The organism is Sphingobacterium sp. ML3W (genome assembly GCF_000747525.1).
Lineage (GTDB): Bacteria > Bacteroidota > Bacteroidia > Sphingobacteriales > Sphingobacteriaceae > Sphingobacterium.
Map to the genome: position 1 here is coordinate 3514987 of NZ_CP009278.1, position 230686 is coordinate 3745672.

A 230686-nucleotide genomic window follows, 5' to 3' on the forward strand; every position below is an offset into this window, starting at 1 on the left:
AGCGATTTTAGTAAACTTATCGACATCAGCGATTGCTACATAAGTAATAGGGTATGACGAAGAGTCATACCCTAATTGATTTAACTTTTAAAACATACAATATGAATTGGTTTAAACTAACGGGCACAGACCCATCAAATCCATCACATTACACTTTGGTATCTTCAGCACCTATTTGTATAGCTCCTCCTCAGAGACTTTGTGCCATTTATGCATTGAATGACGGAAGTGGTCAACCTGTAATCACTGATGCATTGAAAAATGAAATGATTAATGCATTGCAAAATCAAGTAAACACGACAAACGTACTCTTGGAATCCAGATAGTGCATTCATCCGTAATGCATTAATAAAGGGTATGATCTCACCATCATACCCTTTGTATTTAATTATTCATTTACCTCCTCAATCACCAATACTTCCTGCATGCCCCGACCTAAAACCGCTTCAATACCATAAGCAGCTAATTGTGCATTCAATTCTTCCAAGTTTGAATAAGAACCAATTATAATCTCCTCTTTACTATCGACCAAGTCTAAAACTGGCGGAAATTTTTTACCAAGATCAGTCATTACAGCCAGCACAGCGCTATTGGCAAAGTTCATTTTTCTTTCACTTAATACTCCTTTATACAGGATAATAGGGCATGCTTTTAATATTAGACAATCCATTTCTTGCATCTCTTTATAAGACCGGATACCAAAAAAACTATGTAGATCATTCAACACTAAACGTGATTGAGCTGAATCGCTTCGCGGTATCCTATCCAAGCGTTCATAAGATATCGCATTCTTTCTATACCATAGGTCTCCTATATTGGATATATCATAATAACGATCCGGATTCTTTACCTTCAAGACAATCCTTTCAGGTCTTGGGATATAATTTGCCTTCTTTACCTTTGCCCAATTAAAAAGTATGGCACTATAAATAGAGACATTGTAAAAAGATGTTTTGATAAGCCCTGTTACACTATCTTCTTTAATAACCATAGGTTGAAAAGGAACTCCATTCTGATAGCCCGAAATCGAAACTCCTTCTTTCGCTTGTTGACTTCCACTCGGAGATTGTCCTTCCAAATCGCCTTTTCCAAAATCATTTTTCCATGGCAAGTCAATCTTACCAGTTTTATACAACCGTAGTATTTCTTCCTCGGTAATAACTTTATGCCCCGCAATAGCATGTACTTTACCTTGATACAAAAACACCACATGCGGAACCGTTTGGTGTGGAAACAGTTGCTTGAGATATGTATCTGAATGTATAACTGATAAATTCACGTTATTTTCCTTTAGAAATTCATTGTTTTCAAAAAACTTCTCCAAAGTGGCTTTATCCTGCCAAGCTACCGTAATAATCTGCAGTTTATCCTTCAATTTATCTTGCAGTTTTTGCAGCTTGGGCATAGTCTGTATACAAGTGCCACAAGAAGTATCAAAGAAATCCAATATGACAACCTTATCATTCAGTTTTTCCCAATCTATTGTTTTATCCAAGCCACGCATCAATTTGACAGTAGTTGGGGGAATAAAAGTATCTCCTATTTTAAGCGCCTTGCTTAAATCTACTTTTTGGTACGTCTGGGCATGTGAAGTACTGCATAGCATCAGTAAACAGATCTGGAGAACGATCAATTTTAAATGTTTCATAATTACTTTTTTTATAAATGATTGTTTAACGTATGTTTTGAGGTATTTTGCCAATAATAACAACTGGTTCAGGAAGTCGAAAAGCATATTTTATACTATTCGGACTGAGCGTATACTCCTTACCCTTCACCACTTTTTTAAGTGTTTTTTGAAAGCGCGGATCCAGATTCAACCGTTTCAGATCTGACCAGCGACGTCCTCGAAACACCAATTCCTTTTGACGTTCTATAAGAATCAAAGGCAAAAGCAAGTCTGGACTCGTTTCCACTACAGGAATAAATTGGTTCTTATCTTGCCTATTCTTAAGAAGGGTATTTAAAGTAGATAATGCTTCTGTTACTTTTCCAATCCGAGCTGCTGCTTCAGCTTTTACTAGGTACATCTCACTACTGGTCAGCCCTACAAATATGGTTGCAAGTGCTTTATCATAATTACCCTTGAAACCATAAGTATCCTGCGGGAAAAGGTTTTTTCTGAAAAATAAGGTCTTTCTCAAATCGTTATCTGCATATGACCTGTATAATGTAGAATCGACTAATCCATTGTTCAAGCTCATTGGACCTGCTGTACCTGTAATAGCCGCAAATAGTACTTCCACATTAAATCTATCAATAGGAAGATCTGCAGAAGTATTCAGGGTGTTAAAATCCATCAAATTAGCGTGAGTCTGTAGACTTGAATCAGCATAGAGGTATGCCTGTTGATAGTTACCCATATACAGGTAAGCACGGGCAAGACCTGCATAGGCACTGGCACGAAATGGCCTACCCTTTATCGCTTCCAGCAGTGGCAACTGCCATACAGCAGTTTTATAATCCTTAATAACCTGATCAAAACTTTGTTGTACACTTACCCGAGTTGAGGGTTCATCAATACCTGGATCCAAGCGCAAGGGTATCCCTAATTCAGACATGGCAGTTCCTGCCTGATAAGGGGGAGCAAATACTTCCAGCAGTTGCTGAAAGGCGAAAGCACGATAAAAGTGTGCAATACCCGATAAGTTTTTACTCTCCTTATCTGAGCCAATTGTACCCAAGTTATCTATAATCTCCAATACTTGATTCGCATTATATACAACTTTATAGGGCCTTTGCCATTGCATGATATCATTATTAGGTTCATCCAACCAGCTATAGGTATTCTGCTGCTCCAAATTTAGAGCACCATCAAAATTTTCATCAGTCAGATAATATTCATCCGCTCCCCACTCTCCGAATAAGGGATATCCGGTATTCATCGCGCTATAATTATTGAGCAACAACTCTGCTTCATTCAATGTCTTTGGAATGACCATTTTAATATCAGGCTTCTCTTCCAAAAAATTGTTGCAGCCACAAAAAAGAAGCAAAGTCCAAATCCCTACAGTAAGATTATTTGTTTTCATGATAGAAAGATTAAAGGTTAAAGGTTAAAACTAAATCCTAGTGCTGTCATCATTGGATCAGGTATCTTGAAACCATATTCAGTGTCGATGCCCCATTTATTCGCACGCCAGATCGTACCCACATTTTGGACGTACCCATATATTTTACAATTTTTGAGTTTAAAATTGGAAGTGAAAGGAAGATTGACAGTCAATTGAATATCTCGCAACTTGATCTGACTTCCACTTTCGAGCAAGGCTGAGGAACCTAGAAATAACTTACTAGCTACTGAGTTTGCTGGATAAGTGACAGCAGGCACATCTGTTATCAACTCATCTCCGGGTTTCTGCCAGCGCTGCGCATAATCTTTATGCCCGATACTGCTATTAACTAATAAGTGATTATTGTAAGAATTGCGCAAGAACTTATGTCCCAATTGGTAAGAGATGTTCCACGATAATTCTACTGTTTTATACCGGATGCTGTTCCGAAAACTACCGGTATAAAGTGGAATCACTGAGCCTTGATATTCCAAATCCTTTACATTCATGTTGGTAATGGCACTATAGTCTTTCGAAATCTCACCTTTGAGATATGCTCGTGGTACCCCGGTCTCAGGATCCAAACCTGCCCACTTATACGTAAGCAGACTAAATAGATCCTTCCCCTCAATAGGGGTCATGATATTAGATAAGCCGGCACCTATAAAATTTTGCCCAATTTCATTCTCGACAAAAGCTTTTAATACTTTTGTACGCGCATAAGAAAATACAAGATTGCTGTTCCATGTCCAATTTTTTGACACGACAGGTATTGCGTTCAGTGAAATATCCCAACCTTTTGTCTTGATGTTGGCACTATTGACCATCATACTGTTAAAACCAGTACTCGGATCTACCCGATCTGGAGCAATAAGGTCCTTCGCATTCTTTTCATAATACTCCACACTACCGGACAGCCAATTGCCCTTAATCGCAAAATCAAGTCCGAGGTTGGTAATAGCTACCCGTTCCCAACGTAATCTAGGATTAGGTGGAGTCATGATCATCCCATATTTTTGACCATTGATAAAATGCGACTCACTCTCTATGGATATAATGGGATAAGCAGACACCGAATTGTTAACATTACCATTATAACCGTAAGTGGCACGTAGTTTCAATAAACTAAAAGGACCATTTTCCAAAAATGGTTCTCGAGAAAGCACCCAAGCACCGCCTACTGACCAGAAAGGTTGTCCGCGGTCATTACTTTTAATACCAAATAGATTAGAAGCATCCTTTCTAAAATTTCCGCTCAAAATATATTTGTCACTATAAGTGTAGGAAGCATTTGCAAAATACGATACAAAATTATTGCGAAATAGTTGATACTGGTTATTATCACTTAAATAAAACCAACCCAATGCACCATTGAAGTATGGAACTGCAACACCATAGGGTGCTGGCTTAAAAGCCCCAGTTTCCGGATCAAAACCTTGATATTTAGACACCGTTAAGGTTTTCTGAAGTTTACGCACTTCCATCCCTGCAAACAGTGATATTTCATGCTTATCCTGCCATTTCTTATTGTATTCAGCAGTTGCCCTACTTTGATGGGTATAGCTATCCCAGTTGAAAATGCTCAGATCATCTCCTACTGGCAAGTTCCAAGTAACAGCATCCGCATTATAACTGGCCACTGCATTAATATCTGACCGTTGAAAATAAGACCCGATTCCTCTCCATGCCTCGCTTGGGTTCATAGAATGCTGATAGGCATATTGCATATTCAATCTCAAACCAAAATCGAAAGCATAATTCACGTTAAAATTGGTAAACAACTCACGTACTTTTTGCGTCTCTCTTGAATCGTACAATTCTTTTAATGGTCTGTAGGTCCAATCCAATAACCTTCCTCCAGCTACTGTATCCCGATATACTGGACTGATTGAGGTTGCCTCTAATATTGCAGGATCACCGTTTTCATCCACCAATTTCATATAGGGATAATTTTGCACACCTTTTCCCAATAGATTATAATCAACGGGTACCAGCGCATTTACATTTTTCGATTCTGTATACAACAGACCGACATCCACCAACATATTCTTAATTGGTTTGAATTGAGAATTAGATTTTAAGTTCAGACGTTGGTAAGATGAGGTAACCACATCATTTAAGTTCTTATCATAACCAACAGAAAATAACGTATTTGCTTTTTCACTTCCTGTTTTCAACTGCAGATTGTATTGTTGATTAACAGCATTACGGTAGATGTATTTCAAAAAATCATCACGTGCATCAATCGCCTTGAGCTTACCTATTTTTTCGTTAAATTCAGCTTCAGATATGGCACCAGTCCGCTTGTCTTCCATCAACCGAATTGCCGGCTCTGGATTGTACCTCCAATTATTGAACTGACCATTAAACTTCCCTTTATCAAAAAGAAACTGTTGCATATCGATGTAATCGGAGGTCTTCATCTGTGGATAATAATACAGATCGGGTTTGGCCTTGATACTGACGTTAGCATTAAAAGATATTTGCATTGCCTGATTGAACTTTCCTTTTTTAGTCGTGACAACGATAACACCATTACCCGATTGCGCTCCCCAAATGGAGGATGCTGCGGCATCCTTCAAGACTGTCACACTCTCAATATCATTGGGATTGAGATTATTAAATGCACCCATTCCAGCAACTTGATAATATGTCTCATAGGGTACACCGTCAACCACAACAAGTGGCCACCTTTCAGATCTCATCGTACTCATTCCACGGACATTTATATTCAATAGAGCTCCCCTATTATTAAATACCTTATTAGCGCTTATCCCCGGTACTACATCTTCCAATCGACTTACAAAGTCTGTCGAGACCTTTCTATTGAACAGTTTATTGTCGACAAATTCAAATGATCCTGTTGCGCGTTCTTTTGGTATTTTCTGGTATCCGGTGGATACTACATCAACTTCTTCCAATACATTCTCTTCGGGTATCAATTTCACAGTTAACGATACTCCTGCGGTATAATTGATTTCTTGGGTTTTATAACCGACATAACTGAATTTAATTTTCCCTTTTCGGTTCTTGACCAGTAATTGGAAAGTTCCGTCTTTGGATGCTCGGATTTTTAGATTCTCATCATCGATACGTATGGATACGTCTTGCATCGGTTTACCATCTATGGCGGATACTACAAGCCCTACAAGTTCCTGTTTTTGCCCATTCACCCCACTGTCCTTGCGGGGTGCCTGAGCATATGAACTGACCATAAAAGAGTTTAATACTAGGGTCAACAACAGCATCCTGCTCATCAGAAGAACACCATCTCCCCTATGTTTACATAGCTTCCGGAGATATCCCCAGAGCTTGTTTATAGGATTTATTTTTCTTTTCATAATTTAAATTTTTAGGCATAACACTCCCCTTACCCTTTTTCAGGCTTTGTTTTACTCCTGTATTACAGGGGTTCAGAAAGCTTATGAGCCTTTTTTCTTAACTTCTTGCAGCTAATCTTTGTGCAACTGGTTCTGTAATTTTTCTAGCTTTGCTTTTCATGATCATCATCGGCTGTTCTTGCCAAATGAGCTCGACCGATTCGCCATCCTTTGTTATGATCCGCTGACTGCCTTTTACGATAGATAACTGCTCAATGCGGACATCCAACTGAAAGTGCTCGTTCAGATCGTTCAAGATCCGCTGTCGGTATTCTTCCCGTTCGGTATTTGCCGGCACAGCAAGCTCGTAATCATAATACAGAGGCCCATTATTCGCATAGCCTTGATAAGGAATAAACTGGCTCTTATCGGCACCATGTACGATAATCTGCTCGGTCGAAAAATTAGATGGTAATCCCAATGCAAACAGATAGCATTCATAAATGGCCATATACGCTAAGGATACCCGCAGCACATCGTTCTGTCCATCGCATACCACTGCACTGTAAGAAACCCCGTTCCCCTTTGACGGACTCAAGAACGAATAATAACGTTGTTTTACTCGATTCTTGGCCATAGCATGTAGTAGCCTATACTGATGCTCTATTTGTGCAGATGCCGACAGTGGTGGCTTTAATATTCGTTTTGGTAATTGTGTAATCATAATTGGTTTTTTCATAATTGGAACACATGTTTTACGCAAATGCAAAGGCAATTCCTGCCCTAGAGACAGCGCATAGCCCTCCCTCTTGCAAGTTTTTTGCATTCTAAAATGTTTAAATTGTAGGTGAGTCGGATGTTATAGCCTAGGTACTATACAGCCTCTTCAACCACTCAATAGTTAAAAAAATAAGGTGAAAAAAATGCAATTATAAGTCTTTGTACTTGTTATAATTGGTCTTTAGGATTGCATTTTAAGGTATTCGAATAAGATCCGACTCGACATAATATAGAATATCTATACAAATAGAGAGCGAAATTATTGTTTTGCAAAAAATATTCATTACTTTTAAAGTGTGAGATTTAAAGGAACAAAAGTTTAATTGCTTATGGCATAATAACGCTAATACGAATCGGAAAAACCACTAGAAGCTAAGCTATTATAATGGCTATTCACCATTATTGTGTGCTTTTACCTACCCTATCGGGTGGATATGCCCCTTTTGGTTTTTAATGCATAACAAGTTATTCCGGTTGTCGGAGCTTGTTTTTAAACAACGCATTGATAGCGCTATGCACAGCACGATCCTGGATCAGCTGAAACATGGGTGGATTTTTGGACTCTTTTCTTTTCATCATTTATTTGGTTAAAATCTTTGGTTAATGAAAATGAGTCTATTGGAAGAAAATGAGGACTTATAATAAGAAGAAGGCTCCACTATTTTCAACTTTATTCGTGGCACGACGAAGAGCCATTGACGCAGTATCCAATAGGGAAGCCTTCCCCTTTTTTGTAAATATACAAAAAGATGAGGGGGCAGCAAGCCCTACGGTCTCTCGTCATTGAAAATTCGTCGTTTCCGAATAAGAGACTCCAATCATATAACTGATTGTAAGACAAATATAATACAACTGTATGAGAAATGCAAGAATATGTTATTAAAAATATTTTTCATACAAATAAAATATGGCTAGAACACAAAATAAAGTATTGGCAGCGTTCATAAGCAAACGCTTTAATACACTAATGAAAGAAACAGGCTTGAGTTTGGAAGAGTTTGCTATCTATACAAATGTGAAAGTTAGTTCTTTCCGAAGTTATCATTCAGGAACAGTTCCTGTATCATTGGAAACCGTAGATAAAATTTGTGAAGCTTGCGGAATCTTACTATCCGATTTTACAAATGGAGGTAAGAAACTGACCATTAATAATAAAATTAAAGATCAGGCCATTAGCTTCCAAACGAATTATAGACTAGAAAAACTGGCTATAATTCAGGATAAAAGTCTCGAATTTTCAGTAAAACCTACCGGGACTGGGAATAAATGGGAACGGGAAATGATTAAATACATCATTTTACATACAGATTATTTCCTTAAACCGAAATCAATCGCTGAAATGGTTGTTGATTTTTCCAAGGAATTCGACTTTACACTTGAATCTGGCCGCATCTACGAATTGCTACGTAAATATGTAGATAACGAACTTAAAAAAGAGAAATCTACACGTATCAATAACGATAGTACCCAATCAAATAGAACAATATTTCTCTATAGTAAGGCATAACAGCGGATATTTAACCCAAAAAAAATCTTTTACGAAGATGGCGAGCGTCCAGTAATAGGATTATTTCCTAAACCTGTTGCTTAAGACGTAAGTGAGGGGTAAAAGCTATCGGTATCATGGATGATGCGCAGACTTTAGTTCTAGCTTACCCATCTAATAACCTGATAACGTTAAAAAACGGCGAGCGTCCAATGATACGGTTATTACCGAAGCCAGCTGATGGAGATAAAAGTGAGGGATAAGATGATTGTTGATTACCGACGAAGGTAAAGCAGATTGAACTATAACAGACAGAGCCGAATGATCATCTGACCATTCGGCTCTGTATATTTTATGGTAGTAAATTATTTATAGTTTTTCAATTTCTTCTATGGAAAGTTCTAAAATTTCACTAATCTCGTCTTTTTCGATACCTCTAGCGAGCATTTTCTTTGCTGAAGCGAGCTTCTCAGCATAAGCCTTAGCCTCCGTTTCGGTACGACCATGTTTCTCACCCTCTAATCGACCTTCCTTTTTCGCGTATGCCAACGTATTAATATAATCACGTTTTCGATCTATGCTGGATATGTATGACATCGGTTTATCAGGCGTTAATTTTGCCAGTTTAAAGCTTGTTGACGACTTCTTGAGGTAAGTCTAAACTTTTTGAAATAATTTCATTGCTTACACCAGATTTTTTCAACTCTCTTGCTGAAGCGAGCTTCTCTTCATAAGCCTTAGCCTCCGCTTGGGTACGACCATGCTTCTCACCCTCTAATCGACCTTCCTTTTTCGCGTATGCCAACGTATTAATATAATCACGTTTTCGATCTATGCTGGATATGTATGACATCTGTTCATCAGGCGTTAATTTTGCCAGTTCTCCTACTTCAAAGATACGAGAGAATATTCTTTTATCCAAATAGTTAGGCAATTCATCAATCTCATCCAAGTGCTTCATCAGATACATCCATTGATCCATGATGGTAGGTAAATCGTTCTTGGATTTATTAAAATTGGGTAGTACAAGTAGCTTATAGCTCAACTTGGGGTATAGCACTTCCTGATCAAACTCATCCATAATCTTGGCGCTATAATAGTACTTTTCTCTATTTGAAATATCGAGGCGAAAACCTAAGACTGCAACAAAATAAATGGGCGGTAACTCATAATTATTACCTTCCTTGCCTTTTTTTGCTAAACGACTAATAGTACGAGAGGTGTAGCTAACGGCTCGATCAAAAAAGAAATCTTGATTTTGCAACTGCATCTCCACAAGAAAAACTTCCCCACTGGCACCAACACAACGAAGATCAAAAACGACCTTACGCTCACTCGGCTCATCACCATCTTCCTCAACATTACTATATTGCAAGTCGACAACAACATGTTCACCTTCTAAAAGACTGTTCAGAAAATTAATCAGGTTGCCCTAGTTTTCCTCTCGACCAAAATAAAACTTCCAACCGAAGTCACTTAAAATATCGATATACTTCGAAAGATCATTCCTCTTCATACTCATAATGATATATAATTGGTTATCAGTATAAAAGTGAAAAATAAAAATCACAAAGCCAATGAATTTAGTATTTAAACTAAATTATTTATCAATTTACAGCTCCACTACTTCGAATAATTCATGATGATTAAGATTTGATTTTTATCGTTATCATGGATTGTCTTGTGGACAATTTTACGGAAATGGCGAGCGTCCAATGATAGGGTTTTACTTAAGTCAGCTGATGAAGATGATAGTGAGGGATAAGATGATTGTTGATTACCGACGTAAGGTAAAGCAGATTGAACTATAACAGACAGAGCCGAATGGTCAGATGATCATTCGGCTCTGTATATTTTATGGTAGTAAATTATTTATAGTTTTTCAATCACTTCAACGGAAAGAATACTTTTATTCATCATTGTTTAATTTCAAAGGGATTCATGATACGCTGTGCTTAGTTTTTTTTAACACATCCGAACCCAGATCCGCAACAAGCTTCTTCAGCTGAGCATTTTCTTCTTCAAACTGGCGCAGTTTTCGGAGTTCTGAAACTCCTAGGCCACCGTACTTCTTCTTCCAATTGTAAAATGTAGCCTCGCTGATGCCCATCTTGCGGCAGACTTCCTCCACCTGGGGGCCCCGTTTCAGACTGCTGTATCGCAAAGGCAATCTGTGCTTCGGTAAACCGACCGAAGAGAGCTCATGCAAAGCATAACTTATTTCGATCTTTTCGTCGTTTTTCCTCCTATTTAAAATTAGTAATTTTATACCGAATTCTCTACTTTTAAATGTTCCATTTTTTTGGGAGGAGATCAATAACAACAAAGGGTAATCATCAGCTCTGACGAACTGAGAATTACCCCCTGACACAGTTTATTTTACATTCCCTAAGAGGGTTTTTATACTATTTAACTTTAATTTCTTTTATTTACAAGCTGTAATAAAAATCTTTTGATATGCACCCTAAAAGTTTGGTGTTTTAAAGCTTCGGGTAAATTTCTTGAATTTATTATGTAACTATAATCATCACTGAATATATCTATGGTTTCTTTTGTGTAATTTAATAGAACTACTTTAAAGTGATATCTCCCTTTTACTGCATCATAAGTTAATTCATAATTGTATTTTATTTTAACTTCTTGTGGTGTACCTTTATTAATAACATATTCATTTTTCCCCTTCATATTTTAAATAATTGATTAAATTACAAGTTAATGAAAACTTTTTGAATAATAATAAAAACCCAATGGTTCAATAAAAAAGGGATAGCAAATTAATACCATGCCAATAGTTTTAAGATTACTTTCGCTTCCTATACCTACTTTATAAATATTGATGTCCATGGAATTAGTATCGCCACTTATCAAGATAATGACAATGACTTTATTTCTTTAACAGATATTGCGAGACACAAAGATCCTGATCATACTGATGATATGATAAAGAATTAGATGAGAAATAAAAACACATTAGAATCTCTTGGGATATGGGAAAGCGTTTACAATTCCAATTTAAATTATGGCGAATTCGCCATAATTAAAAGCCAAGCTGGCCTGAACAGCTATAAGCTAAGTGTCAAAGAATGGGGTGAAAAAACAAATGCAATAGGTTTGAAAGCCACAGCTGGAAGATATGGTGGAACTTTTGCGCATAAAGACATTGCCTTTGAATTTGCATCATGGATATCCATAGAATTCAAACTATATATCATCAAAGAATTTCAACGTTTAAAAGAAAATCTAATACCTAAAGAAATCACAAAGCAACAGGCTGATCTTGTATACGCCAATGAAGCGGATTTGCTTAACACAGCTCTTTTTGGTATCACAGTTAAGGAATGACGAAAAAGTAACCCTGATATAAAAGGAAATATGCGAGATGATGCAACAATAGAGCAACTGGTTGTATTGAGTAATCTCGAAAGCATAAATGCTTTACTCATCCAACAGGGATTGTCACAGAGTAATCGACTTATTGAATTGAATAGGGTAACAATCACGCAGATGAAATCTTTAATGGAGAGTGGGGCGCTTAAAAATTTGAAGAAGAATTGAAAATGCAATTCAAAGATTAAAGCTGAAATTCAAAGAGCAACTTAGATAGTCTTCTTTCCGTACGGCGTACTTAAGAATGAGGCCATCGTATTTAAGATGATTAAACAGCTTATCACAGTTTGTGACAAGCTCCCTGAGGGGATAAAAAACAACCTCTACCTAAATAGATACTTAAAGATAGTGTATTTGAAAACAGGTGCCACCCATTCTAAAATAATGGAAAATATAGTCATTAAAATTGTTGTTGTTGTTGTTGTTGATGAAAGCTAAGGTTAATAAGGAGAATTAGGGATAGTAACTAATCGTTGATTATAAATAAATTATGGAAAAGAATACATCATATAAAAATGAACTAAAACCCTTTTTTAGTAACCTATTTGATTTGAACTGGAAGTTCGGACTATTTTTAATTCTTATTATTTGCATCCCTCGCTTTATATTGGTTTTAAATGCAAATGCTACAGCAAACTACGGCTACATTGGACTAATAATGATCCTATCAGCATTAGCGCCATTCATCTTTTTAAATAAGCTTGGCAGAAGAAAAATAGGCTTGACAAAGCCTAAGAAATATAAATGGCTTTTATTAGCATTTATATCAGGACTATTTGCAAGTATTGTCCTTTATACAATGGGCTACTTTTTATATGGAAACTCTTATGAAAACTGGTATCAATATATTGCTAAGTCATATAATATTCCGGCAGGAATAAATCACTGTGATAAGACTATATTGTTTATCATAATGGCAATTACGGGGATGATTTTCAGCCCAATTGGTGAAGAATTATTCTTTAGAGGCATTGTGCATGAGAGTTTCTCAAAATCGTTTGGCGACAGAAAGGCCTCTATTATTGATGCATCGGCATTTGCGATCACGCATATTTCACATTTCGGCTTGGTATTCCTCAATAATAAATGGCACTTCTATATAGTGCCAACAGTAATTTGGGTATTAAGCATGTTTATAGTTAGTATCTTATTTTTTCATTTCAGGAAACGGTCTGGCTCTATTTTAGGTGCGGTAATATGTCATGCAGCATTCAACTTAGGAATGATTTTTTGTATCTTCTATCTCTTGTAATATTTAAATTCTTTTTATTCAGCCCTTTCCTACCCTTTTGCTGACTAAAGAAAAGTTGTGCTTTGCTCTTACCTGTTTTTACAGCTGCAAGGTGCTATTTGTTGATTAATTTCACCATCTGCTGCTTATAGAATACACCGTAACGTGCTGAAATATAAATCATTTTGTTTTTGTATATGTCAGTATTATTTTTTTTAAACAATTAGCTTTTCAAATTTGATTTTGATAATCACCAATTCAAATAAATATCCATTATGTTCCTATAATGCATTGAAATAATCTTGGATTATTTTTGAAGAACTATTTGGAGCATCTAGGATGAAAACATTAAAATCCTCATCAATAATAATATACCTTGGAATGCTTACGACGTTATACATCGAAAGCGATTTAAAACTACTCCACCCTTCAATTACAGATATCTCTTTATTTTTCAGAAATGTCAACCATCTCTTTTTATCACTATCCAATGATATAGATAAAAAAATTCCTTTGTCTTTATACTTTTTTGAAAGTTTTTCAAAATCAGGTTTCTGCACAAGACATGGTTCACACCATGTGGCCCAAAGGTCGATAAATATTGATTTTCCTTTATAATCAGATAGCTTTCGCTTGTTGCCATCAGAATCCTCAAAATCAAAATCTACTGCTTTCATCCCCTTAATTAAATTTGAAACTGTAGAAAGTTTATTCAAAACAGCATTCCTATAATCTTCATTAGGCATTCCAATGATATCTTTTTTCAACTTATTCAAAAGAACCACATCATTAGTTTTCATTGCCTGGTCAATTTCGGAACTTAGTTGACTAAATTTCGACCATTGAATTATTGGCTTTAACTTTCTATTTTCGGTGTTAAATTTTATTATAGTAGAAAGGATATATCTATAGTTTATTAAAGCTAAATATTTTTTATCTGTAAAATTATAGGCATATTGTTCAATAATTGGAATCGCCGTGGAATGGTAATTTTTAAGTTCTGGTATGGAATCAAGTCCCTGCTTTATTCCAAACATTCTTTTATAATATGACCTTAAATGAACCAAACTAATGATTACATCAGCTTTAATTCGAGCAGTCTCCATATAATTAAATGATTTAGAAACATTGGTCAATTTTCCCAACTCAACATTTCTTTTCTGTTCCTGGGACAAAATAAACTCCAGGTTTTCCTCCAGTTTACGTCTAATATTTTTTCCTCCTTCCAAATAAGAAGCAGACTTATAATATGGGTTTCCACTCAGATACTTTTGTATATCCGCCCCATCTCCGCTGAATTTGGAGATACTTGGATCCTCTATATCTATAACCATATTTATAGAATCATTAGGTGAAATAAATAATGTATTGGAACCTATATCGTAATAATCTGCTTTATCAAGTATGATATTGATATAAAAATGACCCGTACTATCAGTCGGTATATACTGACTATTTGAATAATTCAATAGCTCACTAGTTTCATCGGCTCTATACAGCGTTATACCTTCTCCCTTATTACCTTTAATGACTCCTACTAAAATAGCATGATTACTAATATTGGCAAAACTGTTATTGCAGAGAAAAAACTGCACTATAAAAAATAAAAACTGAAGTAGACTAAATACTTTTTTATTCATACTGATAATTGTAAAAATAACAAACAAAAAGAGAGTATGTCCGTTCTTTTAAACACCCTCTTAATGACCTAACTAACTTATAGTTCCATTTCCATTTTAACCACAAGCTTTATAACTTATTGCAGGATTTGTAGCGCAATCATAGGTCAAACAGCCCTGCCCCCTACCTGTACATGATCCAAGTGAACCTCCACAAACATCTATACAGTCGTCTCTGTTGGACTCTCATCCGTTGTTCCACCAGTATTAACTGTCAAGAACATTTTTCAATTACTCACGAGATAGTGATTCCAGCTCATTAAGATTTAAGTTTTAAAATGAAATTTTTTCATAATTTTGTGCATTAGTTTTTATAGTTTGTCATTCACTTATTTATACCCGATAGCATAGGAAGATCATGATAGTGATGGCAATTGCTACTGGCGTTAATTCGCCCTAACAATAGCACGAATTCTATCCATATCAAGTTTTCCACCATTTTTATAGTAAACGATCTTGCCATTTTGATCTACCAATAAGAGTGTTGGAATACTGCTAATTCCCAGCGAATCGCTCAATGAACTACTTCTATCCAAACTATGAACCCAGTCCATCCTGTGCTCCTTTATACTATTGAGAAAACTAGTTGAATCTTTATCAATGGAAATACTTACTATTTTCAACTCATCTGTCGAGAATTGGTTGCGCAATGCCTTTATATCTGGAATTTGTTGCAGACAAGGTGTACACCAACTAGCCCAAAAATCCAGTAAAACGAAATGTTCTTTTGGATCCTTAAGATGAATTGCAACCCCATTGATATCTTTAATATGAATATCGGGCATAATTTCATTCTCTTGTAAAAGAACAGGCGATATTTTCTGCTGCAATCGAGCAATTATCTGTTTTCCCTCGCCAGTATTTCTAAATTCTTCAGGGAAAGTATTGTTATAATATGCTAACAACTTACTATAATATTCAGAATCATTTTCTATTAAACTGGCCAATGTAAGTACTTGATCTTTGAAATAGTAGAAGGAGAAAAAGTCATTGGCATATGGAGCAAGATAATCCATTGATTTAGCATTTATAACTTTAACTATATTAGTAAGTTCATATTTAACAGAATCATTAGTGCGAATCTCATGACCATGCTTTGTAAACAGATCGTTCAGTTTTAGCACTTCCGCTATTTGTCCCCTTTTCAAGCTACTGTATATCTCATTTGAAACGGTATCATAAATAGCTGTAACATTTGTACTCCCATCATAATAAAATGGGTCTGCAGTTTTGCTTTCATCAAAATAAAGGTTAAGAACAGCGATGTTACTATCTACAAAAAATTTTTTATAATATTTCCGATCATATACAACAGAGAAGGTCGGGTAGAGTGTATGAATTTCTTTATCAACGATAATAGTAGAATCTCCTTGAGTTAGGTCAAGTACATCTAAAATGACTCCATCGTCAAAATGCACTACCAATTTTTCTTTATCAATACCACTTAGATTGATGTTAACTTTAACATGGCCTTGTCCATACACGAAAGCAGAAGACGACAATAATATTGTTAAAATAACCAAGAATTGTGCTCTAGTAACCATAATATAGTAATTTGTTAAAAATATTGTGACAGAATAGGTGTGATATGGGATAATCTACAGGAATATAAAGAAGATGATTTAACATAAAATTTGAATAAGACTCGATATTTGTTAAAAAATAGCAACATACAGTTTGTAAATCATTTTCTTTCTTATTTTGAATAAGAGAAAATATGCTCATTAACTGTTGAGTTTATAATTATCTTAAATGTAGGGATATATTATATAAAAAATACTTAAGAAAAAGTTAAATTGAACTTTGTATGTATTTTCCTAGATAAATACTAGTATTCTGATTTTTCCGGATATTCTTGATAGGGGTAACATTGATACAGAAAATATTAGATAAATTCTATCCTCAATTCAATGACCGTGACTAGAAAGATGAATTATTTAAAGAAATAGTAGCCTATATTTAATCCGCCATTAAAAACAAACTCTCGGATGAAACATACGAGAGAATATTCTTTTATCCAAATAGTTAGGTAATTCATCAATCTCATCCAAGTACTTCATCAGGTACATCCATTGATCCATGAGGGTAGGTAAATCGCGCTAACGGCGGGGCACTCGAACCAATACAGTACAAAATATCCGTAGCCCCTACTCCAAAAAATGCAACCTTGCGAAAACGGCTGGAGAATAACCTCATTTCAAAACTGAATATGTAGACCTATACTAAACCGTTCTATTTAGAAAATAATGATACGATTTGGGAATCGATTGAAACAAATATGCTATAAATAGTTTTATTTTTTAATGTAACTTTCATAATCTATTATAAACCACATAATTACACGTCATAGTATTTCTCAAAAAAATAATGAAAGATTTAAAAATAAGCAACTGGCTAATTGCAAAATTCAAAATAAAACAAACATGAAAAGAAGAACATTTTTACAGGCTCTAAACTTGGGTATTGCATCTGCAACATTATACAATGGTGCAGGACAAGCCATGTCATTAACATCTATCGTGGACAATAAATTGCTAGAAAAGGAATTGTCGTATCACCGGATACAGGAAATTAAATATTCTACTGTTCAGATGAAATACCCTCGTCTTGTGGGGAAAAATGCTCGTCTCGACCTACACGGTTATGGTCCTAATGTAGAAATATGTTGTATCAGGACGGACCAAGGTGCTATGGGGTGGGCATCACTCCGTGGATCAAGAAAAGATGCAGAGCAGATAGCGAAAGAACTGGTGGGTAAAAAAGTATCGGAGCTTTTTGCATCCAATGTGGGTACTTTGGAAGATAGACATATCCCTTTTGACATGGCTCTCCATGATCTTGCAGGAGTAATACTGCAGAAGCCTGTTTATGAACTACTGGGTCGAAAAAAACCTTACACTACTGATTACTATAGTGGTATGATCTATTTTGATGACCTAGAGCCATCAGAAAAGCCTGCGGGTATCGACCGTATACTGGAAGAATGTCGATATGACTATGAAGTGGGATATAGACAATTCAAGCTAAAGATTGGGCGGGGTCATAAATGGATGCCCTTCAAGGAAGGCCTACAACGAGATATCGACGTAACCAATGCCGTTGCTAAAGCTTTTCCTGATTGTGGTATTTTAGTAGATGGCAATAATGGTTTTTCCGTTGATCAATTCATCCAATATCTTAAAGGTATTCCTTCCGTAAACCTATTTTGGATAGAAGAACCATTCCATGAAACCGTTGCCGATTATCAAAAGTTGAGAGGTTATATAAAAGCAGAGGGAATAAGCACGTTATTAGCAGATGGAGAAGCTGACCCTGATCCAATCCTGTTAAAAGAACTATTTGAAAAGAAACTTTTGGATGTGCATCTTACCGATATCGAAGGTCTTGGATTTACAAACTGGAGAAAGTTGATGCCAGAATTAAAGAAAATGGGTGCTCAGGCCTCCCCACATGCATGGGGGTCTTTACTCAAGACATATTATACGGCACATCTAACAGGGGGACTTGGCAATACAGTCACTATAGAGGGTGTAACGAGTACATCGGACGATGTCGATCTATCTGGATATAAGATAAAAGATGGTAAATTGATTCCGCCTCCAACTGCTGGTTTTGGAATGCCTCTTTTGAAAAATATATGAGAATCAATTTTGTGTCCTTAAATTTTCATAGCTAATAAGTCAACTAAATAGGCTATTATCCGTCTCATAATAGCTATGAGGCGGATACAGGAGATATACAACATAGTCGTTATAACGTTAATGAAAAACAATAAAAGCCATTCTTGTCAGAATAGGTTTTATTGTTTAATATATTAATAAGGGAGATTTATTTCTATAATGTTTCGAAGAGATTGCGAGTCTCTTCAAGTGAAAGTCCTTTAACTTTAGTCGTTTTAGTTTTTAAAAAATATAGATAATAACCTTATATAAACGGCCTCTTATATTTGTAACCGCTACAGACCTAGATTTACTTTTAGTTTCTGCAATACTTCTACATCCGAATCTTTTACTCGCCCCTCGCGATTAGGACCAACATTTAAAATCAGAATATTATCCTGAGCAGTTGCTTTTGTATACAAATCCGCTAATTCTTGTACCGGACGTGGAGTATTATCTTCTGTATGATAAAACCACCTTTTGCCCAGAACTACTGTTGTCTCAAATGGCATATAATATACCTGACCTTGATGTATGAATAATTTCGGGTCTTGGGTTTTTGGCAGATAGGGATCGCCTAATCGAAAATCACTTGGAAAATAGCGGATAGGAAAATATTCCTGCTGATCATCTGGCAGTACTGGATGCTGGTCTACATTTTTCGGTGAGCCAATGGTCCAATTTACACCTACTTGACATTGCGGAGCACGTGCTTTAACATTGGAATAGATCTGTTGTATAGGCCAACGGTAGTTTTCCTTTTCCCATCCGCCATCTAACCAGAGTTCGACTACTTTGGTATGCTTTTGCGTCATTTCTATCAACTCGTTGATTTGATCCAGCATATATTTATTGTAGGCAAAATCGGCTTTCACATCCTTGACATTTCCATTTTCTTTCCGATCCCATAAGGAATAGTATAATCCCAAGCGTATCCCCTGTTTTTCACATTCTTTGGCTACGGCCGCTATGACATTGGTTTTATTCCCTGAATTGGCCACGTCATACTCAGTATATTTACTATCCCATAAACAAAAACCTTCGTGATGCTTTGCGACAAGAATAATATATTTCATACCTGATTTTTTGGCTGTAGCAACCCATTGCTTAGCATCTATCTCTGTCGGATTATAAGAAGTAGCTGGTTTAGATCCGTCGGTCCATTCTTCATTGTGAAATGTATTGATACCAAAATGGACGAACATGCCATATTTACGTTTGATCTGTTCCAGCTGATGCTTACTGGCTTGTGTAGATGATGTCGGCATATGTACCTTAGACTGCCCTAAAGAAGAAAAACCCATGCTCAAGAGCATCATGATAAGTATTTTGTTTTTATTGATCATAATTTGCTTAGGAATCGATTATATATTTATAGGTTATAAAATGGACAAACAGTTTAGACAACTTAGGAGCCATTCAGTAAAATTATAAAAATATTGACCGAAAAACTGCTACAATATTACCAAGGATAGACACTTTATTAACACATGCTGCATACTTATCCTCAAACACTATTAAATCAAACAAACTACCAACACATGACGTACTGCTTATTAAGCATAATCAACAATCAACCTGGTTTCAGGTCGGTCCAAGTAATCTGTTAACTCTTCTTTATAAGAAAAAGATGAAGATCATCTGGAGCGAGCTCTACCCAACCGGTTACTGGTTTATTTGTCATCCAAATAATATGGCTAAATTTCCTTTGACACCCTGAATATAGGGCAAGTGCGTTATGTTGATATCATCGTTTTGTTGGGCAAGACTTCTATTTGTAAAAAATATAAAAATTCAAAACAGCAAATCGCAGCTGTATAAAAACGAAAAAAGGTCTATATCTCCATTCAAGAGACATAGACCTTTGCCAATAACAGTAACAACCGTGAACCTTATTTATTCTTTAAAACAACTTCCATCTTTCCTCCTTTTACCAAATCTTCAAATGGCAGTTCCAAACTTGACAAGGTTTTCCCATTCAACTGAATTTTATCCAGATAAATATTGTTAACATCCTGATTTTTAACCTCAATCTCAAATTTACTCTTACGTAGTGCTTTTGGCAACTGAATGGTTACCCGATCAAACAAGGGTGCGCCGATTTGAAAAGACGGTTTTTCAGATGTTAAACTTCTCACATCAAACAACCCCATACTCGACAAGACATACCAAGCTCCCAATTGCCCTTGATCCTCGTCCTGTCCGAAACCATATCCGTGCACAGGTTCAGTACCATAAAATTCATTACAGATTGCACGCACCCATTTTTGACTCAAATCAGGACGTCCGGAAAAATAAAACAACCAAGAGATGTGCAAATTAGGTTGATTACCATGATTATAAAGACTTTCAATACCCGCAAAAGCATCGATATGTGCACCACCACCAAAGATATTGCGTTGTGAGACCGTAAATATGCTGTCCAATCTGCTATTAAACAAGTCAGATCCAACTAGTTTTACAAGCTCTTGAGGAGCATGCGGAACGTAGAACGTGTATTGCCAAGCATTACCCTCTTGAAAACCACGCCATGATTCATAAGGATTAAAGTTTTGAATAAAAGCTCCTTCACTATCCTTAGGGCGCATAAACTTAGTCGATGGGTCGTATAAAGTGCGCCAAGCATCGGACAATTTATTTAAAATGCCGTAATCTGATTCACGCTTCAATGATTTGGCAAACTGTGCTGCGGCAGCGGCAGAAAAAGCGTATTCTAACGTATGTGATGCTCCAAAAGGTGAACCACTCGTTAATAGTTCTGGATTACCGGTCTGATCTTTCACATAGGGTGAATATCCTTTTTGAACAAAAACACCCACATCCAATTTTCCTGCTCCTGGAATCCGTCCTTCTGACTCCAATTCATTTTTACGGACAGCCTGATAAGCTAAGTCAATATCGTAGTCCCGTATACCTACATTATAGGCTGCCGCAATGGCAAGCCCTGTAAAATTAGTTCCTACACCCGACACATATTTACTATTTGCAATACCATCTCCCAACCAGCCTGCATCTTTATATACCAGCAATTGGCTTTGAATCCAATCGTTATAATAATCGGGGTATGCAATAGACCATAATTGTGTTAGATTCCAAAAGGCACCCCATATGGCATCGGTATTATAATGATGGTGCACCGGAATACCTTTCGTATTTAAAGGTATTTGTCCGACACTACCATCATTCTTAGGATAAGCACCATTGACATCACTAGCCAATCCTCTTCCTAATAAGGCATGATAAAGTGCTGTATAAAATTTGGTGCGATCTTCTACACGACCGCCTTCAACAAGAACGCGTCCTAATTCTTTATCCCAAACCTGAAGAGCATTCTTCTTCGCTTTTTCAAAGTTTAACTTTTCAGCTTCCTGAAGCAAGTTTAGTTTCGCATTTTCAACGGAAGTATAGGAAAGACCGGTTTTCAACTCAATTGCTTCACCAGACTTCATTTTAAACTGCAAGTAAAGCCCTGCCCCCTTACCTCTTATTGTTTTTTTATCAGTATAAATTGCAGCATCCAGAAACGTGCCATATGAGGCCGGTAATTTATCGACCTCTGCATAAAAATACATTTTCACGTTTGCTCCCTTTTGGTATTTCTGAACATATAGCGGACTTGTGACCACATAACCCCAGATATGTTGTTTGTCATAACTGACCTCAGCATCAATCACTGGTCCACTTTCCCCCATCACATGACCGATATCGAAAATCACATTAGCTGAATCTGTTTCAGGAAAAGTATATTTATTAAAACCAACCCTTTTAGTCGCTGTTAATTCTGCTTGAATACCGTAGTCCTTGAGTTTGACACGATAATAGCCCGATGTGGCAAATTCATCTACTTTATCAAATGCTGAAAGGTAACCACTATGGGGTACATCCAACTTACCAGCATTAGTTTTTATTTTACCAACAGTTGGCGCAAAGACAACTCCCCCGATTTGAAATTCATGAAAATGAGGAAAACCTGCTATTGTATGGTGTCTATCATCATAACCAACCGCTTCCCAACCTGAAGGATTACCGTAACTTCCATCAGTACTTGGCGCTAACTTGGCCATTCCGAATGGTACTGCTGCTGGCGTATAAAAGAAATATCGACTATGCGCAGATCCGATATTTGGTTTTACATATTGGGTTAAATGCTGTTTCTGTTGTGCGTAGGACCTTGTATTACAGAACAAGATTGCTAAGCAATACACGAATATTAATTTTACCATTTCGATCAATTAGGTTTATACACAAACTTATAAAATAAATTTTAAATGTATAGACATACATTTAAATTAAATTCAAAAACTCGTTATTCAGAACATGGAGTTATATCATGAATAAATGTAAAATTATGAATATCACACAAATTAAAGCTTTAAAATTAAAATTATAGGTTGATTTTTCATACTTTTGAATGTACATACATACTAAATAAACCAAAATTTAATCCATTATGAAAAAAAGCATACCAATTCTTTTCATCACGCTATTGATAGCAAGCTGTACATCTAAACAAAAAAGGGATGATATTCAACTCGCAAAAACTATTTTAGCAGATCAAAATTTAATATTTGTCGATCGCTTAGCTAGACAGGTTATTAAAGAAGGGTTTAATGCAGGAAGTGGTTATTCTCAAATATGGGCACGTGACCTCAATACATTTATCGAAACTGCGCTAGAAGAACGCTCTAAAGAAGAGGTTAGAGGTGCTATATTGGTGTTCTTTAAGATGCAACAGAAAAATGGCGAAATGGTTGATGGGTATGTCTTAAAAAAAGATTTCACTTGGCATGATGACACTCCTTATTATTCAGAAAATGACCCAGAGCATGTAGGATTTAAGAATACTGTCGAAACTGACCAAGAAACGTCGCTTATCCAACTTTTGGGTAAATATATCGCAAAAACCAAAGACTATAGTATTCTAGAAGAAACCATTGGAGGCATAACGGTTAAGGATCGAATTCAGTTGATGATAGATTACTTAAACAGAGAACGTTATAACAAAGAGTACAACCTCTTATGGGGTGCGATGACAGCAGATTGGGGGGATGTACAACCACATGATGATTTTGGATGTGATTGGAACAATCTTTCGAATGAAGCGATCGATGTATATGACAACGCCATGTACATCATCGCCTTGAAAACGCTTATCGATATCATGCCCGATAATCCAAAATTGACTGAATGGAAAAATTTAAAAAAGGAAATTGAAACCAATACGATGAAGCATTTGTGGGATAAAGAGCAGCAAAAATTCATTCCACACATCTATCCTAAAGATTCTCCACTACCAGAAGGCTTTGACGAAAACAAGATCCACTACCACGGAGGTACAGCTATAGCCATAGAATCGGGGCTTTTGAGTCAAAAAGAAATAAAAACTGTAAATGACCAGATGCTGGAAAATGTACGTCTGTCCGGTATGCCTAGCATTGGTCTTACCTTATACCCAACCTATCCAGAAGGCTTTTTTAAAGGCTGGATGTCCAAACCATATGCTTATCAAAATGGTGGAGACTGGACTTGGTTTGGAGGAAGAATGATCCAACAATTGGTTGTAAACGGCTATACAAAAGAAGCGTATGAAGAGATACAGCCAATGATCAATCGAGTAGTTAAAAACAAGGGATTTTATGAATGGTACGGCAAAAATGATGTTCCTAGCGGCTCTGGAAAATTCAAAGGCTCTGCAGGAGTGCTAAGCAAAGCTATTCAATTAATGAATGTTTGGGCTAAAGAAACCTTAGACAAAAAATAACAGAGTAGCATAACAATGGATCTGGCAAGATACTTACTGATAAACCAGATCCAATGTTATGACATTAATAATCACGTCTACTTTCTACTGTATACGTAAAGCTTTCCGCACGATAATAGCCCAGGTTATATTCAATGGGCCGACCTGATTGATCAAAAACAAATCTTTTACGTGACAGAATAGGTGCACCTATCGCTATTTCTAATTTATCTGCGATAAATTTATTGGCTGCCACTGCGTCAAGCTCTTCTTGGGAAAGATCAGCTACAATGTGAAAATCGGATTCCAATATTTCATATAGTGGACGTTTAAAATCTTCGTCTCCAGTCAGACCAATACGGGGGTGAAAATAAGAGATAAAATAAACAAATGGGTCATCTTTTTTTCCCCGCAACCGTTCTAGCTTGAGTAATTTTAAATCTTGAGGTATATCAAAAAACTGAGAAATTGCCTTATCTGGAATTTCCCAACTAACATGAAGTTCAAAATTCTTCACTTCGATTCCCCTGTTTTTCATCTCTTGCGAAAAACTAAGCCAATTCTTAGATTTAGAGCTGAATTTAGCGTTTGCTACTTTCGTACCAATCCCTTTCTTCCTGATTAACAAGTCTTCATAGACCAATTTATTAATCGCTAATCGCAAAGTCGAACGCGAAATAGCCAATCGTTTCGCCAATTCAATTTCATTTGGCAGTAATTTTCCATCGATATATTCAGGCAATTTGATTAGCTCTCTTAACAATGCCTCTGCCTGTAAATGTAAAGGTATGGGGCTTTTATGGTCTATTTTTAGATTCATCGCTTTTAGTACTTAAGCTAAAGTAAGTTTTTTTGCATTATTAAAAAAATAAATATATGTTTGTATGTATATACATACAAATTATAAACCTTGATATGAATAGATTTTTCATCCTTATTCTATGTATCGTTTCTTTAGGTGGGCTTCTTTTTGGATTTGATATGGCTGTTATAGCTGGCGCATTACCTTTAGTAAAACAATTCTTCGGACTGACACCAAACCAAGAGGGGATATTCGTTAGTTCAGCCTTGATTGGTTGCATTGTCGGCGTGCTTTTCACAGGGAGTTTTAGCGATAAATATGGTAGAAAACCAGTACTTACCGTAGCGTCAATATTATTCTTAATTTCAGCCATAGGTTGTGGAGTCAGCTCCACCTATCTAATGCTTATTATCTTTAGGAGTATTGGCGGTATAGGTGTTGGCATTGCATCCATTGTGGTTCCCCTTTACATAGCTGAAATATCTCCAAGCCAATTTAGAGGTAGAGCCGTCACGACCTACCAACTCGCCATTACATTCGGTATTCTAATCGCTTACGTCAGCAATTATCTACTTATTCAATACCTTCCTTCACAGAACCAGGGATTATGGCGCGTCATGTTCTTAGTTGGAGCAATTCCTGCTATATTACTCTCAATTGGTGCTTATTTTGTTCCTGAAAGCCCGCGCTGGCTATTAAAAGTTGGCAGAACTGATGATGTCACAAAAATTAATACTAAACTTAATCTTCCTGATCTGCATGAAAGCGTGCCAGAAAGTAAGGGCAATCTAAGGGATCTTTTTTCACCGATATATAGAAAGGCATTCCTACTAGGTATTTTATTACCGCTATTCTCCCAGTTAAGTGGCATTAATGCCATTGTATACTATGGGCCAACCATTCTGTTGGACTCAGGTATTTCGATGAGCAATTCCTATCATGCACAGTTGTTTTTTGGTCTAGCGAATGTACTATTCACTTGTTTTGCAATTTGGAAAGTAGATAGTTGGGGAAGACGCCCTCTTTATATTTTCGGAACATTAGGGGCAACGCTCAGTTTAATCGTCACGGGCTATTTGTTTACACAAAATCAGGAAATCAACAATACTGCTCTTATCATTTCGATTCTTTCTTTTATGTTTTTCTTTGCTTTTTCTATTGGCCCGCTCAAATTTGTGGTTGCTTCTGAGATTTTCCCAAATTCTATCCGCGCGCGTGCTATGGGGATCAGCATTTTAGTCATGTGGATTTCAGACGCTATTATTGGACAATTGACACCCATGATCTTAGACTCCTGGGGAGCCCGTTATACCTTTTGGCTATTTGCTTTCTTCTGTGCTATTGCTTTTATAACAGTACTGATATTTTTACCCGAAACAAAAGGTAGACCTTTAGAGGAAATAGAAAAATATTGGAAAGATAAAGCCAGCAAATAAGCAACAGATACCTTCAACAGATTTCAAAAATATTAAATATGCATACCAACACAGACACCAAAACTTTACAGTACGATATCAGGCCTTCTTTCCAAGCAGTAGGTGAGATATCATCATCTTTCACCAAGCTGGCTCATACCTTAATCGATAATAATATACATATCATCGATGGTTTTATCGGTGTAAATTGGGAATTTGTCATAAATAAGATCAAAAAAGAGTTTGAAGATTACGACATTATTCCCCATTTCGTAGCTATCGATGATGCGCTTCTTTCCGAAGAGATTATCAATAATCTAGTCATGCCCTATCTGGGAGGAGACGATCCTCTTTTTGGTAAAAAATCACTGCTTCCATTATCGTCCTTTTTTGATACAAAAAAAATTGAGCAATTTCGTGAGGCGTTAAGGGAGAGTACAGAATATATCATCTTTTATGGAGTTGGTGCAGCTCTTCTAGATAGCACTAATACACTCATGTATGTCGATCTTCCAAAAAGCACATTGATCCAACGTATGCGTGCTGGTCAAGCATGGAATTTAGGATGTAGTAATTCAAAAGATCCAAAACAAATATACAAAAGGTATTATTTTATCGATTGGGAAGCACTGAATGACCACAAAAGATCAATCTTACCTCGAATCGAAATCATGGCTGACCAACAGTCTGACGAAACATTGCCCTGGATATTAGGCCGTGATTTAAGACAAACATTGCATCAAATGTCTATCAACTATTTTAGGGTAAAACCTACATTTGAATCGGGTGTTTGGGGAGGACAATGGATGAAGGAACATTTAACAGGGATAGATCAAAATGCAAAAAACTATGCTTGGTCTTTTGAGATGATTGTGCCTGAAAATGGATTAACATTAAAATCTAACGACCAAGTTCTCGAAATCTCATTTGATCAATTGATGTTTTCTGAAAGTAAAAATGTCCTCGGACTGGCACAGCCTCGATTTGGTGTTGAATTCCCCATCCGATTCAACTTTTTAGATACATTTGATGGTGGAAACCTATCTATACAATGTCACCCAAGTCCGCAGTATGCAAAATCTGAATTTGGAGAGAACTTTACCCAGGATGAGACCTACTATATCGTAGACCGAAAAGGAGATGCTCAAGTATATTTAGGTTTTCAAGAAGATATTGACCAAGAAAAATTCCGATCCGCATTGGAACAGAGTTTTGAAACAGGCGAATCCATTGCCATAGAGCAATACATTCAAATGTTCGAATCTAAAAAACATCAATTATACTTAATCCCCCATGGAACTGTACATTCATCTGGCATTGATAATCTGGTGTTGGAAATTAGTGCCACACCATATAATTTCACTTTCAAAATGTATGATTGGGTGAGACCAGACTTAGATGGAAAACCCCGTCCATTGAATATCAAACGTGCTTTTGACAATCTCAATTTTAAACGTAAAGGCGAGGTCGTCAACGAGACGCTAATTGTTAAGCCTATCACTCTGAAGATTGATGATCAAGCCGAGAAAGTACACTTACCTACCCACGAAGATCATTTTTACGACGTGGTTCGTTATGACTTTGATAGAGAAATACGAATTGAAACCAACAATCAATGCCATATCCTGATGTTAGTGGAAGGTGAAGCTATTGAACTGACCACAGCCAACGGAATGAAGCAAGTATTTCATTATGTTGAAACTTTTGCGATTCCTGCAGCAGTAGGATGGTATCTACTTCGAAACCTTGGAACGCAACAGGCAAAAGTAATCCAATCTTTTGTTAAAGATTCAAAATGTAACCAATTTTAAACTAAACATTTAATATTATGAAACACCTATTTTTTGCATTAGCATCCTCTGCTCTCCTATTTTCCTGCAATCCGAATGGAAGTAAAGGAAAGCAAGAAGAATGGCAGTCAAGCATGAAAAATGACAGTAGTTTTCAACTTGTCAAAAATATGGCTACCAATACCATAAAATCTGGTTTCAATGCTGGTGATGGATATGAAGAAGTTTGGATCAGGGATTATAATACTTTTATCAATTTGGCTACCCTGGTACATCCGCATGAACAGATTAAGGATCAGTTATTGCTATTTTTTAAATTACAAGGAACTGATGGTAATATTGCAGATGGATTTGTAAAAAAGTCTAGTTTGAAAAATGGTATATCGGACTATTATACGATGACCAGTTTACTTGCTCCCGACCACGCGGCACATAAAAATACGGTAGAAACAGATCAGGAAACTTCATTAATCCAAGCTGTTTCTAAATATATAAAAGCATCTCAAGACACAGCTTTCTTATCTATTAAAGTCGGCAACAGTACGGTCAAAGATAAGATGGGAGACGCACTCCAATTCTTAATGAATGAAAGATACAATATAACTTATGGGTTGTTATGGGGAGCTACTACTGTGGACTGGGGCGATGTCCAACCCGAACATGACTGGGGAGTACATCTAGACGAAAACTCACATATAGCTTTAGATATTTATGATAATGCGATGTTTCTAATAGCTTTGGACAACTATATGGAACTGGTTCCAGAAAAAGCATCCCATTGGCAACCTATCCGAGATAATATAGCTTCCAACACAATGAAGCATCTTTGGGATGAGAAAAATCAGAAATTCATACCTCATATCTATATCAATGGATCACCATTTGCTTCTGACTTTGATGAGAATCAAATCTACTACCATGGTGGAACAACAATTGCCATTGAAGCCAATTTATTGAGTAAAGAACAGATTAAAATAGCGTTAGACAAAATGGTTAAAAACGTGAAAGATGCTGGTGCTGCCACGATTGGTCTGACCATCTACCCGACTTACCCTGCGGGTTCATTCAAAAATAAAGGCATGTACCCTTATGGTTATCAAAATGGTGGCGATTGGACCTGGTTTGGTGGCCGTATGATTCAACAGTTGGTGAAAAATGGTTATGAAAAAGAAGCATATGAACAGATGAAGCCCATGTTAGACCGAGTCGTAAAAAATAAAGGATTTTATGAATGGAATACCAAAGATAATAAACCCGAAGGATCTGGAACATTTAGAGGAGAAGCTGGGGTATTATATGATGCCATTACATTATTGGAAAATCATTAAACTAATTGCCAATCAAAATGAATAGTAGAGGACTCTAATCGAGGCAATAAGCTCTATTTTAAACTCAAAAAGTGATTGAAAAGGTGTAATCATAAGATTACACCTTTTCAATACCCATCTCCCATTCTTATAAAAAAACAAGCTTATCTTATTTATCTAATGTTAAATTTAAGTTCCAAGATATTCTTTCCGTTGAATTTATTAGCATAATCCTGATCTAGCAAATCAGCACGTTCAATTTTCACTTTAACACCTGGCTCTATTTTACGTAAACTATAGGTTATTTTTTTTGTTTTTCCTTTATTTTCAAGTCCCAAAGTAAAAAAGGATATCAATCCTGTCATTTCATATTGACCATTCACCTTTGTTCCATCGGTATAGGCTGTATCTCGAGGCTGAAAGATAGCACCACCATTTGTCTCAGAATTTGCATTGGCAATCAAATTATCCGCAGTAAGAAATGCTTTATAGTTCTCTGCAGTCGAGAGATTCTCGACGTACTGCTGTTGAATTTCAGCACCACTTTCATCAAATACTTTCAGGTCCATCTTATAGGCAAGTTCTGCATTCAGATTAGTTATATCATTTGACATTGCGTTACCTGACGCATCAAAGTTAATTGTAATCACAGCTCCTTCCTTGGCACTGCTAACACCATGAAAATGATTTCCATGTGCCGCTCCCTTTGTCCCCAATAGTTCAGTAAACTGTAAAGAGGCACGTACTTCTTCACCGAGTATGGGAACATGCTCATCTTTTTTGCAAGATACAATGCCGAATAAGATTCCTACATAAACGAATAGCAATGCGGATGTACTTTTAATAAATTTTGTTTTCATGATTTGATTTTGATTTAGTAAAAAACTTAACATATAGAAGTTGTTATATTGCAACTATGTTGCAAATGTAAATAATATTACAACAAATGCAACATAGTTGCAATATTTACAATAAAAAACATCATTCTCCAAAAGATTTCAACATAGACTTATACCTTCAATGGTGGATAGATTATTATACTATTATATAGAGAACCCGGATTTTATAGATTAAAATCAAACATCAAATCAATATATACCATTGATTTTCAAGCAAAAACAGCTATATTTAATATGAATTTCAACCACATAAATAATGTCCTATGGAAGACATGATACTTTACAACCGGTTACAGTTTGCTTTCACCATTACCTTTCACTACCTGTTTCCGCAATTAACGATGGGCCTCTCCCTCATGATCGTTTACTTTAAATGGAAGTTTCTACGAACAAGGCTTGAAGATTACAATCATGCCGCCAAATTTTGGATGAAGATATTTGCTTTGAACTTCACCATGGGGGTCGTAACTGGAATCCCGATGGAGTTTCAATTCGGCACGAATTGGGCTAAATTCTCCGAGCTTACAGGGGGAATAATTGGACAGACATTGGCAATGGAGGGTATGTTTTCCTTCTTTCTTGAATCCTCTTTTCTGGGCATGTTTCTCTTTGGAGAAAAGCTCCTTGGCCATAGGTTGCATTTCCTTGCAGGCCTGATGGTTTTTTTAGGATCTTGGGCCAGTGGTTTCCTCATTATTGCGACCCACTCTTGGATGCAGTACCCTGTTGGGTATGAAATATTAGAAAATGGAAAATTTGTCTTAAACAATTTCACGGCATTATTCAATAATCCATGGCTTTGGCCATCCTACCTACATAACCAAGCAGGTTCATTGATTACCAGTTCCTTTTTTGTGGCAGCAATAGGTGCTTTTTATCTATTGAGCGATAAGCAGAGTCGATTTGGAAAAATATTCGTAAAAACTGGTGTTATATTCGGCGTCATTTCCTCTATTTTAGTTGCGTTTCCAACTGGTGATATGGCCGCCAAAAATGTAGTCAAATACCAACCGGTCACTTTTGCTGCCATGGAAGGTATCTTTAAAACCGAAAAAGGAGGGTCAGAGATTGTTCTCATCGGACAGCCTGATATGAAAAATAAGAAACTAGATAACAAGATTGCAGTTCCCAATGTACTCAGTTTCCTGACCTATCAACGTTGGGACGCAGAGATTAAGGGGTTAAATGAATTTGATGAATCAATACACCCAACCAATATTCCGGGTCTATATTATGGTTACCATATTATGGCAGGACTAGGAACAATATTCATTGCAATCATGGTGCTGGCAACCTTTCTTTTGTGGAAAAACAAACTTTATCAAACTAAATGGCTTTTGTGGATATTGATGTTTATGATTCCATTTCCTTACATCGCCAATACGGCAGGTTGGTATACAGCAGAATTGGGTAGGCAGCCTTGGCTTGTATACAATTTAATGCGGATGGTCGATGGCGTTTCGCCTACTGTTTCCTCTGGAAATGCATTATTCACACTATTAGGATTTATAGGTCTTTATATCTTGCTTGGATTGCTGTTTTTAATGCTTGTTTTAAAAATTATAAGAAAAGGTCCCGAAGCTCAAATCAATTTAAAATAAAGGTTATGGAAATATTTTGGTTTATCGTATTAATGGTCATGCTGGGAATCTATGTTATTCTTGATGGCTATGATTTTGGAGCGGGAATCGTACATCTTTTCTTTGCTAAGACCGAGGAGGAAAGAAAAGCCGTAACCAATTCCATTGGACCATTTTGGGACGCTAATGAAGTTTGGCTCATTGCTTCGGGAGGTGTTTTATTTTTTGCATTTCCGACTTTATATGCTTCGGCTTTTAGCGGTTTTTACTTACCCTTGATGCTGGTACTTTGGTTGCTTATCTTTCGAGCCATTAGTTTAGAACTAAGAGGGCAAGTACATAACCGTATGTGGGAGATGATGTGGGACAAAGCTTTTGGTATTGCTAGCCTTTTACTAGCGCTCTTTTTTGGGGCCGCCTTAGGGAATGTCGTTCGCGGCGTGAACTTAGGTATGGTTGAAAATGGTATTTCTACACAAGAACCTCATTATTTCTTTTTAGCACTCTGGAATCCCACATTTGATCCTTTGGCCGAGCACCAGGGTGTCATCGACTGGTTCACCCTTCTCTTGGGCTTAGTAGCCGTCGTTACATTGACTATCCATGGAGCCAATTGGATTATCCTAAAAACTGCGAGCACCTTAAACCAACGCCTTAAAGGCTTTATTTTCAAGCTTAACTGTATCCTTTTATTCTTAGTAATACTATCAGCATATGTATGGCACTATGTAAAGCCGATTTCGCTTCATAACTTTGAGTCCAATAATTGGCTTTGGGCATTCCCCTTCATAGCCGCTGTTGGACTATTTGGATTATTTAGAATTAAAAAATTCAAAAAAGATATTTCAGGTTTTATCTTTTCATCGCTTTTTATTTTCGGAAGTTTTGGTTCTACCGTAGCATCGATGTTCCCTATCCTATTACCTTCTACAAATAATATCAATCCTTCTTTAACCGTACAAAACATGGCAGCCCACGAATATGGTCTATCTGTAGGTTTGGGGTGGTTCGCTGTTGCAGCCGTATTAGTGATTATCTATTTTATCATTCAATTTAAGGTATTTAAAGGAAAACTGGATGATGTAGGTTATGGAGATCATTAGGAATTTTATCCCCAATTAGCAAAGTCTTGAGCAATGCGAAATCTTTTTCAGCAACACCATTATCATCCATGGGTAGCTTAGACATTTTCATACATACATTATAACCAATCATTGCTTTCAGCCAGAATGTAATACATTTATCATGATTTGTAAAATGGCGTAAATTCTCAATATTTCCCATCAATCGCTTTTGAGCGGTATGTGAATCTTCAGTTTTTAAAAGAATCTCCATATTGAAGGGTGAACAATAATTTTCAACTTTATACAATTCAAGAATAAAATAAATTTAGAATAGAGCATGTGCCCCGATATTATTGTAACAAAACTAAAACAGACTGCGCCTTCCATTTTTTTGGAATTGCCTAATCCATATTTAGAAACCGTTAAAGAGGAGTTACATCAGCCTGAAAATGTATACCCCTATGATAATAGAATAACAAGATTGCATGTAACTTAAAGAAAATAAACTTCAAAAAAATCATCTAAGAAATTTCAAAAGAATGTACGACGTAAAAGTCAAATAATACGATTAAATTAGTCCATTATGATGAACGACATCTTGCAAATCCAAATAAGGTTCTTACTATAAGCTCTACAAAAGTAAATTTGAATCTCTTTAAAAGTTAATCTCAATAAAAGAGATCTTGAGGATAGACAAAGTAGATTTAAGATAAAAAAACTGCACTTTAGCGACTCATCAAACATTAAGAATCTGTAATCTATTAAACTGTTAAATAAAATATTATGATGAAAAAAATTCAAATTATCATCCTTGTACTCCTCTCATGCTATATGCCCCATTACCTTATGGCCCAACGGGTCTGGACGGAAGATGGTGCACAATATTATGAATTCACAACTAGAGGTATCGAAATTATCAATCCCAAAAATGCAAATCGGACCATGTTCTTGACCAGTGAATCTCTAATTCCAATAGGTACACAGAAACCGCTAAAAGTAGATTTATTCAGTCTTTCGGATAATAGAGAATGGATACTGATTTACACCAATAGTAAACGGGTCTGGCGAGAAAACACCCGTGGCGATTATTGGGTCTATAATCAAAAATCCAAGCAACTAAAACAAATCGGTAAACAATTCCCTCCCGCTCAGCTCATGTTTGCCAAATTCAATCCTCAAGGAGATAAAGTGGCTTATGTAAATAAAGAAAATCATAATATCTATATTGAAAACCTCTCCAATGGTAATATCACACAAATTACCAAAGATGGCACCGATCGCATCATCAATGGCACCTTCGACTGGGTTTATGAAGAAGAATTTGGTTGCAAGGATGGCTTTAGATGGTCTCCTGATGGCGGGTCGATTGCCTACTGGAAACTAGATGCACGGGGCATCCGTAATTTCCTGATGATAAACAATACCGATAGTATTTATTCTTATACAATTCCAATCGAATATCCTAAGGTAGGACAATCGCCAAGCGCAAGTTCAATCTGGACTTATCAACTTGCTACAGAATCTAACACTAAAATAAATATTCCCGGAGATCCTTATCAACATTATATACCTCGTATGGAATGGTGCTTGGACAGTAAACAATTGATCTTGCAACAACTCAATCGGAAACAGAATGAAAGCAAAATCTTCACCGTTGCGTTACAGTCCAATAAAGCGAATAACATACATACAGAAAAAAGTGACTCTTGGATAGATATTAAAGCAAGATGGAATAATAACAATCCAGCAGGTTGGGATTGGATACAACAAGGAAAAGCCTTTATTTGGGTATCCGAAAAAGACGGTTGGCGCAAAATCTATCAGGTGGACCTGATGGGTAATGAAAAATTGATTACAAAAGCTGATTATGATATCATTAATTTTGATTTTCTGGATTCAAAAAATAAGACAATTTATTTCACAGCTTCTCCAGACAATGCAACTCAAAAATATTTATATAGCGTATCGACGGATGGGGGCACTCCTAAAAGACTAACCCCAGCATCCTACACAGGAACCGGCCATTATGATATCTCTAAAAATGGTCAGATTGCAATCTTCGGTTTCAGTAATCACCGTGAATTAAAAAGAAATGCTGTAATCAGTTTACCATCACATCATATTTTAAAGGATTTTGACATCAAACAACAAAAGAATACAAGTGACGGAATAGCAGAATTTTTTAAAATAAAAACGGTTGATGATGTAGAATTAGATGGATGGATGGTTAAACCCTTGGATTTTGATCCCTCTAAAAAATATCCCGTAGTCTTTATGGTCTATGGCGAACCTGCATCACAGACTGTCTTGGACAATTATTATGCAGGATACAATCAACTCTATCAAGGCAGCATGGCCAAAGATGGCTATATCTACATTTCCTTGGACAATCGCGGCACTCCCGCTCCTAAAGGTAGCCACTGGCGTAAAAGTATTTATCGCCAGATTGGACAACTGAATATCAAAGATCAAGCAATGGCCGCCAAAGAAATATTAAAGTGGCATTTTGTAGATAGCACCCGTATAGCTGTTTGGGGATGGAGTGGTGGTGGTTCCAGCACATTGAATCTTTTGGGACAATATCCAGAAATATACAAAACAGGAATTGCAATTGCAGCTGTCTCCAACCAGCTCCTATATGACAATGTTTATCAGGAAAGATACATGGGTCTCCCGCAAGAGAATTTGGCTGATTTTGAAAATGGTTCACCTATTAAGTATGCGAAAAATATTAAAGGAAACCTATTGTACATTCATGGTACGGGTGACGACAATGTGCATTATCAGAATGCTGAAGTACTCATTGACGAACTGATCAAGCATCAGGTGCAATTTCAACTGATGGCCTACCCAAATCGCAGTCACTCAATCAGCGAGGGTAAGGGTACAAATGAGCATTTAAAAACGTTATTTACCAATTATTTAAAACAACACTGCCCTCCTGGCGCTAAATAATTACCACCTATGAAAAGAAAACTATTATTTGCATTGAGCAGCTTACTATTGAAAACAACCTTTCAAGATGCATCCCTTCAGTTAATGACAAAAAAGATGAATTTAATTGGGTCGACTCTCTACATCGAAATTTAATAAGTCTCTCCATAATAAGAAAGACCCATAATAGGGTCTTTCTTATTATAGTTATTGTTATTGTTATTGTTATTGTTATTGTTATTTACAATCCACTCTTTATTTTAACTTCAAGTAACTTTCGGTAATATTACGATCACTTTATAAGCTCTCCTCTTGAATATTCGATAGCCAAGAAGAACCTTAATATTACTGTGCGCAGTGAACCGAGCCGCTCAAACTGTATTGAGGCACCTTGATACCGGTCTACTATTGGGGCTTTATTCTACAGACCCTTTTCATCCTATTCCACCATTAAAATAAGCAGAATAGTCCTAAAGCATCCCTGAAAAATTCTCAGTCCTATCGAAGGAAAAGATTACAATCCTGATAAGATCAATATTGATTCCACGCCGGAGGATTTACACCCAAGAGGTGTTTTACAAAATAATCCCTACGTTTTTTCTCACCAAAATCACCACCCGAAGAATGGCCCATTCCGGGAACCATGATGAAATCATGATTTTTACCTGCTTTGATGAGTGCATCAACCAATTGAAAAGTAGAAGCAGGATCCACATTATCATCCAATTCGCCTACGATTAATAATAAGTCACCTTTGAGATTAGCGGCATTTTCTACATTAGAACAAGCTGCATATTCAGGACCTATCGGCCACCCCATCCACTGTTCATTCCACCAAATTTTATCCATTCTATTATCATGACAGCCACACGAAGAGACACCAACCTTATAAAAATCAGGATGAAACAACAGCGCCCCAGTAGAACTTTGACCGCCTGCCGAAGTACCATAAATTCCAACCCGTTGGATATCCATCTGCTCATACTTTCTAGCCGCAGCCTGCATCCATAAAATGCGATCGGGGAAACCAGCGTCCTTCAAATTTTTCCAGCTGATATCTTGAACTGCCTTCGAGCGGTTAGAGGTTCCCATCCCATCTATCTGTACAACGATAAACCCCAACTCGGCCAACTCATACATACCACTAGGATTGGCATAGAATGATTTAGGGACAAATGAACTGTGCGGTCCTGCATAAATATACTCAATCACAGGGTATTTTTTTTCAGGGTCAAAATTTGTAGGTCGAATGATAATTCCCCAAACATCCGTCACCCCATCTCTCGCTTTGGTCGTAAATACCTCAGGAGCTTTCCATCCCAAAGTTTGCAAAGTGTTTAAATTTGTTTTTTCCAATTCTAGCATTACATTTCCTTTATAATCACGTAAAACTGCGACCGGAGCTTGATCAACACGAGAATAGGTATCTATAAATTGTGAGTAATCGTTATTAAAAACCGCTTGATGGTTTGCATCATCATGAGTCAATTCTTTCAAATTCTGACCATCAAAATCGATCGAATAATATTGAATGAAGTATGGGTCTTGATTTCTGTTTCTACCACTGCCCTCAAAAATAATTTTCCGTTTATCTTCATCCACATGAATTACTTTCCTGACCACCCATTCTCCTGCAGTAATCTGATTCTTCACTTTCCCTGTTTTTCCATCATATAGGTATAAATGGTTCCAACCATCACGTTCAGAAGCCCAAATGATTTCACTTCCATCCAAGATATCCGTCCTGTATTTTTTACCACTATAATCGATAAATGTCTTATTAGTTTCCTTAATTATAAACCTAGAGACACCCGAATTTGCATCCAGCTCCATGACTCCGTATTCTTGATGTCCTCTTTTATTGAATTCGAACGTTACAGCACGCCCGTCCTTTCGCCATGAAAAATCGGAGATATCAAATTGATTTTCGATCAAAGAGATATCAAAAACAAAAAGTTGATTGCGCTTTAAGTTAAAGACAACAGGTGATTTCTGTGGTAATGCATCCCCTGGCTTGACATAATCTCGGGCCTGCAACTTGGGTTGCAACTGCTCTTTTGGAGAAGATTCAATCAACGTCAATTGCCTTACCTCAACTTTTTGAATCTTTACCGCAGCTATTTTCTCGCTATCGCCAGACCATTGAATGCGATTACTATAATACTGTTGATTATTTCCATCAAAGGTGACCTGGCGGGCATCTTTTAATTTTCCTTTAGGCGCTACGAACACATTATGATTCCTTATAAACGCAACTTGAAGTTTATTCGGTGCTTCAATCTCCCTATATTCATCATCGGCATAACGTCTCCCCCAATATCCTGAACCTACATTTCGTTCTTTGCGTTCACTTGGACCAGTTTGCTTCAACTCATTACGCTTCCGACTCCATATCCACTGAAAATCTTCCAAATCCAAAGATACCTGTTGTTCATCCAGCAAGGTAATACGATCATTTGTGATACTGCGATATTCAAGCTTACGTCCCAATTGATTCTCGACCGCAGCTAACACCTTTTGGACATCAAATAACAGTTCCTTTTTCTTTTGTTGTGGAATCACTAAGATATATTCCTTCCCTTTGGCAGTAGCACGATCATACCAAAACAAGTCTCCCTTCTCATTCCAAAAAAATTGACCGGGAAGATTTTCCACTTTGTTGGTCAACTGTGACTTTAAATCTTTGGATCTTTTATAATCGCCTAAGGTGCCCTGCCCAAGCACCAATTGCACACAAAATAGAAGTAAGAAAGTATTAAGAAATTTCATTTTTTTTCGTTTAGGGTTTATCAAATAATAGATTGGAATACCTAGTAAAGCAATCAAAATACCAGACTATGTATAGTTGGGTCTAAAAATAACCATTAAAATGATAATGACAAGGTCCATCTTGATATATAAAATAACGTGGATAACAGAAAACAAAAAAGCATCCCAATAAATTTGGGATGCTTTTTCATATGCTATTGATAGCAGTCTACACTTTTGGATATACATAACCATTATGATAAGCTGCAGCTAAATATCGGTTAGCCTCTTTGTCCGTAAATTGTCTTTTATTCTTATCCCAATATAATTTCTCCCCAGCTCTATATGCAATATTTCCCATTTGGGCTAAAATAGCAATATGTGACCCTGCTTCAACAGGAGCACGCAATATCTCCTTATTTTTAGTCAGGATAGCTTCCACAAAATTATCCATGTGACGTTCAAGTCCATTGTCCTTAGCTTTTTGAAAAGGAACAGCAGCCATCCGATCGCCTTCTGCCAACACTTCCCATCCATCCCTATTCAGCACTAATGTTCCGTTATTTCCAATGAACGCTACACCATGACCCTTTTGATAAGGTCCTAAATCAATACCTATTGTATGCTCCCATTGGACATTGAAGCCATCGAACTCGTACAAAGTGGTCAGTGTATCGGGTGTTTCTTCTGCGTCATCAGGATAAGCAAATTTTCCACCAGCAGCCATCACCGAACGAGGATCCGATACTTTCATGCCAATCAGTGCAAAATCCAACATATGCACTCCCCAGTCTGTCATCAACCCTCCTGCATAATCCCAAAACCAACGAAAATTGAAATGAAAACGATTAGCATTAAAAGGTCTTTTGGCCGCAGGTCCCAACCACTTATCATAGTGAACTCCCGCTGGAATAGCAGTATCAGATACAATTGGTATATCTTGCTTCCAACCAATATACGCCCAGACTTTAACTGTTCTTATCTTTCCTAAATTACCAGCATGCAAAAATTTCATCGCATCTTGAAAGTGTTGCTGACTACGTTGCCATTGTCCAACCTGAACAATCGCATTATGCTTCTGAGCAACAGCCACCATCAATTCGCATTCTTTAATTGAATTACCAATCGGTTTTTCGACATATACATGTTTTCCTGCTTCAACAGCAGCAACCATCATTAGGCAATGCCAATGATCAGGAGTACCAATGATTACCGCATCGACCTGACGATCTGCCAACAATTCTTTATAATCAATATAGGTTTTAACAGATATGCTACGTTTCTTCAATTCATCGACACGCTTTGTTAATACATTCTCATCAACATCACAAAGAGCTGTGCAGATTACATTTTGATTTTTCAGTATAGCCATCAGGTTTGACCACCCCATTCCATTTACGCCAATGACGCCAACACGAATTTTTTGTGTGTTTCCAAAAACGCCATGACGATTAAATAATAGCGCCGAAGCAGCTAAAAAGCTAGAGGTCTTTATAAATTTCTGTCTATTCATAATATTGTTTACAAGAGTTAGCTTATCATATCAAGAAGGACAAGTATCATAATCCACCCCTAAGCTCTGTGGCATTACAGATGTGATTCAACTTACGCTTCGATTTTTATATTGATGTTATCACTAACAAAAAAGAAATGATTTTTAGGTCAAAGTTTAGTTTATATACGAATATATAAAAAAAAGACACTTCTTCAAAGTGAACATTATTCACATACACTTATCTGTAAAATATAATATAATTGTTACGCATAGATACTATTCAAAATTCAAGTATTTGCTTGATTAAGACATTACACCACATATACACAGTTTAAAGTAGCAATATCACTTCCGTCCTAAATAAATTTTAGGCGCGTGTTTCCCTTGAAACAGTATCTATTTTTAGATAATTTCAATTTTGACCCTATTTTTTAGTCTGAGAATATCTGTAGCTGTCCATTTTTACCCTTAACTGGTGGCCTGATAAAAGGATCATCTATCCATTGCCATATATTTATTTTCACGAATATATTCATCCTGATAAACCCGACCAAGTTAGACAGATTCCAATCGTATTTAGCCTTCTTCTGAAGGTATTTGAGCAGTAATATTCCAATCAACGAAGTCCATATTTGGATCATGACCGCATTTTCAGAAGTACCCACAAAAGATGATATTTTTAAGCGTTGCTTCAGATGCTTGAAGAAAATCTCGATCTGCCATCGCTGTTTATAAATGTTAGCTACTAGTGATGCCTTCCATTGGATATTATTTGTCAGAAAGTGGTACTGGTTGTCTGTGCTGCTGTCCCAAAAGTGAATCAAGCGTAATGGTTTAGAGTTGTATCTATCTGCTGATGGACCAGAAAGCTCAATGATCTCATCTTTAATGATTCCCTTTTCAAGGAGTGCTTCACTCTGGTATGACTTGATAACGTTGTACTTCATGTTAGTTTTACTCCTGGTAACAAAATAACAACCTCTGCTGTCCAAATCCCCGAGCCAGTTGTAATCCACATAACCTCTATCCACCACTACAACGCTTCCTTTGGAAAAACTATAGCTACCCGCACGCTGGCTTTCATGAACTTTCCCGTCTGTAATCTGCATGAAAACAGGAAGACATCCATCATAATCCAGCACAGTGTGCAGTTTTACAGCACCTTTGGTGCTTCTAAATTTAGCCCAGTCAAATACAGATAAACATAAAGGGATGATACTGGCATCCATCAGATAAACCTTGCGCTTTAATTGCGTTAGATCTTTGCGCAAATGGGTATCCTTTTGCCATAGCTTATCTAATAGCGAAAAGTACAGATCTTTAAAGAGTTCATGGGTGCGGTGCTTGTTGATATAGGAAATATTGGACTTGCTGGGTGCTCTACCAACACCTAAATGGTTCAAATTACCAGTCGTACTACGTAAGCCATTACTGATATCACGAACTGAATCTGCAGAAGAAAAATGGCAAAACAACATGCTAGCAAGATGCGTCCAGCTGTTGATCCCTTTACAATGTTTGTCACTCTTGTGCTTAGCAACCAAAACCTTGAATAATTCGCGGTCGATAAGTGATAAAATCTGACTAAAAACGTTTAAATTTACCATGGCGGTGTGTTAAAATTTGACGATTTAAATATAGCAACTTTGCTATAGCAAAACACCGCCACTTTTTTCAACGTTTAGGACGCTACTGTAGCAATATAATTTACTGAATAAATAAATGCATAATTTTTCAATCAAACAAAGCTTACTTTGTTATTTTTACACTATTTTTGAAGAAAAATAGTGACCATTCTTATTTTAATATGGAATTAATTTACAAAGGCAAAACAAAAGATGTCTATAGCCTAGGACAACATCAAGTATTACTAAAGTTTAAAGACGACGTTACTGGGGAAGACGGAGTATTCGATCCAGGAGCAAACACGGTTGGACTCACCATTGATGGTGCAGGAAAATCGGGTTTAAAAATGACTAAGTTCTTCTTTGAACGCTTAAGCAAACTCGGTATCGCCACCCACTATGTATCTGCTGATTTGGATGAGGTGAGTATGGTAGTTAAAGAAGCCGCCCCATTTGGAAAAGGTTTAGAGGTTATCTGTAGATACCGTGCCGTAGGAAGTTTCTTGAGAAGATACGCTGCATATTGCCAAGAAGGCGATGCTTTAGATGCATTTGTTGAAGTAACGATTAAGGATGACGAAAGAGGTGACCCTACGATTTCAGATGATGCATTGGAAATGTTAGGTATTTTACCAAAAGCTGATTATCAAGAATTAAAATCGCTAACAAAAAAAATCTGTGACATTATTAAAACAGAATTAGCGAAAAAAGATTTGGAACTATACGATATTAAATTAGAGTTCGGAAGAGACAAAGCTACAGGAGATTTACTATTGATAGATGAAATTTCAGGTGGTAATATGCGTGTTTATAAAAATGGAACGTACATTGCACCTTTAGACTTAGAAAAAGATTTTCTAGGCGTTTAATTCAGCTTCAATATCGAAGTAACACCTAAAGAATATACTTATAACAAACGAAACGCGTTGTTTTGCCATGAGCAAAGTAGCGCGTTTCGTTTGTTATAAGGTAATAGATTAATTCCTGTACATAAAACTTAAATATGGCCTTTCTTATAAAAATTAAAAACTCATCTAAAATACTATATTTTCACAAAAACCTTCGCTTTATATAGTGCTAATAGCAGTAAAAATACAAGCGTAAAATTACCTATTGTTAAAATCAACTCTTGATATTGAGGTAGCATACTCTCCAGACCATAAGTCAGGGAATGCACCACTGATCTAAAATTGAGCATTTCACCTAAAAAATAGGCGACAATGGAATTCATACCATAAAGCTTAAGCCATTGAAAAGGTTTAACTATTTTCTTTAAATCGATGATATAGTAAAACAACCCCATCAGCAGAAAGCAAATTCCACCTGAGAAAAGCGTCATGCTACTCGTCCATATCCTTTTTATAATCGGCATTTGTATACTCCACAATAATCCCAGTCCGATACAAATAACGCCTAACCATATCAACTGACGAAACACCTGTTCTGGAATAACCTTTACCCCATCTTTCATCAGCTTTCCGGCCAGACAACCCATCATCACAGTGACTGAAAAAGTTAAACTACTCCACAACCATGTATAGTTATAATGCTGAGAGAAAACTACTTGCCCATCTCCCCAATATGCCCCATCCATAAATCTACCCAACAGCATTCGGTCCAAGCGGATTGCAAAATTATCCTGTTCCGAAAAATTGTCCTCCAACATAAATGGTACTGCATATACAACCAGTAAGAAAATTGCCATCATAACGATTTTCCGGATGCCTAGATTAAAGTATAGGACAGCTGTCACCGCATAACCCATGGCGATTGCTTGTAATGTATTGGAATACAATTTAAATTGATGCCAATCCCAAGACAAAAGATTTCCTTGCATGACCATTCCCAATAACCATAAAATCAAGAACCGTCTTAAAATATGGCGGTAAATCGGTCCTCCTGCTCCTCCTTTCTTATTATCCAATGAAAAAGGGATTGTTACACCAGTCATAAACAAAAACAGGGGCATAATCAGGTCCCACAACCGGAAACCAGCCCATATTTCATGATCAAATTGATACAAAAAGCCATGATAAAACTCATTATCCCAGACCTGGCCAATTGCGACCAATATAGGTTGCAAACCAACAAGTAAAAATAGATCAAACCCGCGGAGTATATCCAACGATTCTAATCGATATGATTTATTAGGTACGCTATTCATTTAGGTTATTTAAAAGATGTAGTAAAAAATCAACGAAGCGATAGCTGTTTAATTGGTCATTTTAGTAGTCAAGCATAAAACTGCATTTCAAAAATATAACTAAATTTAGAAAAACAAAACTATTACCTGGTTTTACTATCTAAAGCGGTATGATTCAAAAGGAAATGTAACTTTCAACTTAGCTCCCTTCCAAGCTTTCAAAAAAACAGAAACACTTTTAGTTACTAGCTTTTCAGCTATAAAAATGAGGAAGCTCAATTAGATTAACTTGGTCTTCCAATCTTATTAAAAAAGCGCTTAAAACGATATGCTGTTTCAAGCGCTTTTAATTAAAAAATATTAATGATTATAATTATCTACATAGTTAGTGATGACGCAAAAACAAACAGTTGATTTAAACTTCACATACTACAACCTTATCGCTAAAGCCCTATTGAAATTCCTAAATTAACAACACGTTGATTTTGATAGGCATCACCTGCGGTGTTGGATGTCACTTCAGGATCTTGTTGATAAAGTGAATAATTTGTCCACGTAAACAAATTATAACCGCTCAAATAGATACGCGCATTATTCATCTTGAAAGGCAACCAGCGCTCCGGCAACTGATATCCAAATTCCAAGGATTTCAACCGTAGATATGTCGCATCTATCAACCAAAAATCAGACATATAAGACGATGGGCTATTGATTGTTGTCGGATTAGTTGTCAAGCGTGGAAACTTTGCAGTAGCCCTTGTCTCCGGTGTCCAACGTTGCTGATGTATCGGCTGAAACTGACTTTGAAAAGGCTCTATGCCTGCACCTTGCACACTAAAACTATAACCCGTAGTACCTTGAAACAAAGCACTAAAGCTAAACCCGCGATAGCTACCTCCCAAAGTTAAACCAAAGCTTGTATTCGGAATATTCGGCTTCCCAATTGCCGTTCTGTCATAATCATCGATCAGTCCATCCCCATTCAAGTCTTTGTATCGCAAATCACCTGGACGCACCTCATAAGCACCAGCAGGTTTAGGACTCGCCTCCACGTTATCCTCCGTATAAAAACCATCGGACAAATACCCAAAAGGCTGATTAACCTGATGCCCAGTCACCTGCAACCACGGGAAGGCCGGCATAGGCTCGTCCTGAAACAACACTTTGTTTTTGAAATAAGTCAATACCCCTTTCAAACTATAATTGAATTCACCAATATGATCATTATAGTTCAATTCAAACTCAACACCTTTATTTCGTACGCGCGCGATATTAGTCGGTGAAACCCCTACCCCAATATGCAAAGGCAATGATTGTGAATTCACCAGCTGATCATAACGGATATTATTAAAATAATCCAGTACCAAAGAAAATTTATTTTTGAACACACTGACATCTAATCCAACATCAAAAGATTTTTGCTTTTCCCAAGTCACATTACTATTTCCTAAATTTCCCTCATAGATTGTCCCTACAGGTTGATGCGTTTCGCCGAAAGAATAACCTCCGCCTTCATTGTACACCTGTTGGTATAGATAGCGATCACCTGCTACTTTATCCGAACCAACGATTCCATAAGAGGCACGCAGTTTGAATAGGTCGACAAAAGCAAAGTTATCTTGAAAGAACCCTTCCTTAGCGAGATTATAGCCTGCTGAAATTGCAGGAAACACACCATAGCGTTTATCAGATTTAAAACGATCAGAGCCATTGTAAGCTACGGTCATATCCACCAGATATTTCTCTTGATAATCATATCCTGTACGGAAGGTAAACCCTTGAAAATTCTGAGGAATCCAATTGATCATCTTATCTCCTTTTGTCTTGTAAGACTCTCTATTATATAACAATAAAGTATTGATATGGTGATCGCCAAACGCACGAGTATAGTTCAAATTTGCTTGTACATTCACTCGGCTATTGTAATCCCCCTGATAGGCGCGCAAAGTGTAGTTATCCAAGACATACGGCGCTCCACCTTTTAACTGATAAGCGTCGGATTCAGGAAAGTACTTGTACACCGGGATTTGATCACGGCTCTGTTCGCGACCATTCGATTCGATACTAGCATAGGCAATGCGAGTGGACAAAGACAGGCCTTTAGTAATCGCATTGAGCTCCTGAGTTCCACCAAACAGGATATTGATATCATTCCGACGATTCAAGCTATAACCAGAGGTTGCCAAACGTGCATTTATCGTTGGCAGCAGTTCCTGTGTATCGCTTGCATAAGCGTATGAACCATTCGGATTGAGGAATGGTGCAGACCACGGACGTATCTTATTGAAACTGAATATTTCGCCAACGATATTTCCCGCACGCGGATTATTTATATTATTGAAATTGGCTCTAAAATCCAATCGTAATTTTAAGCTCTTTGTAGCCTGTACATCCAGATTAGACCGAAGATTAAAGCGACGATAATAGTAATTGTTATTGACCTTGTCTCCTTCGTTCTCAAAATTATGAAGATTACCATCTTGGGAGAAAGCTCCACCAGAAATAAAATACTTAATACTTTCGCTACCACCAGAGATATCGACATTACTATTATACTGTAGACTTCTTGGCTTAAATATTTTACTATACCAGTTTATATCAGGATGTCCATAAGGATCATCCCCAGTACGAAAATGTTCCAGTGAACTGGCGCTAAACGGTTGATGGGTATTGTCTCCAACCGTATTGGCAATTGCTTCATTCCAGAGCAGCGCGCTCTCATGGGCATTCAAAAAATCCAATTTGCTCACCGGGCTTTGCATACCGGATTCCAATCGAACATTGATTTTGGGTTTTCCAGACATTCCACGTCGCGTCTTAACGACCAATACCCCATTCGCACCCTTGATTCCAAAAACAGCAGTCGTAGAAGCATCCTTTAAAATAGAAATGCTTTCGATTTCATTCATATTAATCTGAGATAGCTGCTCATAGGTGTACTCGATATCATCAACGATAATCAGAGGCTGATTACCATCTGGATTGAGCGAACTGACACCGCGAATATAAAAATCGGAAGCATCACGTCCAGGTTGTCCCGAACGTTGCACAGAAACAAAACCTGGCAGTCGGCCAGAAAGTGCATTCTGCACACTCGAAGTTGGCACCTGTCTTATTTCGGCCCCTTTTATGGAACTCACAGCACCCGTGCTCGTGAGCTTTTTTGTGGTACCGTAACCAACAACTACCACTTCGTTGATATCCTGACTATTAGATTGCAAAATAATTTCCAAATGCTCTCCATCTTTGACTTTCCGTTCCTGTGTCGCATAACCTATGCTACGGAATACAAGTGTTTTACTTCCTTTCAGGGACAGACTGAAACGCCCATTTTGATTCGACTGAGCCTGATTATTGCCCCCTTTCTCTAAAATGGTCACCCCTTCCAAGGGACCGGCCGTATTCTTGATCAGACCAGAGACCACAGCCTGCGCCAAACTAAGGAATGGCGTACTAAATATGATTAGTAATAGATATTTACCTTTTTTCATGCGTATGTTCGCTAATAGAAATTAATTGGATTACCAACCTGGATTTTGCACCATCATCGGATTTTTAATCACTTCGTTAAATGGTATCGGTGCTAAGTACATTTTCTTCTCAAAATTCAACTTCAGCACTGGAACCATCTGGCGGATCTGACCAGTGCCAGTCTGGTAGATGACCGCTGCATGCAACTCCTTATTGAAGACTGCCTCTCCGATTTTCCATCGTCTTACATCGTAGAAGCGTTGTTCTTCAAAAGCCATTTCTTTACGTCGTTCATCTTGGATTACAGCACGCATCTCATCCTTATTCATTCCTAAAGACAGCTGGAAAGGATTTATTCCCGCACGTTTCCGAATTTCTTCGACAGCCTGATAGACCAAGGCATCAGGAACGGTCAACCGTTCATTCCGAGCTTCAGCATAGTTCAACAGCGTTTCGGAATAGCGAAAGAGAATATGGTCGTGGTTTACGTTACTATAGTTTGTCGATGTTTCAAAATCCCCCATAAACTTGCGCACATAATAACCCGTTTTAGTCTGCTGGATAGTTCCCCCTGGCTTATCGGCTCCACCTTCAAAAGTTTGTACTGAACGGTTTAACCACATTGTACCATTATAAAAAATCGTTGCGTAGAACCGGGAATCCCTTCCTGAATACGGATCTTCAGCATCATATCCCGAATTCGGATCATTAATCGGAAAACCATTGGCCATACCATAGGCATCCACAAGTTCCTGGGTAGCACTTGTTCTGCCATTGTTGATTCCCACAGAATACCCTACTGGACCATTATTATTCTCCACACTGGTGTTGTTGTCACCTTGTTTGGAAAATATCCGTTCCATATTTCGGGTGGTAAACACCTTTTTAAACTCAGGTTCCAACTTGTAAATCCCCATGTCCATAATAGCTTTAGCTCCATTTTCAGCAGCCTGCCAACGGTTTATGGAGAAATCCATGTACCCTGTTAATTCATTTCCAGGCTCGATATTGCCTCCATTAAACAAAGGACTAGCCGCATACAAGAGCACCCTGGATTTCAAGGCCAGCGCCGCAGCTGTTGTAGGTCTCCCAAAAAACTGCAAGTTCATCGGATCTATACGTAGACTATCCTTTATTTGGTCACATTCCTGAACAATATAATTCACACATTCCTGGAAGCTATTCCTTGGCTGCTCCATATCATCATTCAGCTGATAGACTTTATCACCCAATAAAGGAACTCCGCCATAGCGCTTGACCAACTCAAAGTAAAACATGGCCCTTAAAAAACGGGCTTCAGCCTTCCAAACCCGATTAAAAGGAGTACCATTTTCCAATTTCCCTTTCAATGGAACATAATCGATATTATTGATAAAGACCGTCGCTCGACGAATCCCTTGATAGTTAGAAGACCACTGATCATCTTGGTAGCTATCGGAAGTATAAGTACCTGTAGCCAGTTGCTGCACAGAAGTATTCGTCGGGTTTGAAGATACCGCATCATCAGTAGCTGCATCCAGATAATCGCCCCCTACACGATTGCCTAAGCTGGGCAAAAAGCGATAACAATCCGCTAAGAATCGGTTCGCATTTACTCCGGCAGAATCCCGCTTATCAAACACTTGATCAAGCGTCTGTAACTCAATAGGCTCTGTTTCAAGATCACTCTTACAGGAAAAAGTAAGCACAACTATCCCCAATAAGCCAATCCATTTTAGATTTATATAGTTCATCATTATTTGTGTCTAAAGTTTATAATTTGATCTGCACACCAAAATTGATAATACGCTGTGTAGGATAGGCACCATTGGCATTGATCTCTGGGTCCAATCTACTGTAAGATGTGGATGTAAACAGATTTTGGACATTCGTAAAAAAACGCAATGAGGATACGTTGATGCTTCGCGTGATATGAAACGGCAACGTATAACCCAATTCTATATTCCGAATCCGTAAATAGGAACCTGAACGTGTCCAATAACTTGAATTATTCAGATAAGGTGTATTCGTCGGATCTGAACCGATGCTCAAACGCGGATAAGTTGCCGATTCGGCCGTTTCCGGTGTCCAACGCCCTAGTAGAAAATCGTACCCCTGCGCATCACCATTAGCACCAAAAGCATAATCTGTTTGCTGATAACTACGATTTGTCACCCCTTGTAAGAGTACACTGAAATCAAAACCGGTATAATTAAAGCCCATTGTTGCACCATAATAAAAGATGGGATTAGTATTACCTATAGCAGTTTGATCATAAATATTGATCAGACCATCTCCATTCAGATCCACCAAACGTATATCTCCAGGCTGTACGGGATCCCCGCCCAATCTCGGAGCTTTATCAGCTTCCTCCTGGCTTCGGATCAAACCATCGGCTAAATAACCAAAAGTCTGTCCCACAGGCTTACCCGTACGGCGGTTCCAATCATACTTTTGAAACACCTCATTCATATAACGTACTTCAGTCCGCATGCGAGAAGCATTTGCCGTAATAAAATAATTAAAATTATTCAAGCGATCTTGATAAGTCAAACTCAACTCTTGACCCGTATACAAGTTCTTCCCGATATTCTCGGTCGGATATCCGATACCGATCAATTCGATGTCCGAACCACGCTTTTGCAACAGGTCAAAATAATGATCTCGGAAATATTCTGCCGATAACTTAAATTTACCTTTCCATAGAGATGCATCTAGGCCAAGATTAAATTTATCACCCTTTTCCCAGGTTGCATCGATATTGGCTAAGCCTTTCTCCACCAAACTGTTTACATAAGCATACTCGGATCCAAAATTATAACCATTGTTACCGTCCTGACCATAAGAAGCCCGCCAGCTGTAATAACCCAAAGCTCCCTCATTGGTATTTCCCGTACGACCAAAGGTAGCGCGCAGTTTCAACTGATCCAGCCAGTTTTCTTGTTGCTCCAGAAACCCCTCCTGTGCTAGATCCCAGCCTAATCCTGCAGCATAGAACAGTCCATAACGGCTACCCGGCTGAAAACGGTTGAATCCCGAGTAGTTCATCGCAAGTTCTGCAAAGTATTTTTTCTTGTATGCATAGTTTCCTGTCGCGGCTATATTGGTATAAATGGCTGGTAGATCAAATTGATAATTAGAATTTTGCCGATCAAAGAAAATCTTTCCACCCACAGTATGATCTCCATTAATCTGGCGATCATACCCCAATGCACCTTGGAAGTAGAAAAAATTAGCGGTAGAAGTAGTAGCAAAAGAATTGGGTTGGTCGGCAATCGTACCATAGCGCACGTACACCAATTCACCCTGATCATTGTAGCGTGCATCATAAACGGGTTGCTTCCGATTCCGATCAATAAAGCTCGAAGAGGTTGCCGACACATTGACTTTCCCTTTAGCGTACAAACCCGGAAGCCACTTATCAAGCTTATAGTTAAGATCTAAGTTGGCCAAAAGATCACGGGTATTGTCCAATAAATAACCCGATCCGGTTACCTGTTGATAGAGGTTGGTCCGGTAAACCGAAGATCCACCATATGTACCGTCATCATTAAATATCGGATAGGCATTATTCGGCGTATTGTATAAAGTCTGCAAGATATTCTGGGTTCCCGCACCCGGTTGACGGCCATCCTGAATACGTCCAAAAAGCTGTAAACCAATGGTGAAATCACTAGTCACATCCACATCAATAGCACTATTTATCAGATACCGGCCTTGACCCAAATTCGTATCATAATCAAATTCATCCGAAGATTTAAACATACCGTCTTGGCGTAAATAACTTAAAGAAAGTGCATAACGTGCATTTTTCACCCCACCGTTTACCCCTAAATTGTATTTACTCATCGGATTACTTCCCCCTACTACCGCATCATACCAGTTTACATTTGGATAAAGCAAAGGCGAACTACCGTTATTAAATGCATCAAAATCTTCTTGTCCATAGACTGGCTGCCGACCACTGTTCAAAAGTGCTTCATTATAGAGATAGGCGTATTGTGCTGCATGTAAAGGTTTCGGTTGTTTCAAAGGATTCTGTACACCATGTTGTGCCGAAAATGAAATCCGAGGCGGTCCTACTTTTCCTTTTTTAGTGGTTATCTGCAACAGCCCCCTTGAGCTCCGCTGCCCCAACAATATCGCCGATAAGGCATCCTTAGCGACCGTTACGGATTCAATGCTTTCCGGATCAATAGCATAGATTTCCCGCTGTACTCCATCAATAATGGTTACCGGATTTTGTCCACGCAACTGAAAAAACAGTTCTGTATTATCACTAATACTGGAGCTGTACTTGGTCGCATCGGTCGGTAAAGATCCCGCTAAATCCAAGGAAGTGATAGCTGCTGTCCGAGCATTCCTAAAACCATTGGTTTCCTGCGTATAAAACCCTGGCAACCGTCCAGTCAAAGCATTCAAATACAACGATGTGGGTGTACTTTTTAATTGACTATTGTATACAACAGCCACGGAACCGAGCAAACTACTTTTTTCCCGTTGATCATACAGCACATTGACCAGAGGTTCCTCAGCCAAGTAATTAGGTATTAAAGAAACCACACCAGCTACTGTAGCTTGAATCCTTTTGGTATAATAACCTGGATGAGAAATCAAAATTTCCATTTCCACATCTGTCACAGCGATTTGGGTACGCCCTTCTTCATCAGTACTACCGAGCAATTGCTGTTGGAGTGAATAGATTTTGACCCCTTCCAAAGGTTTACCATATTCATCCAGCACCCTGATGGGTTCTTTTTTGTGATATTTATATAGCATTGGCTTATTCCCTATTATCGGGAAAGCTGCTGCTGGGACAATAACGCTACCTGAACAAAGCAGGAGAATCGTTATTGCATTTATTTTCATGGAACAATTCAACATTTTCAAGATTTTTAGGTTCTTATTGGATCAATTGCTATCGATGGTTAGTCGCAGCGGAACGTATATTTGAAAGGTTTATCCGTATTACCATAGCCTACTATTTTAAAACCCGTCGCATCGGTATAGTAGTATTCCAAATAGGCAATATACGACCCCTTGTTGAGGTTAAAGTATCCCCTTGGCCATAAGTCCACTAGAAATTTTTTACCTCCTGTAGGTTTCAATTGGGTACGTTCTGTTTTTTCACTGACCTCCCCAATCAACTTTCCTCCTTCATCAAAGGCCTTCACCTGAAGGTAAACCTGTTGTACCCCATCCAATACGGTACTGGTCACACCGCCGTCAAAAGTTAACGTGATGATATCATTGTCCAAACTCTTGACTGGCTGTACCGTACCCAATTGCGGGTTGATAAAATCAACCAAATCGCCTTCACCATCAGTTACCTCAAATGCATCCGAAAAAGCAAATTTTTTATAATCAGTATCTTCAGGACGTAAATTTTCAATCGAAGAACCGACATAAAACCCCAGACTGACCAACATATTTTCTGCGCCAACAAGGCAGGAAACTTTAACATCAAAATCAATATCTTCATTATTGACAAAAGTATATGACTGTGTACTTCTATAAACAATCCACTCAAAGTCATCAATCAAGTTGGGTCCAATACCAAACATTTTTTTAGCCGCTTGATGCCAGTTAAGTCCTGAAACAGGTTCAATCTCAGCATCTGGAATCATTCGCAGGGTACCATTTCCTTTAGGACTAGTGAAAGTCAGAACTGCATTCTTACGTGCATTCCAGCCTTTAGGCACCATGATACCTGCCAACAACTGAGTTGTATAATTATTACCGTCGCCCCCAATCCGCGGCTCAGCTCCACTATGCATCGTAAAGGAAACCTGCTGGCCAGCTTTAGCTTGCTTGGGAACTGTTACTGTCAAGGACTTAAGACCACATTGAACTAACAAAAGGGTTAACAACATGACAACAACCATAAGAGGATGGATCAATTTTTGGAGTAAACTTTTCATAGGTTTCAATTTTCGCGTTCAAAATTAAATTGATAGATATTACTGGAACAACCAAGACTAAAAGTAAGACTGAGCTGTCTTTCTCCCGCAATAACCGGAAACTGAAACTTGAGTGCGATATCCTTTTTCTCATCTTCAGGTGTTAAGATTAAGCTAAAAGGATATTGGGGATCATTAAAAACATACTTACCCGGAACATCCACAATAAAAGGAAGCTGATCGGCTAGTGTATAGGTACCATCAGACTTAAAATTAATCTTAAAATTTGCAAGATCCATACGCTTTCCTAAATCTTCACCATTGCGGGTCAGCTGAACCACTTTCCAACTACCACTGATATCTTTCACGGATTCATCGGTTACAATTTTAGCCATCTCATCCTTACAAGATGAAAAAGTCATGACGCTTAGTGCCGTCAAGACCAATGGCATTAATATTTTGATATTCATCATTCAGTTTTGCTAATAACCAGGGTTTTGTAATAAGTCGATAGATTTTGCCACTTCAGACTGTGGTATTGGCCAGAGGTACATGCGTTTATCAAAGACACGCTTACGTACATTGATAGTCATGTATTGGGTATCGCCTGCAGTCCGCACCGGCTCGGTACCATGCAATTGACGGTTCTCCATATTTTCAGCAATTTTCCAACGGCGTACATCAAAGAAACGATGACCTTCAAAAGCCAGTTCTTTTTGTCTTTCATTCCATATGATCTTCCGCATTTCTTGCTGGGACAACCCTGGAGTTAGAGTATAAGGAGACAGTCCGGCTCTTTTGCGGATATCTTCCACAGCCTGATAAACTTTTTCATCTGGTATACCCAAGTATTCATTTCGCGCCTCAGCATAGTTCAATAAGATTTCGGCATAGCGAATGATTGGCATACAACGTGGAGTAACCGTATTGAACCAATCGGCAGCAACATCGCGATTAATCATTTTGTAGGTATAGTAACCCGTTGGTGTACCTTTATATACCGCATCCTGGCCAGAAACTACATGATTAGGGTTCGTTTTATCGATATAAATGTTGACCGGTCTTTTAGCCAGACCATCACGATGAAAAACCAAAGATTGATCACGGGTGATGGTATTGCTAAATCGGGGATCTCGGTCTTTATAAGGCTGTTTTGGATCGTATCCAGAATTAGGATCATCTATAGATAGTCCATTTTTCATACCGAAAGCATTAGCGGTTTCGAGATACGGATACGCTCCTGGATTGGATACGCCGAATGTTGGCGGGTTCCAGATCCCTTCCAGATCCCGATTGGTATTTTGCATACGGGCTAATAGGTATTCTGAGTTTTTACGCAATTGGAAAACTTGATAAAAACCATAACCAGCCTCACTATTATCTCCTTGATGTAAAGCATACATACCAGATTCCATCACCTGTTCTGCCGCTTTTTCCGCACGTTCCCAACGGCTTTTATCTTGATCTGGATAAGCTATAACAGCTTGTAAAGGTCCCTCAGAAACTAGTCCCTGACCATTAAATAGCGGACTGGCTGCATAAAGAAGCAATCTGGATTTTAAGCCATAGCAGGCCGCTTTATTGATCCTGCCATAATTTTCTCCGTTATGGCTCCACGGAAGATCATCTGCTGCAGCATCACATTCCTGCACGATATAATCGATGCATTCCGCATAAGTATTCCGTGTAGACGGGATAACACTGTCGGCTTGATAAACACTATCCCCCAACAGTGGAATACCTCCATAATGCTCCAACAACATAAAGTAATAGTAGGCCCGCAGAAAACGTGTTTCGGCTTTCGTCCGTACTTTTATATTGTCCCCAAACTTAGCGTTTGGCAGATTTTTGAGCATAATATTAGCTCGGCGGATATTGGTATAACTGGTCGTCCAAGCATCTTTGGTAATCATATTGGAATTAACCGTTCCGGTTGCAAACTGAATAAATGTATTGACGCTCCCTAACCCAGCGCCTTCTGCTTCATCGGTACTCGCATCCAAACCGCCTCCCCCAAAGCGTTTCGGCCAGGTGGCAAAACCGATTTCGCTATAAATACCCGATAAAAAATTAATAGTATAGGCACTATCGGAAAATACGACCTGCTCATTCAATTCTGATGATTGGGTCTGATCCAGGAAACCCTGTTTATTACAGGCCAAAAAAATAGGTATAGCAATAGCTACATAAATAAAAAATCTCTTATTCATAATTAGATCTATAAATAGGTGTCCCAATGGTTTACGTCGGTATAATTGGTTTTATTCAAATCAATTGGAACACACAAAAATGAAAATGGTTATGTACATCATTAGACAGCTACCATCAAATCAGACTGTACCCGCCGTCCCATCTTTTATGGTCCACCATAATGGTGACGGCACATACTCATGCGATGTGTCGTCAGCTTCTTTATTTTGCTTATCATTACTGTTCTTTTAATTGACTCAGTGAAAATGGTTTAGACTCTTGCGTGACTCCTCTATTATAGTTTGGCGCATCTCCCATTTCGAAGTTCAATTCGCCGCCTTCAGAGATATCCTTGTAAGTAATAAAATTCTTATCATAGATAACTCCGTTCAGACGTGCAGTTTGTATATATACATTCTTAGCATTGTTTTGCTTAGCGTTGATTACAAAACGTTTACCATTTTCCAATGTAATAGTCGCTTTCTGAAAGACAGGACTTCCGATAACATATTGATCGGTACCTGGACATACACTATAGATGCCTAATGCACTAAGGACATACCAAGAAGACATCTGACCTTGATCTTCATCCCCTGGATATCCTCTTTCAGTTGCATTGTACAATTGAGAAGTTACCATACGTACTTGTTTTTGCGATTTCCAAGGCTGTCCACTAAAATTATATAGATAAGATACGTGCTGTGTCGGCTGATTGCCATGCGCATATTGTCCCATCTTGGCCAGTAACATTTCCCGCATTTCATGGATTTCCTGTTTATAGGAGCCATATTTTATCGTCTGTTCCATAGTAAAGAAAGAATCGAGCTTGGCGTTGAAGCGCTTCTCATCACCGACAAGATTAATCAATCCATTGATGTCGTGGAGTACAGACCAGGTATATTGCCAGGCGTTTGCTTCTGTAAAAGCTCCTCCCCATTCAACGGGATCAAAATTTGGTATCCAGTCACCATTAGGCAAGCGTCCACGAACAAAATTTACAGCTGGATCAAAAACATTTCTGTTGTTGTACATTTGACGGGCATAAACATTTTTATAAAATTCATTACCGGTCAGATCGGCCAATTGGTAAGCACAAAAATCATCATATGCATACTCTAATGTTTTAGCCGTACTTTCATGGTTATCTTCACTATACGGGATATAGCCTTTTGTGAAATAATCTTCCCATCCCTGGCGACCATTGGATCCACCCCAAAACCCTTTGTTCGTTACTTCATGATAATAAGCATTCAAGGCACTGTCTGGATCAAAAGTACGAATACCCTTTACCCATGCATCTGCCAGCAAAGAAATGGCATGGTTACCAATCATCACTCCTGACATCCCTGGATTGGACCAAGTCGGAAAAAAACCGGCCTGTTGCTGCGCTGTCAGCAAAGATTGCATATAGCGCCCCTGCATTTCTGGATGCAAGATATTGCTCAAAGGAAACTGAGCCCTAAAAGTATCCCAAAAGCCATTATCAGTATACATATAACCTTGATGTATCTTGCCATCGTAAGGACTAAAATAATACGGTTTCCCTTGTTCATCTACCTCGTAAAACTTTCGCGAAAAGAGATTTGCACGGAATAGGCAGGAGTAAAAAGTTGCCTTTTCCGCTTCTGTACCACCCTCCACCAACACTCTATTCAACAATGAATTCCAAGTTTCAAAAGCCTTCTTTTTAGTCACTTCAAAATTCTTATTACCAGCCAATTCAAGTTCAAAATTACGTTCTGCCTGCGCTGCGCTAATATAGGAAGATGCAATTTTTACCTCCACATTTGTCCCTTGCTTAAACTCCAGATAAGCACCGACACCTTTTCCTACGGCATGGTTATTTCCTCCTTCGGTACTGTTATCGGTATTTTCCCAAGTGCCATAAGCCTTAAAATCCTGATCAAAAACGAGTACGAAATAGTTCCTGAAATTCTCGGGTACGAAACGACCATTGTTGACATAACCGACGATTTTGCGTTCCTCTGGGATAATCGTTACTTCACTATCCTTGATAAAACCATCAAGTATCAGATAGGCATTTTCCTTTTTAGGAAAACTAAACCGCATATGTCCACCTCGCTCTACAGGACTGACCTCTGCCTGAATACCATTATCAAACTTGACCGCATAATAATTAGGCTTAGCCACTTCATGATCATGACTAAAGGACAGGGCACGCGCTTCCTCCTCTACTTGTAGCTTACCCATTCCAGGCATCAGCGAAAAGACCGCATAGTCTCCCATCCAAGGGCTGCATTGGTGTACCTGTTGAAAGCCACGGATGGTATTAGCCTTGTACTGATATTTCCAACCGTCTCCATTCTTACCTGTTTGTGCGGAGAAAAAGTGTACGCCAAAAGGCAAACCTACTGTCGGATAGGTGTTCCCATAAGAGAGGGACCACTCCGAATCTGTACCCTGCAAAGTATTGACATACTTAACCAGATCTGTCTGTTGCGCATAACTTGGGGTCAACCCTAAGAATAGAACTGCAAAATAAAATATAATATTTCTTTTCATTTGATGATTTGTGTTTCTATAAAACATACTTTTATTATTTGCCCAATTGTAACATCGTCTGTTCCGCCTGACCGTATTGTTTCCATAACAATGACGCATGTTCTAACTGCACCGGCTTCAGATCATCAAGACTGATGATCTTTTCTTCACCTGGCAATAAAGTGAAATAATTGTCCGAGAAGAGCACCGGTAAAATACGTTCACCCGTCTGACTATCCTGCAAGCGAAGACGATTTCCAAAAGCTACTGTAGTCCCTGCATTCTTGATCCGCACTTTTGAACTTTCCCCCACAGTCAGTTCAAGAAGCTCAAAAGTCAATTGTGCAGGCGGCAAAGCATTCAGATCGGTATAATCCAGATCCTTCTCTCCATTTCTCCAATAAAAATTCTCAGACAGCACCATACCTAGGCTATCCTTAAGCTGTAATTTTATAAAATGTAAGGGCGATAATTCGATATGTTGTTTCTCCTTTCCAAAAACTTCAATTTCGAAAATAGAGAATCCATAATCTGATGCGCGCTTGGTTGCCAAAACTTTTACATAGCGGGCTTTTACGCCATTTAAAGCGATGTCTTCCGTCCCGCCTTTCGCATTTTCATTTTGATGAACAGTTTTCCAGTTCTTCGCATCATGAGATACTTGCAGCATATATTTACTCGCATAGGCCTGCTCCCATTTGATCCTTACGGTCTCCAGTTTTTGTGATTTTTCCAAATCCACATAAATCCATTCTTGATCCGTAGAATTGCTCTCCCATCGGCTAGCACTCGCCCCATCAGTTACAAAACTGGATTTTCCGTTACCTTGCTCAGAAGAAGCATAAGCCGGTTTTTCAAAAGCCAAATTTCCCTGATTAAATTTCAGTCGGAAAGCTTCTTTTCGATTGCTGGCAGGCAAATCCAATTTAGCCGTTGCAGTATACATCGGCAATTCTTTACCTGCTATATTGTAGACCTGCGCAGTGACATAAGCGCCATGCAGATCCTTAGCCGTAGTATTGATTGCTTTAACGCTGTTGTTTGATGCATTCCACTGAATATGTAAAGGTTCACAGGCTTGCTTTGCACCCCAGTACGCACCTGTCGCATCGTAATAATAATCATAGGTCTGCCATACAAAAGATGGATATGCCGACTGACTCATCCAAATCAACATACCGGTAGCATCGTCCCACATTTTATCATTCCAGGCTTCATACATACCCTTCATCACTTCCAGATTCAGGTACTGTGCCTTTTCACAAAATGCTTCCAGATTATTGGATTCCCCAAATTGAGTATTAACGGCTTGTTTATATTTGATTGGACTCGCATTGGAAGCTTCTTTTCCAAAATAATGCTTGTTCCATACATTGTCTTCTTCCTTTTCCAATTGTTCATCTGTCGGCAAGGGCCAGAGTTTATCGGCAGGAATAAATTCCTTCACACTCTCGTAATTGGGAAAGGTTGCTGTACCGATTTCCGTCCGCAGGCCATAACCACGATCCGATCCGTAAGGATAAGCTGGATCATTCCAGGCTAGGTTACTCCCAGAGCTTTCGAAATGATGTTTAGGAGGTTGATTGCCCCACCAACCACTTCCCGAAAGTCCGTCCTGATTAGAACTGGACTTATACATACGATCGTTATGATCTTCCAAAGCCACAATTGATCGCAGGTAGTTATCTAGTTCCGATTTTGGATGCGTTTCATTCGCCCCACACCACAATGCTATACTTGGGTGATTACGCAATCTTTTAACTTTATCCAGCGCATTAGCCTTAAAATCATCATCATTAGCGACATCATTGTAGGCTACATACAGCCAGAAATCATCCCATACCATGATACCGTAACGATCACAATAGGTATAAAACTCGTCGTCAGTAACCGTTCCTGTCCACAGACGGATCATGTTGTAGTTCATATCCTTGTGGAGCTTAATTTTCTTTTCGTACTCTTCACCATGACAGCGCAGCAAGTATTCGCTCATCCCCCAGTTGCCACCTTTCAGAAAAATCTTTTGCCCATTAATCAAAAAAGTAAGCACTGGCCAACCCGCCTTGTTAGCTACATATTGATATTCATACTTACGGATTCCGAAACTGATTTCCTTTTGATCCGAAAGCTGTCCATCGCTGGTCGTGGATAAAGTACACGTGTACAAATGAGGTTCGCCATATCCATTTGGCCACCATAGTTTCGGTTTACGGAGTATGAATTCTTTGACTTCAGCACGACTCAGGTACACTTTTGTACTGCTATTAGCATCAATTTTAACTTTTTTGTTAACGCGGATATCTCCAGGTTGAATCACACCGGAAAGCATTACCTCCTTCGCTTGATCTCCACTATTTTTCAGCTCAGTAGATACAAACAGGTAAGCAATATCGTTAGACTCCAGTTCAGACCGTACCCAGGGATCTTCCATGGTTACATCACCGGTTGTATTCAATGATACATGACCGGTGATACCTGCCAATCGACCAGGGACATAAGGCATCCAATCCCAACTAGCAGCAGATAGATAAGTTGGGCTAGCCACTATCCCAAAAGGATCTTTGGCATGTCGGGTTTTCTTTTGATCAGCATCAGTGATCAGCACTGCTACCGCATTTTCTTCCCCTAACTTAACCAGATGGCTGATTTCGTATTTCGTTCGTAACATATGACCCGAAACATCTTTCGTCGAGCCAGCAGTTCCCGATAGTTTGACACCATTGACATAAAAATCAGCATAGCGGTTGGTGTTGTCAAACTGCAACCAAAGCCTTTCTCCCGATTTGTAGTTGGCCGGCAATTTAAAATTTGTTCGATACCAAAAAGGACGGTTGTAGTACGTTTCATCGACTTGATGGATGTGGTCGCCAAAGTTAGGATCAGGTACAAGGCCTGCTTCTACATAAGCCGTGAAAACGACGCCCGGCACAACACCTTTTACCGCTTTCTCCATCTTAAAATCCGGACGAGATATTTCCTGTCCAGTATACGGCAATTCCGCTTGCGGTTTCACTTGCCAGACGATATCTGGATTGTCGCTATTTAGCGATATTTTCTTCAGTTGTCCCATACAATATAGATTTATCAACATCAGGTTTAGTAATAACAGCGTTACTCTTCTCATAGTTTTTTTAAGCAAGTTTGACGTCTCCTTGACTCTATTTGATTAGTCCCCATTCCTTATTCGGCTGTTCGCCCATAAACAGCTCCAATTTCCCCCCCGATACGATATCCTTAAAATCGAGGTAACATTGATCGTAAGGTCTTCCGTTCAGCAGAGCTTTCTGGATGTAAATATTCTTCTCGGAATTATTATGTGCTTTGATCACGAAATCCTTACCGGTATAATAAGCCCTATCCAACGGAAAAGTAATCTCATCAAAAACGGGGCTGGTAATTTCGTAGCGAGTACTTCCTGGAGTAGAAGGATGAATGCCCGAAGCACTCAGCACATACCAAGCAGACATCTGCCCTACATCTTCATTTCCCACAATTCCTTCAACACCATTTTTATACGCTTTCTCGCAAATATGACGGGTCCATTTTTGGGTCATCCAAGGGGCACCAAGATGGTTAAAAAGAAAAGGTACCAAATGCACGGGCTCGTTGGCGTGATTATAGTAATCGTTCCACAATAGGTTCTCAGGTGTTTTGTTAAAAAAATCCGTAAGATCGGCCAACACCTTTTCTCTGCCCCCCATAAGCACTATCATCCCCGGTATATCTTGAGGTACGAACCAACCTTGTTGGTAGGCATTCGACTCCATTGTACCATACCATTCCTTGACACGACCTTCTGCAGGCCATGGTTCCCAAGAACCATCTTCCAAGCGTGGTCGAAACCAACCTTTTTCTGTATCAAAAATATTCCGGTAGGCCTGCCCTTTTTGCTCGAAAACCTTAGCTTCTTCTATCTTGCCCAAACCTTTGGCCACCTGCGCGATGCACCAATCGGTATAAGCGTATTCAAGCGTATTCGAAATACTGAGTGGCGGACCGGAATAGCCCAATTTATCGTTCCCAAATAACTTTGATGTATTTTTCGCGTATGCGTAAGCCTTCTCTACATCATAATCCCGAATTCCTTTGACATAAGCATCCGCTAACACCGACAAGGCTGGATTACCGATCATACAACCTGAGTAGGCATTCAATAATTCCCAACGCTCAAAATATGCACGTCCAGATTCCTCAGCCAATGTAATCAATGAATTTAACTGATCGCTGACCAGTCTCGGGTTGATAATAGTCTGCAAAGGAAACTGGCTCCGAAATACATCCCAACCACTGAATATGGTACGTTTTGTAAAAGTGGTATTGCTATGGATTTCCTGGTCACCACCGCGGTAACGACCATCCAAATCTGCAAAAGTACGTGGGTCTATCATCGTATGGTACAGGGCAGTATAGAAGATTGTTTTCTGCTCCTCCGTTCCTCCTTTTACCTGCATTCGGTCTAATTCGCGATCCCATAATTGTTTTGCCTCTTCACGTACTTGTTCAAATGCTTTACCTTTAATCTCATCTCTAAAATTTCGTTCAGCACCATCCATATCCACAAAAGAAATACCTACCTGTAACGTGACCACTTCATCCTGCCTCGTAGCAAAATCCGAGAAGAACCCCAAATGCTTTCCTTGCAGCTCATCCTTTCCGTGGATAATCTCGGCATTTTCGACCTTCTGCAGGTAGGGTATGCTCACTACATCATCACGTTTACGGGACTGGTTAACAGGGATATCTGCACGCCAAAAACCGTAGTTCGTCAATGGTTTACTAAAGTATGCGTAGAAATAAACGGTATAATCAGCTTTACCTTCACCATTTCCCCAGCCTCCGCCCTCTGGCGTACATTTCATCCAGCCTTTGATGCTATGCTCATCGACCTTAGTGACGTACTGCTCGATAGAAGTCCCTCCAACACGTCGCGCCAGATCAATCTGAATCCGGGAGGACTTATCCTGTGGAAATGTAAATTTAAGCATTCCACTATGTGGAGCGGCTGTTGCTTCAGCCTTAATCCTATAATCCACCAGATCTACACCATAGTATCCCGCCTGAGCAACTTCTGTTGCTTTATTGTAAGCAGATCGGTACCCTGCGATACTCCCATCTTCCTTACCTGCGATAGTCTTCATCGCACCTGTCGTCGGCATGACTAAAAAATTCCCAAGATCACCATACCACCCAACTCCACTCATCTGTGTAAATGCAAATCCTTCGATTGTACGGTGTTCGTCGCTATAGCCGGGACTATTATCCCCTCCTGTTATGGTATTCGGACTCACCTGTACCATACCAAAAGGTGTCGTAGCACCAGGAAATGTTTTTCCCAGACCATGATATACTCCTGCAGCGCCAACACTCGTACTCGCCCCAATAAAGGGATTTACATAGGCGCTCGGAAAAATAGAATTTCCTTGTTTTTTAGCAGTACAAGAAACTCCAAAAAGAAATAGGCAAAAAATCGTATATAAAATAATTCTGTTCAGCATCAATATCAACTTAAGATCTTATCGTTTATTTAGTTATCCGTAATGTTTTTATTCCGTAGCGTGGCAGTTGCACGGTAAAGGTTTGCTCCAGACCTATCTTGGTCAGCGATAAATCTTGCACTTGATCACCATTAAGTAAAACCTCAGTAACAGCAGTTGCTGGAAAACCTAAGGCAATCATTTTTGGGGAAGCATCGCCTTCCGCATTAAAAAGTCGAAGTAAAATATCCCCATCAACCACCTTCATAGTAGTTACCTCGTAACCCGACCCAGATATTTTAACGAAAGAATGATCTTGTAGTGCAACCGCTGGCTGATACATAGCTACTAAAGGTTCATTCCAATAGGTACTTTGGCTTGCTACCTGAGCATCGTCCCATTTTCCGCGATGCGGAATCAGCGCATATTTCATCTTTGTCGGCCCATTGATTTTATAATCCATACCCCAAAGTCCAATACCCGAATACTGTGCTGTCAGACTTAAAGGATAATTTTCACCATGCAAATAAGAGGTCGTATGATCGGACAATAAGGCCAAACCGTAGGCTTCATCCTGCTGGTTGATATCTACCCAATTCAAGATAACATTGTGCTTTATGGAATCCCATTGGCCAAAAAACGTGTTGTCCAATATACTCTCACAGACATCAAAAGGTGCATTTTTAAACAGCTTCGTCTTACCTAGACTGTTTGGAAACATCACTTTCAGTTTATAACGATCGTCGGTATAGGCCCGTCTATTATCCGTCCAATTGGACCCCTGCTTATATTCACCAATACCAACATTATTTTTCCAATCGATAGTCAGATCAAAATCAATCCGATTTTGTCCCGCCTCAAGTGTAATAATCTGGCTGAATGGATGCGTAGCAATAGTCCCACGAACTTCCACCTTAGTCACTAACCCATTATCTTCCAGCACGACGATACTGACGGGAGTTTGCTTGGAAGAATAAAACTGTTGATCCTCATAGAAAAACCCAGATATTTCACCCATATCATAAATTTTATCTTGACCAGCAAAATCTTTATCACCCACGTGCTTAGCAATCAGCGTTTTGATTATTCCACCTTTAGATTTATCCAGTACCATTTTATACTGATCATTCTCCAAAACGCAGTTACCATTATAGTCGAAGATCACATGTTTTCCGTTTTTCTGCTTCGTTTTACTTTTTCGAATCTGATAGGTTGCATACCCCATTGCGGGTACTGTTGCCTGGAATGTCACGACAGGAACAGTTTCCTGTAACCTCATCGTAGACAAAACCAACTCACCTTTACTATTGTAGATATCTATATTGTCCGAAGCAAGGCTATCTGGAAGGGGTAACGAAATCACCTCAGATCTTGCACTCGCGATACTATTATAAACCCGAATAAAACCCAATCCAGATTCCCCTGTTTTGGTCACTGTGGCAAAACCATTTATAGCCTGATCCGCGATCTGACCCGCAATTGCATGGGTATGATCAGTCCAACCTTTTATAGCCTGAATCCAGTTTTGTTTGGTATTTAACTGATTGTAAGGTACAATCCAAGAGTCATGATGCTGTGCCATCATTAAAGTGCGCCAAGCATCAAAAAACATATCCTCTGTAGGCTTGTATTGATGATCTATGTTGGCCATCGCACTTATTTTTTCGCTTCTTACGATCATGTTTTCTGCGTTACGCACCTGCTGCCCTATTCGTTGTAAAGCCTGACTGCCCCACATCAGGTTGACTAGTACATCCTCCTGAGAGAAACGCCAGTTATCATCCGTTTTACCCGCAGAAATTTCTTCAAAATATTCTTTCCAGGTCACATAGGTAGATTGATTTTTGATATTATCACCATATCCCAACCATGGACCATTTTTCCATCCGGCATCTTGATAGCACATCCCTACAGGATCATTGATACCAGAAGCATAACTCGATTGCAAAAAGGTCGATGAATTGTTCCAAGCGGTGGTTTGCCAGGTAGATTTTTCTTCCAGCGCTTCACTTTTATAACGTGGTACTGTCAAAATACTGCTGCCTTCAGGTCCTATCCAATTGACCAGCTGTCCACCATAAGCCCGTGTATAACCACCCCAACAGGTATTGGGTGATTTAAGCACAGCATACTTAAAACCAAATTGCTTTAAAAGCTGTGGTAAACTACTCGTAAAGCAGGGTTCTTCCACCGCATAAGTACTAAATGTCAATCCGGGAAAATGCTCATGCAGGCGCTTGATACCGTATTCAAATTGACGTATAAGACTTTCACCAGAAATGTTATAAGCATAGGGCTGTGCATAGGTCGGATTTGTAAATTCAATCCGATTATCCAATGCTATACGGCTAAAGTTGGCATAATCCACTGGCGACTGTACCCTTACAGAATCCCAGGTCTCGGGTTCAATTTCAAGTCCCAGCTTCCACTCCGGATGCTTCGCCAGGTTATCGACCATAAACTGCGTTACCCAAAGTGGGTAGTGCCCATAGATTCCACCATGATAACCATCCACAAAATAGGCTTTTTGTGCTTCCGAACGAATCGGAAGCAAATAACAACCTAATATTAGAAATAATATACGTTTCATCATCCTATGCTGACTAGCTGACTTTCACGAGTGTAAACTTCCGCTTTAATGGATGTCCGGTTTCCTTTATCAGCGCTAATAAAACATCCATTTCCCCCTGCCATGCCTTTCTTACTTCAGGGAACATCGCTTTGCTATACAAATCGCGTTTTGCATTCAGCCAACCATCCTTTTCTTTATATTGATCCAAGACTTCAATGGCTTTTCGGTTATTGGCATCTAGCAAACCTTTAGGTTGAAAGAAATTGTATTGCACCCAGGCATAGTCGCGAAAACGGCGTTCAATCTCCCAACGTTCCTCGTTCAGATGCATAATCCTTATCGCTTGCTGATACTGTGGAGTCTGGTTCAAATTGGCTAGATTGATCCCCTTTTCATAATCAGCTGCAGACCACGTACCAATAGTCTCCTCATCGATAAAAAGCTGATAAGATCCTTCCAACCCTTTAACTGTCAAAAGCTCCTGATTCATTTCTTCCATAAAGGGCACAACCTTGGTGGCCATAAATTGGCTCTTTTTACTACCCCATCCACGAGCTACCGTATCCAAAGGGTAAGGAAGCGATCCAGCAAGATAATCGAAGCTCATTCCGTCCGAAGCTTTCTTAATATTGGAGATCTTACAGTTTTCCACTGCAGAAGCTTTCATGTTTTTAGCATCCAACGACATAGCCGCTACCTTTTGCCCAACCCATCCCTGCGCCTTTAGAAAAAGGTAAGCCATCACCATGTGGCCATCATTATCAGGATGGATGCGATCATTACCCGAGATTGTAAACTCAGGATCTGTCTGCTGAAACTGTTTATTTAAGGCTGTGATAGGCGTATTATAGTCGAAAAACTCCCATTTGTTAGCTTGTGCCGATTGCTTTTGGAAATCAACGATACGCAACATCGCCTTGTTCTTATTTTTAAAAGCAGTATTGCCTGCAATCATTGCAGTTTCATCATATGGCGAACTGCCCACCAAGACAATGCTGGTTTTTGGAAGCTCTTTAAAGCGTTTTTCCAGCTGTTTGAAAGCATCATGAGATTCTTTCACTTTTTCATTGGCAAACTTTTCGGGTTCCGATTCGTTGTATTCAAAATAACCCGAATCGTTCATACCAAAAGTACTCACTAAAACGGTTGGCTTTTTACTAAAGACATCACCATCCAGGCGTTTCACCATATCGCTGGCCTTATCACCACCTATACCTGCATTTAGAAACTCCAGATTCATATTCGGAAAACGGGTCATATAATACAGCCAGATGTACGCGTGGTAATGTCCGCCATCGGTAATGCTATTGCCTAAGAATACCACCCGATCTCCCTGCTTAAATGGAGTAATCTGTTGGGCTTTTCCGACAAATCCGTTCAGCAGTAAAACGGAAAAACTGATGACTAAACACCAAGAGGTTGAATAGTTTTTTTTCATGCTATGGTTTATAATTTATAAAATGGTCCTCATCTTGCTGTTTGAAGGTGTTCCCTTCCATTCCGAAGCAAGTGTAAAACAAAGCTATACATCAAAACGCCTACCTGTATATACAGGTAGGCGTCTCGGTAAACTATTTTAAAGAATTAAAACACACAACAAACACTAAAACAACATGTTACAATAAACAAAAAAGAACCACTTAGTAAATGAAATAGAAAATTCTATTGGACAAAACTGCCAATTTTCTTCACCCTATCTTCAAAATTATCATGTTCAGCAAGTGCTTTTCCCTTCATCTTACTTTTATAATTGTAGATGGTCTGTATTGAATAACGTAAAAAAGTAGCAATCTGACTGACATCCGTAATACCCAGCCGTATGAGTGCCAAAATGCGAAGCTCCGTATTTAATTGTCCCTTTTTCAGACTAAAACGCTCTTCTTCCCGTAGTAAAAGATTCAACTCATCGACAAAGGTAGGATACACCTCCAAAAAGGTACTATCAAAATCCTGATACAACTCTTGTGCATCTTTTTCAAGGGTGCTGGTCGAGGTGGTCAGTTTTTGTAAAGCCTCGACTTGCCCTGCCTTTATTTTTCGATTCACATTGCGTCTATATTCATCCAATTTATCCAGATAAACAGCACATTGATTGATGTAATAACCAATGTATTTTTCGCGAATGAGATTAGCTTCGTCTAGACGCTGATTCACTGAAATCAATTGATTATTGGTTTGACTGAGACTCTTTTTTGCTGCAGAAACCACTTTAATCTGCCGATAGAGAAAGTACAGGGACAAAATCAGTACAACGGCAAATATACTGATTAACAGCGCGTACAGATGCAGATTCTTCCGCTGCTGTTCTATCTTAGCTAGGTAAGTAGCTTCAATGATTGGCTGTGTACGCGCAATAACTGCATTCCTAAACCTAGAGTTATAAAAATTGGCATCCTCCAAAGAGGCCCGGACATAATTATATGCACGATTAACCTCACCTTTATTGTAGAGATGTATAGCCAGGGTCAATAATGATTCATTTTCCTTGACAGCAAGTCTAGTATCGGTTATCGCAGCAAGAATCAAATATTTTTCTTCAAGATTAGCATTGCTCAACTCTTTATAGACCATAGCCAGCCCCATTGCACTCATGGCATACCCATGCGAATTTGGTTCTGCAAGTTTAAAGAGCTGCTCCTGTATCTTAGCCGAGGCGGTATAATCACCATCGCCTTTTAGTTTAAAGGCCATCTCTTTGAGGTACATTTCTCCTTTTGGATCCAATAGACCCATTAATACATCTCTTGAATTTTTATTTTCCTGTTCATATACCCGCTCAAACTTTTGACTATCGCTATACTTGACAAGATTTTCATTATAACGGATATGGCTCCACCAGTACAGCACTTTGAGGTGAAGAGGAAGACTGTCATAATGAATGGTATCAAAAATTTCTGCGGCCTGCGTGAATAGTCCCGACATAGCAGAAATAAAAGCCAGTTTCAGCTTACTCTCTGAAAGATAATCTGCATGGTTTAAATCCTTTGCTATCTGAATATTGCGTTCAATATACGCAAGTGCCGAATCGCATTTAAAGGATTGGTATTCTAATATGATATCGTTGTTTAGTCGGTATTGATCCTCCAGGGAACCCTGATTTTTCAGTTTCTTCTTTATCGTATCAATACGTGTTTCCTTGATGGCCGTATAGCCTTCGCGGTCTGCAATGGCCTTGTCCAACACCTTTAATAATGAATCTATTTCCTTAGTTGCATAGACATTTTGGCAGAAAAATATAATACAAAAAATGGCTAGTAATACTGTTCTAATGTTACCCTTCACTGGTCTATAAAAATGGTTGTGCATAAACTTAGATAAATTTGGTTAAATACACAATACATATTCGTTATTAATAAACGAGAGCCACATGTTCCTTCCCTCCACCTGAAAAGACTATTTTACGCAAGTCGAATGGTCAGAAAGTTAAGGATGTACAGGTATTGGAATTAGCAAATATCATATAGATTTAGATATATCAACATAAGCTCAATACACAATCTATACCTCATTATCAGAGATAAGCGATTAAGTAAAAGATAATTTTTACTTAATCGCTTTTGATTAGTCATATTTAGGCAAGTGGATTCGCTCTTTTGATTCCTTTTTTTCTTTACCACTAAATAGTTTAGAAATTTTCTTTACTATTTTACTAGATGCTATACCAAGGACAGTATTGAATATTGCAATCCCCATCTTTGTTTTAGGATGCGCCATCCAAGGTACTCCTGGAGGCAAATTCTGAATATCTTGAACATAAGGCCGCAATAATTTCTCATATGCTTCAAAGGCTTCATGATGATTCTTATATTTAGACAATTCACCAGCCAATACATAGGCCCCGACTATGGAAAGACTTGCTCCCATTCCTGTCATCGGAGTTGGACAATAAGCAGCATCTCCTACCATTGCACACCTTCCTTTGGTCCATCTTGGAGCCTTCACTTGGCTTATACTATCAAAATAAACATCCTTACTCGCTACCAGAGCATCCAAAATCCGGACTGATTGCCAACCAGCATCGGTAAATGTTTGTTTAAGAATTTCTTTTTGTTCAGTTATATCGAGCTTTTCATAACCTTTTTCCGGAGAGAGAAAAGAAAATGAAGCGCGGGTGGTTCCCTCATTATCCGGACGTATGTTCAAAACCCTTGACCCGGGGGCATTATACCAGTAAGCCCAAGCATTATCTGATTCAATACGTGGAATGGTCAAATATGAACAGTAAACACCAATGTATTTCACCACAGGTTCATCTCCAAACATCAATTTCCTAGTTGTCGAACGTATTCCATCCGCCGCAATGACTAAATCAAAGGAACGTGGCGAAGTATTTTTAAAGGTAACTGTAACTTCATTTTCGGCATCTTCTATAGCGGTAATGTAGTCACCGAAAATATAAGAAACATTTTCTTTGGTCGCATCATACAGAATTTTAGCAAGATCTCCGCGGAGGATTTCAAGCTCTGTGGTTCCGAAGCCTGAGTTTCCCTTAGGAAATTCTGCTTTGATATGATGATTTGCATCAACAAAACGGACGCCCAATTCCCCCGTATTTGCCGCTCGGATTTTACTCTCCAAGCCCATCATCTGAACTATTTTCTGTGCTTCATCTCTAACATCAATATTCTGACCGCCCAATCTTAGCTCGTCGGCACGTTCTACGATGGTTACGTCAAAACCAAATCGATGTAACCAAAATGCTAAGGTAGGCCCAGCAATACTAGCTCCTGATACAAGTACCGTTCTTTTTTTCATTTATCTATGTTTATATAATTCTGACATGCATGGGAAGTTACTGCTATTTACAACTTATATTTTGATCCGTTATCCTATCCATATACCTAATAAAATTGTCCATTTATTTTAGATACCAAAACATCATTCTCATCAAATTTAGTTGTCCATTTTTTGAAATATTGTTTGAAGATCAGATAATCTGTACAAGATATAACAGGAAAAGCACATTTACAAAATCATTCAAGTCATTTCAGATTGTTAGGAGACTGAATAGAGCTGCTCCTTTTAGAGCTCCACTATTAACTTCAACATGATGGCTCTGTGCATAACACATTGCCAAAAATAAAGCATGGCATTGTATTTTTCTGCAATTTTGCTCTTTTTCCTATCCCAATATTCTTCCTATATTATCAAGTCGCTTTCCGAACAGGAATAGCACTTCATAGCGGTATTTTCTTTTTTTTAGCTGTAATCCTAAAACTTATTTCACTTTTTCAAGGTTTAATACATTAGAAATTAACCAATCCAAAACTAATAGAACATGAATTTATCATTCATCAACATCGGAACAACAGAAATGTATTTTCTATTGATTCCTTTCATATTCGTTATTTACACCATTTATCACATTATCACCAATAATAATATCCCAGGCAACAAAAAACCATTATGGATAATCGCAGTTTTACTGTTCAACTTCGTCGGATGCATATTTTATTGGTGGTTCGGGAAAGATAAATCAAAGAATATATGATATATATTCAAAAATAAATGAAAGTATCAATTTACATCACCTGATTTTCCTAGTATCATCTTTTACTAGATATTGCGTTCTGATTAGGAAAATATAAATTGTACACAAATTCCTATTGCGACATCCGTTGCGTTGAATTTTATAAACTAATTTTCAAAATGGATTGATACAAATACCATAAAATAATCGCAATATTGTATATAATATAAATAATATGGAAAAAAAAACAAATAAATATAAGCTCACTTTAGAGCAGGTTTCTGTGAGAAAAGATGATGCTACACTGTCCGAACCAATCGTATTAGAATTTGAGAACCACGATGAGATTTTCAATATAATAGAAGTATTGCGCAAAAAGAATCTTTTCAATGATGAAAACCAATCTGTAGAATTTGCTATAGGTTTGAAAATGTTCAGTGAGGTTATGCTAAAGAACAAGACTAATCCTCTTTTTGAAAATTTTTCCCCTGCTTTCGTTGAATTTATGAAAAAACTTAAAAGCTAATCCACTAACGCTATTAGGCACTAACAGTATAAAGAAAGAGCTAATGGATTCATTTTTTAAACTTAATAAATCGAACAGACAGTGGCACCTACCCATAGTAGCAGGGCTAAGCGTAGGCATACCTATGATTTTGGGATGGTATATTGATAATATCGAAGCCGGTAAACTCGCGTCATTAGCCGGATTATCAATTTTATACATTCAATCGGATAAGCTCGTCGAACGAATGATATTACTCATGACCTGTTGCTTTGGAATCATGGTCTCTTTTACAATAGGATTATTTTTTTCATTCAATTCATTTATAGCACCAATTGCATTTGGGCTTTTGTCATTCGGAGTACATTACTCATTACATAAGCTTCAACTGACTCGACCTCCGGGCAACTTCTTTTTTATAATGTTGGCCTCTACCGCGATCTGCACCCCATTTCATCTAGAAAGCATACCTGAAAAAATTGGATATCTCGCTATTGGGACGATCTTAACATGTGGTATTGGTTTAATATACAGTCTGCTCACGCTTAAGAAAAATAAGGAACCAGAAAATTTGATCCATCATAAATCTGGCTATACCAATATCGTTGAATCCTTGATTTTTGGACTAGTTATGGCGATATCCTTAGCGGTGGCATTTTCATTAACTATCGAAAAACCCTATTGGATACCTATTTCCTGTCTTGCCGTAATGCAAGGTAGCAGTTCTAAACATATTTGGCTTAGGGCAACACAACGCGTCAGTGGGACACTGATTGGGCTGGGCATAACTTGGCTCATCGCATCCGGTAACCCAACCCCTCTAATTATGGTGATGAGCATTACCCTGTTACAAATAATTGTAGAATTTTTAGTGGTGCGAAATTATGGAGTTGCTGTCGTGTTTATTACCATACTCACTATTTTCTTATCGGAGTCTGGCAAGCAATTAACCCAAGATACGAATGAAATTTTTTTCGCACGCATGATTGATATATTTATTGGAAGTGTGATAGGGATAATAGGTGGTTGGATTTTATATCACGAAAAAATACATTTTTATGTAACCTTACAGCTTAAAAAAGCTAAAGTACTAATCAAGAAAACTAGACCTACATAACAATGGCCAAGTAGACATTCGACTAGCTCTTATTCCAATGTCATCCTTAATTTATACTAGTGCATCCTGCTACAAATCACCTGTGCAATAATAAAAAATAGCTATAAACACTGATCTTCAATTGCTCCGCTGTAATGAAGCTACCACTAAAAAGGGAATTCTCGGGGCCACATCTCAACTCATAAATTATGACTTGGCGAAAGCTGATATCCGATAATAAAAGAGTATTTTTCTAAGCGATATGGCATATCGCTATTTTGATAGTTCTACCAGTTCGGCGTGTGTAAAAGCGTGGACTCCCTTAAGGTAACTATTTGCTTCGCTCAAATATTTGTAAATGATGTTTTTCCCTTCTTGACTTCGTAGTTTCTGGAGATTGTGTACCAAGAACTCTTTATCAATTAATCTATCTTCATTGTATTGAAGAAATGAAGGTGCGTGGGTTTGTACAGACCAACGAATAAAACGAAGGTCAATATTGTTCTGATTTTTAGTGATAACAGATTCCAAAAGGTTTTTACCTTTCTTAAATTGGTTTATTTTCGTAAAAGGGTTGTTCTTATGTTTTGCCCAAAGTATTTCATACGCTGCAAGGTATCCTCTCTCAGTCGCAGTATGTGCCCCAGCCTCTAGTATTTTCAAATTGGCGGCACATAGTTTTTTATCCTTAGCAGCTACTGCATAGTCAGCACGCATTTTATCAATGTTGATTTGCGCAAAACAATTGATTGTACTTAATACAAAATATATACAGACAAAAAAGCAAATTCTCATTAGCAGTTCAATTAAAGTAAAAATTATGGTTTTAATACTTGTGTTCAAGTTCAATTCCGAACCCGTTTTATTTTAGTCAGATCATATACTTTCTATAATCTTTTTAGCATTGAAACATCAGAATAAGGCTATAGGTTCAGAACTATATTAATTTCGGGTATTAACACATTAATACCGTATTTACCACATAAAGGCTCCAATCTCCACTGCGTAAAGTATTAATCGATGAGACTTTTACTATTCTCCCAACCTAAAGCTTCTATACCATTTTTTCTAATATCTCAAGTGTAACTCTTGGTAAAACCAGATTTCAGAAATTCCAGACCATATATTAAACAATTCACTATCAACCACATGATCCCATACCCGCTTATTGATTAATATCATGTATGTTGCTTTTGGTCATAGCAATTTACAACTATTTTTGTCAACCTCGCTTATGAATGGATACTATAGATTGTGATATTTACAGCTCATGTCAAGTGTACACAAACAATAGCAATCAGACAAAGCTACATGACAAACAAAAAACTGAAATGTTAAAAAACCTTAAATCTCTACTTATTTAACAGACATTTTCTTACCGCATACGGGAGAATGCAAAAGGACCAAAAACACTATAAATCAGTTAATTAGACAACTAATATTTATATCAGATTTGTTACAATTAGTAATTGTGTTCAATTTTCATAAAATATTGGGGCATGTCTTTTGTAATTAGGGATTCGTAATATTTTTATTACAAAGGTAAGTTTGTCATTTGTCAACAAGATCAAATGCATTAACACACTAATAATAAAAAAGAATATGGATTATATGGAAGAAGTTCTCACTCCCTCACTGGAGGCTAAAAAGCAAGTAATGCCTGCTGTATTGAATTCAAATGAGCAGCAATCGAAACAACTAAATAATATTTTGGAACGTAAAACCAATCAATATGGTCTCAAAGAATATAGTATTTGGGCTTTCACCTTTTTGATATTTTCATCATCATTATTCGGCATCTATATGCTCCAGACAGAATTCGAGACACTTCGCTTCGAACGTTTGAATAGCATCGGTGGCACTCTACTCATTGGATTAGGAATTTTCTTGCTTTTATCAAGCATCAGTTTTATCATTTTTTTACTAATCTTACATCTTAAATATAAACCGATTGCTACGGTATCGGATGAAGAATTACCAACTTGTACTATCATTGTACCCGCTTACAACGAAGGACATCTTGTCTACGATACTTTACGTAGTCTTGCCAATAGCGATTACCCGGAACATAAGATCCAACTAATCGCTATCGATGATGGCAGCAAGGATGATACCTTTGCATGGATACAACGAGCTAAGGAAGAGTTGGGTGATCGTGTAGAAATTTATAAACAACCAAAGAATATGGGTAAACGCCATGCCCTCTATCGTGGTTTTAAATTAGGTAAAGGCGATATTTTTATTACTGTTGATAGTGATTCGGTAGTAAAAAAAGATACGCTCCGAAATATGGTCTCCCCATTCGTGAAAAAGAAAGAATGTGGTGCAGTCGCTGGAAATGTACGTGTGCTGAATAATAAAAAAGCAATTATACCACGTATGCTCAGCGTTAGTTTTACATTCAGTTTTGAATTTGTACGTTCGGCACAAAGTGTTTTAGGGACTGTCATGTGTACACCAGGGGCTTTATCTGCCTATAGAAAAGATGCGGTGATGAATTGTCTGGAAGATTGGATCAACCAAACTTTTATGAACCAGCCATCGGATATTGGCGAAGATCGCGCCATGACCAATATGATCTTGAAACAAGGTTATCACGTACTGTTTCAATCCAATGCTTTTGTCTATACCGACACACCTGTACGTTACAAAAATCTGTACAAGATGTTTATCCGTTGGGAAAGAAGTAATGTTCGTGAAAATATTATGATGAGTCGTTTTGCCTTTACAAACTTCCGTAAAGGTCCAAAATTGGGTACACGTATCTTATTGATTATGCAATGGAAGAAAGTATTGCTTTCTTATCCCCTACTCCTTTTAATGTTGTGGACAATATTCCATTATCCGCTCATGTTTTTGAGTGCTACGTTTGTAGGTATATTGATTTTCTCAAGTATACAAGCATTCTTTTTCGCATCAAAAAACGAAAATAAGAAAGAAGCATTTTGGGCCTATACCTACAGTATATTTTATGCATTCTCTTTATTTTGGATCACGCCATATGCCATCGCAACAGCAGGGCGTAGAGGTTGGTTAACGAGAGGATAATATTCAAAAAATAAATTCATATTTTACTATAATCAAGAGTGTGATTAAAAGATAAGGCGTGTGAGATGAATATCTCACACGCCTTATCTTTTAATTCCATCGAATAGAAAATTGAACCATCTATATTTCTGCAGAAAAACTTGGCTGCGTATTTGCTTTTTCCTAAAAAAATAAACTTATGTAATCAGATGCTCTTTATAGCGTTAAACCATAGCCATCTCTGGCTCTTCATAAAAATCTTCATTCCACTTTGCCAATTGGCACATAATCGGTATCAAAGCTTTGCCTTTTCCAGTTAATGAATATTCTACCCTGGGCGGTAGTTCCTTGAACTCCTCTCTAAAGATAATACCATCTTCTTCCAATTCTTTCAACGATGTGGTCAATACCTTTCTTGAAATATGCTCAATCATTGCATCTAATTGTCCGAAACGTGCTTTTCGGTCACGCAGGGTATAGATGATAACGGGTTTCCACCTCGTTCCTAAAATCCCCATAGAGCGTTGCATCGCGCATGAGCAACTCTTAAATTCAGTTCGTTTCATGTGAATATTCTTTAATAGTTACTCAAAGGTAACTACTTTATACTATCAATAGTTACAAATGTATACTATTTGAAATATATTTGCAATGTTATACGATTTAAAATAAAAAAAAATGAGCATACAAACACTTTTTAGTCCATTTGAATATAAAAATCTAGTCCTTAAAAATCGCTTTGTCATGGCACCTATGACGCGTGCATTTGCTGTAGATGGTATCCCTGGCGACGACGTAAAAGGCTACTACGAACGTCGTGCTGCGGCAGAAGTTGGACTGATTCTCACAGAAGGTACAGTTATAGATAGACCTTCTTCAAAGAATCTAAAGGACATTCCTAATTTTTATGGTGAGCAAGCCTTAAATGGTTGGAAAAATGTGGTGGGTGCTGTTCATAAAAAAGGTGGAAAAATAGCGCCTCAAATATGGCATGTAGGCAATACACCCATGCAATGGACTCCACCTGCACCTTTTGAAAGTCCAGACACCATGACCTTAGCCGATATAGAGCATACAATACAGGCTTTCGCAAATGCTGCAAAAGCAGCAAAAGATTTGGGGTTTGATGCTCTTGAAATCCACGGAGCGCATGGTTATTTAATCGACCAATTCTTTTGGGAGGGTATGAACCACAGGACAGATGAGTTTGGCGGCAAAACGATTAAAGAAAGATCAAAATTTGCAATTGAAGTCGTAAAAGCCATGCGTCAGGCTGTAGGTCCTGACTTCGTTATCATCCTACGTTTGTCGCAGTGGAAACAACAAGATTACACAGCAAAATTGGCAGCAACACCTGTAGAATTAGAGGAGTGGATATCACCTTTGGTAGATGCAGGTGTCGATATTTTTCATGGTAGTCAACGTCGCTATTGGGAACCTGAGTTTCAAGGTAGCGATCTAAATTTTGCTGGCTGGTTGAAAAAGGTTTCGGGACAACCTACCATTACCGTTGGATCGGTAGGTCTTGATAAAGATTTTGGTGATGTATTTACAAATGCTGAATCAAAATCTGCATCTGTACCACTAGATGAATTGATCCGTAGATATGATCGAGGAGATTTTGATTTAGTAGCCGTAGGCAGAGCTATTTTGCAAGATCCAAATTGGGTACAGAAAATTCAAGCAGAAAAATTTGACGAGCTTGCTACTTTCGAAGCAAAAAGTTTAGGTAGTTTATCTTAGCCATTGATTCAACATAATTTTAGTATAGATTTTACTGTAATTATTGATTACAGTAAAATCTATACATTTAGCAATTTTCATGTGACCAATCTGACCTGCTATATCCATGTGCTAATTCTATCAAATTACGCATCACAAAACTATTTTTTACTCCCCTCTCTTTACAAAAAAGTATCTTCCATTCTAGTGTTGGCACAATCAATTTAAATTTCTTTTTTTTTTTTAAAAACTTACAGCAAGCTATATCGTACGATTAAAAAAGTACGATACAATTTCACGCGTTAAACACATTTCATTGAACTAGTTCTTCTTCAGAATCAATTCTCAAATGATGTCCAATATTATTTTTATAATTGTGATAATTCCCTATATTCACCATCTTTCTATCAAAAAACCAAAATTGCTTATAATCGTATTTTAATTTATGCTCAAAACACAAGTTTCAACAGCTACTTTAACTGGAGGTAGACCACATTACAATGTGCTCGATGGATTGCGAGGAGTAGCGGCTATCATGGTTGTCTGTTTCCACATATTCGAAGCTTTTGCAACCAGCCATGTAGATCAAAGAATCAATCATGGTTATCTAGCTGTCGATTTTTTCTTCATCTTATCTGGGTTTGTCATCGGTTATGCTTATGATGATCGTTGGCGTACAACGACTACAAAAGATTTTATCAAACGTAGGATCGTCAGGTTGCATCCTATGGTCGTGATGGGCGCTGTCATAGGTGGTATTCTGTTTTACTTTCAAGAATCCTCCGTGTGGGACGTATCAAAAGTAACAGTCATGGCGCTGTTTGGTGCTACGCTATTAAATGCATTGCTAATCCCCGCTATTCCCGGGAGCGAAGTCCGTGGCTTAGGTGAAATGTTTCCCCTCAATGGACCCAGCTGGTCCTTATTTTTTGAATATATTGGTAATATTTTATATGCACTATTCATACGTAAATTGTCAACCAAGGCATTAGCTGTACTGGTTTTAATTGCGGGCTGTGGCCTGGCAACATTTGCCATCGTAGGTCCTTATGGAGATATTTGTGCTGGATTTTCACTGACCACAATCGAATTTACCGCAGGATTTTTACGGTTACTTTTTTCGTTTTCCGCAGGCTTGTTGCTTTCCCGGACTTTCAGACCAGCTCATATAAAGGGATCATTTTGGTGGTGTAGTTTGATTATTGTTACGGTATTGGCTATACCACGTATTGGTGGCGCCGAGCACCTATGGATGAACGGCCTGTATGATACCATTTGTTGTTTAGTGATTTTCCCACTTCTGGTCTATCTGGGAGCTTCTGCAAAAAGCACCAATCAATTTACGACACGAGTATGCAAATTCTTAGGCGATATCTCATACCCTCTATATACAGTACATTATCCTTTTATCTATCTCTATTATGCGTGGGTAAAAAACAATAAGCTCACTTTCGAAGAATCGTTGCCTGGAGCGGCAGCAGTTGTAATAGGGAGTATTGTCTTGGCCTATATCTGTTTAAAACTATACGATATACCCGTACGTAAATACTTGTCCGACCGATTTTTAAAAGCCAAATAAAGAAATTTAATCTAATACCACAGGCTAGCCAAGCTCCTCGACCTTGCACGGTCAAAAGTTAGTTATCGAGTCAATTGAATGATTCTCCTTCTTTCAGCTACACAATCTGATAGAAATTTTTTATATTTACGTTATTGTGTACCAAACTGTTCGTATTTGTCATCAAGCAAAACTTCTTGAATGAATATAATGGAAGTAAAAAATATCGAAAATGGTAAATAAAAATAAAACATATTTCGAAGGGTTATACGGACATGATCAAATTGAATTTGCGAAAGGCCTTATCTATGTTTACCCATTTGGCATTATCGGTAAAGAGAATAACAATACGGTAAAATCACACGCTCATAATAATCAATTTCAAATTTTCGTGATTATCGAGGGCGAAACAGACCTACTTTTCAATAATGAAAAAATCCGGATTACCGGTCCCTCGTTCATTACTATACCTAAAAACACCGAACATGGTTTTGAACACCTTTCAGAACTTAAAGGATGGATCATCAGTCTATCTGATAGTGTATTGGAACATATGATCAAGAGAGAAGCTGAGGTTATAGATGCCATTGAAACCTTTCAGACCACCAGTATCGTTTCAGGCGAGTATTCAGAAGAAGTATTTGAAGTTATGCTGAAGTGTATCAAAGAATATCATGAATCAAAACCGGGGCGCTTATTAATGTTGGAATTTCTCGTAGGACAACTAATCGTCCATCTTAGAAGAATACCTCGAACACTACAAAAAGATTTATTAAGCACCGATAATGCATCCATTATTTATTACAGAAGATTCACGCAACTTATTAGAGAAAGCTCTTCTTATAAAAAGACGATTGAAGAATATGCTTCCAATTTAAAGATAACTAGTGGGCATTTAAGTCGTATTTGCAGTACCATAGCGTATAAGTCACCCCGCGAAATGATAATGGATTATTACCTCAGTCAGGCACAGTTATTATTGTCCGATGGAGAAAAATCCATTGCTGACATCTGCTACAGCCTTGGTTTTGAAGACCCCAGCTATTTCTCAAGAATATTTAAGCGAAAAACAGGAATGACACCTAATGAATTTCGAAAAAAAATAGGCACAAAGAACTAAATCTCTGAAATTTAACATAAGCATCAGATTTGTCTTAGTAAAAAAAGAATAATCCTATATCCGTGTATCAATTATAAAGTAAGTTTGCATATACAGTAAGTAGATACTCACATAAGTGACTATGCACTTACTTTTAAAATTAGTATATGCAGCAGATAAAGATAACACATATTGAAACCATAATTGTTGATTTACCAACAATAAGACCTCATCATCTTTCTATGGCTGTAATGAAAAAACAGTCCATGGTCATTATCCGTTTATTCAGCTCTGATGGCATAGAAGGATTAGGTGAGTCCACTACAATTGGAGGTATCTCTTATGCCGATGAGTTTCCAGAAGGAATTAAGCTGGCGATTGACACCTATTTTTCTCCCCTACTCATTGGACAGGACCCGACACGTATCAATGCCCTGATGAAAATACTGGATAAAAACGTCTCAGGTAATAATTTTGCTAAATCCGGAATTGAAACAGCGCTCTTAGATGCCCAAGGAAAACGGCTAAATGTCCCTATATCTACCCTATTTGGAGGTGCAGTAAGCAACACACTTCCTGTCCTATGGACATTAGCTAGTGGCGATACGAACAAAGACATAGCAGAAGCTTTACAACTAATCGCTGAAAAACGTCACCATACCTTTAAATTAAAAATTGGTCGTCAAGACCCTGATATTGACGTCGCTCATGTGGCAGCTATAAAAGCTGCCGTAGGTTCAGATATCAAAATCACCGTCGACGTCAATCAAGCTTGGTCTGAATCTGTAGCCAAACGCAGTATTCAAAAATTGCAAGATGCCGGCATTGACTTAATAGAACAACCCTTAGTCAAAACCAACTTTGATGGACTAGCACGTTTAACAGCTTATTTTGAAGTCCCTATTATGGCTGATGAAGCAGTGCAAACGACCCAAGATGCTTTTAAGTTAGCTAAAATACATGGTGCTAGCGTTTTTGCACTTAAAATTGCTAAATCTGGAGGCTTGACCAATATACAAAAACAAGCAGCCATTGCACAAGCATCAGGTATAGCCTTATACGGAGGAACCATGCTCGAAGGAACGATTGGCTCTCTTGCGACAGCTCATCTATGTGCTACTCTTCCAAATTTAGATTGGGGAACGGAGCTTTTTGGCCCATTATTATTAACAGATGATATCGTCAAAAAGCCAATCGTTTACCAAAACTATTCGTTGGAAATTCCTGAAGGTTCAGGACTAGGAGTCGAATTAGACATGAACAAAATTGAAAAATTTAAAAGAAAATAATTATGGTTTACGTAGTTGAAATGGATGTTAAGATTCCAGAAACTTGGAGTGAGGAAAAAATTTCAGATTATATAACACGCGAGAAAGCCTGTTCACAGGGACATCAGAATTCAGGAAAATGGGTTTATCTCTGGAGAGTAGCTGGCAAATATTCGAACATCAGCGTTTTAGATGTAGAAAGTCCGGATGAACTACACAGCATCATCAGCTCATTGCCTTTATTCCCATATATGACAATTAAAATAACGAGTATTTGCAAACATCCAAATGCCCTAAAAGATACATTGATTTAATAAAAAATATTTAAAAAAATAATCAGATTTCACATGAAAAGAATAGATCAAAAAATTATCGACCAAACCTTAGCATTAATTCAATCTTCGGAAAATGAAAATGCGGGAAATGAAAGAGTAAAAACGATTGTAAACCGTCTACTGAAAGACTTGTTCAATGCAATGGCTGATCTGGATATCACATCTGAAGAGATGTGGAAAGCTTGTGATTGGCTTACTCAAACTGGAAAAAACAATGAATATGGATTGGTATATGCTGGATTAGGCATTGAGAAATTTATAGACGTAATGATGGACTGGGAAGATGAGCAAGCTGGTATCGAAAATATAACTCCACGCACGATTGAAGGCCCTCTATACGTTGCTGGATCACCAGAATCCACCTCTTATGCAGAATTAGAGACCGAAATTGAAGCTGATTCAGAACGTCTTTATATGAGTGGTGTAGTACGTGATGAAAAAGGAAATCCAATCCCAGAGGCAAAAGTTGAAATATGGCACTGCAATTTAAAAGGATTATATTCGCATTTTGACTCTTCACAACCTGAATTTAACTTGCGTCGCGCAATCAATGTGGCTGAAGACGGCAAATATGAATTCAAGTCCTTTGTACCTGTTGGATATGCTTGTCCTCCTAATGGTTCTACAGATACATTAATGCAGTTATTAGGTCGCCATGGAGCTCGCCCTGCGCATATTCACTTTTTCGTAACTGCACCAGGTTTCAGAAAATTAACGACTCAAATCAATATTGATGGTGATCCATTATTGTTCGATGATTTTGCATTTGCAACGCGTCCAGAACTGGTACCTCAAATTGAACGAATTTCTGCTGAAGACGCTACCCAATATGGAAAAACTGAAGCTTTCGCAAAAATTAATTTTGATTTCAATATGGTTCGTGAGATCATTACCGCTGCTCCTGGAGAAAACAACAGAAAAAGAGCTGCTTTAGAATCCTAATAAACTAAAGTATTCTGTCAATTAATGGATTTGAACATTACTTTTAAATCCAGATTTTTCACTTTTTTTTAACACCAAAAATTTGAATTGTTATGGTTCGAAGAAAGTGCTTATTGTCTTAAATTTTAACTTATGAATCGAGTAACTTCCGAATATCTAGATAGTCTAGTAATTCACGATAAAGAAAAGGGCATATACCGTCATAATCGGGAATCCTTCACAAATGAAGAATTGTTTGAATTGGAAATGAAATATATTTTCGAAGGCAATTGGGTATACCTTGCGCACGAATCTCAAATTCCAAATATCAATGATTACTACACCACTACGATAGGAAGGCAATCGATAGTCATTACGAAAGATAAGCAAGGAGATTTACATGCTTTGATCAATTCTTGCACACATAAAGGAGCACAATTATGCCGTTATAAAAAAGGAAATAAAGCCTCATTTACATGCCCATTCCACGGTTGGACATTTAATAATGCTGGTAAGTTATTAAAAGTAAAAGATGGGAAATCTGGAGGCTATCCAGAGCAATTCAGCTGTGAAGGTTCTCATGACCTCGTTAAAGTGGCAAAATTTGAGTCCTATAAAGGATTCCTATTCGGATCGTTGAACGCAGAGGTAGTTTCTTTGGAAGAATATTTAGGCGACTCAAAAATAATCATCGACCAAATTGTAGATCAAGCTCCACAAGGTTTAGAAGTATTAAATGGTTCATCATCCTATATCTACAGTGGAAACTGGAAACTGCAGATGGAAAATGGTGCCGACGGTTATCATGTGTCTTCTGTACACTGGAATTATGTCGCTACCATGGGTAGACGTGACTATGAAAACGAAGGAACAAAGGCTGTAGATGCCAACAACTGGTCAAAATCTGTTGCTGGTGTATATGGTTTTGACAACGGCCATATTTTATTATGGACCAACAAATTGAATCCTGAAGTCAGCCCAATATATCAACAAAAGGACCGTCTAATCTCCGAATTTGGCGAAGAGAAAGCTGGTTTCATGGTCAATATGACTCGTAATTTAGGTTTGTATCCAAATGTATTCTTGATGGACCAATTCTCAACACAGATCCGTGTGATTAAACCTATATCCGTCAATGAATCTGAAATTACAATCTATTGCTTCGCTCCCAAAGAAGAGTCTTCAGATGAGCGTGCTATACGTATACGACAATATGAAGATTTTTTCAACGTGACAGGTATGGGAACTCCAGATGATCTAGAAGAATTCCGTTCCTGCCAGATCGCTTACAGTTCTACCGCTTTAAAATACAATGACATGAGCCGCGGTGCTACACATTGGATCTACGGGCAGGATGAGCAAGCTAAAAAAATGGGTATCGAGCCAATCATCTCAGGTATTAAATCCGAAGACGAGGGATTATTTATTACCCAACATGAATTTTGGAAAGATTCACTAAAGGCAGGACTCTCTAAAACTAAACTTGAAGATTAAGAGGATAAATCATGATAAATCACCAAAATATATTAGCTTTTTTATACAAAGAAGCTCGTCATCTAGATGACAAGCAATGGGATGAATGGTTGAAGTGCTATGATATTGACTGTGTTTTTTGGATGCCCGGTTGGGATGATGAAGACGAGCTTACGCAAGATCCACAAACCGAGATTTCACTCATCTACTACCCCAATAAGGGAGGATTAGAAGATCGAGTATTTCGCATCAAAACAGAGCGTTCATCAGCTTCCATGCCAGAACCTCGCACTTGTCACTATATCACGAACGTCGAAATTATAGAAGAAAATCAAGATGAAGTGAAGATCCGTTTTAACTGGAATACACTATCCTTCCGTTATAAAACTACGGATACTTATTTCGGACTTAGTTTTTATACCCTAAAAAAGAACGATGATTCCTTTTTGATTTCCAATAAAAAGGTCATCATTAAGAACGATTATATCCGTCAAGTTTTAGATATATATCACATTTAAAACAATTATTATGGCAAAAGTTGCATTAAATTTTGAAGACGGCATAACCCGTTTTATTGAAACTGCTGGCTATGAAACGATAGCCGAGGCCTCCTACCGAGTAGGAATCAATATCCCTTTAGACTGTGCAGATGGTGCATGTGGTACCTGCAAATGCTTATCCAGATCTGGAACATTTGATGCTGGAGATTACATTGATGAAGCATTAACGGACGAAGAAGCTGAACTAGGTTACGGATTAGCTTGTCAAATGCGTCCACAATCGGACATGGTAGTCGATATATTAGCCAGTTCAACAGCCTGTAAAGTAGAGGTTACAACTTATGAAACTGAGATTACAGAACTCGTATTCTTGTCTTCAGAAATTGTCCAACTGAAAACCAAGATCAAAGATGGTACCGTCATTACTTTCTTACCAGGACAGTATGCCAACATCCTAGTTCCTGGTTCATCAGAGACACGCTCCTATTCTTTCTCATCATTGTCAGATACAGATGAAATGGAATTCATCATTCGACTTATTCCCAACACAGGTTTGATGAGCGATTACTTGAGACAGGCAAAAGTTGGGGAAACATTAAGTATTACGGGTCCTTTAGGAAGTTTTTATAGTAGAGATATCACAGCTCCGACATTATTCTTTGCTGGCGGTACAGGCATCGCTCCCTTTATTGCGATGTTAGAGAAACTAAATAAAGAAGTCAATAACACGGTCATAAAATTATTTTATGGCGCGACTACTGCTGAAAACATAGTGGAGCTACAGCGTATTCAAAGCTTTGAAAACCTACAAGTGTTAACCTATCCTTGTGTTTCCAATGAGGTGTCTGACACCTTCGCTTCAGGTTTTGTGACACAATGGGTGAATAAAGAGGAGTTAAAAGAAGATAGTTACGACATCTATATTTGTGGACCAAATGCTATGGTAGAAGCTGTAAAAACTACCCTAGAGCAGCAACAAATTACTTTTAAAAATTTTTATACTGAGAAATTCATTCCAACGGGAACACTTACTGTATAATTTTTTAAGCATATGATTTTTCAAGATAGATTTAAAAATAAAGTTATCATCGTTACTGGTGCTGCCCAAGGTATTGGCAAAGGTGTCGCCGAGCGGGTAGCACAAGAAGGAGCAAAAACGATCTTGGTAGATCGTTCAGAAAAAGTACTCGAGCTGACAAAAAATTTAACTGATAACGGATTTGATGTTATAGCAGTTCAAGCGGATTTGGAAACTTTCCAAGGATTCGAAGAAGTATCTACACAAGCGATCCAAGCTTTTGGAAAAATCGATATTCTGATTAATAATGTAGGTGGCACCATTTGGGCAAAACCGTTCGAACATTATCAAGAAGAAGAAATCATCAAAGAAGTCAACCGCTCGCTGTTTCCTACCTTATGGGGGTGTAGAAGCGTGCTACCGCACATGATAACAAATGGCGGAGGCGTAATAGTCAATGTTTCCTCTGTCGCAACACGTTCCGTAAACCGAGTGCCATATGCTGCTGCTAAAGGTGGTGTAAATGCAATTACTGCTTCTTTAGCATTTGAACAAGCGGCCAATAATATCCGTATAGTCGGAGTTGCTCCCGGTGGCACTGAAGCTCCAGAGCGCCACATACCAAGGAATGAAAACCCGCTATCGGCAAATGAAAAAATATGGTACCAACAGATCGTCGATCAAACCATCTCCTCTTCATTACAAAAAAAATATGGGACTATTGATGATCAGGTTGCTACGATCCTCTTTATGGCTTCGGACGAAGCTAAATATATCACTGGAGTGACCATCCCTGTTGCTGGTGGAGACCTAGGATAATATAAATTAATGATTTAAAATACAAAAATGCCAAATATTCAATTTTCAAACTTCACTTGTCACTATCAGTTTGACAACTTCGGACATGAAAAGACATTGGTCCTTTCCAACTCCCTGGGAACCAACCTCCACATGTGGGAAGATAATATTGATGTATTAAGCCATCACTTTAATATACTGCGGTACGACAAAAGAGGTCATGGGGCCAGTTCGATTCATCAAAACAAGGTTTCAATTGCAGATTTAGGAAATGACGTCATCGAATTATTAGATTATTTAAAATTAGATCATGTTTACTTTTGTGGACTCTCCATAGGTGGTTTAACAGGACAATGGCTAGGTATACATCATCCTGCACGTTTTAATAAAATAATCATCAGCAATACAGCCGCAAAAATCGGAAACGAAGAAGGTTGGAATACACGCGTAAAACAAGTTACTGAACATGGACTACAAAGTATTTTAACAGGAACAGCTGAACGCTGGTTCACCGCAACATATCGAGCAAAAGAACCACAAAAAGTGCACGAAATCCTACAAAATTTTGAGTCGAATACCTTACAAGGATATACCGCCTGCTGTTATGCCGTTGCACAAGCTGACTTTAGAGAACAGCTTCATTTGCTTGAAGTACCTACGTTGATTATAGCAGGTACAGCAGATGAGGTAACGACTCTGACTGACGGCAAATTTATGCAAAAACGGATTCCTAATGCAAGCTTAGTGACACTGGACGCGGCTCACTTATCCAATATGGAGCACCCCGAAGAATTTGCGAAGCATATTATACATTTCACACAACATTAAATAAAACAACATGAAATCCATACCACAAATATCCTTACATGAAGCTGCTGCCATGGTAAAAGATAATGATATCTTATTACAAGGTGGTTTCGGGATGACTGGAAATCCGGTACATCTCATGCATGCTTTAGCGGAGACCAATACGAAGAATCTTACCTTCATTGGAAATAACGTAGGTGAGGTAGGAATTGGAGGCGGTCGCCTTTTACGAAACGGTCAATTAAAAAAAATGATCGGTTCATTTTTTACATCAAATCCTGAGGCTGTAAAAGCAGCGCAAGATGGTGTTGTAGCATATGAATTATTACCACAGGGTACTTTAGCCGAAGCAATTCGTGCCGGTGGTGCTGGCATCGGAGGCTTCTTTACCCCCACCTCAGCAGGGACTGCCCTCGCGGAAGGTCGAGAAACAAAGATCTTAAATGATGTAGAGCAGGTTTTTATTCCAAGCATACGTGGTAATGTGGCATTTATCCGCGCTTGGAAAGCAGATACAGCAGGAAATCTTCAATACCGAATGACAGAGCAAAACTTCAACAGAGCGATGGCCACTGCCGCAGATTTAGTAATTGCAGAAGTGGAAGAAATTGTAGCCGTAGGAGAAATAGCACCAGAATACATCCATACACCAGGTTCTTTTGTCGATTATCTCGTACAAGCGACCTTAACTTTGGAAGACCTAGGGAGTTCGGCATCCGTATCTTCGAGTCGAAAAGCATCCGAGAGTCGCATGCATATGGCAAAAAGAGCTCTACAAGAACTAAAAAAAGGAGATGTCGTCAATCTAGGTATTGGCATCCCTACCTTAGTTGCAGATCTTATCACTGAAGAAGACGGAATTATTCTACATACTGAAAATGGCATGTTAGGAGTAGGCCCCACCCCCATTGATGGTGGTGGTGCTATGGATTATCCTGTAAATGCAGGAAAAATTCCGGTAACCGCATTAGCAGGAGCATCTTATTTCGATTCAGCCGATTCGTTTGCTATGATTCGAGGAAAACATGTTGACGTTGCCATTATGGGAGGTTTACAAGTCGATGAATCAGCCAATTTAGCAAACTGGGCGGTACCAGGTCAACCCTTATTGGGTGTCGGGGGAGCTATGGATCTCGCATCTGGAGCAAAACGACTCATCATCACGATGATGCATACCGAAAAAAATGGCGACGCTAAAGTTGTTTCTACATGTGATCTACCACTAACAGCACTCAAGGCGGTTGATATGATTATTACGGATAAAGCAGTATTTGAATTTATTGATGGAAATTTAACATTAATTGAACTGATGCCAGGCGCAACTTTAGAAGAAGTACAAGGCTTAACTTCAGCTCAATTCGCCGTTAAGCTCTTAACATGCATTCCCCGTTTATAGCCTACATTATCCGCTGTATTGCAGGATTTTTAATTGGTTATTTTCTTATTAAAGCATTTCCACAGTTTGAATTGTTTTGGACATTACTATCGATTATTTTAGTCATATCGCCAGATGAAAGGGATGCGAAAAAATTAACGATAGAAAGAAGCAAATCAAATTTTATTGGATCGATTTCGGGGCTTTTAGTTTTTTTTATTCCCCTTGACGATATCTATAAAATAACGATAGGGATTTTAGTCGCCATTAGTATCTGTCGATTTGCCAATTTAATGAATGTTGCACGAAGCGCAATTGTAGCACTACTGATTGTCCTTATGCAACATCAAACAGATAGCTATTGGGCACCTGTAGAACGATTTTTATTTGTCACATTAGGCTGTCTGATTGGACTTTCTGTAACTTTAGTAACATCTTATATTTTCAATTATTTTGATAAAAACTTCAAAAGAACATAAAATGAATAGAGAAGCATATATTATCGATGGAATCCGAACTCCGGTAGGAAGTTTTGGAGGCACATTATCTGCTGTACGCGCAGATGACTTAGCGGCTATACCCATTACTGAATTAGTAAAAAGAAACCCGAATATACCTATTGATGCCATAGACGATGTCATACTAGGTTGTCACAACCAAGCCGGGGAAGATAATAGAAATATTGCCCGTATGGCAGGTTTACTAGCTGGACTACCCGTTACCATACCTGGTGAAACCATCAACAGACTCTGTTCTTCGGGGATGTCTGCAATTGTCCACGCAAATCGTGCGATAAAAGCAGGTGATGGCGATATATTTATCGCTGGAGGAGTAGAACATATGACTCGTGGCCCTTTGGTGATTTCCAAAGCATCAAAGGCATTTGGAATGGATTCGAAAATGGAGGATTCTTCATTTGGATGGCGATTTGTAAATCCTAAGATGAAAAAAATGTATGGCACGGATCCAATGGGAATGACAGCTGAAAACATAGTAGACTTGTATCATATCTCTCGTGAAGATCAAGATAAATTTGCGCTAACTTCACAGTTAAAAGCAGCAGCAGCAATAGCAAATGGTAGACTAGCACAAGAGATTATTCCCGTCACTATTCCTCAAAAAAAAGGTGATCCACTTGTTTTTACCAATGATGAATTTGTACGGTCAAACTCCACTATTGAAGCCTTATCAAAATTAAAACCAGCATTCAAAGAAGCGGGCACTGTAACCGCAGGAAATGCGTCGGGACTCAACGATGGAGCTGCTGCAATTTATATTGCATCTGGAGAAGCTGTCGAAAAATACAATTTAAAACCCATAGCCCGTATCGTAGCATCAGCAGTTGTCGGGGTTGAGCCTCGTATCATGGGCATTGGACCTGTTACAGCCAGTCAGAAAGCCTTAAAAAAGGCAAACTTAACATTGGACCAAATGGATGTAATAGAGTTTAATGAGGCTTTTGCCGCACAAGTATTAGCCTGTAGCCGTGCTTTAGGCTTAGCTGATGATGATGCAAGAGTTAATCCTAATGGTGGAGCAATAGCTATAGGTCACCCTTTGGGCATGTCAGGGACGCGTATCACCTACACTGCCGCCCTAGAGTTGCAAAAAACTGGAGGAAAATATGCTTTAGCAACAATGTGTGTGGGTGTAGGTCAAGGATATGCGATTATTATAGAAAGAGTTTAATTATTTGATAAAAACAGGATATTAGATAAACCTTAATTTTTCAATACCAAACCCGCAAATGCGATGATGCACGAAGAACTAATATTTCACACTATTCGGGCACAAATTCATTGTATTTAACCACATCAGCTCCTGTAATAGGAATCAACTTTAGAGTACTATAAATTTTTAAATAAAATATATTGAAAAACTCCAAAGCCTGGTTGATTACAGGAGCTTTAAAAGTAAATGCTAAATTTCATTGTAGAAAGAGATTCCATAATACAGGATATTTCACTGATAAGATCGATAACCTATCCACTTCGCATCTCTTCCAATTGTTCAAGAATTATACCGTATACACCAACCAAAACATATGGAGACATTTTAAAGTCAAATGATTACTCAAGGCAAAAGAGCTCTACACAAAGCTACCTACCATGAAAAGACAGGAATTGTTATTGTGGCTTCAGTGGAATGCGCAGCAAGGTATGTATACCGATTATGTTTTAAGGAAAGGGCAGCCGCCATTGACCAGACATGAAACACTTGCACACGTGTTTCATGCTATGATGCGTGACGTGGAAGAACGGGATGGATATAGAGAGCTAGGCTAGACATTTAAAACAATAAGGGAAGATGAAGCGTTATAAAATAGGTATCACGAATTTTACTATATAGAGAGACAAATGTAGGTATGTCTTGTAAAATTCGATTTTACAGTTTTCAATAAAACCGATGAAAATGTTAAAAAAGATGTTATTAAGTTTTCTATTTATCCATTTATTGTTCTTTACCATGAAAGCACAAGATAATCTTCCTATAAGCCCTAGTTTGGAAGTTGCAGCTTCTTTTGGAGCGTATAGAGCTATTGGTGTAAGTGTCACTTCTACAAATCGATTGTTTGTCGCTTTTCCTAAACAAAACGAAGACTATCAATATGGGCTGACCGAGATTGTGAACGGAAAACGTATTCCCTACCCCGACACCACATGGAATCATCAGGGGGATGAGGCTTCACACTTTGTAAGTGTACAAGATCTGTTTATAGATGCACAGGATAATCTATGGGTGTTAGACTCCAAACCATCTTCATCGGGTTCCATTTTTGGTGATTCGGACAAGCCTGCAGATGGACAATTTAAGCTGTTAAAAATTAATACTAAAACCAATCTAGTAGAACGTATTTATACATTTGATGATCTTGATAAAACCAAATCTGGCCTCAACGATGTACGAATCGATGTAGAGAAAAAACTGGCCTATCTTTCTGACCCCGGACAGGCTGCGATTATCGTATTAGATTTAGAAACCGGGAGACACAGAAAGACATTGGAAAACACTTCGTTTACACTGGCGGATTCTACTATCGTACTTCAATATAAAGGAACAGAAATGCGCAACAAGGAAGGAAAACCATTCCTCTCGAACGTAAATGGCATTGCATTGACACAAGATTTTAAGTACTTGTATTTTAAACCCATTAACAAGAACAATTTGTACCGCATTGAAACGAAATATTTAGCTGATACTACTTTGAGTCCAGCAACATTGGAATCAAAAGTACAAGATATGAGCGATGTAGGTATCACACACGGTTTAATTGCTGATGCTCATGGGAATATTTACTTAACAACCTCTTTGGATTACAGCATTAAATATTTAAGCCCTGATGGGAAATTACATACGCTCGTGCAAGACCCACGATTGCTATGGCCTGATTCACTTGGTATAGGCACCGACGGTTATCTGTATTTTTCATGTGCGCAATTATTCAAAGATCCTCAGTGGAACAACGGAGTCAATCGCGTACAATTGCCCTATAGTATATTCAAAGTCAAACTACTTCAACCATAAACGTACCGTACCATTTCTCTTACCGAAAATGAACTATTTTCCAAAATAGAGTATATGATAAAACCCGTCCGGTATTACAGTAAACTACGATAATCAAACATGCTGATTTTGATACTTCCCGCTTAAATCTTACAATTCTTTCCCATCAAAGTGCAATACTCTAGCCGTTATTTGTTCCCAATTTTGTATCGTAAAATAAAAGATACAAACTATGGCAACGAATAAAAAGAAACCAATATACCTTCCCTTAGAAGATGTAGATAGCGAGCACTGTGCACTAATCGTCGATAAAGGCCTTGCACAGGTTAAGGGAATTGATACCCACAAAATAGAACTGAACAACCATCGCGCAAAGATTACAGTTAACGAAACCGAGACCCTATCTGCAGCTATTAAAGCCATTCAAGGCCTAGGTTACGGTGTCACTACCATAAAACAATCTTTTCCTGTACTGAACATGACCTGTGCGTCCTGTGCTATCAGTACAGAAAGCGGTGTCAAATATGCTGAAGGAGTAGTCAACGCTTCCGTTAATTTTGCAACTGCAAGGCTATCGGTAGAATACCTACCCAATATGACAGACCCCTTAGCACTACAAAAGGCAGTTCAGTCTATCGGATTCGATCTACTCCTAGAAGATGAATCCAAAGAACAGGAAACTTTAGAAGGAATCCACGAAAAAAAGTTCCGTACACTAAAGCTTAAAACTATTTGGGCAGTCTTACTTGCTCTACCTGTGGTCATTATTGGTATGTTCTTTATGGATATGCCTTATGGCAACGAAATCATGTGGTTTTTCACTACACCAGTCGTTCTATGGTTGGGTAAAGACTTTTTTATCAATGCATGGAAACAGGCAAAGCACCGCTCAGCTAACATGGATACCCTTGTTGCGCTAAGTACGGGGATTGCCTATATTTTCAGTGTATTCAATATGGTTGCTCCAGATTTTTGGAACAATAGAGGTTTAGAAGCACACGTTTATTTTGAAGCAGCAGCAGTCATCATCGCTTTTATCCTCCTTGGAAAATTGCTAGAAGAAAAAGCTAAAGGTAACACCTCTTCGGCTATTAAAAAGTTAATGGGACTTCAACCCAAAACGGTCACCATCATACAATCCGATGGTACTGAAAAACGAACACCTATCGAAGAAGTAAACGCTGGCGATGTGATAGTGGTCAAACCGGGCGAGAAAATTGCTGTAGACGGCATCGTAAAATCAGGCAACTCTTATGTGGATGAAAGCATGCTAAGTGGTGAACCTATTCCTGTATTGAAAACCGAAAAAGAAAAGGTATTTGCGGGTACCATCAACCAAAAAGGAAGTTTTCAATTTACTGCAAAAAAGGTAGGTAAAGAAACCATGTTAGCCCAAATCATCAAAATGGTGCAAGATGCTCAAGGTAGCAAAGCACCTGTGCAAAAGCTAGTGGACAAGATTGCAGGCATATTCGTGCCGGTGGTTATCAGTATTGCTATTGTCACCTTTACGCTATGGGTAATCTTAGGTGGTGAGAGCGGCGTGGTTCAAGGTCTCTTAGCGGCAGTCACAGTACTGGTTATCGCTTGCCCCTGTGCTTTGGGACTAGCTACTCCTACTGCTATTATGGTCGGTGTGGGTAAAGGAGCCGAGAATGGTATTTTAATCAAAGATGCTGAAAGCCTTGAGTTAGCTAAAAAAGTAAGCGCCATCGTATTGGATAAAACCGGAACGATTACAGAAGGCCGGCCGCAGGTTACAGATATAAAATGGGTACAAGAGGATGATACTACAAAACAAATTCTTTTGAGTTTAGAAAAACATTCGGAACACCCATTAGCAGAGGCCGTGGTTAAACATCTAAAAGATACAACTGCTATAACGCTAAACAATTTTGAAAGCATCACTGGCAAAGGAGCAAAAGCAGCATACAATAATGTCACATACCTTGTGGGCAATGCCAAATTATTAGCAGAAAATAAGATATCCATAGCAAATGAGCTGCAACTTCACGCGGATAAGTGGAGTGAGCAATCTAAAACTGTTATCTGGTTTGCAGACAATACCCACGCTTTAGCTGCATTGGCTATTTCAGATAAGATCAAAGAAACCTCAATAGCAGCTATTAAGCAATTGCAGAAGATGGGTATCGAACTTTATATGCTCACAGGAGACAATGAGGCTACAGCAAAAGCCATTGCACAACAGACAGGTATAACCAACTACAAAGCAGAAGTTCTACCACAGCACAAGGCAGATTTTGTAAAAAAATTACAGCAACAAGGTAAAGTAGTAGCAATGGTCGGTGATGGCATTAATGACAGCACTGCACTGGCAACAGCAGATGTGAGTATCGCGATGGGTAAAGGAAGTGATATTGCAATGGATGTGGCCAAGATGACCATTATTTCATCCGATCTATCAAAAATATCTCAGGCGATTCGTCTTTCTAAACATACAGTAGCGACCATCAAACAAAACCTATTCTGGGCATTTATCTATAATCTTATCGGTATTCCTATCGCCGCAGGAATCCTTTTTCCAATCAATGGTTTTTTGCTCAACCCGATGATTGCTGGAGCAGCAATGGCATTGAGCAGTGTAAGTGTAGTCAGTAATAGCTTACGCTTAAAATGGAAAAAATAATACTGCAAGCAACTAAAATACGATAGCGAAAAATGAAATTATTGATAAAAGGAATGGTATGCAACAGGTGTATTTACATGCTCTCTGAAGAATTTCAAAAACTTGGGATGGAGATAGCAGCAATACGTCTGGGCGAGGTCATTTTAAAAAACACAGGTAATATCGTCATGGAAGAACAAGTAATCCGAAACATGCTCAACAAAAACGGATTTGATCTGCTATATGACAAACATCAAAAGACCGTCGATCAGATTAAAGATGCAGTTGAAAAAGGCATACAGGAACAACTGCATACAGGAGAGTCTGTTAAGTTCTCGACATGGATCAGCAACGAGCTGCACAGAGACTATAGTTCGTTGAGTGCTCTTTTTTCAAGCTCCGAGGGTTGCACACTAGAAAGATTCATCATCTCAAGGAAGATTGAAAAAGTAAAGGACTTATTGTCCAATACAGACCAATCCTTGTCAGAAACTGCTAATATGTTAGGATACAGCAGTCCAGCCCATCTCTCCAATCAATTGAAAAAACACACTGGATTCACTTCTTCCTACTATAAACGAATGCGACACAATAAAACTCCGCATATTGAGAACCAAATAATAGCGGATAATCGGTCATAAGTATTTGTATGGGTTAATAGTATTGTCTTAAATATTACAAAACAAATAGGAAATAACGTAAAATTCAACAGCCTATGTTTACCCATCTTTGTATTATCAATAAATAATAAAATTAAAATAACATGGAAAGCAATAATCAAAATTTTCAATTCAAAACAAATATTAATTGTAGTGGCTGCGTTACGAAAGTAACGCCCTTTCTTAACGATAACAAAGGCATTGCACATTGGGAAGTCGACACGACAAAAAAAGACAAAGTACTGACCATTAAAACTGATGGGATGACCGAAAAGGAGGTTATCGAAATTGTCCAGCATGCAGGTTTTACAATTGAGCCTTTAAATGCTTAAGCAAATTATCTTGTCACAATTCTTCTAGACAGAAGAACAGCGGGTGTTATTGCAGCAACCTATCCCTATGCCTGCAATAACACCCAATGTAAATCTTTAGATATAGTGTACCGCTCATACCCCATTCCCTACTTCCGAAAAGCTGTTGCGTGATGCAATTATTTCAACTTTAACCTCTTGATGATTTTAAGCAAATAAGGTCGATTCTTTGTCGCTTTCACCCACTGCGGAAGTCGACTGCCCATACTATTATTTTTATAAGGTAGCCCATTTCGATTCCGTTTCATATCGCTTATATAGTATTCAATGGCATTAAGATGCTCCAAATTATAAGCCCATAACATTCCATACATCGTATCTACCCTATACCAAACATCAAAACCAAAAAAAGGATCACAAGACGTATTTAGCATCAACACTCTAGCTTGAATATCTTGTTTCCTACTTTTTGCATCCAACGTGAATTTAGGGATGTTACTAAATTCCAAAGCAAAGCCGCAGGTAACGCACGAAAAACGAACTTCAGATTCGTATTCCACTATATTACGAAATGGCTTCCCGCCCAAAACCACCGCTTTATCCTTGCACTTTGGACAAATGACCTGAATCAAAGTCAAAAAATCTTCATTCTTTAAGAGATATGGATTTGGTAACTGCATACGCGATTATAAGTTGTTACACAAAGTAATGACATAAATAGGTGTCAAAACATACCCAATACTAGGTATTTTAGCTACTCTTAACGAGTTAAACACTCAACCTGTTAAAGACCTAACCTTCCATCAAAAACTTAACATGAATTTAATAAATTGTACACAATAACTTCGTAGCTTTAGGAAAGCAAATTAATGTTCACTGTGGTTTAAAATATTTGAATTATGAAAACGATCACTCATTTCTTCCATAAAATAGTTTTCCGTCTATTTCTTGGCCAATTTAGTTCGTTCTACTCACCTTTTAAATTCCACAAAAGTTAAAAAAATGTCTTACCCATCATACCATAACCATCAGGATAAATGCTTTTAAAAAAGGAAGCCTTTGGCAAAGATTTTATCTGGGGAGTATCTACTGCAGCTTATCAAATTGAAGGCGCTCATGACCTTGATGGTAAAGGACCTTCAATTTGGGATATCTTCGTAAAGAAAAAAAACAAGATATTTCAAAGTCATCATGGAGATATCGCTTGTGATTTTTACAACCGTTATACGCAAGATCTATACTTGATGCATCGTTTAAACATTCGGCACTTTAGATTTTCACTTTCCTGGAGCCGCATCCTTCCAAATGGTATAGGAGAAGTCAACCAATCGGGAATCGATTTTTACAATCGACTTATCGACCTTTCTCTAGAATTGGGCATCACACCTTGGATAACGCTATACCACTGGGACCTCCCCCTTGCACTTGATAAAAAGGGAGGCTGGCTAAATCGGGATATCAAAGATTGGTTTACCGAATATGTTGCTGTCTGTGTCAAACACTTCGGTGACCGGGTAAAGCATTGGATGGTCTTGAATGAGCCAACGGTATTCAGTGCTGCAGGTTATTTCTTCGGAGTACATGCTCCAGGGAAGAAGGGGCTGGATTACTTTTTAGCCGCAGCACACCACGCAGCACTTGCACAAGCAGCTGGCGCAAGAGTGATTAAAGCTTTACAACCGGACAGCACGGTAGGCACAACCTTCTCTTGTTCGCATATCGAACCCTACACAGACCGAGAAAAAGATATCCTTGCGGCTAAAAAAGCAGATGTATTACTCAACCGGTTACTATTGGAACCTTTGTTGGGAATGGGTTATCCAACTCGTGAAATCAAGGTCCTGAAAAGAATCGAGCAATATATGAAGGCCAATGATGAAAATGACCTCAAATTTAATATGGATTTTATCGGTGTCCAAAATTATACACGCGAGATTATTAAGCATTCCTTATTTGTCCCGTACCTAAGAGCAAAAATAGTAAATGCAAAGGACCGTAAAGTAGAAATGACTGCAATGAACTGGGAAGTATACCCAGAATCGATGTACCATATTTTGAATAAATTCAACTCCTACCCCAACATGCCACCCCTGATCATTACCGAAAATGGTGCCGCCTTTCCAGATAAAGTTGAAGACAACGTCGTTCATGACACTAAAAGATTGCAGTATTTACAAGCTACCATCGGGCAAGTTCTCCGGGCCAAGCAAGAGGGCATTCCGGTGAAAGGCTACTTTGTATGGACTTTTCTAGATAACTTCGAATGGGCAGAGGGATATCAACCCAGATTCGGCTTGGTGCATGTGGACTTTCAGACGCAACAGCGCATTGTCAAATCGTCGGGACAATGGTACGCAAATTTCCTCGAGTAATCAGAATCAATACTCCTAGCTAACAAGCCTGCGTTTCCCATAACAACCTAAACATCATCTTCAGGGAGTCGTATCCTACGCGACTTATTTATTGTGTAACGATATTCGATTTATTACTGCAATTATAGTATCTTGAGCGAAATTATATATACCAGCGATACTTTATGAAGAAAATTTATCCCAAATTATTATTTATTTTATTCACTTTTCCATTTATCAATCAAGCCTTGGCGCAAGAAAACGACTTTTCAATAGGTTTGCACTCAGAGATACAATTCGAATCACCTAGCTACACCACATACTATGGCCTGCAAGGAAAATATGATTTAACGAAACGCCAAGCCATACAAGCACAAATAGGTTTGGCTACAGAACAGATCGGTTATGTGGGAGTAGATTATCTTTATACCCTATTTCCTTTAAAAAACCTTCCAAGTATTTTTATAGGAGGAGGAGTAGGTTATGAAAAGATTAGAAACACAGATATCGACGACCTTATCTTTAATGGACAAGTCGGTTTCCAGTTTGATATCAAACGGTTTTCCCCTTACGTGGGTTACAAAGCTAAATTTTATTTTGAAGCAGAAGGCATCGACCCCAGTTACATGACATTAGGTATCCGTTATCGGCTGTAACATCTTCACGAACACCTGTCAAATCAGCTAGCGTACATCACCTTCTATCACATAGGCCGACAAGGTGTTTAGGTTAGCAATAGCTGCTCCCATGGTATTGTTAAAGTAAACAAAAACATCTTTACCATCAGAGAGCCATTCCTTTATATATGCGCTATATTCTTGTAGAAAAGCATCGTCATAACTCCCTCGGTAATCACCCCCAGGACCGTGAAAGCGGAGATAAATAAAATTTGCACCGGTATGCTGGAGGTTGATTCCCTTATTATTCTTATCATGCAATACCATGGCAAAACGGTAATCATCCAGCAGTTGCATGGTTTCTGCTCGATACCATGATGGATGCCGAAACTCCACACAGATTCTCCAGCCTTTGCTCTGCGGCAGACCGACGATCGTCTCCAGCAGCCGATTCAAAGGCAACAACGCATCAAAATGTGCCGATGGGGGCAATTGAATCAATAAGCATCCTTTCTTTTCTCCAACAGCAGCGATAGCTTCCATAAACCGCGCGACATCCGCCGCTTCAAAGGCCAACCCCTTGGCATGAGTAATCCCTTTCCACAATTTAAAGGTGAAAAGAAAACCATCGGTCACTTCGTGCGACCACCGTAGCATGGTTACTGCACGCGGTATATGATAAAAAGAACTATTGATCTCTACCGAATTGAACAAGAGGCTACAAACCGCTAACCTACTTTTATCCTGTAATTTTTCGGGATAATAACTCTTGTTCTTATATGGCAAAAGAATACCACTTGTGCCAGCATAATAAACAGATTCCATAACTATACAACAATTCTCATGGCTATATGTTACACAAAGGACAGATAGCATTGACTGAATCGCATGTCGAAAAAATCAATTAGATCTACCTCCTCAATGGCAATACTAACATTAACATAAAAAAGAGAGGTTTTCACCTCTCTTTTTTTATAAACAAACCTAAATACACTATTTTATTTCATGAGCTACATGCTATAATACTGTTCCCAACCTCGCGTTGGCGGAGGGCCTGCCAATAAAGCATTGGCAAATATATTGTTCACGATTTCTTTCTTCTCCGGATCAAATATAAGTTTCGCATTCAACCGTTGCGCGATAACTCCCAAACAAAACACTTGGCTTAATGGACCCGCTATTTCAAATGGAGATCTAGTTTTTTCTTCACCCTTGCAGGCTTTTAGAAAATTAGCAAAATGGTTGGATGGAGATACGGGTACTACTGGCAACTTAGACTCCATATCTTTAGCTTTAGATTCGGGGATGATTTGCAATGTACTTCCATGAGAACCACCCTTGAACATGAGGTCTTTACTGTAAATGATTTTCCCTGGATTCAATTTTGCAGGTTCTAGTTTTCCTGTACTTGGCGCCGGAATATTAGGATCCAAACCCGAAACCCCATAGCCCTCTGGTATTGGCGGCAGATTGTTTAGACCATCATACCAATTGATATCAACAGCAGGCATCCTTTTTCTTTTTGGAAAATGAAAATTCAATGTCGATGACATCGGGAAGAAATAAGAATTATGTCCATCCAGGTTTACAGCAGACACTTCAGTAGGTAGTCCAAGATTTAGAAACTCATGTGCCGTATCCAATATATGCGCTCCCCAATCCCCCAAAGCCCCCATACCAAAATCATACCAGCAGCGCCATTGTCCATTGACAAAATCCTTATTATAATCATGTCCCATCGTCTGCATCTGCCAAAGTTCCCAATCTAGTGTCTGTGGACTTGTTTCTGCTGCCGGAAATCCTTTCATATTGACATTCCAGCCATGCCATCTACGAGGCATATTCATATGTGCATCTATACGGGTCACATCTTTGATAATTCCAGCATCCTCCCATGCTTTAAATTGAAAATAATTGGCTTCCGAATGCCCTTGATTTCCCATTTGAGTTACTATCTTAGGTGTTTTCCTAGCCTTGTTAGTCATCAATTCTACTTCATGAAACGTTCTGGCCATTGGTTTTTCAACATATACGTGTTTACCAAGATCCAATGCCAACATGGTGATGGCAAAATGAGAAAAATCAGGAGTTCCGATACTTACAGCATCGATCTGATTGGACATTTTATCAAACATCACCCTAAAATCTTGAAACCTTGGTGCGTCAGGAAACATCGAAAGAATCTCTTCTGTCTGTTTTGCACCAAGATCAACATCACAAAGCGCAACGATATTGCATAACCCTGTTGCATATAAGGCTTTAATGATCTCTCCTCCCCTATTTCCCAAACCTACACAAGCCAAATTGACGCGTTCATTTGGCTTGGCCAATTGAATATTTCCCAACACACTATTTGCGAATAACACCGCTCCACCCGCTAACGCTGATTTTTTTACAAAACTCCTGCGCGATAAATAATGATTCATACTCTTATAATTTAGTTACTTGTATTGATTTTTATACTACGGAATGAGACCTGATCTCCATGATCCTGCAACAAGATATATCCTTCTTTAGCCTCACCAAAATCTACCCAATCTTTATACTTACTCTTAGCCACTAAATCCTTGAATTCCTTAGACCCACGTTCATAGCTCAACATTTTAACACCATTCAAGTAGTGCTCCACTTTGTTGTCGGCAGTCACCACAACTCGACCTCTATTCCATTCCCCAATAGATCTACGTGCACGTCCATCTTGATTGGAAGTCATTAAGTCATAAAGTGAAGCTAACGTACGGTTACCATCTCTCCCCATTTTCGCATCGGGATGAAGCTTATCATCCAACACCTGATATTCCAATCCAATAGCAGATCCCTTTGTTTTTTCTTTAAGCGTCACAAAATATTTAACACCACTGTTGGCACCAGGACTCAGTTTAAATTCAAAAGATAAATCAAAAATTGCATACTTATCCTTCGTAACGATATCGCCCCCATTGGTAGATTCTGAGCCATCCGACTTCAACACTTTTAACTCGCCATTGTTCACTTCCCAACCTTTCGCCGGGAATTTATCACCATTAACGCTCCTCCAACCGTTGCTACTCTTTCCATCAAATAACAATTTGACACCACTTTTCTTTTCAGAAGCCACAACTTCGTTAGGCTTCAGGTTCACAATATAGACGTCCTTAGGAAAAGCTCTCGATTTCAGATTAGAAGTTTGTATCTTAATATTTTTGAAATACACCTTCTTCCCATCCAATTTTTCAGGAATACTATGCACCTGAAGACCGATAAATCCAGTCCGATCGATCGTATCTACCACATAAGAAACAGGGATATCGTTTACCCAAGTACGCAATTCGTCTCCAATAGCTTCGATGCGGATATGATTAAATTCCTCTTGCTTATACGCTTTTTTTGCACTTTCATTTAGATCCAATGGATATAACCAACTGCGACGAGCTTCATCATAGATACCACCCGTCCACGCCCTTTCAGATGGATCTATTTCAACCTGACGACCATAAACACGACCAAGACCACCATTCGCATTCGGATCCAAGTGACTCCGTGTCTGGATACCCGAATTCGTTTGGTCTCCTTCAAGCTTTACATCCAACTCTAAAATAAAATCACCATATTCTTTTTCTGTGATTAAAAATGAATTCGGAGTCCCTTTTGTCATACGTCCAACAATTGTTTCCCCTTCTATAGAATAAGGAGCCTTACCTCCAACAGACTTCCAACCATTGAGCGTCTTTCCATCAAACAGGTTTACCCACCCCTTCTCCTTGCTTCTATCCTCTTGAGCATGCGACAATACGCCATTACTTAATAGTGCTACAAGGAGAATCGACTTAAAAATTACATTGTTTTTCATTAGCTTATAATTAGATATTTTTATTCAACTTTATGGTTTACGTTTTTGCTTTCACTTCATTATGCTCAGCTTCCAATAGTAAGGGAATTTGATTTCTCTCAGCTCCTGGATACCCAATATTCTGATTGATTACCCCTTTGATATTCGTATTGATAGCCTTAGCAGGAATAGGCCATAACATATGATGCACGCTAACTTTGTATTCAGCCCACTTATGCTTCACACCTTTATTGTAAAAATTACTTTTAGAAACGACTCTGTCATACCAAAAATTAACACCTTCCTGCTTGATATTGGAATTAACGCCTCCTGAACCACTTATTCCATCCAGATTATAGGTACGTCCTCCAAATATTTCACAGGATTTTTTACTTTTCGCATAGGTATAAGCAATCCTCACCAGTTCGATATGCCTATTTTCTTCATAATAGAGCTCTCGAGCACGTTCATCCAATATCTCTCCTATATTGATGTCTGCAGCAGTCAATTTGGAAGCACCGGCCCTTTCCCTAACCTCATTCATAGCTATAGCTGCTTGTCCAAGGTCATTCTTCCAATAATAACTTTCAGCCAATAATAGAAATACCTCCGCCGAACGGTAGATGTACCAAGGAGTCTCACCACCTTCCCATTGTGTCTGCAAAGGATCTGGTACAAAGATCTTATAATGTGGCCAAGAAAACCAAAGACGAATGGAGTCTTCTACGCTCATCCCTACAGGCTTAACGAAATTTTTTCCATACCATTGATTTCCATCTTTTTTTAGCGTAGGTTCATTATATTTTAGGTCTTCCATTGTTTTCCAACTATCGCGATTCATGATGCCCCTTAGATCATTGTCTTCCTTACCCTTTCTCCAGATTTCATTGGTAGAATACCAAGTTGGACGTAATCTTCCAATTCCCCGACCATAATTTTTATTTAGATCTAACGAATTATCTTGTTCATTCTCTGCCAATACAATACTGGTCCCAGTTTTACCATCAGGAGTCTTAATACCACCATTATTCCAAAATGGAACCGCGTTACGCATGGTCCTGATACGATCAGACCCATCCACACCTGGAAAAGAAACCACATACATCAATCCTTCCGAATTGGCGCCATCCAGTTTAGCCTCAACACTATGCAAATCAAACATTAAGTTAGTGTTTGGTTTTGACTTATTGGAGGTAAATCTATTTTTCATCAACGGATGCATTGCAACAATTTCTTTACCAACAGTAATAGCGCTGTCAAAATCCAGCAAAGCCATATTTACTTTCATCAGCAATACCCCACAAGCAGCCTTTGAAGTACGTCCCCTATCAACTCTTTCAGGGACCCATTGATAAGCAAATTCTAAATCCTTTTTCAACTTTTCTAGGATGCTCCACCGATTACTGCTATAAAAATCATACTTAGGCTCATTGATTTCCTTATCGATAAAAGGCACATCTCCAAATTGATGAACTAATTTAAAATAACGGTATGCTCTTTGGAAGTATGCAGCACCAAGGACGGCATTCTTTTCTTGCTCATCTTTAAAAACTGCTACATCAATCCGAGATATAATGAGATTCGCATATTTGATTCCTTTATACCCTTCATACCAATACCAACCGACTTTCGTTCTATCGTTATTATTAAGGTCTGCATCAGGCATTAGGGCGATATCCATATCCATTTGAGGTCCCGCCTTATCGGTAGTACCTTCAACAGCGATATCCGATTGTATCATTTCAGTCAATATAGGAGGAGCATCACCAAAAAACTCATGGCGCATATTCCGTTCACAAGCGGTCAATGCAGAGTACATTCCTTTCGCATCAGACAGTGCAATATCAGGTTCATAAAAAGACAATGGCTGCGGCTTGAGCCATTCCTTACTGCAGGAGTACGTGAGCATTGTAAAAAAACCAATTGTTAGTGCAGGTATAATTTTCTTTTCAAATTTCATGATGTAACAATTATAAAGTAACGTTGAGACTCAGGTTATAAGTTCTAGGTGTCGGTATTCCATATGAATTATCAACTGTTTTCGATTCAGGATCTCCAAATTTCCAATCTTTAGTCCAATATGCTGCGTTTCTGATAGATGCCGAAACCCTCAGATTCTGAACCTGTATCGTATTCAAGATTGATTTTGGCAGATTATAGGACAATACGATATTTTCCAATCGAATAAATGATTTATCCACGTAATAAGTGCCTATATTTTTAGAACCGATACGTGCATAATCATTAATTGGATTGTCTGCCGTCCATCTTGGTAGTGCATAATCAGTACTCCGATCCGCAAAACTGTTATTGTTTGCCGCCCGATTAAAGTCATTAAATTGTCCCCAGTTGGAATACAAAAAGAAAGAAAGGCTCAAGTCGCGATAACTGAATTCATTCCGAAATGACCATCTAAATCTCGGAGACCTATACCCCTGAAATGTACGATCCTCATTCGTCATCACTTGATCGCCATTTTGATCGATATACTTAAAATCACCGGGTTGATTACCATATATTTCAGCTTCTTCCTCTTCCCCTAGCTGCCAAACGCCATTCCGTTCATAAGCCCAGATTCTATCGGGATCCTGTCCAATAAACCACTTATTGTCAATATCATCCGCTTCCTTCTGTCCAATCACATTTCCTTGACTATCCTTAATATCGATCATATCTCCATAAAGCGATACTATCTTTCTTCGGTTTAACATAAAAATCGCAGAGGCATTCCAATTGAAATCTCCCTTTTTCAACAAGTTGCTGTTCAAAGTAATATCGAATCCCTTGTTGTTAAGTTCGCCCAAGTTTGCAGCAACACTACTAAAACCAATGATATCAGGTAAAGACCGATTGACTAAAAGATCCTGTGTCGTAGCCGTATAGAAGTCCACTGCTCCACTCAGCTTACCTTTAAATATGGAGAAATCTAACCCAGCATTGTAAGAAGCTTTTGTCTCCCACTTCAACCCTAGATTTGCCATTCTATTGACATACAATTGTGAGGATAGATAGATGTTTCCACTTTCATCAATATAGGGATGCAATCCAGAAGTCATATCCGATAAAGCTTCGTACATACCGATATCGCGATTTCCATTTTTACCCCAAGACAACCTCAGTTTACCATAATCTAGCCATGCCATATTATTCATAAATCCTTCTGAGGAGAAGTCCCAAGCAAATGCCAAGGCTGGGAAAGTGGCTCTTGGATTCTGAGAACCAAATGCCGAAAACCCATCCCTTCTAATCGAAGCAGTTAACATATACCGATCTTTCAAAGAGTAGAATAAACGGGCCATTAGCGCATCTCCAGTTTTGTAAGTATCCTCGCTTTCATTGATGGGTATAGTACCGGCCTGCAATCTATGCCAACCAAGTACATCACTTGGAACAAATTGAGAAGAGGTAGCTTTTGTTTTCCAAGCTTGTCCCTTTTCCGCATTCTGCAAAAGGGTAACCTCGAAGTTATGGATATCAAACCTTTTCTTCCATCTCAGCACATTATCCAATTGCCAATTATAGGTTTTCTTGAAAGTGCGCTCACTACTACCACCCTTGGCCGCCCATTCAGGATTTTTAGAAGAATCATGGTTGTAATATTCTTGCCATACAAATGAAGGAGTGAAATTAGATTGCAATTCAATACCAAAAGGCAAGCTGACGACTGCATACAAACTCGAATTCAAGGTATTGTACACATCTTTGCGGTCTCTAAATTGATTATCAAAGAACGGGTTGACAGGAGTTACGTCACCCGTTGGCAATCTTTGATAAATACTTGTTGGATCATCCATATTATTAGACCCATAAGGAGAAATAATGGCCGATTGGTTCCAATCTGCACTTAAAAACCCTTCGTTTCGTACTGCAAAATTGCTATTGGCACCCACCTTCAGATAAGGTGTAATTTTAGTTTCCAAATTCAGACGCGTACGAAAATTCTTGAATCGATCTCCTACGATGATCCCTTCTCTATCCACATGGTTTAACGAAAAATAGTAATTCGACGTTTCATTGCTGTTGGATACCGCAACCGAATAATCTTGTTGGATACCTTTTTGGTAAACCAGATCTTGCCAGTTTGTGATCTTATTATTCAGGTAATTCTCAATTTCCGGAGTCTTCAACTCCAAACGTGACAACCAAGTCCTGACCAACTCATCTTCCGTAACAGCTGTCACAGGATCTTTTTGACTATAATTGAACCAATCCAATTGACTCACCGCAGTTAGCTTACGCGGATCCATAAACCTTTCTGGATATTGCTCTAAATAAGCGGTCGTATTTTTCCCAACCTCATAGTCATATCGATAGTTCAAAAACTCATCGGCTGTCATTACACGAGACATTCCTGCATTCTCAACCATGCCAAAATTGCCATTAAAGGTAATCGTAGGTTTACCCTTCTTCCCCTTTTTTGTTGTGATCAAGACCACCCCATTGGCCGCCTTTGCCCCATAAACTGCAGTAGCACTGGCATCTTTTAAGATATCGATAGATTGAATATCATTGGGATTGATATCAGCAAAAGTACCATCAAAGATCACCCCATCGATTACATTCAAAGGACTATTTCCAGCTTTTAAAGTGCCATTTCCCCTAACAAGTAAATCGGCATCCCCCTTAGCGGAGTGCCCCATACCAATGACCATACCTGCGGCATTCCCACGAAGTAGATCCTGTATAGAACGAGGAGCCTCTTTTTCAAGCTTTTCAGCCTGAACGGAAGCAATTGCACCCGTGACATCTTTACGTTTAGCTGTACCATAACCAATCACGACGACCTCTTCCAAATCCTCCACATAATCTTTCAGTATCACTTCAATATCATCTTTACCTTGCGTTTCAAGCTCTTTAGTTTCATATCCTTTATGGCTAAAGACCAAAGTAATAGTTGTCGGAGAAACAGGTATCCTGATCCTATATCTTCCATTGACGTCAGTAGCGGTTCCAATTGAAGTTCCCTTCAGCTTAACACTAACCTTTTCTAAAAAATGACCGTCAGCAGATTTTACCAACCCCACGATATCCCGCTCCGAACCCTGACCATATACCTGTCCATGGAATGCGAATAGCATACTCCATAGAAAAAAAAACAATTGAAATAAATAACGAATTTCTTTCATAGGTTAAGTTTTTTAATGCAACAAAAGGTTTAATAATGAAGGGAAATAAGACCTACCTTCATCAACTGGTTATAACTTAATTAACACTAAACAATAGTATTAATTAATCTCTGACAAATGCATCAAATTTGGGTATTTATTTACGAAAACGTTTGAAAACAGGTAAAAAACATGTATTTGATGAATTAAAATTCACGAAATGCAACAACAAAATGTTAACATTATACCTTATGTTGAATATCCCGGAAATCTATTTATGAAACGAAAGAAAACAGACGTAAAATACCTCCAAAATAGATTAAAGCAAACTATACAAGAATAAAAGGAGGAAAATTAGATTGATAACAGAAAGTCAATTTTTAATGCAGATTATTCATTAGTTATGAGGGACCTCCAATAAACTTCAATTTTTCAAGGCTATATAATTTAGCAAAACAGCAATTCAAGACAGTGTTACAACCATTTAATAAATAACTATTAGTAAAAAATCTACCAACCTATTTTATCAACAAATGCATTTATGCATAAATGCAGATTACAGAACTTTAGCAAAACTAATTTTCCAATAAAGCTCACGCTCAGTCGAAAAAGATTAGAATGGAAACAAACATGACGTCAATCAGTAACGATAGAAAAATTAAATCGACCATAAATTATTCATCATAATCCATGTTGTTTAAGCAAGCAAATTTATCTAAGTTTGGCCATTCTAAATCGCCCCATCTACAACTGTTTTAAAGGCTTTAGAACAAAGATATTCAGTTAAATATGAAAAGATTTCACCTTTGTTTCCTTACTGCTATATTGTTCATTACGAGCTTCAGCAGTCTTACAGCTCAAGAAGCGGACTCTACCGATACGAAAGAACTTGGACTGAGTTCTCTATTGAACGGTATTCGTCAACAACAGATCAATGACTCGTTGGAACGCGTAAAGCTACAATCAGAGATCACAAATCTAAAAACTCAAAATAGTCCAAAGAAAGAGAACTTAAAACAGCAACTCAATAACTTCGACGAGGAAAATAATATCCGAAATCAACAGCTAAAAATCAAGGTCGACTCCATCAAGAAAAACACAAAACGTTATGCTGTTGCACCTTTTCAAGACACCATATTTTATATTTACAATAAATTAGGATCATCTTTAGCTAAAGACCGTGCTCAAAATGTAGTCGCACGAATCCAAAATCTCTATGAAGATGATTTTGTAAAAGTAGACTCGTTCAAGATTGAAAACAATGAGATCAGTTCTGATATCGTCTACAAAGACCTGATCATCACCTCGATCACAGAACTTGACGCTTTACTTGAAGGAAAAAATAAAGAAGAGGTCGCCAAACAGTATTTACAGAATATCCAGCATACCATTACACAAGAAAAAGAAAACAATAGCATCACCAAATTATTAATCAGAACCGGACTGATCGTCCTCATCCTCATCGTATTTTATTTATTGATCCTGTTGATCAATAAAATGAGGGCCTACAGTGTACAGCGTATATTGACCGAACGCACCCAACGGATCAAGGATATCAAAATCAAGAATTATGTATTGGTCACCTCGGTGCAGAAAACGCGAATGTTCATCAGTATCATTGGGATTCTGCGATGGGGTCTAATTATTTTAATGGCGTTCATCGTGCTTCCGATTATTTTTAGTGTATTTCCATTTACACAGAGCTGGGCAAACAACCTCATCGGTTTATTCACCAAACCCTTGAAAAAAGCAATCTAGGCTGTTTGGACATACATCCTCAAATTGGTTACCATATTTGTTATCCTTTTTATTATGCACTATGCCGTAAAGTTTATCAAATATATATTCAATGAAATCGATAAGGGAAAGTTGGAAATGAGTGGTTTTCATCGTGAATTTGCCATGCCCACCTTTACAATCGTCCGGTTTCTACTTCATGCTTTTACATTAGTCCTCATATTTCCTTATCTCCCAGGATCAAATTCAGATATCTTCAAAGGTATTTCTGTCTTTATCGGGGTGTTGTTCTCCTTAGGATCGTCGTCTGCGATATCCAATATCATTGCAGGCCTCGTTATTACCTATATGCGTCCGTTCCGCATCGGCGACCGCATCACAATTGCAGATAAAACGGGGGTGGTCATTGAGAAATCACCTTTAGTTACCCGATTACGAACGATTAAAAATGAAGAAATTACCATTCCTAATTCTTCGATACTCTCTGGCAACACCATCAATTACTCGACATTTTCCGAGCAGGGGATTTGCTTTCAAGTCGAAGTATCGGTAGGTTATGAAGAACCTTGGGAACGGGTACATGAATTACTATTGGCCATACCTGCTCGTGTACAACGGGTAAAAACGAATCCAGCTCCTTTTGTTTTACAAAAAAAATTGGACGACTTCTATGTGCTCTATGAGTTGAATGCATTTATATCCCAATCTGGAGAAATTGAATTGGCTAAATCCGAAATCCATCAACTGATCCTCAATGATTTCTTAGCAGCAGGTATTGAAATGAACGCCCCACATTTATTTAGCAAGGTGGATTTAGTACCACAATATAAACATGTTAGTGGTGGAAAAACGGAATAACATATTGAGAAAAGACCAGGTATACTGGTCTTTTTTTTTGTAAAGATTACCTTCTCATATTATCATGCAAAAGACTAGTAAAATGACAAGAAAGGCTACAAAACAATCCTTCATTTTAAATTTCTGTCAAAACAACCTCTTTGATATAACTACTGTTTAACCAATAAGCTTTCTTTTTCTCCATCCGTCCAGATGCCGTCAGCATGAGGTCTTGAGAATCTCTAGCTTTAGGTCGAACATGACAAATCTGATCATCTGCTATTTTAATGAAGTTATCGAAACTATCCGCTGCAATTTTAGATTTAGTATCCTCCCAAAAAGCTTCGGCAATCATTAGATCAGCTAGGGGCATGGTCCAAAACTTAACCTTAAAAAGTCTCGGTACAGCACGATTATCTTGCTGAAAAACAACGAAGAAAAATCGCTTGCTCAATGCCTGATAAAAGTAAGATTCAAGCCAATCTTCATGGACTATCTCTTGATATTTTATTTGTTGGAAAGACATGCTCTCTTTCAGGTTACCGTTATGTTGCAGCATCACAGTTTTCATGGCCACCTCTCCTTTCTCGAATTCTTCAATATACTTCCCCGTCACCCCCATTATCCGATTGCAGATTACTTGATACCGGTTTTTAGCATTCGGTTTTATGTTGAGTTTAAAATGAGCGATAAGCTCCGCTTCGGACCAACCTATGTGCGCTGCAAACCGTTCGACCACTAGATCCTCAAATGTCTGCCCCTGTTTATATTCACTTACCGATCGGACGATCTGCTCTCCAACTGGCGGCTCGACTTTTTCCGAAAGCTCATACTCCTCCCTACTAAGTACAGATTCACTTAGCAAGTACTCATATTCACGTTCATCAATAGCATGTTCATCACCATTTAGAGACTGTTCCACAATGAAATTGAGGTATTTAGACTTCAAAGAAAAGGCGCGTTGCATGGCAAAGTCTTCGGAAAATGGTTGGCTACGAAGGGATGCTTTTGTTGCCCCTTTGGTACATGCTCCAAGATACATCGTGTCCCCTTCAGATAATTCATGCGCCTTACCTTCGCGAATCTTTTTCACAATGGTATTCCAGTCATCGATTATTATTTTAAGGTCTGTTTCTGGAAAACGCCATAACCTCACAATCTTGAATTGGTAATCCAATAAAGCCTTTTCTTTATCGTGTATATAGAATAGCAAAAGCAATTCCGCATTTTTTTTCCAGAACGAGCTTGTCCGAAAAACCTGCTGATGCTCTTCCATATAGTTGATGATATTAAACACCAACCTTTCCTTAGACACCAACCCTTTTTGTACAACTTTCAGTGGAGTTGTTTTAAGTTCAATACCTGCCTCTGGAAAATCAGCCTGCGCATCCGAATTGGGACGATAATCAAAATACAGATCCTCCACCATAGTGCCAAAACCTCCTTTCCCCAACCGTATGGCTACATCCGGGGCAAGTTTATCCTGTATCACCATGCGCAGGGATTTGCCTGTTAGTAATTGCGCATATTTAAGTATCGCGTATTTATCTTTCCTATCGTAGGGTAATTCGGTTGACATATCTGGTATTGGTATTAAAGCTAGTTTAAGATAACAAAAAAGGATTTCTTACGAAATCCTTTTGATTAATTCTTTTCCTATCTTTTCGATGACCCCCACCACGAGGGCATTACCCATAAAAAATGCACGTTTCACGTCAGTTGCTTCCTTGGTATGGTTATCTGGAAACATATTGAGTCGTTCCAATTCCATGGGCGTTAATCGCCTTAATTTACCACTCTTGCAAGTGACAACATGCTTGAATCGAGAAGCTGCCGCACCGCCTTCACCCGTAATAATAGTACGAGATGGTCTGTCCAGTGCATCTGGAAATACCATAGACCCTTCAGAGTAATGATACGTAAAACCACTCGCCTTATTGGTCCGTTCTTCACTTTTGGAACCTTTTAGATAATTCCATTTATCCAAATCATCCTCATTGATGAAATAATTGCTGGGCACCTCTTCCTCAGGTATCAAAATATCTTCCAATTTACTATAGTTGCCTTGGTAATCGGGAATAGTCTTTAGTGTACAGACTTTTCTATTGATCATCAAGCCCCCATTTTCAAATGGGCTTTCCGCTATAGATTTGTTCTTATTGAATTCTTGCGTTATCGACTCAAGATCTCCTTCAAGTTCAAATTCCCTAAAATTGCTATGTTCGGTAGAAGCCGGAAATGCCTCCGCGATGACACCTTCAGATAATAACCAATCTTGAGTATCCGCTTGGAGCATCTGCTTGTAGATTGCTGAAGTTTCATGATAGGCAACAATAAAAATCCGTCTCCTTCTCTGTGGAAAACCATACTCTGCGGCGTTGATAATGCGCCATTCGACCGCATATCCAAGATCGGATAATGAAGCCAACATAATCGCAAAGTCTCTACCTCTTTGTTTTGCTGGTGATTTCAACAATCGATCCACATTTTCCAAAAAAAGATATTTGGGCTTCTGCTCCCCTTTTTTATTTAAAATATTATATATCGACCACCATAACACCCCTTTTTTCCCTGCTATTCCACCCGAACGATTTAAGGTACTTGCTACCGAATAATCTTGGCACGGGAATCCACCAACCAAAAGATCATGGTCAGGAATTGACTGAAAATCATCTTCTATTACTGCTGCTATATCGTTATTGGAATGAGCAGTATCCGGAAAACGCAATCTATAAACCTCTGAAGCGGGTTGACTTTTTGTAGAAGGCTCCCATTGGTTGCTCCAAACAACTTGGTAGGCATTTGAAGCCTGTGTCAGGCCGAGGTGGAACCCACCAACACCCGCAAAAAGCTCAATTACCTTTATATTTTTTGCCATATATGGTAACAAAAGTAAGGTTATCGATTTAATATTTCAAAAACTAAATCGCCAACCTGTTATATTCTATATTAAACATTTAATAACCTGAACACTAACTTATAAATTAATGTCTTTTTGTTCATCATTCGCATGATCCATTTATCTCCATAACCATCGGGTATACGCGAAAATAGTCATCAGAATCTTTTTTCGACCATATGATCTACAGCAAATTCTACTGTTCTTTTGCAGGAAAATTGCACCGACCAAAATCTATACAAACTTAAAAATAAATTCTAGACAAACTAATTATTTTAGTAAAAATAATTATCAACCTATCCAATCCTTGATTATCCCTAATTTTATTACAGGTCTTGTTTTTACTTTATCCTATTATTCCGTAATTTTAGAATATGCAGACCTATGATGACGATTCGGAGAAAATCCATGTACCACGTTTTGAAGAAAAATCGGGTTTCTATACCAGTCGGAAGCGTAGTCGCATCATGTCAAAAATAAGAGCTAAGAATTCAAAACCAGAACTGATTTTACGTAAAGCACTATGGGCAAGGAATGTCCGTTTTCGGCTTCATGACAAATCGCTTCCGGGCACCCCAGATATCGTTATCAAAAAGTATAAACTAGCTATATTTGTAGATGGCGAGTTCTGGCATGGTTTCGACTGGAAAAACAATCGCAACCGTATCAAAACCAATCGCTTATTTTGGATTCCAAAAATCGAACGCAACATGCAAAAAGATGAAAGTGTCAACCGTGCATTAAGGAATATGGGGTATACCGTATTCCGCTTTTGGACAAGAGATATCACCAAAAAACTATCTATTGTGCTCAATCAGATTGCGCTTTTCATCGAAGCCCGAAAACTGTGGATATGATCAATTATCCCTTCCGGATCGTTAACAGCGTTTAATTAATCAGGATAGCATGCGTAATAGAGAGCACCAAGCATATGGGATTATAGATATAAGTATCTCTCCTAGCGAATATCGATTTCCGGAAACGTTTGGTTATACCAAAATATTTAAAATCACCAATAAACCGCAATAAAAAAATGACAGAAATACCCCACATTACATATAGGATATAGTTGAAAGGCACAGGCACTTTTATGATGCCATCAAAAGCCATATTCGTGAGCGCAAACACAATTAAGCCAACCGCTACTATAAAGGTTCCCAATCGACTGGGGGTAAATACTCTCATGCCACTCAATTTGGTCGGAACAGATGCAGCGATACCAACCTGACCATTAAAAACCCAGTAAAGGTGCAATAAAGCGAGAGACAAAAAAATAACAATATTTACGATTGATAATACGAATTCCATTTATTCTTTTTTTATTCTTTTATTCTAATTCAATAATAGTCAAACTTAAAACAAGCGTAAAGAACCATCTTCATATTCTCCCGTTTGTTCAGGTAATAGGATCGTTTTCTGACAATCATTCAAGTAAGTTACTTGATGCGGATACTTGCTGATATATGCTTTGATTAATTGCATCATATAATGATTACCATAGTATCGCGTCAAGGTGGAGCGAATATCCTCCATTGCATCAACTTGAGCATACTGATCCAGATAACCCATAGCATAGAAATTGCCTTGCTCGACCCAGATATAACTTTTTTCCTCTGCTGTCCTTCCCTTACCTGTGATCACGAATGTGGGCTGTTGCTCTACTAGATAATCAATAGCCAAATCCACTTTTGCATTATGTGCACCTATTTCTGGAAGATCACCATACTCATTATTGTTCCTACTTACATAAGGAACAGACGATAATCCAAAGGTGCATAACCGATGATCCAGGCCAAATGTAGTCATTAATTGACGTAAAACATGGATACCTTCACTTTCCAGGTTGAATACTTGTATACATTGGCTATGTTTCTTCAGTTTGCCAACGGCCAAATACTGGTAACCATTTACGGCTTCATACTTGAACAAACCAAATTTTGGCTCAAAACGTTTTAAAGCACGATTGTAAGCTGGCCACAATCTTTTTATTTCAGCGCACTCCAACAGCAAAGCCATCAGCTCATTGGCGCAAACCTCAAAAGTGATATGATAGATCTCTTTTAAGAAATGTTGCCGTTGCTTATTGATATTATGGCCCGTAAAATGAGATGCGACTCGCTTTTTGAGATTAATTGCCTTACCCACATAGATTACTTTTCCGTGTTGGTTCAAAAAATAATAGACTCCAGGCGTATCCGGTAATGCTTCAAAATCTTCAGGAGATAGATTAGCAGGAAAACGTTGATCGGCGGAGGTTTTCTTAAGCATTTGCTCCATCACTCCTTCATTATCCCATTGGAGCAAGTAACTGAACAAGACAGCAGTCGCATCGGCATCTCCTCCAGCACGATGGCGATTGGCAATCGGAATCGCTAGGTTATCGCACAAATTACATAAGCTATAAGACCGTAAACCTGGTTTTATTTTCCTGCTCAATCTCACGGTACACAGTTTCCTAGCGGTCCATTTATACCCCACCTCTTCCAGCTGATGACGAATGAAGGAATAGTCAAAATTGACGTTATGCGCAACAAAAACACGTCCTTCAAGCAGATTAAATACCTGTTCTGCAATACTTGCGAAAACAGGCGCATCTGCTACCAATTCATTATTAATTCCCGTCAATCCAAAAATAGCTAAAGGAATATGCTGTTCAGGATTGATAAGTGACTCCCATCGCTCTATAACCTTACCACCATCATGGATGACAATCGCAATTTCTGTCATGCGGCTACCTCGAGCATGGCCTCCAGTGGTTTCAATATCTACGATGGCATACTCCATATTTTTCAACTTATTCAATTTAATAATGATTGTTATACAATTAAAACCTGCATTCACGATTCGCAAGAATAGCTAGACAGATAAAAACCACTGAGACACGAGCGATTAAATAAGGCCAGAAATCTATCAGCAGCTATTCCCTAGAAAAATAAACAAGTTCAAATGATGCACCTGTTATTCTCGATATTTTCCATTACTTTTGTTTCCAATAGAAACAATCTTGTGTTTCTAATTATAACAAATGAACGACAAAGAACCAAAAATATTTTTCGCCCGTAACCTGAAGTTCCTCCGTGAGCGCAAAAAAGTGAGTCAGACCATGCTTGGCGATGCTATCAATGTAACGCGAACGAAGCTTGCCCTTATTGAAATCGGTAAAACGAAGGCTATGGATCCAACTTTCCTATTATCGGTATCTACTTATTTTAAAATCAGTTTGGATACTTTACTAACCGTTGATATCAGTAAATTGGGCGAACTCAAAATCCGAGATCTACAAGCAGGTAATGACATTTATATCAAAGGTGGCAATCTTCGTGTTTTGGCCATCAGTGTCGATAAGACGAATAATGAAAATGTAGATTATGTACCTATCATGGGAAAGGCCGGTTATATCTCTGGAGGCTACTGTGACCCTATTTATATTGCCGACTTGCCCAAATACCATATCCCCAATCTTCCTAAAAACAATACTTACCGCACCTTTCCAATAATGGGCGACTCCATGCTCCCTTTTCCTCAAAAAATGGATATTACAGGAAAATTTATGGCAGACTGGAGAACCATCAAACCCGAGACACTGGCTATCGTGGTCATGAGAGGTCAAGACATTGTTTTCAAATCCATCCGTATACTAGACAATGGACTACTTCAATGCCGATCATTGAACCCCTTCTACGATACCTATACAGTACCTATTGAGGAAATAATAGAAATTTGGGAATTCTATAGTTACCATACAGCAACCCTTCCCGAAGCACAAACAGTCCTAAAAACCGTACTGCAAAGTTTGGATGATATTAAAGGACTATTATCAAAAGGGCATTAAAGATTCTTTTCCATCCACTAAACAATATCCACACAACCATTCGATCGAAATAACCATAGGTTTAGCAGTAAAATAACTTTAAATTAAGCTTTTTCCGGTTTCCCGTAAGAACAGGCTCCTATTCGTCCGTAACTTTACGAAAGCGTACATATAGCACAGGGTTTGCTACTAAGCCAGGCATAAAATGGATGGACAATAAGATCCAGCTAAACCAAAGGAAAAGAATTAAATAACCAATTATAGACCAAAATTTTGAATAAACCCTTCAAAATCCATCCGGTCGCCCCACTATCGACCAATAGTCCAATCCGTTCAAAATCACGACGAGTAGGATCGTTATACCACTTCACTATTTCAGCATATACTACCTAAGCCCTCCTCAAATAAAAAACCGTGCTAAAGTCCCCTCAATGCCATATCACTGTCAATAAACACCTTAAATAAATCGTTTTTTATATTGTGCACAATATAGTTGTGAGAAATTTGTATATTTGCAGCACACACAAGTTAACATGAACGATCACTTAAAATTGGATAATCAGCTTTGCTTTCCGCTCTATGCATTGAGTCGGGAGATCATACAGCGTTACCGTCCTCATCTAGATGAGATCGGCATTACGTATCCACAATATCTGGTCTTGATGGTACTTTGGGAAAGCGACAAACAAACCGTCAATCAGATCGGACACAAATTATTATTGGATAGCGGTACTTTGACGCCCCTACTGAAACGTTTGGAGCAAAAGCAATTGGTAGACCGTCAACGTAGTACCGCCGACGAACGCGTTGTCGATATCACGTTAACCACAGCAGGCAGAGATTTGAAAAAAAAGGCGAAGTGCATTCCTGAGAAATTGGTCGCAGAGCTAGAGATCAGCATGGAAGAAATAGAAACCATGCGACAGATCGCTTATAAAATTTTAAAAGTAACGAGCAAATAGAAAACTTGATTGATTTAAAACAGATAAAAAATGACATTAATAGAAAATTTACAGTGGCGTCATGCTACAAAAGCATACGATCCAACTAAAAAAGTAAGTAAAGAAGACATAGACAAAATCGTTGAAGCAGCACGCTTAGCTCCTACCTCATCGGGCTTACAGCCCTTTAGAATCATCGTTGTCGAAAGTCAGGAAGTACGTGAAAAACTAATTCCAGGAGCACTTAACCCGGAATGTATGCGCGACTGTTCGCATGTATTGGTTTTTGCAGCTTGGGACAAGTATACCGACGAGCGTATTGACAGCATTTACAATCGTACAACCGACGAGCGCAACCTTCCTGAAGGTCGTTTCAACAGCTACACCGATATGATTAAAAAGCTGTATGCATCGCAAAGCGAGCAAGAGCATTTCATCCATACCGCTAAGCAAACGTACATTGGCTTGGGACTTTCTTTAGCGCAAGCAGCTGAATTACGTATCGATACAACACCAGCCGAAGGTTTTAACAATGAAGTGGTAGACGAAGTACTCGACTTGGCAAGTTTGGGATTAAAAAGTGTTACCCTCATGTATGTTGGGTACCGTGACGCTGAAAAAGACTGGTTAGCACCAATGAAGAAAGTAAGAAATCCGATGGAAGATTTCGCTATCTATAAATAGTCGATTCAAGCAACAAATACCACCTATTGCAGTGAAATAGGTCCTATATAAACAAAGGGTCTGGTCAACAACCAGGCCCTTTTTGCTATCTAAAATTCCCACACGCTATTTCCATAAGCGACGCAGCTTTACTAAAGCGAATACCTACCTGCCGCATGCCATGTAAAATTGTTGTCATTTCCTTTTCTGGGATTGGGAGGCTTGCAAAACATACAGTAGCTTTAAAGGTTTAAAATAGAGAAGATCGATAATTGCAATCAAGGATGGAAAAACAAGTAAATGCCAATGAATTTGTAGAACGTTTTATGTTCGGAAGCCTGGATCATCTGAAATATATGCAATCGCCAGTCAAAATCTTCCGACTTAGTGAAATTGCACCCTATATCAAATTCCCGACACCTCCCATTTTTCTAGGTTATAATCTCATTGTCCACATTACCGAGGGGCACTTCAAGCACCAAATAGGTCCCAAAGAATATGTCGTACAGGCACCCGCCATTCTCGTGAGCAATTATGGCAATATTTCAGTTATCAAATCGGTCGACAAATCAGCCAAAGGACATTGCATATTGGTCAATGATGCTGCCATGACCTCTATCTTTAGAGAGCAAGAGCTTTTGAATATCTTTACCATTTCTCCACTTCACAACCTCACCTCCGAAGAAGACAGAGATCTCCATCAACTTTTTCGATTGCTGTATAAGGAACTACATACCGACCAGCCCTATAAAGAATTGTTCGAGAGCCTGCTTAAATCGGCATTATTAAAAATCATCAAACTTTCGGCATCCAACAAAATGCTCAATAGAAGTCAGGAAATAGCCATGCTGTTTAAGCAGCTTGTGCATAAAAACTTCTTAAAACAAAAAGAAATCAGCTTTTATGCCGACAAGCTTGCGGTATCGCCCAACTACCTGAATAGATGCGTGTCGTCCGTATTCAAAAAATCGTCCAAAGAGCTTATTTTGGAAGTTCTCGTCATGCACAGCCAATTGCTTTTATTCGAATCAACAAAAAGTATTGCGGATATCTGCTATGAGCTAGATTTCTCTGACCCTTCCTATTTTTCGCGTATTTTTAAGAAAATCGTAGGCGTTTCACCGACATCCTATCGCAACAAATCGAAATAGCAAATTGGCACTCATGCACGATTTGTCCTAGTCTTTATACTGAATCAAACAAAGAGATTGCATATTAAGGGTTATTTTTGTAAAAATAGATCGTGTATATGCAGTCAGTTTCTATAAAGATTCATGCTAAACCAAAAAATATATATTCTTTGGTTCCAAGATTTTCGTTATCTTACCTAAGTTCTTACTTTTCTTCTGAAAATTTAAGATACGGTGAGCAAGAATGGTATCTGCATAAGCCCCTTCGTAATTGTTCATCATTTAATCCTACATTTTAAGATGCTTAACCTTTTAGAAGAATCAACCATGACCCAAGATTTCAACGTTTTCATTTCCGCTTTTAAGGAAAGATTATCCAACTTATTCAATTCCGAATATGACTATAATAACCTGAGCTTATCAAGAGATTTACCTCCTGATTTTCTAAGTAAAATTATGGACATGACACCCTTATCAGTTGCTATTCCAGAGAGTCACGGTGGTCGCGGAGTTCATGTTAAAGAGTGCCTAGGTGTTCTTGCAGCAGCTTCTTATGAATCACTTTCGTTATCGCTTATTTTCGGTATCAATATCGCCTTATTCTTAGAGCCTTTAGCCAAATATGGCAATGCCTCTGTTCAAGACAAGGTCTTTAAACGATTTTTAGAGCATCAAGCAATGGGGGGTCTTATGATCACCGAACCTGCTTATGGTAGCGATGCGCTCAACATGCGTACCTCTTACGAGCAACAAGGCGACAAGTACCATATACAAGGTCAAAAACATTGGCAAGGACTTACAGGAGCTGCCGACTACTGGTTGGTGACCGCACGTAAAAGAAATGAAAATGGTGAGTTGACGCGAGACATCGATTTCTTCCTTACAGAAGATGCCGTTGCTGCACAAAAAATCGAAGTTGAAAGACGCTATAATAGCCTTGGTCTTTATGCTATTCCTTACGGAATCAACAACATTGACATACAGGTCCCAACAGAAAATAGATTAAACCCAGAAAGCACAGGTATCAAACTGATGTTAGATACACTGCACCGCAGTAGACTCCAATTCCCAGGTATGGGTATGGGCTTCATCAAACGCATGCTAGACGAAGCGATGCAACACTGTCATGACAGACGAGTTACTGGTATCCGCTTGAATGAAATGGATTCGGTGAAATTTCAACTTTCTCGTCTACAGGCTGCATTTACAATATGTTCGGCTATGTGTTCTTACAGTTCTTCCATGAGCGGAATCGGCAACGATCTTTCCGGACATGGAGTTGATGCCAACAGTGTGAAAGCTTTTGTGACAGACCTTATGCAAGAAGCATCGCAGATATGTCTACAGTTATCTGGCGCAAACGGTTACCGACTCGATCATGTCGCAGGACGTGGGGTAGTAGATAGCAGACCCTTCCAAATTTTTGAAGGATCAAATGAAATGCTCTACACACAGATTGCAGAAGCAATTGCCAAGCTGATGAGAAAAAGCAAAGAGAGTAACTTCCTTGCCTACTTAAAGCAATATAAAGCGACTGAACTTGCTGCACCGTTCTTTTCCGAACTCTTGAATTTCAATTTCCCAGATCAACCAAAACAACGGGATATGATGACGTTGGGCCGAATCATTGCTCGTGTCGTGTGTTTTCAGTATGTGCTATTGATCAATAATGCAGGCTTTAACGACGAAATGACAGAGATCACGCGTCAACACATCAAAATGGATATTGCTATGTTTATCGGACAGTTGAACAGTACCAATCATGCAGATCCGTTGATGGATTATTCAGACAATACAGATTGGATGAATTTTACATCTTTTTAATTTTTTTAAAAAAATAAGTGTTTTTACGGTTTCCCGTATTATTATCGAAAAAATGAATGATAGCTTTGTTGTATTCACATTAGTAGGTAGATGGGGATATTTACACCGTTTTTAAGCAAAGCCATTTTATCATAAGAAATGGCTCAGGTTGAAAGCACATTAACAAAACCCTAGTGGTTTATCAAGAAAATGGTTAGGTTACAAAGCGCGTAATCCTAACCATTTTCGTTTTTAATGACCACAACTGAAGTAACGGTCATTGCCAGCAAGATAGGGCAGCATGCACTATAAACAATAAGGGGTTCTTTTTCTCAAAAGAACCCCTTATTGTTTTATTAAACTTGTACGGTTTAGTTCACTAGCTTGTTCAATTTTTCCTCTTCTTCCAAAAGTTGCTCTTCCAATTTTTTAATTTTGGCTTCCATTTTTTCAAGTTTAGCTACCTTTTTCTCAATTTTTGCTTTTTCTTTTTCAATCTGAACATCAGTAAGCGCATTTTTACTTATCTTTTTTTCAAGATTAACGTTCATTTCTTGTAACGTGTTGCGCTCTTTTTGCAATTTCGCACTATATTTTCGAAGCGGTTTTTCGGTCTTCATGATTGCATTTTGCAATTTCAAAGCTTTTACACGAGCTTTTTCAACTTTCGCTGCTTCCTTCGCTGCTGCTTTAGCTAATTTAGCCTCTTCCTTCGCTGCTTTCGCAGCTGCTTTAGCAGCCTCTATTTTCGCCTTTGCCGCTTTAGCTTCAGCTTTTGCCAACTCTTTCGACATTGCTCTCTTACTTTTCAAAGTTGGTTCAGCAAGCACTTGTGTGGTTTTGTCAACAGGCTCACTTGCTGTTTGAGCAGCAACAAATTGACAACTCAGCATGAATGCTGCTATTAAGACCATTGGTATCCTCATATCTCTATTTCTTCAAATTTGCACAAACATAGGGATTAAGTCTGATAGAAAAACTAACTGTAACAAATAACAAGTATTCACTTGTCAACTTAACATGAAACAGCGTTCACCCAAGCCCAATACAGAGCAACATTAAAAAAAAATATCCTCTATTCAGGGGAATAGAGGATGGAGGGTATTTGTACTAACCTTTTATTGTCCCTATAGAACTAGCAACAACATTTTCTGTACATGAAAGTTAAATAATAAAAAACTGAATTCCAAGTGTTTAATATTTTTCATTCCACTAATCTTCCCAAGATATATCCATCTAAAAATGAAAATATCCTATTGGAGAGAAAAACGAATAGCGTTACGACTAGATGATCCCGATATCCTTTGAGTACGCAATCAATTGCTCGTTTTTCGAAAACTCCAAAACCTCTTTCATCAGGTTAAGTCGTTTTTCCACACTGCTTAATCCCGATGGTCTAATTTCTTTTTGCAGCAAATAGAATGGAATATCCTTTTGACGGATTCCCTGCGACAATAACGCGATAATATGAATATCAAGGTTACTGAATTCATGTGAGTTTTTTTCTCGGATAGATTGCTTGATTTCTGGAGATTGATAGGTTTTATCTTGACATGCCGCTTGTAGTGCCTCTTTCAGATATTGGGCATCACGCCTAGCCTTCCGCACATAACCATCAATAGCACGCGTTTTAAATAATTCATCGATGACAGCACTACGACTTTCTGCCGACAGTACGATTACCTTCAAATTTGGCTGGATCGCTTTGACTTCTTTTATCAGCTCGATACCACCCGCTATACGTTGCGGATTATGGTCCACTTCAAAAGTGAGGTCCGTGATCAACAAATCGTAGCGTTCACCATCTCTTTGCGCATTTTTAATCCAGGTCAATGCATCATCACAATAGTAGACGTATTTCGCATTTTGGATACCGAGTTCGTGGAGTGTCTTTTGAACTGAAATATTTGCAATTTCATGATCTTCGGCTATGAGTACTTTTTTAAACATATAGTATGATCTTTTAAAGAATCGGAATCGAAACTTCGACTTTAAGTCCTTTCCCCTCCTTACTTACAAAGGTAATCTTGCCATCTAAACCAGCAATACGGTTTCCCGTACTAGTTAGGCCGTTACCGCGGACCAGTGATTCTGACAGGCCCACCCCATTGTCGCTGTAGTAAATGTTTAGATGTGAGGGTGCCCAATCAAAGCGAATGACCACATCACTCGCCTGGCTATGCTTTCGCATATTGACCATCAGCTCTTGCAATACATGATGGATTTCGTATTTCGTATGCGAATTTACCGTTTTCCAATATTCCGGATCATTACCTGCAATGATCACTTTCCTGTTTTCTGTAACAAAAGACTTCAGCAAATCGGTCACCTGTTTATGATAATCCAGTTGTGTTTGGGTAGTTTCTTCCACTTCATAAGAAATATCACGCGACTTCTCGTACATGATTTCCAGACGATCCAGAATTCCATCGCGATCAATATCATCCCTATTTTCGATTTCGGTCATCACGCGGTAAAGACCATTGGCCACTACATCATGTATTTTACGGGATGTCCGCAGCTGACTCGCTTTGATCTTACCATCCGCTTCCAATTCAAGACGTTGCTTTCTTCTTTTGAACCAGACCGCACCACCTACAATGGCTAAGATAAACAAGACCGACACTGCTCCAGTCCACATACGTTGACGAGTAATCCGGAAAGCCTTCTCCGCATTATCTTTTTGTAAACTCAGGTTATCCGCCTTATTTTTCTCCACCTCATAACGGATCAACGCAAATTGATTTTTAGCTGCACTACGGGCTAATTGCACACTATCCTTAAGATCATTATAGGTTTCAAAATAAGGTTTTACAGCTTCACTTGGGCTTAGGTTAATCAGCTTTTGAAGGGCCTTTATCTGATCATCAGGACTCGCTATTGCCCTAGCGACCGCATATCTCTTTTTCGCATAAAATAGCGCAGAGTCAGGTTGCTTTTCTGTATAATATTCACAGATCATGTATAAGCTAGCATTCTGCCCCCACATATCATTTTCTTGTTCCCGTATTTTTAAGGCTAACAAGAATTCGCTAATGGCGTTATAATTTGGATCCTGCAACCATTTTACTTTTGCCAGATTGGACAATACCCGTGCGTACTCAACTTGGCCTTTATGTGTGCGATTGATGATATCATCGTATATCTCCCGCGCTTTTTCCAGCTCATTATTAGTGACATAGGTCATCGCTAGATTATTGCGGTAGACCAAGGTATTCTGAGGATTGTCCGAATATTTGATGGCCGACTCATAAAACTTAATAGCTTGTTTATATTCACGAAGATAACCTGTGGCATTCCCCAGATTATTGAAGTTCATACTCAGAAAACGATGATAATCCTTATTCTGTTTATTCAGGTAGGCATCTGCTTCCAATGACGTTTCTTGCGCTCCAAAATAATCTCCCTGATCGATTTGGATAATGGCCATATTGATCAGACATTTAGCCACAAACAGGCTATCACCCGCTTCTGAAAAAACCTGCTTTGCTTTTCCAAAGTAGAAGAAAGCACTATCCGATTTTGCTGCTTCCAAATATTCAAAAGCCTTATCATACGAAGGGTTGTCAATTGGTTTTTCCTTTTGAATAGCTTCTTTCTCACAAGAAAGAAATATGATCAATAATATGTATACGCTGAAGCCTTTCAATAAGAGTTGTATTTTGTTCGAAAATATCGAATTTTAATCTTAAAAACAACCCTTCCTCCCAAAACAGAATAAGACAACCGAAGTTGTCTTATTCTAATCATTATATAGGCAATTACTTACCTGGTTGAACGTGTCCCTTATCACCGCCACCACTCTTTTCAGGATCGCTGTTCGTCTGCATGACAGTTTGGTCATTATTTGTATGTGAATCTGAAGGATTACCAAATAAAAGTGCTAAAATGAAATACCACATTTTTCAAAAAATTAAAAGTCAAAAACCTGGTAGGCCCACGTGCTTCATGCTCGGGGTTACTACAATGTTTTCAGAAGGCCTTCTGAATTTTTTGGGAAGTGTGAACTTCAATCGCGGGAGACAAGAACTGCTTCCCAAACCGGTTTTGACGACCGCGATATCCATTCTTTTCGAAACCTGTTCCGTACCTGTCCTTGCAAGAACTTATCGTTAGAACCATGATTTCGAAATCAAATTTATAGCACATAAACAGCTAATCCTCAGGGTATTCCAGTATTTCCAACTATTCCATAACTATTCCAGAAATTCCTATAGAATTCCGATTATTCCGGACAATAAGGGGACATTTTTGAGGGATTCATTTTACGGTTTTCCGTAAAATACGGTGCGACCGTTGGGTTAATTTTGTAGTAATGTTTGAGTTTGAAGAATTTAAAAAAGAGGTTATAAATACCTATCGGGAAAAGCTTTCCCAGCATGTGCTAGATACTAAACTGGAGAATCCAACACCTGGAAACTTGAGAAATTTCAGTCTTAAACTGTTTGCAAATGGACTATCAAGAGAAGACATCCAAGTATTCAGCGATTTTTTTGATCCAACCAATAGATATAGCGACCTAGAGACTGGCATTCGTCGATTTGAGCTCGACAAACTTAAACCCCTGAAAAATTTTATGACAGAAAAAACAACCAATCCCGATGAGGGTATTGTTAAACTGTTAGCGATACTTATTCAGTTCGCACCAAGGCCATTTATCAAATGGCGAGAATTGCGGAATTCTAAAAAAATAAATTATCAAAAGTACGATAGCGAGCAAGAAGCTGACGCCATTCCGCTACAACCTGTTGCAGAAGAGCCGGAAAACATTGAAAAAGTAATATTGGAAAATGGAATTATGGATGGAATTGAGGAGCGGAATCATATTATTCCGGAAGAAAGAAAACTCCTTATCGACTTGCAACAGGAGCTGATTGCTGCCAATAAGTTCAATAAGGAGTTGTATGAGCAGGTCCCTTGGGAAAGGACCGTAGCGGGAAAACCGCCATCGGAAAATCAAACTATAAATAATAATGCAGTAGCGCAGGCCACAGCTTTCAATCTCGTATCGTGTCTATTAGGAGGTGCAATTTTTATGCTCTTACTATTTGCCATCCTCTATTTATTGATCCCGAAATACTGCACCTGTTGGGTCGAAGTACAATATGTAGCGATTGAATGTCAACAATACGAACAACCCATAAAAATGATTGCCTTTAACAGGCTCGGTCATTTCAAAACAGATACCTCAACAGATTACATAACAGCACATGACACCGAACGAGCTGAACAGGATAAAGATGGCACCAAGCCTTTCGAACCAACTGTTTACAAGGCCATACATGAGCCAGGTTCAATAAGAGCAGTTGCCAAGTATATTATTGTGCTATATGCAGGAGAACAGCATATGGCGAGCAGAAAAGTGGAGTAAAAGGGTTTCTAAGATGCCTTCATTGATGCTAATTCCAGATTAGTTTTCTATTAATTTCGCCATTTTTGCCAGTGAGAAAGCGGAAATTGCCATCACAAGATCACGTACCGCCACATCAACAAAACTAAAACTCGCCAAAAGGCTCAATGCGATAGCAGTAAGCCACGCAGCCACAGCATACCCACCAATAGCCGGACGCCTCAAAACGAGTATCCCCGCTATGATTTCGATAACGCCAACCACCATCATGAAGGTATGCGCAGAAAAGGGCAATATCTGGACCAGAACGGGATTGAGATACTGCTCCCAATTGGTCAATATATTGGTAAATTTATCAAAGCCCGCAACAATGGGCACAATTCCCAAAGTAATCCTCAGTAAGGAAAATATAGCTTTAATTCCTCGTTGTAAACTGATCGTTTCCATCTCGTTATATTTAATTTACATAAATCAATATCGATTTATACAAGATTAGAGTTGGGCTACGATGAAAAGGTTACAGCATATGACAAAAAAGAATGCGTACAGAGATTAAGCTAGCTATTCGACTCCTTACCTTTGAGCGTCAATCGGTGTGCGATATATACAAAAGGAACAGTAGCAGCCATGACAATAGTAGTTGCCAACAAGGCATTTTTAGAAAAAATAGATACAATGGCACTCGCTATAAAGCAGATACCGAGTTGGATGGTGTTTTGCAATGCCGCAGCTTTCCCCAAGTTGTTGGGAAAAACACTGAGCGCCTTTGCCACCACTATGGGATAACAAGCACCATTGGCAAGCGCCATGATACAAAAGGGAATCAAAAGTATGGTCAAGGTAGGCGTCATCGTTATACTGATTATATAAATCGCAATCAGTGATATCGAATATAAGAACAGTAAATAAGGCATCAATCTTTTTCCTTCCACACGGTTAGAGAGTGATCTATAACCATATCCCCCTGCCATAAAAGCGATTGTCTGCGGGATAAAACTCAATCCGATCTGACTCTCATCATAACCCAATTCTTTGAGAAAGAAAGGAGACCCGGTTAACCAGGCAAAAAACGAACCCGAACAGAAAGCGTATATCAACACATTGCCCACATAATATTTAGACCCTAAGAGAGAGAAGTAAGAGCGATTTGTCTTCACCAGATCTTTTGGTTTCTCTACAGTACCTGATGATTGGCTACGCATTAGCGTAAAGGTATATACCATCAGCAGGATTGCTAAAATCGCTAGGGTGATAAATATCGATCTCCAACCAAAATGCTTGAGCAGATACACGCCAAGCAAAGGCGCCAATGCCGGCGATAAAGCCACCATAGGCATGATTGTGGCAAAGATCCGATTGGTCTGAGCAGCAGGATAACGTTCTACAACCAGAGCTTGCCAACTCACAGCAGCAGCACATACCCCTATGGCCTGTACCAGGCGCAACGATAATAATAACGAAACTTGATGTGTAAAAAATATACTCAAAGAAGCGAGTGTAAAGATTGTCAATCCCATGAGTATCGTTTTAGGTTTACCTACACGATCAGAAATTGGCCCCCACACCAATTGAGCAAGTGCATATCCTGCCAAAAAAACACTTAAACTTGCACTTATACTGCTTTTATCGGTCGAGAAATCCATGCGCATCACATCAAATGCCGGCAGATACATATCTGTCGCAAAAAAACCAATGATGCTCAATCCGACCAAGTATACCAAAAACAAAAAACTATTCTTCTTATCCGCCATGACGATTCCCTAAATTTGTGCAAAGGTAATCAATAGGATTTTAATAGCGTTCGAGCCCCACAACTATTCAATTCTGCCAAAATCATCCCCCAACTGCTCTACATCAAGTTTCTTCAGCTCTGCCAATCTGCAAAAGTTTTCATAATTGTCAAACATCCGGCGGCTTATGATGAGCATATAATTTAGTTGATTAACCTTCATCACCTCCAGCAATACATTTACGACATTTCCATGTAGTATTAAAACATCAACTTTTTGTAGTTTTTTAGGACTTTTAAGCTTATTTCCATGTGCTTTCTTGAGCATAATCTTTTTCCGTTCCAAGGTGGCATAAAGCATATTTAAATGGTAATTATTGGAGATTTTAATCACCCATGGATTATCGAATACGGCATTATCAATATCGTGCAGTACCCATTTTTCACCATTCGCAAAATAAGCATAGGTAATGATTTTAGTTCTTTCAAAAGCAACAGCTTTCCAGAGCGGTATTTGCCCTTCCAAGTGCCATTTCTCGTCGTTCAAAAGCATTTGAAAATAATCAAACAAATATTCCACATCTCCAGACGCTCGCCATAACTTAAGCAATTCATGATTTTCATCAATAGACGGGTGTAACTTCGATTTCGCTAATTTTTCACCCAAATCCCCTGCTATGAAAGCCTCTTCTACCTTAAGATCTGCTGCAATGGGTTTATCAAACACATCCTCTTCCTCCACAGACACTTCGGCAACAGCCTGCTTCTCCATAACCTCTTCCTCCAATGGTTCAGCTACGCTTGTTTGTAGCAATACAGGTGCTTTAGAAATATGGAACAATCGTATTTGGGGTTTGTAATAAAGCGTAATAATATAGAGCAATGACGGAATGAAAAAGAACCAAAAGTCACTGTTAAAATAATGCTCGGTGAAGACCGATTGATGGTTGCGTTGTGCTAACAAAAAATCGACGACAAACAAGTGAATAAACACAACCACAGCTGTACTAAGTAGTACAAAAATCAACATTTTGATATATTCTTTTTGTTTCCCGTACCAAGAATCAGCCTTGTTTAGCTGTTTGTATATCCCTTGCACAAGAAACAAATAAGCGTACAGCAGTCCAATAGTGCCGATGACCATCTTTACAAACATCGGTTTTTCCAAACGATCGATAAGGTCATCCCAAGCACTGCCTAGATTAATCAAAAGGGCAAACAGTATAATACCAGCAAGACTATAAATCCGCTTCACTAACTCATTTTTAATCATGGAGAAAATAATTTATTCAAATTACAAATTGGTTCAGTAGCGTCCTAAACGTTGAAAAAAGTGGCGGTGTTTTGCTATAGCAAAGTTGCTATATTTAAATCGTCAAATTTTAACACACCGCCATGGTAAATTTAAACGTTTTTAGTCAGATTTTATCACTTATCGACCGCGAATTATTCAAGGTTTTGGTTGCTAAGCACAAGAGTGACAAACATTGTAAAGGGATCAACAGCTGGACGCATCTTGCTAGCATGTTGTTTTGCCATTTTTCTTCTGCAGATTCAGTTCGTGATATCAGTAATGGCTTACGTAGTACGACTGGTAATTTGAACCATTTAGGTGTTGGTAGAGCACCCAGCAAGTCCAATATTTCCTATATCAACAAGCACCGCACCCATGAACTCTTTAAAGATCTGTACTTTTCGCTATTAGATAAGCTATGGCAAAAGGATACCCATTTGCGCAAAGATCTAACGCAATTAAAGCGCAAGGTTTATCTGATGGATGCCAGTATCATCCCTTTATGTTTATCTGTATTTGACTGGGCTAAATTTAGAAGCACCAAAGGTGCTGTAAAACTGCACACTGTGCTGGATTATGATGGATGTCTTCCTGTTTTCATGCAGATTACAGACGGGAAAGTTCATGAAAGCCAGCGTGCGGGTAGCTATAGTTTTTCCAAAGGAAGCGTTGTAGTGGTGGATAGAGGTTATGTGGATTACAACTGGCTCGGGGATTTGGACAGCAGAGGTTGTTATTTTGTTACCAGGAGTAAAACTAACATGAAGTACAACGTTATCAAGTCATACCAGAGTGAAGCACTCCTTGAAAAGGGAATCATTAAAGATGAGATCATTGAGCTTTCTGGTCCATCAGCAGATAGATACAACTCTAAACCATTACGCTTGATTCACTTTTGGGACAGCAGCACAGACAACCAGTACCACTTTCTGACAAATAATATCCAATGGAAGGCATCACTAGTAGCTAACATTTATAAACAGCGATGGCAGATCGAGATTTTCTTCAAGCATCTGAAGCAACGCTTAAAAATATCATCTTTTGTGGGTACTTCTGAAAATGCGGTCATGATCCAAATATGGACTTCGTTGATTGGAATATTACTGCTCAAATACCTTCAGAAGAAGGCTAAATACGATTGGAATCTGTCTAACTTGGTCGGGTTTATCAGGATGAATATATTCGTGAAAATAAATATATGGCAATGGATAGATGATCCTTTTATCAGGCCACCAGTTAAGGGTAAAAATGGACAGCTACAGATATTCTCAGACTAAAAAATAGGGTCAAAATTGAAATTATCTAAAAATAGATACTGTTTCAAGGGAAACACGCGCCTAAAATTTATTTAGGACGGAAGTGAAATTGGTTCTTTACGATTTTACAAATCAATATAAAATCGATTATAAAAATATAAAATCATTTTACATAAACAAAACTATTTCCTACAGTATAATTAAATATTTTAAAAACGGCGTATTTTTAACATCCTAAGCGATGTACACGATGTACATTTCGGAAAATAAATAGCAAAAAAGTGTACATTATCGAAAATACCTGTACAATGCTCTTGTTTCGACTTCAAAATGTTCCGATTTTTATAACTGTATTAATTATAAAAATAAAATATGAAAAAAATTCTTAACAATGAGGGAGTCGGCTTATTTCAGGAGGAAATGTTCCAACTTACTTTATCAGAACAACAATTTCTGATTACGCAAATCCGCCTTGATTTCGCCCTATTCATGGCGACCCATTTTGATTTACATAAAAATCAAATCATCCAGATCAGCAGTATGTCCGACTCCTTTAAATCGATGCTTGCTGAGGGCATTGCTACGACTTGGGAATCTGGTCAACCTATCAACTTTTATAAAGAGACCCTGGCCGTAGACGATGTACCCGATGCAAAAGATATCATCATGTCCGATCCCAATTCACCACTTATGATGATGAGCTCGGTCAATCCAATTCCACTACCGCTTATGGTTCTCATCCGATATCGTCCTTAACCCAATATTAATCTTGTAAATCAAAATAAACTTAATAAATTATGAACAACTTAAATCAATCGCGTTTCTATCTTTTAAACGCTAAACCTAAACTACATCACAAAATCATACAAGATCGATCAGTAAAAAGCAATGATCATGAAAGAACATAAGGAAAACCTGATCAAGCATTATATAAAGACAAAGCTCAACTTAATGCCTGATCGCGAGCAATTATTGTTTGAGCGTATAGCTCCCATGTTCACGATCCAATCGGCCCTAAAACTCCAAGATTTGGAATCACCGGGCCCAGCCAGTGAAGGGCGCGTTTGGTATTCTGCGCAAGCTATGGTTCACGGCTATTACTACAGCAAGAAAAAAGATGCTATTTATGGGACACAGATCTGGAAGAAAAAAGAAGCTATCCTATTTGCATCGAGCCTGTTGAACGGCACCGATCGGACTAATTATGTACAGATGCTCGAAGACGGGATCGTCACTTCGATTAGCTATCCGGATATGCTGACCATTCGCAGTGAATTTCCAGAAGTATCTGCCGATATCGAACAGACCATCCTTCAGAATGAGCAAGCCCATCAGCATCGGATCCAGTTGCTCAATGAGCCCTCTTTAGATCGCATCATGAGGTTTGAGAAGGAAAACCCACTGTTCTGCAGCATTACCAACCTCGACATCAAGGCGATGCACGTAGGTCTAAAAAGAAAAAGATACGGTTACATCAGGCGACAGGTTTAACTCCACATCAACTCTTTTACGGTACAGCTGTAAAAGAGTTGATGTTTAACTATTCAATTATGATCATCATATTCAGCTCCATACCTGCATCCAGCACACGGGCGAATCCTTAAACCATCTTTTTCAGCACCATATCCACCTCATTAATCATCACCAAAAATCAATAAAAGTGTACATTATAACAATTTATCAAAAAAAAGTAACCATTTTTCAGATTTCAATGGCCCCTAAAGTCATTTAAACCCAGATTTTTAAAATAAGTGTCCTATATCATTAAAAAAAGTGACTTTCGTCACTTTTTTTTCACGGGCTATGCATTATCTTTCTGAAAACCATTTTATTATTAATCCTCACTATGAACGATTTAAAACAAAAATTACTTTTAAGCTATCTACAGTCGAAACTTCTGGTTCCAGCAGCAAAGCAACCGGACCTGATGGAACGAGCCGTTCAGATAACTCGTATTCAAAAAGCGCTCAAAAATCAGGTACTAGAATCTCCAGGACCAGCAGCAGAAGGTCGCGCCTGGCTATCTGTCAATGCTATGGTACACAGCTATTATTTTAATGAAAAAACGCAAAGCAATATCGGTACCTACATATGGGAAAAGAACGAGCCCATTATCTTCAATAACAGCCTTTTTCAAGATATGCCGCGCAATCATACGATTCAGATGATTGAAGCTGGACCTGTACTTTCCATGTCCTACCAAGACCTCCTTGACCTGCGCAATGCATTTCCAGAAATAGCACAGCATATGGAAGAATTGAGCATCCAGAAAGAGCAAAGTTATCAAGACCGTATCATCCTGCTCAATGCACCTACACAAGAGCGTATTATCCACTTTGAAGCAGATAATCCATTATTTAGTCAAGTAGCCAATTCGACCATCAAAGCCATGCATCTGGGCATCTGCAGACAAACCTACGACAGGGCTAAAAAGCAGATCAAGAACCAAAAATAACCATAAAGACAATCCCTATCTACCTATCTACCTGATTGTCCACCTAAATGCCCAATGTCCACCTCATATTCCGCGCTATTTTTCCACCTTTTTATCCACCACAGGTTTGGTCGCAGCATTCGCCAACTCCCATGCCGTATAGAAGATCAACTGTGCTCTTTTGCAGAGGATATCAAAATCTATCTTTTCAATTTCATCGCTAGGCTTATGATAGTCTGCATGAAATCCACTAAAATAAAAGGTAACCGGTATACCTCGCTTCGCAAAATTGTAATGATCAGATCGGTAATACAATTGAAAAGGATCGTTACGCACATTATACCGTTCATCCAGTTCAAGCTTTGAATAAGTGGTATTGGTTTCTTTCACTATCCGATCCAGATCCGTACTCAGTCGATCCGCGCCGATGATGTAAATATAATTATGATCAGGATGCGGCAAAGTATCCGTCCGTCCGATCATATCCACATTTAGATTGGCTATGATCTTATCGAGCGGCACCACCGGATGGTCCACGTACCAGGATGAGCCCAACAATCCCTTTTCTTCGCCAGTAGTCGCCATAAAGAGGATACTACGTTTAGGTCCCTTCCCCGCCTTAGCGGCCTGTGCAAACGCATCCGCCATAAGCAACACTCCAGTAGTACCAGACCCATTATCGTCAGCACCATTATTGATGCTATCACCTTCGGTATAATGATTTACCCCCAGGTGATCATAATGCGCACTCAGCAACAGCACCTCATTTTTCAATACTGGATCGGATCCTTCCAAAAAACCCAATACATTGGCAGTATGCACCGTTTCCACTGCTCGAGAAGCCGTAGCCGCAAAGTCGGTTTTAAAGACAAAAGGATAGGGCATGTTGGTTTCCGTCAGTTTTTCCCGGACAGCAGCAAGATCGGTATGAGCAGATTTCAAGAGCGCATCCGCCACTTTTTGGCCGATATAGATCAGCGGCATCCCTTGTGCCATCGCTTGCACTGCCGCTAATTCAGGCGAGCCCTGCAACAGCATCTGCTCGTTCGAAAGGTGTTGCATAAGACCATCCGACTTATTATCCACCACCGGTTCCACCATCAAGACCGCTTTAGCCTTATGAAAAGACAAGTATTTAATTTTATCCTGAAAAGAGAAAGCTGCATCTCGCGGTCCAGACCCGAGCAACATGACCACCTTACCCGTTATAGCTTGATCCTGAAAATCGTTGTACGATTCCAAACCGTCATCAATAACCCCATAACCAGCAAAGAGTATACTATCCGTTTTCAGCTGAAAACCAGTCATAGAAACCGATGCGGGCATATTAAAAAAATCGACCACCGGTTTAAATGCAGCCCCTTGAACCCATAAAGATTCAGCTAATGGGATGCGCCTGGCTTCCACTTCCTGCCTATATCCCCCATTTACCAGCCCCTTTAGCCCTACTTTATGGTAATAATCGGATATATATTGGGCCGCTTTATCACCACCTTCAGTTCCAGCCTCCCTACCCCGCCATGCGTCAGCGGACAGTACAGTAAGATGTGCCCTGGCATTGCTGCTATTGATAACTTGAGCATAGCCTAGCGCATCCTTGTTTTGCGCAAAAGATGCTGTACAGAACAGTAAAAAAGGCAAGAGTAAAAATTGTATTTTTTTCATATCAATTATTGAAAGGTTATTCCTTGAAATTATTGGCAACAATCACATCAAAGCGATAAGTACACATAAGTAGGTTCCCACTTTTAGGTAGTTCCCTAATGAATAATTGATAAATTTTGACAATGCCATACTAAACTTTCCGGGTAGATCGTACACAAGACTAAAGAATTACGCATAGCAACCTGTATATAATACAGGTTGCTACTAATTCAACCGCATCAGTTATGACAGATTTTTTATAATTAGCAAGCTAAAAATGAGCATGAATATTTTTCAAGTTCAACCCAACTTAAGTCGTACAAATTTATTTAAGTTTGTATCTATAATCTAAAGGCTATGACAAATACGACCACACAAAATAAACTGAAACACGAACAGATCCAATACATCGAATTTCTATCGAAGGATCTTCAAGAGATCAAAAAATTCTATACGGCTAGTTTCGATTGGAACTTCACTGATTTCGGACCAGACTACACGGCCTTTGAAGGCGACTATATCGATGGTGGATTTACAACAGGTACACCCGCAAAAGGAAGCATACTGATTGTTCTTTATTCAAAGGATATCGAATCGACCTTGAAAAAGGTAATTAATGCCGGTGGTATCATCGCGCAGGATATTTTCAGTTTCCCCGGAGGTAAACGGTTTCAATTTATCGATCCAGATGGTAATGAATTGGCCGTTTGGTCTGAATAAAACCGTACCACCAGCATGAACCGTGCGGGTCGTTCAATGGGACTCGCCTGTATATGTTCCGAAATGCAGTATCATCTGCACGAAAATCAAAACTGGAATCAGTTTTAGGGCAGTATATTTGTACAAAAATTAACTGACTTGAAACAATTGACCATATGCATACTTTTACTGACGTTCTTATTTCAGACGTTCAGCAAGATTGGTATGCTCGTCGATTACAAGCTCAATACAATAGCATACGCTAAATTCTGTCTCAATAAAGACAAACCACTCATGCACTGTAACGGTCAGTGCGTACTGATGCAGAAATTAAAGAAACAGGCTGAAAAGGAAACGAAACAAGCACCTGTAAATCTAGACCAACTTGCCTATATCCATCCTATGGATATCTTCGACTTCAAAAAAAACAAATACAATCCGCAGATCCGTGTTCCAAAATACGATTTGAAAGATAATATGTACACCTTTCAATTTGCAGAAACCATCTTTCATCCCCCACTCTACACCGCTTAATGGCATAAGTCAACTGAAGAAATCTGTCCAATAAGTTTTTTCATTTTTCACGAATCATATAGAACTGCACACGCTATCAGGAGCGCCAAAAACAACCCTAAAGCGTATACAGACACGCGCTGTATGCTCATTTATTGAGCTAGGAATATCCGATGCGTGGCATATTGCGCATGCCGAACATCTGCTGTTTGTGGTAGTACATTTCAGGGTAAATCTGATGCTGACCTACACCATGCGCGTGTGCACAAAAATCAATGTGAAGCTTATGAAAAATAGTGCTAGCCCAGCGCAAGATTTCGTCAGTAACCGAGTCGTGGATAATCTCTAAAAATTATATAAACACATATTTTATTAAAAATGAAAACAATTACACGAAGTATAACAGTAGCTGCTAAGCACTTGTATCTAATACCGCTAGTCTTATCCATGTACAGTTGCAACCATACAACGAAACAAACAATAGCAATAACTGACATGAGCAGTTCAGATTCAACCGTAGATCTATCCCACATGATACAGCTCGCGGATACGTTATATGACAGTAAAAAAATATCACTCTGGGCCTCCGATAGCCTATCAAATAAGTTCGAATCCCTATACCTTAAATATGAAAATGATAAAACGAAATCGGCTGCCTCATTAGATTATCAAATCGTGATGGATATGGGAATGATGTCACATCCGGGACCATCTTACCCACTAGTGAATTTAGGAAATGGAGTCTACCGTGCTGATGTGGTCTTTAACATGGCGAATATAAAAGATATGGGAAAGGGGTGGCTATTCAAGACCATTGTAAAAGAGGAAGACAAAACAGACACATTAATATTTTCATTACCAGTACACCAAGACTCCTTTACGCGTACCCTACTTACTAAAACAAAGCGTAATGACCAGCTATTTGTATCGTGCTTACTTCCTCAGGAAGTTAAAGTAGGGAAACAGACCATAGCCTTTGTCTTGAGTAAAAAGGATAAAGAAATCTTGTCCAATGTCGATGACTATACAGTAGCGATCGAACCTTTTATGCCCGCGATGAAACATGGTTCTTCAGAAAATGAACATGCAAAAAGCATTGGAAACGGAAAGTATTCAGGGATGATCCATTTTTCTATGCCTGGAGAATGGATCGTTAAAGTGAAGCTTATGAAAGATAAGGAAACCCTATCGGAGGATACCCTCATTTATACCGTCAAAGTAAAGTAACACCCTATAAAAATTATATAAACACTAATTATATTAAAATGAAAACGATGAAAACAGAAGTACGTAGCAAAATCGCACGCGCAGCAATGCTGATCCTCCTCCTATCCTTATTTTACGCATGTAGCAAGACTGAAGCTCCCTTACCAGACCAAGAAAAAGTAGGGCAATTCTCTATCGAATTTGACAATATCGTAGGTGAAGAGACTTTAGCTTTGGAATCAAGGGTATATAAAAATGCAAAAGGAGAACCTTTCAGGATCAAACTATTACAATATTTCATCAGTAATATCAAAGTGTATAAAACGGATGGAAGTAGCTATACCGTACCCCAAGATTCGAGTTATTTTTTAGTGAATGCTGCAGATCGGACAACACGATTTACAAAAGTAAACGTGCCTGAAGGAGATTACAGTAAAATCGAATTTGTGATCGGTGTAGACAGCCTTAGAAATACCATGCCCGTAGAAAAGAGAACCGGTGTACTTTCCTTCGATGCAGAGGAAGGACATGGAGGTGGCATGTACTGGGGCTGGAACAGTGGCTACATCTTTTTCAAAATGGAAGGCTACTGTGATCTCATTTCGGATGATCAACAAGGAGATCCTACGGGAAATAAACAGTTCAAATACCATATCGGTGGATTTGGTGGTTACAGTGCCCCTACGATCAACAATATCAAAACGGTTACTGTAGACCTTAAAAACGCAGGCACAGCACAAGTGAGAGCCGGATTACGCAGTAATGTCCACCTATTTGTCGATATCATGAAAGCGTTCAATGGTCCCCATACTTTTAGTATCGTAGCGCACCCCAATGTTATGTTCAGTGATTACAGCGTCAATATTGCCAATAATTTTCCGAGTTTATTTACGCATGATCATACTGAAAATTTTGTAAAGAGTGAAGAAGAGCTATAGAGGATGAAAAAAACAGCAGTGATTATTGGACTTTTAGTCTTGGTTTGGGCATGCAAAAAAGGAGAAGAATCGCTTCCAGAATTGTTCACAGGATTCGTGAAGCCGAGCAATTTTCCAGAGCCAGTGTATAATTTCGCAAGAAACACGATCACAAAAGATGGATTTGAATTGGGCAAACGCCTATTCTTTGAGCCTAGGCTATCGCGCAATAATACCATCGCCTGTGGAAGCTGTCATATTCAATCTTCGGCTTTCACCCATCATAGTCATGATGTGAGCCATGGTATTGACGACCGTCTCGGCATACGCAATCCCATGCCCATCATGAATATGGCTTGGCAACAAGAGTTCTTTTGGGATGGTGGAGTATTCGACCTCGATCTGACAGCAGTAAATGCCATAACCAACCCGGTAGAAATGGATGAAACCGTTCCAAATGTGCTCAAAAAATTACGCGCACATCCGGATTACCCGGCGCTATTCAAAAAAGCATTTGGGACCGCCGAAATCACAGATGCGCGCTTTTTTAAAGCACTCTCGCAATACATGTTAATGGCTGTAAGCAGCAATTCAAAATACGATCATGTCATGCGCAAAGAGGAAGGCTATTCATTTACAGATCAGGAGCAAAAGGGCTATCTCTTCTTTCAGAAAAACTGTTCATCCTGCCATAGCGAACCGTTATTTACGGACAGGAGCTACCGCAATAATGGACTTTCCCCTAATCGTGCGCATGACACAGGTAGAGATTCTGTAACCTTGAATGCTGCAGACAGATACAAATTTAAGGTACCCAGTCTTCGGAATCTATCGTATACCGCACCCTATATGCACGATGGTCGTTTCTTGACCCTCAATCGCGTGGTCGAGCACTACCGCGATGGCATGGTAGACTCTCCGACCTTAGACCCCATCTTTAGGCGTGCTGACGGTTCGCTGGGTATAAGCATGACCGATGAGGAAAAGAATAACCTGATCAGCTTCCTCAAAACATTGGATGACCGGGATTTTGTAACCAATAAACTATTGGCCGAACCCGAAATAGGATCAGGATTTGTCATGAACTAACTAACTAACTAACTAACTAACTAACTAACTAACTAACTAACTAACTAACTAACTAACTAACTAACTAACTAACTAACTAACTAACTAACTAACTAACTATGCACACTATAAAAATAGATACAAATGAATAATAACAATCGAATGGGAAAATATATGCGATACATCTTATTGACACTATTGGCCTGCGGTATCGCGATACCCTTTTCAAAAGCATGTGACATCTGTGGATGTGGAGTAGGAAGCTATTATATAGGTATCCTCCCCGATTTCAACAAGCGATTCGTCGGTCTTCGCTACCAGCATAAATCCCTCCTCTCCCACCTTGGACCAACCGGCAATCGCACACCACTTACGGCTGATGAAACCTATCAAAGCATGGAGATGTGGGGAGCCTGGAACATCGGGCAGCGTTGGCGGGTAATGGCCATTCTCCCCTATAACTTCAATGCCCGTAGCATTAAAGGCAGTGGAGAGCAGGGCGAAAAAAATGGATTGGGAGATGTCGTAGCCATGGGGTACTTCAAAATATTCGAAGAAGCAACCAGCACCTCATCCAATAAAATGTTGGTCCATTCGCTCTGGCTAGGTGCAGGCATAAAAGCCCCTACAGGCAAATACGACGCAAGTGAACGCAGCAATACCGCGCAAGACGCTCCCAATAATTTTCAATTGGGGACAGCCAGTACGGATTTTATGGTCAATCTGGCTTATGATGTCAGATTAATGGATGTCGGCTTGAACGTCAATGCCACCTATAAAATGAATACAGAAAACAAGTACGATTACCGATATGCCAATAAATTTACGACCAATGCCCTCGCTTATTACAAGTTCAATATCCAGACCAAAGTCCGTATTGCACCCAATGCTGGCCTAATCTATGAAACCCAAAGTAAGGATGTGGTCTATGGAAAATATGATGTGGCACAATCTGGCGGGCACTCCACTACAGGCGTTATAGGGGTAGAAGTCAACCTTGGGAAAATATCCTTTGGTGGCAACTACCAATCACCGCTCGACCAGAACCTTGCAGACGGTCGCGTACAAGCAGGAGACAGGTTTCTCACCCATGTATCCTATAGCTTCTAACAAGCTTATTTAACTTGCACAATCATCATCGCGCTATCCTTAAATACAGAATAGCGCGTGATGATTTCAGGACAGCAACACATCTATCCTATTGGCTCCTTATTGCATCTTCCTAAACTCTTCAGGTGTATGCCCATATTTTTTCTTGAAGAAGGTTATAAAATAAGATACATTTTCAAATTATAGGGGGTATAACAAAACGTATTAAAATAGAAAACGGCAAAAACGGTTAAAATCAATGTTAATGATATTAAAAACGGCGTTTTCCTACAAAACGCCAGCCGTAGGCTGTAAAAACAGATCGTATCTAACCTACCATCTACTACCATTTCATTACCATTTATAACGGCGCTTTACTACCATTACATACGCATACTACCATTTAGGTACTAAAAACCCTTTAAAACGGCTTAAATAACCTTTAAAAAGCTTATTGTTACTATCAATCCTTTCTAATATTGCCAGTATTCCCAACGGATCACTGGCTTTTTTGTTTATGCCTACAAAAGTCTGTTTTAACAAAAAAATGTGTTTAGGGTTATGATTAGGGTTACACTTAGGGTTACAAATAATGTTGAATAATTGCTTGAGTTTGGTTGTCTGTTTACATAAATAGAACAGTTTTACATTAAAAATGCCGTGAGTTAGGTGGTCTTATTACATTGATTTTTACATATAACACTCTAATTGATTGATTATCAATACTGATATAAAGTCGTAATATTAATATACTGTTTATGAGTACAATTCGTTCCTTAATCTAAGCTTATACAGCCAACTACTAGTGCAATATTTTGTATATCACTCAATGGGACTTCGAAATCAATGTAATCTTTGTTGTCAGATCTACAAATAACTTGATCTGGGTTATTGCTAGGTAATAGTCTTTTTATCATTGCGCCCTGACTCTTGCTATCTATGATATAAACCTTGTTCCATTGAATGAACAAACGTTCCCGGACAAATCTACACGCTACTACATCTCCTGAATTGTATCTTGGATACATAGATGATCCACGGACATACATAAGAAAATCAACACCCTTATCATCAAATAAAGGAACACTATAACGTTCATCTATTGTATCAAAATTTAGAGAGTATCCATTGTTGAGTGCGGCACCAGCGAAGGCTTCTACAGGAATTAATGGTATTCCATTTTTTGAAGAAATCGCTCTGTTTTTAGTATTGGAGTCTTTAAGAATATTTCCTTGTCCAGTAAGTAACCACTCAGCGTTTACGTCTGGTATTATCGATAATATATTTTCTATTGCGGTTGAATTTAAAGGTGTTTCCTTGGCTTTACCTCTAAAAGAAGCTGACGTCATACCTATTTGTGTATAGAACTTTTCTTTAGCAATCCCTTTTAATTCAACAACTTGTATAACTCTGTCTTTTATCATCGTAAATATATTTACTAATTCACTTGTTTTATCGAAAATTTATTTTCTATATTTGTGTTATATCAAACACACATTAAGCAATGAACAAACTTAGAAAAAAACCACAGAATTACAATGATGACGCAGTGAAAGAGTTGATGATCAAGTATGGGTTTAAGCGTAATTATATACTGATGTCTATTCGAGGTGAACGCGTTGGGACTGTCCCTGTCAAAATCCAAGATGAGTATTTGCAAATGGATCGTGCTTCTAAAGCTGCAATCCAAAAGAAAATTAATGAATTATAAATGGCAACAAAATTCCCGAAAGCGTAATCCAGCCATCGCCGTTGGACGGGAACTAAACAAAAAGTAATGATGATGCAAATAAAATCTTATCAATACTATAACAATACACTCTGCATACCTGCAAGTCTTCTTTATGAGGACTGGGGACTTATAAGTTATACAAATTACAAACAGAAATGCTTTAAAAGTCAACTTATTCGTGTTCGTGAAGGCAGAGGAAAGGGCAATGAAGCATTATTGAGTTACCATGATCTTCCACAGGAGTATAAAATGGCATGCAAGAAAAATTTAGGTGATTATAAAGAGGTTGTCGTAGTGAATCATCTTGAACCTCATATTTTACCCGATGTGAAAGCAATTGATTTTTTCGCAACACACCGCTATCCAGATGGTAGAAAACTAGATGATAAGATCAAGATTGAACGGGCTACCAACTGCTGTATTTTAAACGCTATTAAAACTCTTTTAACTGACCCAAAACAGTCGACTAAGGCTTTTGGCCCTAAAAAAAGTAAAATCTGGGATAATATTTCAGATGCTGTGAATAAACTGAATGAAGGGAAAGATGAGAAAAAGTGGTTTTACAATTTACCGACTTCACCTGCACGACTTCGAAGCCGTTATAACCGTTATCTGAAAGAAGGCTATTCTTCTTTTGTGCATGCCGGTGAAGGTAATGTCAATACGATCAAAATCAAAGGGGAAATAGCTGACTATATTCTTGCGGTCTATTCACTTCCAAATAAATTCAGTGTACCTGAGTTGCTGGACATGTACCGTATGGAAATGGACAATAATGGCTGGCCTTCTTTGAGTGAAGGTGCTATTAAAATGTTTTTGGATAAGCCTGAGAATGTTAGAATATGGACTTTATCACGTGATGGTAAAGATATCTATGACAAGAAATTCAAACATACAGTATCTAAAGACAAAACACGCTGGTTTCCGAATGTGTATTGGGCTATTGATGGTACCAAACTGGATCTTACTTACTATGATCCGGAAAGCTCTACAAAGATGAGTGCTTACAAGCGTATCGATGTTGTATTTGATGTGCACAGTGAGAAAATAATCGGCTGGAGTCTATCGGAAACAGAATCGCATGTGGATCACTTCACTGCTATTAAAATGGCAGTACAAACAGCTGGGTACAGACCTTATCTATTGACCTATGATCAGCAGTCCGGACACAAATCTGCTAAGATGCAGGAACTGTATAGCAGAGTAATTGCAGATGATGGTGGTACCCATTACCCTCACCGTGCATACGGACACGGTAATCCAGCAGATAAACTACACGGCATGCTACAAACTGAAGTAACAACCAAGTTATGGAACTCGGATGGTCAAGGTATAAGAACCAAGAAAGACAGTTCTCATCGTAACATGGAATATCTACAACAGATAAAAGATAGCCTTCCGACTAAGGACGCTGCCATCAAACAATGGGAAGCTATAGTGCGCACCTGGAATGAAGGAAAACATTCAACACTCCTTGTTGAGCGTAATAAGCTTTATCAGGAAGAAATGCCGGTGTCTGAAGAAATCCAATTGGAAGATATCATGAAGTATATCTGGATCGAAGAGAAAAAACGCCCTGTTACCTATCGTGCACATGGTCTTGAACTGACGATCGACAAAAAAGACTACCTATTTGAAGTGTACGATGATGAAGGTAATATCGATATCGAATTCAGACGTAAAAATGTCGGTGCAAAATTTATCGTTCGATACGATCCGGGTAGCCTGGATACATTTATCCAATTGCTTCAAACGAATCAGGCTGGTGAAAAATTCCTTGTAGCCTATGCAGAACCAAAACGAAAATTCGATCCTGTTCCAGCAACGATGCGCGACGGTGAGAAAGTGATATGGCAAAAAGATTTTGACGTACGTGATAAGGAATACGAACGTGACCTGAAAGCTGTAGCTGCACTGCAACGTCGGACAGGTATCACTCCAGAGCGCATGTCCGCTGACCAAGAGTTACACATCAAAATGCATGGTAGAGTTAAGAAATCTATCAGTATGGATGTGGATAGAAAGAAATCATTATTAACCGAAATATAAATCGAAAGTTATGACGAACGAAAATAAAATGATCATTGCCACGGAACTACAGCGTTTGGCAGGTTCGGGGAAAATCAAATCAGTTAAATATAAATATTCTCAAGTTGAGCTCTCCGCTCGATTGGGGATCAGTAATGCTACAGTAAGCAAAATGATATCAGGACAATGGAATACGATTTCTGATGCTATGTGGCGCAAGGTTCAGGCTATTTTGAAGATAGATATTGATTGGAATACCGGTGATACATCTAACTATGTCAAATTACTGGAGCTTTTGAAGGCTTCACAAGATCGTCATTTAACTGTGGGTATTTCTTTCAATGCAGGTGTTGGGAAATCACATGCTTACGTCGATTATGAACGCTACACTGGTAATGTCATTTACATTGAATGTAAGAACTATTGGAAAACAAAATCATACATCGTGAATCTTTCCAAAGCTGCTGGTCTAGTCGCTGAAGGAACTGTCGAAAGTATGATCGAATCATTTATCGATCACGTCATGGGACTCGAAAGTCCACTGATCATCATTGATCAAATGGATAAACTGAAAGATGGTGCCTTTGACCTATTTATGGACATGTACAATGATTTATTTAGATGTACTGGCTTTGTTGTATCGGGTGTGCCTGCTCTTAAGAAACGTATTGAAAGAGGTGCTAAAAATGACAAAATCGGATATCGTGAAGTGCTATCTAGGCTACATGGCAATTTTCTTCAGCTAGATCTTCCTGATTTTAACGATGTAGCAGCAGTTTGCATGGCGAATGGTTTGGATGATGCAGATGAAATCGAAAGAATCCACAACCTATGTGAAGGTGATCTGCGTATCGTACGTAAAGAAGTCGCTAAATATTTTTTGTTGAACGGTAAAGAGGTAGCGTAAATGGCAGGCGAAATCAAGTTAGCACCAATGTTTAGCTACAGTGACCTCGAAAGGATCAAATACAAGACAATGAAGTTCGAAGGTGATTGGGCAGATACGATTGGGGATGAAGTAGAGCTGGCAGGTGTATGGATCATATGGGGACAATCTGGTAATGGTAAAACAAAGTTTGCGCTTGAATTGGCCAAATACATTTCACGATTTGAACCTGTATACTACAATTCTTTGGAGGAGAAAAAAAAATTATCATTCAGAAGAGCCTTACAAGTAGCCAATATAGCCTCTGTAGGAAATCGGATTCAATTTCAGTCAGAATCATTTGAAAGGATGAAACAGCGATTAAGAAAAGAAAGAAGCTTCAAGGTTGTATTTGTTGATAGTCTTCAATATTTAAGGATTACCGTCGAACAATATTTTGAATTAATTGCGGAATTCCCAGATAAACTTTTCGTTTTCACCTGTCATGCTCAAGGTTTACAACCTAAAGGTGATCTAGCTGACGAAGTAAGATTTGATGCAGATGTCAAGTTACGCGTACACCAATTCGTAGCTACACCAGTTGAAGCTACTAGATATGGAGGAAATACCCCATATGTTGTTTGGGAAGAGGGAATGCGTAAAGCTCAAATGAAACTAACGTAATAAACTTTCAATTATGAAAACACTTACAAAAAAACTTAAAACGGCTGTTGCAAAAGCACCAAAAAAATTGAGTTTGATTGAGAAAACCAACTTACTCAATCAAACACAGCTAACTGAGATATGTGGCATGTTGCGATGGACAGAGCAACAATATTGTGATCATCAGTTTGAGCAGTATGAAGCCTTCCTTAAGCGTGCTCTTTTTGGTGCTCATCCAAATATTTTTAATCGTGTTCGGTACTCCACTTTAATGCGCGGCCTATGGAATAATGAATGGATACGACGTAATAAAGGATTCTTACCCCTCGCTAGATATAGCATGTTCGAGGGTATGGAGGTTGACAAAAAAGGAAGATTGCATCAGGTAAGTCCTGATGAAGAGGATCTGGAACGTGTCACAGATGACTATTACACGATCCACAATGGAAAGCTATTGTACAGTAATGAAACATTGCTTATAAAATTTCACCACGTACTTAATTTAATATACAGATCAAAATGAAAAAACTAAAGTTCGCAGTCATATGCTGCATTCTGATCGTCCTGACGATTGCCTGTAAAAAGAATCCTGCTGTCGAGCCAGAGCCAATTAAACATCCTGCTAAGTGCATGGGATGTGGCGTCAGAGATAGCGCTAAAGTTGACATCAACATACACGTAAAATGAAAAAAATAAAGTTCAAAATCAATCAGCATCAGCTTAAGGTTTGGATAGCATGCTTAGAACTTGGTTGGCGTGAACCTTCGAATGAAGCCCCTGCAATTGTAAGAATGGTATTTCATGCTTTATCAAAGCTGATCCATAAGCTTAAGTTAGAAGATATCATGAACAAGGCTGAATATAATTTCAGTATTGACAGTGTAGAGGGACTGGCTTTTATAGCGCATATGCAAGGATATGGGACCTATTTGGTAAGTGAAACGGATGCTACAGTCATCAATGGAATAATCGGAATCATTGACTCTAAAACAAAGTAAAATGGAAAATCAAAAAACACAACAAACAGAGAACAAAAAAGAAACATCTGTAAACGAATTGATCGAAATGCTTAAGCAATTGCCAAAAGATGCTATAGTTTTTGGAGTAGTGAAATCCGGTAAATCGTCTTTGGTATATGCACATGGAAACCCAATTAGTATTTCAGCAGAGCTTTGTAGCGCCCAGGATAAAGATGAAAAAGTAAAAGGTATTCTACAGGTTGCTGTAGATGGATTTCGGTTAGCTGAAGAAACAGGTGCAATCAATTTTATTAAAAGGTCAAAAAGTAGTAGCGATGTCAACTAAAATTTTTCAGAACGTCAATAATAGCCTGCCGGCATTAATGACAATTATCCTAATTACTCTTAAGATTTTTCAGGTTTTTGAATTAACCTGGATTGAGGTTGTAGGACCACTATTGTTTCAAATAACATGTCTAGTAATCGCATGTATTGCAGTTTGGATCAAATCAGAAATTAGAATTAGCAAATTAAAAAGATGAACGATATATCAAGATTAACAGCAGATGAGCGCAAAGCACTTATGGCTGAATTAGCAAAGGAAGAAAAAGCTGAAAAGAAAAAAAGGTTAAATGCTAAAAAGAAGTATGAAAGCAATAAAGATACTTCTATCGAAGAGCTCATGGAAGAGGCTGTAGAATTGTCGCTTACAATTGCTCGTTTCAAAAAGAAAGCTCACGCCGTGATGGATATCCACCGTGAAGCAATTAACGAGTACGGTGGTATTCGATCAAATAGTCAAGGCGGTTTTACGATTGAGAATTCTCAAAACAATAAAAGAATTATGAGACGTAGAGACACGGATCCATCTTGGGATGAGCGAGCAAATAAAGCTGTTGAGATAATTAAAGATTTTCTTTTATCAGAAGGCATCAAAAAAACTTCAGGAAAGATCCACCCAATTTTGATGGGTTTTATTCAACGCAATAATAATGGAGATCTAGAATACGCGAAGGTAATGGAGTTGCTTGAGTACGAAGATACTTTTCAGGATCCACGCTGGGTGAAAGGTCTACAGCTGATCAAAGAAGGTTACTCCATTACCTTCAAAAAGTTTGGTTATGAGTTCAAGACCAAAGATAAAAATGGAAAATGGAACAGATTGGAATTAAATTTTAGCAGTCTTTAATATGAAAAAAATTTATTTCGAAGACCAAGGTCAGGATTTCCTTTGGTGGATAATTAATATGGACGGTATAGTGACTGATTGCGGGCCATTCCAGAAACATATTTGGACAGGTAATACAGTCGTAGATCATGATCATATCAAAGTTGGTGAAACGATTGATATCCTTTTAAAATCTCCAATAGGTATGCGAGGGCTTAATATCAGAGAAGTGAATTACAAAATTGAAAAAATAGAATCAATATGAGCATTTACAGCGAAATATCAAAAAGAATCGGATGGGACAAGGATACTAAAGTATCCATCCCTTCTGTAGAAGATGCAAGGGATCTGCATCACGAAGTAATGGTGAACAAGTCCGAGGATGCTTACGAATCGGTCTTCAGATACCAGCGCTTTGCTCCATCTCCAGATGGTGGTGACGATGAGGTAGCAATGAGGTTCATTCACGTAGCTTATGAGGAAGGAAGGAGGTTTTTCTTATGATTTTCAAAGATGAATTACCCGTAATACTCATTTTCATGGTGGTAATGGCTGCGATTGTTTTAGCATTATTTTTTGTCAAACAATCAAAAACTCCATTAACAAAGGTGGAATTTGAAGAAAGTGATAAAAACCTAGTTACAATATGGTTAGATCTGGGCGGTATGATTGTAAAATCGGATGAGGAAAGTAATTACTGGGAAGGGCATATAGTTATAAATCCCCAAAATTTAAATGTAGGAGATCAAATGGTCATTTACAATCTATCAGAAGATGCAGTACGTCGCAGTAGTTATTTGGTACTAAAGGTGAAACAAGAGAATTAGTATGCAGATACACTTCACAGACGACGAAAAAGTCGAGTTCCTTTTATCTCTAGGTTACATGATCATGGATACTGTGGAGGAATACGAGCATAATATTTATCAAAATCAATTTATCACAAAAAGCAGAGTGATAATCAAAGCTTACAAAGAAGAATTCGATGATTTAGATCGAGCATTTGAAAAAGAAATCAAAAACAAATTATTAAACAGATAAAAAGATGGATTACAGAGAGATCAACACATTCGAGAAAGCACTCGAAGTAAAAGGTGAAACATTGGATCAATTCAATGAGCGTACAAAGGGAATGGATATCGATACTGTCGGTTATGAAAAGGTGAAAGTCATTGTTTTTGCACTGAATGGCGGTAAACATGTTAATCTGGGATATTTTCCTTGGTTTTATAATCCAACTGGTTCGTCTTCCTCGTTTTCGTGCTACGGCTACGACTTCGGCCACGACTGCGCGGGTGTCGGTGCCCGCCATCTTTTAGTCGATAGTGAGAGAGCAAAATTTGCGGGAAAAACATTCCCAGTGGAGTATAGTCAGTATATCAACGGTACAAACGATTAATCATGGAAAATCTAACGATCAGTAAAGAAAATGCAGTTAAGGCTTTTGATGAAGCGAATGCAAAAGGTAAGCACCTATTGAAAAATCTTTTTGGAGAAAAAGTATTTGTCAAAAATATCATTGACCGTATCGATAGTTTAGAAGCAGCTCTTGCTTACAACGGTAAAACGATAGAACGATTCAACTGGGAAACTGAGCGCGACACAGATGCTCAAAAAGCAGATAAGGAGATCGAGGAAATCGCTTTGGCTTTACGTGAAGGTAAAGAACTTGCAATGGATCAAAGATGGTACTATCCATATTTTAAAAGAGATGCTGGTTCGTCTTCCTCGTTTTCGTTCTGCGACTTCATCTACGGCAACGACGGCGCGGGTGTCGGTGCCCGCCGCTCGGTGGATACATCGGAAAAAGCAATCTATATGGGTAAGCAATTCATTGCTATTTACAATAGATCTATAGGACCAAATAAGAAATAATAATGAAGGTCGTGTGCTGTACTGGTTCGTCTTCCTCGTTTTCGTACTACGACTACAACTACGACAACGACAACGCGAATGTCAGTGCCCACAATGCTAATAAATAATAATAACAGCACAGACCTTACCGTAAGGTAAAAAAACACTAATTCCTTGCAGGGCGTTGGTAGCTCAACCGAGCGAAAACGACCTTTTAAGCAAAGGCGCAACAATGAAAAGAATAGGTAACATATACGACCAATTATGCAGCATAGACAACCTTATCCTTGCGGATAGCATCGCAAGGAAAGGAAAGTCTAAGCAGACCGGTATTATTGAGTTTAACAAAAATTTCGACCAGAATATCGCTGATATCTATCGTGAGTTAGTAACCAATACTTACAAGACTTCCCCATATAAGCACCGTACCATTTATGAACGGAAAGAAAGGGAAATTTCAATCCTTCCATATCGCGACCGTGTCGTGCAACATGCTATCATGAATATCCTTGAACCAATGTTTGTGTCAGTTTTTACACGTGACACATATAGCTGTATCAAAGGCCGAGGCGTTCATTTGGCCAGTAAGGTATTACAGAAGTATATGACAGATGTCGAGGGTACGATGTATTGTCTTAAGGTTGATATCAGGAAGTTTTATCCAAACGTAGATAATGGGATCCTAAAATCCATGTTACGTAAAAAGATCAAGGATAAAGAAATGCTCCAGCTATTGGATGGTATTATCGATAGCGCCCCTGGTCTTCCAATCGGCAATTATTTAAGCCAGTATTTATCCAACTTTTATCTGTCCTATTTCGATCACTGGATCAAGGAAGTATGTAAGGTAAGCTACTTTCTACGCTATGCTGATGATATTGTTATACTGCACCACGATAAGAACTATCTGCACCGATTGTTTGAAAGGATACAAACATATCTTTATGAAAACCTAAAACTATCATTGAAACCCAACCGCGGTCCATTTCCAACAAGTCTAGGCATTGACTTTGGAGGATATGTACACTACCATACACATGTATTAATGCGAAAATCCATCAAGCAGGCTTTTGCACGCGCAATAAAGGCTAAAAGACCAAAAGAAAGTATTTCTAGTTATATGGGCTGGGCAAAGCACTGCAATTCCAAACATTTAATCAAAAAACTCATACATGAAAAACTTTAGTGATTTGAATATTCAGATCGAGCACTTTACCGGAAAGAAAATAGAGATTGAAGAGGTTGTCAACCATACCATTGAAGTATTGGACTTTAAAATCGAACCATCCAAGTATCAGGATAAAGGAAACGGCAATAGACTGGTTCTACAGATCAAACATGAAGATAAGGACAGGGTGATCTTTACAGGATCTGTTATCCTCCAGCAGCAATGCATAAAGGTAAAGGAAATGAATGGTTTTCCATTCAAAGCAAAGATCGAAGCGATCAAACCACGTGGTTACAAGTTCATATAATTTTTAACAAAATAAAACAACACAACTATGTTATTTTTCCAAGATAGTAAAATAGAAAATCTATCCGTACATCACGTCGGAAATAAATTAAGAGAGGAATTTTATATCCTACACGATCCCTTTTTTCAAAAATTAGCTCAAGATGAGGATTTAACTCATTGCTTATTAAAGTTCTTTTGTCAAGGTTTCATGAAGATAAATGATGTGTATCGTTTATTTCACCCAAATGGAGACCTAGAACTTAACGAAGTATATTATTACATTTCACAGTTTTTTAAAGGAATGTTAAGTATGCATGGGCTATCTATTGAGTTGACGAAGTTTTTATATGAGATTAGTTGTCATCCTAAAATTAAAAGTTCTGATTTTTATGTGGTGCAATTTAAAGATATACAGTTTGAAGGTGAATTGTTTGACGCTATTGGATTGTTCAAATCTTACAGTAAAAACACCTTCTTACAGGTTAATTCCGATGCGGCAGGAATAGATTTTAAAATCACGCAGAATGCAATCAATATGGATAGCATCGATGAAGGTACCTTAATATTAAAAAGTGAGAAAGATCTTGGTTATAAGGTCTTATTTGTTGATGGTAAAAACACAGTAGAATCCCAGATTTGGAAAGATGATTTTCTTAAGGTAAAGGTTAGAAATGATAATTATCAGCAAACATCAAATGTCATCAAACTTGCAAAACAATTCATAGTCGAAAAGATGGATGATATGTTTGAATTGGAAAAGGCTGATAAAATAGACATGATCAACAAGACTTCCCAGTATTTCAAAGAACACGAAAAGTTTGATCAGGAAGAGTTTATGGAGGTTGTTTTTGGAGATAATGCAACAGCAATAGCTTTATATAGTGACTATAAGGATACATTTAGTGAAGAATATAATGTGCCCATGGATAGTTCATTTGATATCTCTGAAAAGGCTGTTAAGAAAATACAGCCCTCATTAAAATCAGTAATCAAGCTTGATAAGAATGCTCATATCTATTTGCATGGCAAACGTGAAATCCTTGAAAAAGGATTTGATGAAGAAAAGGGAATGAATTTTTATAAAGTGTTCTTCGAAAATGAATCTTAATAATGCCTAGAGATTACCGACGTTTTTACGCCATGTGCAAGGCGCTTGGTAAAACAAAGGAAGAGGCAGTATTCGAATTCACAAATGGACGTACAACGAGTAGCGGAGCATTGTCCGATAAAGAGTTTAATGAATTGTTCAATATGCTGGCTAATCATCAGCAGGTTCCCAGTATGTGGGGACCTGCTCCTGGAGATACACAGAGGAAAAAAATGATCGGTCTGGCCAGAAGTATGAACTGGGGCGAGACTACTGATCAGGTACTGATCAAGCTCGATGATTTCTGTCTGAAGCAAAAGAAAAAAAGGATGAATGCATTGTCTGTTTATGAACTTGGATTGATATTAACGATACTGGAAAAAATTTATAGTCAATATTTAGGAGGGATAAAACGATGAAACAAGTGTATAAGTTAACTTCAGGCAAACTTGATGGATCTATTGTACTGATCTATATTAAAGGTCTTTTAAAGACAATTGAAATAGATGTTAAAAGCTCTTTAAATGAACCTCAATTTAGAGGGCTAATGTCGAGTGTTGCGTACCAAGAGGATCAGGTTGTCTCCTGTAGCCAGGCGATCGGACTTGATTGTGAAAAGATAATAGAATTGGCCACTAATAAGAAGGTCGCTATGTTCTGCGTCCATTATGAAAAACACAATAATATTAAGTATAAGGCATCACGTCAAGACGGTGGAAAGATTGCCAGCATTAAAATTACTGATGAGATCCTGAACCACTACTTCCAGTCTGAGAACTTCATTTTTAAAGGCAAACATAGTATTTCAAATCTTGTAAGGTACTATAATGAGCTTTTGCTTGAGATATCGAAAAAAGGAACAGTAGGATTTCCAAACAGCTGGAATAAATCCTATGCTGATAAGTTAACACCTGGTGATCTATCTGAGTATTGGAAGCACCTGAGAGGTCTTGGATTATCACCTAAACGGGATCGAGTGGGAAATACAATTGATTGGGTTAAAAATTAAAGTATATTTGAAAATATTATTAATCTATAACAGAAGAAAAATGAAAAGACTTTCAGTTTTAATTTTAGCTTTATTGCTATTTGGAGCGTGTTCCAGTAAATTGGATAAAAAATTTGATGTAAAATCTGCTAAAGAAGATATTGAAGATATTAAGAAGAAATATTCTGACCAATATACACAAGAAGATTTTGACCAAATCGGAAAAGAGCTATTTGGAAAAGCTATTACAGCTGCATTCGCTGGTGAAAAATTCGAAGATGGTAAAGGAATAAAAATAGATAAGACATATCGTGAAATCCTTGATTCAGCAAAAGCCAAAAGGTTAGTTTATGAAGATAAATTAAAAGCTTTTAAAGTTGACTCAACTAAATTCACAAATTTGATTAGTATTAATGTAGATTCTGCCAGATATTTAAAAAAGTCTGATTACTATGAGGAGTATTATTTAGTTTGGATAACAGGAAAAAATAATTCAGGAAAGGAAGTTGCTGCATTTGAGGGTGAAATTAAATTTGCTGATGCACTTGACAAGGTTTTACTTGATGCTAATTTAAAAAGTTTGGAAACATTGAAGCCAAATGAAATATACAAACAAGATGGTGCTTATGATTTGAATTTGTTTAATACAGAAAACGATATTTTAAAAAGTGTGCCATTTAGTAAATTGAAAACAAAATGGAATTTGAAAAATATAGTTTATGCGGATGGCACTAAACTTCAAGCTCCTGAAGAACCGATAAAATAAGATAAGCCCTGATCATTCAGGGCTTTTTTTGTTATACGATATTTCGTATATTTGTTATTCTTAATTATAGATTTCATTTATACTATGGCTAGACCTGAGACAATCAGACTTCATTCAGATATCCGTAAAGAATTCGAAAGAATGAGTGCAATAAAAGAGCACGGGGTAACAAAGTTTAGTCCTGCATACATTCTCAAAGATATTGCTGTAAGATTTTACAAATCTCCAAAAACCATTGAAAATATTGTTTTTGGAAGGACTTCAATCGTAGACAATTATCAAGCTGTTCTTTTTGCTTAAGGAATATCAAATTTTTGTACCTCAAGATCCTTAAAACCACCTTCACCAAATTCTTTCATGGCAGAATAGTCAACCAGTTCACAGTTGTACACAATATTCCAAAGGTTCCCAGCACCACCGGTATCAATTGGACTATAAGAAACCCTCCTCATTGACGAATAGCTTTGACCGCTCGACCCATGTAATAATTGATTAACATGATCCATCATGTCCAGGAATGCAAGCGCATCACTTTGATTATAGGCTCCTCTAAAAGTATCCAAAAATGTTTCGTAATATATAAAGACATCCACCTGCATGGTCACTTTTTGTATTTTATTTCCCTGGTCCTGCATCGAGTTACTTCGAAATGCTAAAAAAATAGCTGGAGCTGGAAATGGGTGCTCTTCTTCCATATGATATACCTGAGAGTTCCAAAGGTCTACCCAGCGTAGATCTGGAATGTTTAATGTTAGCTTATCTGCTAATTCTTTATATAGTTCAACAAAATTTTGCATATTCAATTAGTGTTTAAAACGTTTTTCAACTTCATTTAAAAACCAGTTATCTAGACCTTCCATCATCAATTTTGATTCCCCAATAAATTTTCTTTGTGGAAACTTAATGTCTAATTTTCGACTATGTGGTTTCACCTGATATCTTTTACCACCTTTAGTACGATGATGTGCTCTTACGTATTGTATGACTCGCATACGCTCACCATTGTTATGGAGTGCTGCATATGGTACATGTGATCCAAATTCCATACTGTTTTCGAATTCTTCACTGATAAGTGATTTACGTAAAAATGATGTATCAACTAAAATTGCTCTTCCCGGACTTTTGTCTGGAGACTTACGAGGTTGCCATGATTCAAAACCTGCATCCGTAAAACCCTGATTTTGGAAACTGTCATCAAACCATTGAAGACAATATACCTTTGCGAATAACCGAACATCTTTTTTAAGACTATCAGCGATTTCTTCAAAATTTGGAATGTTTGGATTACTCATATTTTATGTATATTTGTAATGAGGCTAAACACGCGGCTTATCCCAAGTGTATACCCCTCTTAAAAGCAGTTCTTCAGGACTGCTTTTTGCGTTTATGGATCCTTACTTCGTTGCCATCCGATGAAACAATAATAACCTCCTTAATAAATTCGTGAACATCTTTATTTAAAATGCGTTCAATTGCATTATAGGCATTTTCGACCGTATCTTTATTCACAGAAAGATCAATGACAACAATTTCACATTCCTGTTTATTGGCCTTGCTCAATGATTTACTATAATTTTTTGATTCGGGTGTTTTTCGATCAGCCATTACATCATTTATTAAGTATTCAGGATTTTTATATCCTTTAACAAGGTGCCCGTCAAGATGAGGTCTTATATATAGGTGTGCATTAAGTTCATCGACCAAAATTTCTCCGATCCTAATATTGTCAATCAGGTCTTTCGGATCTGCAAAAATGTTAACTTCCAATTTTTTTGATTTTTCATTTTTATAAGCTGTTTCATACGGTGCATTCAATTTTGACAGCTCCATGTTCCGGATTACATTATGATCGCCTGCTACAAGTTTGAAAAATGTTCCTTTTGTTGTGAAGATCTCTCCGTCCAATGCAACATTACCTTTGAAATTAACTTTAGGCATTGCCTTCTCTTCATGTGTAGTCATACTTTCTGCTGTAGGCACCACATCACATCGACATCGCCAATCTAAAGGTGGATAGTATTTAGCCCAAAATGAATCGTCAATCGGTTTGATAACACCATCCAGTTTAGCATGGTCATCACGTACATTACTATCTCCAACTGTCCTAAATTTCAAATTTGGGAAAAGGTCTTTTGTTTCCTGTATTTTGTCCCACTTCTGAGCCATCTGTGCCGCTGTTCGAGCTGTTTGATACTCAGACTGAAGATAGTTTTTATTGAATTGATGCCCGGTCTTTTTAGCCAATTGGGAAAATTCATTGAACGGTCTTATTTTCCCCTGGATATCGTATAACAAATGGTTGATAGCCTCAAGCTGTGCATAAGTTTTTGCTGAAGAAAATGTATAAATGTTTTTCTTCAGCTCCAGTGGCAGTTTTCCTTTACCATCAGCAGGAAAAGTCCCCCATTTTTTACCATAGCCTTTGGCCGCTCCGGCGTTGAGTTCATTGTATGTCTCACTGATCATAGATTGATTTAGATCCGAAGGTTTTATTTTACCTTCATGAAGTTGCTTTGCAACCTGGTCTATGAGTCTGTCAAACTTTGAAAGATCAAGAGCTGTGATATCAATATGATCATCACAGCTACAGGATTGATAAAGCGCAGTAATTTGAGATAGCAACGCAGTTACTTCTTTTTTACGCTTTTTTTTTTAGTATCCTCGGTTTCTTCAGGATTTGCTTTTTCTTTTTGAGACTGTATGGATTCAGTCATCAGTTGTTTGATTCCGGTCACTGGAATACCCGTCATTTTTGCAACCCACTCTATATCGATATCGTAAAGTGAACCGAGATTGACAATAGCATCGATAAGCTCTTTGACTGAAAGTACTTCTGTATTATCCCACTTAAAATAATGATCTTTTAATCCAGCATATACTGGGCTTAAATTGACAAGTCTGGGTTTAATCTCAGCATTGAAGAAATATTCAAAAAATAATTTATCACTGTTGAATCTATCTTTAGCTAACTTATACTGAATTTCGACACTTCCTACAAAACCTTTCTCATCCGTCAATCCAGTACCCCCAAGGACTCTTTTACTGATCAATTCATCACCTCTTTTTTGTAAAGACTCGTGAGGCGCAATACTATTACCTCCCATTGTCGGAACTTCAATCTTTTCATTACCTCGGGTAATCATGAAGTTGTTCCGCTTAAATTTCATGGCCGCACTGAAAAGTTGTCTTAATCGTCCCTCATCTTCCCGATCAGTATTGATAAATAACGGAGGAACTCCATATTTGTCTATTAAATCCAACCAGGCACCCATTCCTAATTTTTTAGCCAATACAATTGGAGCCATCCATGTAAACATACCAAGATCCATATCTTTACCGATCTGCACATAAAATCCTTTATAAGGTTGTTCTTGATAGTTAAACCCCGTGGTATCTCCTGATCTCTTGATGATAATTCCTTTTTTTGTATTAAAATATGGTTGCTGGATTTCAGCAATTGTTTTTAATTCTCCAATGTAATCGCCATCTGTATGTATTTCATACATTTCGAGCATTTTTCGTCCTCTAAATTTTGACATTAAAGCAAGCTCAATGAGGTCATAAAACCATGGCCTTTCTAATAGCCAATTCAGTTCTGTATTTTCTTCGTCATTATCATTGACGAGTTTAAATGGATGACTTTTTGTATGTAAAATTCGACTTTCGACCACACTGGCTAAATGATCATCTAGCCACATGTTATCATGCAGTTGAAAAAGTAATGACCAGTCGGGATTGTCAGGATCGGTAGCGGCCATTACTGCCAGTTTCCAGTCTTCAACGGTTTTAGCGCTCATCATTACAGCCTGTCCCTCTACGACGGATGAAAGAGGACCGCTTGAAGGTTGTTTAATGGCAGCCTGAATACGGTCTTCTATCTGGGTATCGATGCGCTCGGCAAAAATCTGGTCAAAAGGTGCGAATATAAAATCAAATAATCCCATTATATATAAAAATTAGGGTTAGACAAATTGCCAAATAAACTATCGCTTAATGCCTGCCCCGACTCATCAGTGATCATGGGTAGGTCAGCTAAAACGGTACGGCCTGAATTAATTTTCTCTAATTGCTCGATGGCAAAATCATAACCGGTTTTGATATCGGACGAAACTTTGCGTGCGGCATTTCTTCCAAACACTTTTTCAAGTACTATCTGGCAGATAATATCAACTAACAATTCATTGCGTACAGGAGGATCTCCAAAAATAAGATCCACTTTATAGCGTCCGGATAGATAGGTCTTAGCTAATCCAATTGCTCTTTTCTCGGCCTTTTCAAGTGTGCCTTCAATATCATCACTGCTTTCTTTGATAAAGCGATCGTAACTATCTGTAGTCAGATCATCTCTGCTGATATAAATCATATTAAATCCTTTCGTTATTGGGTTCCATTGACCCGCATATTATTTGATCACTTTCCTCTTCATCGTTGATCGGGATATGTTTTTCCAGTACTTCTTGTGCCTGATCATCGGCATCAGGGGCATCGTCTTTTGTCGTGTAATTAGGTTCGATGCCATATAGAAGGTGTAATCCAACCTGTGTATCGTTATCAGATTTCATTCTGATATTATACCGGATCCTATTATTTTGATAGCGTGGTACCATGCGCTTGATACGGTCATACTTTTTACCTCGAGGCGTGTCTATCTTGCTAATGTTCAACCGGACCTTTTTTTCTTTCTGAACCTCTTTTAAGACCCTTTGTACCTCATCGTTCCAAAATTGCGACTCGAACTGCCAGTGGATGATCACCGTGGATGGTAAAGTGCTCTGTACATCACACATGTACTCCACTGCTGGAGCCATTTTTGATTTTTTGACATAACCTTGTATATACCAGAATAAGTTATCCTTACATAATCCCCATATTCTTATGGCGTTATAATCACTGGTCTCTGTTCCGGCATAAGCGACATCCCAATGCCCGACAATTATTTTAAAATGATTGAGGTTCGGCATTTTGTCCCATACGATCCACTCTGATTTAAAATCCTTACCGGTCATTTTCGCCTCATGGTTGTATTCTGCCAATGCGACAAGAACTCCCATGCGTTTTTCTTTCTTTCGATAATATTGTGGAGTATATTTCGACGTCCATGCAGGTTCGTATGTAATCGGGTTGTACGCTTTTACCTCATGTACGATCCAGTCTGGATGAAGATCAGCCAGCATACGCAGGAACATAACAGGTGCAAACCAATTGTTGGAAAAACATAACCGTTCAAAGTCACCGTCCATGGAAGGAAGTAATTCACCTTCTACCCATTCGACCATTTCTTTTTGGCGCTTTTCGTTCTTAATTGTCTCTTTGGTCTCTAAGTCATCTAAATTGTAATGCTTTGGTCTTTGTGTTCCTACACGTATACCACGGCAAGATTGACCAAAACCAACGGCCTGAGCGATAAAACCTGAAGAGGTTATCCATAAACTATCCTCCCAGCTGCCAAACTTTTTTTGTTCGCCAAAATCTGCTATAATTTGTGGGTTACCCTCAAACTCTGCCCGGAGATCTTCTAAAAGTCGAACAGCACGGGATTCACTAACACCAACCAGAACGAAATACATTTCTCCTTCTCGGAGCCATAACCAGAAAGGGATGATAACATTATTCCAAACTGACTTTGCAAGGCCACGTCCCCATTTTGCGAAACCTGTAAAATTTGGGTCATTGGCCACAAGCCATGCATATTCAATCTGAAAGGGTGCACATTCTGATGTTGCATAGTGAGGAAAGAAGCGCTGAACACAAAATTCAGGATCGTCTTTTGCACGTTGAATGGCTGCTTTTCTTTCCTCTTCAGTTTCAAAAGGATTTACCTTTCCCGATTTACGGACTAGCTCAAGCTTTCTGAGATACCGCTCCTTTGCTTTTTTATCGGCTGCCTTCATCTATCCAATTTTTAAAGAAATGGTTTCGACATGCAACTGCTGAAAATCTATGGTGGATAGGTATAGATCACTATTGTACTTTTTGAGATCCGAAAATATGGATTCCATTACCTCTAAATAAATCTCTAAGCTGATCCTTGTGCTTTTATCCAAGCCAGTAAGTGCTTTATTCCAGTAGGCTACCTCAAGTGCCATTGATGCCGCCTGTGCATCCAGTAATAATTTATCGGCTTTATCACCTTTTGCTTCAGCTGCTCTGGCTTCCGATTCCACCGACAATCTTTTTTCAGTTAGATTACCAATTACCCTTTTTATATTTTCAATTCGCTTTGGCCCGGTATTGTGTTCAGCTTCCCGTTCAGCTTTCCAACCACCTTTGGTAATCCAATTGCCTACGGTCTTTTCCGTGACCTTAATGACAAGCGAAATTTCCTTAGCGCATTTGCCTTGGAACACGTACATATTATGTGCTGTATTACGCTCGCTGTCCTTTGATCTTCCCATATCTCTTTCCTTATATAGAGCAAAAATGAAGGATTAGCATCGGATTGAAAAAACGTGATTTTCAATTAGTATATGTCTGATACTAATTTAGTTGTGATTTAAAACTAAACTGGAATGTTGATTTTTTTTTGACTCGCTTAAGCAGTTTTTTTGTATCAAATAATTGGAACAAGAGACTTTCAAATGAGTGTAAATAAGAAAATAAAAATCACAGCGGAAGCGCATGCAGGCCGTGGTTACATCCGCATTACCGATATCATTGGTACGTATTCAGAAACTGGAAGTGCCGCCGTCATACGTGCTGCTGTTGATGCATTTCTTGCACAGGGTATTAAAGGAGTCAGCTTATATATAAGTAGCGGTGGAGGTAGTGTCTTTGAGACTTCGGATATCTGTCACGAACTAGATCGCTTCGGGCCTGAAAATGTTGATCTATATCTTGGAAGTTTAGCAGCTAGTGCTGTTACCTACATGGTTGCAAAATATTATACAACGGCTGACCCTTCTACCAAATTAATGATCCACCGTCCGGAAGCAAATATTCATGGTAATGTGGATGCTATTGAAAGTGAACTGAAACTTTTGACAGATCTAACCGATGATTACAGACGTGGATATGCTGTTAAAACTGGCCTGACAGAAGGTGAAGTAGAGGCACTATGGAATAAGGGCGATTTATGGCTCACAGCTCAACAGGCTCTTGAAATGAAACTGATAAATGCGATCGGAAAACCTGTCCACACGCCACAAGCTGTACATGATAATATGGTACAAGCTTGTCTCACTCCAGAAGAAATTGAAAACTCAGAAGAAATAAATTCAAATAATGAAATGGATAAACTAAAGATTATCTCAGCCCTAGGCCTTGCGGCCGATGCAACAGATGAACAGATCATCAATGCTGCTCAACAAGCTAAACAAGATGCTGACCGATTGACTGTGGTAAATGCGCAAGCTCAAGAAGCTAAAAAAATGCGTGGTGCTGCAATCGTTGCTAAAGCAATATTGGACAAAAAGATTACTGCAGAAGTAAAACAGACTTATGAAAATTGGGCCGCTCAAGACCCAGATGCTGTTGAAGCGGTCATCAATGCAATGACACCAGTTCCACAGTTGAGCAAAGTCATTGGTGATACTAATCTTAATCAAAATGCAGTTGCTGACCGTAAAGACTGGTCATATGCTAAATGGCAGGATGAAGATCCTGAAGGGTTGTCAAAACTTCATGACGAACAACCTGAAGAATTTGAAAAACTGCTAAATACGTCAATTTAACATCATTTAAAATATAGAAAATGGAATTAGTAAGTGGATTATATCTGAATAAGTTTGTTGCTCCCCAACTCCTTAAAGACTTCAGAAATTATAAAGATGATTTTGTTGGCGTGATTCCAAATGCGCCACAGGGAGCAGTTACCGCTGATGGCCTAAGAGCTAATAAACTGATCAATAATGTTGATCTATTGGTTAATAATACGCAGCCTTTGGTAGCTAAATCGATAGCTGGTCAAAATGGTGTTGTGCCCTGGGATAAATTAGACACCACTCCAAGTAGTGTGACTGATAAAGACATTCGTGCTTTATCTTTTGATCTTCGTGCGGAAACAAGAGTTTTGCATGACCAGTCTTTTAAAGTTGGTTATCGCGACTATATTATTCAAAAGTTAGCCCCTGAACAGGCAGGTACAGGAATGGTTTTTCTAAGAACAACCGGAGATGATGATGGGAAAGGTCGAAAAAGATTGACTTTTGAAGATTTAATAAACTTTGAATCGGAAATCAATTTATTGAATTTAACGGATTTAAGTCAATGGTTCATGAATTTAGCACCGGTCCACCAAAACGATTTAAAATTAGATGCGGCCGGAACGACAAATCATCGAAACGGAATTCGCATCAATCCTGTGACAGGTGAAGTTAATGGCTTTTATAAGCTGAAGATTTTTGAGAACAATGCAGCTCCATTATACACATCCGCTGGTGTATTACGCCCAAAAGGTGTTGTTAAAGAAGCTGGTGATCAAGAGGCTTCTATTTTTTACTATGCTCCAAATACCACTAAGTATTTGAATCAGGTCAAGATCCTTTATAAACCGGAAACGATCGATACGGAAGGCGCTGATCCTGAGAGCAGATTCAGATTACAGGTTTACGGTCTTGCAGGTAAAACACAGGATCACGGCTTTGGCGCATTGATCTCTGGTAATGTATAATTATGGGTACCTGGGATAAAGTAACTGACGAAAGGATTGCCACGCTTGATAAACGTGTGCAGCCTTTTGCTACTCGTTTCATCAACAGGGTATATACTGAACTTGGTTTTACGCTAAGGGTAACGCAAGGAAGACGAAATATTGCTGAGCAAAATGGTTTTTATGCCCAAGGCAGAACTAAGCCAGGGAAGATCATTACAAATGCAAAAGGTGGGTACTCCTATCATAATTTTGGACTGGCACTAGATGTAGTCGTCATAAAGAATGGTCAGGCCGATTGGACTGTGCTCAATAAAGATATCGTAAGAATTGCGAAAGAAGAGGGTTTCGAATGGGGTGGTGACTGGAAATCATTTAAAGATTACCCTCATTTCCAGATGACATTTGGACAAAGTTTAGAACAGCTTCGCCTTCAGGCAGGCATTAAATAAAAGAGATGCAACATTATAAAATTTTATCGAACCAGCTACTCTATAAAGTAGTACTGTTCATCGGACTAGGGCTAATTTTACTTGCCACAGCCTGCGGATCCAGAAAAACTGGATCATCAATTCCCCTTGTATTGCACCAGACAATACATGATACGGTAACCGTAACAAAAACGGTCACTGAGAGAGATACTGTGTTTATCACGAAAGTTGCTAATACAAATTTTAAAGTTGATTTAAAGGATTTAAAAGAAGGCTTTAAATCCGGGAGCCAGAATAAAAATGCTATTGCAGGAATAAAGGTGAGTGATGGAAAACTAGAAGTCGACTGTACCTGTGATAGCTTATCTATTTATGCAAAAATCCGCGATCAGATTACTGAAAAAGACCGACAGAGAATTGATACCAAAACTATTTTAAAAACGGAACATGTACCCTATATACCCTGGTATATAAAATCACTGGCTTGGATTGGGGGAATTGGTATAGTCATTATTGTTGGCAGAGTACTTCTTAAAAAATTAAAAATATTGAAATGAAGACATTAACATTAAAAGAACTGAATGCGAAAGCAAGCAAATTTTTTGAAAAAGCTCATGTTTCTGAAATATTTGCCACTAGTGACGGTCAATTTTTCTTCAATAAAGGTGATGCCTCCAATCATGCTGGACCTAAGGGAAATGTATTTGATTTCAAAAAAGAAGATTTTGAAAGTTCTGAAGAAAATGAACCGATCAAATTGTCTGCTCAAGAAGTAATCAAATTTATTCTTGAAGCTCAAAATTTAGAAGACCTGGCTAAGTATGCAACCGATGAACGTAAGACAGTAAAAGCTGCTTTTGAAAAGCGTTCTGAAGAACTGGAGACTGACGTTGATCAGGAAGAAGAAGAGGTCGAGGTAACCCAGGAATTGTTGAATGCTAATCCTGATCTGGTAGATCTAGGTGTTGCGATAGGTGAAAAAATTAAAATCCCAAAAGTGTAATGGCGCAGTTAGGCGGTGTTACGGTTGATAGACTACAAGGTGGTCTTCAACGTCTGGCTGAAGGAACGGACAACCATGTCGCAATGATCGTTATTGGTATTCCTGTTGGCGCAATTGCTACTGCTGTCAATAATGCTGGAAAAGGTGTTGTTTTAACATCAGCTTATGCTGCTGAAGAAATCGGAATAAATGAAAGCTTTGACGCGAATAACAGTTTAAAACTTCATGATCAGATAACCGAGTTTTTCCGATTGGCACCAGAAGCGACGCTATATCTTTTTAATTCGGTTGTTGAAGCAGATTTGATCGGATTCTTAAACCAGAATAAAGAGATCAAAGGATATGCTTTGTCGGTTAAACATGATCCCGAAATTTTAACCCAGGTTACAACTGTTGTAACTGCTCAACAGACGATCGTCAATAAGTTACTATCTGAAAATAGATTTATTGATTTCGTCGCGGTCTGTTTTGATGAACTGGAGGATTTTACATTAAATCTGTTTACACTGCAATGTGCACATGTATCGGTAGTTGTTGCCTGTGAAAAAGGCGATAAGCAAGTATCGATCGGTTCTGTCTTGGGGATGATTGCGGTTAGAAAGATTTCTGAAAATTTAGGATCGGTTGATATCGAAAGTAAACCCCGTGCAAAACGTGGTACAGATGATTACACGTTAACAGATCAGGTTGAAAAACGCTGGTTGGAATCTTTTCTTTCAGATGGACGTTCCATTGCTTCTTTGGATAAGGCAGCGTTAAAAGCCATCATCGATAAAGGTTATATCGTTGCCTCCAGTTATGAAGGATATGCCGGACAGTTTTTTGAAAATTCTTATACAGCAATTGACCGTGGTTCTGACTATGCCTTCATCGAAAATAATCGGGTTTGGAATAAGGCAGCTCGATTGATCAGAGCGACATTATTGCCACGTGTAAAATCAAAAGTAAAAAAAGATCCTACTACTGGATTTATTGCAAGTACAACTGTAAGTTATTGGCAGACCTTATTAGAAAAAGCGCTGAATAAAATGGTCGCTTCAGATGATATTTCAGGATTTGAAGTAGCGATCGATTATAGACAGGTCGTCAATGATACAAATCCTGTAAAAGTTCAGGCATTGATTGTGGCCGATGGTATCGTGCATGAGTTTGAAGTAGCTGTTGGTCTAACAAATAATATTTAACCCTATGTCACAGAACGCAACAATTATAAACAAGTTTGGTACGATGACGGGATGGAATTCCATCACGACCAACTTACTTGGACGGGATGTCGAAGGCATCAACACATTGGCTTACGATGATAACGTTGCCAAAGAAAACGTGTATGGTAATGGAGATATGCCTATTGGCCGATCACGAGGTAATTATGAAGCAAAGGCTTCTATTACGCTTTATAAAGAAGAGGTAGATGCTATTCATGCCTCACTACCTAAAGGTAAACGATTACAGGATATCGCACCCTTTGACATGGTTGTGGAATATATGCGTGAAGATGGCTTTATCACAAAGGATATCATCCGAAATGCTGAGTTCACAAATGTCGGTGTCGATGTTAAGCAAGCTGATGGTACAATAGCTACACAGTTCACCCTTATTATTTCACACATTAACTGGAATGTTATTTAATGGAAAAGCAAGTCATAAAACCATACGGTCAAACCGAAATCGATAACCATGCTGCTAAAGTCGGTGGTGCCCGTAATTTGAGAGAAATCATCATTGAGACAGATGATGATATGGAATTTCATTATTTGGTAAAAAAACCCGGGCGATCGGTCATTCAGGCAATTGCTGATGCTGAGAAAAAAAAGGATATCAATGTACAGCAAAAAATCATCCTTGGATGCGTATTGGAAGGAGACAAAGAGGCTTATGAATATGATGGTGCAATATACAGTCAGTTGCTTTCAAAAGTTGGCCAATTGATGGAATCGGCAAAAGGTACCATAAAAAAGCTTTAGACCAGTTTAGTCTTTCTCTGGAAGATGGAACTGGCGATGATATTGCAAAAGGCAATGCCATGATTCGCCATCTAGGTATAGATCCATTGGCTCTTGATGATGAGGACTGGGCTAGAATCGTAAATGAATGGCTTTATATCCAAGGGAAACTTCAGGAGGTACAGGCAAATAATACCCGGGCAATATTGGAAGATGTTCTTTACACGCTCGCTCACAAATTATACGGAAACAAAAATTAGAAAATGTCAAATTTCATAACAAAATGGATTTTAGAATTTGGTGATAAAGTTACCGCCCCCATCAAAAACATGATGAAGGGCGTTAATGCTGTGACCGGATCTGTTGATGAAATGACTGACAGGATCAAGTATTCTGAGAAAGAAGCGAAAGAAGCTCTTGTTAATACAAAAGATCATTTCAATGATTTAAAGGCGAAAATAAAGGAAAATGAAGCCGAACTGGGTAAGCTTGAAAAAGCTTATGAAAAGGCAACACCTGGGCGTACTAAAGTTGCAGCTCTGGCAGCACTTGAGGCACAGAAGAAAAAGGTCACTGAATTAAATACAGAGCTTCAGGAGACTGAAGAGGATCTGAAGGATATCAATGATCAGTTGGATGTCATGAAAAAAAAGGATACCAACTGGAACGCAATGATAACCGGAGCAAATCAGTTCGCTGAAATCATTGGTCGTGTTTCGGATAGTCTTAGTTTTTCAGTTGAAATTCAAACCTTGACGACTGATGTGCAGCGCATGACTGATCTGTCAGGTGCTGCACTCGACAGCTTTGTGATGAAAAGCCGTGAGATCGGTGATGTCTATAAACAAAATTCATCTGAAATCGCAGTTGCCGCTAATGCAATGACAGAACAGATCGGCGGCACTTACGAAGAGAATCTCGCCCTGATCGAAGAGGGGTTTAAACGGGGTGCAAATGTCAATGGTGATTTCCTTGATCAGATGAAAGAATATGGTCCACAGATCAAAGCGCTGGGAATTAGTGCCTCTGACGCGATCGCATTAATTGCTAAGGCTGGTAAGGATGGAGTATTTTCTGACAAGGCAATTGATGCTTTAAAAGAAGGTGGTCTTGCTATCCGAGAAATGGGGCAAACACAGATCGACGCATTAGCTGGTATCGGACTCAAGCAAAAAGATCTAGCTGGTAAAACAACAATGGAGGCCTTGCAGATCATTGCTAAAGGTATGAAGGGCGCGACTGCGCAGGCAAAGCAATTGGTACTCGCCGATATATTTAAAGGAGCTGGTGAAGATGCCGGTGCTGCACTTATCGAAGGCCTTGCTAATGGTATGCCCAAGCTTGAAGACCTTCCTGCTGTTGAAGAGGCTGGTGCTGGATTCTTACGTTTTTGGTCGAATGTCACTACTAAAGCAGGTCAGATCGTTGGGGATGTTGGAATCTATGCGCAAAAGATGGGACCATTTTTACAGGTCTTAGCCTCTATTATTCCAATTGTTCAGACCTTGACAAAGGCAACATGGTTACAGACAGCGGCGCAAAAGGTCTTAAACTTTGCCATGAGCATGAATCCCATTGGACTGATCATAGCCGGTATCACTGCTTTGATCACGTTGATCTATTTTGCTATCGACAGCTTTGATTCCTGGGGTTCAACTGTACTTGCTTTCATGGGACCTATCGGCTTTTTAATATCAGGGATCCTACTCATTAAGCGACATTGGGATTCTATCGTAGAGGCTTTTAAATCTGACGGAATTATTGGTGCTATCAAGCGGATCGGTATTGTTCTAGTTGATGTTATTATGCATCCGTTGCAAAGGATCTTAGGTTGGGTTGGTGAATTGACTGGATGGAAATGGGCTAAAGAATCAGCAAATGCAGTAGAAGAATTTCGAAAAAAGAATAATCTGATTACTGTTAATGAAACTTCGGAGAAAAAAGAAAAACAAACCGAAAATAAAGCCTCCGTTAACGATCTAATAAAAGCAGATAAATTAAGTTTCTCACCAGTCAAAGATAAGACTAAGAAAGGTAAAGGAAACGGTTCATCAGATGGATTGAATGTTGGTAGCGGATCTGGTGGAATCAAATCCATTACTATTAATGTAAGTAATATTTTCAACGCAGATAAAAGTGTAAATATTCGTGACCTGGCTGATAAAGTGGCAGGAAGAATCGCAGACAGATTACAGGATGCAGCAATTAATATAGGTTCATAATGGCAGATATAAGATATAATGTTTCACAGCTTTTTCAGTTTGCTTTTGGCATTAATATGCCGATCTACATTACCGAACCGCTTTTAAGTAATACACCTGCAAATATCAATTACATGGGCATTAATACATTGCCCGAGTATTATAATGAAGAATCAAAGCAGAGCTGGATGGGTACGCCTATCATGTTTCAGGCATCCTTCAAAAAAGGCAGTTATAAACGCTATAAATTGAACGGTGAGCTGGAGATCGTTCAGCTAAATGATTTTGCTTTACCTCCAGCAACAATGTTTTCGTTCAGAAGAGCTAAGAATATCACTAGAACGAACGTGTTAGGATCTAACGGTACGGTGAAAGAAATATTCGGATTTGACGACTGGATAATCGATGTGAGGGGGCTTTGCTTAGATGAACCAGATAACTCAGCACAGGAACAGTTTGCGAAATTGTTGGAGTGGGAAAATTTAGCCGATGCAATCGAGGTCTCTGGATCTCAATTTGGACTCCGCAGTATACAACGCGTGTGTATTTCCGAGTGGTCTGAAAATATACCACAGGGTCAACCAGGTGTCGTTGCTTTTCAAATGAGTCTCATTGGTGATGATCCAATGGAATTTGGTTTACCTAATTACGTAGAGCAATGACAACACTGGTAATGGTCTGTAAAATTGTCTTTCCTGCAATGCGCGAAAGGAAGGAAATAGTTATCCATCGTTGCGCATCGATTGAATTTGAAAGCACCTTTAAAGAGATGACATCAAGAGGTACTTTAACTTTACCTCGTAATATAAAGTTCTTTGATAAGTACAAAATAAGAGATGTATTCCATCGTGGAGATCCTATCGAGATTAGCTTTGGGTACAACAACAATATGACTGAAGAATTTAAAGGGTATATAGCAACGGTGTCTGCTGATATCCCGATATCAATAGAATTTGAAGATGAAATGTTTAAGGTCAGAAACTTACCGGTCAACTTTTCAGCTAGACAGATTACTTTGAAAGCTTTGTTAGAAAAAATTGCACCTGGTTACAAAGTTGATGCTGATGAGATCCAACTTGGATCTGTTCGGTTGGCAAAAACAACTGTCGGAGCTGTTATCGAAAAGCTCCAGCAAGATTGGAACTTCTTTACCTATATGAAAGGTAAAACTTTGATATCCGGTAAATACTACTCTTTAAAAAGCGATGAAAAACCCTTTAAATTCCATTTGGAAAGAAATTGCGTTTCGACAGCTTTAAACTATAAAAGAAAAGAAGATGTACTGATCATCTTCAGGTATAATTCGACAGATCGATTCGGAAAGAAAATTGAAGTTGAATTTGGAGATAAAGATTACAACGTCGAGGTATCACGTAACTATCAAAATATAAAAGTTCGTGCTGAACTTGAACTTTTAGCACGCTCGGATTATAAGAAAGCAAAGGTCGATCGTTTCGATGGTTCCTTTACTGCATTCGGTTTGCCATCGGTTGAACATGGTAAAAAGGTTGAGTTGAAGTCTGGATTATATCCTGATCGTGATGGTGTCTATTACATAGAAAAAGTGATGAAGACATTTGATGTCGGAGGTATTAGGCAGCAAATTACATTGGGAGAAAAAACGGCATGAGCATAGAACGATTAAATAGTCTATTGGGTAATAAGATCAAGAACATGTCTGAAGTGCAGACAGCTTGGTGCACTGTTAAAAGCATTGACTGGGATAATAAGCTTATGGATGTCATTGGTATCGTCGATGATCTGGAATACTTTGATGTACTGCTCGGGCTTGGTTCTGAAGACAAGAAGCCTGTTATAGGTTGCACCTGTATTATTGGAATTATTGGAAACGAATCAGGAAATAGCTTTTTGATCTATGCTGAAGAGCTTGAAGAAATTGAAATAAAAGTTGGCTCAACTTTATTACATGTGAAAAAAGAAGGATTCATTTTAAAGCAGAATTCAGAGTCTCTTAAAACTGTTTTAAACGATATGATCGACGAGCTGAATAAAATTGTTGTGATCCAGGGACGAAGTATAAATGTGCCGGCGATGACAGTTATCAAACAAAGGTTAAATAAAATATTAATCGGTTAAAAATGGCAATTACTGAACAAGAATTATCCAAAATACTTCAAGATGCATTCGATTTTGATTCTGACAAAGAAGTTAATCCAGCTGAAGCTAGGAAAAGACTTGCGGAAAAAATAGCATCTGGAGTTGCACAGTTTGTAATAGGCCGTACAACAGTTGTTACTGGTACTTCAGCTACTGGAGGTCCTGTAACGGGTAAGGGAATAATTCAAAACGTATAGTATGGCTGGCAAAGGAATTTTACTAGGTAAAGATTTAGATCTACAGGTGCATAATGGCTCACTGATCGTTGGAGATTCGACAATGCAGGAAGTATCGATCATATTACAGATGAATCAGGGTGAACAAAAATTCTTTCCGGCATTGGGTGCAAACATCATTCAGCTTGTACGTGCTAAGTATTCCCGATTTGATATTGAAAACCGGGTCAAGGTTCATTTGGAACTTGATGGTAAAAGCTATGATCAGATTAAGGAACAGATAAAGACAATAATTGGATGACAGAGGTATACTTAGCACTGGCCGCTGCGCTTGGTGCTTTCTTGACTAAAGCCGTTGAATGGATATTTAACCGTAAGAAAGATTCGACAGAAGTAGAAGGTAAAGAAATCGATAATGATATCAAGTTGGCAGATTACTATAAAGTAATGCTTGATGACCTTCAAACAAGGTATGAAAAAAAGTATCAGGATATCGAAGCACTCTATGAAAATAAGGAACGAATCCTAAAAGATGAAATAGCGCTACTTAATCGCAAGGTGAAGATGCTGAAAACCGAAAATATGGAATTGCGTAGACGGGTAAAAGAATTGGAGGCACGATGAATACAATCAATATTATTGAAAACCAAACACTCTTTGACCTGGCTGTTGAGCAGACGGGCTCTGTGCTCTCTATTTTTGAAATGGCCATGGCCAGTGGTAAGAGTATTACAGATGATCTTATCCCAGAAGAACAGGTTATTGTTCCCGAGTCGAGATATATAATAAAGGATATCGTCGACTATTTTAGAGGTAAAAATTATAAGATAGCGACTCACGGGACGTTGGATAATTTCGATTCTTTCGGTGGAATCGGGTATTGGATATTAGAAGTAGATTTTCAAGTTAAATAAAATGGCTAGAACATTAACAGAAATAAAAACAGCAATAAAAATCACCTTTATGAATAATGAGGTGCTTTCTAGCACATATTCATTTGACGTAGGATCTGATTTTGATACAGAATTTTCTAAAGTTAGTTTGGAAAATATATTGATCGATATTATCTCATTTTCGACTTGGGTATTAGAGAAGTTATTTGATCAGCATGCTCAAGAGGTCTCTGATCAGATAGCGAATCTTAAACCTCACTCGTTACGTTGGTATCGGAGCAAAGCCCGTGCATTTCGGTTTGGTTATGGACTGATCGAGGACAGTGATCAGTACGATAATACCGGTTTGACAGATGAGCAGATCAGTACCTCGCAGATCATCAAGTATTGCGCGGTAAATGAAGCGGTAAATGAAAGCCGTCTGATCATCAAGATTGCAACAGAAGATGCAAATAATAATTTGGAACCGATAAATGCAGAACAGCTCACAGCATTCAAGGAATATTTAAGTGAAGTCAAAGATGCCGGAAATACAATAACGGTCACGAACTATTTGCCCGACCTGCTTTATCTGAACATGGTCATCTATTATGATCCTTTGATATTTGCTCCAGATGGATCGCTTTTGCTTGATAGCACACGCCCAGTTGAATTGGCAATCAATACCTTTTTGAAAAACCTGCCCTTTAACGGGGTTTTGCAATTGGTTAAACTGATCGATGCATTGCAGCAGGTTGAGGGTGTGGAAATACCACATCTAGTTTCAGCTTCAAGTTCTTGGATCAATCCAACGTCCGGAGGTTATGGTAATGCAGAGGCAATCAATGTTTATAAGATTCCGGAAAGCGGATACTTTAAACCGAATAATTTTTCAAACATAAGTTATCAGCCGTATGGATAGAATATTTTCAGTTGATTTCAAGAAGTTGATCATTAATCTACTTCCATTGTTCTTTAGGCGCAAAGGGATTTTTGCATTAATTGAAACGCTGTCTTCAGCTATGCGCACAATTTATCTCATGTTCTTGAGTAAACGTGATGATCATAACAAGGACCTGGCTATTACACCGCAGGTGTTTTCTTTAAGAAAGGTATTGAATGATTATTTCGATGCCGGTGATCGGTCGATACGCATTGAGGATTCTAATTTACATGAGCGTTCATACATCTTTACTGATGGAGAGCAGCGACCCTTGTTCCTAGGTGAAAGGGCAATCTATACAGCAGATGAATTACGTTTCGGGACTGGCTTTGTGGTCATAGTCCCAGAAAGCTTAAACAATGTCGCAGAAACGGCACGTTTGAAAGCAATGATAAATAAATACAAATTGGCAGGTACAAAATATACGATAAGATATGAATAAGGTGAACTTTGAACAGACAGGCGGTTTCCCTCTAGAGACAAATACATTATCTTTTTTACAATCAGCTTATGGCTCTTTGGCTGGTCTTGCTGATCTGGGTGGACAGAACTATATTCTGAACGGCTGCGACACCGTAGGTGCTAACGTTTCAAATGGGACAGTAGTTATTGATGGAGAAGTTTTGCCGTTCATAGGTGGCGCTAAATTAGCGCGTGTAATCATTGAGGAAACTGTCGCGGAAAAAACATTTGAGGATGGTGTTAGTAAACCGGTGTATTATACCCGAGTTGCAAAGATGGTCGCAGCGGGTGGAGTTTTAGATTTTGATAGTTTGAAAAAAGTATCCAATCTGTTGGATATTGCCGATCGGATCAAGGATCAGCAGGTCGTGCAGTGGACGCCTGTAAGTGATAATGAACTTAATGTTATTGATCCGGGATCATCTAGATGCTGGATGTTCAAGATGGGAAAATTAGTTGTACTAACAGGTGATGTTGCCTTTACTTATGTAGCACCTGGGCTACAGCGAGGGTTTGGTATTACTGGATATCCAGTAATTGGAGATACGGCCGGCATTCAAAGAGGATTTATGAAAATTTTCAAAGTTCCGGATATTGATTCTGCAACTTTCAATGATATGTGGAAAAATTCGAGTGGGCAGAACCTTTATTTTTCTGTTAGTGCTCCGGAAAACACAAAATGGTCAATTAGCTTTTCAATCACCTTATTTACGATCTAACAATGAAACAACCCATAAGTAAATTAAAAGAGTTTTTCGGGGCATTTAAAATGCCTACAGCGAATAATTTCGGGGATCTGGTTGATTCGTTCTTTCATAAGGACGGTAAGATCCCGGCAAGTCAGGTTGAAGGGTGGACGGATGACTCTGCTGTAATTCTTGAACCTGGTGTAATGGAATTACCTACACTCGAAAATAAAAACAAGAGCGTCCGTGTATTGGGTGGATCCGCTGGTAAAACATATACTTATCAAGGAACCCCCTTGGTTATTCAAGCGAACCATGAAGCTATTTTGTTTTGGGACGGTATTGCTCATATATGGAAAATTCAGGATCAGGCACCATTAGCATTGCCTTCTGGTGTGCCGGTTTTAAATCCTACAGGTAGTGGATTACCAACCGAAAAAGCGACAGCTGATTATGCAGTATCGAAAGATTATCTGATTACCGGGCAAAATGCCTATAACTATCTGCACGATGTTATACCGCCTTCTTATGTAGATGCAACAACTGGTGATTTAAGAACAAATCCAGATTGTTCTGCCTCGAAAGTTTATCTAAGAAAACCCGGACAAAATGTTGTTAATATACAGCACAGAACAGGTAATGGCGGACTTGTATACTATTCAGCGACAGGTGTGAAAATAAAACCGATTGATCCATCTGGAGTTGAATATCCGAGTTTTATTGCTGCGCTTAATGGGATTTTTCCATATCCGCCCAGTGCAGTATCCCATCAGTTTACATCAGGTTTTAATGGCGTTACAAATAAACAGAATATAACGATGACAGATTCGGCGAATGCCGACGCGTCAGTAAGGCCAGAATTAATTCCTGTAACTCCCTTTGTTTCTCAGTTAGCTCAGGCAACAGAAGATAATAGTTCTTACATAAATGAACTAAATTCGTTACCTCCTAATGAAAGGTTTAACGGAAAGGAAAATACTGGTAATCCTGAATTTTTCGGATCAGCTACGGAAGCGGTTAACGCATTTAAAATAGATGTTGTACCGGATTCAGAGAGTCCTGTAAAAGATAAAATTCCCTTTAAAAGAATTTTCACAACAACCATGACCCCGGATGGGTTAGGAAATTACCGTACTATATTTTTAAGTTTAGGATCAAACAGACCCAGCCAACTGGACTTTTCTTTCTGGACAAAAAAAACTCAATTTCAGGCTATTTTCACCGGGGCATTTCAGACTTACTTAGGACTCTGTGCATATTCTGTGAATGTAGGTTTACTGCTTACAGGTGGTGAAATTATTGCAACCCGTAACAGTGTTTATCCAGCCGAGTATCAGAATGCTGTTTGCAAATTGAAGATTATTAATCAGGTTGGTGACTGGATAAGGATAAATATCAATTATTCTGAAATAGTATGGAGAACGGCATTTAATGGCACAATAAGTTACTACTTTCTTTTTAATACGGGTTTCCCAAATGGAAAAGAGTTGTATTTCACTGACTTCACTATACTTCTAAATGACAGAGCGGTCGGAGATATTATTTATCCAAAATCATCAGATAGCCTATCGACTAATGTTATTTCCTTAACGGGCATTCAGAATAATGTAGATAATCTGAATCAGAAATTTAATGATCTAGCTAATGACTTTAAAAAACCGGTTCATCTTAATTACAGTGGTGGTCAAATTTACGTATCAACAAGTTTTAATACAACGCATAATTTAGTGCGCTGGCTGACTTTTAACCGGGAAAATAATTTTGATAAAAATCCAAATATTAACATGGTCCAAGAACACTTGGCCTTAAAAAATGGTGATCCGAAAGTAATGTCAAGTTTGGTTAAATCATCTGGTGATGATATTTGTCCGGTCTTCTTTAATGGAAGTTTTATAGGCGGTAATCATGGCTGGAATCAAGCTAAGACTCTGACCTTGACAGCTCACGGTAAAACATTTTCGGATATAGGATCTATTTATACAGATACTATTATAAATGATTTTATTATACTAAGGATTGTAGATGCAAATACCTTGTGGATTTGCTCATTAAATAAAGCTACTGATGGGTTTTCTTATACATTTGTTAATCCTGTGGGTACATTAACTTATAAAGAAAATGGAACAAATACCGGTTCAATATCAGGTTATTCAGTTGAAACTTTAAGTAATTTAATTCCCTGCATTTCGGTATCAGAAAAAAAAATTCTTCTAGATGGTAAAGTTGAAGTAACGACAGCAGGCGATTATTATGCAGATTACATTGATGTTGTTGAAAGTTATTATATGTATGACCTGCCATCTATCCTAAATCAATTAAAATTAAATAGACCTGCTGGAGGATATCTTGAAAATGTACTATTTAATACGTTACCTGGCATTGAAGCAATTGCAAAACATAATATTGTATACAGGTTTGCAGATAAGGGGCTTACAGTAAATCCAGTGAATTTTATTTCATTAAAAAAACTAAACTTTGTTTTTCATGGCTTTACTCAGGCCATAGCTATGGCTTCGGGAAATATGTACATTCCTAAAACTAAGCCAGTAACTATAGCAGGTAAAACCTATGATTTTACAAAGATTGAATCTTGGACAAATGCCCCCACTGGAGTTATTGACATTGTTCCGGCTACTTGGGAAAATCCTCTTTCGCCCCCTGATCGCTGTATCAATTCAAATTCAGCTGTCAACTTTGCTACAGGCTTTATTCCTGGTCTAGGTAAAGCAATAGATAGAAAGGATAATGTAATTGAAGCATGGGAATTAAATACATCAAAAAAGATGTATCCGAGAGGTGATTCCATTGGTCGAGTAATGAACCCTTATGAAAGTTCTTCTATAGTTGCATATCGATCATTTACAAACCCAGCAGATAATCCTGCTGGAAGAACTAGTTTTTACTACCTAAACCAGGGATCTATCGTTTATCTATATCTTGATTATCATGGTTCAATTATCGATAAAATATCAGCTAGAACTGAATGGATAGGAAGAAAGATTGAAATTGTTGAAAAAAGCAACAATGTGCATATTTTATCAGATATCGTAGCAAATTCAATTGAAATTAACTCCCTGGCAACAGAAGTTTTATATGGGTACTTGGTATTAAAGTTAAGTTAGTATGTAAAGGGGTAAAAAATGTCCCCCGACAAATTAAAATTTTCTCACGATCTTAAAACAGCAACAGCCGCACTGCCGGGGGACTAAAGTCTTTCGATTGTGTGGCTGTTTTTTGTTTAATAAATCGTGAGAATGACAAATATAATATAATCATCGTGAATAAATATCATTTAATGCTTGAAAAAATCATTACCAAGGGTAAAGAACAGGCGAACAAAAAAGGTAACATCAAATTCTTACTAAATCAAAAACTTGAATTGAAAGGAATTGATCTATTGGAAATATTTGAGGGACATGGAATAGCTCGAAAGAAGCTTTCTGCTGAACTGGAACTATTCCAGAAAGGCGAACGCCTTACTGAGTCATATAGATCGGCAGGGATCACGTGGTGGGACTACTGTGGCCCTATACTTGTAAATTCATATCCTAGTTATTTTGAACAGCTACCGGACTTGATTAAAAAAATCAATAAAGAACGTAGAACTTCAAAAAATTACGTCCTGTTTTTGGGTAGGAATGACGTTGAAAGTAACCAACAGCCATGTCTTAGCTTGATACAGTTTCAAATTGATAATGATAAGCTTATTGTATCAGCATATCAGCGTTCGTCTGATGCCAGTCTGGGATTACCAGCTGATTTGTATCATCTTTATCTTATTAGTCGACAAATAAACATCCAGCTTAAGTCTATTACACTATTCTTGGGTAATGTTCACATCTATGAAAATAATATCGAAGGAACAAAGTGCTTGTTGAATGGTGAAGATGTTAAATTCAATTTAAACGTCAATTAAATGGGTTTTAATTGTTTATTTGAGATATTCTTAAAACTATATCTAGCTAAATATTCAGAACGTTTTGTTTTCAAATTGGATACATTCCGTTTTTGCGTTTATAAAATCCAAGTTCAAAAGATATCTCAGCTATTTGCTTATAGGTATGAATGAGCAGCCTTTCAGCTTCCACAAGTACACGATCACGGATCATCTGCCCAGCAGATATTCCCCGCCGTTCCCGGCAGAGGCGATTGAGATAATTGGCCGAAATAAAAAGCTGGTCCGCATAAAAAGAAGGAAAGCGTTGATTGGCATATCGCTCTTCCAATAAGCGTTCAAAAGAAATAACCTTTTCTTCCTTTTCATCTTTCGGCAATGACACCATTTCGGGACAGACATTCCTATCCAATGTTTCTAAAATAATAGTTAGATAAGACCTTAATATATTTTTAGCATCAGGATGCCTGTAGCGATACTCCCTTTGCATCGTTTCCAAAATCACATTCCAGACCTGCCTCTCCTCCGGCACCAGAGCTTGTGCTTGCATTTTCTGTTCCCTCAAGAAAGAAAAATGAAGATGCCCATCATCATGCTGTTGTGTAAAAAGACAGGCTTCAAACAGCAGCACCCAACCTTCCCTTTTCTCATTTTCATCTAATACCCGCAACACAGTACTTGGACTAAAGGAAATTACCTGCATACTTTCCAATCGACAAGCATACTTGTCCATGTTGATGTTTATAACACCCGATGTCAAATAGATGACCGTATAAAATGTCCGTCTATTGGGTAGATGCAGTTCTTGAAGACAGCCCAAACCATCCTTTTGAAGGTTGTAAACAATAATCCCATTATGAGCAGGGTCAAGATGACCCAACGTTAATGTATTGATATTTCCGGTTTTGATAACCATAGATAAGGTAAAAATGTGAAGTGAGATTCTAGCGGAGTACGACGAGTCGTTTGCCCATATACTGCAAAGACAACGTGTATCGCACGTATTGTTCTCATCAGCAATTCGATAAAATAGCATGATAAAGCCCTGAACGCTAAGTTTCAAGAACTAAAAAAATCAACATAATAATTACGAAAACTAAGCTCTTTTAAGCGAGGATAGCCGAAGAATTAGCTGTAAAAACAGATAAAGGGAGATGCTGTGGATTGGGGGGACGCAGCATTCGATTAAAAACATGAAAGGTATAAAGTGTATTTCTCTGATCAAAATTTGGTTGTTGATCCAGATCCTCTTGCAACCATGGCGATATCAGATCGGTGGTTGATGCAAGCACAAAAAAATTCGCTTCTTTTATTTTATTCTCAATATTTTTCTTTTCATTATCGCGCGCTTTTTTCATTTTCTTCATCAGCACACAGTTACCTTCACAGTGTAATTGCGGGTTGCCCCTATTTTCACAGAGGTATTGCGCTATATAATCGCGATTGACATAAAAGGCACTTATAATCACAAGACCCCAACATGCTTGGATAAGCATGAGTACGGATAGGATATATAAAAGTGTTCTTTTCATGAACTGCAAACTTAGATAAATTAATTGAATTCCTTGAAAATGGAACTACAAAGTATTATCGAGTACAAATTTAAAAACGATACAGGTCGAAGAGATGATCTATTGTTTACAGTTCGTATTGTAATGGGACACCAGTCCCTATCTCACGATTCAATATCTCTTCAGGAGAAAGTTTTTCCAGATACATCACCAGCGATCTCAGGCTATTGCCATGAGCAACGATCAATACATTTTTCCCCTCTTGCAACACGGGCATGATCGTCTTTAAGAAATAAGGAACAGTACGGTTATAGGTATCTTTCAGGCTCTCACCTCCAGGAGGAGGGATATCGTAAGACCGACGCCAGATATGCACTTGGTCATCACCAAATAATTTAGCTGCTTCTGCTTTATCCATCCCTTCTAGATTCCCATAGCCCCGTTCATTCAAGGCAGCATTCTTAATAACCGGAATATTTTGAAGTCCACAGACATCTTGTATGATCGCTAACGTATGCTCTGCTCTTACCAAACATGAAGTGAACGCCACATCAATAGGAATATCTTTGATCAGCATACCTGCATGATAAGCCTCTTTTCTACCCTGTTCTGAAAGGTCCACATCTTTCCATCCCGTAAATCTGTTTTCAAGATTCCATTGCGATTGTCCATGCCGAATAAGAATTAATTTCATTGTGATCTATCGTTTCATTATAAGCACTATGGTCTTTCTACTACAGATCTTAAACCAATTATTATAATGAAAAACAAACGATAACCAGAGACCTTTCTATTTCACGCAGAATTCCGCTCTCCCACAATCTCGATGCCGTAATGAGCAGAAATTGAAAAAAATTTCCATCATCAAATCGACATTTATTGAGAAACAGGATTTATTCACCATGATACAATAAAAAATGCGCACTTGTAACAATAAAAGAGTCGCAAATGACCCATTAATTTTGCAACAGATGTAACAAAAAAAGTGGGTCATTTGCGGTAACACTCCCTCCGATTTCTTCTTTATCTTAGTCTTAGTTCAAATAGCCAGTAAAACGGAATTAGGACTGCAACAATTACTAAGATAGCTCTTTTGTCAAATATCACCCTTTTGGGCGTCCATATAGAGCATTGTAATTGACAAGAAAGCTAAGCTGTTGGAACCATGCTTTTGATTGTTTTTTTCATTTTCGGTTTTTGATGTAGGCCCGCGCCACTTCCCTTACAAAAGAGTAAATGTTGGTGCGGTGCCTATTATCAAGTCGAAAAGCAAAAGCTGGCAAACGATAAAAGGGCGATGCTGAAAACCCTGCAATAGAGTAAGCGAAAAGTGAAACTTAGGTTTACAAAGTATTGGACGATGAGAACATGGTATCTTTTTACACCCAAGCAAGGCACACGATTGGACCCAGTGGATCCCCTTCAATACACACGCTATGTGGTAGGCAAGAAATCGCCATCCAACAGAGACTGTTCCGATAAGATCTATGCCATCAAAGCCTGCTTTGATTCCGCCGGATTACCCATCATTGATGAATCGCTTCAGAGAGAAATGGCTGCAAGCGTTCATTCCGGTCGCGATGGAGAGAACATCATCTTAAAACAGGAATATTATATCCCATAAGTCTACCTCAACATCAGGAGTTTGCCAAAAATCCTATAACAGAGTAAGCGTTACTTAAAAGTTTAAGCTTTTTGATCCATAAAAGCACTACAATTATGCCTTGGTACTTTTATACACTAACTACACCCCTTTCAGACCCTTGCGATCCCAATAATTATACATTATATGGCCCTACAGAACCCCCATGTCCCGGTGCAAACATATATCTCTGTGCTATACGAGCCCTTGATCATATGGGCAAGCCTATTATTACAGCTGCATTATGTGCGGAAATAATTTATGCACTTCAAAATGGAATAGAGACCCCTAATGTACTTTTGAAACCTATCTAAAAACAGAATACAATTATATACTAAAAAGCACAAAGGAATCGTAAAGGTGAAGATCAGCTATATGGCAGTCAAGAGTTTACTAACAAAACAACTAAACAAAATTTCCTCTACCCAATAGTTGATGATGATAATCTTGAAAGTCGCCGAGTATCTATGGGGCTACCTCCTATGGATAAATACCTACCCGGATGGGATTTAGAAAAGTATAAAATGGATTTACCTGAGATAAAGGAAGCTGTAAAAAGGTTGAAATAATTGAAAATATATCTTATCGTATTCTTATTATAGTTTTTCGATTTCGTCGATGGAAAGGCCAGTAGCTTTAGCGATATCAGCTATAGCTAGCCCCATTTTCTTAAATTCTAATGCAATAGCCATCGCTTTTTCACGTTCAACTTTCTGTTTTTCTGCTTTGAGTTTAGCACGTTCCTCTAATCGTCCTTTTTCAATACCAGCTGCTAATCCAGCCGACATTCCTGCCGACATCCCTGCTTCTCTTTCTTGTTTTTTAATTATGACCCGTCCTAAAATAGCTATACAGTTTATTTAATAAATCCTGGTTTTAACTATACAACTTTCGACATTAATCCGAAATAAGCTATACAGCATATTCGTCAAATGTAATAATTTCACTCGAAGAATGTAAATCTTCTTCATTTGTCAATTCCATAAGTTCTTTTTCGGTAACGTCGTAATTTTTAGAATATGCTTTCCATCTTTTCCTCAATGCCACATTCTGGCGATGAGCTTCAGATGGTGTGAGATAATCACAGCTGCTATGAGGTCTAATATTATTATATGAATCAATGCTCTTATCAATATATAAGCACATCTCGGGAAATGATAGTTTTTTGGTATAAAATTCAAATTCATTTTTTAGTATCCCATTAACACGTTCTGCCAATGCATTTTCGTAAGGACTTCCATTTTCAGTCATACTAACAGCTATTTTATTGGATCTTAACTGTTCTACATATAATGTACTACAATACTGAGTTCCTCGGTCAGAATGATGGATAAGAGGTAAATCTATCCATTCTCTATTGTTCACTGCCATTTCAAGGGCTCTCACACAACCTATCGTAGTCATATCCTCACGAAAGCAATAGCCCATGATTTTTCGAGAATAAGCATCAGTAACAAGACTAAGGTATCCCCATTTATCTATAAGCCTAATATAGGTAATATCACTAACCCACAACTCTTCTGGCCGACTAATTACTAACTCTTTTATGATATTGGGATATTTGCGTAGATGATGACGAGAGTTCGTTGTCTTCACGTTACGCCGTCGCGTGCGAACTAAGAGACCATGCGAACCGATCAAATCGAATAAATAATCTCGGCCAACTTCTATATTATGAGAAGCTAAAATAGGTGACAACATGAAATGAAGCTTGCGTACACCTACTCGTGGTAAATATTCACGTATCTTCAAAACCTCCTGTAAAATAATATCATCTACAAAATTAGACGCACGTGAGCGCCAAAGGTGATCATAATAAGCATGACGACTCTTGCCAAACAGTTTGCATAAATTACCTATCCCTATTTTTGGAAATAAGTTCTGCAGGACTAAGACTGCTTGGCACCAGACTTTTTTCGGATATTAATATTTAACTGTTCTTCGGCAACATCGATCAAAGTGTTTAAGGCAGTAATTTTTAATTGAGCGGCAGATAAAGCAGCTTTTAATGCTTCTAGTTCACTATCATTTACCTTACACAAATCTTCATCTTCCACGACATCAGCTTTTAAAATGCTAATATCGACATTTTCTTTCTTAAGTAATCTAACCCATTTTGCAATGGTATCATGACCGTGGATATTGTAAATCTCGTTAGCTTCTGAAATGCTTAGCGTACCTTGCATAATCTGAAGAGCGATAGAACGACGCTGGAGAGGTGATAATTTAGTATATTTTGGAGTGCACACATCCTGAACAGTATACTTTATCATCCATTTACTCAATGCTTGGCCACCAACGCTTAATTTTTCGCAAACTTGTCGTTTGGAATAACCTTTCTTTAATAATGATAACGATTTTTTTATGACTGATTTGTCATAATAAGGAGTAGATTTGAGTTCGGGTTTCTTTGCTTTTATTTTGTTCATACACTATAATTAGTGTATAACTATTCTAGGACTAGACAATTTGATAGGAAAGGTATTTGAAATGTATAGAGGTGTGTATCCCCTGTTCCAAATATTCGCAAGGCCTACGTTGCTTGCGGTCGCCAGTAAAGACTGCAATGGTCTCCACAGGTACGTCAAACTTATCACGAATACGGTAGTGATATTGAAAAATACGATACGCGAAATCGCAACTATTACCTCCTTCAATCTCGGTATGTACCATGATCCACTTCTCCGTACCATCTTTCAAATAAACCTTCGCTAATAGATCTGCGATACGCTTACCATCTGAACGCTCACGGTCGGGGATGATCTTAAATAATTCCTTATTCTTAAAGGAGAATCCACGATCAAAATCAAATAACTCTTTTGCATTCGGATACATAAAGAGTAGAAAATCATGAAAATTTTCCTCGAATACGCCTTTGAGCAACTCATCATTCTGCTTACGCGGAATAATACCTGGCTCTGTCTCTCTTGAATTCATAAATTCAGTGAATTGGTTATTACACTAAAGATACAAAACAACATTCATAAAAACTAATTAAATTAGTTTAAAATACTAAATAAAACATCATTTAATTTAATGCTCATATGACCAATATTAGGGACGAATGACTAATACTAGGGATTGAACGACCAATACTAGGGACGAATCACCAAATACCAGGGACGAACGACCAATATCAGGGATGAATGACATTTTAGCCACTTCAAGTGTATAATTATTAATACCAATACTTATTTTAACCAAAATAATATATCTTCGTTTTCACCAAAAAATTATCGAAATGCAAGACCACTTATATTTACTAACCGTTGTACAGGGATATATTAATTGGAATGTGGATAGTGATATCTTCATTATTCCTTTTATAAACCATCCAATTAAATGGTACGGTATATTTTGGTTGATTGGCATTGCAGCAAGTTATAATGTTATCAAACGTGTGCTGAGCAAAGATGGGAAGTCGACAGATTTTTTGGATCAATTGACCCTTTATATCATCGCCGGAACGATTATAGGTGCACGCTTAGGACATGTATTGTTTTACGACCCGCAATATTATTTAGCAAACCCATTAAAAATAATTGCCATATGGGAAGGTGGATTGGCCAGCCATGGCGGTGGTATCGGAATATTGGTCGCAATAGCGCTATTTGCGAAGAAAAATAACATCAGTTTTTTATGGATGGCCGATAGAGTCGCTTTAGTTGTCCCGTTGGCTGGAGGTTGTATCCGCCTGGGTAATTTGATGAATTCAGAAATGATCGGTAAACCTACAGATGTGCCTTGGGCTTTTATTTTCACTAAGATAGACTCGATTCCGCGTCATCCAGCTCAGTTATACGAGGCAATATTTTGTTTTCTCCTCTTTGCAGCAATGATCGTTAGTTATAAAAAGGATTCTTTCAAAAATAAAAATGGTAAATCCTTTGGTCTACTGCTTACTGTGCTCTTTAGTTTCCGATTTATCGATGAATTTTTCAAGATCAACCAAGAAGCATTTGAAGATACAATGGCAATAAACATGGGACAGATCTTAAGTATTCCATTCATTATTATTGGGCTATATCTACTTATTTTTAATCATAAAGTTAATACCGGAAAATAGATTCGTGACCCGTACACCACAGCAATCAGATTAACCGTCTTTACGTTTGCACCAAGATGGGAAAGGGTTACGATAGCACCGTAATATTTACTAATTTAACTGCAGAATTAAATAAACACTATACAATTGAAAAAGATATTATTACTGATCACTTCTGTAATTTTAACGATTACAGCGTCATTTGGACAGATCCACAAACCTGTAAAATGGACAGTTGCTAGTAAAAAAATAAATAGCAAAGAGGCCGTGCTTTTCGTCAAAGCAACTATCCAGAATGGTTGGCATATTTATGCTCTAAATTTAAACGGTGATGGTCCCATACCAACATCGTTTTCTTTTCAAAAATCTGCAGATTTTTCATTAATTGGTAAAACTTTAGAACCATCACCAAAAGTAAAACACGAGAAAGTGTTCAAGATGGATGTCGGTTATTTTATTAATGAAGTCGTTTTTCAGCAAAAAGTAAAATTGAATAATGATAAAGGGGTTGCCAATGCTAGGGGTATAGTTAAATGGCAAAGTTGTGATGCCACGCAATGTTTACCACAAGAAGAATACGCTTTTATAATACCAGTTAAGTAAAGCTTTTCTATTGCTTCAGTTGGTCAGATGGAGAACTATTGCATAAACTAAAATATTCAAGAATGTTAATACAGGAAGATAAATTCATAATCCGCTTTATCAGCAGCTGATTCCTCAATAAATTAAAACTTCAATCGAAAGCCAACATACTCCTGCATCTTCACCCCGAAGAGCCACTTGTCAGCTAGGTTATTACCTACATGGGAGAGTTCAGCATCCATATTAAGTATTTCTGGGTGAAAAATCATCATAAAAAACAAGGAAAATTTCAAACTTCCCGATTTCACGCAGAATTCTGCTTTGCAACAATCTCAATGCCGTAATTAGCAGAAAACGAAAAAAACCACTATCTCCAAAGTGACATTTATTGTACAACAGTATTTTTGTATTGAATTGGAATAAAAAATGCGCAATTGTAACAATAAAACTGTCGCATTTCTTACATTTTTTTTGCAACATCTGTTGCAAAAAAAATGTAAGAAATCTGCTAACGCTCCCCCTACTTTCCTCTTTACCTTAGTCTTAGTTTAATTCACCAGATAAAAACTGACATTATGATTGCGACATTTATTACATATATCATTGCTGCCACGTTCGCCCTTCTTTGGGCATACATAGCGTTACCAAAACTTGCTAGGCTCAAGTCATTTGGCAGAATCTTAGGGTCACAAGCCATACCGAAATGGACTGTTCCAATTTTGACTTGGCTTATCCCTTTACTAGAAATTTGTGCTGTCTGTCTGTTGCTGTTCCCGGAGACCATGTTGTTGGGCTTGTATTTCTCCTTCGGATTGATGTTGATCTTCACGCTCTATGTCTCCGGGATTATTTTTCAGATCTATGACATCTACCCCAGCTCTTCGGGTGCACTATTCAAGAGAATGACTTGGAGAAAACATCTCAAAGTTAATATAGGATTGACATGTATTGCCTTAGTGGGCGTCCTCATGGAGCAGTTTAACTTATTTAGAAACTAAAGTTTACGCTTTTTGATTTATAAAAGCACCACGATTATGCCATGGTTTTCATACACCCCTGCTGCAAAAAAGTAGACGACCAAAAAGCTAAGAATCAGTACCCCCTATATGGTGATCATCCACCACACCGTGAAGGGCCACGTTATGATCTGTACCATTCCAGCGATGGATGACCGCAAAAAACCGATCATCACCTGTTATCTGTAGAAAGAAATCTGCTGCGCAATGTAGCCCCATAAAAGTACAACCAATGTGTTAGTAAAAGGTAGTGATTTGGAGAGTGCGATTAATATTGAAACTTTATCATAGTGTTATTCATAATTGTTTATTCCTTGTGTTATGATGTTGGCCCCGTACCACTTGCTCAGAAGAGTAAACGCTGGTACGGCGCCTAACATCAGACAAAAGGCACAGTAGCATGATATAAAAGGGCGATGCTGAAAACCCTAAAATAGAGTAAGCTGGGATTGGACTTTAGGTAAAAGCATTGCGCGATGAGAAATTGGTATCTATATACACCACAACAAGGTATTCCTCAAGACCCAACAGACCCGAGTCAATATACCCTAAATGTAGAAGGTACCAAGCCACCATCCAATAGGGTTACGGGGAAAATATATGCTATACGTGCCCATTTTGATGCTGATAAATTGCCAATCATCGATGGAATGATGAAACAGGAATTAGCGATGGCGATATACTATGGATGCAATAGAGAGCACATCATCCTACGCCATGATCTATGAACGCTAATAGGTACAAGATTTAGTACCTAAAAAATAAGGAATACACCGAAAATCCTGAACAGAGTAGACAAAAGAAAATTTTCAAGCCTCATCATTTCACGCAGAATTTCGCTTTGCCACAATCGCAATGCCGAAATAAGCAGAAATCGAAAAAAACTTCCACCACCCAAGTGACATTTATTGAGTAATAGGATTTTCATATTATTACACAATAAAAAATGCGCACTTGTAACAATAAAAGAGTCGCAAATGACCCACTTTTTTTGCAACATATGTTGCAAAATTAATGGGTCATTTGCGGTCACACTCCTCCTACTTTCCTCTTTATCTTAGTCATAGTTTAAATCAATAACTAACCCAATACTATTATGAACAATTTAAATCAATCACGTTTCTATCCTTTAAACGCAAGACCTAATCTACAGCACAAAATCATACAAGGTCAATCCTTAAAAACCAATAGTCATGAAGGAACATAAGAATAACCTGATCAAGCATTATATGAAGACGATGCTCAATTTGACTCCTGATCGGGAGCAATTATTGTTTGAGCGTATAGCCCCCATGTTCACCATCCAATCGGCTCTAAAACTCCAAGATTTAGAATCGCCTGGACCAGCCAATGAAGGACGCATCTGGTATTCTGCACAAGCTATGGTCCACAGCTATTACTACAGCAAGAGTAGAGATGCTCCTTATGGAACACAGATCTGGAAGAAAAGAGAAGCTATCCTATTTGCATCTAGCCTGTTGAATGGTACTGATCGGACCAATTATGTACAGATGCTCGAAGACGGAATCGTCACATCCATTAGCTATCCAGATATGCTGACCATTCGCAGTGAATTTCCAGAAGTATCTGCCGATATTGAACAGGTCATCCTGCAGAATGAGCAAGCCTATCAGCATCGGGTCCAATTGCTCAATGAACCCTCACTGGATCGCATCATGCGGTTTGAGAAGGAAAACCGACTGTTCTGCAGTATTGCCTCATTACATTATAAAGCCATGCATGTAGGCCTTACTAGACAGACCTACGCTTTTCTTAAGAAGAAGTAGCCCGTAAAAAAGGTACACTCTTTTGTTATTCGAAATCAAAAGAGCGTATCTTTTCAATACCCTATCTCATCCTTATTTTACGCATAAGATACAGTACATAACAACAAAAAAGGAAGGTGTAAAAATTTCGAACCACCCTATTTCACGCAGAATTCCGCTCAGCAACAATCTCAATGCCGCAATAGCCAGAAATCTAAAAAACTTCCATCTCCAAATTGAAATTTATTGCATAACAGGATTTTTATATCGAATCGTAATAAAAAATGCGCACTTGTAACAATAAAAGAGTCGCATTTCTTACATTTTTATTGCAACAGATGTAACAATAAAAATGTAAGAAATCTGCTAACGCTCCCTTCAAAATCCTCTTTACCTTAGTCTTAGTTCAAATCAACAATAAAAGAAGATTGCTCTACATCTATACAGAATGGCTGTTATTCTTAAGATGTAAGCACTTCGAAACAGTAAAATGGGTTCGTTAGGGTTGCGATTCCGTTTAGTTGAATAATGTCATGATTCCCTAGCTCGAAAAGAGCTGGGGAATTTTTTAAGCACAGTTTAAAATTAGCATACACAATGAAAACAAACATGACCAATACACCACATATGCCAGACCTTATCCAATGGATAAAGCAGGAGCAACTGTGCCTACGCACTGCGCTACATGGCCAGTTGGTATTGTCATGCCCTATACTGGTGATCATAATTTTGCATGTTTATATATTGGTTAGGTATTCAAATTTTAGTTTTAAAAATTGGTTCGTGCCATTAAAAATGAGGTATCCACTTAAATTCGCCATCTTCCCCGGCAGGCGGGAACGGTAAAACAAAAGAGCTATCCAAATGAAACAATGTCCTGAGGTACGCTTATTTTAGAGAACACTTGAGGGTGAACTTAAAGGGCCAATGTAAACAATAAGAATATGATAAAGTTTAAAGTATTAGTATTATGCCCTGGTTCAAATTAGATTCATACGGTACTCCTACAGATGCTCAAGACTATTCATTAGTAGGTACAATTCCTCCTTCGGGATGTGATGGTACTGATCAAATCTGTGCAGTGCAAGCAACTGCGGATTCCAATAATTTTCCGCAACTAACTACTGCGTTGAAAGACCAAATGATCAATGCCTTACATACAAGGACGGCATCCACTAATGTACAGTTAAAAGATGCTTAGGATTATCAAATATAACAAGGCGTAAGAACGAGATTCCGATGCCTAAAGTATAAAACAGTAACGAGGTAATCCTTATTTACCCCGTTACTGTTTTATTTCAACTCCTCAAACACCAATACCTCTATCAATCGCCTCTCTTCCACTAGCGTTAAGCCATACTTTATTAATTGCTCATTCAATTTCTCTAAATTGGAATAATCCTTGATTCGAATATTTATTTTGGAGTTCACCTCATCCACTACTGGCGGAAAATCCCCTTGATAATCGACCATAAATGCAAGTACTCCAGTCCCCTCTAATCCACCAACACTTTCTAATTGCTTAATAGTATTTTTCCCTTCCTTTATTTTCCTGATGACCAAACAAGGCATTTCCTTTGTATCCCAATAGACTTTTAAACCAAAGAATCCATTCAGATCATTCAAAATGATCCCTGCTTGCTGCAATTCTGATCTTCTAACACGATCACAACGTTCATAAGAAACTCCGTTTTTCAATAACCAGACATTCTTTCCTCCCGAACCCTTCGGATATTGGTATTTACTTTGATCTCGAACCTTCCATAGCAAACGCTCCTCTTTTAATAAGAATGTTGGTTTCTTTATTTTACTCCAAGCGGCTGTATAGGCACCTAAGATATCCATATTATAGAAAGTAGTCTTTTGTAAAGCAGTTGTAGAATCGACAGCAATTTGAATACCTGTCGTTTCTACACCATTTTTAAAACCAAAAATCTTGACTGAACCAACCAGCTGCTCTTGCCCAAATGCGCTGCTATTCTCATCCAATCCCTCATTAAAATCAGACTTGAACGGTAATTGAATAGTACCATTATTGTATAAGGCTTCAATATTTTCCGCTTTTACAAAATCCGAATAGGTTATCGCTTGCACTTTATTGTGGTAAAGCCATGCTGTATGTGGCACACCCTTATGTGGAAAATAGCTTCTCAAAAGATTCGCAGAGTAAATCGTTGACAGTTTAACATGGTGCTCTTTCAAGAAACTACTCGTTTCAAAAAACTTTTCAATGGCCTTCTGATCCTGCCAAGTCACCAAGATTACTTGCAATTTAGCTCCCATTTCATCCTGCAACTTTTGCAACTTCGGCATAGCCGCGATGCAATTTGTACAATAAGTATCGAAAAAATCTAAGATGACCACTTTATCACTCAACGATTTGATATCGATCCTATCCTGTTTATAGTTAAGAGCGGGTTGCAATGGCAAGTCTGGTAACAACTGCCCTATTCTCAATTCTTGACTACGGTCAATTTGCTTTTGCGCCCAAATTATTGGGCACAAAAGAAAGTTTGCAATTATTACTAATATTATTTTTTTCATGGCTTTATCTTTTATTTTGAAGCATCCCTGATTCCGATATCACTAAATCAGGAATCAAGTGCGCATATTTCAAACTATTCGGTTCTAATCGAAATTCTTTTCCATCGATGACACGAACCAATGTCTTCTTAAAGCGATCATCTTGATTCAGCCGCTTTAAATCAGACCAACGTTGTCCACGGAAAATCAACTCCTTTCGACGTTCCTTTAAAATAATCCGAAGCAATTTGTCAGGATCAGTTTCTGTTATCGGAATGAAATAATCTACATCAATCCTATTCTTCAACAATGTATTGACATCGGCCAAAGCTTGTGGAACTTTTCCTGTACGAGCAGCAGATTCTGCCCGAATCAAGTACACTTCACTGGTCGTCAAGCCCACAAAGGGTTGTGCATCCGAATTATCATATGAACCTTTAAAGCCGAAATTGTCCACCTCATTAACATTCGGCTGAAAAAAGATATTCTTTCTATAATCATATTCACTATACTCCTCATAAAGATTGGTATCGATTCGAGCCTGATAATGAGACAGCAGCGGAGTATACATTCCAATAGCAGGAAATAGCACTTCCTTATTAAAGCGATCGATTGGGTAGCTTGCAGTTTGATTCAACTCTTTATAGTTCAACAGCTCCTGTTGTACTTGCAAACATGAATCCGCATAAGCATAAGCTTGTTTATAATCTTGCATATCCAAATACACGCGAGCTAATCCAGCATAAGAGGCGGCTTTATGTGGCCTTCCTTTCAGCGTTTCCGTTTTAGGAAGATGTGCAATCGCCATTTTATAATCTGAGATTATCTGCACAAAGCTTTCCTTCAAATTCGCACGTACCGACTTGTAGTCCATATCTGGACTCAAACGTAAGGGTATTCCCATTTCTTCAGCAACTGTACTTTCTCGGTAAGGCATGGTAAAGGTCGTCGCTACCTGATGGAAAGCAAAAGCACGGAAGAAATGAGCAGCACCCAAGACTTTATTATACTTCTGCATATCCTGACTTGGCCCCAATTTAGAGAGCACATCCAAGATCTGATTACTCAGATACACCACCTTATATGGGTTTTGCCATTGATTATTTAATATGACCATATCAATTGCCCAAATATAGGTTTGCTGATCTTCAAATTCCGACATAGCAGACCAGTCCGATGCATTCAAAAAATAATCATCGTTAGCCACCTCACCCAAAGTCGGATATCCAGTATTCATCGCTGTATAATCATTCAACAGCAATTCACAATGTTCCAGCGATTTTGGAACCACCATTTTCTGATCAGGTTTCAGATCCAAGAAACCAGAGCAGGAACTGCTTATCAGCACAGCTATCCCTAGGATTGTTTTTAGTAATATTCTTTTCATGATAATCGAATTAAAGGTTAAAATTAATACCTAACGAAACAGACATTGGATCTGGGATCTCCTCTCCATATTCAGAATCAAGACCTAATTTATTAGCCCGCCATATCGTTGCTGGATTCTGCACATAAGCATATACTCGCGCATTTTTAAGTCCTATACGCTTTAAACTGCTGAGATTATAGCTCAATTGAATATCGCGCAACTTAATCTGACTTGCAGATTCCACTAAAGGAGATGATATATAATACAGTTCACTCGCGTAAAGGTCATTAGGATAAGTAAAAGCAGGTACATTCGTATGTAGCTCGTCTCCTGGATGCTGCCAACGTAAAGCATAATCCGAGTGTCCCCTACCATTTTCGATGAACCAGCGATTATTAAAAGAACTCCGAAGAAACTTATGTCCGATCTGATAGGAAATATTAAAAGAAAATTCCAGATTTTTATAAGAAAAGTTATTCCGAAATGAACCAAAATAGGGTGCTTTCAATGAACCATGATTCTCCAAATCATCTATAGTTCCGCGATTCACAATCGCCCCAAAATCATTAGACACTTCTCCATCCACATAACCACGTGGCATTCCTGTTTCAGAATCCAAGCCTGCCCATTTATAGGTCAATAGACTGTACAAATCCAATCCCTCTATCGGAGTGAGCAACATACCATATGGTCCAGCTACATAATCTTTTCCTCGTTGACTCGTCAGATGTGATTTCTTCACAGTGGTTTTGTTATAAGCAAACACCAAATTAGTCGTCCAGTTAAAAGAATCTGACTTGATATTCAAACTATTGATTGAAATATCTACACCACGACCATCTAAATTTGCAGAATTCACATTCAACGAATTATATCCCGTGGTTGGATCAATCTTAGTTCCGGCTATCAAATCCTTTGGCTTTTTAATATAGTATTCGATAGAACCTGATATGCGATCCCTAAATAAAAAATCTAAACCTAAGTTCAACATCCCGACACGCTCCCAACGTAAATTAGGATTGGGTGGCGATTGCATACTCGCATATGGCTGGCCCGTGATATATTCTGGTGAAGACTGTATACTAATAATGGGATATGCTGCTGTACTGTTATTTACGTTGCCGTTATAGCCATAGGTCGCCCGCAATTTTAACATTGGGAATACCTGATCATTAATGAAGGCTTCTTTAGACAATAACCACGCACCACCCAAAGACCAAAAGGGTTGTCCCCGACCATTTGCTTTTACTCCAAATAGATTTGAAGCATCTTTACGCACACTTCCACTAAATATATAGCGACTATGATAAGTATAAGAAGCATTGGCAAAATACGAAGTATAGCGATTCGTATAGGCACCATTATATGAATAATCATATAAATAAGTACCACCTGCAATGCCATTTAAAGCGGGAACCAATTTACCAGTTTGCACAGGTTGATGGGTTAACAATTCAGGGTCATAACCCCAATAAACTGCATTTTGGCTCGTACTTCTAATCTGCCTCACCTCAGTCCCTGCGATTGCATTCACACTATGAAGATCATTCCAATTCTTGTTAAAATCCATTTGATACCTAACCTGATGGGTATCGTTGTTATTATGAGCAGTATTCAAATAATCACCTACTGGTAGGTTCCAAGTCACTTTATCGTCATCCCAAGATGCACGATAATTAATGGTCTCTCTCAAATGAACCGAAGTCATTCCTTGCCAGTTTTCTGTCGGTTGATATGCTCGTTGATATGCATATTGTATAGAGGCATTTAATGATGGAAGAAATTGATAATTGGCCTTAAAATTTAGAAACGTTTCCCGAATATTGGTCAATATATGTGTAGCATTCAACTCATCCAATGGTCTATACTTCGCATCAAGTAGGCGACCACCTGCTACTGTGTCTCGAAATATAGGGTTTCGAGGTATAGCATCTACGATCAAAGCATTACCATTTTGATCTGCCATTTGCATATAAGGAAAGTTCCCACTACCCCTTCCCATATTATTATAGCCAACCATATTGATTTGTGCTTCTTTTCTCTTGGACTCCGTATAAGTAACTCCCAGATCCAAGGTCAAATTTTTTACCGGACGTAATTGTGTATTATTCTTCACGGTCAATCGATTATAAGAAGAAGTAACCAAGTTTTCTAGATTCTTATCATACCCAACAGAAAAAGATGTATTCATTTTTTCCGAACCACCTCGCAATTGTACATTATATTGTTGGTTTACAGACTCGCGGTAGATATATTTCAAAAAATCTTCTCGCATATCAATATTTCGTAAGGCATCCAATTGTGTATTCATATCCAACTCACTCAAACCACCTTCTTTATGCCTCTTTAAAATTTGAATAACTGGTGTCAAACTAACATTATACCGATTCATCCGGCTATTCCAATAGCCTTTATCAAACAGTTCTTTTTCTACATCGATATAATCCGATGTGTTCATCTGTGGATAGTAGTACAAATCAGGTTTTTGGGCTATCGTCACATTACTATTTACAGATAACTGAAATGGTTGATTATATTTACCTCGTTTGGTCGTGATGACAATAACGCCATTCCCCGACTGAACTCCCCAGATAGAAGATGCTGCTGCATCCTTAAGCACGGTTATGTTTTCAATATCGTTCGGATTGATATTATTAAAATAGCCATTCAATAAATCAAAATTATTTACATAGGGGACGCCATCCACAACAACGAGAGGCCATGATTCAGATTGCATTGTACTCATACCCCTCACATTAATATTTAATAACTTACCTCTATTGTTTGAAAACATTTTAGATGATGATATACCCGACACCACATCTTCCAATCTACTTACAAAATCTGTTGACACTTTCCTGTTGAACAACTTATTATCCACAAACTCAAAGCTCCCCGTTGCTCTTTCTTTCGGGATTTTTTGGTATCCTGTACTCACCACCTCCACTTCTTCAAGCTGATTATCTGACGCAGTTAGTTGCATAGACAATATAACTCCGGAAGTGTACTCCTGTTCCACTGTTTTGTAACCGATATTGGTAAATTTGACCTTTCCTTTTCGGTGGGCTACAGTTATGATGAACGAACCATCATTCTTGGTGGATATCTTGATATTCTCGGCTTCGACGCGTACTGATACTCCTTGCAAGGGTTTATTGTCCACTGCGGACATTACCGTTCCCTGCAGTACATAGTTTTGTTTGCTCTGAGCTTGGCTAATTAAAGCTCCGAACGTCAGCAACAGCAGTAAAATCGGTGCAATCGAAAACCTTGCTGCACCAAAGAAACGGACAACACCTTTATTTCCAATAGCCTGACCGACCCTTTGTATCAAGTTTGAATTGATTTTTAAGCGCCTTAAAGAATTATCACGCTCAGCATGAGTAAATACTTGACTTAAAAATTTAGAAGCCTTAAAAGAGCTTATTTGAGATAACGCACCCTTCAAGCTCGAACTACCTGATTCCCGAGCAGAAGACACTCCGATGGTACTAATCCCCGTACCCTTCCAGTAGCTTCTCAGTACCTCTTTGGTACCTTTCCAGTAGCTTCGTAGTACACTCCCAGTACCTTTTCGGTACCTTCCCCGTGAACTAACAGTACTTAAACCGTACATTCTGGGTACCGGGTTCGTGCTTGCTTCTAACCTGCTTCGGACCTCACCCATCCCTTGCACACCTCCGACACATCCCACGCACATCGGCTGCCCAAGAAAAGGTAATTGGAAGGTAATTAAAAGGTATTTAGCAGGGCGTATATTCTTCGAATCTGGTACGAATACAGTACGAAGCTGACCCGAATTTGAGAACAACCTATCCTCACTAACTCCTTTCTTGTCACCGACCTTATTCCCCCTTTCTTCTGACCTTATTCTGCCATTCTTCGGCCTTTTATCCAATTTTATTCGAGTTGGCTTTGAGTTTTCATACTGTTTGACTCGAAGAAAATTCGAAGCCAGCTCGAAGCCCACTCGTAGCAAGTTAGAAGTTGATACGAAGTTGGTCAGAAGTTGATTAGAATAAACCACCTCCCTTGCTTCCCCTCTGTTTACTTCAGCACAATCCTCTGTTTCGGCTCTGCTCTTTCTCTGCCTATCCTCTGCTGTTTCTTTACCGGTTACATGGTGTTTCTCTGCTATTTGTTGCAGACTTCCTTGCTTCTTCTCTGCCGTTTCTCTGCTGATTTCTTGGTATTTTCTTGCCTTTTCTTCGGCTCCTGTTCGAGGTTTGTTCGAGTGTCCTTCGACACTTGTTCGAGACCGCTTCGACACTTGTTCGGGTGTTGTTCGACTCCGCTTCGACTGAGCTTTGGGAAACTGTCGAACAACGGTCGAAGAACTGCCAAACGAATGGCGGGCCAATCCCGAGATAGGTACACAGCTATTCCCAAGAATAGACGAGCTACCATCAGTCAAACATTGGCTACTAAAACGCACACTAGTTGCATGTGCAATATTATTTTTAAGCGCAGATGCAGCTGTAGGACATCGACGTGCTATCCCTAGCTTACTGCAGCTGTTTTTTAGATAATGAATGGACTGGAGAATACCCTTAAAATAGGTATGTACTCTTCCACCCCTAATAAAATTTTTCATTTTTTCGTAAGGTTAAATTATACTTAATGGAACGAAAGAGATCGCTTCGCTAAGTATTTAGGACTTAAAATTTGACGTTTACCTGAGGGTAATAGACATCCAGGATAGCTTCCAATCGAAGCTAGTCAGGTGTCCATAAGCTTGCGCTCAGGCTATAATAAAGTGATGGAATCGAAAAGCGTTATACGTCTGTCGTTAATTTATCATAATTGGTTATCAGCACGCTTTCATCGATATAAAGTCATCCTTGATGACTTGCACCCCTACCTAATTAAGGCGGAACTTTTGTCTGTTTTAACATGGTATCAGGAAGGATTAACTTTTCTAGTCTTCATAATCATCATCAACTGCTCATCCCAAATGAGTTCAACGGACTCGCCATCATTGGTCAAAACTGGTCGACTGCCTTGAACAACGGCCAATTTCTCGACTCTTACATCTAACTGAAAGTGTTTGTTCATATCGTTCAATATCCGCTGACGGTATTCTTCGCGCTCAGTTTTAGCAGGTACAGACAGTTCGTAGCAATAGCATGGCGTTTTTACCAATTTATCATTGGGTACCAGCTTTTCGCGCTCCTCACCAAGCACTAATATCCGATTGGTCGGAAAGTCTGCCGGTAAGCCTAACGCAAATAGGTAAATCTCATAGAGTTCCATACTGATCAAGGATATCCGCAGTACATCGGTACTGTCATTGCGCACGACCATACTGAATGATTCCGTAGCCTCCAACAAGTCTATCAACAGCGAATAATAGGGTTGTATTGGGCGCTCGCCCATGACATACTGCAATGATTTTGGAGATAGCCCCTTCACGACATCAAACCTCAGTTCCTTAAAATATCGTTCTGGTAAATCTGTTATCATAACTGGTTTTTTAATAATTGGAACAGGTATTTCACTCAAAACAAAAGACATATCTTCCCCTGAGGCTAGTACATAACTATCCCCGTTGCAAGTTTTTTGCATGATATTAGTGTTTAATTGAGCGCGAATGGGGAGCTAAAAATTAGGCACTATGCTCCCTGTTCAACCGATCAATAGTTAATAAATAAGGTGAGAAAAATGCAATTGTACGTCTTCGTTACGTGTTATAATGGGCTATCAGTATTGCATCTCATAATAATAAATAAAAAACCATTCACATAAGTATAGATAAACTATACCATATTGCATTAGAATATTTGGTAATCTAATTCTTTAGTGCTACTTTTAAAGTGTCTGACGCTTGAAAGAGCATTTTAAGAATTATTAACTAAATAAGGAATTGCTATAGCATGAATCGGTAAAAACCGTAATCAGGGTTTTATCTTTTGTACGGTTAAATACAATTATAAGTGCAATCTGCTCTTGCCCCTTTTTGTTTTTATTTCCAAGATTTCTTCATTCAGGTGGAAAGATGGTGTTCTTTGGCGGTGGTGAGCAGTAAAACCTACTCGCCTGATCTTCGATCCGGTAAATGGGGCTTTGAATTGGTTTTTTAATCGTTCTCATAATTTATTTGTTTATGAATGAACGTTGATTTTATTGAAGATTAAGAACCACTTATAAAATAAATAAGGGTGTCCTCACAACTTCAGAACCAAGGGGACCAACCCTACTATAAATTTCTTTATAGTTACCATCTGAAGTTCACGTGAGAAGCACCCTATAACTTTAAGTAAAGATAATAAACTTTTTAAGCATAGGGCGATTTCACGGTTTCTTCATTGGTAATTTGGTCTTTTGGTATGAAAAAACATCGTTCATCAAGGCTATTAGCCGTGATAATTAAATCGCTTAAACAAATATAGTAAAACAAATAGATTAAACAAAATAATCTAAACTATTTTTATGAAGACAGAAATGGAGTACAAAGTTGAATTTGGCAAACAAGTTAAAAAATATCTTGATGCATCTGGATTAAGTGAAAATGACTTAGCAAAACTGCTTAATTCAAGTATTAAAAATGTAACAGAAATAATCAGCGGTAATGTTGGACTAACCATTGACAAGATGATAAAAATAGGTAGTATATTTAATGTTACATATTATAATTTAGCTAATCCAAACTTCCCTCTTCCTAATTTCACGGATTTAGATGAACTAACAAAAGATTTAATCGAAAAAAGAAAAATTACAGGTGTCAAAACTATAGATAAGAATCATGCACTAGCCAATGAACTTAACCGATTAATAAAAGAAGGAAGCTTAAACCAACCAAATACTGCAAAAAATCTTCTGACCCATATGACTCCTTCCTTATGGAATAGAAATCCAAGTGAAATCACAAGTTTACTGAATAAAGCACCTCGAAATGAAAGTATTGTTTTAATACGGCCTATAAAGGGTCTGAATTATTACATTCATAAAGATTTTAAGGGCAAATACGCTACGCTGTCCGATGAAGAAATCTTAGCCTTGGTCGTACCGTTTGAATCACCAGATAATGAAAAGAATAAATCGTAAGTTCGGATAAATTCCGAACTTTTGTTGTATATTTGCATAGATTCTTATGAGAATTATAGGAAAGAAAATACTTCTAAAGTGTAAAAAGAAGAATATTGGCAATAAATTACTTTGCCAAGAAATCGATAAATTAATTGATGTCTTAGAATTATTTGAACCATACAAAACTAAACAAACCATCAAAGATTTAAGACCTGATGCTGACTGTGTACATAATGATGGCTTTTATTTCTTTGACATTCACATTCATAGGACACTTATATTAATTGAGCTGGACGATGAAGGAGAAGCCACTATCATGTGGGCTGGTACGCATCAAGAATATGATGAAACATTCAAAAACAACAAATCGACCATTGAAAAATGGCTTCGAACTAAAAACTACATAGACTAAATGAAAACACATTTTGACATTGAAAAGTTAGTAGAGAGTAATTCAATATCTAATGAATTGGATTATGAAAGAGCTTTGATAGCTGACAGAAAACTAAGATTGCTATCTAAGGAAAGTGTTCATTTTAAAAATTTGAGATCGAAGTTACGTGATTTGATTGAAGCTTATGAAAATGTCGAGTGGAACGATGTCAATAATATTAGCGATCAAAAACTAGCTGAAAGTGATAATTACGAACGCATTGCGGAATTTGAAAGATTATTTATCGATAACAGAAAGCAAGAAATACGAAAAAAACTTAAGAAGTTAGAACTAACGCAAGAAAATTTAGCTACAATTTTGGGGCATAAAAGCAAAACACACATGTCAGAATTGATCAATGGTATCACACCTTTTACTCTTAAAGATCTCGTGATAATCAATCGTCTTTTAAAGATTGACTTAAATATTTTAGTTCCAAATTTTCTATCTCAAGAAGAACAGATGCGTGTGAAAAATGCTGTGAATACCTTAAATAAACCAAATATAAAACTCAGTAGCGATGACCTTGTAATGTCCTATTGAGTAAACAGAAAAACCAAATTATAAAACTTGATGAGAAAAGCACTATTCATATTAATTATTAGCTACTTAGGTATTTTAAAATCTTATGCTCAAGTTACTCAATTTGATATTGACAGTACCAAATTCACAAAGGATATAGCATTGCAGCTTGACTCTGTTTTTTTAAAAGATCAAGAATTCAGAAAACAATACATACAATTGGCGCAAAATGGTGCTGATGAAAAACAGTTATCGGTAACAAGAAGTAATATGAGAAAGGTCGATTCTCTCAATCTCATAACAGTGACAACACTACTTGATAATGAAGGCTGGCTTGGTCCGCAAGATGTTGGCATGTTTGCTAGTCAGGGTTTATTTCTAGTAATACAGCATGCAAATCTAGCTACACAAGAAAAATACTTTCCTATGATTGAGAAAGCTGAGAAAGCTGGTAAAACACTTTCAAGTAATCTAGCGATATTGAAAGATAGAATTGCAGTCCGCAATGGTGAAGATCAGCTATATGGCAGTCAAGGGTTTACTGATAAAACAACTAAGAAAAAATTCCTCTACCCAATAGTTGATGTTGATAATCTTGAAAGCCGCCGAGTATCTATGGGACTCCCTCCAATGGATAAATACCTGCCCGGATGGGATTTAAAAAAGTATAAAATGGATTTACCTGAGATAAGGGAAGCTGTAAAAAGGTTGAAATAGTTGAAAATATCTAATATAAGACCTAACTAACTCTTTGTTTAAAAACTTGATATTCCAAAATGGAACTTCAAGTTGGGGATGAAGACGGAAAGTCTAAATATTTATATTGCTCTGCCATATTTAGTACATGTTTGCGTTACGGGTTTAAATTAGGCCCTTATCGCAATTAAAAACTTAAAATTGGACTCAAAAAAGAATAGATTCATTATTAATATCTAAAATTTGATGGTTCTTAATTGGTATTGAAAATAAAGCTGGAAGAATTTGAATCACCCTATCTTCCTCTAAGTTTACACAGTGATGAAAGCGTAACACATACATCTATGGTTGCATAATTGGTATAAATCTTTATTATCCTCGATGCACATTAAGTAAAAGAGGAAATTAAACAGAGTCGTGGTGTCGTAATGATCGATGATCTTGACCTTCACTTGCATCCTACTTTAGGCATAACACTGCACCTTTCTTAAGATTAACTTTACTTTTAACACGCACTAGCTTTTTGATGATTCGTTTTGAACCATCGGCATATTTTTCAATAATATGTCCATCTTCAACTACCTGAACAGGTAATTCTAGTGCTTTATTTTCTCTATTCGCCACTAATGAAGCTTCTCTAGCTACTTTACTTAATAATAGACGATCAAGTCTTTCGTGAGTTCGTTTTAAAACTACTGATTCCATAATAACCTCCTATATCAAATATACTAAAAAAATTGGGCACTATAGTCTAATCTGACTATACAAACATCTGTTGCAATATGGCTTTCTTAAAATGTTTAGTCTGCTGTATTCAATAAGATTACCACAACAGCATTCAATAAGATTACCACAACAATTAATTATTTGGTCACCAAAAGGAAATAATAGCGCTATTTCATTCCCCAGTAATACGTTTTCCTCAGAAATCCTTTTATTTTCAGTGGCAATTTAGCTCGCTCTTCGAGCCTTTTATCAATTCCAGAAGCTAATTCTGCTGACATCCCAGCTTCTCTTTCTTGTTTTTTAATTATTTTTATAAACCCCTATGTTGATAGTGCCTCCAGACGATTGGCAAATCAATAATTATAAATTATGTTGTTTTGAAACTACAATTAACAGAATAATTGTAGTTTCAAAACAACAATTTACAGCTATATTTATCATATACGAACAACAATATGGAAGCGCTTATCAATTTTCAGGATAAACTAGAGAAACCGCCCCTACCTGAACGTAATAAGATTGGTTATAAGGTCGGTAAAGTAGAATAGATGGAAAAGCAAAGCCACATCTTACGACGTGGCCTTCACTAAACATATGAAATTAACTTAACTTACTTGTACAAATTGATGGATTGAGATTCTTTCCAGTTGCAGCAATGAAAATGCCTATAGCTTTAGCCATTTTCTTTTTGTCAACATCTACCTCAAACATCATTCGTCTTTCAATGATGTGACCGGGTTGGACAGTGCTGCTTTGATGGCATGTGTACTTACCGTAATGAGTGCCAATACTAATATGCCCGTTCCCGATAAAACAAAAATACTCCAACCAATTGGTACTCGGTAGGTATACATTTGGAGAAAGAAACGATCTGTAAATAAATACGAGATCGGGAAAGCAATCAAACAGGAGACCAAAACCAATATAACGAACTCCATGGATAGTAACCTCGCAATAGAAAATACGGAGGCTCCCAGCACCTTGCGTATTCCAATTTCCTTCTTGCGATTTTCGGCCATAAATGCCGATAGTGCAAACAGACCTAAACAAGAGATCATAATGGTGATCATCGTAAACAAACCTGCCAAAACACGATAACGCTGTGTATCTGTAAATTTCTGAGCATAAGCTTCATCTAAAAAGGTATATTCAAATGGATATTCGGAATTATACTTTTTAAATATGGCTTCTGTACGTTCCAGTGCTGCTGAGGTTGTCAAAGAAGGATTAAATTTGATATGCACGATATTAAACCAACCGTTTGCACCCAAAATAACCATGGGAGGAATCGCTTCAAACGGAGAATTTAATATAAAATCCTTTATAACACCCACAACTTTCCAATCTTGACCACGCTGCTGGACGAGCTGCCCCAGTGGGTCTTTAAATCCCATAGCTTTCACCGCAGATTCATTGAGTATAACCGCAGCGGAATCAGAAGCATATTTTTGAATATCAAAATCTCGTCCGCTCACTAGTGACAACCCAGCAGTCTTGACAAATTGATCATCAGCAGAAATCATATCGAAGATAATCTTATCATTTTGATCTTTACCTTGCCAACCAAACCCCCAAGTGCTACTCCAATTTTCTGTAAGTGGTGAGCTCGTTCGGGTAACTGATTCGGCGACACCGCTACTGAGTAATTCATGTTTGATCAATGCCATATTCTTCTTAATGGCTCCTTCTTCATAAAGATAGATGAGGTTATTCTTATTGTATCCATTTTCGCGATCTCTTCCAAACTCCAATTGTCGTTGGATATTGAGCGTACATATTACTAAGGCAATGGCTACTGTAAATTGAATCGCAACGAGCAATCTTCTTGGGCTAAAGGTGGCATTGCTGTTTTTAAATGTTCCTTTCAATACCTTTGCAGGCTGAAAAGAGGAAAGAAAAAAAGCGGGATAACTACCTGCCAATAATCCGGTGATAAGGATAAATCCGAAGAAAGAAATCCAAAAAACAGGTTGTGTAAAATCAATCATTACCTTCCGGTCTAACAGCTCATTAAAGGCCGGCAGACATGTCCATACAATTAAAAGTGCTAATGCGCCAGCTATAAATGCCATCATGATCGCCTCACAGAGAAATTGCAAAATAAGTGAACGGCGATAGGCTCCAGCGACTTTACGTACGCCAACCTCCATTGCCCGTTTCTCACTACTGGCAGTACTCAAATTCATAAAATTAATACAAGCAATCAATAAAATAAATCCGGCAATATACAGGTAGGCCTGAACCATATCGATCTTTCCTCCGACCATTTCTCCATTGACAAATTTGGTGTACAGCCACCAATCTGGTAGGGCTTGAAGGAATAATTTCGTATCCCCTTTCCCCTCTCGATGTTTGGTCGTAATATCTCGAATTTTTGTATTGATTGTAGCAAATGAGGTTCCTGGCGCAAGTTCAAGATAGGTAATTACCGTATTGTTTCCCCAATGCTCATCCGACTCTCCTTTTTTTTCCATATAGCTCCAGGGCATGAAAAATTCAGCTTCGTTGAAACGCGTATTTTTTGGAGTGTCTTTCATCACTACTGTTATAATAGCTGGATCGGCATTCTCTAGCTTCACCGTTTTTCCGATGACATCATCCGAGCCGAACAGGCGCTTGGCCAATGATTGCGTTATAACGATATCTGTAGGATTGATCAACGCTTGCTTTTCGCTTCCCCTAACCAAAGGGAAGTCAAACATCTGAAGAAATGCAGAATCAACAAATACACCATGCCCTTTAAGCTTTTTACTGTCGGCAGTCAATAGCATCTTTCCCACATCCGAATAACGGCTGACATTTACTATTTCGGGAAACTCTGCTTTTAGCGCCGGTGCCAATGGTTTTGGTGTTAAAAACATCGTGTTGATCTCACCATTAAGGTCGATGTTGGTTCCTACCATATGCAACCGATCACGTTTGGTATGGAATCTATCAAAGCTTACTTCGTTTTGAATCCATAATAAGATCAATATAGCTGCCGCCATTCCAATTGCCAAACCACCAATATTCAATATGGAGTACCCCTTATTTCTCCATAGGTTACGCTTGGCTATTTTAAAGTAGTGTCTTATCATAATGGTCTATATTTTGTCCGTGTTCCACACATGTTAATTAGGTTAATCATTTCATCTGAATTGTATTCAGCAATAATTACAGCACTGGCAAAATAATAGCCAAAACCACAACTCACTAATTATAAGAATATTAAAAATAAATTTATGAATAAAAGTGTACGCTTCCGAACATCGATTGTTCGGAAATGAACATCGATTATCATCTTGATTAGGATAAACTGGTATTGAAAGAGATATTCATTTATAATCATCAAAAAAGCCGTCTGACCCTCCCCTCCTGGTCAACATCCATCGTATCGGTAAGCATCACTGTCAAACGGTAATACAAAGCAACCACTTCCTCAGGTTTATCTACAGCTGTTTCACCTGTAAAATAAGACCTCGGTCGAAAATCAACATTCTCCTACACCTGCTCCACGAATAGCCACTTGCCAGCTAGGCTATTGTCTACATGGGAGAAATCCACTGCTATAAGTAGAATTTCGGAGGAATAAAATCTTCAAAATAAACAAGCAAAATTTCAAACTTCCAGATTTCACGCAGAATTTCGCATTGCCACAATTGCGGTGCCGCAATCAACAGAAAACTAAAAAAACTTCCACCATCGAAGTGACATTTATTGAGTAATAAGATTTACATACCGAAATACAATAAAAAATGCTCATTTGTAACAATAAAAGTGTCGCATTTCTTACATTTTTTTTGCAACAGATGTAACAATAAAAATGTAAGAAATGCGGTAACGCTGCCTCTGTTTTCCTCTTTACCTTAGTCTTAGTTTAAATCACCAAATAAAAACTGACATTATGATTGCGACTCTTATTACATATATCATCGTTGCCCTGTTCGCCCTTCTTTGGGCGTACATAGCGGTACCAAAATTTGCTAAGCTTAAATCGTTTGGTGAAATATTGGGATCACAAGCAATACCAAAATGGACTGTTCCGATTTTGACTTGGTTGATTCCTATACTAGAAATTGCTGTTGTTTGTCTGTTGCTGTTTCGGGAGACCATGCTGTTGGGCTTGTACTTCTCCTTCGGATTGATGTTGATCTTCACGCTCTATGTCTCCGGGATTATTTTTCAGGTCTATGAGCGCTACCCCTGCCCCTGTGGTGGATTCTTCAAACACATGACGTGGAGGAGACATCTCAAGGTCAATATTTGGTTGACAGCAATTGCCCTAGTGGGCGTACTATTAGAGCAATTTAATTTATTTAGAAACTAAAGTTTACGCTTTTTGATGTATAAAAGCACCACGATTATGCCTTGGTATTCATACACCCCCTGCTGCAAAAATGACGGCGACCCGAAAGATAGAAACCAGTACACCCTACACGGGAATCATCCACCACACTGTGAAGGCCATGTGATGGTCTGTGCCATCCAAGCGATGGATGACCATAAAAAACCGATCATTACCTGTGATCTAGAGGAAGAAATCTGTTGCGCATTGGAGCACCATAAAAGCACAACCAATGTGTTGTTAAAAGGAAGTGACTGTAATGATTGCGATTGACAGTTGAACGCTGCTGTAGTTGAATGATTTAAATTGAAAAATTTAGATTGATGATGTTGGCCCCATACCAATGCTCAGAAGAGTAAATGCTGGTACGGCGACTAACATCAGACAAAAGGCACAGTGTATAAGATAAAAGGGCGACGCTGAAAACCCGATAATAGAGTAGGCTAAAGAAATTAAAGTTTATGCTTTTTGATGTATAAAAGCACTACGATTATGCCTTGGTATAAATATCAACCTCCAATTCCTTGCTATTGTAATCCATGTGATCCCAATAACTATATACTATATGGAAGTATCCCACCTCCATGTTCACCTCCAAAAGATTTTGTTTGTGCAATACAGGCATTAGATAATATGGGGAAACCCATAATTACCTCTTCATTATGTTCAGAAATTGCTAATGCTCTTCAAAATAAAATAGACACCACGAACGTACGCTTAAAAAGTACAAATGCATGTCTATGCTAAAAACTATTATTTAAGATAGTAAATAAAATTTGATGAAATAAGGAGAACGCCGAAAATCCTGAACAGAGTAGGCTAAAGAAATTAAAGTTTATGCTTTTTGATGTATAAAAGCGCTATGATTATGGCTTGGTATAAATACAATGGAGGACCGGTATGTGATCCCAACAGCTATACACTTGTTGGAAATGCCCCCCCTTCCTGTCCAAATCCAAATATTCGTCTCTGTGCTATACAAGCCTTTGACAATATGGGATCGCCAATTATCACACCTGCATTGTGCGGTGAAATTGGAACAGCGCTACAAAATAAGACGGAAAGTGTAAATGTTTTACTCTGTCCTTAATATAAGTATTGAAAGAATAAAAAGGGAGTATGTCGAAAATCCAGAACAGAGTAGGCAACCAATTAAAGTTTAGGCTTTTTGATTTATAAAAGCACAACGATTATGCCTTGGTATCAATTTACTCCTCCGGGAATTCACAAAGATCCTACAGATCCAAATCAGTATACGTATTATGGAAATGTACCATCACCATGTGCTGGGTCCAATCTTATTCTCTGTTCTATTCAAGCATTTGATAATATGGGAAAACCTATTATCACAGTAGCGCTTATCTCTGAAATAGCGATAGCATTGGAGAACAAAACAACTACTGTCAATGTGTTTTTAAAGCCTTCATAGGTATAACGCTTCAGAATTCCTTTACACTTTTCATTACTCGAGTATATAAAAGTGTAGCGAATGTGTAAACTATTGCTAAGACGTAAAAATATGATTAATAAAAGACGGTTAACAACAATTTTAAATACACAAAGCTAACACATTAAAAATGGAGAAGGCCGAAAATCCATAATCGAGTAGGCAAAGGGCGAAGCTGAAAACCCTGTAAACGAGTAAGCAACCAATTAAAGTTTACGCTTTTTGATCGATAAAAGCACTATTATTATGCCTTGGTATTCATTCACACCAATTGGAACACCTGATGTTTCAAATCCAAATCATTATACTCTTGTAGGCAGTACACCTCCTTCATGTCCAACACCAAACGAACAATTATGTGCTATTCAAGCTTCTGACAACATGAGTAAACCGATTCTTACAGACTCGTTAATTGCGGAAATTGGAAATACTGTAAATAACAAAATAGAAAGTACAAATGTACTATTGAAACCATAAGGGAGGGTTAAAATAGATTATTCTGTGTGTAAAAACAAATTATTAAGCGTTTATAAAAGCGCTCTTAACATTCTGGCTTAGCCATGCTGCCCACGCGCAGCTTAAAAAAAGAAACCCTGAAATTTATTTTGCAGGGTTTCTTAATTATACCAACAGCAACCAGGCTATTTGACATCTGAGATGACCCGAACCTCAATCTCACGCTCGGCTTCTATCAGATCCAAGCCATGGCGCTGTATCTCCTTCCGGAACCCAGCGAGGGTACCATCACTTGGCATAATATTGAAGTCTACATCAAACCCTAATCCTGTTTCATCAATCGCTGGTGGATATTTTTGAGTATAATCTAAACTCATCATCACCAAAGCGGGAATTGACATTCCCCCCTTTCCTTTTGGTAAAGTATCAGTAAGTGGTTTATTGGTTTTCACAAAAACCAAACATTTAACCTTGCGTTTTTCATAACGCCCATTAAGACCAAATCTATTGTTCAAATCCTTTAAAGCTTGTTTTGCCAATGCTTGTTTGTCGACCAGCCCTTGCTTTTCCATTTCATAACAGAAATGGTTTTTTCGATCCCATACGACTTGATTCTCTTGGTCAACATTACGAAAACGGGATACATCCTTAACCTCTAATATGCGACGCGCAGGATGAGGGAGGTAAGGTAATTTAGTGGCATCTTTCACCATATCTCCCTCTGTAACAAAAGGTTTTGTGGCATATAATAGAATTTGATAAATGGAAGAAAGGTCTTGATTAAAAAAAGCAAGACGGCTAATATTTCGTGCGGTATCTTGTTTATAAAAAAGTCCGCCTAGACCAATCTGCATCGAATTGGACGTTCCTGTCAGTACTGAATAGCCGTAAAAGGGTGATTCACTTACTTCTGTCGACAAGCCGTCCAAGCGCATCAGGGGATACATCGGGTCAAAGCTATCGTTTTTCAAGGGCCAATTCACGGTTTTCCCATCCAATACTTCCTGAATATTGGTACTTGTAATATGCTCATATCCCGTAATGGCCATCACCTTACCCTTAAAGATCCAAATCACATGGGGGTTGGTCTGATAACGGAAATAGGAGCGCAAAATCCGGTCATCAACAGCAGAAGCACGATGTACAGGTGGATTATATTCCTTTAAGAACCGATTTTTATTAAAAAAATCAACAATATGATCTTTCGATTCCCAGGTAACAGATAACAATTTAATTCGATCTCCAAATACACGCTGTAAAGAGTCCAACTTGGGCATGCTGGCGATACAGGTACCACAACTCCGCTCCCAGAAATCAAGCACCAATAACCTATCCTTATAATCCGAAGTGTGGATGCTACGTTTATCATCATTGATAATATTGTCAATCAAGATATCGGGAACCTGATCTCCGATTTTCAATTCGGCAATACCGGGAACAAGTGCTGGTCGACCATATTTATCTTTTTCCTGCGCCTGTGTAATACTTGTTAGTAATAAAAGAAAACAAATGACTGTTGTTAATTTCATAATAAAATTGTTTATATACTTATAGGTTCTTTGATTGGATAGATTCCCTAGCTATTGAGATGAAAAATCTTTATATTTAGCTTCCAGCTGAGCTGCTTAAAGAAAGAAACCCTGCAATTTATATTTGCAAGGTTTCTTGTATTTTGATTTACTATTGATAAGGGACAACCACTATGCGAAAGTTGTCTAATGCGGAAAGTCCAGGAGTATTATACACCCCCATCACTACAACTGCTACTGATTTAAAACGATAAGAACTTGCACTAAAGGTATAGGTAGCTACGAGCGAATTATCTGCTGAATTTCGAATTTGAAAAGTAATGGTATTCATACCGGTCCTAGCTGGATAGGTTTTGAAATCCGTGAATTGCTGATAGCCCAAATCATTTGCTTCCAGTGCCGTATTATTGAGTATATTGATGTCCAATTTCGGGCCTGATGATGACAGATTGACAAAACGGATATTGACGATGCTATCCGCTGAGGGGGTAGGTTTCCCCGCGTCGCGAATCACATAATCTGGAAAATTACTTTCTTCCTGAAATACGGTTTTTAAATCTGTTGGTGTACCCGATAGATACCAGGTATACACTTTCCCTTCACTCAACTGAGCGACCTGATTGTACCACATGTTTGTGGTATCACTGAGGGGTACGACCTGAAAAACTGTACTTTGGTCAGTCGGAACAATAAACATCTTATTCAAAGTAGATCCACCCAAAGCCTGGTTATCACGGATGCTGCTCCAGTTTATTTTCTTTGCAGATACATTGACTTTGGCATTACCCCCTGTCACGACGGCATTAATCACATTTACCCTGGCTAGGCCCGCCTCTGCCTGCAATACCTTTTCCTTTTGACAGGAATACAAAAATAATCCCCAGAAAAAGATCAGGAAAAATCTTATTACTTTAAATATTGTTTTCATAATGTTCAATTTCTTTTTAATGAAAGCATTTCAGCCATTCTTACCTCGGATTCTGTTCCATACCGGTCAAGTCGATGACTTCCCGAGTCGGAATCAAAAGTGTATAACGAGGATCATTGGGTTGCAGTGGCGTATACGATATGGTATTCATATCCCGACGTAGCGTAACCGCAAAAGCTGGGTCTTTGTTTAAGCGTCGTAAATCAGTCCAGCGCAATGTACGGAAGACCAACTCCTTTCGACGTTCTGTTAAAATCTGAACCAGTGCATTATTAGCACTGCTTGCAGTTCGGTTGATATAAGGTGGTACCATACGTTTTGCCATTAAAGTATTTAGATCATTCATGGCCAATCGAGTATTGCCAGCTCTGGCATAACACTCCCCTCTGATCAGGTATATTTCATTGGTCGCTAAGCCCATAAACAAACCAGAACTCTCCGTACCGTCATAATTTCCCCTAAAACCAATTATTCCGTTTGGTACACCATTCCATTCCATTCCTTCTCCGAAAAAGACTCCTTTTCGCCTGTCAGTTGCCGAATAAGAATCATACAAAGCAGGATCGATTCGTACCATTCCTGGAGCAAGTGTACCGTAAATTGTAACCGCCTGAAAAATCACTTCGGCATTGAATCTCATAAAGGATGGACCGGTAGCACTGCTATTGACCGTTGTGGAAGTTGCAGGATTACTTGTCACATTATAATCAATCAAAGTAGACTGCAATTTCAAGCATTCATCCGCCATCTTTCCGGCATTTGCATAATCTTCCATAGACAGGTAGGTCCGTGCTAACGCACCATAAGCGGCAGCTTTAGAAGGGCGTGCTTTGATCTTAACCTCTATCGGTAACAAAGATACTGCTTCATTCAGATCAGCCGTAATCCGATCATAAATCTGCTTCACTGTTCCTCTGCTCGATAGCTCTTGGGGATTTGGAGTCACGCGGATTGGGATACCAAGGTCCGTACCTGCTGTTCCGACGGTATAAGGTTTACAGAAGAGCTGTGCTAAGCTATAATAAGCAAAGGCGCGAAAAAACAAAGCGGCCCCTCGAATCATCTTATAATTGGGGTCGGTTGTAGAAAGCTTTTCCAATGTGCTCAACACCAGATTGGCATTGTAAACAACCTGATAGCCTTGAAGCCATTGCGCAACGTGCTCTCCCTGTGGATGCCAAACGTAATTATTTTTATTTTCTGCTGTATTATTTGCATCTGGAAGACTTTCATATACAGCATCGGTAAAATAATAGCTGTCCGATGCTGCTTCCCCATGGTCCGGATAACCGGCATTCATTCGAGAATAATCATCCAATAGTGCCTGACAATCGGCCAGCGTAGTGGGAGTTACCTGTGCTAGATTCGGTCGCTGATCCAGAAAGTCTTTTTTACATCCTGTCTGCAAAAATAGCAACAAGATGATTATGAATATTAATTCGTTCTTCATCATAATTTCTATACATTAATTCCTGCTAAAAACTTGCATTAAAACCTAAAGTAACCGTTCGGGGTGCGGGCGGTTCCAATAAAGATGCTGGGTCAATTCCAAACTTGTTGGCCCGCCAGATAATCCCAAGGTTATTCATAGTACAATAGACCTGCAGACTTCGCAGAACCTTATTAGCTATAGAAATCCGGTAGTCCAGACGGATGTCCTCCAAGCGGATATGATCTCCTGAAAATACGCGGGCTGAGGATGATCCGTAAAATTGGTCACGAAATCCATTATTTTCGCCAGGTCGAATGGAAGGCACTACTTCCAGTTTCGTTTCATCACCCGGCTTTTGCCAGCGATTCGCATAATCCATACTCGGGAACATTCTATAGCCCCACAGACTAGATGGACCTGAATAACCGCGACTCAGTTTATACTTAAAACTATAGCGAATATTGGCTGATAGGGAAAAAGATTTCCATTGCAGAGTATTGCGGAATGCCCCGTTATAGAGTGGAATAATAGAACCCTGATTCTCCAGATCCTGAACTTTTGAATTATTAATTATTTCGCTATAATCCTTCGTAATATTACCATTTGCATCATAGCCCAGTGGATCGCCGGTCTGCGGATCCAGACCTGCAAAACGGTAAGTATATAGACTAAAGGCATCTACCCCCTCCCGATAAGTAGTAGATCTGAGATTACCATCACCATAAACTATATAATTGCGGGCATTATCGGCGCGAGGCAAAAGATATTTGGTCACCAGATTTCGGGTATAAGCGAACAGTAAATTGCTGGACCATCTAAAAGGCCTGCTTTGCAGGTTGATGGATTGCAGATTTGCCTCAAAACCGTTGGTTTTCATATGTGCAGAATTCATCATCATACTCTGATAACCCGTACTGTTATCTACAGGAGTAGGAGCTATCAAATTGGACGAACGTTTCTGATACCATTCCAGCGTACCCGATAACCGATTGTTCCGCAGGCTAAAATCGACACCAAAATTCACCATGCCCGTACGTTCCGGTGCTAAATAGGGATTGGGAGCTTGTCCGACCTGGGCAAAATTGAGACCTGTGGTACCATTTGAAGATGGATTATACATTATTATTGGATAGGCCGCAATCGTGTTGTTGATGTTGCCCATATAACCATAGGTCGCCCTTAGCTTCAAGGTCTGTAACAGACCAGGTGTAAAGAAAGTTTCCTCATACAGGTTCCATGCCCCACCGATGGACCAATTCGGTTTGATCCGATCACTCGCGGCTATGCCATAAATATTAGCCGCATCGTTTCTACCGCTGACAGTCAGTGCATAGCGCTTATCGTAACTATACGAAGCATTCATAAAGATAGAGGTCTTCCGATCAATAAAAGAGGTTTGAAGGGATATGGGTAAATTAATAACAAGCGTTCCTCCATCACCATTTACATAAGGAAGTGGAGTCCCATAAGGTACAGAAGAGAACATCATTGGATCTGAGTTATAGCCATACAACTTATTTATATAGGGGCTACCATCAATCTTAGCTTCACTTCGTTCAAAACCAACAAGGGCATTAACTTCATGTACTTGATGGAAGGTCTGGTCAAAATTCAATTGTGCCCGTAAAGTTTTCGAGGTCCGCGGTTGAGATGTTTTACTAATCGCATCACCAATGGGTACATTGAAAGTAGCAGGAGCTGTTAAATCGGTTTTACTATAAGTCGCATAAGAATTGATAAATTCCCGCATGTACCAGGAATCGCGACTTAAAAATTGGGTCATATCATCGGTACTTTTACCATACTGATAATTGACGCTCGCTCTTAAGGCCGGGATGATAGTATAATTAGCTCCAAAGTTCATCAAGATGTCTTGCGTATTGCTTTCGCTATAATTGGTCTGGATATCGTTGAGTGGAAAATAACGCCAATCCAATAAACGACCGTTTCCAGCCACCCAGCGATACTTGTGATTTGAAACGAGACTCAAGCTTGGATTAATTAATTCCAGCGGATTTCCAGTATCATCCGCTAATCGAAGATAAGGTTCAAATGGAAGTTTATTCATGACTCTTTGTGGTCCATCCATTGTAGCAGGAGCATGATATAGGCCATTGGTATAACGAATATCAGTACTTAATTCCAGATTTTTTATCGGCTTGAAAGCCATGCTGCTCCGTAAATTTTTTCTTCGGTAAAAGACATTCACCTCGCTATCCGTATTGTGATCATAGCCACCCGATAAAAAATAAGAAAACTGCCGACCACCACCAGAAAGATTGGCGGAATATTGTTGTAATACAGCCTTACGATACAGGTATTTGGAGATATCTTTTCTTCGGTCATAGTTTCGATAAGCATTAATCTGTGCATCAATGGCAGCACGACCTGCTACATCGCTCACAGCTAAAGCGCGTTGTTGTGCCAATAAAGCAACCACGGGTGATATCGGCATGGACCATACCGTTGGATCATCGACATACCAATCGTTAACACCACGTTCAAAATTAGACTTCTCAATATCAATATAATCCGAGCTATTCATAAATGGTCCGTAAAAAAGATCTGGCCGTTCTTTGATGGTCACATTACTATTGACTGAGATACGCAACGGCTGATCAATTTTTCCTTTCTTGGTGCTAATGACAATTACGCCATTACTGGATCGGCTCCCCCAAATGGAAGCAGCAGCGGCATCTTTCAGGACAGTCACGGATTCCACATCATTAGGGTTAATATTGTTGATGTCACCTTCATAAGGAAAATTATCCAAAATGACCAAGGGTAATCGCCCAGGTGTACCAGCATCAAAGGGTGTAGCCATCTCCAAGGTACTAATGCCTCGAACCTGCAATTGCCCCAAAGCATTAATCTTTCTTACTCCTAACATGGTATTTCCTGAAGGAGCCCTATAAGTCGGTGGACTATCCACCGATCCAAAAATCGTACTGACCGTCAGTCCTTTCAGCCGTGTAATGACATCGGGCCCTACATTTCGATTGAACAGTTCATTGTCCACATGTTCAAATGAACCAGTAGCCCGCTCTTTCGGTAAGGTATAATATCCTGTACTTAAAACATTGGCCTCCTGCAATTGATTTTCAGACATTCGCATGATGACTTCGACAAACTCCTTAATATTTGAGATTTTGACCGTCCGAGTATCATAACCCATATAACTGATACGGATGTTCGCATCAACAGGTACATTAGTTAATGTAAACATACCAAATAGATCAGTTTGGGTACTCTGATTGGCTCCTTCTACAGAAACAGAAGCACTTTGCAATGGTTTACGATTTTCATCGAGCACCTTACCTTGAATGGTACGCTGTTGGGTATCTTCCCTAGATTTTGACTTAATCACCACTGTTTTATCAGAAATGGCATAAGAAAAAGGTTGGTCGTTAAATAAGCTTTCGAGCACGGCAGCCAATTCTAAGTTCTTGGCTTCAATATTCACTTTACGCGCATCTGTACACAAACCTGCTCCATAGAGAAAATCGTACCCAGTCTGCTTTTTCAATAGACTGAAGACTTGCTCTAAGGAAACATTCCGTTCTGATAAGGATACTTTTTGTCCGTAAGTGCTCCCACTTGCATGGAGGCAACCGATAAGGAGTAAAAATGTCGTTATTTTCATAACAAGCATAATATGGGGTGACAGCCAGCGTTGCCGCAACCCTTGTTTAAAATAAAAATAATCCATACTTTTGGGTTAGTTGGGTTTAATAGGTAAATTCATTTTAATGCGTTTGTTGACCCGGCTATTTGGCCATGCGTATGCGCGAACATACCGTGGCTTTTTTTGTGCCTACAGGCATTTAATCCGATCGGAAAATGAGCTGTTTTTTCATCTTTGGTTTGTTTTTAATAATCGTTCGTTCATAGATAGGTTCCTACACAGCAACTTATCCCTAGTCAAAAAGAACAACTTTATAGATAAGCCTTATTTTTATCCACCAAAACGCGATAGATTGTATTTCAGAGTCAAGAGGACATAGCGTCCCACCCGATTGCTGGTCTGTTGCGTAATACTATTCGCAGTGACCAACAGATTAACCGATTGCTGTTGATCCAAGAGGTCGTAACCATGTAATTTCATACTCAACTCTTTCTTTGCAAACAAAAATAATTCGACATAGGCATTGATTAATATGGGGTTCTTGATAGGAATGCTATACCCAGCATTGATCCGATAACTACCATCTGCCCCAATGATCAGTCGTGGACTGATTGTCCAGCGAGCATCAGTTCCCATATCCCAGCTGTATGTACGTCTACTTAAATCACTGTTTAACTCATAGCTGCTGTTTGCATAATCATAACTAAGATTTACGGCTCCGCGGATTTTTTTTCTATTGAGTGCCAGACTGAGAGACTGGCGTAGGGATATGGTACTGTTGCCTCCCTTTTGCCCACCTACAAAAACCATCGACCGGTTCTTATTTCCATATGTACCCCATCGCAATTGATAATATTGCGCAAATGGTAGGGTCACATCATAGTTGGCGCTTAGATTATAAGCGCCATTGGCATTTACATAATGGGTCTCTTGCTTGAGACTATGGAGCGTGTCGGGCAATAGCAATACATTGCTCACGACTTGGTCTTGTACAATGCTTCCGCTCAAAGTCAGATTGTAGGTATGCCCTTTCACAGGGTTCACTCGTCCCAGATTCAAACTAAGCCTGTGCATCTGTGTCGGTTTCAGATTGGGGTTACCGATGGTGACCTGCTGTAGGTTGCGAACATCCTGCAAGGGCATCAATTGTTGCACAGAAGGAGCTGAAGCAGTTGCTGTATAGTTCAGCTGCATGCTGTTTTTGAGTGATGGTGCGTAGCGAATGCTTGCAATAGGAAATAGGTTGAACATCGTATATCCTACATCCGCCTGCTGTCTACCTTCGGTAGCATGCATACGGACTGGCAACATCCTCAAACCTAAGCTATACGCTAACTTGGGTGCATCTACCCGATAGCTCAGCTCCAGCTGATGGGTGCTGAATACTGATCGGAAATCAGTGCTCAACGAATCGATACGCTGGAATACCCCCGCTTGATCGCTGTTTGTTTCCATAACCTGATCACTTGTTCTGAACGAATAATCATAACCAATATCCAAGCTGCGCTTATGCTCTGCTGTTGCATGGTCATTGAGTGGTTCGGTATATTTCGCAGTAAGCCCAAGTGTGGATTCCCCCCGATCTGCATCCAGCAAGCGGATGCTGACAGAATCTTTTACGGACTCGCCCGTTGCTTGATCGTAAAAACTTAGCTGATCTTGGATCGCACTCTGCTCTTGTCCGCCCTGTACACTCCCGGAAAAGCTGGCGTTCAAATTACGGCCCAGCTTTTGCATATTCCGGCTCCAGGATAGGGATAAGTTTCCACTTCTGTTTTTCAAATCGCTCAGCATCGTATTGTCTAGATCCTGCACGATGGCACCAGTCTGCTTGGAAAGGATGTGCGTTTCATTTTTACCAGTAGCACGCTGTCCTGTTAATTGAAAATTCCAAAAATCTTTTTTCCCGCGTGACTGCAAACTAAACTGTACTTGCTGATCTTGATTCTCATTGTCATTGCTGTTCTCCATCCGGTTATACAGAATCCCATTGCTAGTGCCGCTCTCGGTGTAGCTCTCGAAAGCTCCTGTTCTTTGGTTCATATTGAGTCCATAATTCCCGTAAACATTGCTCTTGTCCATGGAGCGTCTGTAATTGGTGCCAATACTTGTAGTTTGCTGGTTGCCACCCTCGGTGCGCGTCTTTTGGGAATTGGCATAAGCACTCAGTTGGTGCACATCCAACCATACATTACCCTGAATCCCCGCGCCAAACAGATTTTGTGTGTTCGCAGAAGTTTGAGCATCGCCGAAGATGCCTTTATTCTGTCCATCCTTGATGACAAGATTGAGCATCTTCTGAGGCTTGCCTACCTTGACTCCTGTAAAATTAGCCTGATCACCATAGTCGTCAATAACTTGGAGTTTGGCTATAATACCAGCGGGAAGTTGCTGCAAAAAATCCTTGACATTATTGGTGAAAAAATCCTTACCATTGACGCGTAGTTTGGTTATAGACTCGCCCATAGCGGTTACATTGCCGTTGGCATCGATGCTGATACCCGGGAGCTGCCGCAACAGGTCTTCCAGTCGATCATGCTCGCCTATCGTATAAGCGGCTGCATTGTATTCGACCGTATCTTTTGCGACCCGTATGGGGTCGGGTGCTTTGACCTGTACTTCTTCCAGTTGCTGTATGGCTGGATAGAGTATGATGCTTGGCAACTGATAGCCATTTTCTTTGGCAGTATAGTGCATGCTCCGTTGGTAAGCACGATAACCCATACTGCGTACTGCGATCTGAATAGTTCCTTTCGGTACTGAGCGGAAACTAAAGTGGCCATTTTCGTCAGTTCTTGCACGCAAACTATCGCTGCCTGTAACAACCTGAACGGTTGCTCCTGCTATACCTACTCGCAGTGAATCGGTCACCTGTCCGCGCAATTCAAATTGTTGTGCAGATACGTTAGTAACAAAGTATAATTGTATTAAGAGAAAACAGAAAAATAGGAGTTTATTCATTTAATGATAACTAACACATACCCTTCAAAAAAACCGCAAGGGGCTCCCCCCTTACGGTCATTAAAAAAGCTACATACAAAACAGTATTTTTATACGAACACATCAGGTTGTTCGTTCTTCTTTTCTTGCTATGGCTTCATCACGATCAGACGGTCGCCTTCTCGTTTAAATCGGACCAATCCAGTTTGCTCGAGTTTTTCGAGCAAAGTGGACAGCTGATCAAAGCGGGATACCGAGCCCGTGAGTCGAACATCTTGCACGGGGTCTTCATACACGATCCGCACCTTATACCAGCGTGCTATCTGCTGCATGATTGACCGCATGGGTTCATTGTCGAACGTGAACTTACCGTCTTTCCAAAGCTCCAGATTGGTCTCGCTCAGTGTTTTGACACGGATACCCAAGCCATTGAGCTGTGCTTGCTGCCCTGGACGTAACAGTACCTGCTCTTTGGACAGACGATCGGTGACCTTGACTTTGCCCTCCAATAAGGTGGTCTTGATTAACGGATCTTCGGGATAGGCATTGACATTGAATCGTGTACCCAACACTTCCAGCTGCTGCCGCCCAGTAGCGACTACAAAGGGTTGCTCCGTATTGGGGCTGACTTCAAAGTAGGCTTCGCCATAGGTGAGCTGTACTTCTCTGCGCCCTGATTTGGGAAAGGCTGTGGGATAACGAAAGGAGGAAGCGGCATTGAGCCAAACTCGGGTGCCATCAGGCAACAACACTTGATACTGACCGCCTTGTGGAGTTTCTATACTATTGTAAACCACAGCACTTGTTGGCTGCGAATCATCACCTCCAGCGATACGGTACACCAACTGCCCGTCGGCGGTCTTGGATACAGCTACCCCTCCCTGATTAGCGAGCTTTCCATTTTCAGCATCTGATAGCGCGATACGACTACCATCGCCGAGTATCAAGGTCGCTTCGTCCGAGCCTGGCGGTATATCTACTGTACTGCCTGTGGTCATTACTGTTTCTTGGTCTTGTTTGCTGTACAGGTAGATACCTACGCCGATGGTCATCACGGCAAAAACTGCTGCCACCGTACGTAACCACATGCCGCTCCTCCTTCTTTTACTTATCTCTTTTTCTATGATATTAAAAATCCGATTGCGTAGGTGCTGATCTGAATGTGCATAATCTACGGCAATAAAAATGGGTTGATCCAACCCTTCGCTATACCAACTATTGAATTCGGCTACCTCCTCTGGAGTGATGCGATCTTCCAACCATTTGTGGGCCAGCAATTCCATACGTTTATTTTTCATATTGTTCATCAGCACAGCTTTATGATCTCTTTAACTATAGGTTCCTTTGCTAATGCTTATCCCTAATATTTTTTTCAAAAACTTGCGCGACACCTGGAATACGGATGGCGGGGAATGATGCTTAACTATTCTAGATGATCTTTGAAGGGGATACAAGGCACACAAAATTAAAGGGTGATAAAAAAATCTTTTAATCCGGTCTTGATGGTTTTAAGGGCCCTGGTGATGTACCACTCGATGGTCTTTTCGGAGAGGTCGAGCGAAGCGGCGATCTCTTTATGGCTGCGCCCTTCGATGCGGCTCATCTCGTAGACGAGCCGGCACCGCTCTGGCAACCCCTCAACCAGTAGCTGTAGCCGCTGGTTGACTTCCTGAAACGCCAGCCATTGCTGGGTAGAATCGTCCGATAACTCGGAGAGTACAGATTCAGCAACAATATCGCTGATATGCTGATACTTGAAGCTCGCATTAAGGTATTTAAGCACTCGATATTTGACCGCAACCGAGAGGTACGAACTTAGGGAGGTATGGATTTCCAACTCTTCCCTACGATTCCAGATACTGATAAATATCTGCTGAACGATATCCTCGGCTTCCTCCAAATTGTATACCTTATTGGCAGCTGCGGTAAACAGCTTCTTCCAATAGCGATCGTACAATTCGGTGAAAGCAGGGTTGCTGCCCGCCTTTAACATCAGGATGAGCTCCTCATCCGAAAGTTTGCCTATCTCACCGCTCATAATGGATTAATAACTGACTCATTGCCAGAACAATGAATACATAAATATACTTATAATCTATCATAAATTCAATCCAGGTATTTTATCCTATACTATAGCTAACTATAAGTAGGTTCCTTTATAAGCGGCTATCCCTAGTCGATCTGGGATATATTTTTTTACTGCGATTGTGCTGGAATTTTTTCTAGTAAGAACCTATAAAAAACAAGAGGCCCCTTACGCTGGTAAGGGGCCTCTTGATGATGACTATAAATAGCTATAGATTAGGATTTTTGTCTAGCTCTTCAAATGGTATGGCGAATAGATAATAGGGGCTATTGGCCACAAAATCGGTTCCATTCGGGAATTTCACCGTACGGTGTCCTTGTCCATTGACCGTTTTGGTGCTACCGTCTTCCTTGGTGATCTGCACCTGGATCGGTTTGCCTGTATCATCGATGAACAATTTTCGCGCGACTTTTCCTTGTGTACGGATGATATCCGATAGGGAGAAGCCTTCGCCCCAAAGTTCTTTACGACGCTCGATCAAAATCTCGGCAATCAGATCTTTTCCTTCGGTACTGTTGAAAAGCTTGGCGCTACGCGCAGTACGTAAGGTATTCAAGGCTGCAATGGCTTTACCTTCTTCGCCTGAACGTGCATAACCTTCGGCTTCGATCAAGTACATCTCTGCGGCACGCATGTATACGATATCGCCGATCAGGTTGGCCGTTAATTTGAATTTTTTATACCTTAAAAATCCTTCGCGTCCTTCTAATGGATCCCATTCGAATAAACGGTAACGGATATCATTGGTATCAAATAAAGCTTTGAAATAAGGATCTGCCATATAGCTGTAGTAATACGATCCTGGAGAGGATACATCCAAATAGTGGAACGTATAACTGGCAGTATTCTGCTCGTTGGTCTGCTGATGTCCCCAGATCCATTCTGAATTGTCCAGGCTATTGAACCCTTCTTCGTATTTTGCTGGTGCCATCAGGTCAAAGCCTTGTCGTGCCTTTTCTGCTGCTGCTGCTGCTAATTTCCACTCGCCTGTCTGTAGGTAGGTACGTGCCAAAAGCCCCTGAACAACGTTTTCGTTGATCTTATATTTTTTCGGACGGCTGTAGTTGGCCAATAGCGTTTCGCTATCCTTTAGATCGCTTAGGATCAAGGTATACAATTGCTCTAAGGTAGCGCGAGGCTGTCCCTCGGTCTCGATGGTGGTAGGCTCGGTATAGATCGGAACCGTCAACGCTGTTTTATCTTTTTGATAACTGAATTGGTAGAAAGAAGCCAGATTCAGGTACGCAAATGCACGTAATACTTTGGCTTGGCCCTTCAGCCTATCTTTATCTTGAACGCTGCCTTCTGCACCATCCACTTTAGCGATGACATTATTGGCATTGTTGATCACTTTATACAATAAGGTCCAGAACGATCTGTTGCGATAGGTCGTATTGTCGTAAAGCTCTGTAAAAGTGTAAGCATCGCGGTAACCATATTTGGTGGTTACGGCAACATCGCTCCCCATCGCATCACTGGTGCGTAAGATAGCCGTATAGCCTGGATTGGCATAGGTGAAATAGGTATCGTTGAGGTAACCCCAGGTTCCGTTTACCACGGTCTCTACACCGGTCGTAGTCTTGTAGATCTCCGACTCGGCCACAGCAGTTGTTGGGTTGGTATCGAGCAAATCTTTTTTACAAGAGGTGCTCAATAAGGTAACTGCTAAAAGTATATAGGTAAATTTTAATTTCATATTCATCTCTTTTTATTCTTTATTGATTGCCAATAGACTAAAAAATAACTTGTACTCCGCCAGAAATGGTGCGCATAGCTGGGTAACGGAAATAAGTAGCTCCATTGATCGTTTGCTCTGGATCCATACCTTGGTGTCCGTAAAGCGTGAACAGATTTTCTGCTGTAGCAAAGACGCGCAATTTACTGATACCTGCTCTTTTGGTCACTTCGGTAGGGATACTATAGCCTAAGCTTACGTTTTTCAAACGGGCATAGGTAGCATCGTACAAAAAGCGGGTAGAAGCTGAAGTCCAGCTCAAATTGTCGGTCGTTAATTTTGGAACATCGGTTACCGTGTTTTCTGGTGTCCAATGGTTCAACATTTCGGCACTCCATGCTCTTCCGGGATTATTACCGGTATGCATCAATTGCACGTAATCGTTGTCCAATATTTTTCCGCCTAAACTGAAACTGACCATGGCTGCTAGATCGAAGTTCTTGTAAGTGAAACTATTTTGTACCGAACCAATGATATCGGGTAAAGAACTGCCGACAACAAAATTGCCTGCTTTACCGTACTCGGAAGTTTTTTGATCGGTCTTATTACCTTGTTCATCCGCTAAATACCATTGTGGCAATCCGTTTTCAGGATTGACGCCTGCCCATTCGCGCATATAAAAATCATCGATACTACCGCCTACGCGCAAAATACGTGTACCGGTGACAATGGATTTATTGTTGTCTGGAAGTGCTGTCACCTTGTTTTTATAATGCGAAAGATTGACATCTAGGTTCCATCTGAAGTTTTCGGTCAACACCGGAATCGTATGGATATCGATATCAACGCCTCGGTTTTGAACCGATCCAATATTAGCATCGTACCCTGTGAAACCTGTAGAAAGTGGCATAGGCATGGTAAATAATAAATCTTTACTCTGTCTATTGAAATATTCTACTGTCATGGATACGCGATTTTGAAAAGCAGCAACATCTAAACCAACATTAAAATTCAGGTTGGTTTCCCATTTCAGATCTGGTGTTGGCAAACGACTGGTTACGGTACCGCCTTCGCCTAAACTATTGGCAATGGTATAAAGACCTTGATAAGCATAATAGGTACCTAGATTGTCATTACCCTGACCACCGTAACTGGCACGTAAAGTCAACTGATTGAGTTTAGAAACATCTTTCAAGAAGTTTTCTTGTGCGATTTTCCATGAACCACCTACTGACCAGAATGTTCCCCAACGGGTTTCTGGTGCAAAACGTGATGATCCATCGGTACGTAAGGATGTGGAGAAATAGTAACGATTGTCGTAGTTATATTCGGCACGACCTAGAAAACTCAACAGTCGGTAATCGACGCTGGATCCTGTGAAATTATTCAATTGTGATGCTGCAACAGGCTCGTAAAATCCAGGTAATACAAATCCTTGTCTGCTACCATTCATATTGGCACTGTTGAAAGCATAATACTCCTGCCCAGCCAAAATATTAACATGATGCAGATCAAATTGCTTGTCAAAAGTCAAGATATTGTTCCAGGTCTGCCCTACTGTTCTCACATTGGACTTATAGACATATCCTTTGGACTCGACAGCGTCTCCTATGGTTGGATTTTGATAGTCGTGGGTATTGCTGTTGAGGTAATCTAAACTATAGGTAGAGCGAAATTTGAAGTTGTCTGAAATAACAGCTTCTAAGTAAGCTCTTGTTGAGAGGTTCTCTCTTTGGATATCGTTTTTATCTAAAGGTAGTGAAGCGGCAAGATTGCTCTTTGGTGTCGCACCACTTGGGCGATAACGTCCGAAATCGTAGACTTTATTGCCTTGTGCATCCAACACAAATGAACCGTCATCCGCGCGCTCATAATAAGGATAGAATGAAGGCACCAAGCGGGTAAAGTTGATGATATTCGCTGTATTGCTATCTTCGGATTGTGGGTATTTTTGTTGGGTACTGCTACCTGCGATGTTGACGCCTGCATTTAACCAAGATTTCATCTTGCCATCGATATTTGCACGTACATTGTAACGTTTGAAACCTGATTCAATAGCGATACCTTGATCGTTGAGGTATCCTCCTGATATATAATACGTATTGTTGGTGCCGCCGCCACTGAAACTCAGGTCGCCTTGTGTGCGGACGCCCGTACGTTGTAGAACATCTGACCATGGATCGTTCCATAACGTTTTGGCTCCGGGTACCAATTTACCATCCAATCCAACCGGTTGCGGAAATGCCGAACCGTAAGGGTTCTTGTTCAGATCTGTAATGACGCTATTGGTGGCATTGGTCGCTGCTTGCGCTGCTGTAAGTCCGTTTGTTAGATTCTTATTGCGTAAGGCTTCCCAATACATTTGGAAATAATCATCGGTAGATACTTGGTCGTAATCGCGGACCGCTCTGCCTGAATAGCCTTGTGTAAAATTGAGGTTGATAGCCGTATTTTCGGAAGAACGTCCGCTTTTTGTAGTGATGATGATCACCCCATTTGCTCCTCTTGATCCGTAAAGTGCACTTGAAGCGGCATCTTTCAATACGGAGATGGATTGGATATCATTGGGGTTGATGGAGTTGATATCTCCTGCAAATGGATTGCCATCGACTACAAATAAAGGGGCGCTCGATGCATTGATCGAACCGATACCTCTGATCCTGATCGCCGCATCGGTACCAGGTTGACCTGATGATGCGACAGATTGTAATCCGGGGATCTGACCTTCCAGTGCCTTGGAAATACTGGACACTTGTCTATTTTCAATTGCTTTTGAACTGATGGTGCTCACGGATCCCGTGATATTGGAACGCTTCGATGTACCGTAAGCAACGACCACAACCTCATCGAGGTTTTGACTGGTTATTTGTAAGGCTATCGATAGGTTTGCTCCATCTGCTTTCACACGTTGGGTTTCGTAACCGATATAAGAGAATTCGATAAGGGCATCAGTGGAAGTTGGGCTCTGAAGCGTGAATTCACCGTTTTGATTGGTGGTCGTGCCGCTACTTTGTCCGGATACTTGAACACTTACTGCTGCGAGTGGTTTGCCGGTTACCGCATCCGTAACCCTACCTTGAACATTACGCTGCTGCGCATGAAGGTGGCTCATGCTAGAAACGGTGAGGACCGTCGCTAATAATGGAAAATATTTGTTCGTTAACTGCATTTAATACTGTTTTAAATTTTAAATACTGTACTTATTGAGCATATAGCACAAATTAGGTGATGTTATTTGATAAAAACCCTTATAATCTACCAAACCAGTAGTCTTTATTTTGATGCAAAAGTAATATTTATTATATAGAATTGGTAGTCTTTTGAATTAAAAAGTTTAAAATGATTTCAAACCATTGATTATCAATCCATTTAATTTAGTTTACTCACAAACAAAATCGTAGGTGATACCAACGCAACAACGGACTTTCCATTTTGGCGGGCTGTAAGCTGATTTGGGCATAAAATAAGCAAGTAGAGCACCTTAAGAAATCCATGTTTACAAAGGATGGGCCTTGTTTTTAAGTTTTTTTAAAATTAAATACGCAGTTTTTTTGAATATCATTAAAAAATACTATCTTGCCCCTGTCTTAGGATGTTTTGGGGTATTAGCTCATTTGGTAGAGCGCTTCGCTGGCAGTGAAGAGGTGATCGGTTCGATTCCGATATGCTCCACAAAAAAGGCTCATACATAAATTATGTATGAGCCTTTTTTTATGGTATAATTTATTTAACAGTTATCTAGGACCCAGTTATAAAACTCTTTCACGTTTATCCCCATCGTTTTGAGATTAGTTTTTATATGGAATGCTGGAATGTCCTTATCCTTACTTCTATGAATAATTGACCTTAGACAGTTTGGACACTTCCACTTATCATGAGAAGCCTCTGTCGAATGATATCTACATTGCTTACTTTCTAAGAACTTTTCCCAACATTTAACCTTTACGGGCCTATTATCCCCCATTAGCAGGCTATTTTAACGGATTCTTCCCGAATTTCTGTTCCCTCAGGTAATTCAAATTCACTTAAAATGCCCTCTTTATCGATATATGCCTTTTTACTTAAATCTTTTTCAAAAAACAAGTCTCGTATCCAACCTAATTTTTTAAGTTCCATAATAACTAGGCCTTTGTTTTTATTATTAGCAATACTAAAACAAAAATCTTTAAGTACAACATTTTGCAACATATCGGTAGCTTCTTCAACACTGCTCCCATAAGCAGATAAGTTTAAAGAAGGAATATAAATAATATCATATTCTCCATCTTTAAAAGTAACGGCTCTAACATTACCGGTAATTTTATGGCTACCAAGCTTTAAATATTCTTTATCTTTAGTTTCCATTTTGGCTTACTATAATAATGATTTTGTTTGTAAAGACAATTATAATAAAATAAATAGAATAATACAAATAAAATCAGAAACAAAACACTCATCAATAAGCACTTATAAGACGGAACTGTGTTTACTGATGTTACTCTTGTAAGCAATTAAATAGCTTGACTTGATGGAATACACTATCAATACGTTAACAAAACTTCGTTTTTAAAGGGAACGCACGCGCACCTAAAAATTCGGTTCCCAGATCAACCGGGTTAAAAAGTCCATTTGAAATTCTTCCGATTTGATAGGCAAGCCGCAAACAAGGCCTACAGCGAAATTATGCGCTAATGACAACTTCACCTGTGGGCGCATGATGTACTCCCAACTTCCTTCAGCATACCGTATATCGTTCTCTATACCCAGATAATTGCTCGAATTGGGCACCATATAATGCACACTGGCATTGAGTGCAAAATTGGTATTCATATCCCGTTCTTTGAAGTTGTATTCAAACTCTGGTCCGGTATAGATCAAGGTACTGATCTGATTAAAACGTTTTGCAGCAATAAAGAATGGTGAGGAGATAAATCCTCCAAAAAGTGGTGTATTTCTAACGTCTGGAGCAGATTTTCCAAATTCCATTTCATGGAGATAACCGATGGCTAATGAGGTCTGATGCTTTTCATCTACCAAAAAAGTATACTGGGTTCCCAATTTGATACCTTCTACACGATTGGTATGGTGTTGGAAGTTGTCCTTTGCAAAAAGAACCGGAATTTCGATCTCTAATCCCAAACGGTTGGCAGCAGCCCATTCATATTCAATGAAGGAAGTATGTTCACTTCTATTTTTATAACGGCCACGCCCATAACCGACATTAAATTCGGCTTCTCCTTTTCGAGCACCCAGATCACGCATCAAATCCAAATAAAGGGGTTCTGCATGCTTTACCTTAGCGGGTAGATTCGGTTCGCTTTCTTGTGCATAAGCATAAGTACAAAGGGTGAAGGAAAAAAGAATGGTATATAATAATTTCATGATCTTTAATATTTGATACAAAACTATAGGCACATTTAGGAAAGAATTAGGAACAATCATGCCAATACTCCATACGATTAGTGGCGTTCAAGAAATAGACAACGAACACAGCTAGCAATCAAGGCCAAAACGCAGCAATAGGCATTTTCAAAGTAAAAATAAATCACATTAATTTAATATAGCTTTAACCCTAACGTCATCTCTGACTTAAGTAACTCGTATAAGGTCGATTAAAATGTACTTTAAATAATTCTAAAGATCCATGATCATTTTTTCTTTTCTAAAATTGTCATTAAACTTGCAACTGTTAATCACACCCAAAAGAGTAAGAGGATACAGGAATGTCAACCGTTAATAATGAGCGCCTAGATTTTAAACAGTTCTATTTATCTTATAAAGACAAAGTTTATAAATATGCCTTTTTACATTTTAAAGATGAGGAAATGGCGGCTGACCTTGTACAAGAAGTATTTTCTAAAATATGGAATAAATGGGACTGTCTGGATGCGGAACAAAATGTACGGGCTTACCTTTACACGGTATCGCGCAACCTTGTATTTGACGAACTCCGTAAAATAAAAGTGCGCCTGGACTATAGTCTAGCGGACAAAGATGGGGCTAAAGATATCGACAACTCTAACGAAGAATCTATCGCCTATAAAGATCTGGAGAAAATATACAAGGAAGCCATCAGTAAGTTGCCTAAAGCGCGATTGGAAGTTTTCCTACTCAGTAAAGAGGCTTTCCTAAATAATCAAGAGATAGCGGATCAGCTAGGAATATCCATCAATACGGTCCGTGATCAACTGGTAAAAGCCAACAAATCAGTCAGGCAACATATCCTTGCACATATCAAAGTCTCCATAGCCTTATTTATTTTTTTAAAAATATTTTAAGTCACCATCGTCTTATCCCCTTGCTCATCCGTATATATAGATAACGAGACGAAAAGATGAGCCAAGAAGAATTAGCATTACTATATAAAAGATTTTTATCCACCGAAATTTCTGAAAGAGAACGTGAACTGATATTGACGATCCTGCAAGACTGTGAGGAGAACGATCTGCCCACACTGGAGGAGGTTATAATGACCCATAAAGATACCGTAACCTTGGGTGCAGATCGATCGGCCGAAATTTTCATGGAGATCACGGGTGAGCATCTATCGCCATCTATAAGACCATTCTGGAAAAGAAAAGCGGTTATGGGAGCTGCGGCAGCACTGATGATCACGGGTCTTTCTTTTTTATTCCACCTTAAAAATAAAGAGATTGCCCAGGTCCAAACAGCTACTGCTATCGCCTATGTAAACGAAACCAAATTTGTAAAGCAGATCAAACTGAACGATGGCAGTACCGTTTCCTTGAGACAAGGGGCCAAACTATGGGTACTATCCGATTTTGCTACCGATACCGTAAGACGGGTTCAATTGCTGGGTGAAGCTTTCTTTGAGGTCAGCAAGCAACCTGAAAAAGCTTTTGTTGTCGTAAAATCTGGTGGTTTTGATGTCAGGGTACTGGGTACAGCCTTCAACCTGATCAATACGCCACACAAGAATCTATTGGTGCTAAACCATGGAAAAGTATTGGTTAACCATGGCAAACAACATGCTATTGTGCTTCCTGGCCAAAGGGCGGCATTTGATAAAGGGAAGCAGACTTTCCATGTGGTGAAAACAGATACCGTGCAAAGCAACAATTGGGTAAACAACCTATTATCCTTTGAACGCGAACCCCTGCAGCAGATTTTTAAAGACCTAAATAACCTACATCCTGAACAGCGCCTACGTCTGAATGAAAAGTTCGAACAAGAGATTTTTACGGGATACCTACCTGCAAATGACCTCGATAAATCTCTTGATATCTTAAATAAAGCCTTTAATACCACAATTATCTATAAACATCAGTAATATGAAACTAACCAATTACTATTTTAAAATTATTGGAGGAGGAATCCTCCTTCAAGCACTTGCCCTACAGGTAATGGCAAACGAATCGCTGCAGGAGGAAGGCATCGGATCGGTCATTACCAAAATGGAAAAGAAACTCAACGTCAAGTTTGGCTACGATGCTTCGATTTCCAATCAGCAGGTACGTGAAAATTCGGACTTAAAGCAAGTCAACAAAAGCAATATCGCTAGTTTTATCCAGTCAATTTCTAACGGGGAGTTATCGGCTAACAAAATTGACGATAAGCTATATGTGATCACCAAAACCGCTACAGCTAAACAGCACATACCAGCGGTTGCCCTTCAGCAAGCACAATCTGAAATAAAAGGAAAAATCTTAGATCAAGAAACAGGATTGCCATTAGCAGGTGTAACCATCCGTATCATAGGATCTACTGCTGCGACAAGTACCGATAACACCGGTACATTTGTATTAAAAAATGTAGCTGCTAATGAAACTGCGCAGATTTCCTATATCGGTTACGGTACCGTAGAAGTTCCGGTTTCGCAAATCGCGCTAGTAAGATTACAAAAAAGTGCTTCCGAATTACAAGAAGTTGTGGTTACAGCACTCGGTATAAAAAGGGATAAAAAATCATTGGGTTATGCGACTCAGAACATCGGTGGCGAAGAGTTATCTAAAGTAAAAGGTGTGGACATTGGGACTACCCTAACCGGTCGTATTTCGGGTGTTCGCGTGTTAAACAGTACAGAATTCAATTCGTCGCCTTCCATCGAAGTGCGCGGTTTGAATCCAATCTTAGTGATCGATGGGGTACTGTACCAAAACATGACCTTACGCGATATCCCAACAGATAACATCGCAGATATGAATATCCTTAAAGGTGCTGCCGCTGCGGCATTGTATGGCGAAAGAGGCTCTGGTGGTGCGATCATGGTGACTACAAAAAAAGGTCTAAAAGAACAAGGCGCTGAAATAAATGTCAACACCAATAATATGTTCTTCTCGGGGTTCTTGAAATTACCTGAGGTACAA

At 38.7% G+C, this 230686-nt stretch carries 207 protein-coding genes, 1 tRNA gene and 1 pseudogene (2 of these 209 running past the window's edge); 123 read left to right on the plus strand and 86 right to left on the minus strand.

What is annotated here, in order from left to right; all coding sequences use genetic code 11:
* Position 1: a 1-nt sliver of a hypothetical protein gene (locus tag KO02_RS15080; RefSeq protein ID WP_038699572.1), read on the plus strand. 224 nt of this gene lie to the left of the window's left edge; only 1 of the gene's 225 nt is visible here; its start codon lies beyond the left edge, outside the window; its stop codon straddles the left edge of the window (only 1 of its three bases is visible, at position 1).
* A 100-nt stretch (positions 2 to 101) separates the two neighbouring features.
* Positions 102 to 326: a hypothetical protein gene (locus KO02_RS15085; protein ID WP_144243337.1), complete on the plus strand. Its 225-nt coding sequence runs from the start codon at positions 102 to 104 to the stop codon at positions 324 to 326.
* Between the two features lie 62 nt (positions 327 to 388).
* Here the strand turns inward: KO02_RS15085 and KO02_RS15090 are convergent, their stop codons facing one another.
* The 4 genes from KO02_RS15090 to KO02_RS15105 form a co-directional block, all read right to left on the minus strand.
* On the minus strand, positions 389 to 1648 hold the full coding sequence (locus KO02_RS15090; RefSeq protein ID WP_038699576.1) for a TlpA family protein disulfide reductase: 1260 nt from the start codon (positions 1646 to 1648) through the stop codon (positions 389 to 391).
* Between the two features lie 25 nt (positions 1649 to 1673).
* Positions 1674 to 3032 carry a RagB/SusD family nutrient uptake outer membrane protein gene (locus tag KO02_RS15095; protein ID WP_038699578.1) on the minus strand — a complete coding sequence of 453 codons (1359 nt, stop codon included), beginning with the start codon at positions 3030 to 3032 and terminating at the stop codon, positions 1674 to 1676.
* Between the two features lie 17 nt (positions 3033 to 3049).
* Positions 3050 to 6394, minus strand: coding sequence for a SusC/RagA family TonB-linked outer membrane protein (locus KO02_RS15100; RefSeq protein WP_081918401.1), 3345 nt, complete (start codon positions 6392 to 6394; stop codon positions 3050 to 3052).
* A gap of 97 nt (positions 6395 to 6491) precedes the next feature.
* Positions 6492 to 7199: a hypothetical protein gene (locus tag KO02_RS15105; protein ID WP_144243338.1), complete on the minus strand. Its 708-nt coding sequence runs from the start codon at positions 7197 to 7199 to the stop codon at positions 6492 to 6494.
* Positions 7200 to 8060: 861 nt separating this feature from the next.
* Here KO02_RS15105 and KO02_RS15110 point away from each other — a divergent pair.
* Positions 8061 to 8660, plus strand: coding sequence for a helix-turn-helix domain-containing protein (locus KO02_RS15110; protein ID WP_038699584.1), 600 nt, complete (start codon positions 8061 to 8063; stop codon positions 8658 to 8660).
* A gap of 348 nt (positions 8661 to 9008) precedes the next feature.
* Here the strand turns inward: KO02_RS15110 and KO02_RS15115 are convergent, their stop codons facing one another.
* The 4 genes and pseudogenes from KO02_RS15115 to KO02_RS15130 form a co-directional block, all read right to left on the minus strand.
* The gene (locus KO02_RS15115) at positions 9009 to 9236 is read right to left on the minus strand and encodes a hypothetical protein (RefSeq protein ID WP_038699586.1); all 228 of its coding nucleotides are present in this window, start codon (positions 9234 to 9236) and stop codon (positions 9009 to 9011) included.
* A 28-nt stretch (positions 9237 to 9264) separates the two neighbouring features.
* On the minus strand, positions 9265 to 10014 hold the full coding sequence (locus KO02_RS15120) for an Rpn family recombination-promoting nuclease/putative transposase (protein ID WP_051959965.1): 750 nt from the start codon (positions 10012 to 10014) through the stop codon (positions 9265 to 9267).
* A 597-nt stretch (positions 10015 to 10611) separates the two neighbouring features.
* A pseudogene (locus KO02_RS15125) lies at positions 10612 to 10810 on the minus strand (transposase); the annotation flags it as partial.
* 244 nt (positions 10811 to 11054) lie between these two features.
* Positions 11055 to 11324: a hypothetical protein gene (locus KO02_RS15130; protein ID WP_038699588.1), complete on the minus strand. Its 270-nt coding sequence runs from the start codon at positions 11322 to 11324 to the stop codon at positions 11055 to 11057.
* A 267-nt stretch (positions 11325 to 11591) separates the two neighbouring features.
* On the opposite strand from KO02_RS15130, the gene KO02_RS24140 reads away from it, so the two are divergent.
* The 3 genes from KO02_RS24140 (at position 11592) to KO02_RS15140 (ending at position 13278) form a co-directional block, all read left to right on the plus strand.
* Positions 11592 to 11981, plus strand: a complete 390-nt coding sequence (locus tag KO02_RS24140) for a KilA-N domain-containing protein (RefSeq protein ID WP_235212268.1) — start codon at positions 11592 to 11594, stop codon at positions 11979 to 11981.
* 30 nt (positions 11982 to 12011) lie between these two features.
* Complete coding sequence (locus KO02_RS24145; protein WP_235212269.1) at positions 12012 to 12194, plus strand: hypothetical protein; 183 nt, start codon at positions 12012 to 12014, stop codon at positions 12192 to 12194.
* 322 nt (positions 12195 to 12516) lie between these two features.
* Positions 12517 to 13278: a CPBP family intramembrane glutamic endopeptidase gene (locus tag KO02_RS15140; protein WP_038699590.1), complete on the plus strand. Its 762-nt coding sequence runs from the start codon at positions 12517 to 12519 to the stop codon at positions 13276 to 13278.
* Between the two features lie 260 nt (positions 13279 to 13538).
* Here the strand turns inward: KO02_RS15140 and KO02_RS15145 are convergent, their stop codons facing one another.
* Together KO02_RS15145 and KO02_RS15150 are read right to left on the minus strand one after the other, a co-directional pair.
* The gene (locus KO02_RS15145) at positions 13539 to 14897 is read right to left on the minus strand and encodes a TlpA family protein disulfide reductase (protein WP_038699592.1); all 1359 of its coding nucleotides are present in this window, start codon (positions 14895 to 14897) and stop codon (positions 13539 to 13541) included.
* Between the two features lie 425 nt (positions 14898 to 15322).
* Entirely contained in the window at positions 15323 to 16480 is a 1158-nt protein-coding gene (locus KO02_RS15150; RefSeq protein WP_038699594.1) for a TlpA family protein disulfide reductase, read from the minus strand.
* 879 nt (positions 16481 to 17359) lie between these two features.
* On the opposite strand from KO02_RS15150, the gene KO02_RS15155 reads away from it, so the two are divergent.
* The gene (locus tag KO02_RS15155) at positions 17360 to 18577 is read left to right on the plus strand and encodes an enolase C-terminal domain-like protein (protein ID WP_038699596.1); all 1218 of its coding nucleotides are present in this window, start codon (positions 17360 to 17362) and stop codon (positions 18575 to 18577) included.
* A 314-nt stretch (positions 18578 to 18891) separates the two neighbouring features.
* Here KO02_RS15155 and KO02_RS15160 read toward each other — a convergent pair whose 3' ends face one another.
* The gene (locus KO02_RS15160) at positions 18892 to 19941 is read right to left on the minus strand and encodes an alpha-L-fucosidase (protein WP_038699598.1); all 1050 of its coding nucleotides are present in this window, start codon (positions 19939 to 19941) and stop codon (positions 18892 to 18894) included.
* A 546-nt stretch (positions 19942 to 20487) separates the two neighbouring features.
* Positions 20488 to 22818, minus strand: coding sequence for a GH92 family glycosyl hydrolase (locus KO02_RS15165; RefSeq protein WP_038699600.1), 2331 nt, complete (start codon positions 22816 to 22818; stop codon positions 20488 to 20490).
* Between the two features lie 227 nt (positions 22819 to 23045).
* On the opposite strand from KO02_RS15165, the gene KO02_RS15170 reads away from it, so the two are divergent.
* A complete protein-coding gene (locus KO02_RS15170) occupies positions 23046 to 24356 on the plus strand; it encodes an amylo-alpha-1,6-glucosidase (protein ID WP_144243339.1) in 1311 nt (436 codons plus the stop codon).
* A gap of 64 nt (positions 24357 to 24420) precedes the next feature.
* Here KO02_RS15170 and KO02_RS15175 read toward each other — a convergent pair whose 3' ends face one another.
* Positions 24421 to 25155 carry a GntR family transcriptional regulator gene (locus KO02_RS15175; RefSeq protein WP_038699604.1) on the minus strand — a complete coding sequence of 245 codons (735 nt, stop codon included), beginning with the start codon at positions 25153 to 25155 and terminating at the stop codon, positions 24421 to 24423.
* A gap of 95 nt (positions 25156 to 25250) precedes the next feature.
* On the opposite strand from KO02_RS15175, the gene KO02_RS15180 reads away from it, so the two are divergent.
* The 3 genes from KO02_RS15180 to KO02_RS15190 are packed head-to-tail and all read left to right on the plus strand — an operon-like array spanning position 25251 to position 29670.
* Positions 25251 to 26573: a sugar porter family MFS transporter gene (locus KO02_RS15180; RefSeq protein WP_038699606.1), complete on the plus strand. Its 1323-nt coding sequence runs from the start codon at positions 25251 to 25253 to the stop codon at positions 26571 to 26573.
* Positions 26574 to 26611: 38 nt separating this feature from the next.
* Complete coding sequence (locus tag KO02_RS15185; RefSeq protein ID WP_038699608.1) at positions 26612 to 28363, plus strand: class I mannose-6-phosphate isomerase; 1752 nt, start codon at positions 26612 to 26614, stop codon at positions 28361 to 28363.
* A 17-nt stretch (positions 28364 to 28380) separates the two neighbouring features.
* Entirely contained in the window at positions 28381 to 29670 is a 1290-nt protein-coding gene (locus KO02_RS15190) for an amylo-alpha-1,6-glucosidase (protein WP_038699610.1), read from the plus strand.
* Between the two features lie 152 nt (positions 29671 to 29822).
* On the opposite strand, the gene KO02_RS15195 is transcribed toward KO02_RS15190, so the two are convergent.
* Positions 29823 to 30509 carry a hypothetical protein gene (locus tag KO02_RS15195; protein WP_144243340.1) on the minus strand — a complete coding sequence of 229 codons (687 nt, stop codon included), beginning with the start codon at positions 30507 to 30509 and terminating at the stop codon, positions 29823 to 29825.
* Positions 30510 to 30811: 302 nt separating this feature from the next.
* On the opposite strand from KO02_RS15195, the gene KO02_RS15200 reads away from it, so the two are divergent.
* Together KO02_RS15200 and cydB are read left to right on the plus strand one after the other, a co-directional pair.
* Complete coding sequence (locus KO02_RS15200) at positions 30812 to 32149, plus strand: cytochrome ubiquinol oxidase subunit I (RefSeq protein WP_038699612.1); 1338 nt, start codon at positions 30812 to 30814, stop codon at positions 32147 to 32149.
* A 5-nt stretch (positions 32150 to 32154) separates the two neighbouring features.
* A complete protein-coding gene (gene cydB, locus KO02_RS15205) occupies positions 32155 to 33231 on the plus strand; it encodes a cytochrome d ubiquinol oxidase subunit II (protein WP_038699614.1) in 1077 nt (358 codons plus the stop codon).
* Here the strand turns inward: cydB and KO02_RS15210 are convergent.
* Positions 33191 to 33463, minus strand: a complete 273-nt coding sequence (locus KO02_RS15210; RefSeq protein ID WP_038699616.1) for a hypothetical protein — start codon at positions 33461 to 33463, stop codon at positions 33191 to 33193. The two genes, cydB and KO02_RS15210, sit on opposite strands and share 41 nt — an antisense overlap.
* 512 nt (positions 33464 to 33975) lie before the next feature.
* Here KO02_RS15210 and KO02_RS15215 point away from each other — a divergent pair.
* A complete protein-coding gene (locus KO02_RS15215; protein ID WP_200878556.1) occupies positions 33976 to 36147 on the plus strand; it encodes a S9 family peptidase in 2172 nt (723 codons plus the stop codon).
* 9 nt (positions 36148 to 36156) lie between these two features.
* Positions 36157 to 36282, plus strand: coding sequence for a hypothetical protein (locus KO02_RS24255; protein ID WP_262506667.1), 126 nt, complete (start codon positions 36157 to 36159; stop codon positions 36280 to 36282).
* 375 nt (positions 36283 to 36657) lie between these two features.
* On the opposite strand, the gene KO02_RS15220 is transcribed toward KO02_RS24255, so the two are convergent.
* The 3 genes from KO02_RS15220 to KO02_RS15230 form a co-directional block, all read right to left on the minus strand.
* Entirely contained in the window at positions 36658 to 38895 is a 2238-nt protein-coding gene (locus KO02_RS15220) for a S9 family peptidase (protein WP_038699618.1), read from the minus strand.
* A 208-nt stretch (positions 38896 to 39103) separates the two neighbouring features.
* Positions 39104 to 40387, minus strand: coding sequence for a Gfo/Idh/MocA family protein (locus KO02_RS15225; protein WP_038699620.1), 1284 nt, complete (start codon positions 40385 to 40387; stop codon positions 39104 to 39106).
* 413 nt (positions 40388 to 40800) lie between these two features.
* On the minus strand, positions 40801 to 41976 hold the full coding sequence (locus tag KO02_RS15230) for an IS4 family transposase (RefSeq protein ID WP_038694773.1): 1176 nt from the start codon (positions 41974 to 41976) through the stop codon (positions 40801 to 40803).
* 200 nt (positions 41977 to 42176) lie between these two features.
* Here KO02_RS15230 and KO02_RS15235 point away from each other — a divergent pair, with 200 nt between their 5' ends.
* Positions 42177 to 42863 carry a phosphoribosylaminoimidazolesuccinocarboxamide synthase gene (locus tag KO02_RS15235; RefSeq protein WP_038699622.1) on the plus strand — a complete coding sequence of 229 codons (687 nt, stop codon included), beginning with the start codon at positions 42177 to 42179 and terminating at the stop codon, positions 42861 to 42863.
* Positions 42864 to 43036: 173 nt separating this feature from the next.
* Here KO02_RS15235 and KO02_RS15240 read toward each other — a convergent pair whose 3' ends face one another.
* The 14 genes from KO02_RS15240 to KO02_RS15305 all read right to left on the minus strand — a co-directional run bounded on the left by KO02_RS15240 (position 43037) and on the right by KO02_RS15305 (position 70980).
* Entirely contained in the window at positions 43037 to 44158 is a 1122-nt protein-coding gene (locus KO02_RS15240) for an acyltransferase family protein (RefSeq protein WP_038699624.1), read from the minus strand.
* A gap of 422 nt (positions 44159 to 44580) precedes the next feature.
* Positions 44581 to 47628 carry a SusC/RagA family TonB-linked outer membrane protein gene (locus tag KO02_RS15245; protein ID WP_038699626.1) on the minus strand — a complete coding sequence of 1016 codons (3048 nt, stop codon included), beginning with the start codon at positions 47626 to 47628 and terminating at the stop codon, positions 44581 to 44583.
* A 30-nt stretch (positions 47629 to 47658) separates the two neighbouring features.
* A complete protein-coding gene (locus KO02_RS15250; RefSeq protein WP_038699628.1) occupies positions 47659 to 49344 on the minus strand; it encodes a RagB/SusD family nutrient uptake outer membrane protein in 1686 nt (561 codons plus the stop codon).
* A 16-nt stretch (positions 49345 to 49360) separates the two neighbouring features.
* A complete protein-coding gene (locus KO02_RS15255) occupies positions 49361 to 52456 on the minus strand; it encodes a SusC/RagA family TonB-linked outer membrane protein (RefSeq protein ID WP_081918403.1) in 3096 nt (1031 codons plus the stop codon).
* 59 nt (positions 52457 to 52515) lie between these two features.
* Positions 52516 to 53508, minus strand: a complete 993-nt coding sequence (locus KO02_RS15260; protein WP_038699630.1) for a DUF4961 domain-containing protein — start codon at positions 53506 to 53508, stop codon at positions 52516 to 52518.
* Positions 53509 to 53513: 5 nt separating this feature from the next.
* On the minus strand, positions 53514 to 53960 hold the full coding sequence (locus KO02_RS15265; RefSeq protein ID WP_038699632.1) for a DUF5004 domain-containing protein: 447 nt from the start codon (positions 53958 to 53960) through the stop codon (positions 53514 to 53516).
* A 9-nt stretch (positions 53961 to 53969) separates the two neighbouring features.
* On the minus strand, positions 53970 to 55697 hold the full coding sequence (locus KO02_RS15270) for a RagB/SusD family nutrient uptake outer membrane protein (protein WP_038699634.1): 1728 nt from the start codon (positions 55695 to 55697) through the stop codon (positions 53970 to 53972).
* A 217-nt stretch (positions 55698 to 55914) separates the two neighbouring features.
* Positions 55915 to 58200: a GH92 family glycosyl hydrolase gene (locus tag KO02_RS15275; RefSeq protein WP_038699636.1), complete on the minus strand. Its 2286-nt coding sequence runs from the start codon at positions 58198 to 58200 to the stop codon at positions 55915 to 55917.
* Positions 58201 to 58234: 34 nt separating this feature from the next.
* Positions 58235 to 61303 carry a discoidin domain-containing protein gene (locus KO02_RS15280; RefSeq protein ID WP_038699638.1) on the minus strand — a complete coding sequence of 1023 codons (3069 nt, stop codon included), beginning with the start codon at positions 61301 to 61303 and terminating at the stop codon, positions 58235 to 58237.
* Positions 61304 to 61337: 34 nt separating this feature from the next.
* Positions 61338 to 63674 carry a GH92 family glycosyl hydrolase gene (locus KO02_RS15285; protein WP_038699640.1) on the minus strand — a complete coding sequence of 779 codons (2337 nt, stop codon included), beginning with the start codon at positions 63672 to 63674 and terminating at the stop codon, positions 61338 to 61340.
* A 25-nt stretch (positions 63675 to 63699) separates the two neighbouring features.
* The gene (locus tag KO02_RS15290; RefSeq protein WP_038699642.1) at positions 63700 to 66246 is read right to left on the minus strand and encodes a glycoside hydrolase family 38 C-terminal domain-containing protein; all 2547 of its coding nucleotides are present in this window, start codon (positions 66244 to 66246) and stop codon (positions 63700 to 63702) included.
* Between the two features lie 10 nt (positions 66247 to 66256).
* A complete protein-coding gene (locus tag KO02_RS15295) occupies positions 66257 to 67663 on the minus strand; it encodes an SGNH/GDSL hydrolase family protein (RefSeq protein WP_081918404.1) in 1407 nt (468 codons plus the stop codon).
* A 224-nt stretch (positions 67664 to 67887) separates the two neighbouring features.
* Positions 67888 to 69531: a DUF6377 domain-containing protein gene (locus KO02_RS15300; protein WP_051959968.1), complete on the minus strand. Its 1644-nt coding sequence runs from the start codon at positions 69529 to 69531 to the stop codon at positions 67888 to 67890.
* 255 nt (positions 69532 to 69786) lie between these two features.
* Entirely contained in the window at positions 69787 to 70980 is a 1194-nt protein-coding gene (locus tag KO02_RS15305) for an FAD-dependent monooxygenase (RefSeq protein ID WP_038699644.1), read from the minus strand.
* Between the two features lie 559 nt (positions 70981 to 71539).
* On the opposite strand from KO02_RS15305, the gene KO02_RS24400 reads away from it, so the two are divergent.
* The 3 genes from KO02_RS24400 (at position 71540) to KO02_RS15315 (ending at position 73317) form a co-directional block, all read left to right on the plus strand.
* Positions 71540 to 71716, plus strand: a complete 177-nt coding sequence (locus tag KO02_RS24400; protein WP_400263605.1) for a PLDc N-terminal domain-containing protein — start codon at positions 71540 to 71542, stop codon at positions 71714 to 71716.
* A 214-nt stretch (positions 71717 to 71930) separates the two neighbouring features.
* Entirely contained in the window at positions 71931 to 72221 is a 291-nt protein-coding gene (locus tag KO02_RS15310) for a DUF3861 domain-containing protein (protein ID WP_038699646.1), read from the plus strand.
* A gap of 43 nt (positions 72222 to 72264) precedes the next feature.
* A complete protein-coding gene (locus KO02_RS15315) occupies positions 72265 to 73317 on the plus strand; it encodes an FUSC family protein (RefSeq protein ID WP_051959969.1) in 1053 nt (350 codons plus the stop codon).
* Positions 73318 to 73569: 252 nt separating this feature from the next.
* Here KO02_RS15315 and KO02_RS15320 read toward each other — a convergent pair whose 3' ends face one another.
* Complete coding sequence (locus tag KO02_RS15320; RefSeq protein WP_038699650.1) at positions 73570 to 74013, minus strand: hypothetical protein; 444 nt, start codon at positions 74011 to 74013, stop codon at positions 73570 to 73572.
* 894 nt (positions 74014 to 74907) lie between these two features.
* On the opposite strand from KO02_RS15320, the gene KO02_RS15325 reads away from it, so the two are divergent.
* Positions 74908 to 76344: a glycosyltransferase family 2 protein gene (locus tag KO02_RS15325; RefSeq protein WP_200878557.1), complete on the plus strand. Its 1437-nt coding sequence runs from the start codon at positions 74908 to 74910 to the stop codon at positions 76342 to 76344.
* A 203-nt stretch (positions 76345 to 76547) separates the two neighbouring features.
* On the opposite strand, the gene KO02_RS15330 is transcribed toward KO02_RS15325, so the two are convergent.
* On the minus strand, positions 76548 to 76889 hold the full coding sequence (locus KO02_RS15330; RefSeq protein ID WP_038699652.1) for a winged helix-turn-helix transcriptional regulator: 342 nt from the start codon (positions 76887 to 76889) through the stop codon (positions 76548 to 76550).
* Between the two features lie 112 nt (positions 76890 to 77001).
* On the opposite strand from KO02_RS15330, the gene KO02_RS15335 reads away from it, so the two are divergent.
* The 19 genes from KO02_RS15335 (at position 77002) to KO02_RS15420 (ending at position 96318) form a co-directional block, all read left to right on the plus strand.
* Complete coding sequence (locus KO02_RS15335) at positions 77002 to 78066, plus strand: NADH:flavin oxidoreductase (RefSeq protein WP_038699654.1); 1065 nt, start codon at positions 77002 to 77004, stop codon at positions 78064 to 78066.
* A gap of 424 nt (positions 78067 to 78490) precedes the next feature.
* A complete protein-coding gene (locus tag KO02_RS15340; RefSeq protein ID WP_038699656.1) occupies positions 78491 to 79624 on the plus strand; it encodes an acyltransferase family protein in 1134 nt (377 codons plus the stop codon).
* 211 nt (positions 79625 to 79835) lie between these two features.
* On the plus strand, positions 79836 to 80723 hold the full coding sequence (locus KO02_RS15345; protein ID WP_038699658.1) for a helix-turn-helix domain-containing protein: 888 nt from the start codon (positions 79836 to 79838) through the stop codon (positions 80721 to 80723).
* A gap of 146 nt (positions 80724 to 80869) precedes the next feature.
* Complete coding sequence (locus tag KO02_RS15350) at positions 80870 to 81991, plus strand: muconate cycloisomerase family protein (protein ID WP_038699660.1); 1122 nt, start codon at positions 80870 to 80872, stop codon at positions 81989 to 81991.
* Between the two features lie 2 nt (positions 81992 to 81993).
* Positions 81994 to 82284 (plus strand): muconolactone Delta-isomerase family protein, encoded by a 291-nt coding sequence (locus tag KO02_RS15355; protein WP_038699662.1) that lies wholly within the window; start codon positions 81994 to 81996, stop codon positions 82282 to 82284.
* A gap of 33 nt (positions 82285 to 82317) precedes the next feature.
* Positions 82318 to 83247 (plus strand): dioxygenase, encoded by a 930-nt coding sequence (locus KO02_RS15360; RefSeq protein WP_038699664.1) that lies wholly within the window; start codon positions 82318 to 82320, stop codon positions 83245 to 83247.
* Between the two features lie 132 nt (positions 83248 to 83379).
* Positions 83380 to 84720: a Rieske 2Fe-2S domain-containing protein gene (locus tag KO02_RS15365; protein ID WP_038699666.1), complete on the plus strand. Its 1341-nt coding sequence runs from the start codon at positions 83380 to 83382 to the stop codon at positions 84718 to 84720.
* An 11-nt stretch (positions 84721 to 84731) separates the two neighbouring features.
* Complete coding sequence (gene benB / locus KO02_RS15370) at positions 84732 to 85217, plus strand: benzoate 1,2-dioxygenase small subunit (protein ID WP_144243341.1); 486 nt, start codon at positions 84732 to 84734, stop codon at positions 85215 to 85217.
* Positions 85218 to 85227: 10 nt separating this feature from the next.
* A complete protein-coding gene (benC, locus tag KO02_RS15375; RefSeq protein ID WP_038699670.1) occupies positions 85228 to 86238 on the plus strand; it encodes a benzoate 1,2-dioxygenase electron transfer component BenC in 1011 nt (336 codons plus the stop codon).
* A 12-nt stretch (positions 86239 to 86250) separates the two neighbouring features.
* Complete coding sequence (locus tag KO02_RS15380; protein ID WP_038699672.1) at positions 86251 to 87036, plus strand: 1,6-dihydroxycyclohexa-2,4-diene-1-carboxylate dehydrogenase; 786 nt, start codon at positions 86251 to 86253, stop codon at positions 87034 to 87036.
* Positions 87037 to 87063: 27 nt separating this feature from the next.
* Positions 87064 to 87843 (plus strand): 3-oxoadipate enol-lactonase, encoded by a 780-nt coding sequence (gene pcaD, locus KO02_RS15385; protein WP_038699674.1) that lies wholly within the window; start codon positions 87064 to 87066, stop codon positions 87841 to 87843.
* A 10-nt stretch (positions 87844 to 87853) separates the two neighbouring features.
* Positions 87854 to 89218, plus strand: coding sequence for a 3-oxoacid CoA-transferase (locus KO02_RS23365; RefSeq protein WP_081918407.1), 1365 nt, complete (start codon positions 87854 to 87856; stop codon positions 89216 to 89218).
* Positions 89200 to 89676: an FUSC family protein gene (locus tag KO02_RS15395; protein ID WP_051959971.1), complete on the plus strand. Its 477-nt coding sequence runs from the start codon at positions 89200 to 89202 to the stop codon at positions 89674 to 89676. The genes KO02_RS23365 and KO02_RS15395 overlap by 19 nt, the downstream gene beginning before the upstream one ends.
* A gap of 1 nt (position 89677) precedes the next feature.
* A complete protein-coding gene (pcaF, locus tag KO02_RS15400; RefSeq protein WP_038699676.1) occupies positions 89678 to 90886 on the plus strand; it encodes a 3-oxoadipyl-CoA thiolase in 1209 nt (402 codons plus the stop codon).
* A 419-nt stretch (positions 90887 to 91305) separates the two neighbouring features.
* Positions 91306 to 91482 carry a hypothetical protein gene (locus KO02_RS23825; RefSeq protein WP_158500302.1) on the plus strand — a complete coding sequence of 59 codons (177 nt, stop codon included), beginning with the start codon at positions 91306 to 91308 and terminating at the stop codon, positions 91480 to 91482.
* A gap of 127 nt (positions 91483 to 91609) precedes the next feature.
* Positions 91610 to 92722, plus strand: a complete 1113-nt coding sequence (locus KO02_RS15405) for an SMP-30/gluconolactonase/LRE family protein (protein WP_235212270.1) — start codon at positions 91610 to 91612, stop codon at positions 92720 to 92722.
* Positions 92723 to 92933: 211 nt separating this feature from the next.
* Entirely contained in the window at positions 92934 to 95348 is a 2415-nt protein-coding gene (locus tag KO02_RS15410; protein ID WP_038699680.1) for a heavy metal translocating P-type ATPase, read from the plus strand.
* Positions 95349 to 95380: 32 nt separating this feature from the next.
* Positions 95381 to 95968 (plus strand): helix-turn-helix domain-containing protein, encoded by a 588-nt coding sequence (locus tag KO02_RS15415; protein WP_038699682.1) that lies wholly within the window; start codon positions 95381 to 95383, stop codon positions 95966 to 95968.
* A gap of 122 nt (positions 95969 to 96090) precedes the next feature.
* A complete protein-coding gene (locus KO02_RS15420; protein ID WP_038699684.1) occupies positions 96091 to 96318 on the plus strand; it encodes a heavy-metal-associated domain-containing protein in 228 nt (75 codons plus the stop codon).
* Between the two features lie 158 nt (positions 96319 to 96476).
* Here KO02_RS15420 and KO02_RS22885 read toward each other — a convergent pair whose 3' ends face one another.
* The gene (locus KO02_RS22885; RefSeq protein WP_051959972.1) at positions 96477 to 96977 is read right to left on the minus strand and encodes a hypothetical protein; all 501 of its coding nucleotides are present in this window, start codon (positions 96975 to 96977) and stop codon (positions 96477 to 96479) included.
* A gap of 357 nt (positions 96978 to 97334) precedes the next feature.
* Here KO02_RS22885 and KO02_RS15430 point away from each other — a divergent pair, with 357 nt between their 5' ends.
* Together KO02_RS15430 and KO02_RS15435 are read left to right on the plus strand one after the other, a co-directional pair.
* Positions 97335 to 98669, plus strand: a complete 1335-nt coding sequence (locus tag KO02_RS15430; RefSeq protein ID WP_038699686.1) for a GH1 family beta-glucosidase — start codon at positions 97335 to 97337, stop codon at positions 98667 to 98669.
* Positions 98670 to 98833: 164 nt separating this feature from the next.
* The gene (locus KO02_RS15435) at positions 98834 to 99304 is read left to right on the plus strand and encodes a hypothetical protein (protein ID WP_038699688.1); all 471 of its coding nucleotides are present in this window, start codon (positions 98834 to 98836) and stop codon (positions 99302 to 99304) included.
* Between the two features lie 27 nt (positions 99305 to 99331).
* On the opposite strand, the gene KO02_RS15440 is transcribed toward KO02_RS15435, so the two are convergent.
* The 5 genes from KO02_RS15440 to KO02_RS15460 all read right to left on the minus strand — a co-directional run bounded on the left by KO02_RS15440 (position 99332) and on the right by KO02_RS15460 (position 108199).
* Positions 99332 to 100141, minus strand: a complete 810-nt coding sequence (locus KO02_RS15440; RefSeq protein ID WP_235212271.1) for a DUF72 domain-containing protein — start codon at positions 100139 to 100141, stop codon at positions 99332 to 99334.
* A 134-nt stretch (positions 100142 to 100275) separates the two neighbouring features.
* Positions 100276 to 101691, minus strand: a complete 1416-nt coding sequence (locus tag KO02_RS15445) for a Gfo/Idh/MocA family oxidoreductase (protein WP_038699692.1) — start codon at positions 101689 to 101691, stop codon at positions 100276 to 100278.
* A gap of 11 nt (positions 101692 to 101702) precedes the next feature.
* A complete protein-coding gene (locus KO02_RS15450) occupies positions 101703 to 103094 on the minus strand; it encodes a DUF1080 domain-containing protein (RefSeq protein WP_038699694.1) in 1392 nt (463 codons plus the stop codon).
* A gap of 37 nt (positions 103095 to 103131) precedes the next feature.
* A complete protein-coding gene (locus tag KO02_RS15455) occupies positions 103132 to 105033 on the minus strand; it encodes a RagB/SusD family nutrient uptake outer membrane protein (protein WP_038699696.1) in 1902 nt (633 codons plus the stop codon).
* Between the two features lie 10 nt (positions 105034 to 105043).
* The gene (locus tag KO02_RS15460; RefSeq protein WP_038699698.1) at positions 105044 to 108199 is read right to left on the minus strand and encodes a SusC/RagA family TonB-linked outer membrane protein; all 3156 of its coding nucleotides are present in this window, start codon (positions 108197 to 108199) and stop codon (positions 105044 to 105046) included.
* Positions 108200 to 108967: 768 nt separating this feature from the next.
* On the opposite strand from KO02_RS15460, the gene KO02_RS22890 reads away from it, so the two are divergent.
* Together KO02_RS22890 and KO02_RS22895 are read left to right on the plus strand one after the other, a co-directional pair.
* Positions 108968 to 109936: a hypothetical protein gene (locus tag KO02_RS22890; RefSeq protein ID WP_051959973.1), complete on the plus strand. Its 969-nt coding sequence runs from the start codon at positions 108968 to 108970 to the stop codon at positions 109934 to 109936.
* Positions 109937 to 109990: 54 nt separating this feature from the next.
* Entirely contained in the window at positions 109991 to 110773 is a 783-nt protein-coding gene (locus KO02_RS22895) for a mechanosensitive ion channel family protein (protein ID WP_051959974.1), read from the plus strand.
* Between the two features lie 115 nt (positions 110774 to 110888).
* Here KO02_RS22895 and KO02_RS15470 read toward each other — a convergent pair whose 3' ends face one another.
* Positions 110889 to 112331 (minus strand): MutH/Sau3AI family endonuclease, encoded by a 1443-nt coding sequence (locus KO02_RS15470; RefSeq protein WP_038699700.1) that lies wholly within the window; start codon positions 112329 to 112331, stop codon positions 110889 to 110891.
* A 48-nt stretch (positions 112332 to 112379) separates the two neighbouring features.
* Complete coding sequence (locus KO02_RS15475; protein WP_038699702.1) at positions 112380 to 113630, minus strand: DNA cytosine methyltransferase; 1251 nt, start codon at positions 113628 to 113630, stop codon at positions 112380 to 112382.
* A gap of 395 nt (positions 113631 to 114025) precedes the next feature.
* On the opposite strand from KO02_RS15475, the gene KO02_RS15480 reads away from it, so the two are divergent.
* Positions 114026 to 114508 carry a very short patch repair endonuclease gene (locus KO02_RS15480; RefSeq protein ID WP_038699704.1) on the plus strand — a complete coding sequence of 161 codons (483 nt, stop codon included), beginning with the start codon at positions 114026 to 114028 and terminating at the stop codon, positions 114506 to 114508.
* A 31-nt stretch (positions 114509 to 114539) separates the two neighbouring features.
* Here the strand turns inward: KO02_RS15480 and KO02_RS15485 are convergent, their stop codons facing one another.
* Both KO02_RS15485 and KO02_RS15490 read right to left on the minus strand, forming a co-directional pair.
* Positions 114540 to 114959 (minus strand): DUF3995 domain-containing protein, encoded by a 420-nt coding sequence (locus KO02_RS15485; RefSeq protein ID WP_038699706.1) that lies wholly within the window; start codon positions 114957 to 114959, stop codon positions 114540 to 114542.
* A 45-nt stretch (positions 114960 to 115004) separates the two neighbouring features.
* Positions 115005 to 116435 carry an exonuclease domain-containing protein gene (locus tag KO02_RS15490; RefSeq protein WP_200878673.1) on the minus strand — a complete coding sequence of 477 codons (1431 nt, stop codon included), beginning with the start codon at positions 116433 to 116435 and terminating at the stop codon, positions 115005 to 115007.
* 241 nt (positions 116436 to 116676) lie between these two features.
* Here KO02_RS15490 and KO02_RS15495 point away from each other — a divergent pair, with 241 nt between their 5' ends.
* From KO02_RS15495 to KO02_RS15510, 4 genes are all read left to right on the plus strand, one after another.
* Positions 116677 to 117483 carry an XRE family transcriptional regulator gene (locus KO02_RS15495; protein WP_038699708.1) on the plus strand — a complete coding sequence of 269 codons (807 nt, stop codon included), beginning with the start codon at positions 116677 to 116679 and terminating at the stop codon, positions 117481 to 117483.
* A 512-nt stretch (positions 117484 to 117995) separates the two neighbouring features.
* Entirely contained in the window at positions 117996 to 118424 is a 429-nt protein-coding gene (locus KO02_RS15500; protein WP_038699710.1) for a MarR family winged helix-turn-helix transcriptional regulator, read from the plus strand.
* A 30-nt stretch (positions 118425 to 118454) separates the two neighbouring features.
* Positions 118455 to 119087, plus strand: coding sequence for an NAD(P)H-dependent oxidoreductase (locus KO02_RS15505; protein ID WP_038699712.1), 633 nt, complete (start codon positions 118455 to 118457; stop codon positions 119085 to 119087).
* Between the two features lie 263 nt (positions 119088 to 119350).
* The gene (locus KO02_RS15510; protein WP_038699714.1) at positions 119351 to 120217 is read left to right on the plus strand and encodes a helix-turn-helix domain-containing protein; all 867 of its coding nucleotides are present in this window, start codon (positions 119351 to 119353) and stop codon (positions 120215 to 120217) included.
* 126 nt (positions 120218 to 120343) lie between these two features.
* On the opposite strand, the gene KO02_RS24260 is transcribed toward KO02_RS15510, so the two are convergent.
* Complete coding sequence (locus KO02_RS24260) at positions 120344 to 120478, minus strand: hypothetical protein (protein ID WP_262506669.1); 135 nt, start codon at positions 120476 to 120478, stop codon at positions 120344 to 120346.
* Between the two features lie 18 nt (positions 120479 to 120496).
* Here KO02_RS24260 and KO02_RS15515 point away from each other — a divergent pair, with 18 nt between their 5' ends.
* Positions 120497 to 122020 carry an acyl-CoA dehydrogenase family protein gene (locus KO02_RS15515; protein ID WP_038699716.1) on the plus strand — a complete coding sequence of 508 codons (1524 nt, stop codon included), beginning with the start codon at positions 120497 to 120499 and terminating at the stop codon, positions 122018 to 122020.
* A 350-nt stretch (positions 122021 to 122370) separates the two neighbouring features.
* Here KO02_RS15515 and KO02_RS23830 read toward each other — a convergent pair whose 3' ends face one another.
* From KO02_RS23830 to KO02_RS23835, 4 genes are all read right to left on the minus strand, one after another.
* Complete coding sequence (locus KO02_RS23830) at positions 122371 to 122925, minus strand: hypothetical protein (protein WP_158500303.1); 555 nt, start codon at positions 122923 to 122925, stop codon at positions 122371 to 122373.
* Positions 122926 to 123283: 358 nt separating this feature from the next.
* Positions 123284 to 123949 (minus strand): response regulator, encoded by a 666-nt coding sequence (locus KO02_RS15525; RefSeq protein WP_038699718.1) that lies wholly within the window; start codon positions 123947 to 123949, stop codon positions 123284 to 123286.
* A 13-nt stretch (positions 123950 to 123962) separates the two neighbouring features.
* The gene (locus KO02_RS15530; protein ID WP_038699719.1) at positions 123963 to 125648 is read right to left on the minus strand and encodes an ATP-binding protein; all 1686 of its coding nucleotides are present in this window, start codon (positions 125646 to 125648) and stop codon (positions 123963 to 123965) included.
* 112 nt (positions 125649 to 125760) lie between these two features.
* Entirely contained in the window at positions 125761 to 125901 is a 141-nt protein-coding gene (locus KO02_RS23835) for a hypothetical protein (RefSeq protein WP_158500304.1), read from the minus strand.
* A 413-nt stretch (positions 125902 to 126314) separates the two neighbouring features.
* On the opposite strand from KO02_RS23835, the gene KO02_RS15535 reads away from it, so the two are divergent.
* A complete protein-coding gene (locus tag KO02_RS15535; RefSeq protein WP_038699721.1) occupies positions 126315 to 127370 on the plus strand; it encodes a hypothetical protein in 1056 nt (351 codons plus the stop codon).
* A 39-nt stretch (positions 127371 to 127409) separates the two neighbouring features.
* On the opposite strand, the gene KO02_RS15540 is transcribed toward KO02_RS15535, so the two are convergent.
* From KO02_RS15540 to KO02_RS15550, 3 genes are all read right to left on the minus strand, one after another.
* Positions 127410 to 127796 carry a tRNA (5-methylaminomethyl-2-thiouridylate)-methyltransferase gene (locus KO02_RS15540; RefSeq protein ID WP_038699723.1) on the minus strand — a complete coding sequence of 129 codons (387 nt, stop codon included), beginning with the start codon at positions 127794 to 127796 and terminating at the stop codon, positions 127410 to 127412.
* A gap of 110 nt (positions 127797 to 127906) precedes the next feature.
* Entirely contained in the window at positions 127907 to 129100 is a 1194-nt protein-coding gene (gene punC, locus KO02_RS15545; protein ID WP_038699725.1) for a purine nucleoside transporter PunC, read from the minus strand.
* Between the two features lie 63 nt (positions 129101 to 129163).
* Positions 129164 to 130351, minus strand: coding sequence for a hypothetical protein (locus KO02_RS15550; RefSeq protein WP_038699727.1), 1188 nt, complete (start codon positions 130349 to 130351; stop codon positions 129164 to 129166).
* Between the two features lie 122 nt (positions 130352 to 130473).
* On the opposite strand from KO02_RS15550, the gene KO02_RS15555 reads away from it, so the two are divergent.
* The 4 genes from KO02_RS15555 (at position 130474) to KO02_RS15570 (ending at position 134083) form a co-directional block, all read left to right on the plus strand.
* Complete coding sequence (locus tag KO02_RS15555; RefSeq protein ID WP_038694773.1) at positions 130474 to 131649, plus strand: IS4 family transposase; 1176 nt, start codon at positions 130474 to 130476, stop codon at positions 131647 to 131649.
* Positions 131650 to 132000: 351 nt separating this feature from the next.
* On the plus strand, positions 132001 to 132384 hold the full coding sequence (locus KO02_RS15560) for a hypothetical protein (protein ID WP_038699729.1): 384 nt from the start codon (positions 132001 to 132003) through the stop codon (positions 132382 to 132384).
* Between the two features lie 138 nt (positions 132385 to 132522).
* Entirely contained in the window at positions 132523 to 133119 is a 597-nt protein-coding gene (locus KO02_RS15565; RefSeq protein ID WP_038699731.1) for a hypothetical protein, read from the plus strand.
* 355 nt (positions 133120 to 133474) lie between these two features.
* The gene (locus KO02_RS15570; protein ID WP_038699733.1) at positions 133475 to 134083 is read left to right on the plus strand and encodes a Crp/Fnr family transcriptional regulator; all 609 of its coding nucleotides are present in this window, start codon (positions 133475 to 133477) and stop codon (positions 134081 to 134083) included.
* 75 nt (positions 134084 to 134158) lie between these two features.
* Here KO02_RS15570 and KO02_RS15575 read toward each other — a convergent pair whose 3' ends face one another.
* The gene (locus KO02_RS15575) at positions 134159 to 135727 is read right to left on the minus strand and encodes a M28 family peptidase (RefSeq protein WP_038699735.1); all 1569 of its coding nucleotides are present in this window, start codon (positions 135725 to 135727) and stop codon (positions 134159 to 134161) included.
* A 336-nt stretch (positions 135728 to 136063) separates the two neighbouring features.
* Here KO02_RS15575 and KO02_RS15580 point away from each other — a divergent pair, with 336 nt between their 5' ends.
* The 6 genes from KO02_RS15580 (at position 136064) to KO02_RS15605 (ending at position 141219) form a co-directional block, all read left to right on the plus strand.
* Positions 136064 to 136426, plus strand: a complete 363-nt coding sequence (locus KO02_RS15580) for a VOC family protein (RefSeq protein ID WP_038699737.1) — start codon at positions 136064 to 136066, stop codon at positions 136424 to 136426.
* Positions 136427 to 136564: 138 nt separating this feature from the next.
* Positions 136565 to 136939 (plus strand): hypothetical protein, encoded by a 375-nt coding sequence (locus KO02_RS15585; RefSeq protein WP_144243344.1) that lies wholly within the window; start codon positions 136565 to 136567, stop codon positions 136937 to 136939.
* 357 nt (positions 136940 to 137296) lie between these two features.
* Entirely contained in the window at positions 137297 to 138145 is an 849-nt protein-coding gene (locus KO02_RS22905) for a FixH family protein (RefSeq protein ID WP_051959977.1), read from the plus strand.
* A 47-nt stretch (positions 138146 to 138192) separates the two neighbouring features.
* Positions 138193 to 139062, plus strand: coding sequence for an MbnP family protein (locus KO02_RS15595; RefSeq protein WP_038702804.1), 870 nt, complete (start codon positions 138193 to 138195; stop codon positions 139060 to 139062).
* 3 nt (positions 139063 to 139065) lie between these two features.
* The gene (locus KO02_RS15600) at positions 139066 to 140130 is read left to right on the plus strand and encodes a cytochrome-c peroxidase (protein WP_038699741.1); all 1065 of its coding nucleotides are present in this window, start codon (positions 139066 to 139068) and stop codon (positions 140128 to 140130) included.
* A 381-nt stretch (positions 140131 to 140511) separates the two neighbouring features.
* The gene (locus tag KO02_RS15605) at positions 140512 to 141219 is read left to right on the plus strand and encodes a transporter (protein ID WP_235212272.1); all 708 of its coding nucleotides are present in this window, start codon (positions 140512 to 140514) and stop codon (positions 141217 to 141219) included.
* A 755-nt stretch (positions 141220 to 141974) separates the two neighbouring features.
* Here the strand turns inward: KO02_RS15605 and KO02_RS15610 are convergent.
* The gene (locus KO02_RS15610; protein WP_038699746.1) at positions 141975 to 142622 is read right to left on the minus strand and encodes a helix-turn-helix transcriptional regulator; all 648 of its coding nucleotides are present in this window, start codon (positions 142620 to 142622) and stop codon (positions 141975 to 141977) included.
* Between the two features lie 80 nt (positions 142623 to 142702).
* On the opposite strand from KO02_RS15610, the gene KO02_RS15615 reads away from it, so the two are divergent.
* The 21 genes from KO02_RS15615 (at position 142703) to KO02_RS15720 (ending at position 155064) form a co-directional block, all read left to right on the plus strand.
* Positions 142703 to 142909: a hypothetical protein gene (locus tag KO02_RS15615; RefSeq protein ID WP_038699748.1), complete on the plus strand. Its 207-nt coding sequence runs from the start codon at positions 142703 to 142705 to the stop codon at positions 142907 to 142909.
* A gap of 66 nt (positions 142910 to 142975) precedes the next feature.
* Positions 142976 to 144979, plus strand: coding sequence for an integrase catalytic domain-containing protein (locus KO02_RS15620; protein ID WP_200878559.1), 2004 nt, complete (start codon positions 142976 to 142978; stop codon positions 144977 to 144979).
* A gap of 10 nt (positions 144980 to 144989) precedes the next feature.
* Entirely contained in the window at positions 144990 to 145865 is an 876-nt protein-coding gene (locus KO02_RS15625; protein WP_038699750.1) for an AAA family ATPase, read from the plus strand.
* Positions 145866 to 146507 carry an ATP-binding protein gene (locus KO02_RS15630; protein WP_051959978.1) on the plus strand — a complete coding sequence of 214 codons (642 nt, stop codon included), beginning with the start codon at positions 145866 to 145868 and terminating at the stop codon, positions 146505 to 146507.
* A 13-nt stretch (positions 146508 to 146520) separates the two neighbouring features.
* Entirely contained in the window at positions 146521 to 147009 is a 489-nt protein-coding gene (locus KO02_RS15635) for a hypothetical protein (protein ID WP_038699752.1), read from the plus strand.
* Between the two features lie 160 nt (positions 147010 to 147169).
* On the plus strand, positions 147170 to 147484 hold the full coding sequence (locus KO02_RS15640; protein WP_038699754.1) for a hypothetical protein: 315 nt from the start codon (positions 147170 to 147172) through the stop codon (positions 147482 to 147484).
* 1 nt (position 147485) lies between these two features.
* On the plus strand, positions 147486 to 147791 hold the full coding sequence (locus tag KO02_RS15645) for a hypothetical protein (protein ID WP_038699756.1): 306 nt from the start codon (positions 147486 to 147488) through the stop codon (positions 147789 to 147791).
* 192 nt (positions 147792 to 147983) lie between these two features.
* Positions 147984 to 148634, plus strand: a complete 651-nt coding sequence (locus tag KO02_RS15655) for a DUF3164 family protein (protein ID WP_038699760.1) — start codon at positions 147984 to 147986, stop codon at positions 148632 to 148634.
* 1 nt (position 148635) lies between these two features.
* Positions 148636 to 148878 carry a hypothetical protein gene (locus KO02_RS15660; RefSeq protein WP_038699762.1) on the plus strand — a complete coding sequence of 81 codons (243 nt, stop codon included), beginning with the start codon at positions 148636 to 148638 and terminating at the stop codon, positions 148876 to 148878.
* Positions 148875 to 149117 carry a hypothetical protein gene (locus KO02_RS15665; protein ID WP_038699764.1) on the plus strand — a complete coding sequence of 81 codons (243 nt, stop codon included), beginning with the start codon at positions 148875 to 148877 and terminating at the stop codon, positions 149115 to 149117. The genes KO02_RS15660 and KO02_RS15665 overlap by 4 nt, the downstream gene beginning before the upstream one ends.
* Complete coding sequence (locus tag KO02_RS15670) at positions 149114 to 149440, plus strand: hypothetical protein (RefSeq protein WP_038699765.1); 327 nt, start codon at positions 149114 to 149116, stop codon at positions 149438 to 149440. Before KO02_RS15665 ends, KO02_RS15670 begins: the two co-directional genes overlap by 4 nt.
* A 1-nt stretch (position 149441) precedes the next feature.
* On the plus strand, positions 149442 to 149654 hold the full coding sequence (locus KO02_RS15675) for a hypothetical protein (RefSeq protein WP_038699767.1): 213 nt from the start codon (positions 149442 to 149444) through the stop codon (positions 149652 to 149654).
* A 4-nt stretch (positions 149655 to 149658) separates the two neighbouring features.
* A complete protein-coding gene (locus KO02_RS15680; protein ID WP_038699769.1) occupies positions 149659 to 150012 on the plus strand; it encodes a hypothetical protein in 354 nt (117 codons plus the stop codon).
* A gap of 2 nt (positions 150013 to 150014) precedes the next feature.
* A complete protein-coding gene (locus KO02_RS15685) occupies positions 150015 to 150488 on the plus strand; it encodes a hypothetical protein (RefSeq protein WP_038699771.1) in 474 nt (157 codons plus the stop codon).
* 211 nt (positions 150489 to 150699) lie between these two features.
* Positions 150700 to 151653, plus strand: a complete 954-nt coding sequence (locus KO02_RS15690) for a reverse transcriptase/maturase family protein (RefSeq protein ID WP_038699774.1) — start codon at positions 150700 to 150702, stop codon at positions 151651 to 151653.
* On the plus strand, positions 151640 to 151942 hold the full coding sequence (locus tag KO02_RS15695; RefSeq protein WP_038699775.1) for a hypothetical protein: 303 nt from the start codon (positions 151640 to 151642) through the stop codon (positions 151940 to 151942). Before KO02_RS15690 ends, KO02_RS15695 begins: the two co-directional genes overlap by 14 nt.
* Before the next feature lie 27 nt (positions 151943 to 151969).
* Positions 151970 to 153031 (plus strand): nucleoid-associated protein, encoded by a 1062-nt coding sequence (locus tag KO02_RS15700; protein WP_038699777.1) that lies wholly within the window; start codon positions 151970 to 151972, stop codon positions 153029 to 153031.
* Between the two features lie 2 nt (positions 153032 to 153033).
* On the plus strand, positions 153034 to 153429 hold the full coding sequence (locus tag KO02_RS15705; RefSeq protein ID WP_038699779.1) for a hypothetical protein: 396 nt from the start codon (positions 153034 to 153036) through the stop codon (positions 153427 to 153429).
* Positions 153426 to 154019: a hypothetical protein gene (locus KO02_RS15710; protein WP_038699781.1), complete on the plus strand. Its 594-nt coding sequence runs from the start codon at positions 153426 to 153428 to the stop codon at positions 154017 to 154019. The genes KO02_RS15705 and KO02_RS15710 overlap by 4 nt, the downstream gene beginning before the upstream one ends.
* 40 nt (positions 154020 to 154059) lie before the next feature.
* On the plus strand, positions 154060 to 154764 hold the full coding sequence (locus KO02_RS15715; protein ID WP_038699783.1) for a hypothetical protein: 705 nt from the start codon (positions 154060 to 154062) through the stop codon (positions 154762 to 154764).
* Between the two features lie 84 nt (positions 154765 to 154848).
* Positions 154849 to 155064, plus strand: a complete 216-nt coding sequence (locus KO02_RS15720; RefSeq protein ID WP_038699785.1) for a hypothetical protein — start codon at positions 154849 to 154851, stop codon at positions 155062 to 155064.
* Here the strand turns inward: KO02_RS15720 and KO02_RS15725 are convergent.
* The 7 genes from KO02_RS15725 to KO02_RS15755 all read right to left on the minus strand — a co-directional run bounded on the left by KO02_RS15725 (position 155061) and on the right by KO02_RS15755 (position 161159).
* Positions 155061 to 155561 (minus strand): hypothetical protein, encoded by a 501-nt coding sequence (locus KO02_RS15725; RefSeq protein ID WP_038699787.1) that lies wholly within the window; start codon positions 155559 to 155561, stop codon positions 155061 to 155063. The genes KO02_RS15720 and KO02_RS15725 overlap by 4 nt on opposite strands.
* Before the next feature lie 6 nt (positions 155562 to 155567).
* Entirely contained in the window at positions 155568 to 156056 is a 489-nt protein-coding gene (locus tag KO02_RS22910; protein WP_051959979.1) for a phage virion morphogenesis protein, read from the minus strand.
* Positions 156057 to 156129: 73 nt separating this feature from the next.
* Positions 156130 to 157386 carry a phage minor head protein gene (locus tag KO02_RS22915; protein WP_144243345.1) on the minus strand — a complete coding sequence of 419 codons (1257 nt, stop codon included), beginning with the start codon at positions 157384 to 157386 and terminating at the stop codon, positions 156130 to 156132.
* A 5-nt stretch (positions 157387 to 157391) separates the two neighbouring features.
* Positions 157392 to 158708 carry a hypothetical protein gene (locus KO02_RS15740; RefSeq protein ID WP_038699789.1) on the minus strand — a complete coding sequence of 439 codons (1317 nt, stop codon included), beginning with the start codon at positions 158706 to 158708 and terminating at the stop codon, positions 157392 to 157394.
* Positions 158708 to 159127 carry a phage protein Gp36 family protein gene (locus KO02_RS15745; protein WP_038699791.1) on the minus strand — a complete coding sequence of 140 codons (420 nt, stop codon included), beginning with the start codon at positions 159125 to 159127 and terminating at the stop codon, positions 158708 to 158710. The genes KO02_RS15740 and KO02_RS15745 overlap by 1 nt, the downstream gene beginning before the upstream one ends.
* 1 nt (position 159128) lies before the next feature.
* Entirely contained in the window at positions 159129 to 160655 is a 1527-nt protein-coding gene (locus tag KO02_RS15750) for a hypothetical protein (protein ID WP_051959981.1), read from the minus strand.
* A complete protein-coding gene (locus KO02_RS15755; protein WP_038699793.1) occupies positions 160656 to 161159 on the minus strand; it encodes a hypothetical protein in 504 nt (167 codons plus the stop codon).
* Between the two features lie 183 nt (positions 161160 to 161342).
* Here KO02_RS15755 and KO02_RS15760 point away from each other — a divergent pair, with 183 nt between their 5' ends.
* From KO02_RS15760 to KO02_RS15865, 22 genes are all read left to right on the plus strand, one after another.
* The gene (locus KO02_RS15760; RefSeq protein WP_038699795.1) at positions 161343 to 162434 is read left to right on the plus strand and encodes an ATP-dependent Clp protease proteolytic subunit; all 1092 of its coding nucleotides are present in this window, start codon (positions 161343 to 161345) and stop codon (positions 162432 to 162434) included.
* 20 nt (positions 162435 to 162454) lie between these two features.
* On the plus strand, positions 162455 to 163372 hold the full coding sequence (locus tag KO02_RS15765; protein ID WP_038699797.1) for a hypothetical protein: 918 nt from the start codon (positions 162455 to 162457) through the stop codon (positions 163370 to 163372).
* A 2-nt stretch (positions 163373 to 163374) separates the two neighbouring features.
* Positions 163375 to 163803 (plus strand): M15 family metallopeptidase, encoded by a 429-nt coding sequence (locus KO02_RS15770; RefSeq protein WP_038699799.1) that lies wholly within the window; start codon positions 163375 to 163377, stop codon positions 163801 to 163803.
* Between the two features lie 5 nt (positions 163804 to 163808).
* Positions 163809 to 164339 carry a hypothetical protein gene (locus tag KO02_RS15775; RefSeq protein ID WP_038699801.1) on the plus strand — a complete coding sequence of 177 codons (531 nt, stop codon included), beginning with the start codon at positions 163809 to 163811 and terminating at the stop codon, positions 164337 to 164339.
* Positions 164336 to 164785 (plus strand): hypothetical protein, encoded by a 450-nt coding sequence (locus KO02_RS15780; RefSeq protein ID WP_038699803.1) that lies wholly within the window; start codon positions 164336 to 164338, stop codon positions 164783 to 164785. Before KO02_RS15775 ends, KO02_RS15780 begins: the two co-directional genes overlap by 4 nt.
* Positions 164785 to 165969: a DUF2586 family protein gene (locus KO02_RS15785; RefSeq protein WP_038699805.1), complete on the plus strand. Its 1185-nt coding sequence runs from the start codon at positions 164785 to 164787 to the stop codon at positions 165967 to 165969. Before KO02_RS15780 ends, KO02_RS15785 begins: the two co-directional genes overlap by 1 nt.
* 4 nt (positions 165970 to 165973) lie before the next feature.
* Entirely contained in the window at positions 165974 to 166414 is a 441-nt protein-coding gene (locus KO02_RS15790; RefSeq protein WP_038699808.1) for a hypothetical protein, read from the plus strand.
* Positions 166414 to 166749 (plus strand): hypothetical protein, encoded by a 336-nt coding sequence (locus tag KO02_RS15795; RefSeq protein WP_038699810.1) that lies wholly within the window; start codon positions 166414 to 166416, stop codon positions 166747 to 166749. The genes KO02_RS15790 and KO02_RS15795 overlap by 1 nt, the downstream gene beginning before the upstream one ends.
* 59 nt (positions 166750 to 166808) lie before the next feature.
* On the plus strand, positions 166809 to 166988 hold the full coding sequence (locus KO02_RS15800; RefSeq protein ID WP_038699812.1) for a hypothetical protein: 180 nt from the start codon (positions 166809 to 166811) through the stop codon (positions 166986 to 166988).
* 3 nt (positions 166989 to 166991) lie between these two features.
* Positions 166992 to 168950, plus strand: a complete 1959-nt coding sequence (locus KO02_RS15805) for a phage tail tape measure protein (RefSeq protein WP_038699814.1) — start codon at positions 166992 to 166994, stop codon at positions 168948 to 168950.
* A complete protein-coding gene (locus KO02_RS15810) occupies positions 168950 to 169591 on the plus strand; it encodes a DUF6046 domain-containing protein (protein ID WP_038699816.1) in 642 nt (213 codons plus the stop codon). Before KO02_RS15805 ends, KO02_RS15810 begins: the two co-directional genes overlap by 1 nt.
* Positions 169588 to 170559, plus strand: a complete 972-nt coding sequence (locus tag KO02_RS15815; RefSeq protein ID WP_038699818.1) for a hypothetical protein — start codon at positions 169588 to 169590, stop codon at positions 170557 to 170559. Before KO02_RS15810 ends, KO02_RS15815 begins: the two co-directional genes overlap by 4 nt.
* The gene (locus KO02_RS22920; protein WP_051959982.1) at positions 170556 to 171026 is read left to right on the plus strand and encodes a hypothetical protein; all 471 of its coding nucleotides are present in this window, start codon (positions 170556 to 170558) and stop codon (positions 171024 to 171026) included. Before KO02_RS15815 ends, KO02_RS22920 begins: the two co-directional genes overlap by 4 nt.
* 2 nt (positions 171027 to 171028) lie before the next feature.
* Positions 171029 to 171244, plus strand: a complete 216-nt coding sequence (locus KO02_RS15825) for a hypothetical protein (RefSeq protein ID WP_038699820.1) — start codon at positions 171029 to 171031, stop codon at positions 171242 to 171244.
* A 1-nt stretch (position 171245) separates the two neighbouring features.
* Positions 171246 to 171524 carry a hypothetical protein gene (locus KO02_RS15830; RefSeq protein WP_038699822.1) on the plus strand — a complete coding sequence of 93 codons (279 nt, stop codon included), beginning with the start codon at positions 171246 to 171248 and terminating at the stop codon, positions 171522 to 171524.
* Positions 171521 to 171847 carry a hypothetical protein gene (locus KO02_RS15835; protein ID WP_038699825.1) on the plus strand — a complete coding sequence of 109 codons (327 nt, stop codon included), beginning with the start codon at positions 171521 to 171523 and terminating at the stop codon, positions 171845 to 171847. Before KO02_RS15830 ends, KO02_RS15835 begins: the two co-directional genes overlap by 4 nt.
* Positions 171844 to 172137: a hypothetical protein gene (locus KO02_RS15840; protein WP_038699827.1), complete on the plus strand. Its 294-nt coding sequence runs from the start codon at positions 171844 to 171846 to the stop codon at positions 172135 to 172137. Before KO02_RS15835 ends, KO02_RS15840 begins: the two co-directional genes overlap by 4 nt.
* A 1-nt stretch (position 172138) precedes the next feature.
* Positions 172139 to 173017 carry a hypothetical protein gene (locus KO02_RS15845; RefSeq protein ID WP_038699829.1) on the plus strand — a complete coding sequence of 293 codons (879 nt, stop codon included), beginning with the start codon at positions 172139 to 172141 and terminating at the stop codon, positions 173015 to 173017.
* Positions 173010 to 173480 carry a hypothetical protein gene (locus tag KO02_RS15850; protein ID WP_051959983.1) on the plus strand — a complete coding sequence of 157 codons (471 nt, stop codon included), beginning with the start codon at positions 173010 to 173012 and terminating at the stop codon, positions 173478 to 173480. Before KO02_RS15845 ends, KO02_RS15850 begins: the two co-directional genes overlap by 8 nt.
* On the plus strand, positions 173473 to 174219 hold the full coding sequence (locus KO02_RS15855) for a hypothetical protein (protein WP_038699831.1): 747 nt from the start codon (positions 173473 to 173475) through the stop codon (positions 174217 to 174219). The genes KO02_RS15850 and KO02_RS15855 overlap by 8 nt, the downstream gene beginning before the upstream one ends.
* Before the next feature lie 2 nt (positions 174220 to 174221).
* Positions 174222 to 177308: a hypothetical protein gene (locus KO02_RS15860; RefSeq protein WP_038699833.1), complete on the plus strand. Its 3087-nt coding sequence runs from the start codon at positions 174222 to 174224 to the stop codon at positions 177306 to 177308.
* A 173-nt stretch (positions 177309 to 177481) separates the two neighbouring features.
* On the plus strand, positions 177482 to 178102 hold the full coding sequence (locus tag KO02_RS15865) for a thymidylate synthase (RefSeq protein WP_235212273.1): 621 nt from the start codon (positions 177482 to 177484) through the stop codon (positions 178100 to 178102).
* A 70-nt stretch (positions 178103 to 178172) separates the two neighbouring features.
* Here KO02_RS15865 and KO02_RS15870 read toward each other — a convergent pair whose 3' ends face one another.
* The 3 genes from KO02_RS15870 to KO02_RS15880 all read right to left on the minus strand — a co-directional run bounded on the left by KO02_RS15870 (position 178173) and on the right by KO02_RS15880 (position 180286).
* Entirely contained in the window at positions 178173 to 178997 is an 825-nt protein-coding gene (locus KO02_RS15870; protein ID WP_038699837.1) for an AraC family transcriptional regulator, read from the minus strand.
* Positions 178998 to 179187: 190 nt separating this feature from the next.
* The gene (locus tag KO02_RS22925; protein WP_051959984.1) at positions 179188 to 179613 is read right to left on the minus strand and encodes a hypothetical protein; all 426 of its coding nucleotides are present in this window, start codon (positions 179611 to 179613) and stop codon (positions 179188 to 179190) included.
* 106 nt (positions 179614 to 179719) lie between these two features.
* Positions 179720 to 180286, minus strand: coding sequence for a 2,3-bisphosphoglycerate-dependent phosphoglycerate mutase (locus KO02_RS15880; protein ID WP_038699839.1), 567 nt, complete (start codon positions 180284 to 180286; stop codon positions 179720 to 179722).
* Between the two features lie 666 nt (positions 180287 to 180952).
* Here KO02_RS15880 and KO02_RS15885 point away from each other — a divergent pair.
* Complete coding sequence (locus tag KO02_RS15885; RefSeq protein ID WP_038699841.1) at positions 180953 to 181216, plus strand: hypothetical protein; 264 nt, start codon at positions 180953 to 180955, stop codon at positions 181214 to 181216.
* A gap of 614 nt (positions 181217 to 181830) precedes the next feature.
* On the opposite strand, the gene KO02_RS15895 is transcribed toward KO02_RS15885, so the two are convergent.
* From KO02_RS15895 to KO02_RS15910, 4 genes are all read right to left on the minus strand, one after another.
* Positions 181831 to 182034, minus strand: coding sequence for a hypothetical protein (locus KO02_RS15895; protein WP_038699845.1), 204 nt, complete (start codon positions 182032 to 182034; stop codon positions 181831 to 181833).
* 112 nt (positions 182035 to 182146) lie between these two features.
* A complete protein-coding gene (locus KO02_RS15900) occupies positions 182147 to 183121 on the minus strand; it encodes an IS3 family transposase (RefSeq protein WP_144243239.1) in 975 nt (324 codons plus the stop codon).
* Positions 183122 to 183123: 2 nt separating this feature from the next.
* A complete protein-coding gene (locus KO02_RS22930; RefSeq protein ID WP_051959720.1) occupies positions 183124 to 183663 on the minus strand; it encodes a hypothetical protein in 540 nt (179 codons plus the stop codon).
* Between the two features lie 31 nt (positions 183664 to 183694).
* Entirely contained in the window at positions 183695 to 184171 is a 477-nt protein-coding gene (locus tag KO02_RS15910) for a hypothetical protein (protein WP_051959985.1), read from the minus strand.
* Between the two features lie 304 nt (positions 184172 to 184475).
* Between KO02_RS15910 and lgt the strand changes: the two genes are divergently transcribed.
* The 3 genes from lgt (at position 184476) to KO02_RS15925 (ending at position 186859) form a co-directional block, all read left to right on the plus strand.
* Entirely contained in the window at positions 184476 to 185300 is an 825-nt protein-coding gene (gene lgt / locus KO02_RS15915) for a prolipoprotein diacylglyceryl transferase (protein WP_051959986.1), read from the plus strand.
* A 126-nt stretch (positions 185301 to 185426) separates the two neighbouring features.
* Positions 185427 to 185882 carry a protein-disulfide reductase DsbD domain-containing protein gene (locus tag KO02_RS15920; RefSeq protein ID WP_051959987.1) on the plus strand — a complete coding sequence of 152 codons (456 nt, stop codon included), beginning with the start codon at positions 185427 to 185429 and terminating at the stop codon, positions 185880 to 185882.
* Between the two features lie 554 nt (positions 185883 to 186436).
* Positions 186437 to 186859, plus strand: a complete 423-nt coding sequence (locus tag KO02_RS15925; protein WP_051959988.1) for a MauE/DoxX family redox-associated membrane protein — start codon at positions 186437 to 186439, stop codon at positions 186857 to 186859.
* 87 nt (positions 186860 to 186946) lie between these two features.
* Here KO02_RS15925 and KO02_RS23840 read toward each other — a convergent pair whose 3' ends face one another.
* Positions 186947 to 187096: a hypothetical protein gene (locus KO02_RS23840; protein ID WP_158500305.1), complete on the minus strand. Its 150-nt coding sequence runs from the start codon at positions 187094 to 187096 to the stop codon at positions 186947 to 186949.
* A 257-nt stretch (positions 187097 to 187353) separates the two neighbouring features.
* Here KO02_RS23840 and KO02_RS15930 point away from each other — a divergent pair, with 257 nt between their 5' ends.
* The 3 genes from KO02_RS15930 (at position 187354) to KO02_RS15945 (ending at position 189844) form a co-directional block, all read left to right on the plus strand.
* Positions 187354 to 187605 (plus strand): hypothetical protein, encoded by a 252-nt coding sequence (locus tag KO02_RS15930; RefSeq protein WP_038699849.1) that lies wholly within the window; start codon positions 187354 to 187356, stop codon positions 187603 to 187605.
* Positions 187606 to 188070: 465 nt separating this feature from the next.
* Complete coding sequence (locus KO02_RS15940) at positions 188071 to 188664, plus strand: hypothetical protein (protein ID WP_038699852.1); 594 nt, start codon at positions 188071 to 188073, stop codon at positions 188662 to 188664.
* Positions 188665 to 189613: 949 nt separating this feature from the next.
* Positions 189614 to 189844, plus strand: a complete 231-nt coding sequence (locus tag KO02_RS15945) for a hypothetical protein (protein WP_038699854.1) — start codon at positions 189614 to 189616, stop codon at positions 189842 to 189844.
* A 92-nt stretch (positions 189845 to 189936) separates the two neighbouring features.
* Here KO02_RS15945 and KO02_RS15950 read toward each other — a convergent pair whose 3' ends face one another.
* The 4 genes from KO02_RS15950 to KO02_RS15965 form a co-directional block, all read right to left on the minus strand.
* Positions 189937 to 191187: a TlpA family protein disulfide reductase gene (locus KO02_RS15950; protein ID WP_081918409.1), complete on the minus strand. Its 1251-nt coding sequence runs from the start codon at positions 191185 to 191187 to the stop codon at positions 189937 to 189939.
* 4 nt (positions 191188 to 191191) lie between these two features.
* On the minus strand, positions 191192 to 192553 hold the full coding sequence (locus KO02_RS15955) for a RagB/SusD family nutrient uptake outer membrane protein (RefSeq protein ID WP_038699858.1): 1362 nt from the start codon (positions 192551 to 192553) through the stop codon (positions 191192 to 191194).
* Between the two features lie 10 nt (positions 192554 to 192563).
* Positions 192564 to 197129, minus strand: a complete 4566-nt coding sequence (locus KO02_RS15960; RefSeq protein WP_038699860.1) for a SusC/RagA family TonB-linked outer membrane protein — start codon at positions 197127 to 197129, stop codon at positions 192564 to 192566.
* Between the two features lie 305 nt (positions 197130 to 197434).
* The gene (locus KO02_RS15965) at positions 197435 to 198100 is read right to left on the minus strand and encodes a hypothetical protein (RefSeq protein ID WP_038699862.1); all 666 of its coding nucleotides are present in this window, start codon (positions 198098 to 198100) and stop codon (positions 197435 to 197437) included.
* Between the two features lie 864 nt (positions 198101 to 198964).
* Between KO02_RS15965 and KO02_RS15970 the strand changes: the two genes are divergently transcribed.
* Genes KO02_RS15970 through KO02_RS15985 form a run of 4 tightly spaced genes read left to right on the plus strand, consistent with a single transcriptional unit; the run spans position 198965 to position 201233 of the window.
* Positions 198965 to 199579, plus strand: a complete 615-nt coding sequence (locus KO02_RS15970) for a helix-turn-helix domain-containing protein (protein ID WP_038699864.1) — start codon at positions 198965 to 198967, stop codon at positions 199577 to 199579.
* A gap of 46 nt (positions 199580 to 199625) precedes the next feature.
* Positions 199626 to 199973, plus strand: coding sequence for a type II toxin-antitoxin system HigB family toxin (locus KO02_RS15975; RefSeq protein WP_038699868.1), 348 nt, complete (start codon positions 199626 to 199628; stop codon positions 199971 to 199973).
* Positions 199974 to 200537 (plus strand): helix-turn-helix domain-containing protein, encoded by a 564-nt coding sequence (locus KO02_RS15980; RefSeq protein ID WP_038699870.1) that lies wholly within the window; start codon positions 199974 to 199976, stop codon positions 200535 to 200537. It begins immediately after the preceding gene.
* Positions 200538 to 200567: 30 nt separating this feature from the next.
* A complete protein-coding gene (locus KO02_RS15985) occupies positions 200568 to 201233 on the plus strand; it encodes a DUF6624 domain-containing protein (RefSeq protein WP_051959989.1) in 666 nt (221 codons plus the stop codon).
* A 438-nt stretch (positions 201234 to 201671) separates the two neighbouring features.
* On the opposite strand, the gene KO02_RS15990 is transcribed toward KO02_RS15985, so the two are convergent.
* A complete protein-coding gene (locus KO02_RS15990; RefSeq protein ID WP_038699872.1) occupies positions 201672 to 201917 on the minus strand; it encodes a hypothetical protein in 246 nt (81 codons plus the stop codon).
* 731 nt (positions 201918 to 202648) lie between these two features.
* Entirely contained in the window at positions 202649 to 205015 is a 2367-nt protein-coding gene (locus KO02_RS15995) for an ABC transporter permease (RefSeq protein WP_038699874.1), read from the minus strand.
* Between the two features lie 806 nt (positions 205016 to 205821).
* Here KO02_RS15995 and KO02_RS23635 point away from each other — a divergent pair.
* The 5 genes from KO02_RS23635 to KO02_RS16015 all read left to right on the plus strand — a co-directional run bounded on the left by KO02_RS23635 (position 205822) and on the right by KO02_RS16015 (position 208186).
* Entirely contained in the window at positions 205822 to 206244 is a 423-nt protein-coding gene (locus tag KO02_RS23635) for a MauE/DoxX family redox-associated membrane protein (protein ID WP_144243346.1), read from the plus strand.
* A gap of 36 nt (positions 206245 to 206280) precedes the next feature.
* Positions 206281 to 206535, plus strand: a complete 255-nt coding sequence (locus KO02_RS23640; RefSeq protein WP_144243347.1) for a hypothetical protein — start codon at positions 206281 to 206283, stop codon at positions 206533 to 206535.
* Positions 206536 to 207130: 595 nt separating this feature from the next.
* Positions 207131 to 207352 carry a hypothetical protein gene (locus KO02_RS16005; RefSeq protein WP_038699878.1) on the plus strand — a complete coding sequence of 74 codons (222 nt, stop codon included), beginning with the start codon at positions 207131 to 207133 and terminating at the stop codon, positions 207350 to 207352.
* A 102-nt stretch (positions 207353 to 207454) separates the two neighbouring features.
* A complete protein-coding gene (locus tag KO02_RS16010) occupies positions 207455 to 207691 on the plus strand; it encodes a hypothetical protein (RefSeq protein WP_038699880.1) in 237 nt (78 codons plus the stop codon).
* A gap of 264 nt (positions 207692 to 207955) precedes the next feature.
* Positions 207956 to 208186, plus strand: coding sequence for a hypothetical protein (locus tag KO02_RS16015; protein WP_038699882.1), 231 nt, complete (start codon positions 207956 to 207958; stop codon positions 208184 to 208186).
* 164 nt (positions 208187 to 208350) lie between these two features.
* Here the strand turns inward: KO02_RS16015 and KO02_RS16020 are convergent, their stop codons facing one another.
* The 9 genes from KO02_RS16020 to KO02_RS16060 form a co-directional block, all read right to left on the minus strand.
* Positions 208351 to 209694, minus strand: coding sequence for a TlpA family protein disulfide reductase (locus KO02_RS16020; RefSeq protein WP_038699885.1), 1344 nt, complete (start codon positions 209692 to 209694; stop codon positions 208351 to 208353).
* A 151-nt stretch (positions 209695 to 209845) separates the two neighbouring features.
* A complete protein-coding gene (locus KO02_RS16025; protein WP_038699887.1) occupies positions 209846 to 210622 on the minus strand; it encodes a DUF4397 domain-containing protein in 777 nt (258 codons plus the stop codon).
* Between the two features lie 40 nt (positions 210623 to 210662).
* Complete coding sequence (locus KO02_RS16030) at positions 210663 to 212075, minus strand: RagB/SusD family nutrient uptake outer membrane protein (protein ID WP_051959990.1); 1413 nt, start codon at positions 212073 to 212075, stop codon at positions 210663 to 210665.
* Positions 212076 to 212097: 22 nt separating this feature from the next.
* Complete coding sequence (locus tag KO02_RS16035; protein ID WP_158500306.1) at positions 212098 to 215697, minus strand: SusC/RagA family TonB-linked outer membrane protein; 3600 nt, start codon at positions 215695 to 215697, stop codon at positions 212098 to 212100.
* Positions 215698 to 216009: 312 nt separating this feature from the next.
* Positions 216010 to 218640 (minus strand): TonB-dependent receptor, encoded by a 2631-nt coding sequence (locus KO02_RS16040; protein ID WP_038699891.1) that lies wholly within the window; start codon positions 218638 to 218640, stop codon positions 216010 to 216012.
* Between the two features lie 128 nt (positions 218641 to 218768).
* Complete coding sequence (locus tag KO02_RS16045; protein ID WP_038699893.1) at positions 218769 to 219926, minus strand: FecR family protein; 1158 nt, start codon at positions 219924 to 219926, stop codon at positions 218769 to 218771.
* A 158-nt stretch (positions 219927 to 220084) separates the two neighbouring features.
* Positions 220085 to 220657: an RNA polymerase sigma-70 factor gene (locus tag KO02_RS16050; RefSeq protein ID WP_038699895.1), complete on the minus strand. Its 573-nt coding sequence runs from the start codon at positions 220655 to 220657 to the stop codon at positions 220085 to 220087.
* Positions 220658 to 220913: 256 nt separating this feature from the next.
* Positions 220914 to 222401 (minus strand): RagB/SusD family nutrient uptake outer membrane protein, encoded by a 1488-nt coding sequence (locus KO02_RS16055; RefSeq protein WP_038702832.1) that lies wholly within the window; start codon positions 222399 to 222401, stop codon positions 220914 to 220916.
* 37 nt (positions 222402 to 222438) lie between these two features.
* Positions 222439 to 225549 (minus strand): SusC/RagA family TonB-linked outer membrane protein, encoded by a 3111-nt coding sequence (locus KO02_RS16060; protein WP_038699897.1) that lies wholly within the window; start codon positions 225547 to 225549, stop codon positions 222439 to 222441.
* Positions 225550 to 225979: 430 nt separating this feature from the next.
* On the opposite strand from KO02_RS16060, the gene KO02_RS16065 reads away from it, so the two are divergent.
* Positions 225980 to 226052, plus strand: a tRNA-Ala gene (locus KO02_RS16065).
* Positions 226053 to 226343: 291 nt separating this feature from the next.
* Here the strand turns inward: KO02_RS16065 and KO02_RS16075 are convergent.
* Together KO02_RS16075 and KO02_RS16080 are read right to left on the minus strand one after the other, a co-directional pair.
* The gene (locus KO02_RS16075; RefSeq protein WP_038699902.1) at positions 226344 to 226724 is read right to left on the minus strand and encodes a hypothetical protein; all 381 of its coding nucleotides are present in this window, start codon (positions 226722 to 226724) and stop codon (positions 226344 to 226346) included.
* A gap of 222 nt (positions 226725 to 226946) precedes the next feature.
* Positions 226947 to 227741, minus strand: a complete 795-nt coding sequence (locus KO02_RS16080; protein WP_038699904.1) for an HAEPLYID family protein — start codon at positions 227739 to 227741, stop codon at positions 226947 to 226949.
* 341 nt (positions 227742 to 228082) lie between these two features.
* Between KO02_RS16080 and KO02_RS16085 the strand changes: the two genes are divergently transcribed.
* The 3 genes in view from KO02_RS16085 to KO02_RS16095 are tightly spaced (at most 56 nt apart) and all read left to right on the plus strand, a layout consistent with a single transcriptional unit that may run on beyond the window.
* Positions 228083 to 228637 carry an RNA polymerase sigma-70 factor gene (locus KO02_RS16085; protein WP_038699907.1) on the plus strand — a complete coding sequence of 185 codons (555 nt, stop codon included), beginning with the start codon at positions 228083 to 228085 and terminating at the stop codon, positions 228635 to 228637.
* Between the two features lie 56 nt (positions 228638 to 228693).
* On the plus strand, positions 228694 to 229650 hold the full coding sequence (locus tag KO02_RS16090; RefSeq protein WP_038699909.1) for a FecR family protein: 957 nt from the start codon (positions 228694 to 228696) through the stop codon (positions 229648 to 229650).
* 1 nt (position 229651) lies between these two features.
* Positions 229652 to 230686, plus strand: the start of a protein-coding gene (locus KO02_RS16095; RefSeq protein ID WP_038699911.1) for a SusC/RagA family TonB-linked outer membrane protein. It continues 2310 nt past the right edge of the window; only the first 1035 of its 3345 coding nucleotides appear in the window; the start codon lies at positions 229652 to 229654; its stop codon lies beyond the right edge, outside the window.

What these genes read in the sequence shown, in the direction of transcription:
- KO02_RS15085 (WP_144243337.1), top strand. Translation starts at nt 102, where the DNA reads ATGAATTGGTTTAAACTAACGGGCACAGACCCATCAAATCCATCACAT.
- KO02_RS15090 (WP_038699576.1), bottom strand. Translation starts at nt 1,648, where the DNA reads ATGAAACATTTAAAATTGATCGTTCTCCAGATCTGTTTACTGATGCTA.
- KO02_RS15095 (WP_038699578.1), bottom strand. Translation starts at nt 3,032, where the DNA reads ATGAAAACAAATAATCTTACTGTAGGGATTTGGACTTTGCTTCTTTTT.
- KO02_RS15100 (WP_081918401.1), bottom strand. Translation starts at nt 6,394, where the DNA reads ATGAAAAGAAAAATAAATCCTATAAACAAGCTCTGGGGATATCTCCGG.
- KO02_RS15105 (WP_144243338.1), bottom strand. Translation starts at nt 7,199, where the DNA reads ATGCAAAAAACTTGCAAGAGGGAGGGCTATGCGCTGTCTCTAGGGCAG.
- KO02_RS15110 (WP_038699584.1), top strand. Translation starts at nt 8,061, where the DNA reads ATGGCTAGAACACAAAATAAAGTATTGGCAGCGTTCATAAGCAAACGC.
- KO02_RS15115 (WP_038699586.1), bottom strand. Translation starts at nt 9,236, where the DNA reads ATGTCATACATATCCAGCATAGATCGAAAACGTGATTATATTAATACG.
- KO02_RS15130 (WP_038699588.1), bottom strand. Translation starts at nt 11,324, where the DNA reads ATGAAGGGGAAAAATGAATATGTTATTAATAAAGGTACACCACAAGAA.
- KO02_RS24140 (WP_235212268.1), top strand. Translation starts at nt 11,592, where the DNA reads ATGAGAAATAAAAACACATTAGAATCTCTTGGGATATGGGAAAGCGTT.
- KO02_RS24145 (WP_235212269.1), top strand. Translation starts at nt 12,012, where the DNA reads ATGCGAGATGATGCAACAATAGAGCAACTGGTTGTATTGAGTAATCTC.
- KO02_RS15140 (WP_038699590.1), top strand. Translation starts at nt 12,517, where the DNA reads ATGGAAAAGAATACATCATATAAAAATGAACTAAAACCCTTTTTTAGT.
- KO02_RS15145 (WP_038699592.1), bottom strand. Translation starts at nt 14,897, where the DNA reads ATGAATAAAAAAGTATTTAGTCTACTTCAGTTTTTATTTTTTATAGTG.
- KO02_RS15150 (WP_038699594.1), bottom strand. Translation starts at nt 16,480, where the DNA reads ATGGTTACTAGAGCACAATTCTTGGTTATTTTAACAATATTATTGTCG.
- KO02_RS15155 (WP_038699596.1), top strand. Translation starts at nt 17,360, where the DNA reads ATGAAAAGAAGAACATTTTTACAGGCTCTAAACTTGGGTATTGCATCT.
- KO02_RS15160 (WP_038699598.1), bottom strand. Translation starts at nt 19,941, where the DNA reads ATGATCAATAAAAACAAAATACTTATCATGATGCTCTTGAGCATGGGT.
- KO02_RS15165 (WP_038699600.1), bottom strand. Translation starts at nt 22,818, where the DNA reads ATGGTAAAATTAATATTCGTGTATTGCTTAGCAATCTTGTTCTGTAAT.
- KO02_RS15170 (WP_144243339.1), top strand. Translation starts at nt 23,046, where the DNA reads ATGAAAAAAAGCATACCAATTCTTTTCATCACGCTATTGATAGCAAGC.
- KO02_RS15175 (WP_038699604.1), bottom strand. Translation starts at nt 25,155, where the DNA reads ATGAATCTAAAAATAGACCATAAAAGCCCCATACCTTTACATTTACAG.
- KO02_RS15180 (WP_038699606.1), top strand. Translation starts at nt 25,251, where the DNA reads ATGAATAGATTTTTCATCCTTATTCTATGTATCGTTTCTTTAGGTGGG.
- KO02_RS15185 (WP_038699608.1), top strand. Translation starts at nt 26,612, where the DNA reads ATGCATACCAACACAGACACCAAAACTTTACAGTACGATATCAGGCCT.
- KO02_RS15190 (WP_038699610.1), top strand. Translation starts at nt 28,381, where the DNA reads ATGAAACACCTATTTTTTGCATTAGCATCCTCTGCTCTCCTATTTTCC.
- KO02_RS15195 (WP_144243340.1), bottom strand. Translation starts at nt 30,509, where the DNA reads ATGAAAACAAAATTTATTAAAAGTACATCCGCATTGCTATTCGTTTAT.
- KO02_RS15200 (WP_038699612.1), top strand. Translation starts at nt 30,812, where the DNA reads ATGGAAGACATGATACTTTACAACCGGTTACAGTTTGCTTTCACCATT.
- cydB (WP_038699614.1), top strand. Translation starts at nt 32,155, where the DNA reads ATGGAAATATTTTGGTTTATCGTATTAATGGTCATGCTGGGAATCTAT.
- KO02_RS15210 (WP_038699616.1), bottom strand. Translation starts at nt 33,463, where the DNA reads ATGGAGATTCTTTTAAAAACTGAAGATTCACATACCGCTCAAAAGCGA.
- KO02_RS15215 (WP_200878556.1), top strand. Translation starts at nt 33,976, where the DNA reads ATGATGAAAAAAATTCAAATTATCATCCTTGTACTCCTCTCATGCTAT.
- KO02_RS24255 (WP_262506667.1), top strand. Translation starts at nt 36,157, where the DNA reads ATGAAAAGAAAACTATTATTTGCATTGAGCAGCTTACTATTGAAAACA.
- KO02_RS15220 (WP_038699618.1), bottom strand. Translation starts at nt 38,895, where the DNA reads ATGAAATTTCTTAATACTTTCTTACTTCTATTTTGTGTGCAATTGGTG.
- KO02_RS15225 (WP_038699620.1), bottom strand. Translation starts at nt 40,387, where the DNA reads ATGAATAGACAGAAATTTATAAAGACCTCTAGCTTTTTAGCTGCTTCG.
- KO02_RS15230 (WP_038694773.1), bottom strand. Translation starts at nt 41,976, where the DNA reads ATGGTAAATTTAAACGTTTTTAGTCAGATTTTATCACTTATCGACCGC.
- KO02_RS15235 (WP_038699622.1), top strand. Translation starts at nt 42,177, where the DNA reads ATGGAATTAATTTACAAAGGCAAAACAAAAGATGTCTATAGCCTAGGA.
- KO02_RS15240 (WP_038699624.1), bottom strand. Translation starts at nt 44,158, where the DNA reads ATGAATAGCGTACCTAATAAATCATATCGATTAGAATCGTTGGATATA.
- KO02_RS15245 (WP_038699626.1), bottom strand. Translation starts at nt 47,628, where the DNA reads ATGAAAAAAGGTAAATATCTATTACTAATCATATTTAGTACGCCATTC.
- KO02_RS15250 (WP_038699628.1), bottom strand. Translation starts at nt 49,344, where the DNA reads ATGATGAACTATATAAATCTAAAATGGATTGGCTTATTGGGGATAGTT.
- KO02_RS15255 (WP_081918403.1), bottom strand. Translation starts at nt 52,456, where the DNA reads ATGAAAATAAATGCAATAACGATTCTCCTGCTTTGTTCAGGTAGCGTT.
- KO02_RS15260 (WP_038699630.1), bottom strand. Translation starts at nt 53,508, where the DNA reads ATGAAAAGTTTACTCCAAAAATTGATCCATCCTCTTATGGTTGTTGTC.
- KO02_RS15265 (WP_038699632.1), bottom strand. Translation starts at nt 53,960, where the DNA reads ATGATGAATATCAAAATATTAATGCCATTGGTCTTGACGGCACTAAGC.
- KO02_RS15270 (WP_038699634.1), bottom strand. Translation starts at nt 55,697, where the DNA reads ATGAATAAGAGATTTTTTATTTATGTAGCTATTGCTATACCTATTTTT.
- KO02_RS15275 (WP_038699636.1), bottom strand. Translation starts at nt 58,200, where the DNA reads ATGAAAAGAAATATTATATTTTATTTTGCAGTTCTATTCTTAGGGTTG.
- KO02_RS15280 (WP_038699638.1), bottom strand. Translation starts at nt 61,303, where the DNA reads ATGAGAAGAGTAACGCTGTTATTACTAAACCTGATGTTGATAAATCTA.
- KO02_RS15285 (WP_038699640.1), bottom strand. Translation starts at nt 63,674, where the DNA reads ATGCTGAACAGAATTATTTTATATACGATTTTTTGCCTATTTCTTTTT.
- KO02_RS15290 (WP_038699642.1), bottom strand. Translation starts at nt 66,246, where the DNA reads ATGATGAAACGTATATTATTTCTAATATTAGGTTGTTATTTGCTTCCG.
- KO02_RS15295 (WP_081918404.1), bottom strand. Translation starts at nt 67,663, where the DNA reads ATGAAAAAAAACTATTCAACCTCTTGGTGTTTAGTCATCAGTTTTTCC.
- KO02_RS15300 (WP_051959968.1), bottom strand. Translation starts at nt 69,531, where the DNA reads ATGCACAACCATTTTTATAGACCAGTGAAGGGTAACATTAGAACAGTA.
- KO02_RS15305 (WP_038699644.1), bottom strand. Translation starts at nt 70,980, where the DNA reads ATGAAAAAAAGAACGGTACTTGTATCAGGAGCTAGTATTGCTGGGCCT.
- KO02_RS24400 (WP_400263605.1), top strand. Translation starts at nt 71,540, where the DNA reads ATGTATTTTCTATTGATTCCTTTCATATTCGTTATTTACACCATTTAT.
- KO02_RS15310 (WP_038699646.1), top strand. Translation starts at nt 71,931, where the DNA reads ATGGAAAAAAAAACAAATAAATATAAGCTCACTTTAGAGCAGGTTTCT.
- KO02_RS15315 (WP_051959969.1), top strand. Translation starts at nt 72,265, where the DNA reads ATGGATTCATTTTTTAAACTTAATAAATCGAACAGACAGTGGCACCTA.
- KO02_RS15320 (WP_038699650.1), bottom strand. Translation starts at nt 74,013, where the DNA reads ATGCGTGCTGACTATGCAGTAGCTGCTAAGGATAAAAAACTATGTGCC.
- KO02_RS15325 (WP_200878557.1), top strand. Translation starts at nt 74,908, where the DNA reads ATGGAAGAAGTTCTCACTCCCTCACTGGAGGCTAAAAAGCAAGTAATG.
- KO02_RS15330 (WP_038699652.1), bottom strand. Translation starts at nt 76,889, where the DNA reads ATGAAACGAACTGAATTTAAGAGTTGCTCATGCGCGATGCAACGCTCT.
- KO02_RS15335 (WP_038699654.1), top strand. Translation starts at nt 77,002, where the DNA reads ATGAGCATACAAACACTTTTTAGTCCATTTGAATATAAAAATCTAGTC.
- KO02_RS15340 (WP_038699656.1), top strand. Translation starts at nt 78,491, where the DNA reads ATGCTCAAAACACAAGTTTCAACAGCTACTTTAACTGGAGGTAGACCA.
- KO02_RS15345 (WP_038699658.1), top strand. Translation starts at nt 79,836, where the DNA reads ATGGTAAATAAAAATAAAACATATTTCGAAGGGTTATACGGACATGAT.
- KO02_RS15350 (WP_038699660.1), top strand. Translation starts at nt 80,870, where the DNA reads ATGCAGCAGATAAAGATAACACATATTGAAACCATAATTGTTGATTTA.
- KO02_RS15355 (WP_038699662.1), top strand. Translation starts at nt 81,994, where the DNA reads ATGGTTTACGTAGTTGAAATGGATGTTAAGATTCCAGAAACTTGGAGT.
- KO02_RS15360 (WP_038699664.1), top strand. Translation starts at nt 82,318, where the DNA reads ATGAAAAGAATAGATCAAAAAATTATCGACCAAACCTTAGCATTAATT.
- KO02_RS15365 (WP_038699666.1), top strand. Translation starts at nt 83,380, where the DNA reads ATGAATCGAGTAACTTCCGAATATCTAGATAGTCTAGTAATTCACGAT.
- benB (WP_144243341.1), top strand. Translation starts at nt 84,732, where the DNA reads ATGATAAATCACCAAAATATATTAGCTTTTTTATACAAAGAAGCTCGT.
- benC (WP_038699670.1), top strand. Translation starts at nt 85,228, where the DNA reads ATGGCAAAAGTTGCATTAAATTTTGAAGACGGCATAACCCGTTTTATT.
- KO02_RS15380 (WP_038699672.1), top strand. Translation starts at nt 86,251, where the DNA reads ATGATTTTTCAAGATAGATTTAAAAATAAAGTTATCATCGTTACTGGT.
- pcaD (WP_038699674.1), top strand. Translation starts at nt 87,064, where the DNA reads ATGCCAAATATTCAATTTTCAAACTTCACTTGTCACTATCAGTTTGAC.
- KO02_RS23365 (WP_081918407.1), top strand. Translation starts at nt 87,854, where the DNA reads ATGAAATCCATACCACAAATATCCTTACATGAAGCTGCTGCCATGGTA.
- KO02_RS15395 (WP_051959971.1), top strand. Translation starts at nt 89,200, where the DNA reads ATGCATTCCCCGTTTATAGCCTACATTATCCGCTGTATTGCAGGATTT.
- pcaF (WP_038699676.1), top strand. Translation starts at nt 89,678, where the DNA reads ATGAATAGAGAAGCATATATTATCGATGGAATCCGAACTCCGGTAGGA.
- KO02_RS23825 (WP_158500302.1), top strand. Translation starts at nt 91,306, where the DNA reads ATGAAAAGACAGGAATTGTTATTGTGGCTTCAGTGGAATGCGCAGCAA.
- KO02_RS15405 (WP_235212270.1), top strand. Translation starts at nt 91,610, where the DNA reads ATGTTAAAAAAGATGTTATTAAGTTTTCTATTTATCCATTTATTGTTC.
- KO02_RS15410 (WP_038699680.1), top strand. Translation starts at nt 92,934, where the DNA reads ATGGCAACGAATAAAAAGAAACCAATATACCTTCCCTTAGAAGATGTA.
- KO02_RS15415 (WP_038699682.1), top strand. Translation starts at nt 95,381, where the DNA reads ATGAAATTATTGATAAAAGGAATGGTATGCAACAGGTGTATTTACATG.
- KO02_RS15420 (WP_038699684.1), top strand. Translation starts at nt 96,091, where the DNA reads ATGGAAAGCAATAATCAAAATTTTCAATTCAAAACAAATATTAATTGT.
- KO02_RS22885 (WP_051959972.1), bottom strand. Translation starts at nt 96,977, where the DNA reads ATGCAGTTACCAAATCCATATCTCTTAAAGAATGAAGATTTTTTGACT.
- KO02_RS15430 (WP_038699686.1), top strand. Translation starts at nt 97,335, where the DNA reads ATGCTTTTAAAAAAGGAAGCCTTTGGCAAAGATTTTATCTGGGGAGTA.
- KO02_RS15435 (WP_038699688.1), top strand. Translation starts at nt 98,834, where the DNA reads ATGAAGAAAATTTATCCCAAATTATTATTTATTTTATTCACTTTTCCA.
- KO02_RS15440 (WP_235212271.1), bottom strand. Translation starts at nt 100,141, where the DNA reads ATGCTATCTGTCCTTTGTGTAACATATAGCCATGAGAATTGTTGTATA.
- KO02_RS15445 (WP_038699692.1), bottom strand. Translation starts at nt 101,691, where the DNA reads ATGAATCATTATTTATCGCGCAGGAGTTTTGTAAAAAAATCAGCGTTA.
- KO02_RS15450 (WP_038699694.1), bottom strand. Translation starts at nt 103,094, where the DNA reads ATGAAAAACAATGTAATTTTTAAGTCGATTCTCCTTGTAGCACTATTA.
- KO02_RS15455 (WP_038699696.1), bottom strand. Translation starts at nt 105,033, where the DNA reads ATGAAATTTGAAAAGAAAATTATACCTGCACTAACAATTGGTTTTTTT.
- KO02_RS15460 (WP_038699698.1), bottom strand. Translation starts at nt 108,199, where the DNA reads ATGAAAGAAATTCGTTATTTATTTCAATTGTTTTTTTTTCTATGGAGT.
- KO02_RS22890 (WP_051959973.1), top strand. Translation starts at nt 108,968, where the DNA reads ATGAAAAGATTTCACCTTTGTTTCCTTACTGCTATATTGTTCATTACG.
- KO02_RS22895 (WP_051959974.1), top strand. Translation starts at nt 109,991, where the DNA reads ATGCACTATGCCGTAAAGTTTATCAAATATATATTCAATGAAATCGAT.
- KO02_RS15470 (WP_038699700.1), bottom strand. Translation starts at nt 112,331, where the DNA reads ATGTCAACCGAATTACCCTACGATAGGAAAGATAAATACGCGATACTT.
- KO02_RS15475 (WP_038699702.1), bottom strand. Translation starts at nt 113,630, where the DNA reads ATGGCAAAAAATATAAAGGTAATTGAGCTTTTTGCGGGTGTTGGTGGG.
- KO02_RS15480 (WP_038699704.1), top strand. Translation starts at nt 114,026, where the DNA reads ATGCAGACCTATGATGACGATTCGGAGAAAATCCATGTACCACGTTTT.
- KO02_RS15485 (WP_038699706.1), bottom strand. Translation starts at nt 114,959, where the DNA reads ATGGAATTCGTATTATCAATCGTAAATATTGTTATTTTTTTGTCTCTC.
- KO02_RS15490 (WP_200878673.1), bottom strand. Translation starts at nt 116,435, where the DNA reads ATGGAGTATGCCATCGTAGATATTGAAACCACTGGAGGCCATGCTCGA.
- KO02_RS15495 (WP_038699708.1), top strand. Translation starts at nt 116,677, where the DNA reads ATGAACGACAAAGAACCAAAAATATTTTTCGCCCGTAACCTGAAGTTC.
- KO02_RS15500 (WP_038699710.1), top strand. Translation starts at nt 117,996, where the DNA reads ATGAACGATCACTTAAAATTGGATAATCAGCTTTGCTTTCCGCTCTAT.
- KO02_RS15505 (WP_038699712.1), top strand. Translation starts at nt 118,455, where the DNA reads ATGACATTAATAGAAAATTTACAGTGGCGTCATGCTACAAAAGCATAC.
- KO02_RS15510 (WP_038699714.1), top strand. Translation starts at nt 119,351, where the DNA reads ATGGAAAAACAAGTAAATGCCAATGAATTTGTAGAACGTTTTATGTTC.
- KO02_RS24260 (WP_262506669.1), bottom strand. Translation starts at nt 120,478, where the DNA reads ATGATGAACAATTACGAAGGGGCTTATGCAGATACCATTCTTGCTCAC.
- KO02_RS15515 (WP_038699716.1), top strand. Translation starts at nt 120,497, where the DNA reads ATGCTTAACCTTTTAGAAGAATCAACCATGACCCAAGATTTCAACGTT.
- KO02_RS23830 (WP_158500303.1), bottom strand. Translation starts at nt 122,925, where the DNA reads ATGAGGATACCAATGGTCTTAATAGCAGCATTCATGCTGAGTTGTCAA.
- KO02_RS15525 (WP_038699718.1), bottom strand. Translation starts at nt 123,949, where the DNA reads ATGTTTAAAAAAGTACTCATAGCCGAAGATCATGAAATTGCAAATATT.
- KO02_RS23835 (WP_158500304.1), bottom strand. Translation starts at nt 125,901, where the DNA reads ATGTGGTATTTCATTTTAGCACTTTTATTTGGTAATCCTTCAGATTCA.
- KO02_RS15535 (WP_038699721.1), top strand. Translation starts at nt 126,315, where the DNA reads ATGTTTGAGTTTGAAGAATTTAAAAAAGAGGTTATAAATACCTATCGG.
- KO02_RS15540 (WP_038699723.1), bottom strand. Translation starts at nt 127,796, where the DNA reads ATGGAAACGATCAGTTTACAACGAGGAATTAAAGCTATATTTTCCTTA.
- punC (WP_038699725.1), bottom strand. Translation starts at nt 129,100, where the DNA reads ATGGCGGATAAGAAGAATAGTTTTTTGTTTTTGGTATACTTGGTCGGA.
- KO02_RS15550 (WP_038699727.1), bottom strand. Translation starts at nt 130,351, where the DNA reads ATGATTAAAAATGAGTTAGTGAAGCGGATTTATAGTCTTGCTGGTATT.
- KO02_RS15555 (WP_038694773.1), top strand. Translation starts at nt 130,474, where the DNA reads ATGGTAAATTTAAACGTTTTTAGTCAGATTTTATCACTTATCGACCGC.
- KO02_RS15560 (WP_038699729.1), top strand. Translation starts at nt 132,001, where the DNA reads ATGAAAAAAATTCTTAACAATGAGGGAGTCGGCTTATTTCAGGAGGAA.
- KO02_RS15565 (WP_038699731.1), top strand. Translation starts at nt 132,523, where the DNA reads ATGAAAGAACATAAGGAAAACCTGATCAAGCATTATATAAAGACAAAG.
- KO02_RS15570 (WP_038699733.1), top strand. Translation starts at nt 133,475, where the DNA reads ATGAACGATTTAAAACAAAAATTACTTTTAAGCTATCTACAGTCGAAA.
- KO02_RS15575 (WP_038699735.1), bottom strand. Translation starts at nt 135,727, where the DNA reads ATGAAAAAAATACAATTTTTACTCTTGCCTTTTTTACTGTTCTGTACA.
- KO02_RS15580 (WP_038699737.1), top strand. Translation starts at nt 136,064, where the DNA reads ATGACAAATACGACCACACAAAATAAACTGAAACACGAACAGATCCAA.
- KO02_RS22905 (WP_051959977.1), top strand. Translation starts at nt 137,297, where the DNA reads ATGAAAACAATTACACGAAGTATAACAGTAGCTGCTAAGCACTTGTAT.
- KO02_RS15595 (WP_038702804.1), top strand. Translation starts at nt 138,193, where the DNA reads ATGAAAACAGAAGTACGTAGCAAAATCGCACGCGCAGCAATGCTGATC.
- KO02_RS15600 (WP_038699741.1), top strand. Translation starts at nt 139,066, where the DNA reads ATGAAAAAAACAGCAGTGATTATTGGACTTTTAGTCTTGGTTTGGGCA.
- KO02_RS15605 (WP_235212272.1), top strand. Translation starts at nt 140,512, where the DNA reads ATGTGGGGAGCCTGGAACATCGGGCAGCGTTGGCGGGTAATGGCCATT.
- KO02_RS15610 (WP_038699746.1), bottom strand. Translation starts at nt 142,622, where the DNA reads ATGATAAAAGACAGAGTTATACAAGTTGTTGAATTAAAAGGGATTGCT.
- KO02_RS15615 (WP_038699748.1), top strand. Translation starts at nt 142,703, where the DNA reads ATGAACAAACTTAGAAAAAAACCACAGAATTACAATGATGACGCAGTG.
- KO02_RS15620 (WP_200878559.1), top strand. Translation starts at nt 142,976, where the DNA reads ATGATGATGCAAATAAAATCTTATCAATACTATAACAATACACTCTGC.
- KO02_RS15625 (WP_038699750.1), top strand. Translation starts at nt 144,990, where the DNA reads ATGACGAACGAAAATAAAATGATCATTGCCACGGAACTACAGCGTTTG.
- KO02_RS15630 (WP_051959978.1), top strand. Translation starts at nt 145,866, where the DNA reads ATGGCAGGCGAAATCAAGTTAGCACCAATGTTTAGCTACAGTGACCTC.
- KO02_RS15635 (WP_038699752.1), top strand. Translation starts at nt 146,521, where the DNA reads ATGAAAACACTTACAAAAAAACTTAAAACGGCTGTTGCAAAAGCACCA.
- KO02_RS15640 (WP_038699754.1), top strand. Translation starts at nt 147,170, where the DNA reads ATGAAAAAAATAAAGTTCAAAATCAATCAGCATCAGCTTAAGGTTTGG.
- KO02_RS15645 (WP_038699756.1), top strand. Translation starts at nt 147,486, where the DNA reads ATGGAAAATCAAAAAACACAACAAACAGAGAACAAAAAAGAAACATCT.
- KO02_RS15655 (WP_038699760.1), top strand. Translation starts at nt 147,984, where the DNA reads ATGAACGATATATCAAGATTAACAGCAGATGAGCGCAAAGCACTTATG.
- KO02_RS15660 (WP_038699762.1), top strand. Translation starts at nt 148,636, where the DNA reads ATGAAAAAAATTTATTTCGAAGACCAAGGTCAGGATTTCCTTTGGTGG.
- KO02_RS15665 (WP_038699764.1), top strand. Translation starts at nt 148,875, where the DNA reads ATGAGCATTTACAGCGAAATATCAAAAAGAATCGGATGGGACAAGGAT.
- KO02_RS15670 (WP_038699765.1), top strand. Translation starts at nt 149,114, where the DNA reads ATGATTTTCAAAGATGAATTACCCGTAATACTCATTTTCATGGTGGTA.
- KO02_RS15675 (WP_038699767.1), top strand. Translation starts at nt 149,442, where the DNA reads ATGCAGATACACTTCACAGACGACGAAAAAGTCGAGTTCCTTTTATCT.
- KO02_RS15680 (WP_038699769.1), top strand. Translation starts at nt 149,659, where the DNA reads ATGGATTACAGAGAGATCAACACATTCGAGAAAGCACTCGAAGTAAAA.
- KO02_RS15685 (WP_038699771.1), top strand. Translation starts at nt 150,015, where the DNA reads ATGGAAAATCTAACGATCAGTAAAGAAAATGCAGTTAAGGCTTTTGAT.
- KO02_RS15690 (WP_038699774.1), top strand. Translation starts at nt 150,700, where the DNA reads ATGAAAAGAATAGGTAACATATACGACCAATTATGCAGCATAGACAAC.
- KO02_RS15695 (WP_038699775.1), top strand. Translation starts at nt 151,640, where the DNA reads ATGAAAAACTTTAGTGATTTGAATATTCAGATCGAGCACTTTACCGGA.
- KO02_RS15700 (WP_038699777.1), top strand. Translation starts at nt 151,970, where the DNA reads ATGTTATTTTTCCAAGATAGTAAAATAGAAAATCTATCCGTACATCAC.
- KO02_RS15705 (WP_038699779.1), top strand. Translation starts at nt 153,034, where the DNA reads ATGCCTAGAGATTACCGACGTTTTTACGCCATGTGCAAGGCGCTTGGT.
- KO02_RS15710 (WP_038699781.1), top strand. Translation starts at nt 153,426, where the DNA reads ATGAAACAAGTGTATAAGTTAACTTCAGGCAAACTTGATGGATCTATT.
- KO02_RS15715 (WP_038699783.1), top strand. Translation starts at nt 154,060, where the DNA reads ATGAAAAGACTTTCAGTTTTAATTTTAGCTTTATTGCTATTTGGAGCG.
- KO02_RS15720 (WP_038699785.1), top strand. Translation starts at nt 154,849, where the DNA reads ATGGCTAGACCTGAGACAATCAGACTTCATTCAGATATCCGTAAAGAA.
- KO02_RS15725 (WP_038699787.1), bottom strand. Translation starts at nt 155,561, where the DNA reads ATGCAAAATTTTGTTGAACTATATAAAGAATTAGCAGATAAGCTAACA.
- KO02_RS22910 (WP_051959979.1), bottom strand. Translation starts at nt 156,056, where the DNA reads ATGAGTAATCCAAACATTCCAAATTTTGAAGAAATCGCTGATAGTCTT.
- KO02_RS15740 (WP_038699789.1), bottom strand. Translation starts at nt 158,708, where the DNA reads ATGGGATTATTTGATTTTATATTCGCACCTTTTGACCAGATTTTTGCC.
- KO02_RS15745 (WP_038699791.1), bottom strand. Translation starts at nt 159,127, where the DNA reads ATGATTTATATCAGCAGAGATGATCTGACTACAGATAGTTACGATCGC.
- KO02_RS15750 (WP_051959981.1), bottom strand. Translation starts at nt 160,655, where the DNA reads ATGAAGGCAGCCGATAAAAAAGCAAAGGAGCGGTATCTCAGAAAGCTT.
- KO02_RS15755 (WP_038699793.1), bottom strand. Translation starts at nt 161,159, where the DNA reads ATGGGAAGATCAAAGGACAGCGAGCGTAATACAGCACATAATATGTAC.
- KO02_RS15760 (WP_038699795.1), top strand. Translation starts at nt 161,343, where the DNA reads ATGAGTGTAAATAAGAAAATAAAAATCACAGCGGAAGCGCATGCAGGC.
- KO02_RS15765 (WP_038699797.1), top strand. Translation starts at nt 162,455, where the DNA reads ATGGAATTAGTAAGTGGATTATATCTGAATAAGTTTGTTGCTCCCCAA.
- KO02_RS15770 (WP_038699799.1), top strand. Translation starts at nt 163,375, where the DNA reads ATGGGTACCTGGGATAAAGTAACTGACGAAAGGATTGCCACGCTTGAT.
- KO02_RS15775 (WP_038699801.1), top strand. Translation starts at nt 163,809, where the DNA reads ATGCAACATTATAAAATTTTATCGAACCAGCTACTCTATAAAGTAGTA.
- KO02_RS15780 (WP_038699803.1), top strand. Translation starts at nt 164,336, where the DNA reads ATGAAGACATTAACATTAAAAGAACTGAATGCGAAAGCAAGCAAATTT.
- KO02_RS15785 (WP_038699805.1), top strand. Translation starts at nt 164,785, where the DNA reads ATGGCGCAGTTAGGCGGTGTTACGGTTGATAGACTACAAGGTGGTCTT.
- KO02_RS15790 (WP_038699808.1), top strand. Translation starts at nt 165,974, where the DNA reads ATGTCACAGAACGCAACAATTATAAACAAGTTTGGTACGATGACGGGA.
- KO02_RS15795 (WP_038699810.1), top strand. Translation starts at nt 166,414, where the DNA reads ATGGAAAAGCAAGTCATAAAACCATACGGTCAAACCGAAATCGATAAC.
- KO02_RS15800 (WP_038699812.1), top strand. Translation starts at nt 166,809, where the DNA reads ATGATTCGCCATCTAGGTATAGATCCATTGGCTCTTGATGATGAGGAC.
- KO02_RS15805 (WP_038699814.1), top strand. Translation starts at nt 166,992, where the DNA reads ATGTCAAATTTCATAACAAAATGGATTTTAGAATTTGGTGATAAAGTT.
- KO02_RS15810 (WP_038699816.1), top strand. Translation starts at nt 168,950, where the DNA reads ATGGCAGATATAAGATATAATGTTTCACAGCTTTTTCAGTTTGCTTTT.
- KO02_RS15815 (WP_038699818.1), top strand. Translation starts at nt 169,588, where the DNA reads ATGACAACACTGGTAATGGTCTGTAAAATTGTCTTTCCTGCAATGCGC.
- KO02_RS22920 (WP_051959982.1), top strand. Translation starts at nt 170,556, where the DNA reads ATGAGCATAGAACGATTAAATAGTCTATTGGGTAATAAGATCAAGAAC.
- KO02_RS15825 (WP_038699820.1), top strand. Translation starts at nt 171,029, where the DNA reads ATGGCAATTACTGAACAAGAATTATCCAAAATACTTCAAGATGCATTC.
- KO02_RS15830 (WP_038699822.1), top strand. Translation starts at nt 171,246, where the DNA reads ATGGCTGGCAAAGGAATTTTACTAGGTAAAGATTTAGATCTACAGGTG.
- KO02_RS15835 (WP_038699825.1), top strand. Translation starts at nt 171,521, where the DNA reads ATGACAGAGGTATACTTAGCACTGGCCGCTGCGCTTGGTGCTTTCTTG.
- KO02_RS15840 (WP_038699827.1), top strand. Translation starts at nt 171,844, where the DNA reads ATGAATACAATCAATATTATTGAAAACCAAACACTCTTTGACCTGGCT.
- KO02_RS15845 (WP_038699829.1), top strand. Translation starts at nt 172,139, where the DNA reads ATGGCTAGAACATTAACAGAAATAAAAACAGCAATAAAAATCACCTTT.
- KO02_RS15850 (WP_051959983.1), top strand. Translation starts at nt 173,010, where the DNA reads ATGGATAGAATATTTTCAGTTGATTTCAAGAAGTTGATCATTAATCTA.
- KO02_RS15855 (WP_038699831.1), top strand. Translation starts at nt 173,473, where the DNA reads ATGAATAAGGTGAACTTTGAACAGACAGGCGGTTTCCCTCTAGAGACA.
- KO02_RS15860 (WP_038699833.1), top strand. Translation starts at nt 174,222, where the DNA reads ATGAAACAACCCATAAGTAAATTAAAAGAGTTTTTCGGGGCATTTAAA.
- KO02_RS15865 (WP_235212273.1), top strand. Translation starts at nt 177,482, where the DNA reads ATGCTTGAAAAAATCATTACCAAGGGTAAAGAACAGGCGAACAAAAAA.
- KO02_RS15870 (WP_038699837.1), bottom strand. Translation starts at nt 178,997, where the DNA reads ATGGTTATCAAAACCGGAAATATCAATACATTAACGTTGGGTCATCTT.
- KO02_RS22925 (WP_051959984.1), bottom strand. Translation starts at nt 179,613, where the DNA reads ATGAAAAGAACACTTTTATATATCCTATCCGTACTCATGCTTATCCAA.
- KO02_RS15880 (WP_038699839.1), bottom strand. Translation starts at nt 180,286, where the DNA reads ATGAAATTAATTCTTATTCGGCATGGACAATCGCAATGGAATCTTGAA.
- KO02_RS15885 (WP_038699841.1), top strand. Translation starts at nt 180,953, where the DNA reads ATGAGAACATGGTATCTTTTTACACCCAAGCAAGGCACACGATTGGAC.
- KO02_RS15895 (WP_038699845.1), bottom strand. Translation starts at nt 182,034, where the DNA reads ATGTCGGCAGGAATGTCGGCTGGATTAGCAGCTGGTATTGAAAAAGGA.
- KO02_RS22930 (WP_051959720.1), bottom strand. Translation starts at nt 183,663, where the DNA reads ATGAACAAAATAAAAGCAAAGAAACCCGAACTCAAATCTACTCCTTAT.
- KO02_RS15910 (WP_051959985.1), bottom strand. Translation starts at nt 184,171, where the DNA reads ATGAATTCAAGAGAGACAGAGCCAGGTATTATTCCGCGTAAGCAGAAT.
- lgt (WP_051959986.1), top strand. Translation starts at nt 184,476, where the DNA reads ATGCAAGACCACTTATATTTACTAACCGTTGTACAGGGATATATTAAT.
- KO02_RS15925 (WP_051959988.1), top strand. Translation starts at nt 186,437, where the DNA reads ATGATTGCGACATTTATTACATATATCATTGCTGCCACGTTCGCCCTT.
- KO02_RS23840 (WP_158500305.1), bottom strand. Translation starts at nt 187,096, where the DNA reads ATGGGGCTACATTGCGCAGCAGATTTCTTTCTACAGATAACAGGTGAT.
- KO02_RS15930 (WP_038699849.1), top strand. Translation starts at nt 187,354, where the DNA reads ATGAGAAATTGGTATCTATATACACCACAACAAGGTATTCCTCAAGAC.
- KO02_RS15940 (WP_038699852.1), top strand. Translation starts at nt 188,071, where the DNA reads ATGAAGGAACATAAGAATAACCTGATCAAGCATTATATGAAGACGATG.
- KO02_RS15945 (WP_038699854.1), top strand. Translation starts at nt 189,614, where the DNA reads ATGCCCTGGTTCAAATTAGATTCATACGGTACTCCTACAGATGCTCAA.
- KO02_RS15950 (WP_081918409.1), bottom strand. Translation starts at nt 191,187, where the DNA reads ATGAAAAAAATAATATTAGTAATAATTGCAAACTTTCTTTTGTGCCCA.
- KO02_RS15955 (WP_038699858.1), bottom strand. Translation starts at nt 192,553, where the DNA reads ATGAAAAGAATATTACTAAAAACAATCCTAGGGATAGCTGTGCTGATA.
- KO02_RS15960 (WP_038699860.1), bottom strand. Translation starts at nt 197,129, where the DNA reads ATGAAAAATTTTATTAGGGGTGGAAGAGTACATACCTATTTTAAGGGT.
- KO02_RS15965 (WP_038699862.1), bottom strand. Translation starts at nt 198,100, where the DNA reads ATGCAAAAAACTTGCAACGGGGATAGTTATGTACTAGCCTCAGGGGAA.
- KO02_RS15970 (WP_038699864.1), top strand. Translation starts at nt 198,965, where the DNA reads ATGAAGACAGAAATGGAGTACAAAGTTGAATTTGGCAAACAAGTTAAA.
- KO02_RS15975 (WP_038699868.1), top strand. Translation starts at nt 199,626, where the DNA reads ATGAGAATTATAGGAAAGAAAATACTTCTAAAGTGTAAAAAGAAGAAT.
- KO02_RS15980 (WP_038699870.1), top strand. Translation starts at nt 199,974, where the DNA reads ATGAAAACACATTTTGACATTGAAAAGTTAGTAGAGAGTAATTCAATA.
- KO02_RS15985 (WP_051959989.1), top strand. Translation starts at nt 200,568, where the DNA reads ATGAGAAAAGCACTATTCATATTAATTATTAGCTACTTAGGTATTTTA.
- KO02_RS15990 (WP_038699872.1), bottom strand. Translation starts at nt 201,917, where the DNA reads ATGGAATCAGTAGTTTTAAAACGAACTCACGAAAGACTTGATCGTCTA.
- KO02_RS15995 (WP_038699874.1), bottom strand. Translation starts at nt 205,015, where the DNA reads ATGATAAGACACTACTTTAAAATAGCCAAGCGTAACCTATGGAGAAAT.
- KO02_RS23635 (WP_144243346.1), top strand. Translation starts at nt 205,822, where the DNA reads ATGATTGCGACTCTTATTACATATATCATCGTTGCCCTGTTCGCCCTT.
- KO02_RS23640 (WP_144243347.1), top strand. Translation starts at nt 206,281, where the DNA reads ATGCCTTGGTATTCATACACCCCCTGCTGCAAAAATGACGGCGACCCG.
- KO02_RS16005 (WP_038699878.1), top strand. Translation starts at nt 207,131, where the DNA reads ATGGCTTGGTATAAATACAATGGAGGACCGGTATGTGATCCCAACAGC.
- KO02_RS16010 (WP_038699880.1), top strand. Translation starts at nt 207,455, where the DNA reads ATGCCTTGGTATCAATTTACTCCTCCGGGAATTCACAAAGATCCTACA.
- KO02_RS16015 (WP_038699882.1), top strand. Translation starts at nt 207,956, where the DNA reads ATGCCTTGGTATTCATTCACACCAATTGGAACACCTGATGTTTCAAAT.
- KO02_RS16020 (WP_038699885.1), bottom strand. Translation starts at nt 209,694, where the DNA reads ATGAAATTAACAACAGTCATTTGTTTTCTTTTATTACTAACAAGTATT.
- KO02_RS16025 (WP_038699887.1), bottom strand. Translation starts at nt 210,622, where the DNA reads ATGAAAACAATATTTAAAGTAATAAGATTTTTCCTGATCTTTTTCTGG.
- KO02_RS16030 (WP_051959990.1), bottom strand. Translation starts at nt 212,075, where the DNA reads ATGATGAAGAACGAATTAATATTCATAATCATCTTGTTGCTATTTTTG.
- KO02_RS16035 (WP_158500306.1), bottom strand. Translation starts at nt 215,697, where the DNA reads ATGAAAATAACGACATTTTTACTCCTTATCGGTTGCCTCCATGCAAGT.
- KO02_RS16040 (WP_038699891.1), bottom strand. Translation starts at nt 218,640, where the DNA reads ATGAATAAACTCCTATTTTTCTGTTTTCTCTTAATACAATTATACTTT.
- KO02_RS16045 (WP_038699893.1), bottom strand. Translation starts at nt 219,926, where the DNA reads ATGAACAATATGAAAAATAAACGTATGGAATTGCTGGCCCACAAATGG.
- KO02_RS16050 (WP_038699895.1), bottom strand. Translation starts at nt 220,657, where the DNA reads ATGAGCGGTGAGATAGGCAAACTTTCGGATGAGGAGCTCATCCTGATG.
- KO02_RS16055 (WP_038702832.1), bottom strand. Translation starts at nt 222,401, where the DNA reads ATGAAATTAAAATTTACCTATATACTTTTAGCAGTTACCTTATTGAGC.
- KO02_RS16060 (WP_038699897.1), bottom strand. Translation starts at nt 225,549, where the DNA reads ATGCAGTTAACGAACAAATATTTTCCATTATTAGCGACGGTCCTCACC.
- KO02_RS16075 (WP_038699902.1), bottom strand. Translation starts at nt 226,724, where the DNA reads ATGGAAACTAAAGATAAAGAATATTTAAAGCTTGGTAGCCATAAAATT.
- KO02_RS16080 (WP_038699904.1), bottom strand. Translation starts at nt 227,741, where the DNA reads ATGAAATTATTATATACCATTCTTTTTTCCTTCACCCTTTGTACTTAT.
- KO02_RS16085 (WP_038699907.1), top strand. Translation starts at nt 228,083, where the DNA reads ATGTCAACCGTTAATAATGAGCGCCTAGATTTTAAACAGTTCTATTTA.
- KO02_RS16090 (WP_038699909.1), top strand. Translation starts at nt 228,694, where the DNA reads ATGAGCCAAGAAGAATTAGCATTACTATATAAAAGATTTTTATCCACC.